General features: G+C 73.5%; 200 protein-coding genes and 2 pseudogenes (2 of these 202 running past the window's edge). 107 read left to right on the forward strand and 95 right to left on the reverse strand.

Annotated elements, in window-relative coordinates; all coding sequences use genetic code 11:
- From ACFVXH_RS07425 to ACFVXH_RS07435, 3 genes are all read left to right on the forward strand, one after another.
- Window positions 1-361 carry the 3' portion of a low molecular weight phosphotyrosine protein phosphatase gene (locus ACFVXH_RS07425; protein WP_387821163.1) on the forward strand. The gene continues 62 nt to the left of window position 1, outside the view, so 361 of the gene's 423 nt are visible here — the last part of the coding sequence; the start codon falls outside the window, past its left edge; its stop codon occupies window positions 359-361.
- Between the two features lie 291 nt (window positions 362-652).
- Window positions 653-1,396 (forward strand): CPBP family intramembrane glutamic endopeptidase, encoded by a 744-nt coding sequence (locus ACFVXH_RS07430; protein WP_387821165.1) that lies wholly within the window; start codon window positions 653-655, stop codon window positions 1,394-1,396.
- Between the two features lie 74 nt (window positions 1,397-1,470).
- Window positions 1,471-2,127, forward strand: coding sequence for a class I SAM-dependent methyltransferase (locus ACFVXH_RS07435; RefSeq protein ID WP_387821168.1), 657 nt, complete (start codon window positions 1,471-1,473; stop codon window positions 2,125-2,127).
- Here ACFVXH_RS07435 and ACFVXH_RS07440 read toward each other — a convergent pair.
- From ACFVXH_RS07440 to ACFVXH_RS07450, 3 genes are all read right to left on the reverse strand, one after another.
- Window positions 2,103-2,951, reverse strand: a complete 849-nt coding sequence (locus ACFVXH_RS07440; RefSeq protein ID WP_387821171.1) for a helix-turn-helix domain-containing protein — start codon at window positions 2,949-2,951, stop codon at window positions 2,103-2,105. The genes ACFVXH_RS07435 and ACFVXH_RS07440 overlap by 25 nt on opposite strands.
- A gap of 76 nt (window positions 2,952-3,027) precedes the next feature.
- Window positions 3,028-3,642 (reverse strand): RICIN domain-containing protein, encoded by a 615-nt coding sequence (locus tag ACFVXH_RS07445; protein ID WP_074005294.1) that lies wholly within the window; start codon window positions 3,640-3,642, stop codon window positions 3,028-3,030.
- 34 nt (window positions 3,643-3,676) lie between these two features.
- Complete coding sequence (locus ACFVXH_RS07450) at window positions 3,677-4,321, reverse strand: hypothetical protein (RefSeq protein ID WP_074005295.1); 645 nt, start codon at window positions 4,319-4,321, stop codon at window positions 3,677-3,679.
- A gap of 237 nt (window positions 4,322-4,558) precedes the next feature.
- On the opposite strand from ACFVXH_RS07450, the gene ACFVXH_RS07455 reads away from it, so the two are divergent.
- From ACFVXH_RS07455 to ACFVXH_RS07490, 8 genes are all read left to right on the forward strand, one after another.
- Entirely contained in the window at window positions 4,559-5,809 is a 1,251-nt protein-coding gene (locus ACFVXH_RS07455) for a sensor histidine kinase (protein ID WP_387821176.1), read from the forward strand.
- Window positions 5,806-6,408, forward strand: coding sequence for a DNA-binding response regulator (locus ACFVXH_RS07460; RefSeq protein WP_074005297.1), 603 nt, complete (start codon window positions 5,806-5,808; stop codon window positions 6,406-6,408). Before ACFVXH_RS07455 ends, ACFVXH_RS07460 begins: the two co-directional genes overlap by 4 nt.
- Window positions 6,409-6,703: 295 nt before the next feature.
- The gene (locus tag ACFVXH_RS07465) at window positions 6,704-7,618 is read left to right on the forward strand and encodes a hypothetical protein (RefSeq protein WP_387821180.1); all 915 of its coding nucleotides are present in this window, start codon (window positions 6,704-6,706) and stop codon (window positions 7,616-7,618) included.
- A 55-nt stretch (window positions 7,619-7,673) separates the two neighbouring features.
- The gene (locus tag ACFVXH_RS07470) at window positions 7,674-8,483 is read left to right on the forward strand and encodes a hypothetical protein (protein ID WP_387821183.1); all 810 of its coding nucleotides are present in this window, start codon (window positions 7,674-7,676) and stop codon (window positions 8,481-8,483) included.
- Complete coding sequence (locus ACFVXH_RS07475; protein ID WP_387821186.1) at window positions 8,480-9,316, forward strand: hypothetical protein; 837 nt, start codon at window positions 8,480-8,482, stop codon at window positions 9,314-9,316. Before ACFVXH_RS07470 ends, ACFVXH_RS07475 begins: the two co-directional genes overlap by 4 nt.
- On the forward strand, window positions 9,313-10,326 hold the full coding sequence (locus tag ACFVXH_RS07480) for a hypothetical protein (protein WP_387821189.1): 1,014 nt from the start codon (window positions 9,313-9,315) through the stop codon (window positions 10,324-10,326). Before ACFVXH_RS07475 ends, ACFVXH_RS07480 begins: the two co-directional genes overlap by 4 nt.
- A 231-nt stretch (window positions 10,327-10,557) precedes the next feature.
- Window positions 10,558-11,205, forward strand: a complete 648-nt coding sequence (locus ACFVXH_RS07485) for a DUF4232 domain-containing protein (protein WP_380740492.1) — start codon at window positions 10,558-10,560, stop codon at window positions 11,203-11,205.
- Between the two features lie 53 nt (window positions 11,206-11,258).
- Window positions 11,259-11,945: an SGNH/GDSL hydrolase family protein gene (locus ACFVXH_RS07490; RefSeq protein WP_380740490.1), complete on the forward strand. Its 687-nt coding sequence runs from the start codon at window positions 11,259-11,261 to the stop codon at window positions 11,943-11,945.
- Between the two features lie 32 nt (window positions 11,946-11,977).
- Here the strand turns inward: ACFVXH_RS07490 and ACFVXH_RS07495 are convergent, their stop codons facing one another.
- Together ACFVXH_RS07495 and ACFVXH_RS07500 are read right to left on the reverse strand one after the other, a co-directional pair.
- The gene (locus tag ACFVXH_RS07495; RefSeq protein WP_380740488.1) at window positions 11,978-12,892 is read right to left on the reverse strand and encodes an endonuclease/exonuclease/phosphatase family protein; all 915 of its coding nucleotides are present in this window, start codon (window positions 12,890-12,892) and stop codon (window positions 11,978-11,980) included.
- A gap of 236 nt (window positions 12,893-13,128) precedes the next feature.
- Window positions 13,129-13,809: a M15 family metallopeptidase gene (locus tag ACFVXH_RS07500; RefSeq protein WP_380740486.1), complete on the reverse strand. Its 681-nt coding sequence runs from the start codon at window positions 13,807-13,809 to the stop codon at window positions 13,129-13,131.
- A 144-nt stretch (window positions 13,810-13,953) separates the two neighbouring features.
- Here ACFVXH_RS07500 and ACFVXH_RS07505 point away from each other — a divergent pair, with 144 nt between their 5' ends.
- Together ACFVXH_RS07505 and ACFVXH_RS07510 are read left to right on the forward strand one after the other, a co-directional pair.
- Window positions 13,954-14,637: a response regulator transcription factor gene (locus ACFVXH_RS07505; protein ID WP_074005305.1), complete on the forward strand. Its 684-nt coding sequence runs from the start codon at window positions 13,954-13,956 to the stop codon at window positions 14,635-14,637.
- Window positions 14,634-15,824 carry a sensor histidine kinase gene (locus tag ACFVXH_RS07510; protein WP_387821196.1) on the forward strand — a complete coding sequence of 397 codons (1,191 nt, stop codon included), beginning with the start codon at window positions 14,634-14,636 and terminating at the stop codon, window positions 15,822-15,824. The genes ACFVXH_RS07505 and ACFVXH_RS07510 overlap by 4 nt, the downstream gene beginning before the upstream one ends.
- Window positions 15,825-16,259: 435 nt before the next feature.
- Here the strand turns inward: ACFVXH_RS07510 and ACFVXH_RS07515 are convergent, their stop codons facing one another.
- A complete protein-coding gene (locus ACFVXH_RS07515) occupies window positions 16,260-16,640 on the reverse strand; it encodes a winged helix-turn-helix transcriptional regulator (protein ID WP_380740482.1) in 381 nt (126 codons plus the stop codon).
- A gap of 200 nt (window positions 16,641-16,840) precedes the next feature.
- Here ACFVXH_RS07515 and ACFVXH_RS07520 point away from each other — a divergent pair, with 200 nt between their 5' ends.
- From ACFVXH_RS07520 to ACFVXH_RS07530, 3 genes are all read left to right on the forward strand, one after another.
- Entirely contained in the window at window positions 16,841-17,851 is a 1,011-nt protein-coding gene (locus ACFVXH_RS07520; protein WP_079272727.1) for a zinc-binding alcohol dehydrogenase family protein, read from the forward strand.
- A gap of 4 nt (window positions 17,852-17,855) precedes the next feature.
- Window positions 17,856-18,071, forward strand: a complete 216-nt coding sequence (locus tag ACFVXH_RS07525) for a hypothetical protein (protein ID WP_387821199.1) — start codon at window positions 17,856-17,858, stop codon at window positions 18,069-18,071.
- A gap of 133 nt (window positions 18,072-18,204) precedes the next feature.
- On the forward strand, window positions 18,205-18,618 hold the full coding sequence (locus tag ACFVXH_RS07530; RefSeq protein ID WP_380777536.1) for a hypothetical protein: 414 nt from the start codon (window positions 18,205-18,207) through the stop codon (window positions 18,616-18,618).
- A gap of 51 nt (window positions 18,619-18,669) precedes the next feature.
- On the opposite strand, the gene ACFVXH_RS07535 is transcribed toward ACFVXH_RS07530, so the two are convergent.
- The 3 genes and pseudogenes from ACFVXH_RS07535 to ACFVXH_RS07545 form a co-directional block, all read right to left on the reverse strand.
- Complete coding sequence (locus ACFVXH_RS07535) at window positions 18,670-19,425, reverse strand: helix-turn-helix domain-containing protein (RefSeq protein ID WP_387821202.1); 756 nt, start codon at window positions 19,423-19,425, stop codon at window positions 18,670-18,672.
- Window positions 19,426-19,435: 10 nt separating this feature from the next.
- Window positions 19,436-19,678: a hypothetical protein gene (locus ACFVXH_RS07540; protein ID WP_049649932.1), complete on the reverse strand. Its 243-nt coding sequence runs from the start codon at window positions 19,676-19,678 to the stop codon at window positions 19,436-19,438.
- Window positions 19,679-20,272: 594 nt separating this feature from the next.
- Window positions 20,273-20,683: pseudogene (locus ACFVXH_RS07545) on the reverse strand (carboxymuconolactone decarboxylase family protein); the annotation flags it as partial.
- A 256-nt stretch (window positions 20,684-20,939) separates the two neighbouring features.
- Here ACFVXH_RS07545 and ACFVXH_RS07550 point away from each other — a divergent pair.
- Window positions 20,940-21,458 (forward strand): hypothetical protein, encoded by a 519-nt coding sequence (locus tag ACFVXH_RS07550; protein ID WP_387821205.1) that lies wholly within the window; start codon window positions 20,940-20,942, stop codon window positions 21,456-21,458.
- A gap of 1,185 nt (window positions 21,459-22,643) precedes the next feature.
- The gene (locus tag ACFVXH_RS07555) at window positions 22,644-23,417 is read left to right on the forward strand and encodes a class I SAM-dependent methyltransferase (RefSeq protein WP_387821208.1); all 774 of its coding nucleotides are present in this window, start codon (window positions 22,644-22,646) and stop codon (window positions 23,415-23,417) included.
- Window positions 23,418-23,505: 88 nt separating this feature from the next.
- Here the strand turns inward: ACFVXH_RS07555 and ACFVXH_RS07560 are convergent, their stop codons facing one another.
- Complete coding sequence (locus ACFVXH_RS07560; RefSeq protein WP_387821211.1) at window positions 23,506-24,609, reverse strand: NADH:flavin oxidoreductase/NADH oxidase; 1,104 nt, start codon at window positions 24,607-24,609, stop codon at window positions 23,506-23,508.
- Between the two features lie 210 nt (window positions 24,610-24,819).
- On the opposite strand from ACFVXH_RS07560, the gene ACFVXH_RS07565 reads away from it, so the two are divergent.
- On the forward strand, window positions 24,820-25,245 hold the full coding sequence (locus tag ACFVXH_RS07565; protein WP_074005315.1) for an NUDIX domain-containing protein: 426 nt from the start codon (window positions 24,820-24,822) through the stop codon (window positions 25,243-25,245).
- Window positions 25,246-25,322: 77 nt separating this feature from the next.
- On the opposite strand, the gene ACFVXH_RS07570 is transcribed toward ACFVXH_RS07565, so the two are convergent.
- Both ACFVXH_RS07570 and ACFVXH_RS07575 read right to left on the reverse strand, forming a co-directional pair.
- On the reverse strand, window positions 25,323-26,735 hold the full coding sequence (locus ACFVXH_RS07570) for an MFS transporter (protein WP_049649936.1): 1,413 nt from the start codon (window positions 26,733-26,735) through the stop codon (window positions 25,323-25,325).
- Window positions 26,736-27,173: 438 nt separating this feature from the next.
- The gene (locus tag ACFVXH_RS07575; protein WP_387821215.1) at window positions 27,174-28,040 is read right to left on the reverse strand and encodes a MerR family transcriptional regulator; all 867 of its coding nucleotides are present in this window, start codon (window positions 28,038-28,040) and stop codon (window positions 27,174-27,176) included.
- A 296-nt stretch (window positions 28,041-28,336) separates the two neighbouring features.
- Between ACFVXH_RS07575 and ACFVXH_RS07580 the strand changes: the two genes are divergently transcribed.
- Window positions 28,337-32,194, forward strand: a complete 3,858-nt coding sequence (locus ACFVXH_RS07580) for a phosphodiester glycosidase family protein (protein WP_387821218.1) — start codon at window positions 28,337-28,339, stop codon at window positions 32,192-32,194.
- A 67-nt stretch (window positions 32,195-32,261) separates the two neighbouring features.
- On the opposite strand, the gene ACFVXH_RS07585 is transcribed toward ACFVXH_RS07580, so the two are convergent.
- Complete coding sequence (locus tag ACFVXH_RS07585) at window positions 32,262-33,044, reverse strand: pyridoxamine 5'-phosphate oxidase family protein (protein ID WP_387821227.1); 783 nt, start codon at window positions 33,042-33,044, stop codon at window positions 32,262-32,264.
- A gap of 480 nt (window positions 33,045-33,524) precedes the next feature.
- Between ACFVXH_RS07585 and ACFVXH_RS07590 the strand changes: the two genes are divergently transcribed.
- The 3 genes from ACFVXH_RS07590 to ACFVXH_RS07600 all read left to right on the forward strand — a co-directional run bounded on the left by ACFVXH_RS07590 (window position 33,525) and on the right by ACFVXH_RS07600 (window position 38,294).
- Window positions 33,525-34,778 carry a phosphatidylserine decarboxylase gene (locus tag ACFVXH_RS07590; RefSeq protein ID WP_387821230.1) on the forward strand — a complete coding sequence of 418 codons (1,254 nt, stop codon included), beginning with the start codon at window positions 33,525-33,527 and terminating at the stop codon, window positions 34,776-34,778.
- A 62-nt stretch (window positions 34,779-34,840) separates the two neighbouring features.
- Window positions 34,841-36,202, forward strand: coding sequence for a hypothetical protein (locus tag ACFVXH_RS07595; RefSeq protein ID WP_387821233.1), 1,362 nt, complete (start codon window positions 34,841-34,843; stop codon window positions 36,200-36,202).
- Between the two features lie 250 nt (window positions 36,203-36,452).
- Window positions 36,453-38,294, forward strand: coding sequence for a serine/threonine protein kinase (locus ACFVXH_RS07600; RefSeq protein ID WP_387821236.1), 1,842 nt, complete (start codon window positions 36,453-36,455; stop codon window positions 38,292-38,294).
- Between the two features lie 150 nt (window positions 38,295-38,444).
- On the opposite strand, the gene ACFVXH_RS07605 is transcribed toward ACFVXH_RS07600, so the two are convergent.
- Both ACFVXH_RS07605 and ACFVXH_RS07610 read right to left on the reverse strand, forming a co-directional pair.
- Window positions 38,445-39,002 (reverse strand): hypothetical protein, encoded by a 558-nt coding sequence (locus tag ACFVXH_RS07605; protein WP_049661056.1) that lies wholly within the window; start codon window positions 39,000-39,002, stop codon window positions 38,445-38,447.
- A gap of 133 nt (window positions 39,003-39,135) precedes the next feature.
- Window positions 39,136-42,168, reverse strand: coding sequence for a BTAD domain-containing putative transcriptional regulator (locus ACFVXH_RS07610; protein WP_387821240.1), 3,033 nt, complete (start codon window positions 42,166-42,168; stop codon window positions 39,136-39,138).
- Between the two features lie 142 nt (window positions 42,169-42,310).
- Between ACFVXH_RS07610 and ACFVXH_RS07615 the strand changes: the two genes are divergently transcribed.
- From ACFVXH_RS07615 to ACFVXH_RS07625, 3 genes are all read left to right on the forward strand, one after another.
- Window positions 42,311-43,093, forward strand: a complete 783-nt coding sequence (locus ACFVXH_RS07615) for an alpha/beta fold hydrolase (protein ID WP_387821243.1) — start codon at window positions 42,311-42,313, stop codon at window positions 43,091-43,093.
- 111 nt (window positions 43,094-43,204) lie between these two features.
- Complete coding sequence (locus ACFVXH_RS07620; RefSeq protein ID WP_375876237.1) at window positions 43,205-43,510, forward strand: hypothetical protein; 306 nt, start codon at window positions 43,205-43,207, stop codon at window positions 43,508-43,510.
- 96 nt (window positions 43,511-43,606) lie between these two features.
- The gene (locus ACFVXH_RS07625) at window positions 43,607-44,146 is read left to right on the forward strand and encodes an NUDIX hydrolase (RefSeq protein WP_387821246.1); all 540 of its coding nucleotides are present in this window, start codon (window positions 43,607-43,609) and stop codon (window positions 44,144-44,146) included.
- Window positions 44,147-44,273: 127 nt separating this feature from the next.
- Here the strand turns inward: ACFVXH_RS07625 and fxlM are convergent, their stop codons facing one another.
- From fxlM to ACFVXH_RS07665, 8 genes are all read right to left on the reverse strand, one after another.
- Window positions 44,274-45,479: a methyltransferase, FxLD system gene (fxlM, locus tag ACFVXH_RS07630; protein WP_387821249.1), complete on the reverse strand. Its 1,206-nt coding sequence runs from the start codon at window positions 45,477-45,479 to the stop codon at window positions 44,274-44,276.
- Between the two features lie 301 nt (window positions 45,480-45,780).
- Complete coding sequence (locus ACFVXH_RS07635) at window positions 45,781-46,305, reverse strand: GNAT family N-acetyltransferase (RefSeq protein ID WP_387821252.1); 525 nt, start codon at window positions 46,303-46,305, stop codon at window positions 45,781-45,783.
- 47 nt (window positions 46,306-46,352) lie between these two features.
- Window positions 46,353-47,912 (reverse strand): asparagine synthase-related protein, encoded by a 1,560-nt coding sequence (locus ACFVXH_RS07640; protein WP_387821254.1) that lies wholly within the window; start codon window positions 47,910-47,912, stop codon window positions 46,353-46,355.
- A 77-nt stretch (window positions 47,913-47,989) separates the two neighbouring features.
- Entirely contained in the window at window positions 47,990-48,151 is a 162-nt protein-coding gene (locus ACFVXH_RS07645) for a hypothetical protein (RefSeq protein ID WP_387821257.1), read from the reverse strand.
- Between the two features lie 530 nt (window positions 48,152-48,681).
- Window positions 48,682-49,230, reverse strand: a complete 549-nt coding sequence (locus ACFVXH_RS07650; protein ID WP_387821260.1) for a hypothetical protein — start codon at window positions 49,228-49,230, stop codon at window positions 48,682-48,684.
- A gap of 14 nt (window positions 49,231-49,244) precedes the next feature.
- A complete protein-coding gene (locus ACFVXH_RS07655) occupies window positions 49,245-49,679 on the reverse strand; it encodes an ATP-binding protein (protein ID WP_387821263.1) in 435 nt (144 codons plus the stop codon).
- Window positions 49,680-49,789: 110 nt separating this feature from the next.
- On the reverse strand, window positions 49,790-50,278 hold the full coding sequence (locus ACFVXH_RS07660; protein ID WP_387821266.1) for an NUDIX domain-containing protein: 489 nt from the start codon (window positions 50,276-50,278) through the stop codon (window positions 49,790-49,792).
- 14 nt (window positions 50,279-50,292) lie between these two features.
- Window positions 50,293-50,484, reverse strand: coding sequence for a hypothetical protein (locus ACFVXH_RS07665; RefSeq protein WP_387821269.1), 192 nt, complete (start codon window positions 50,482-50,484; stop codon window positions 50,293-50,295).
- A gap of 138 nt (window positions 50,485-50,622) precedes the next feature.
- Between ACFVXH_RS07665 and ACFVXH_RS07670 the strand changes: the two genes are divergently transcribed.
- The 14 genes from ACFVXH_RS07670 (at window position 50,623) to ACFVXH_RS07735 (ending at window position 56,904) form a co-directional block, all read left to right on the forward strand.
- A complete protein-coding gene (locus ACFVXH_RS07670) occupies window positions 50,623-51,453 on the forward strand; it encodes a helix-turn-helix transcriptional regulator (protein WP_117485065.1) in 831 nt (276 codons plus the stop codon).
- On the forward strand, window positions 51,450-51,662 hold the full coding sequence (locus ACFVXH_RS07675; RefSeq protein WP_380744450.1) for a DUF397 domain-containing protein: 213 nt from the start codon (window positions 51,450-51,452) through the stop codon (window positions 51,660-51,662). The genes ACFVXH_RS07670 and ACFVXH_RS07675 overlap by 4 nt, the downstream gene beginning before the upstream one ends.
- 145 nt (window positions 51,663-51,807) lie before the next feature.
- On the forward strand, window positions 51,808-52,014 hold the full coding sequence (locus ACFVXH_RS07680; RefSeq protein WP_117485061.1) for a DUF397 domain-containing protein: 207 nt from the start codon (window positions 51,808-51,810) through the stop codon (window positions 52,012-52,014).
- A gap of 4 nt (window positions 52,015-52,018) precedes the next feature.
- The gene (locus tag ACFVXH_RS07685) at window positions 52,019-52,267 is read left to right on the forward strand and encodes a DUF397 domain-containing protein (protein ID WP_380744452.1); all 249 of its coding nucleotides are present in this window, start codon (window positions 52,019-52,021) and stop codon (window positions 52,265-52,267) included.
- Window positions 52,257-52,466, forward strand: coding sequence for a DUF397 domain-containing protein (locus tag ACFVXH_RS07690; protein WP_380744454.1), 210 nt, complete (start codon window positions 52,257-52,259; stop codon window positions 52,464-52,466). The genes ACFVXH_RS07685 and ACFVXH_RS07690 overlap by 11 nt, the downstream gene beginning before the upstream one ends.
- Before the next feature lie 55 nt (window positions 52,467-52,521).
- Complete coding sequence (locus tag ACFVXH_RS07695) at window positions 52,522-52,752, forward strand: DUF397 domain-containing protein (RefSeq protein ID WP_117485058.1); 231 nt, start codon at window positions 52,522-52,524, stop codon at window positions 52,750-52,752.
- A complete protein-coding gene (locus tag ACFVXH_RS07700) occupies window positions 52,745-52,972 on the forward strand; it encodes a DUF397 domain-containing protein (RefSeq protein ID WP_380744457.1) in 228 nt (75 codons plus the stop codon). The genes ACFVXH_RS07695 and ACFVXH_RS07700 overlap by 8 nt, the downstream gene beginning before the upstream one ends.
- A gap of 30 nt (window positions 52,973-53,002) precedes the next feature.
- Entirely contained in the window at window positions 53,003-53,218 is a 216-nt protein-coding gene (locus ACFVXH_RS07705) for a DUF397 domain-containing protein (RefSeq protein WP_380744469.1), read from the forward strand.
- A gap of 10 nt (window positions 53,219-53,228) precedes the next feature.
- Window positions 53,229-53,441 (forward strand): DUF397 domain-containing protein, encoded by a 213-nt coding sequence (locus ACFVXH_RS07710; RefSeq protein ID WP_380744459.1) that lies wholly within the window; start codon window positions 53,229-53,231, stop codon window positions 53,439-53,441.
- A gap of 4 nt (window positions 53,442-53,445) precedes the next feature.
- Entirely contained in the window at window positions 53,446-53,679 is a 234-nt protein-coding gene (locus tag ACFVXH_RS07715) for a DUF397 domain-containing protein (protein WP_380744461.1), read from the forward strand.
- Between the two features lie 141 nt (window positions 53,680-53,820).
- The gene (locus ACFVXH_RS07720; RefSeq protein WP_387821277.1) at window positions 53,821-55,209 is read left to right on the forward strand and encodes an alpha/beta hydrolase; all 1,389 of its coding nucleotides are present in this window, start codon (window positions 53,821-53,823) and stop codon (window positions 55,207-55,209) included.
- Between the two features lie 287 nt (window positions 55,210-55,496).
- Window positions 55,497-55,925, forward strand: a complete 429-nt coding sequence (locus ACFVXH_RS07725; protein WP_387821280.1) for a peptidase inhibitor family I36 protein — start codon at window positions 55,497-55,499, stop codon at window positions 55,923-55,925.
- A gap of 47 nt (window positions 55,926-55,972) precedes the next feature.
- On the forward strand, window positions 55,973-56,413 hold the full coding sequence (locus tag ACFVXH_RS07730) for a peptidase inhibitor family I36 protein (protein ID WP_074005336.1): 441 nt from the start codon (window positions 55,973-55,975) through the stop codon (window positions 56,411-56,413).
- A 56-nt stretch (window positions 56,414-56,469) separates the two neighbouring features.
- Window positions 56,470-56,904 (forward strand): peptidase inhibitor family I36 protein, encoded by a 435-nt coding sequence (locus ACFVXH_RS07735; protein WP_387821283.1) that lies wholly within the window; start codon window positions 56,470-56,472, stop codon window positions 56,902-56,904.
- A gap of 97 nt (window positions 56,905-57,001) precedes the next feature.
- On the opposite strand, the gene ACFVXH_RS07740 is transcribed toward ACFVXH_RS07735, so the two are convergent.
- From ACFVXH_RS07740 to ACFVXH_RS07755, 4 genes are all read right to left on the reverse strand, one after another.
- A complete protein-coding gene (locus ACFVXH_RS07740) occupies window positions 57,002-58,156 on the reverse strand; it encodes a nucleotidyl transferase AbiEii/AbiGii toxin family protein (RefSeq protein WP_387821286.1) in 1,155 nt (384 codons plus the stop codon).
- 206 nt (window positions 58,157-58,362) lie between these two features.
- A complete protein-coding gene (locus ACFVXH_RS07745; RefSeq protein ID WP_387821289.1) occupies window positions 58,363-59,094 on the reverse strand; it encodes a hypothetical protein in 732 nt (243 codons plus the stop codon).
- Window positions 59,095-59,245: 151 nt separating this feature from the next.
- Complete coding sequence (locus ACFVXH_RS07750) at window positions 59,246-60,667, reverse strand: uracil-xanthine permease family protein (protein WP_387821292.1); 1,422 nt, start codon at window positions 60,665-60,667, stop codon at window positions 59,246-59,248.
- 171 nt (window positions 60,668-60,838) lie between these two features.
- On the reverse strand, window positions 60,839-62,323 hold the full coding sequence (locus ACFVXH_RS07755) for a helix-turn-helix domain-containing protein (protein ID WP_387821295.1): 1,485 nt from the start codon (window positions 62,321-62,323) through the stop codon (window positions 60,839-60,841).
- 187 nt (window positions 62,324-62,510) lie between these two features.
- Between ACFVXH_RS07755 and ACFVXH_RS07760 the strand changes: the two genes are divergently transcribed.
- The 4 genes from ACFVXH_RS07760 (at window position 62,511) to ACFVXH_RS07775 (ending at window position 67,309) form a co-directional block, all read left to right on the forward strand.
- Window positions 62,511-63,248, forward strand: coding sequence for a DUF4232 domain-containing protein (locus ACFVXH_RS07760; RefSeq protein ID WP_387821298.1), 738 nt, complete (start codon window positions 62,511-62,513; stop codon window positions 63,246-63,248).
- A gap of 148 nt (window positions 63,249-63,396) precedes the next feature.
- Window positions 63,397-66,378 carry a BTAD domain-containing putative transcriptional regulator gene (locus ACFVXH_RS07765; RefSeq protein ID WP_387821301.1) on the forward strand — a complete coding sequence of 994 codons (2,982 nt, stop codon included), beginning with the start codon at window positions 63,397-63,399 and terminating at the stop codon, window positions 66,376-66,378.
- Between the two features lie 146 nt (window positions 66,379-66,524).
- Window positions 66,525-67,010 carry a hypothetical protein gene (locus ACFVXH_RS07770; protein WP_053112619.1) on the forward strand — a complete coding sequence of 162 codons (486 nt, stop codon included), beginning with the start codon at window positions 66,525-66,527 and terminating at the stop codon, window positions 67,008-67,010.
- Window positions 67,007-67,309, forward strand: coding sequence for a hypothetical protein (locus ACFVXH_RS07775; RefSeq protein WP_074005344.1), 303 nt, complete (start codon window positions 67,007-67,009; stop codon window positions 67,307-67,309). The genes ACFVXH_RS07770 and ACFVXH_RS07775 overlap by 4 nt, the downstream gene beginning before the upstream one ends.
- 97 nt (window positions 67,310-67,406) lie before the next feature.
- On the opposite strand, the gene ACFVXH_RS07780 is transcribed toward ACFVXH_RS07775, so the two are convergent.
- Window positions 67,407-68,057, reverse strand: a complete 651-nt coding sequence (locus ACFVXH_RS07780; protein ID WP_387821652.1) for a CatB-related O-acetyltransferase — start codon at window positions 68,055-68,057, stop codon at window positions 67,407-67,409.
- Window positions 68,058-68,337: 280 nt separating this feature from the next.
- Here ACFVXH_RS07780 and ACFVXH_RS07785 point away from each other — a divergent pair, with 280 nt between their 5' ends.
- Both ACFVXH_RS07785 and ACFVXH_RS07790 read left to right on the forward strand, forming a co-directional pair.
- Window positions 68,338-71,457 (forward strand): phosphocholine-specific phospholipase C, encoded by a 3,120-nt coding sequence (locus ACFVXH_RS07785; RefSeq protein WP_380781264.1) that lies wholly within the window; start codon window positions 68,338-68,340, stop codon window positions 71,455-71,457.
- A 126-nt stretch (window positions 71,458-71,583) separates the two neighbouring features.
- On the forward strand, window positions 71,584-72,918 hold the full coding sequence (locus ACFVXH_RS07790) for a M14 family zinc carboxypeptidase (protein WP_387821306.1): 1,335 nt from the start codon (window positions 71,584-71,586) through the stop codon (window positions 72,916-72,918).
- Here the strand turns inward: ACFVXH_RS07790 and ACFVXH_RS07795 are convergent.
- From ACFVXH_RS07795 to ACFVXH_RS07825, 7 genes are all read right to left on the reverse strand, one after another.
- The gene (locus ACFVXH_RS07795) at window positions 72,915-75,134 is read right to left on the reverse strand and encodes an MMPL family transporter (protein WP_387821309.1); all 2,220 of its coding nucleotides are present in this window, start codon (window positions 75,132-75,134) and stop codon (window positions 72,915-72,917) included. The two genes, ACFVXH_RS07790 and ACFVXH_RS07795, sit on opposite strands and share 4 nt — an antisense overlap.
- A gap of 159 nt (window positions 75,135-75,293) precedes the next feature.
- The gene (locus ACFVXH_RS07800) at window positions 75,294-77,282 is read right to left on the reverse strand and encodes a hypothetical protein (RefSeq protein ID WP_387821312.1); all 1,989 of its coding nucleotides are present in this window, start codon (window positions 77,280-77,282) and stop codon (window positions 75,294-75,296) included.
- Between the two features lie 144 nt (window positions 77,283-77,426).
- A complete protein-coding gene (locus ACFVXH_RS07805) occupies window positions 77,427-78,446 on the reverse strand; it encodes a TIGR03571 family LLM class oxidoreductase (protein WP_387821315.1) in 1,020 nt (339 codons plus the stop codon).
- 71 nt (window positions 78,447-78,517) lie between these two features.
- Window positions 78,518-79,354, reverse strand: coding sequence for an aldo/keto reductase (locus ACFVXH_RS07810; RefSeq protein WP_049659329.1), 837 nt, complete (start codon window positions 79,352-79,354; stop codon window positions 78,518-78,520).
- Window positions 79,355-79,403: 49 nt separating this feature from the next.
- Entirely contained in the window at window positions 79,404-79,838 is a 435-nt protein-coding gene (locus tag ACFVXH_RS07815) for a heme-binding protein (RefSeq protein ID WP_387821318.1), read from the reverse strand.
- A gap of 73 nt (window positions 79,839-79,911) precedes the next feature.
- Window positions 79,912-81,114: an MFS transporter gene (locus ACFVXH_RS07820; RefSeq protein WP_049659333.1), complete on the reverse strand. Its 1,203-nt coding sequence runs from the start codon at window positions 81,112-81,114 to the stop codon at window positions 79,912-79,914.
- A gap of 218 nt (window positions 81,115-81,332) precedes the next feature.
- Entirely contained in the window at window positions 81,333-81,800 is a 468-nt protein-coding gene (locus tag ACFVXH_RS07825) for a MarR family winged helix-turn-helix transcriptional regulator (protein WP_049659084.1), read from the reverse strand.
- Between the two features lie 327 nt (window positions 81,801-82,127).
- Between ACFVXH_RS07825 and ACFVXH_RS07830 the strand changes: the two genes are divergently transcribed.
- The 3 genes from ACFVXH_RS07830 to ACFVXH_RS07840 all read left to right on the forward strand — a co-directional run bounded on the left by ACFVXH_RS07830 (window position 82,128) and on the right by ACFVXH_RS07840 (window position 86,229).
- Entirely contained in the window at window positions 82,128-82,718 is a 591-nt protein-coding gene (locus ACFVXH_RS07830) for a lytic polysaccharide monooxygenase (RefSeq protein ID WP_117485023.1), read from the forward strand.
- 224 nt (window positions 82,719-82,942) lie between these two features.
- A complete protein-coding gene (locus ACFVXH_RS07835) occupies window positions 82,943-84,040 on the forward strand; it encodes a hypothetical protein (RefSeq protein ID WP_049659082.1) in 1,098 nt (365 codons plus the stop codon).
- Window positions 84,041-84,267: 227 nt separating this feature from the next.
- The gene (locus tag ACFVXH_RS07840; protein WP_387821324.1) at window positions 84,268-86,229 is read left to right on the forward strand and encodes a glycerophosphodiester phosphodiesterase; all 1,962 of its coding nucleotides are present in this window, start codon (window positions 84,268-84,270) and stop codon (window positions 86,227-86,229) included.
- A gap of 159 nt (window positions 86,230-86,388) precedes the next feature.
- Here ACFVXH_RS07840 and ACFVXH_RS07845 read toward each other — a convergent pair whose 3' ends face one another.
- Window positions 86,389-88,701 (reverse strand): LPXTG cell wall anchor domain-containing protein, encoded by a 2,313-nt coding sequence (locus tag ACFVXH_RS07845; RefSeq protein ID WP_387821327.1) that lies wholly within the window; start codon window positions 88,699-88,701, stop codon window positions 86,389-86,391.
- Between the two features lie 274 nt (window positions 88,702-88,975).
- Between ACFVXH_RS07845 and ACFVXH_RS07850 the strand changes: the two genes are divergently transcribed.
- The gene (locus ACFVXH_RS07850; RefSeq protein ID WP_158077773.1) at window positions 88,976-89,149 is read left to right on the forward strand and encodes a hypothetical protein; all 174 of its coding nucleotides are present in this window, start codon (window positions 88,976-88,978) and stop codon (window positions 89,147-89,149) included.
- Between the two features lie 112 nt (window positions 89,150-89,261).
- Here the strand turns inward: ACFVXH_RS07850 and ACFVXH_RS07855 are convergent, their stop codons facing one another.
- Window positions 89,262-92,108 carry an ATP-binding protein gene (locus ACFVXH_RS07855; protein WP_387821331.1) on the reverse strand — a complete coding sequence of 949 codons (2,847 nt, stop codon included), beginning with the start codon at window positions 92,106-92,108 and terminating at the stop codon, window positions 89,262-89,264.
- Window positions 92,109-92,477: 369 nt separating this feature from the next.
- On the opposite strand from ACFVXH_RS07855, the gene ACFVXH_RS07860 reads away from it, so the two are divergent.
- On the forward strand, window positions 92,478-93,554 hold the full coding sequence (locus ACFVXH_RS07860) for an alpha/beta fold hydrolase (RefSeq protein ID WP_387821334.1): 1,077 nt from the start codon (window positions 92,478-92,480) through the stop codon (window positions 93,552-93,554).
- 123 nt (window positions 93,555-93,677) lie between these two features.
- On the opposite strand, the gene ACFVXH_RS07865 is transcribed toward ACFVXH_RS07860, so the two are convergent.
- Both ACFVXH_RS07865 and ACFVXH_RS07870 read right to left on the reverse strand, forming a co-directional pair.
- Window positions 93,678-94,277, reverse strand: coding sequence for an RICIN domain-containing protein (locus ACFVXH_RS07865; protein ID WP_387821337.1), 600 nt, complete (start codon window positions 94,275-94,277; stop codon window positions 93,678-93,680).
- A 23-nt stretch (window positions 94,278-94,300) separates the two neighbouring features.
- Window positions 94,301-94,918: an RICIN domain-containing protein gene (locus ACFVXH_RS07870; RefSeq protein WP_387821340.1), complete on the reverse strand. Its 618-nt coding sequence runs from the start codon at window positions 94,916-94,918 to the stop codon at window positions 94,301-94,303.
- A gap of 114 nt (window positions 94,919-95,032) precedes the next feature.
- Between ACFVXH_RS07870 and ACFVXH_RS07875 the strand changes: the two genes are divergently transcribed.
- On the forward strand, window positions 95,033-96,013 hold the full coding sequence (locus tag ACFVXH_RS07875; protein WP_387821343.1) for an ArsR/SmtB family transcription factor: 981 nt from the start codon (window positions 95,033-95,035) through the stop codon (window positions 96,011-96,013).
- 89 nt (window positions 96,014-96,102) lie between these two features.
- On the opposite strand, the gene ACFVXH_RS07880 is transcribed toward ACFVXH_RS07875, so the two are convergent.
- From ACFVXH_RS07880 to ACFVXH_RS07895, 4 genes are all read right to left on the reverse strand, one after another.
- A complete protein-coding gene (locus ACFVXH_RS07880; RefSeq protein WP_387821346.1) occupies window positions 96,103-97,275 on the reverse strand; it encodes a methyltransferase domain-containing protein in 1,173 nt (390 codons plus the stop codon).
- Between the two features lie 3 nt (window positions 97,276-97,278).
- Window positions 97,279-97,437 carry a hypothetical protein gene (locus ACFVXH_RS07885; RefSeq protein WP_387821348.1) on the reverse strand — a complete coding sequence of 53 codons (159 nt, stop codon included), beginning with the start codon at window positions 97,435-97,437 and terminating at the stop codon, window positions 97,279-97,281.
- 138 nt (window positions 97,438-97,575) lie between these two features.
- Complete coding sequence (locus tag ACFVXH_RS07890; protein WP_387821351.1) at window positions 97,576-98,418, reverse strand: helix-turn-helix domain-containing protein; 843 nt, start codon at window positions 98,416-98,418, stop codon at window positions 97,576-97,578.
- Window positions 98,415-99,167, reverse strand: coding sequence for a DUF6879 family protein (locus ACFVXH_RS07895; RefSeq protein ID WP_387821354.1), 753 nt, complete (start codon window positions 99,165-99,167; stop codon window positions 98,415-98,417). The genes ACFVXH_RS07890 and ACFVXH_RS07895 overlap by 4 nt, the downstream gene beginning before the upstream one ends.
- 193 nt (window positions 99,168-99,360) lie before the next feature.
- Here ACFVXH_RS07895 and ACFVXH_RS07900 point away from each other — a divergent pair, with 193 nt between their 5' ends.
- Window positions 99,361-100,206, forward strand: a complete 846-nt coding sequence (locus ACFVXH_RS07900) for a helix-turn-helix domain-containing protein (protein ID WP_387821357.1) — start codon at window positions 99,361-99,363, stop codon at window positions 100,204-100,206.
- A gap of 154 nt (window positions 100,207-100,360) precedes the next feature.
- On the opposite strand, the gene ACFVXH_RS07905 is transcribed toward ACFVXH_RS07900, so the two are convergent.
- The 3 genes from ACFVXH_RS07905 to ACFVXH_RS07915 form a co-directional block, all read right to left on the reverse strand.
- Window positions 100,361-100,552, reverse strand: coding sequence for a DUF397 domain-containing protein (locus tag ACFVXH_RS07905; protein ID WP_387821359.1), 192 nt, complete (start codon window positions 100,550-100,552; stop codon window positions 100,361-100,363).
- A gap of 90 nt (window positions 100,553-100,642) precedes the next feature.
- Window positions 100,643-100,834 carry a DUF397 domain-containing protein gene (locus ACFVXH_RS07910; protein WP_117485001.1) on the reverse strand — a complete coding sequence of 64 codons (192 nt, stop codon included), beginning with the start codon at window positions 100,832-100,834 and terminating at the stop codon, window positions 100,643-100,645.
- Complete coding sequence (locus tag ACFVXH_RS07915) at window positions 100,827-101,690, reverse strand: helix-turn-helix transcriptional regulator (RefSeq protein ID WP_117484999.1); 864 nt, start codon at window positions 101,688-101,690, stop codon at window positions 100,827-100,829. The genes ACFVXH_RS07910 and ACFVXH_RS07915 overlap by 8 nt, the downstream gene beginning before the upstream one ends.
- 267 nt (window positions 101,691-101,957) lie before the next feature.
- Between ACFVXH_RS07915 and ACFVXH_RS07920 the strand changes: the two genes are divergently transcribed.
- The 4 genes from ACFVXH_RS07920 to ACFVXH_RS07935 all read left to right on the forward strand — a co-directional run bounded on the left by ACFVXH_RS07920 (window position 101,958) and on the right by ACFVXH_RS07935 (window position 104,474).
- Window positions 101,958-102,323, forward strand: coding sequence for an ATP-binding protein (locus tag ACFVXH_RS07920; RefSeq protein ID WP_117484996.1), 366 nt, complete (start codon window positions 101,958-101,960; stop codon window positions 102,321-102,323).
- The gene (locus ACFVXH_RS07925; RefSeq protein ID WP_375873987.1) at window positions 102,323-102,583 is read left to right on the forward strand and encodes a hypothetical protein; all 261 of its coding nucleotides are present in this window, start codon (window positions 102,323-102,325) and stop codon (window positions 102,581-102,583) included. Before ACFVXH_RS07920 ends, ACFVXH_RS07925 begins: the two co-directional genes overlap by 1 nt.
- Before the next feature lie 229 nt (window positions 102,584-102,812).
- The gene (locus ACFVXH_RS07930) at window positions 102,813-103,331 is read left to right on the forward strand and encodes a DUF6879 family protein (RefSeq protein ID WP_387821363.1); all 519 of its coding nucleotides are present in this window, start codon (window positions 102,813-102,815) and stop codon (window positions 103,329-103,331) included.
- 438 nt (window positions 103,332-103,769) lie between these two features.
- The gene (locus tag ACFVXH_RS07935; RefSeq protein ID WP_387821366.1) at window positions 103,770-104,474 is read left to right on the forward strand and encodes a DUF1062 domain-containing protein; all 705 of its coding nucleotides are present in this window, start codon (window positions 103,770-103,772) and stop codon (window positions 104,472-104,474) included.
- A gap of 167 nt (window positions 104,475-104,641) precedes the next feature.
- Here the strand turns inward: ACFVXH_RS07935 and guaD are convergent, their stop codons facing one another.
- Window positions 104,642-107,089, reverse strand: coding sequence for a guanine deaminase (gene guaD / locus ACFVXH_RS07940; protein ID WP_387821369.1), 2,448 nt, complete (start codon window positions 107,087-107,089; stop codon window positions 104,642-104,644).
- A 313-nt stretch (window positions 107,090-107,402) separates the two neighbouring features.
- On the opposite strand from guaD, the gene ACFVXH_RS07945 reads away from it, so the two are divergent.
- Window positions 107,403-107,765: a hypothetical protein gene (locus ACFVXH_RS07945; protein WP_074005368.1), complete on the forward strand. Its 363-nt coding sequence runs from the start codon at window positions 107,403-107,405 to the stop codon at window positions 107,763-107,765.
- Window positions 107,766-108,050: 285 nt separating this feature from the next.
- On the opposite strand, the gene ACFVXH_RS07950 is transcribed toward ACFVXH_RS07945, so the two are convergent.
- Complete coding sequence (locus ACFVXH_RS07950) at window positions 108,051-112,157, reverse strand: hypothetical protein (RefSeq protein WP_074005369.1); 4,107 nt, start codon at window positions 112,155-112,157, stop codon at window positions 108,051-108,053.
- 689 nt (window positions 112,158-112,846) lie between these two features.
- Between ACFVXH_RS07950 and ACFVXH_RS07955 the strand changes: the two genes are divergently transcribed.
- Window positions 112,847-120,607 carry a polymorphic toxin-type HINT domain-containing protein gene (locus tag ACFVXH_RS07955; protein WP_387821373.1) on the forward strand — a complete coding sequence of 2,587 codons (7,761 nt, stop codon included), beginning with the start codon at window positions 112,847-112,849 and terminating at the stop codon, window positions 120,605-120,607.
- Window positions 120,608-120,609: 2 nt separating this feature from the next.
- On the forward strand, window positions 120,610-121,080 hold the full coding sequence (locus ACFVXH_RS07960) for an SUKH-3 domain-containing protein (RefSeq protein WP_079272720.1): 471 nt from the start codon (window positions 120,610-120,612) through the stop codon (window positions 121,078-121,080).
- Window positions 121,081-121,177: 97 nt separating this feature from the next.
- Here ACFVXH_RS07960 and ACFVXH_RS07965 read toward each other — a convergent pair.
- Window positions 121,178-121,794 (reverse strand): annotated as a pseudogene (locus tag ACFVXH_RS07965) (tyrosine-type recombinase/integrase); the annotation flags it as partial.
- A 359-nt stretch (window positions 121,795-122,153) separates the two neighbouring features.
- Between ACFVXH_RS07965 and ACFVXH_RS07970 the strand changes: the two are divergent.
- Window positions 122,154-122,534: a hypothetical protein gene (locus ACFVXH_RS07970; protein ID WP_074005373.1), complete on the forward strand. Its 381-nt coding sequence runs from the start codon at window positions 122,154-122,156 to the stop codon at window positions 122,532-122,534.
- A 105-nt stretch (window positions 122,535-122,639) separates the two neighbouring features.
- Here ACFVXH_RS07970 and ACFVXH_RS07975 read toward each other — a convergent pair whose 3' ends face one another.
- A complete protein-coding gene (locus tag ACFVXH_RS07975) occupies window positions 122,640-122,762 on the reverse strand; it encodes a hypothetical protein (RefSeq protein WP_274538709.1) in 123 nt (40 codons plus the stop codon).
- A gap of 274 nt (window positions 122,763-123,036) precedes the next feature.
- Between ACFVXH_RS07975 and ACFVXH_RS07980 the strand changes: the two genes are divergently transcribed.
- Entirely contained in the window at window positions 123,037-123,402 is a 366-nt protein-coding gene (locus ACFVXH_RS07980) for a hypothetical protein (RefSeq protein WP_143204694.1), read from the forward strand.
- A 185-nt stretch (window positions 123,403-123,587) separates the two neighbouring features.
- Here the strand turns inward: ACFVXH_RS07980 and ACFVXH_RS07985 are convergent, their stop codons facing one another.
- Entirely contained in the window at window positions 123,588-124,316 is a 729-nt protein-coding gene (locus tag ACFVXH_RS07985; RefSeq protein ID WP_387821378.1) for a DUF6348 family protein, read from the reverse strand.
- 452 nt (window positions 124,317-124,768) lie between these two features.
- On the opposite strand from ACFVXH_RS07985, the gene ACFVXH_RS07990 reads away from it, so the two are divergent.
- Together ACFVXH_RS07990 and ACFVXH_RS07995 are read left to right on the forward strand one after the other, a co-directional pair.
- The gene (locus ACFVXH_RS07990; protein ID WP_143204695.1) at window positions 124,769-125,110 is read left to right on the forward strand and encodes a hypothetical protein; all 342 of its coding nucleotides are present in this window, start codon (window positions 124,769-124,771) and stop codon (window positions 125,108-125,110) included.
- 81 nt (window positions 125,111-125,191) lie between these two features.
- Complete coding sequence (locus tag ACFVXH_RS07995) at window positions 125,192-126,181, forward strand: hypothetical protein (RefSeq protein WP_387821381.1); 990 nt, start codon at window positions 125,192-125,194, stop codon at window positions 126,179-126,181.
- Here ACFVXH_RS07995 and ACFVXH_RS08000 read toward each other — a convergent pair.
- The 3 genes from ACFVXH_RS08000 to ACFVXH_RS08010 all read right to left on the reverse strand — a co-directional run bounded on the left by ACFVXH_RS08000 (window position 126,169) and on the right by ACFVXH_RS08010 (window position 127,801).
- Window positions 126,169-126,597, reverse strand: a complete 429-nt coding sequence (locus ACFVXH_RS08000; RefSeq protein WP_117484976.1) for a nuclear transport factor 2 family protein — start codon at window positions 126,595-126,597, stop codon at window positions 126,169-126,171. The genes ACFVXH_RS07995 and ACFVXH_RS08000 overlap by 13 nt on opposite strands.
- 85 nt (window positions 126,598-126,682) lie before the next feature.
- Entirely contained in the window at window positions 126,683-127,312 is a 630-nt protein-coding gene (locus ACFVXH_RS08005) for an isochorismatase family protein (RefSeq protein WP_387821383.1), read from the reverse strand.
- 273 nt (window positions 127,313-127,585) lie between these two features.
- On the reverse strand, window positions 127,586-127,801 hold the full coding sequence (locus tag ACFVXH_RS08010) for a hypothetical protein (protein ID WP_387821386.1): 216 nt from the start codon (window positions 127,799-127,801) through the stop codon (window positions 127,586-127,588).
- 211 nt (window positions 127,802-128,012) lie between these two features.
- Between ACFVXH_RS08010 and ACFVXH_RS08015 the strand changes: the two genes are divergently transcribed.
- Entirely contained in the window at window positions 128,013-130,013 is a 2,001-nt protein-coding gene (locus ACFVXH_RS08015; protein WP_387821389.1) for a ricin-type beta-trefoil lectin domain protein, read from the forward strand.
- A gap of 66 nt (window positions 130,014-130,079) precedes the next feature.
- On the opposite strand, the gene ACFVXH_RS08020 is transcribed toward ACFVXH_RS08015, so the two are convergent.
- A complete protein-coding gene (locus tag ACFVXH_RS08020; protein WP_387821392.1) occupies window positions 130,080-131,033 on the reverse strand; it encodes a hypothetical protein in 954 nt (317 codons plus the stop codon).
- A gap of 452 nt (window positions 131,034-131,485) precedes the next feature.
- Here ACFVXH_RS08020 and ACFVXH_RS08025 point away from each other — a divergent pair, with 452 nt between their 5' ends.
- Window positions 131,486-131,881: an RICIN domain-containing protein gene (locus ACFVXH_RS08025; RefSeq protein WP_387821395.1), complete on the forward strand. Its 396-nt coding sequence runs from the start codon at window positions 131,486-131,488 to the stop codon at window positions 131,879-131,881.
- A 98-nt stretch (window positions 131,882-131,979) separates the two neighbouring features.
- A complete protein-coding gene (locus tag ACFVXH_RS08030) occupies window positions 131,980-133,029 on the forward strand; it encodes a DUF4232 domain-containing protein (protein WP_387821398.1) in 1,050 nt (349 codons plus the stop codon).
- 262 nt (window positions 133,030-133,291) lie between these two features.
- Here ACFVXH_RS08030 and ACFVXH_RS08035 read toward each other — a convergent pair whose 3' ends face one another.
- The 3 genes from ACFVXH_RS08035 to ACFVXH_RS08045 all read right to left on the reverse strand — a co-directional run bounded on the left by ACFVXH_RS08035 (window position 133,292) and on the right by ACFVXH_RS08045 (window position 135,618).
- The gene (locus ACFVXH_RS08035) at window positions 133,292-133,750 is read right to left on the reverse strand and encodes a MarR family winged helix-turn-helix transcriptional regulator (protein ID WP_380779008.1); all 459 of its coding nucleotides are present in this window, start codon (window positions 133,748-133,750) and stop codon (window positions 133,292-133,294) included.
- A 19-nt stretch (window positions 133,751-133,769) separates the two neighbouring features.
- Entirely contained in the window at window positions 133,770-134,498 is a 729-nt protein-coding gene (locus ACFVXH_RS08040) for an alpha/beta fold hydrolase (RefSeq protein WP_387821401.1), read from the reverse strand.
- A gap of 103 nt (window positions 134,499-134,601) precedes the next feature.
- A complete protein-coding gene (locus ACFVXH_RS08045) occupies window positions 134,602-135,618 on the reverse strand; it encodes a helix-turn-helix domain-containing protein (RefSeq protein WP_387821404.1) in 1,017 nt (338 codons plus the stop codon).
- 349 nt (window positions 135,619-135,967) lie between these two features.
- On the opposite strand from ACFVXH_RS08045, the gene ACFVXH_RS08050 reads away from it, so the two are divergent.
- Window positions 135,968-136,483, forward strand: a complete 516-nt coding sequence (locus ACFVXH_RS08050) for a hypothetical protein (protein WP_074005383.1) — start codon at window positions 135,968-135,970, stop codon at window positions 136,481-136,483.
- A gap of 95 nt (window positions 136,484-136,578) precedes the next feature.
- Here ACFVXH_RS08050 and ACFVXH_RS08055 read toward each other — a convergent pair whose 3' ends face one another.
- Window positions 136,579-137,391 carry a GntR family transcriptional regulator gene (locus tag ACFVXH_RS08055; RefSeq protein ID WP_387821408.1) on the reverse strand — a complete coding sequence of 271 codons (813 nt, stop codon included), beginning with the start codon at window positions 137,389-137,391 and terminating at the stop codon, window positions 136,579-136,581.
- Between the two features lie 223 nt (window positions 137,392-137,614).
- Here ACFVXH_RS08055 and ACFVXH_RS08060 point away from each other — a divergent pair, with 223 nt between their 5' ends.
- The 4 genes from ACFVXH_RS08060 (at window position 137,615) to ACFVXH_RS08075 (ending at window position 142,132) form a co-directional block, all read left to right on the forward strand.
- Window positions 137,615-139,171, forward strand: coding sequence for an alkaline phosphatase family protein (locus tag ACFVXH_RS08060; RefSeq protein WP_387821411.1), 1,557 nt, complete (start codon window positions 137,615-137,617; stop codon window positions 139,169-139,171).
- 206 nt (window positions 139,172-139,377) lie between these two features.
- Window positions 139,378-140,388: an aldo/keto reductase gene (locus tag ACFVXH_RS08065; RefSeq protein WP_387821414.1), complete on the forward strand. Its 1,011-nt coding sequence runs from the start codon at window positions 139,378-139,380 to the stop codon at window positions 140,386-140,388.
- A gap of 39 nt (window positions 140,389-140,427) precedes the next feature.
- Complete coding sequence (locus ACFVXH_RS08070) at window positions 140,428-140,847, forward strand: SRPBCC family protein (RefSeq protein WP_074005387.1); 420 nt, start codon at window positions 140,428-140,430, stop codon at window positions 140,845-140,847.
- Between the two features lie 157 nt (window positions 140,848-141,004).
- Window positions 141,005-142,132 (forward strand): hypothetical protein, encoded by a 1,128-nt coding sequence (locus ACFVXH_RS08075; RefSeq protein WP_387821417.1) that lies wholly within the window; start codon window positions 141,005-141,007, stop codon window positions 142,130-142,132.
- Between the two features lie 51 nt (window positions 142,133-142,183).
- Here ACFVXH_RS08075 and ACFVXH_RS08080 read toward each other — a convergent pair whose 3' ends face one another.
- Window positions 142,184-142,834 (reverse strand): hypothetical protein, encoded by a 651-nt coding sequence (locus ACFVXH_RS08080; RefSeq protein WP_074005389.1) that lies wholly within the window; start codon window positions 142,832-142,834, stop codon window positions 142,184-142,186.
- A 140-nt stretch (window positions 142,835-142,974) separates the two neighbouring features.
- Between ACFVXH_RS08080 and ACFVXH_RS08085 the strand changes: the two genes are divergently transcribed.
- From ACFVXH_RS08085 to ligA, 4 genes are all read left to right on the forward strand, one after another.
- The gene (locus ACFVXH_RS08085) at window positions 142,975-143,169 is read left to right on the forward strand and encodes a hypothetical protein (RefSeq protein WP_387821419.1); all 195 of its coding nucleotides are present in this window, start codon (window positions 142,975-142,977) and stop codon (window positions 143,167-143,169) included.
- A gap of 60 nt (window positions 143,170-143,229) precedes the next feature.
- Window positions 143,230-144,732: a phenylacetate--CoA ligase family protein gene (locus ACFVXH_RS08090; RefSeq protein WP_387821422.1), complete on the forward strand. Its 1,503-nt coding sequence runs from the start codon at window positions 143,230-143,232 to the stop codon at window positions 144,730-144,732.
- The gene (locus ACFVXH_RS08095; RefSeq protein ID WP_387821425.1) at window positions 144,733-145,782 is read left to right on the forward strand and encodes a hypothetical protein; all 1,050 of its coding nucleotides are present in this window, start codon (window positions 144,733-144,735) and stop codon (window positions 145,780-145,782) included. It begins immediately after the preceding gene.
- A 111-nt stretch (window positions 145,783-145,893) separates the two neighbouring features.
- Window positions 145,894-147,957 (forward strand): NAD-dependent DNA ligase LigA, encoded by a 2,064-nt coding sequence (gene ligA / locus ACFVXH_RS08100; protein WP_387821427.1) that lies wholly within the window; start codon window positions 145,894-145,896, stop codon window positions 147,955-147,957.
- 105 nt (window positions 147,958-148,062) lie between these two features.
- Here the strand turns inward: ligA and ACFVXH_RS08105 are convergent, their stop codons facing one another.
- The 3 genes from ACFVXH_RS08105 to ACFVXH_RS08115 are packed head-to-tail and all read right to left on the reverse strand — an operon-like array spanning window position 148,063 to window position 151,759.
- On the reverse strand, window positions 148,063-149,379 hold the full coding sequence (locus ACFVXH_RS08105) for an ATP-binding protein (protein WP_375876349.1): 1,317 nt from the start codon (window positions 149,377-149,379) through the stop codon (window positions 148,063-148,065).
- Complete coding sequence (locus ACFVXH_RS08110) at window positions 149,379-150,092, reverse strand: response regulator transcription factor (protein ID WP_074005393.1); 714 nt, start codon at window positions 150,090-150,092, stop codon at window positions 149,379-149,381. The genes ACFVXH_RS08105 and ACFVXH_RS08110 overlap by 1 nt, the downstream gene beginning before the upstream one ends.
- A gap of 59 nt (window positions 150,093-150,151) precedes the next feature.
- Window positions 150,152-151,759: an alpha/beta fold hydrolase gene (locus ACFVXH_RS08115; RefSeq protein ID WP_387821432.1), complete on the reverse strand. Its 1,608-nt coding sequence runs from the start codon at window positions 151,757-151,759 to the stop codon at window positions 150,152-150,154.
- A gap of 174 nt (window positions 151,760-151,933) precedes the next feature.
- Between ACFVXH_RS08115 and ACFVXH_RS08120 the strand changes: the two genes are divergently transcribed.
- Window positions 151,934-152,767, forward strand: a complete 834-nt coding sequence (locus ACFVXH_RS08120; RefSeq protein WP_387821435.1) for an arylamine N-acetyltransferase — start codon at window positions 151,934-151,936, stop codon at window positions 152,765-152,767.
- Between the two features lie 156 nt (window positions 152,768-152,923).
- On the forward strand, window positions 152,924-153,934 hold the full coding sequence (locus tag ACFVXH_RS08125) for an LD-carboxypeptidase (RefSeq protein WP_387821437.1): 1,011 nt from the start codon (window positions 152,924-152,926) through the stop codon (window positions 153,932-153,934).
- A gap of 17 nt (window positions 153,935-153,951) precedes the next feature.
- On the opposite strand, the gene ACFVXH_RS08130 is transcribed toward ACFVXH_RS08125, so the two are convergent.
- Together ACFVXH_RS08130 and ACFVXH_RS08135 are read right to left on the reverse strand one after the other, a co-directional pair.
- Window positions 153,952-154,371, reverse strand: a complete 420-nt coding sequence (locus ACFVXH_RS08130) for a helix-turn-helix domain-containing protein (protein WP_387821440.1) — start codon at window positions 154,369-154,371, stop codon at window positions 153,952-153,954.
- An 84-nt stretch (window positions 154,372-154,455) separates the two neighbouring features.
- A complete protein-coding gene (locus ACFVXH_RS08135; RefSeq protein ID WP_387821443.1) occupies window positions 154,456-154,962 on the reverse strand; it encodes an AAA family ATPase in 507 nt (168 codons plus the stop codon).
- A 266-nt stretch (window positions 154,963-155,228) separates the two neighbouring features.
- Here ACFVXH_RS08135 and ACFVXH_RS08140 point away from each other — a divergent pair, with 266 nt between their 5' ends.
- From ACFVXH_RS08140 to ACFVXH_RS08150, 3 genes are all read left to right on the forward strand, one after another.
- The gene (locus tag ACFVXH_RS08140) at window positions 155,229-156,275 is read left to right on the forward strand and encodes a DUF4190 domain-containing protein (RefSeq protein ID WP_387821446.1); all 1,047 of its coding nucleotides are present in this window, start codon (window positions 155,229-155,231) and stop codon (window positions 156,273-156,275) included.
- Window positions 156,276-156,475: 200 nt separating this feature from the next.
- Window positions 156,476-158,548, forward strand: coding sequence for a hypothetical protein (locus ACFVXH_RS08145; protein ID WP_387821449.1), 2,073 nt, complete (start codon window positions 156,476-156,478; stop codon window positions 158,546-158,548).
- Complete coding sequence (locus ACFVXH_RS08150; protein ID WP_387821452.1) at window positions 158,545-160,092, forward strand: hypothetical protein; 1,548 nt, start codon at window positions 158,545-158,547, stop codon at window positions 160,090-160,092. The genes ACFVXH_RS08145 and ACFVXH_RS08150 overlap by 4 nt, the downstream gene beginning before the upstream one ends.
- Before the next feature lie 50 nt (window positions 160,093-160,142).
- On the opposite strand, the gene ACFVXH_RS08155 is transcribed toward ACFVXH_RS08150, so the two are convergent.
- The 7 genes from ACFVXH_RS08155 to ACFVXH_RS08185 all read right to left on the reverse strand — a co-directional run bounded on the left by ACFVXH_RS08155 (window position 160,143) and on the right by ACFVXH_RS08185 (window position 171,950).
- On the reverse strand, window positions 160,143-165,095 hold the full coding sequence (locus tag ACFVXH_RS08155) for an amino acid adenylation domain-containing protein (RefSeq protein ID WP_387821455.1): 4,953 nt from the start codon (window positions 165,093-165,095) through the stop codon (window positions 160,143-160,145).
- A complete protein-coding gene (locus tag ACFVXH_RS08160; protein ID WP_074005398.1) occupies window positions 165,092-167,140 on the reverse strand; it encodes an ABC transporter ATP-binding protein in 2,049 nt (682 codons plus the stop codon). Before ACFVXH_RS08160 ends, ACFVXH_RS08155 begins: the two co-directional genes overlap by 4 nt.
- Window positions 167,137-167,367, reverse strand: a complete 231-nt coding sequence (locus ACFVXH_RS08165) for an MbtH family protein (protein WP_074005399.1) — start codon at window positions 167,365-167,367, stop codon at window positions 167,137-167,139. The genes ACFVXH_RS08160 and ACFVXH_RS08165 overlap by 4 nt, the downstream gene beginning before the upstream one ends.
- A gap of 67 nt (window positions 167,368-167,434) precedes the next feature.
- A complete protein-coding gene (gene dpgC, locus ACFVXH_RS08170) occupies window positions 167,435-168,736 on the reverse strand; it encodes a (3,5-dihydroxyphenyl)acetyl-CoA 1,2-dioxygenase DpgC (protein WP_074005400.1) in 1,302 nt (433 codons plus the stop codon).
- Window positions 168,733-169,416, reverse strand: a complete 684-nt coding sequence (gene dpgB / locus ACFVXH_RS08175) for an enoyl-CoA-hydratase DpgB (protein ID WP_387821459.1) — start codon at window positions 169,414-169,416, stop codon at window positions 168,733-168,735. The genes dpgC and dpgB overlap by 4 nt, the downstream gene beginning before the upstream one ends.
- 21 nt (window positions 169,417-169,437) lie before the next feature.
- The gene (dpgA, locus tag ACFVXH_RS08180; protein WP_387821462.1) at window positions 169,438-170,583 is read right to left on the reverse strand and encodes a 3,5-dihydroxyphenylacetyl-CoA synthase DpgA; all 1,146 of its coding nucleotides are present in this window, start codon (window positions 170,581-170,583) and stop codon (window positions 169,438-169,440) included.
- A complete protein-coding gene (locus ACFVXH_RS08185; protein ID WP_387821465.1) occupies window positions 170,580-171,950 on the reverse strand; it encodes a PLP-dependent aminotransferase family protein in 1,371 nt (456 codons plus the stop codon). The genes dpgA and ACFVXH_RS08185 overlap by 4 nt, the downstream gene beginning before the upstream one ends.
- Before the next feature lie 941 nt (window positions 171,951-172,891).
- On the opposite strand from ACFVXH_RS08185, the gene ACFVXH_RS08190 reads away from it, so the two are divergent.
- On the forward strand, window positions 172,892-174,904 hold the full coding sequence (locus ACFVXH_RS08190) for a M4 family metallopeptidase (protein ID WP_387821655.1): 2,013 nt from the start codon (window positions 172,892-172,894) through the stop codon (window positions 174,902-174,904).
- Between the two features lie 155 nt (window positions 174,905-175,059).
- Here the strand turns inward: ACFVXH_RS08190 and ACFVXH_RS08195 are convergent, their stop codons facing one another.
- The 3 genes from ACFVXH_RS08195 to ACFVXH_RS08205 form a co-directional block, all read right to left on the reverse strand.
- Window positions 175,060-175,845, reverse strand: a complete 786-nt coding sequence (locus tag ACFVXH_RS08195; protein WP_049659004.1) for an MHYT domain-containing protein — start codon at window positions 175,843-175,845, stop codon at window positions 175,060-175,062.
- Window positions 175,846-176,361: 516 nt separating this feature from the next.
- Window positions 176,362-177,234, reverse strand: a complete 873-nt coding sequence (locus ACFVXH_RS08200) for a hypothetical protein (RefSeq protein WP_387821468.1) — start codon at window positions 177,232-177,234, stop codon at window positions 176,362-176,364.
- Window positions 177,221-177,745 carry a SigE family RNA polymerase sigma factor gene (locus ACFVXH_RS08205; protein ID WP_074005406.1) on the reverse strand — a complete coding sequence of 175 codons (525 nt, stop codon included), beginning with the start codon at window positions 177,743-177,745 and terminating at the stop codon, window positions 177,221-177,223. The genes ACFVXH_RS08200 and ACFVXH_RS08205 overlap by 14 nt, the downstream gene beginning before the upstream one ends.
- A 221-nt stretch (window positions 177,746-177,966) precedes the next feature.
- Here ACFVXH_RS08205 and ACFVXH_RS08210 point away from each other — a divergent pair, with 221 nt between their 5' ends.
- Window positions 177,967-178,779, forward strand: coding sequence for a maleylpyruvate isomerase family mycothiol-dependent enzyme (locus tag ACFVXH_RS08210; RefSeq protein WP_074005407.1), 813 nt, complete (start codon window positions 177,967-177,969; stop codon window positions 178,777-178,779).
- A gap of 59 nt (window positions 178,780-178,838) precedes the next feature.
- Here ACFVXH_RS08210 and ACFVXH_RS08215 read toward each other — a convergent pair whose 3' ends face one another.
- Window positions 178,839-179,123: a hypothetical protein gene (locus tag ACFVXH_RS08215; protein WP_387821472.1), complete on the reverse strand. Its 285-nt coding sequence runs from the start codon at window positions 179,121-179,123 to the stop codon at window positions 178,839-178,841.
- A gap of 111 nt (window positions 179,124-179,234) precedes the next feature.
- Window positions 179,235-179,693: a MarR family winged helix-turn-helix transcriptional regulator gene (locus ACFVXH_RS08220; protein WP_387821475.1), complete on the reverse strand. Its 459-nt coding sequence runs from the start codon at window positions 179,691-179,693 to the stop codon at window positions 179,235-179,237.
- 145 nt (window positions 179,694-179,838) lie between these two features.
- Between ACFVXH_RS08220 and ACFVXH_RS08225 the strand changes: the two genes are divergently transcribed.
- The 4 genes from ACFVXH_RS08225 (at window position 179,839) to ACFVXH_RS08240 (ending at window position 184,814) form a co-directional block, all read left to right on the forward strand.
- Window positions 179,839-181,095 (forward strand): alpha/beta hydrolase, encoded by a 1,257-nt coding sequence (locus tag ACFVXH_RS08225; protein WP_117484915.1) that lies wholly within the window; start codon window positions 179,839-179,841, stop codon window positions 181,093-181,095.
- 157 nt (window positions 181,096-181,252) lie between these two features.
- Complete coding sequence (locus ACFVXH_RS08230) at window positions 181,253-181,786, forward strand: PadR family transcriptional regulator (RefSeq protein WP_117484913.1); 534 nt, start codon at window positions 181,253-181,255, stop codon at window positions 181,784-181,786.
- On the forward strand, window positions 181,783-182,469 hold the full coding sequence (locus ACFVXH_RS08235; protein ID WP_049654433.1) for an ABC transporter ATP-binding protein: 687 nt from the start codon (window positions 181,783-181,785) through the stop codon (window positions 182,467-182,469). Before ACFVXH_RS08230 ends, ACFVXH_RS08235 begins: the two co-directional genes overlap by 4 nt.
- Window positions 182,466-184,814 (forward strand): FtsX-like permease family protein, encoded by a 2,349-nt coding sequence (locus tag ACFVXH_RS08240; RefSeq protein ID WP_387821480.1) that lies wholly within the window; start codon window positions 182,466-182,468, stop codon window positions 184,812-184,814. The genes ACFVXH_RS08235 and ACFVXH_RS08240 overlap by 4 nt, the downstream gene beginning before the upstream one ends.
- 91 nt (window positions 184,815-184,905) lie before the next feature.
- Here the strand turns inward: ACFVXH_RS08240 and ACFVXH_RS08245 are convergent, their stop codons facing one another.
- The 4 genes from ACFVXH_RS08245 to ACFVXH_RS08260 form a co-directional block, all read right to left on the reverse strand.
- Window positions 184,906-185,985, reverse strand: coding sequence for a hypothetical protein (locus tag ACFVXH_RS08245; protein WP_074005413.1), 1,080 nt, complete (start codon window positions 185,983-185,985; stop codon window positions 184,906-184,908).
- A gap of 482 nt (window positions 185,986-186,467) precedes the next feature.
- Window positions 186,468-186,884 (reverse strand): hypothetical protein, encoded by a 417-nt coding sequence (locus tag ACFVXH_RS08250; protein WP_387821483.1) that lies wholly within the window; start codon window positions 186,882-186,884, stop codon window positions 186,468-186,470.
- Between the two features lie 282 nt (window positions 186,885-187,166).
- Window positions 187,167-187,856, reverse strand: coding sequence for a DUF6518 family protein (locus ACFVXH_RS08255; RefSeq protein ID WP_387821486.1), 690 nt, complete (start codon window positions 187,854-187,856; stop codon window positions 187,167-187,169).
- Window positions 187,853-188,425, reverse strand: a complete 573-nt coding sequence (locus ACFVXH_RS08260) for a VanZ family protein (protein WP_387821489.1) — start codon at window positions 188,423-188,425, stop codon at window positions 187,853-187,855. Before ACFVXH_RS08260 ends, ACFVXH_RS08255 begins: the two co-directional genes overlap by 4 nt.
- A gap of 1,037 nt (window positions 188,426-189,462) precedes the next feature.
- Between ACFVXH_RS08260 and ACFVXH_RS08265 the strand changes: the two genes are divergently transcribed.
- Window positions 189,463-190,038, forward strand: coding sequence for a hypothetical protein (locus tag ACFVXH_RS08265; protein ID WP_147408964.1), 576 nt, complete (start codon window positions 189,463-189,465; stop codon window positions 190,036-190,038).
- Between the two features lie 54 nt (window positions 190,039-190,092).
- On the opposite strand, the gene ACFVXH_RS08270 is transcribed toward ACFVXH_RS08265, so the two are convergent.
- Window positions 190,093-191,073 carry an endonuclease/exonuclease/phosphatase family protein gene (locus tag ACFVXH_RS08270; RefSeq protein ID WP_387821493.1) on the reverse strand — a complete coding sequence of 327 codons (981 nt, stop codon included), beginning with the start codon at window positions 191,071-191,073 and terminating at the stop codon, window positions 190,093-190,095.
- Between the two features lie 401 nt (window positions 191,074-191,474).
- On the opposite strand from ACFVXH_RS08270, the gene ACFVXH_RS08275 reads away from it, so the two are divergent.
- Genes ACFVXH_RS08275 through ACFVXH_RS08285 form a run of 3 tightly spaced genes read left to right on the forward strand, consistent with a single transcriptional unit; the run spans window position 191,475 to window position 194,079 of the window.
- Window positions 191,475-192,218, forward strand: coding sequence for an ATP-binding cassette domain-containing protein (locus tag ACFVXH_RS08275; protein ID WP_380739715.1), 744 nt, complete (start codon window positions 191,475-191,477; stop codon window positions 192,216-192,218).
- A gap of 2 nt (window positions 192,219-192,220) precedes the next feature.
- Window positions 192,221-193,480, forward strand: a complete 1,260-nt coding sequence (locus ACFVXH_RS08280; RefSeq protein ID WP_387821497.1) for a hypothetical protein — start codon at window positions 192,221-192,223, stop codon at window positions 193,478-193,480.
- The gene (locus ACFVXH_RS08285; protein WP_387821500.1) at window positions 193,477-194,079 is read left to right on the forward strand and encodes a hypothetical protein; all 603 of its coding nucleotides are present in this window, start codon (window positions 193,477-193,479) and stop codon (window positions 194,077-194,079) included. Before ACFVXH_RS08280 ends, ACFVXH_RS08285 begins: the two co-directional genes overlap by 4 nt.
- Window positions 194,080-194,203: 124 nt before the next feature.
- Here the strand turns inward: ACFVXH_RS08285 and ACFVXH_RS08290 are convergent, their stop codons facing one another.
- The 3 genes from ACFVXH_RS08290 to ACFVXH_RS08300 form a co-directional block, all read right to left on the reverse strand.
- Window positions 194,204-194,743 carry a hypothetical protein gene (locus tag ACFVXH_RS08290; RefSeq protein WP_387821503.1) on the reverse strand — a complete coding sequence of 180 codons (540 nt, stop codon included), beginning with the start codon at window positions 194,741-194,743 and terminating at the stop codon, window positions 194,204-194,206.
- Between the two features lie 249 nt (window positions 194,744-194,992).
- The gene (locus tag ACFVXH_RS08295) at window positions 194,993-196,510 is read right to left on the reverse strand and encodes a S8 family serine peptidase (RefSeq protein ID WP_387821506.1); all 1,518 of its coding nucleotides are present in this window, start codon (window positions 196,508-196,510) and stop codon (window positions 194,993-194,995) included.
- Window positions 196,511-196,890: 380 nt separating this feature from the next.
- Window positions 196,891-197,586, reverse strand: coding sequence for a CHAP domain-containing protein (locus tag ACFVXH_RS08300; RefSeq protein WP_387821509.1), 696 nt, complete (start codon window positions 197,584-197,586; stop codon window positions 196,891-196,893).
- Between the two features lie 229 nt (window positions 197,587-197,815).
- On the opposite strand from ACFVXH_RS08300, the gene ACFVXH_RS08305 reads away from it, so the two are divergent.
- The 7 genes from ACFVXH_RS08305 (at window position 197,816) to ACFVXH_RS08335 (ending at window position 205,818) form a co-directional block, all read left to right on the forward strand.
- Entirely contained in the window at window positions 197,816-198,712 is an 897-nt protein-coding gene (locus tag ACFVXH_RS08305; RefSeq protein WP_387821512.1) for a helix-turn-helix domain-containing protein, read from the forward strand.
- Window positions 198,713-199,026: 314 nt separating this feature from the next.
- Window positions 199,027-199,626 carry a hypothetical protein gene (locus ACFVXH_RS08310; protein WP_387821515.1) on the forward strand — a complete coding sequence of 200 codons (600 nt, stop codon included), beginning with the start codon at window positions 199,027-199,029 and terminating at the stop codon, window positions 199,624-199,626.
- 184 nt (window positions 199,627-199,810) lie between these two features.
- The gene (locus ACFVXH_RS08315) at window positions 199,811-200,287 is read left to right on the forward strand and encodes a hypothetical protein (protein WP_387821518.1); all 477 of its coding nucleotides are present in this window, start codon (window positions 199,811-199,813) and stop codon (window positions 200,285-200,287) included.
- On the forward strand, window positions 200,287-202,449 hold the full coding sequence (locus ACFVXH_RS08320) for a hypothetical protein (RefSeq protein ID WP_387821521.1): 2,163 nt from the start codon (window positions 200,287-200,289) through the stop codon (window positions 202,447-202,449). Before ACFVXH_RS08315 ends, ACFVXH_RS08320 begins: the two co-directional genes overlap by 1 nt.
- Window positions 202,446-203,153: a helix-turn-helix domain containing protein gene (locus ACFVXH_RS08325; protein ID WP_387821523.1), complete on the forward strand. Its 708-nt coding sequence runs from the start codon at window positions 202,446-202,448 to the stop codon at window positions 203,151-203,153. The genes ACFVXH_RS08320 and ACFVXH_RS08325 overlap by 4 nt, the downstream gene beginning before the upstream one ends.
- Window positions 203,150-203,446 carry a hypothetical protein gene (locus ACFVXH_RS08330; protein ID WP_074006120.1) on the forward strand — a complete coding sequence of 99 codons (297 nt, stop codon included), beginning with the start codon at window positions 203,150-203,152 and terminating at the stop codon, window positions 203,444-203,446. Before ACFVXH_RS08325 ends, ACFVXH_RS08330 begins: the two co-directional genes overlap by 4 nt.
- 44 nt (window positions 203,447-203,490) lie before the next feature.
- Window positions 203,491-205,818 carry a Helicase associated domain protein gene (locus ACFVXH_RS08335; RefSeq protein ID WP_387821526.1) on the forward strand — a complete coding sequence of 776 codons (2,328 nt, stop codon included), beginning with the start codon at window positions 203,491-203,493 and terminating at the stop codon, window positions 205,816-205,818.
- A gap of 93 nt (window positions 205,819-205,911) precedes the next feature.
- Here ACFVXH_RS08335 and ACFVXH_RS08340 read toward each other — a convergent pair whose 3' ends face one another.
- Genes ACFVXH_RS08340 through ACFVXH_RS08355 form a run of 4 tightly spaced genes read right to left on the reverse strand, consistent with a single transcriptional unit; the run spans window position 205,912 to window position 211,733 of the window.
- Window positions 205,912-207,609 carry an ABC transporter family substrate-binding protein gene (locus ACFVXH_RS08340; RefSeq protein ID WP_387821529.1) on the reverse strand — a complete coding sequence of 566 codons (1,698 nt, stop codon included), beginning with the start codon at window positions 207,607-207,609 and terminating at the stop codon, window positions 205,912-205,914.
- A 50-nt stretch (window positions 207,610-207,659) separates the two neighbouring features.
- Complete coding sequence (locus ACFVXH_RS08345; RefSeq protein ID WP_387821532.1) at window positions 207,660-209,804, reverse strand: dipeptide ABC transporter ATP-binding protein; 2,145 nt, start codon at window positions 209,802-209,804, stop codon at window positions 207,660-207,662.
- Entirely contained in the window at window positions 209,801-210,748 is a 948-nt protein-coding gene (locus ACFVXH_RS08350; protein WP_387821535.1) for an ABC transporter permease, read from the reverse strand. Before ACFVXH_RS08350 ends, ACFVXH_RS08345 begins: the two co-directional genes overlap by 4 nt.
- Before the next feature lies 1 nt (window position 210,749).
- Window positions 210,750-211,733 (reverse strand): ABC transporter permease, encoded by a 984-nt coding sequence (locus tag ACFVXH_RS08355; RefSeq protein ID WP_387821537.1) that lies wholly within the window; start codon window positions 211,731-211,733, stop codon window positions 210,750-210,752.
- A gap of 330 nt (window positions 211,734-212,063) precedes the next feature.
- Between ACFVXH_RS08355 and ACFVXH_RS08360 the strand changes: the two genes are divergently transcribed.
- The 3 genes from ACFVXH_RS08360 (at window position 212,064) to ACFVXH_RS08370 (ending at window position 214,196) form a co-directional block, all read left to right on the forward strand.
- Window positions 212,064-213,218 carry a DUF6183 family protein gene (locus ACFVXH_RS08360; RefSeq protein ID WP_387821540.1) on the forward strand — a complete coding sequence of 385 codons (1,155 nt, stop codon included), beginning with the start codon at window positions 212,064-212,066 and terminating at the stop codon, window positions 213,216-213,218.
- Window positions 213,219-213,423: 205 nt separating this feature from the next.
- Window positions 213,424-213,711 carry a hypothetical protein gene (locus ACFVXH_RS08365; RefSeq protein ID WP_387821543.1) on the forward strand — a complete coding sequence of 96 codons (288 nt, stop codon included), beginning with the start codon at window positions 213,424-213,426 and terminating at the stop codon, window positions 213,709-213,711.
- On the forward strand, window positions 213,708-214,196 hold the full coding sequence (locus ACFVXH_RS08370; protein ID WP_380739748.1) for a protease inhibitor I42 family protein: 489 nt from the start codon (window positions 213,708-213,710) through the stop codon (window positions 214,194-214,196). Before ACFVXH_RS08365 ends, ACFVXH_RS08370 begins: the two co-directional genes overlap by 4 nt.
- A gap of 163 nt (window positions 214,197-214,359) precedes the next feature.
- Here ACFVXH_RS08370 and ACFVXH_RS08375 read toward each other — a convergent pair whose 3' ends face one another.
- The 3 genes from ACFVXH_RS08375 to bla all read right to left on the reverse strand — a co-directional run bounded on the left by ACFVXH_RS08375 (window position 214,360) and on the right by bla (window position 217,543).
- Entirely contained in the window at window positions 214,360-215,112 is a 753-nt protein-coding gene (locus tag ACFVXH_RS08375) for a hypothetical protein (protein ID WP_380739750.1), read from the reverse strand.
- A 324-nt stretch (window positions 215,113-215,436) separates the two neighbouring features.
- The gene (locus ACFVXH_RS08380; RefSeq protein WP_387821547.1) at window positions 215,437-216,495 is read right to left on the reverse strand and encodes an MBL fold metallo-hydrolase; all 1,059 of its coding nucleotides are present in this window, start codon (window positions 216,493-216,495) and stop codon (window positions 215,437-215,439) included.
- 82 nt (window positions 216,496-216,577) lie between these two features.
- Window positions 216,578-217,543, reverse strand: coding sequence for a class A beta-lactamase (gene bla / locus ACFVXH_RS08385; protein WP_387821550.1), 966 nt, complete (start codon window positions 217,541-217,543; stop codon window positions 216,578-216,580).
- A gap of 165 nt (window positions 217,544-217,708) precedes the next feature.
- Here bla and ACFVXH_RS08390 point away from each other — a divergent pair, with 165 nt between their 5' ends.
- The 4 genes from ACFVXH_RS08390 (at window position 217,709) to ACFVXH_RS08405 (ending at window position 221,205) form a co-directional block, all read left to right on the forward strand.
- Window positions 217,709-218,659: a LysR family transcriptional regulator gene (locus ACFVXH_RS08390; protein WP_375876100.1), complete on the forward strand. Its 951-nt coding sequence runs from the start codon at window positions 217,709-217,711 to the stop codon at window positions 218,657-218,659.
- Between the two features lie 104 nt (window positions 218,660-218,763).
- Complete coding sequence (locus ACFVXH_RS08395) at window positions 218,764-219,627, forward strand: serine hydrolase (RefSeq protein ID WP_375876142.1); 864 nt, start codon at window positions 218,764-218,766, stop codon at window positions 219,625-219,627.
- A gap of 396 nt (window positions 219,628-220,023) precedes the next feature.
- Window positions 220,024-220,533 (forward strand): hypothetical protein, encoded by a 510-nt coding sequence (locus ACFVXH_RS08400; protein WP_049649255.1) that lies wholly within the window; start codon window positions 220,024-220,026, stop codon window positions 220,531-220,533.
- A gap of 222 nt (window positions 220,534-220,755) precedes the next feature.
- Entirely contained in the window at window positions 220,756-221,205 is a 450-nt protein-coding gene (locus ACFVXH_RS08405) for a hypothetical protein (protein WP_387821554.1), read from the forward strand.
- Window positions 221,206-221,279: 74 nt separating this feature from the next.
- On the opposite strand, the gene ACFVXH_RS08410 is transcribed toward ACFVXH_RS08405, so the two are convergent.
- Window positions 221,280-224,237, reverse strand: coding sequence for a BTAD domain-containing putative transcriptional regulator (locus ACFVXH_RS08410; protein ID WP_387821557.1), 2,958 nt, complete (start codon window positions 224,235-224,237; stop codon window positions 221,280-221,282).
- Between the two features lie 326 nt (window positions 224,238-224,563).
- Between ACFVXH_RS08410 and ACFVXH_RS08415 the strand changes: the two genes are divergently transcribed.
- Both ACFVXH_RS08415 and ACFVXH_RS08420 read left to right on the forward strand, forming a co-directional pair.
- Complete coding sequence (locus tag ACFVXH_RS08415; protein ID WP_387821560.1) at window positions 224,564-225,217, forward strand: hypothetical protein; 654 nt, start codon at window positions 224,564-224,566, stop codon at window positions 225,215-225,217.
- 31 nt (window positions 225,218-225,248) lie between these two features.
- Entirely contained in the window at window positions 225,249-225,836 is a 588-nt protein-coding gene (locus ACFVXH_RS08420; protein ID WP_387821563.1) for an RICIN domain-containing protein, read from the forward strand.
- 63 nt (window positions 225,837-225,899) lie between these two features.
- On the opposite strand, the gene ACFVXH_RS08425 is transcribed toward ACFVXH_RS08420, so the two are convergent.
- Window positions 225,900-226,193: a hypothetical protein gene (locus ACFVXH_RS08425; protein ID WP_387821566.1), complete on the reverse strand. Its 294-nt coding sequence runs from the start codon at window positions 226,191-226,193 to the stop codon at window positions 225,900-225,902.
- Window positions 226,194-226,658: 465 nt separating this feature from the next.
- Window positions 226,659-226,807, reverse strand: the end of a protein-coding gene (locus ACFVXH_RS08430; RefSeq protein ID WP_117484856.1) for a hypothetical protein. Its footprint extends 313 nt past the window's final position; only the last 149 of its 462 coding nucleotides appear in the window; its start codon lies off the right edge, out of view; the stop codon is at window positions 226,659-226,661.

The raw sequence follows: 226,807 nt of genomic DNA on the forward strand, positions 1-226,807 counted from the left end.
CGCCGCACTGATCATCGCCGAGCGCGCGGGAGGCAAGCTCCTCGTCCGCTCGGCGGGCACCGAGAACTGGCACGTCGGCAAGCCCGCCCACCCCCTCATGATCGAGGCCGCCGCCGGCTTCGGCTACGACCTGACCGCGCACCGCGGCGTCCTCCTCGACCGGCAGCAGATCGACTGGGCGGACGACTTGCTCGCCGTGGACGGGAAGACCGCCGACACCGTCCAGGCCCTCGTCGGCCCCGACCGCGCGGTGCGAGTCCTCGGTTCGGGCATCGCGGACCCGTGGGGCGGCGAACCGGAGGGCTTCGCCAGGGCGGTCGCGGAGATCCAGGATGCCGCAAGGCCGTTCTACGCAGCCTGATCGGCTTGGCGCGCGGCGGGACGGCAACGCCCTCACGGGCCGGTTCTCGGCTTTCCCCCGAGGCGTGGCGGTCCTTCGTCGCCGGTGTCCGGGCGGGCGAGTTCCCGGCCGGTTCCTGAAGCGCTTCTTGCCGGGCGGCCCTGCGGAGTGCGCAGGGCCGCCCGGTCTGCCGTGGTGTGCGTAGGAAGTCGGCGGGTCCGACTTCCTGTGCGCCCGTCGCCGGTATCTCGGTTGGGGCTCAACTTGTCCGGGTTGACGCTGACTTGACGTTGCCGCGCCTACCATCGAGCCGTGCTGAAGCGATGGGGGAGCCAGGTGCGCCGGCATCCGGTGCTGGGGGCGGTCGGGGTCGCGGTCGTCTGGCAGGCGGTGATCGTGGTGGTGGCGAAGGTGCTGCCGCCGTTGGAGCCCGGGTGGTTCCCGCAGTTGGGGCCGACCGTGGTCAACCTGGCGGGCGCGGCGGTGGTGTTGGTGCTGCTCCGGGCCTGGGGGCTGCTGGCGACCGGCGGGGTGACGGGCCTCGGGGTGATGGCGCGCTGGCCGGTGCTGCTGCCGCTGGTCGTGGTGGCGGGGCTGGCGGCGCTGCCCGGGATCGAGGGCGGGACGGCGACCCTGGTGGGCGGGGTGGTGCTGATGCTCGCCATCGGGGTCAGCGAGGAACTGAGCAGCCGGGCACTGGTGTTGGAGGTCGCGCGGCCGCTCGGCCCGGTGCGCGCGGTGGTGCTGACGGCGGTGCTGTTCGGGGTCGGGCACCTCGGCAACTGGCTGTTCTTCGGCGCGCCCCTGGGCAACACGCTGTGGCAGGTCCTGGAGGCCGGCGCGTTTGGCTTCTGCCTGTGCGGGGCGCGCCTGTACATCGGGAGCGTCTGGCCGCTGGTGCTGGTGCACGCGCTGTCCGACTACCTGGAGATCTACTCGCCGGGGAAGACGGCCGACTGGCTGCAGGCACTGGGCCTGGCCGTCGACCTGGGGCTCGGGATCGGGCTGCTCCTGCTGCTCCGGGCCCGTACGGCTCCCGCTCCGGCCGCTTCCTGAAGCGCTCATCCGCCCCCGGGGACGCGAGCGATTCGTTCAAGACGCGGCCCCAACCGCCCGACCACACTGGCCGGATGACACCGACCGACACCTTCACCCCCGCCGCCGGGCGCCTCGCCCTCGGGCTCTACGACCCGATCGTCTCGCTCACCCGCGAACGCCTGTGGCGCAGCCTGCTCGCCATGCACGCCGCCCCGCGCCCCGGTGACGTCATCGTCGACGTCGGCTGCGGCACCGGGTCCTTCGCCGTCCTGCTGGGCCGCGCCGAACCGCAGGCCACCGTCGTCGGCGTCGACCCCGACCCCGCCGTGCTGCGCCTGGCCCGCCGCAAGGCCGCCGCGGCCGGGATCGAACCCGACTTCCGTACCGGCATGGGCGACACGGTGGACGAGGTCGTCGGCGCCGGGACCGCCGACACCGTCGTCTCCAGCCTCGTCCTGCACCAGTGCCCCCTCCCGATGAAGCAGGCCGTCCTCGCCGCCATGCACCGCACGCTGCGCCCCGGCGGGAAGCTGGTGATCGCCGACTACGGGCGGCAGCGCACGGCGGCCATGCGGCTGGCCTTCCGGATCGTCCAGTTCGCCGACGGCAAGGAGGACACCCAGCCGAACGCCGACGGCATCCTGCCCCGGCTGATCGCCGAGGCCGGCTTCGAGGGGGTACGCGAGGTGGACACCGTCGCGACGGTGACCGGCTCGATGTCCTTCTACACCGCGCGCCGCCCGGCCTGAACCGCCGTTCCGCGCAGGGCGGGCAGCACCTGCGAGGGTGTCAGCCCCGTCAACTCCCGCATCCAACGGGTGAGATGGGCCTGGTCGGCGAACCCTCCCGCGAGCGCCGCCTGTGCCAGGGAGCACCCCTCGCCGAGGGCCAGTGCCGCCCGGGACAGCCGCTGCCAGCTGCGCCAGCGCGCCAGCGGCACCCCCAACTGTCGCCGTGCCAGGGCCCGCAGGCGTTGCGGGGACAGTCCGACGCGCGCGGCCAGGCCCTCCAGCGGCTCCCGGCCGTCGGCGGCCAGTGCCGCCATCGCCGCGCGCAGCCGAGGGTCCAGCCCGGTGGCGGGCAGCCCGCCACCGGGCCGGACGTCCCGCTCGGTCAGGCCCCGCCACTGCGGGGCGATGGCGACCCCCGGTGCGCAGCCCGCGCGCAGCCGGTCGGCGAAGGCGCAGTGCGGGTCGACGTAGAAGGTCAGCACCTCCCGGGTCGGGGCCATCCGGTGGCGCACCATCGGCGCCACCACGAGCGCGGGCCCGCGGTGGCGCCGCCCGGTGTCGTCGTCGATGGCCACCGTGCGGGCGGCGGCCGCGACGGCGACCTGGAAGGTGGCGTGCCGGTGGAAGGCGCTGTCCGCCAACGGCCCCTGGTAGAGGGCGTATCCGGGGCCGACGGCGAACCGCGGGGCCCCGGCCCCGGCGGCCCCGGCCGCCGGCCCGCCTCCCGCGCCGGGCCGGGCCGGGTCGGCGCGAGCCGCGCCGGGCCGGCCGAACGGCACCCCGCGGCCGTCCGGGTCCGGCCCGCCGACCGGGCACTCCTCGCCGCACACCTGTCCGTCCACGGTCCAACGGTAGGCGCAGCCGTCCGCCCTCGGGCCCGGACCGCCGCCCGGTCCGGTCCGTGCGGCCACGGGGACGTCAGGAAGCGAGGTGCTCCAGGGTGAACACGGCCACCCGGTCGGAGTACTGGGCGATGGCCGAGCCGGCGCTGCCGGACGGGTCGCCGAGGGCCGCGTAGAAGCCGCTGTGCCCGAGTTTGAGGATCACCTTGCTGGTGTTGCCGGGGTCGGGGTACAGGAAGTGGAAGATCTGGTTGCCGTAGATCCAGCCCTGGCAGTCGAAGAGGTTGAGATTGGCGCCCTCGCCGCCGGTGGCGCCGTCGTTCGGGTTCTGCTTCCACACGCCGAGGCAGTCGCCCTCGTTCTGCCGGCTGCGGAAGATGAACGACTGGTTGTCGGAGTTGTAGTGGCAGAGCTTCCACTGCTGGTTGTAGGCGCCGGTGTCGGGGTTCTGGATGGCCTGTCCCCAGGCGCTGTACTGGTTGCGCTCGACGAGTTGGTTGAAGGGCGTCCTGATCCGGTAGTAGCCGTCGTCGCAGACGTAGCCGTGCCACTCGCTGGAGGCCAGGCCCTGGGTGGCGGCCGAGGCGGGGGCGGCGAGCAGGGTCAGGCCGGACAGCGAGGCGAGGGCGGTGGCGCCGAGGGCGCGCAGCGCGGCGCCCCGGCGGGTGGTGGTGCGGTGCGGGTTCGTCACGGGATCTCCAAGGGCTGTCGGGTCGGCGGGACGGTCAGCAGCTGCTGATGAGGAGTTGGGCGGCGCGGCGTACGGTGCCGGCGGCCTCGGCGGGCGCGCAGCGGACCGAGCCGATCTCCGGGGACTCGTAGGTGGTGAAGGTCCCGGGGGACGGCGAGGTGGTGACCCAGATGCCGGTGTTGGGGCCGCCGGTCTGGGCGCAGATGCGGTTGACGTACTGGCCGGTGACGACCCGGGTGCCGCGGTAGAGGCCGTAGCGGCCGGGATCGACGAGGTCCCAGGTGTCGCTGACGGTGGTGCTGGTGGTGCTGGAGGTGGTCTTCTGTACCGAGAAGCCGACCTTCACCTCGACCTTGAGGAACAGCGCGCTCGCGGTGGCGGTGATCTCGGTCTTGTTGTCGACGGTGGTGGTCGCCGAGTTGACCCGGGTCAGGATGTCGCTGTGGTGCCCGGTGCTCCCCGGGGCGACGTTGTAGATCAGGAAGTCGGTGACGAGCGGGGTGACCTGTACGTTGACGGGCTCGGCCGTGGTGCGGTCCACGGCCGGGTTGCAGAGGGTCGGGAGGGTGTCGGCGTGGGCGGCCGGCGCCGCGCCGAGGCTCAGCAGCCCGACGGCGAGGGCGGTGGTGGCGGAGGCGGCGAGGGTGCGGCGCCGGCGGGTCCTGCGGGCGATGGTCATCCGTGCTCCTGGAGCGGTCGTGGAAGGTGAGGGGGGAGGGTGTGCACGCGGCGAAGCCCGGGCGCGCACCCCGTGGAGAGACGGTGGAGAGTCTCGCGGGCGCGCGCCGGTCGCCAGTAGTGGCTGATGCCATGAACCGGCCGGGCGGTGTCACGGTCGGTTTATGACAACTGTCATGATCTATTGGCTGGTTCGGCTACAGACAGGGCCCGGCGACGGCCTCTACGCTGGCCGGACATGAGCACCTCATTCGCGGTGGCCGGTGTGGTCGATCCGGGTCGGCTGGGCCTCCTCACCCGCCGGACGTTGCTCGCCCTGGGGCCCCTGTGGCTGCTGCTGGCCGCGAACGACGTCGTCTTCAACCTGGACCCGGTGCGTACGGCGCTGACGGCCCCGGTGATCGTCGCCGTCCTGGTCCAGCACACCCGGCTCGTCCGCCGGGCGGTGCCGCCTCGCGCCATGGGTCGGGAGCCCGGTGCCGGCCCGCCGGAGGGACAGGGGTACGGCCCCCGCCGCCCCTCCGCGGCCGAGTGGCGGTGGAGCCTCGCGCTGCTGGCCGTGGCGGTCGCCACCTGGGGCGAGATGGCGGACCGTCCGTACACCGCGCTCGACTGGGCGATGGTGCCCGGGGCCATGACGGCGGCCCTGGCCCTGTCCCTGCCGGCCCGGGCGCGGCGCCGGCTGCTGACGGCGGTCGCACTGGTCTGCGCGGTGCTGGGCGAGGCCGTGGCGCAGTGGCGCCACGAGACCCCCGGCCTCCTGCCCGGGGTGCCGGCGGCGACCGGCGCCGGGATGCTGCTGTTCGTCGCCGCGGTGGAGCTGGTCCTGCTCCGGCTGTGGCGGGCGGTGCTGGAGGCCGAGCAGGTCCGCGAAGCCACGGCCGGTCTGGCCGTGGCGGAGGAGCGGATGCGCTTCGCCGCGGACCTGCACGACCTCCAGGGCCACCGGCTCCAGGCCATCACGCTCAAGGGGGAGTTGGCCGAGCGGCTGGTCGGCCGCAGCGACCACGAGGCGCGCGCCCAGCTCCGGGAGATCACCGAACTGGCGCGCGCCGCCCTGGAGGAGTCCCGGGCCGTGGTCCACGGCTACCGGAGCGCCAGCCTGGGCACCGAACTGGCCAACGCCGTGGGGCTCCTGGAGGCCGCCGGGATCCGAACCGCCGTCGACGGCGACGCCGAACGCGTCCCGCACCAGCTCCAGCCGGCCTTCGCCGCCCTGGTCCGCGAGGGCGTCACCAACATCCTGCGCCACAGCCGCGCCCGGCACTGCCGGATCACCGTCACCGCGGACGCGGGCCGGGTCCGCGTCCTGCTGTGCAACGACGGCGCCCCGGCGCACCCCGCCACCGACCGCGGCAGTGGTAACGGCAGCGGCCTGGCCGGGCTGCGGGAACGCTTCCACGCCATCGGCGGGCACGTCGGCACCACCACCCACCCCGACGGCCGCTTCGAACTGGCCGGCCACACCGACCGGGAGGCCCCCGCGTGATCCGCATCCTGCTCGCCGAGGACGAGGACCTCACCCGCGGCGCCCTCGCGGCGCTCCTCGACCTCGAACCCGACCTGACCGTCACCGCCCAGGCCTGCGACGGCCCCGCGGCCGTCCGGGCCGCCGCCGACCACCCGGTCGACATCGCCCTGCTGGACCTGGAGATGCCCCACCTGGACGGCGTCGGCGCCGCCCAGGCCATCCGCCGCCGCCACCCCGTCCCCGTCGTCCTCGTCACCCGCCACGCCCGGCCCGGCGTACTGCGCCGGGCACTGGCGGCGGGCATCCAGGGCTTCGTGCCCAAGACCACCCCCGCCACCCGACTGGCCGACATCCTGCGCGACGTCCACGGCGGCGGCCGCTACATCGACCACCGGCTCGCCACCCACGCCCTCACCGAGACGCCCTGCCCGCTGACCCCGCGCGAACTGGACGTGCTGCGCGCCGTCCACCGGGGCCAGCCGATCAGCGCGCTGGCCGAGCAGCACCACCTCGCACCCGGCACCGTCCGCAACTACCTCTCGGGGGCCATCACCAAGCTCGCCGTGCGCACCCGCCACGAGGCGGCGCGGCGGGCCTGGGAGGAAGGGTGGATCTGACGGCACCGGTCCGGCCCCCCTGAACCGGCGGGGCGGAAGTAGGCCGTGTTCGAATCGATGTGTCGACACAGCGTCATCACCGCAGGACAGCGCCCATTGCGGTTCGATCACGGTGTGTCCGATTCGTCGAACATTGGGGGAAAGTGTGGCGGTTGATTGTTTTGGCAGTGGTGTCGGCGGCCTTTCATAATTCCTGCCGACACGCGTGACGGAATGCCCGGAGAACCCGCTGGGGGAGTGGTTCCCGTGAGGAGCCCGCGCGTGGGATTCCGCATTCTTCACTGGGGGGATTTCCTTGCCTGAGCCCGAGAACGAGGGCGCCGCCGCCGGACCTCCGGCACCGGCCGAGCCGGCCGCCGCTCCCGAGGCCGCCGCTCCCGAGGCCGCCGCGCCCGCCGCTGCCGCGCCCGACGCCCAGGCCGGCGCCGCCGTACCGCCCGTACCGGAGCAGGCCCCGCGCCGGCTGCCGCGCGCCGTCGGCGTCGCGCTGGCCACCGCCGGACTGCTCGCCGTCACCGCGGCCAGCGCCGCCGTGACCGTCGCCGTCGGCAAGCCCGACACCCGCCCGGCCGCCGCGGCCGCCCCGGCCCCGTCGAAGGCGACCGTGGGCGCGAGCGCCGCCGCGAGCGCGACGCCCTCGGCCGCGCCCGTCCCGGTGCCCACCGCCGTCCCCGCCGAGCCCGCCCCCGTCAGCACCGTCAAGGGCACCGTCAGCGGCGGCAAGCACGAGGGCGACCTGCGCTACTTCCTGCTCCCCATCCCGGCCGGCGGCGAGTCCTACGGGCCCGTGGACGGGATGGCCATGAGCGACGACGACGTCGCCGACCTCTTCGGCAAGCAGGACGGCATCATGGACATCCTCAAGTCCTACGGCTACAAGGGCGGCGCGAACCGGATGTACCGGACCGCCGACGGCAAGGCCGAAGTCACCGTCACCCTGCTGAAGTTCGGCTCCACCGCGATGGCGTCCGACTTCGCCAAGAACTACAAGATCAAGTCGCTGGACCCGTTCGACATCGACGGCGACTCCGGCGGCCGCGGCTACCTGAAGGCCCCCAAGCAGCAGGCCTACACCGGCTCGATGAGCGGCATCTCCAGCCAGGGCGACGTCCAGTACACGATCGACGTCGACGTGAAGGGGACGCCCGACAAGGCGCTGCTGAACGAGCTGATGAAGCGCCAGCGCGAGTGGCTCACCACCGGCGGCTGAGCCCGGCTCCGCCCTTTCCCCGTCCTCTTCTTCCTCCTCCTCTGGAGCCACTTCCGTGACCACCGAACCCGCGGAGCCGGTGCCCGCCGTGCCCGCCGCTCCGCCGCCGCCCGCCGCACCGCCCGTCGCGCCCGAACCCGCCGTACCCGCCGCGCCGTTCGCACCCGAGGCCGGCGCCCCGAAGGCCCCGCGCCGCCCCCGCCCCGTGCTGCTGACCGCCTGCGCCCTGGTGCTGGGCACCCTGGCCGGCGGCGGCGTCGGCTACGCCGTGCAGGCCCAGCGCCCGCCCACGCCGCTGCCGCCGCTCCAGGCCGCCCGCCCGGCCTACCCGGCCGAGCGGGTCGACCCGGCCGCCCTCGCCGCCGAGCAGCCCGCGCCGATCGGCATCGACGGCGACCTGACCAAGCTGCTGATCGGCGCCCCCGAGGGCAGCGCCCCCTGGGACGACCACCCGGACAAGCCGAGCTGGATCTCGATCGGCGAACTCGCCGAGGAGAAGGGCGGTTCGGCTAAGAGGTTCAAGGACTTCGCCTCGCGCGGCTTCCGGCGCGCGGCCGAGGTGGACTGGAAGAAGGACGGAGTCTTCTACCGCGTCCAGCTGGTCCAGTTCACCGAGGACCGCTCCGACGAGGCGAAGACCGGTCCCGGTTACTGGCCGCTGCCGTTCGCCGAGGGCGCCAGCGGCGGCTACAAGGTGGACACCGTGCCCAGCCACTGGGCCGAGAGCACCGAGCAGTACTACTACGGCGGGGCCAGCGCCAAGCGCGGGTCGGTGCAGATGACGATCGAGGTCCTCGACACCAAGCCGGTGAACCCCGACACCCTCAAGGACCTCGCCAAGCGGCAGTGGGAGCGGCTCGCGTGAACGACGACACCATGACCACCGCCGCCGCCCCGGGCGCGCCCGAACCGGCACCCGAGGGTTCGCCCATCGGGTCCGCCGCGCCCGCAGGCCCGAGCCCCGCCTCCCGCCGCCTGCTGCGCGCGGGGGCCGCGACCGCTGCGGCCGCGCTGGTCGGTGTGGCCATCGGCGTGGGAATCATCAAGACCCAGTACGACGACCCCGCGCCGGCCACCGCCGCCGCCCCGTCCACCGCTCCAACCCCCACCGCGACCGCCACGCCGTACGGCGCCAAGTCCAACGGCAGCCACTTCGGTTCGATGCGCGACCTGCTGCTGCCCGTCCCGGCCGGCTACCGGCCCGGCCCGGACGACGGCGGCTACGGCCACGACAGCGAGCAGAACGGCGAGCAGCTGTCCGCCGAGATGGACGCCGACCTCCAGCAGCTCCCCAAGGACAAGCGCGACAAGATGCGCGCCTACTGGGAGGGCATGCACGTCAAGGCCTCCGGCGTGCGCACCTACCTCGCCGACGGGGACGACCTGGTGATCGGCCTGAAGCTGCGCCAGTTCAACCAGCAGGAAGTGCAGCGGATCAACGAGTACACCGCGGTCTTCACCGGCGACACCGGCCTGTTCCGGGTCGGCCCGGCCGTCCCCGGGCACCCCGAGGCGCACTGCTACCTGATGCCGGCGCCGCCGTCCGCGCCGATCGACTACCTGGAGTGCTCGGCCGCCGAGGGCGACCTCCTGGTGGTCATGAGCGCCGAGGGCGTGGCGCCGCTGCCCAAGGACAAGATCGTCGCCCTGTTCACCCTCCAGCTCGACCGCCTCGCCCGCCCCGGAGCCTCCGTATGACCGACCACGCCACCCCGCCGCCCGCGCCCGCGAACGCGCCCGTGCCCGGGAAGGGGGCCGATCCGGTCCTGGAGGCGCTCGCCGAGCCCGTCGCCGAGCCCTTCGCCGCCGCCGAGGACCCCGCCGTCCTCGCGGAGCAGGAGGCCCGCCGCACCCGGCGCCGCAAGGCCGCGGTGCGCTGGAGCGGCGCCGTCCTGGTGTTCGCCCTCGCCGGCACCGGCAGCGCGCTGGCCGTCACCGCCCCCGACCGGACCGACCTGCCGGGCCTGGCCACCGCGAGCGACGGCCGCTACACCTTCGCGCCGCTGACGCTGCCTCCGCTGCCCGCGGGCCAGGAGGCCCCGGACGACAAGGGCAAGTCCCCGCACCACGCGGACCTGCGCTACCTGCTGCTGCCCGCGCCCAAGGAGGCCGGCGGCTCGCTGACCCCGCCGGTCTTCCCGGCGCCCACCGCGGCCGCCACCCCCTCGGGCTCGCCGACCGCCGCCCCGTCGGCCCCGGCCTCCCCGGCGCCCTCGGACTCCGCGTCCGCCTCCGCCGCCGGCTCCGCCCCCGGCTCCGCGTTCGGCCAGTGGGTGCCCTGCGACGCGATCGCCGACGAGCAGCAGGACCCGGTCAAGATGCGATCCGTGCTGCTGGAGCACGCCTGCCGCGCGGCCACCGTCCGGGAGTGGACCGCCTCCGACGGCACCCGCACCCAGATCCGGCTGCTGCGCTTCGGCTCCGTCCGGGAGTCCTGGGGCGCCTTCGCCGACGTGCGTTCCAAGGGCCGCGCCAAGGCCGCACCCGACACCAAGGGCACCCCCCACGACGACTGGGACGCCCTCGACGGCAGCAGCCTGACCCTCGTGGAGTCCACCACGGCCGGCACCAAGGGCGCCCCCACCGCCCGCGTCGCCTACCTCTCCGCCGCCGACGTCGTCGCCGTCATCACCATGACCAACCCCGCCGGCGTGCCCACCGCGCCCTTCCGACAGGTCGTCACCCTCCAGGGCGAACTGCTCGGCTGACCCGCCCCGTTCCACCGGTCCGGCCCCCTTCCTGCGGGGGCCGGCCCGGCGGCGTTCCCCGCCCGCGTCGTCCAACACCCCGTCCGTACAGGCCTTCTGACACAAGCCTTCTGGCGCAGGCCTTCTGGGACAGGATCGGGATATTTCCCGCACCGGCCCGTGAACGACCCGCCCGTACGGTGATCACACGCCGGTGAACCGCACCGCCCGGACGACAGCAGGAGAACCCCCATGCGCACGCGCCGCCTCGCCCTCACCGCCGCCGCCGTCGCGGCGATCGCCGCCACCGCCACGGCCTGCGGACCGGACAACAGCGACGCGGCCGCCCCCACCGCCCCCGTGACCAAGGCCGCCGCGCCCTCCGAGCCCGCCGCGCCCGCCACGGCCGCGCCGGCCGGAGCCGCACCGACGAAGGCGGCCCCGCCCAAGTCCCCTGCCGCGCCCGCCGGTTCGGCATCCGCCGCGCCCGGCGACAAGAGCGGGTACGGCCAGGTCTGCGGCGCCAACGACCTGGACTTCGTCGCGAAGGCCGAAACCCAGGCCGGCGGCTACATCCTGATCAGCGCCAAGGCCAAGTCGGGCATCACCTGCACGCTCCCCGCGGGCCACCCCGTCATCGCGTTCGGTTCGGGCGGCATCGAGGCCGCCGCCTTCGAGCGCGGGGCGGGAGAGCAGATCACCCTGAGCGGCGCCAAGACCGCGTACGCGGGCATCATGACCAAGACCACCAAGGGCAACCAGGCGGTCCAGTACACCGACGTCATCATCGGCACCCCCGACCCGAACCCGGTGAGCATCCCCGTCGGCACCACCCCGGTCGACAAGCCGGTCGTCACCAACTGGCACACCCTGCCGAAGGACGCCGTCCCCGTCAGCTGACATGTCGTCATGTCGGTCTTCCCGCAGTTGGGATGACGGTTGACGTCAGCGCGGTGACAGTGCGGCCCGGCACCTTCGAGATGATCACCCTCCGGCCGGGAATCACCGTGCTGTTCACCGGCGACTCGACCACCGACTGCCGCCGCCGGGAGAGCGGGGACGGCCTCGGGTGCGGCTACCCGCTGCGCGTCGCGGGCGAGTGGGCCCACCGCCACCCCGACCGGCCGGTGACCTGGCTGAACACCGCGAACGCGGGCGACAAGGTGACGGACCTGGAAGCCCGCTGGCGGACGGACGTCCTCGACGCGCGCCCGGACGTCGTCTCGATCCTCGTCGGGGTCAACGACGCGGGCCGGCGCATCCTCGACCCGCGGGGGTACCCGATCCCCGCCGAACGCTTCGAGGCGGGCTACGACCGCCTCCTCGCGCCCCTCGCCGAAGCGGGCACGGAACTCGTCCTCATCGAGCCGTTCCTCCTGCCGATCCGCGGCACCGTCGAGGCCGGCGCCGCGCTCATCGGCGAGAAGGAACGCGAGCAGTGGCGCGCCGACCTGGACCCGAAGATCCGGGCCGTCCGCAGGCTCGCCCGCCGCTACGGGGCCCACCTGCTCGCCGCCGACGGCAGGTTCGCCGAACTCGCCGCGACGAGCGGGGCCGAGCACTGGGCTGAGGACGGCGTCCACCCGACGCCGGCCGGCCACGCCGCCCTCGCGGCGGCCTGGCTTCGGCTGGTCGCCTGACCGGGCGCGGGCCTGCCGCCGGGCCCCCGCCGTCACCCCCGCAGCCGTGCCGCCACCGGGCGGTGGTCGCTGGGGGTGGCGGGCAGGGTCCAGGTGGCGGTGGCGGGGAGATCGCGGGTGAGGATGTGGTCGATCCGGGCCAGGGGGAGGGCGGACGGCCAGCTGAAGCCGAAGCCGCTGCGCGCGGGGGTGAGGCGGCTGGTGAGCGGGGCGAGGGCGCGGTCGTCGGCGGCGGTGTTGAGGTCGCCCAGCAGCAGGACCCGGCGCAGCGGTTCGGCGTCCAGGGCCTGGCCGAGGGCGGCGATGTCGCGGTCGCGGTGGGCGGTGGCGAAGCCGGTGGCGGTCATCCGCACCGAGGCGAGGTGGGCGACGTAGACGGCCAACGGCCCGCCGGGGGCGTTGACTTCGGCCCGCAGGGAGCGGTTCCAGCCGGGGTCGATGACCAGCCGCCGGGACTCCGTCACCGGGTAGCGGCTCCACAGCGCGACGGTGCCGGTGCGGGCGTGGTGGGGCAGCGCCTTGTCCAGCACGCCCTGGTAGGCGGGCAGGGCGGCGTCGGTGACCTCCTCCAGCGCGACCAGGTCAGGGTCGGCGGCGAGCAGGGCGCGGGCGGTGCCGGCCGGGTCCGGGTTGGCGGCGTTCACGTTGTGGGTGACCACCGTCAGCCCCGGCCCGCCGGTCCCGCCCGTCGACGCCCCGTGCGCCGGAGCCCCGCCGCCCAGCAGCAGCGGCCCGAACGCCACCGCCCACACCACCGCCAGCACCCCGCCCGCGCAGGCCGCCGCCGGTGCCCGGCGCAGCGCCGCGCACAGCAGCGCCGCCACCGCCACCAGGGCGCTCCAGGGCAGGGCGCTCTCCCACAGGCTGCCCAGGCCCACGCCCAGTTCCGGCACCAGCCGGTGGCCGCCCAGGGCGAGCGCGGTGAGCAGCCCGAGCGCGGCGGGCACGCGCCCGCGCCGCCACCGGGGGACGGCGCGCCAGCGGGGCACGGCCCGTCGGCGGGGTTCGGCTTGTCGCCCCCGTGCGGCCCGTCGCCCTCGTGTGATCGGCCATCGGGGTGTGGCCAGCCACCGGCGTACGGCCCACCACCCGGGTGCGGCCCGTCGCCGGGACGGCCGGGCGGCCCCGTCGGGCGCCTCGGCGGGCGTGTCGGAACCGGCGGGAGCGGTCACGGCGCGCCCCCTCACCCTGCGGCGTCCGGCAGCGGCGCCGGGCAGGTCCCGCCCGGCGTCGTGAGCAGTTCGAAGTGCCAGATCTCGTTGGCGTACACCTGGCACAGCCCGTACCGGGCGCCGTTCTGGATCAGCCAGTAGTCGGCGCTGGTCGGGCCGACGTCCACCGCCTTGCCGCTGACGTGCGCGGACTTCTCCGGCGTGTTGACGAACTTCCGGGCCTGCTCCAGGCTCCCGTACTTGACCACCCCCCGGTCCAGCAGCCGCTGCTGGTAGGCCTTGCTGCGCCAGCCGGAGGTGACGGTCATCTCGATGCCCTTGGCCCGCGCGTCGACGGCCGCCTGCTGCAGGGCCTCGCGCAGCGGACCGTCCAGGTTGCCCACGGCGGGGGAGCCGGTGTCGGAGGGGGTCAGCGTCCGGCCGTCGGGTATCTCCCCGTCCGCCTCCGCCTCCGTCGTGACGGGCGGGGTGGTGGCGGGCTGGGCGGTGACGGTGGCCGCCAGGGTGCGCAGGACGGCCTCGGTGCCCGGCGGGTCGGCGGCGCACGCCCCGGCCAGGGCCAGCACCGCCGTCGCGGCGGCGCCCGCGGCCAGCCGCCGCTGCCGTCCGCTCCGCGCGGCCGTCCCCGTCCTCGTCTCCGTGCCCGTGGCCGTGCTGGTCCCCGTCCCCGTCGGGGTGTCCGTCGTGTCCATTTCCTGCCTCCCGGTGGTGCTCGTCCGTTGCCGGACCATTGGAGGAAAGTCGGTGTTGCGAGGACGTCTGCGCAGGCCGATACGTTTTCGATAGGCCCCATCGGGTCCAATGGGTACGAACAGCGGAGCGAGGGAGAACGGCACGTGCGGGTCCTGGTGGTGGAGGACGAGATCTACCTCGCGGAGGCGGTCCAGGCCGGACTGCGGCTGGAGGCGATGGCCTGCGACATCGTCACCGACGGCGACGCGGCGCTGGAGCGCCTGGCCGTCCACAGCTACGACGTCGTCGTCCTCGACCGCGACATCCCCGGCACCCACGGCGACGACGTCTGCCGCAGCATCGTCGAGCAGGGCCTTGGCTGCCGGGTGCTGATGCTCACCGCCGCCGCCCGCCTGAACGAGAAGGTCGCCGGCTTCGAGCTCGGCGCCGACGACTACCTCACCAAGCCCTTCGACCTCGCCGAACTCGTCGTCCGGCTGCGCTCCCTGGCCCGCCGCCCGGCCCAGGCCGCGCCGCCCGTCCTGGAGTACGCCGGGCTGCGCCTGGACCCCTTCCGCCGAGAGGTCTACCGCGACGGCCGCTACGTGGGCCTGTCCCGCAAGCAGTTCGCCGTCCTGGAGGTCCTGATGGCGGCGCACGGCGGCGTCATCAGCGCCGAGGACCTGCTGGAACGCGCCTGGGACGAGAACGCCGACCCCTTCACCAACGCGGTCCGCATCACCATCTCCGGCCTGCGCAAACGCCTCGGCGACCCGTGGGTGATCCAGACCGTGCCGGGCGTGGGCTACCGCCTCACCGACCCGCGCCAGGAAGGCACCCCGCAGTGAACCCCGACCCCGGTCCCGCCTCTTCCGCCTCCGGGCGCCGTACGGGCGGACGCCGCACCGGAACCCGCCCGCGCCGGCTGACCGCCCGGATGCGCCTGACCCTCAGCTACACCCTCTTCGCCGTCACCGCCGGCGTCCTCTGCCTCGCCGTCGTCTACGTCGGCATGCGCTACGTGCCCAACTACCCCCTCACCTCCTCCAACCCGCGCTACCGCTCCGACGCCCCCTCCCGCCAGGAGATCCTGCGCTCCCTGCTCACCGCCAGCGGCTACGCCCTGACCCTGCTGACCGCCGTCGGCCTGGTCGGCGGCTGGCTGATCGCCGGCCGGGTGCTGCGCCCGCTGCAGGACATCACCCGCGCCGCCCACCGCGCCGCGGGCGGCGCGCTGGAACACCGCATCGCCCTCACCGGGCCGCGCGACGAGTTCACCGACCTCTCCGACGCCTTCGACGAGATGCTCGCCCGCCTCCAGCACTCCTTCGAGGCCCAGCAGCGCTTCGCCGCCAACGCCTCCCACGAACTGCGCACCCCGCTGGCGATCACCCGCACCATGCTCCAGGTCGCCGCCGCCGACCCGGCCGGCCAGGACTGGGGCCGGCTCGTCAGCCGCCTCCAGGACACCAACCAGCGCGGCATCGAGATCAGCGAGGCCCTGCTCCAGCTCGCCGACCTCGGCCACGCCCCGCCCGACCTCGCCCCCACCGACCTCGCCACCGCCACCGGCGAGGCACTGGCCGCCGTCCGCGACGAGGCCCGGACCCTCGGCGTCACCCTCACCGCCGACCTGCGCCCCGCCCCGACCACCGGCAACCCCGTCCTGCTGCGCCAGGCGGCCGTCAACCTGCTGCACAACGCGCTGCGGCACAACCTGCCGACCGGCGGGCGGGTCACCGTCGCCACCGGGGCCGACCCCGAACGGCCCGGGCGGGTGCGCCTGACCGTCGCCAACACCGGCCCCCAGCTGACGGCGGAGGCCGTGGCCACCTTCACCGAACCGTTCCTGCGCGGGCGCGGACGCACCGCCGAGACCGACCCGGCCCGCCGCGGCCACGGCCTGGGCCTGGCCATCGTCGCCGCCGTCACCGACGCCCACCACGGGGCCCTCCACCTCGCCCCCGAACCCGCCGGCGGCCTTCGCGTCACCCTCGACCTGCCGGGCCTGCCCGGTCTGCCCGGTTCTCGTTGACGTCACGGTGGAAGAGCCGTGTGGGAAGGTGGCGGTCATGCCGCAGCTCGGTCGCCGCCTCCGTTCCCTCCGTTTCCTCCGGTCCCTCCGGTTCACGTTCGGGCTCGCTCCGACGGGCTTCGCCGCAAGCCGGGAGACCGGCGACCCGGCCCTGGAGCACGCCCTGGCCGGCCTGGCGACGCTCTGCGGCATCCCCCGGCGCCGGGTGACGGTCTACCGGCATCCGTTCGTCGCGAGGAAGCGGCGCGGAAGCTGCCCGCGGTGCAGGGCGAAGGCCGCCGACGCCCCGTCCGGGCCCTGAGCGGAGGCGTCCTCGGAGCCGACCTCGAACGCTTGAAGCCGCGCTCGAACCCGACCGGGACGGCCGTACCGCCTGCCGTCGCCGAGTACGACCGGTCGCCGAGCACGACCGCAGGCGTCCGCCGCCGATCGTCCTCAGCCGGTCACGGGGAAGCGGTCGATGTTGCGTTCCACCCAGGTGCGCAGGTGTGCCAGCGGGGCGCAGGCGTCCAGGCCCAGCGGGGTGAGGCTGTACTCGACCCGCGGGGGGACCTCGGCGTGGATCTCGCGGTGGACCAGGCCGTGCTCCTCCAGCCTTCGCAGGGTCTGGGTGAGGACCTTCGGGCTGACGCCCTGCAGGCGGGTACGCAGCGCGCCGAAGCGCTGCGGGCCGTCCTCCAGGGCGCCCAGGGCGAGGGCGCTCCACTTGTTGGCCAGCAGGTCGAGCATGTCGCGGCAGGGGCAGGCCGCGGCGTAGACGGACTTGGGGTCGGTGCAGTCGGGGGCGTGGGTCTTCGCCGTACGGGTCGTCGTCACGCGCCGATGGTACCCATTGGTACCCGTCGGGTACTGCTTCGGTACCCAACGGGTACCAATGGTCCTTGCGGGTAACCACTACCTTCCGCATACCGTCTCCGACGTGCCCGGACACCCCGGGCGCCCCGAGGAGGAGAGCCCTGATGACCGCCGTGCCCGCGACGCCCCCGACGCCCGAGACCGCCGGGATCCCGGCGACGATGCCCGCCGTCGCCTACCGCCGGAGCCTGCCGGTCGACGACCCGCGGAGCCTGCTCGACGTCGAGCTGCCGGTGCCCCGGCCGGGCCCGCGCGACCTGCTGGTGCGGGTCGAGGCGGTGGGCGTCAACCCGGTGGACCACAAGGTCCGCCAGAGCGCCGACCCGGGCGGCGAGCCGCGGGTGCTGGGCTGGGACGCGGCCGGCACCGTGGTCGCGGTCGGCTCGCGGGTGGAGCTGTTCCGGGTCGGCGACGAGGTGTACTACGCCGGCGCCCTGGACCGGCCCGGCGCCGACTCCCGCTACCACGCGGTGGACGAGCGCCTGGTCGGACGCAAGCCCGCCACCCTCTCCTTCGCCGGGGCCGCCGCGCTCCCGCTGACCGCGCTCACCGCCTGGGAGGGCCTCTTCGAGCGCCTCGGCCTGGGCACCGGCGGACCGGAGCAGGGCGGCACCCTGCTGGTGACCGCCGCCGCGGGCGGCGTCGGCTCCCTCGTCACCCAGCTCGCCCGCGCCCTCACCGGCCTGACCGTGATCGGCACCGCCTCCCGCCCGGAGTCGGCCGACTTCGCCCGCCGCATGGGCGCCGACCACGTGATCGACCACAGCCGCCCGCTCGGCCCGCAGCTGGCCGAGGTCGCCCCCGGCGGCCTCGACCACGTCTTCAGCACCGTCGCCACCGACCGCAACCTCACCGCCTACGCCGAGGCCCTGAAGCCCTTCGGCGGCATCGTCGCCGTCGACGACTTCGACTCCCTGGACATCGGCGTCCTCAAGGGCAAGAGCATCTCCTTCCACTGGGAGTTCATGTTCACCCGCTCCCTGCACGCCACCGCCGACCGGGCGGTGCAGCACCGCATCCTCGACCGGGTCGCCCGCCTGGTGGACGCGGGTGTCCTCACCACCACCGCCACCCGCGACCTCGGCCCCGTCAACGCCGCCAACCTCCGGGCGGCCCACCGCCTCCAGGAGTCCGGTACGGCGATCGGCAAGACGACCCTCACCGGGTTCTGAGCCGGTGCCCTCCCGCCGCACCGGCCAGATCGAGGCCCTCATCGCCACCGGCGCCGGGGCGGTGGCGGCCCTGGCCGCCCGGGCCCTGCTGTCCGGCGTCTACCAGCACCACGGGCAGGACCCGGCCGTGCCTACCTGGCTCGACGCCGCCGTGCTGGCCACCGGCGCCGCCACGGCCGCCCTGCTCTACCGGTGGCTGCGCCGCCGCCCGGGAGGCTGACCCCCGCCCCCGCCCCCGCCCGCCGGATCCCCGTTCAGCCCGTGCCGGCGGGGTCGCCCTCGGCGGGTGCGGGTGCGGGTGCGGGGGAGCGGAAGTGGCGGTGGAACCGGTGCGGGTCTGCCAGGCTGTTCCGGTGTTCGAATTCCGTCTCTGGCTTGCCGCGTTCCCGGAACCCGTACCCGAAGCCGAAGCCCGCAGCTACTGGAACCTGAAGGACCACCCCACCCCGCACCTCGACGGAGCCCTGAGGCGCGCGGACTACGTCTACGTCGGCGCCTGGGGGGACAGCCACCTGTCGGACGAGCCGCAGTCCGGCCGCTGCCCCGCCGTCAGGATCTTCGACTGGTTGTTCTACCGCGGGACCATCGACAGCTACCAAGCGCCGCTTCTCGACGCCCGGTTGAGGGACGAACTCATCAGGATCCACCAGCCCCGCCCGGGTGACCTGCCCGCGGAGTCCACCGACGCGGAGACGATCGCCGCGTTCCTCACGGCGCACCTCGGCCGGTACCTGCTGCCCGAGGAGGAGCCACCGGCCACGGCATGACACGTCGGACGGGCCGGCTTCCCGCTCCCGCAGGCCGGGCGGGGCCTCCGGTCAGGGGACGGACCGTCCCGCCAACCGGTCGGTACGGCGTGGGAAGTCGGACGGGCCGACTTCCTGCGCCGGGCGGCTGCCGAGGGCCCGGCGCAGGTGCCGGATCTCCGCGTGGGCCTCGGCGAGTTGGCGGCGGACGTCGGGCTGGGAGGACGGCGGGGGCGGCGCCCCGGCGGTGCGGCGCAGGGCCGCGACCCACTCGTCCTCCTCCGCCGGGCCCACCCCGCAGGCCCGGACGAACTCGATGAGGACCCGCTCGGTGCAGTCCCGCTCGCCCGCCAGCACCCCGTGCAGGGTGCTGCGCGGCAGGTGGCTCACCGCGCCCCGCGCCGCGCGCGTCTCCAACTCGCGCAGGGACGGGCTCCCGGCGCGCAGCCGCAACCGCCGCATGGCGACGAGCAGTTCGGAACGCTCCGTGACGTACCGCAGGGCCCGGTGCGCGGCCGGTCCGCAGCCCTCGACCTTCCCCCTCCGGCCGGGCCGGCGGGCGTCGGCGCGCAGCCACAGCCGCTCGGCGGTGCGCACCGAGCCGCCGCAGGCCCGGACGTAGGCCTCGGTGACCGGCCAGGTCGGCACCGTACGGCCCTCGTCCGCGCGGGAGAGGGTGGCGAGGGAGACGGGCCGGGTGAATTCGACGGTCTTGCGCGCCATCTGGCTGTAGGTGAGGCCGGAGCGCTCGCGCAGTCCGCGCAGCCACCGCGCGAGCGTCCGGACCTCCTTGTCCTGCTCAGCCAGGGCGCTGTTCAGGCGCCCCACCGGCCGCCTCCTAGCGGGCCCGGTGGACGGTGAGCGCCTCGGCCAGGCGGCGGACCAGCTCTATGCCGAGCAGTCCGGCGCCGGCCAGGGTGGCGACGGCGGTGCGGGCGGGGGTGCCGAGGGTGGTCAGGGCGGTGGTGAGGAGGAGGACGACGACCACGAGCACGGTGGCCGGGACCGGCACCGGGATGCCGGGGGCCGTCCGGACCTCGACGCACGCCGCGTTCGCGGCCGGGGTGTACTGCTGTTCCATGCGGTCTCCGCTTCGCTGGGTTGCGGTTGCTGCCACTCGACCGGGGTCCTCACGCGCCCGTCCGGCCTTCCAGAGCCGGGCGGGCTGGACACCCACGCACAGGGTCGCCGTGTACCACGGGGGCGGTCCAACGGTTTACGCCGCCGTTTCTCGCCTTGTCCCAACCGAAATTGAAAAATCGTCAGAAGGAATTCGCAGCTCACGGACGTCCGGCCGTCCGCACCCCCGGGTCCCGCTACCCGCCGCGTCCGACCTCCCGCGCACTTTCGGGCTTGCCGCGAGGAAATCGAAACGCCATCCTCAGTGGATATCGGCGGGGTGAGCGCCCCGCACCAGCCCAGCCCCGGCCAGGAGCCGGAGGCGCCAGGGCCCGGCGCGGCATTGGCCTGTCGCGCCCCATGCACGCGGTCTCCCCGGCCGTTGCCACTCGACACCATCCAGGGGATCCGGCTTGCCCTGTTCCAGCAGGGCGGGCCAGCTGCGGCACCCTCTGCCGCGCCGAAGTCCGCACCACCGGGCCGGTCGGTCCGTCGGCCGGTCCGTCGGCCGGTCCTCCCGCCGGTCGTCCTGCTGGTCGTCCTGCCGGTCCGCCGCGACCGGCAGCAGGCCGCGCTCGCCGAACACCTTCTTGGCGACGAAGGTGGCGTTCAGGGCCTTCGGGAAGCCGCAGTAGCCGGCGGAGTGCAGCAGCGCCTCGACGATCTCCTGCGGCGTGAGCCCGACGTTCAGCGAGGCGTTGACATGGACCTCCAGCTGCGGCTCGCACCCGCCGAGCGCGGTGAGCATACCCAGGGTGACCAACTGCCGATCGCGCGGCGGCAGCCCCGGCCGGCTGTAGATCTCCCCGAACCCCCAGGCGACCACCTGGTGCCCGAGCTCCGGACTGACGTCGCCCAGCGCGTCCACCACCCGCCGCCCGACCTCGCCGTCGATCCGCTCCAGCACCTCCAACCCGCGCGCGAAACGCTCCCGGCGGACCTCGGCCTCGTGCGCGGACCTGCTCATCGGCGCCGCTCCTCTCCCGTTCCCGCGCCGCCGACCACGTGCGGCGGCGACCACGGCAGAAACCGTAGAACTTGGAGTGCGCTCCACCTCAAATCCGACACGCAACCCGCCCCCGCAGGAAAATTTGCGGTCGAGACCCCCTGAAATGCCATCACCACGCCCTGGATGGGCCGAAAGATTTCCTGCGGCCGTACCATCCGGGGGGACGGCCGCAGCCCCTGCGGCCGCGCCCCGAGTCCCGCGAGACGGAGTCACCGTGCCCCCGAACGTCTTCCGCAACGGCATCGGACGGCTGCTCCCCTCCCGGGGTCCTGACGGCCTGAGAGTCTGGAGCATCGACCAGGCCCCGAGGAGCGCGCTGTACGGCGCCCCCGTCGAGGCCACCATCCTGCTCGAAGACACCGACGACCTCGACCGGGCCGACCTCCCCCTGGTCGCCGAGGTCCTCGGCAGGATCGACCACTACCTCGAGACGGCGCTCCACTTCGTGCGCGAGGCAGTGGCGGCCGACCCGGCCCTCTTCGGCCTCACCGAAGCGGAGTCGCGGCCCTACCTCCGCCTGCCGGCCGCGGACTTCCCACTGGACTCCCCCCAGCTCAACTTCTACCTCGACGAGTGGCACCTCCACTTCGCCGAAGGCCGCCTGCCCATCTGCGACCCCTACGGCCTCGCGGTCGTCTTCGACGGCCAACAGCCACTGAGAGTGGAAGACCTGAGCGACGCCACCCCCATCGACCCCGACACCACCGAGGCCCCGCACCGACAGAACGCCTGACCCACCCGCCGCCCACCCGGGCCAGGAGCAGAAAGTCGCCCGGCCCGACTTCCCGCGCAGTGCCACCCCGCTCTCACCCCGCTTCGCTGGGTGAGAGCGGGTGAGGAGGAAATCGGTAGGTCCGACTTCCTGCGCTGCGCCGGGCCAGCCGCCCCTCGCCCACCCGCAGATCGGCTGGCACTTCCTTTCCCGGAAGTTCGGGGCCTGGCCTGTACTACTTCGGCGGCTGGGCGCGGGGCCGGAGTGGGAAGTCGGCGGGGCCGACTTCTCGTGTCGCGCGACTCCGACTGCACCCCCGTCTCGCTGTGTGGGGGGTGGGTGAGTGAGAAGTCGACGGGCTCGACTTCCTGTGCTGCGATGGGTAGTCGGCAGCTTCGGCGCGCGGACCGGAGCGAGAAGTCGACGGGCCCGACTTCCCGCGCTGTGCTGTTCTGGTCACCCCACCTGGTTCGCTGGGTGGGGGTGGGCGCGGGGGCCGGAGTGGGAAGTCGGCGGAACCGACTTCTCGTGCAGCGCTATACCCCTCGCCCCGCTCTGCCGGGTGGGGGTGACGGGAGTGGAGCGAGGAGTCGGAGGGGTCGACTTCTCATGCCGCATCGATGTTCGTCGGCGGTAGCTCGGTCAGCTTTGCTCGTCCGCCCGCAGGTTGGATAGCAGTCCCTTTTCCCGGCCCTCACCTGCACGGCTTGGCGGGTGGGCGAGAGGGTCGGAGTGGGGAGTCGACGGGGTTGACTTCCTATGCTGCGCTGGGAAGTTGGCGGTGAGGCGACTGCGGTGAATGGGACGGATCGGGAGTCGGCGGGGCCAGCCCTCTGTGCTTCGCCGTCCGGACCCCTCGCCCCAGCTCCGTTGGGTGGGGCGAGGGGGGTGAATTGAGAAGTCGATAGGCCCGACTTCCCGTGCCGGGCAGGGCGGCGAGTGGGGAAGTGCCTGCGCGAGGTGGAGTGGGAAGTCGGCGGGTCCGACGTCCCGTGCGGCGTTGGGGCGTGATGGCTGCCCCTTGGTCAGCGGCCGTTGCCCTTCCGGGCTTGAGCTCTGCGTTCTCGCTGGTCGGGCATGGGCCGGTGGCCTCGTGGGAGTGGTGGCGTGTCGAGTCGTCGGTCGTTGGGTTGCCGGCTCGAGATCGGAAGGCCAAGGGCCCCCACCGGGTATTTGCCAGGTGCTGTCCGTCCCGGTCGTGCCAGGATGCTCGGCATGTCTACTCGTGCACTGGGCTTCGGCGCGATTGCGGAGGCCTACGAGCGGTTCCGGCCGGGGTATCCCGAAGAGCTCTTCGACCTGGTGCTCGGGTATGCGGGTCGGCCGGTGCGGACCGCCCTGGAGATCGGGGCGGGAACGGGCAAGGCGACCCGGCTGTTCGCTGAGCACGGGGTCGCGGTCACGGCCACGGAGCCCGACGCGGCCATGCTCACCGAGCTGCGCAAGGCGGTGCCCGCAAGCGTGACGGCCGTCCGGGCCGCGTTCGAGGACCTGCGGCCGGGTGAGACCTACGGGTTGGTCTACGCGGCGGCGGCCCTGCACTGGACACGCCGGGAGGGTCGGTGGTCACGGGTGGCCGCGCTACTGGAACCGGAGGGTGTGTTCTCCTCGTTCGGCGGCCCGTTCGAGCTGGCTGATCCGGCTGTCGAGGAAGCCGTGCACGCGGCACGGGCGCCGTTCCTGGCAAGCGACGAGGTCCCGTCTCCCGACGGGACCGCTCCGGATGAGGCGATGCAGTGGCCGGGCACGGAGCTGCGACGGTCCCAGCTGTTCGTCGACGTCCGGCAGTCGGTCATCGAGCGGCGCCTGACCATGAGCGCTCCCGACTACATCGGTCACCTGTCGACCGTCTCGGCCTATCTCCAACTGCCGCGACCGACGCGGCAGCAGGCGTACGACGCGATCGCCCGGGTCCTGCCCGAGACGGTCGAGATCACCGCCGACATCACCGTCCATCTCGCGCGCCGGCGACCCGAGTAGAGGCGACATCCCTCCTGGGGACCACGGCGGGCGGACCGGAGTGGGAAGTCGGCGGGCCCGACTTCCCACTCCGGGACGGGCCAAGGGGTCAGGAGCGGTGGTACTGGATGGGGGTGGTGACTTCGGCGCCGAGGGTGGTGGCGGCGTGGCGGGCCCAGTAGGGGTCGCGCAGCAGTTCGCGGCCGATCAGGACGGCGTCGGTGCGGCCTTCGGTGAGGAGGGCCTGGGCCTGGGCGGGGTCGGTGATCAGGCCGACGGCGGCCACTGGCAGGTCGGTCTCGCGGCGTACGGCCTCGGCGAAGGGCACCTGGAAGCCGGGCGCGGCCTCGATCCGGGCGTCGGGGACGAGGCCGCCGGTGGAGACGTCGAGCAGGTCGACGCCGTGGGCCCGGAGCTCCTTGGCGAGGCGGACGGTGTCCTGGGAGGTCCAGCCCTCGCGGCCGTCCTCCGGGTTCTCGGTGAGCCAGTCGGTCGCGGACACGCGGAAGAAGACCGGCAGGTCCTCGGGCCACACCGAGCGGACGGCGTCGACGACCTCCAGCGCGAAGCGGATGCGGCCCTCGAAGGAGCCGCCGTAGCCGTCGGTGCGCCGGTTGGTGTGGGGGGAGAGGAACTGATGCACGAGGTAGCCGTGGGCGCCGTGGACCTCGGCGACCTGGAAGCCGGCGTCGAGCGCGCGCCGGGCGGCGTCGGCGAACTGCCGCACGATCTCGCCGATCTGCTCCTCGGTGAGCTCGTCCGGCGTGGTGTGGGCGGGGGAGAAGGCCTCGGCGCCGGGGCCGACCGGGGTCCAGCCGTGCTCCTCGTCCGGGGCGACGGGGCGTCCGCGGTCGACCCAGGTGCGCTCGGTGGAGGCCTTGCGGCCGGCGTGGGCGAGCTGGATGGCCGGGACGGTGCCCTGGCTCTTCAGGAACGCGGTGATCCGGCGGAAGGCGGCGGCCTGCTCGTCGTTCCAGATGCCGAGGTCGTACGGGCTGATGCGTCCCTCGGGGCTGACCGCGGTGGCCTCCGTGATGATCAGCCCGGTGCCGCCGGCGGCGCGGGCCGCGAGGTGGGTGAAGTGCCAGTCGGTCGGGACGCCGGCCGCGGCGCCGTCCGGGGCCGCGCTGTACTGGCACATCGCCGGCATCCAGATCCGGTTGGGGACGGTCAGGGACCGCAGGGTGAGCGGGGCGAAGAGAGAGGTGCTCATGTCGGACTCCCGGTGGGGTCGGCTGACGCCAGGACGCAGGTGAAGCAAGGATGCGGGGTGGAGCAAGGGACGCAGGGCGATGCAAGGGCGAGCATGCAACTTTTGCAGCTGCATTTACATTCGTAAACAATAGTTGCGTGCGCACGGACTCGCAAGGGTTCCCCGTCGGCGCGCCCTCCCGACACCCTCCCACCTGCGACAATCGCTTCCATGATCGAATCCGCAGCCACCAGCATCCCGGAAACGCCCCTCACCGTCGCCGCCGCCGCGATCATCCAGGACGGCCGGCTCCTGGTCGTCAGCAAGCAGGCCGCCCCCGAGGTCTTCTACCTCCCCGGCGGCAAGCCCGACCCCGGCGAGGACGCCCTCCAGGCACTGGCCCGCGAACTGGGCGAGGAGCTCGGCGCGGCCCCGGTCGACCCCCGCCACCTCACCGACATCCGCGCCACCGCCGCCCTCGAAGGCGTGCCCATGCTGATGACCGTCTTCACCGCCACCCTGGACCGCGAGCCCGTCCCCGCCGCCGAACTCGCCGACCTGCGCTGGACCGACGGCCGCGACGACACCCTGCGCCTGGCCCCCGCCGTCCGCGACCACCTCCTGCCCCTGCTGCGCGAACGCGGCGACCTGGCCTGACCCGCGGGCCCGGCCCGGAAACCGTTTCGGCCCCCGCCCAGGCGGGCGGGGGCCGAAGCGGCACGGACGGTCCTCCGTCAGCGCGCCGTCTGCGCCACCCGCTGCGCCGGAACGGCGCCCCGCGCGGTCCGCGCGCCGGCGGAGGCACCAGCAGGGGCAGCAGGGGCAGCGGGGGAGGCGCCCAGCGCGGTGCCGCGGGTCTCCTCCGCCCACGCCACGCAGACCAGCAGCCCGAGGGCGGTGACCCCGGCGGCGATCAGCATGGTCGGGCCGGTGCCCAGCCCGGTCAGCGACAGCGGCAGCAGGTAGGTGCCGACGGCCGCGCCGATCCGGCTCACCGAGGTGGCGACGCCCACGGCGGTGGCCCGGATCTCGGTCGGGAACAGCTCGTTGGGGTACGTCCAGTCGAGCACGTTGGGCCCGCCGCACAGGAAGGCGTACGCGCACAGCGCCAGCAGCGCGATCGCGGCCGGGGCGGTGGGCCACACGCCCAGCAGCGCCAGCGGGACGGTCATCAGCGCGAAGGACCAGATGATGACGGGCCGCCGGCCGCGGGTGTCGATCAGGCGCAGCGCCGGGTAGCAGCCGAGCAGGAAGACGAGGCTGATCAGGCCGGTGCCGAGGGTCTCCATCACGGTGCCGCCCGGCATGCCGAAGGAGGAGAGGATCTGCGGGCCGAAGGTGAGCATCGCGAACAGCGGGCCGACCTGGCACATGAAGAACAGGCCGCAGAACAGGGTGCGGCGCCGGTAGGGCTGGGTCAGCAGCAGGCGCAGTCCGGCGGGGCGGCCGCGCTCGGCCGGATCGGGCATCAGCTCCCGGCCGTCGACCCGGACCCCGAGGTGCTTCTCGACCACCCGCACCGCGTCACCGACCCGCCCGTTGGCGGCCAGCCAGCGCGGCGACTCCGGCGAGCCGCGGCGGATCACCAGGAACACCACGCACAGCACCGTGGAGCTCGCCAGCATCCACCGCCAGCTGCCCGGTCCGGCCAGCTCCAGGAACAGGTAGCCCACCACGTAGGCGAGCACCGAGCCGGCGTACCAGGCGACGATCTGCTGCCCGAGCAGGCGGCCGCGCTTCTTGGCGGGCAGCCACTCGGCGAGCAGCGAGGTGGCGATGGGGTAGTCGGCGGCCACGGCCATGCCGAGCACGAAGCGCAGCAGGGTGATCGCCCACACCGCGTCCACCCAGAAGGAGAGCACCGAGCAGGCGACCATCACGAGCAGGTCGGCGGTGTACATCACCTCCCGGCCGATCTTGTCGGTCAGCACGCCGAAGAGCGCGCCGCCGACGAACATGCCGACCAGGGCGGCGGCGCCGATCAGGCTGACCTCGGCGGTGGAGAGCCCGAGGTCCGGGCGCATCCCGATCAGGGCGACGCCGACGATGCTCAGGATGTAGCCGTCGAGCAGGGGTCCGCCCGAACAGGCGAGGGCCAGCCTGCGGTGGAACGCGGTATACGGGGCGTTGTCGATGGTCTGGGACATGTACTTGGGGTCCTCCGGAGCGTACGGCACGCACTGCGCACCGTGCGCCGGGTAGACGGCAGGGGAAGACGCCGCCCACCTCGGACGGCGCCACCGCCCGGTCACAACGGGCGACCGTCCACGGTTGCCCCGGTTCCGAGGGGGCGCCACCGGGGCGAAGGTCGAGGGGATTCGCGACCAAGGTCCCGAAGCGGACGGGCCCTTCGCCCGTGCCGCCACGGCGCCCGCCCAGTTCCGCCACGGGGCCGCGCCGCCGGGCGCCGCGAACGCGCGCCGGACGTGACCCTGGTCACTTCGGACCGTCAACGGCCCCTGGAATGTGGCCCATTCCACACCGGGGCGGTGCCCGTCCGTACGGGACCGACCCCGCCGCGTCACCGCCGGGGCGCCGTCACGAGCCCGCCGTGAGCGCGGCATCAGCCCGTTGTGAGCCCGTCGTCAGCTCCTCTCCGAGGGCCGCCGGTCCGCGCCCGCGCCCGCGCCCGCGACCGCCAGCGGCACGGCGACGTCCGCGACGTGCTCCCGCGGCCCGGCGGTCGCCCAGTTCGGGTGGTACACCTCCCGGTTCGGCCCGCCCCGCCCGTACCCGCGCGCGGCGACCCAGGCGGCGACCGCGTCGTGGGCGGCGGCCATCGCGGCGGTGCGCCGGCGGGTCAGGGCGGTGTACGCCTCGCGGTGCGCGGGCTCGATGCGCACCGCGAACGGGCCGTGCGGCCCGACCGCGTTCGGGGTGGGGGCGCAGACCTCGACCAGGGCCTCGCAGTCCTCGCCCACCAGGCCGTGGTAGACCGCGAACAGCGGCCCCGACAGGCACGCCCCCGCCTCCCGCAGCCGGCCGAGCAGCAGCCCGGAGGCCTCGGCGAGGAAGCCGGGCAGCGCGGCGGCGTCCACGTGCCGCCGGACGAACAGGACGTACTGCTCGGGCACGTCGCGCTCGGCGACCTCGAACACGGCCGTGCCCCGTCCGGCCAGGACCTCGCGGGCGTAGCCCACTGCCTCCCGGCGGGCCGCGTGCTCGGCCTCCCGCTCCCGCCAGTACGCCAGCAGCTCCCGCTCGCCCGCGTCGCCGTCCGACTCGGCCGCGTCCAGCACCGCCGCGATCCGCGCCAGTGGCAGCCCGGCGGCGCGCAGCAGCGCGATCCGCCGGGCCCGCTGGACCTGCGCCGGGCCGTACCGCCGCACGCCGGTGCGCGGGTCGACCAGGGCGGGCGGCAGCAGCCCCCGCGCGCCGTAGAGCCGCAGGGCCTTGAGGCTGAGCCTGGTCCGGGCGGCGAGTTCGCCGATGGTGATCGTGTCGTCCTGCACGCCCGCCACTGTGCCCCCTGCCCCAGGGGGAGGGGCAAACGGCCGAACGCCGAGGGGGCGAGCCGCACCCCCTTTATGGCGGTACGTCAGCCTTCCCACCGGATCCGCCCGCCTGTTCGCGGCGCCGAGCGGGCCGGTTCACCGGCGCGTGAACTGGAGGCCGTCCGTGCACGGTTGACTTCCCGCGGCCTGGGAGGAAACGCCCCCGGGCCGCACCGTCCGCAGGCGAACGGCACTTCCGGCGCCCCGCACGCCGCCGGAGACGCCCGAGCCCGCCGCCGCACGAGGAGACCCCCATGCCACCCCCGCCCGCCGGCACCCGCACCCGCACCCGCCGCCGCGCCCTGGGCGCGCTCGCGCTGGCCACCGCGCTGGCCGCCGGCCTACCCGGCCTCGCCGCACCCGCCTGGGCCGCCCCCGCCCCCACCGACGCCCCCGCGCAGAGCCGGGCACAAGCCGACCCCGACCTGGTCCTGGACCGCCCCGGCGAGTCGGTGGTCACCCGCCGCGAGGTCACCCCCATCGCCCCCGGCCTGACCATGACCTCCTTCGACCGCCTCGGCGGCCCGGGCTGGATCCGCGGCAAGGTCCTCGTCGCCGACCTGGACACCGAGGGCCTGAGCGTCGACTACCTCTCCTCCGGCAAGGTGACCACCCGCCAGAGCGTCACCGACATGGCCCGCGGCGCCGGAGCCGTCGCCGCGATCAACGGCGACTACTTCGACATGAACGCCTCCGAGGCCCCCCTCGGCGTCGGCGTCTCCCGCAAGGACGGCCTGGTCCAGGCCCCCGTCGAGGGCTGGAACCAGGCCGTCACCGTCGGCACCGACGGCCTCGCCCGGATGGCCCAGGTCTTCCTGGAGGGCCACGCGAGCCTGCCCGGCGGCCGCGAGCTGACGCTGAACGGCGTCAACACCTACGGCCTGCCCGCCGACGGCGTCGGCGTCTTCACCCCCGCCTGGGGCGACGCCACCCGCGGCAACGTCGCCAACGGCTCCGCCGAGGTCGCCGAGGTCGAACTGCGCGACGGCCGGGTCACCGCCGTCCGCGACACGCTCGGCGCCGCCGTCCCCGAGGGCGCCACCGTCCTGGTCGGCCGCGAGGCCGGCGCCCGCGCCCTGCGCGACCTCGGGCCCGGCGACCGGGTCTCCGTCGGCTACCGCCCGCGCGCCTCCTTCGGAGAGGTCGCCGTCGCCATCGGCGGCTACCAGGTCCTGGTCGCCGACGGCGTCGCCCAGCGCTCCGGCGAGAACGACGGCAACGAGCTCAACGCCCGCACGGCCGTGGGCTTCTCGGCCGACAACCGGCGCATGTACCTGGTCACCGTCGACGGCCGGCAGGCCGACAGCCCCGGCATCAGCCTGCCCGACCTCGCCGTCCTGCTGCGCGACATGGGCGCCCACAACGCGCTCAACATGGACGGCGGCGGCTCCGCCGCGATGGCCGCCCGCCTGCCCGGCGCCGAGCGGGCCGGCACCGTCAGCAGCCCCTCCGACAACGGCGGGGAACGCGCCGTCGCCAACGGCCTCGGCCTGTTCTCCACCCCCGGATCCGGCCAGGCCAAGGGCTTCCGGCTGCGCCCGGCCCCGGCCGTGGACACCGCCGCCCGCCTCTTCCCCGGCCTGCACCGCACCGTGCGCGCCCTGCCCCACGACGAGGCCTGCGGCGCCGTCACCGCGACGCCGCCCGCCACCGCGTGGTCCACCGCCACCGGCGCCACCGCGAGCGTCGAGGGCCGCGGCCTGGACGCCGTCGTCACCGGCCGCGCCCCCGGCGCCGCCGAGGTCGCCGTCACCGCCACCGGCGCCGCGAAGGCCGTCCTGCCGCTGACCGTGCTCGGCCCGGCGGTACGCGTCAGCGCCGGCAGCGCGCCGATCGCCCTCGAAGGCGCCGGCGCCACCGCCCGCCTCACCGTCACCGGCTACGACGCGCTCGGCCACACCGCACCCGTCGAGGCCGCCGACGTCAAGGTCACCGGCGGCGAGGGCGTGGTCGAGACGAGCGCCGCCCCCGACGGCACCATCGCCCTCAAGGCCCTGGCCGACGGGAAGTCCGCCACCCTCAAACTGACCGTCGGCACCCTGGAGAGCGCCGTCGCCGTCACCGTCGGCATGACCGAGAAGCCGTTCGCCGACTTCTCCGACGCCGCCGCCTGGAAGTCCGGCAACGACCGCGCCCCCGGCGGCTCGACGGCCCCCGCCCCCGGCCCCGACGGCACCCACGGCCTGCGCCTGGCCTACGACTTCACCCACTCCACCGGCACCCGCGGCCAGTACGCCATCGCCCCCGAGGGCATCGTGCTGCCCGGCCAGCCCCGCTCCATCACGATGTGGATCGAGGGCGACGGCAACGGCGCCTGGCCGCGCGTCCAGTACCGCACCGCCGCCGGCGTCACCGCCAACCTCGACGCCCCGATGGTCACCTGGACCGGCTGGCGCAAGGTCGAGTTCCCCGTCCCCGCCGGCGTCCAGTACCCGCTCACCTTCCAGCGCTTCCGCCTGATGGAGACCAGCGCCGCCCGCTCCTACACCGGCGCCCTCACCCTCGCCGACCTGCGCGTCAAGGTCGCCCCCGACGTCGAACTGCCCGCCCAGCCCAAGGTCACCGACCCCGTCGTGCTCACCAACGGCACCGTCGACGGCCGCCCGCTGCGCGTCGCCGTCATGTCCGACGCCCAGTTCATCGCCCGCAGCCCCGACAGCGACATCGTCCAGGCCGCCCGCCGCACCCTGCGCGACATCGCCGCCGCCAAACCCGAACTCCTCGTCATCGACGGCGACTTCGTCGACGAGGCCGCCCCCGCCGACTTCGCCCTCGCCCGCACGCTCCTCGACGAGTTCGACCAGCTCACCGGCCACACCGTCCCCTGGCACTACGTGCCCGGCAACCACGAGGTCATGGGCCCCGGCACCATCGACAACTTCAAGGCCGCCTTCGGCGACACCACCCAGGTCTTCGACGTCAAGGGCACCCGCTTCGTCACCCTCAACAGCTCGCTCGGCACCCTGCGCGGCAGCGGCTTCGACCAGATCGCCACCCTGCGCACCGCCCTCGACAGCGCGGCCCAGGACCCGTCCGTCACCGGCCTGCTGCTCTTCGAGCACCACCCCACCCGCGACCCGCTGCCCGACCAGGGCAGCCAACTCGGCGACCGCAAGGAGGCCGCCCTCGTCGAGCAGTGGCTCGCCGACTTCCGCACCAAGGGCAAGTCCGCCGCCATGGTCACCGGCCACGTCGGCGCCTTCCACGCCCAGAGCATCGACGGCGTCCCGCACCTGATCAACGGCAACTCCGGCAAGGGCCCCGCCGCCGAACCCGACCGCGGCGGCTTCACCGGCTGGACGATGCTCGGCGTCAACCCCGCCGCCGGCCGCGTCACCGACCCCTACGCCACCGCCGACGACACCTCCGCCTGGCTGCGCGCCGAGGTCCGCGCCCGCGCCGACACCGTCGACCTCCAGGCCCCCACCGCCCTCGGCCTGCTCGAAACCGCCCCCGTCCACGCCACCTTCACCCAGGACGGCGAACGCACCGTGCCCGTCGCCTGGCCCGTCACCGCCCAGTGGGGCGGCACCGCCGTGCACATCGGCACCGCCGCGAGCGCCCCGCGCACCGCCGTCGCCGCCTACGACCCGGCCACCGCCACCCTGACCGGGCTGCGCCCCGGCAGCGGGACGCTGAGCGTCACCGTCGGCGGGGTGAAGGCCGAACAGCCGCTCACCGTCGGCGCGTTGCCCGCCTGCACCACCACCGTGCGCGGCCGGCACTCCTCGCTCGCCGTCACCTCGGGCGTCACCTGCCTCCAGGGCGCCACCGTCGACGGCCCGGTCCTGGTGCAGCCCGGAGCCTCCCTGGTCGCGCTGGACTCCACCCTGTCCGGCCCGCTCTCCGCCCGCGGCGCGACCACCCTGGTGCTGAGCGACACCACCGTGAACGGCCCGGTCGCCGTCAGCGGCACCACCGGCACCACGGCGATCCTGCGCGCCACCCTGTCCGGCCCGCTCCACCTCGCGCTCAACAAGGGCGCCACCCTGCTGGCCGGCACCACCGTGCGCGGCCCGCTGGACTGCTCCGGCAACACCCCGGCCCCGGTGAACGGCGGCCTCGCCAACACCGTGAGCGGCCCGAAGGGCGGCCAGTGCGCCGCACTGTGACGGACCGTCAGTAACCCCACCGCAGGCCCGGACCGTGACGCACGGTCCGGGCCTGCGGTGCCGTGTCCTACGTGGCCCGGTGGCTCTTGACGAGGTCCTGGACGGACTTGGGGACGGGGACGCCCTGGGCGTACTGGTCGGGGACGGGCTCGCCGTAGGTCTGGCGTACGGCGAGGACGCCGCCCCAGGCGTGGGGGTACTTCCGGTCCCGGTCGGTCTCGTGTTCGGGCCCCTCGGGGTGGGTCGCCAGTTTGGCGTGGACCGTCGTTCCCTCCTCGCCGAGGTCGACGGAGAGGACCCCGGTGGTGGGCATGTGCTGCCCGTCCGTGTTCAGGTCCTTGTCGTCGATGGGGCGCAGCTCACCCCATCGACCGGGGATGATCTGGTCGCTGAGCGCTTCGAAGGCCTTCGCGCGCCCGGAGGGGTCGACCTTCCTGGCGACGCCGTTGACGACGACGGAGCGGTAGTTGAGCGAGGTGCTGATGGCCGCGCGTCCGACGACGAGGCCGTCGACGAGGGTGACGGCCAGGGAGACGGACACGCCGTCCTCGCTCCACAGGTGCTTCAGCGAGACCGGGATCCCGGTCGGGTAGTAGATGGACCCGTGCAGGTAGAGGAGCCTCCGGCCGCCTTCCTCGTGGTAGGCGTAGACCATGGGGACGCACCTCGGCCTGATCGTCAACCGGTCGCCCGGAGTGCTGATCTCGAGGTGGGCGACGGTGCAGACGAAGCCCGCCTTGAGGACGGGGACCCAGTCGTTCGGGTCGGTGCTCACCTGTGTCCTCTTGGCGAACGCCGCGGCGTCCGACGACCCTGTGACGGTGCCCGGTTCCTGGGACATGGCGGGCATGGCGACTCCTTCACGACGGGGGAGGGGAGGGGCCCGGCTCCGCGGGTGACGGGAGCGGGCCCGGGACACGGGTCATGCCTACGGCACGGCGGGCGCTCGACGGGCCCCAACGTGCGCACGGCGGTGGCGGATCACCCCGCCAGAGCAACGACCCCGCCGGCCGCGACCGCGGGACGCCGGGACGTTCCGATGCGCCATCCGGCCGTCCGCCGTTGGAGCGGGAGCGCCCCGCGGCCGTGGCCGGCGGCTTCGGCCGGTCGGCTGACGGGGGCCGGTCGAGGCGGCCGGAAGAACGTTTCGGCTTTTCCGATCGATTGCGGGAGGGGTAATTCCTCATACCGGCAAGGGGATTCACGGACCGGTGACGCCCATGCGTGTCCGGTCGGCGGCGGGCCGGGGCGCAACCATACTCGTGGACGCCGAGACCGGAGAGGCGATCCGAAAGGGGACGCCTCCGCGGCGGATGCGAAAGGGAGAGTCATGCCGGACAACGACGAGTACCCGAAGCCCCTCAAAGATTTCCTCGACAGGATCGACGACTGGTACCGCACCAATCACGAGGGCTTCAAGACCCTGTTCGACGCGACGATCGCCAACGTGGTGAAGTGTCCGGCCGACCCGACCGATCCCGATGGAAAGAAGGTGTACTACGACTGGCAGGGGAAGGGCATCGAGGATCTGAAGAAGTTCTTCGCGGAGTGGTACACCAACTGGACCACGACGAAGCCCAACGACGGCCTGGACTACATCGAGAAGTTCAGCTGGCTCACCTACGAGAACGACTACGGGATGGTCTTCGTGACCTGCGGTCCCGGCCTGGAGATGACCAAGGACTTCACCAACCTGCAGGGCGACCAGATGGACGACACGGGGAAGGACGGGCAGAAGCTCATCAAGCTCTGGGAGAGCGAACTCGGCACGAGGATGGAGGACTTCGAGGACGGCCCCTGGGCCACCTTCAACCAGTTCTTCATCCGGGAGCTGAAGGACGGCAAGCGCCCGATCGACGCCCAGGACGACAACAGTGTGGTGGTCGCCCCGACCGACTGCGTCATCAACATGATCGTCGACGACCTGGCCGAGGAGACGCCGATCCCGGTCAAGACGGTCACCATGAACGTCAAGCAGCTGCTCGCCGGTTCCGAGTACTACAAGAGGTTCGTCCCCAGGGAGGAGGGCGGCAGGATGCTCCCCGGGGGCACGGCCGTGTCGTGCATCCTGATGCCCGACACCTACCACTGGTACCACGCGCCGGTAGCGGGTGAGGTCGTGGAGTCCCACGACGACGTCCACGGAATCTACTACGGGATGCGGGACTTCCCCGAGCTCCTCAACAAGGGGAACGTCGGCTACGGGTTCGACTACGAGATGTTCGACACCTTCCGCCGCGGATACCTCATCTTCAGGACGATGTTCACCGACCCCAGGGGGGGCAAGCACGAGACGCACGTGGCGATGGTGACCGTCGGCCTCAACTCGATCGGCTCCGTGCAGTACGAAGCGGACTTCAAGAACCCCCAGAAGCCCGTCCCGGTGACGAAGGGCCAGAAGATCGGGAACTTCCAGTACGGCGGCTCCCTGAACATCCTGCTGTTCGAGCACGGCCGCTTCCCGGCCCTGCAGCTGCACATGGGGCAGCGCATCGGGACCCTTGAGGACCCGGAGCGGACGAACGGGCTGTTCAGCCACCCCCACCACGCGCAGTCCCGCCGGGGCATCCCGTTCGCCCGGTGATCCTGCTGATCCCGTCGATCCCCTCGATTCCGTTGACCCGCTTCCGAACGAAGGACTGAACCATGGACCCGGACGACCTCGTCACGTCGATCCCGGCGAACCTCCTCGACACCAAGAGCCTCGAGCTGGGGGTCCGCTCCTACGCGGGGCGCGTACAGCTCGACGGCACGGGCACCGCGAAGAACAACCTCTTCTACTGGTTCTTCGAGAGCCAGACCTGCAGCCCCCACGTGCCCGTCGCCGACCAGCAGGACCTGATCAGCGCCACACCGCTGGTGATCTGGCTCAACGGAGGCCCCGGCGCCTCCTCGCTGATCGGGCTCTTCCTGGAGAACGGCCCGCTGACCATCACCGAGGACACCGTCGGGACCGTGTCGCTGACCACCACCAGCTGGAACCAGGAGGCGCACCTCCTCTACTGGGACCAGCCCCTGGGCGCCGGGTACAGCCACTCCGACGACCCCAAGCACGACGAGTACGTCGAGGACGAGGCCGAACTCGGCCACATGTTCTGGCAGGCGCTCCAGAAGTTCTTCCAGCTGCACCCCGAGTACGCGAAGTGCCCGCTGTACGTCTGCGGCGAGAGCTACGCCGGCAAGTACGTGCCGGCGATCGCCCTGGAGATCGACAAGCAGAACGGGCGGAAGGCGGGACAGCACATCGACCTGCGCGGGATCGCGGTGGGCAACGGCTGGATCACCCCCGAGCTCTCGCTGGGCCTCATGATCGACTACGTCTACACCACCGGATTCATCGGCCTCGGCCAGCGCGAGGAACTGCTCCGGGACTACGCGAAGGTCCAGGCCGAGATCAAGGAAGGCAGCATGGTCCAGGCCACCAAGGACGGCAACGCCCTGGTGGACAAGACCCTGGCCTACGGCGGGAACTTCGACATCTACGACGCCCGGGGCTGGAAGGGCCTGCCCTGGGAGACGCTGAAGGCGTACCTGAACACCGATCCCGTCAGGAAGGCCCTGCACGTGCCGCTCGGGCTCGAGTGGACGTGCGAGGACAACAGCGGCCCGGTGGCCGATGCCCTGGTAGAGGACAACATGGCGGACGCGTCCGACAAGTACGGCGCGCTCATCGACAGGAGCGACGGGGGCATCAAGCGCTACAAGGTGCTGCTCTACACCGGGAACTTCGACACCGCCTGCGGCTTCCGGAGCACCGAGGAGATCCTCGACAGGCTCATGCGGGACCGCGACCCGGAGTGGCACGGCGCGCCCCGTCTGATCTGGCAGCAGCCGCCGGGCGACCCCAAGGGCTTCGTCCGTCAGCGCGGCAACCTGACGCAGGTGTCCATCCCCGACTCCGGTCACGAGGTGCCGGCGTACCAGCCGGAGACCTGCCGGGAGATGCTCTACAACTGGCTCTTCGAGCGTCCCTTCCACGGGCACGACCCGCAGGGACCGCTCGCGTAGCGGACCGGCGACGGCGCCGGGGAGTTGATCGGACGGCGGGGCGGCACTGCGGTGCCGCCCCGCCGTTCGTGGTGCCGCGGGCGCGGGGTGGTGATGGCCCGAGCTGAACATCATTCATATGATGGCAAGTCAGTAACTATCAGCCGGTGCCACGATCCTCGGAGGGCGTCCCGGACCAGGGCGCGCCCAGGGGACCGGGCCGGCCCCCGGATCCGCTCCGGCCCCCTCGGGCTCGATTCAGGGAGAAGCATTGCGCGGCACCGTGCTCGCCGACCGCTACCGGCTGGTGGACTGGCTCGGCGGCGGGTCGATGGGCGACGTGTGGCTCGCCGAGGACGAGGTCCTGGGCCGCCGGGTGGCGGTCAAGGTGGTGAAGCCGGCCCTGCTGGACGAGCCCGGCTTCGCCGAGCGCTTCCACGCCGAGGCCCGCGTCATGGCCCGGCTGCGGCACCCGGGCATCGTCGGCGTGTACGACTACGGGCACAGCGGCGGCGACGCGCACGGCGACGGGCACGGCGGTGCGTACGGGCGGCGCCCGGTCGGCTACCTGGTGATGGAGCTGATCGACGGCCAGCCGCTGAGCGCCGTCCTGGAGCGGCGCGGAGTCCTGCCGGTGGCCGAGGCGCTGCGGCTGGCCCTCCAGGTGCTGGAGGCGCTGGAGGCCGCGCACGCGTCCGGGGTGGTCCACCAGGACATCAAACCCGCCAACCTGATGGTCAACGGCGACCGGACGGTGATCGCGGACTTCGGCATCGCCGGCCCCGCCTGCGACCCCCGGTTCACCGTACCCGGGGTGGTGCTGGGCACCGCCGCCTACCAGGCGCCGGAACAGGCCTCCACCGGGACGGTCACCGCCTCGGCGGACCTCTACGCGCTCGGCGTGGTCCTCTACGAGTGCCTCGCCGGGAGGCTCCCGTACGACGGGGAGACCGCCCTCGAACTGATCCTCAAGCACCTGACGGAGCCCGTGCCGCCGCTGCCCGGGGACGTGCCCGCGCCGGTGCGCGCGGTGGTCGAGCGGGCGATGGCCAAGGACCCCGGCGAGCGCTGGCCCGACGCGGCGACGATGGCCGCGGCGCTGCGCCGGGCCCTCGCGGCGGGCGAAGCGGCGGGCGGTGCGGCGGGCGAAGCGGCGCCGCCGTCGGGCCTGCACCGGCCCCTCGCCCGGTCCGTTGCCCGGCGGATACCCCGGGCCGGGCGCCGCCTGCGGGCGCTGGCCGGGGTGACGGCACTGACGCTGCTCTGCGTGGCCGGGGCCGCCGGGGCGACGGTGGTACGGCCCGGCCGGGACGCCACGCCGCCCGGCGCCGCCGTCGCCGGGCCCGCGGCCGGGTCCGCGGTGGCGGGGGCCGCCGCCCTCGTCGAGGCCGGCCGCCCGCCCGCCGGACAGCCGTCCGCCCCCGCGCAGGCCCCCGTACCGTCGGGCGGACCGGGCACGGGTGAGAGCCCCGCGCCCGCCGCCGGGCCCGGACCGGCCACCGCCCCGCCGTACGCCCCGTCCGCCGCCCCGCCGTCCGCGCCGGTCCCCGCCGCGCCCGCCGCCCCGGCCCCCGCCCCCGCCGCGGGCCAGAGCCCGGCCGCGCCCGCGCCGACCTCCGCCGCCCCGGACCGCCCCGCCCCCGGCGAACCGGCCACCCCCACCACGCCCGCGACCCCGACGCAGTCCGCCCAGCCCACGCCGCAGCCCAAACCGCAACTGCCCGCCGAGGCACGGATCACCGGCACCAACGGCGCGCTGGACAACTACTCCTCCAACGACCAGGACGGCAACACCGTCGGCACCTACTTCGCCAACGGCACGGCGGCGCAGCTCTGGCGGCTGGACCGGGTCGCCGACGGGATGTACTACCTGCGCAACGCCTCCAGCAACTTCACCAAGGTGCTGGACCAGGACCGCAGGAGCGGACTGGTGCAGATCTGGACGAGCCCGCCGGCCGACTGGAACCAGGTCTGGGCCATCGCGCAGGTCCCGGGCGGCTACCGGATCGCCAACGTCGCCACCCAGCTGTGCCTGACGTCCGAGGGCATCGGCGTCGGGACCCACGTGGCGTCCTGCACGGGCGCGCAGAACCAGGTGTGGACGTTCAACTGAGCCGCCGGGAGCCGACTGCCCGGCTCCGACCGGAGACCGCCGTCGACCGGGGCCGCGACGGCGAGCTGTACGACTACGACGCGGACGACGCCGGGTTCGTCCGCGATCCGGGGGCCGGGGCGGCGCTGCGGGCGGTGCCACGGACCCGGGTCACCACGGGGCCATCACCAGCTCGCCGATCACCTGGAGGCCGACTCGTGCCGCCAGCCACGGGGCGCGTTCGGCCTCGACATGCTTGACGTGCACGAACACCGTGTGGTCGGCCGCCGGCTCCGTCAGGTCGAGGTCCCGGGCATGCGCGCAGACCGTCACGTAGGCGCCCCTGGGACCTCCGGCACCGAGGCCGATGTCGGGAGCCTCCGGCCAGCCGGAGAAGTCCCAGCGGACCGACACCGGGCATGCCCCCGCCGCCGCCAGGACCGGCCGCACCACGTCCGCGGACATGCCCCAGCCCATCAACCGGACCGGGAGGTGGGCCGACGGCGGGTCACCCCTGTCGGAGGAGCCGTGTCCGGCGCCGTCGGCCCACCACTCGGCACCCGGCAGGAGGCCCAGGAGCCGTTCGAGGGCCCGCGCGTCGGGAACGCGCGCGTCGAAGTCGACCTCGAGCTCCCGGGTGTCGGCGAGATCCAGCAACCGCCCGGCGGCCCGCAGGGCCTCGTCGAGGTCCGCCGTCCTCAGGACCGGTCGCGCGTAGGAGTTGGCCATGGCGGGGAGTCTGCCAGGGCGCCCGCACTCGGAGATACCGGTTTTGTCCGCGCCCTGGACCTGCCGGCGTCCCCCCGTCCCCCTCGGAGGCGCCCCCAGGTCGGCTCGCCGGACCGGGCGGACCTCCGGCGGGTCACGCCGGCAGCCAGGACGGCCACTGCCGGCGCGGCCGGACGGCGGGGCGGGCCGGGCCGATCAGCTCGCGCAGCCGGGCGGCCTCGGGGGAGCCGATGGAGGCCAGGATGTCGTAGGCCTCCGACCGGTGCGCCCGGGCCGCGTTCCCGGCATCCCCGGTGTCCTCGGTGCCCTCGTCGGCCGCGCGGTCGGCGAGCGCGTCGCCGAGCGCCGCCAGGGCCAGCCCCCGCCCCCGGCGGTCGCCGTCGAGCGTCAGCACCTCCACCGCCCGCCCGGCCGCCGCCACCGCCTCCTCGCCGCGGCCGACGGCGCGCAGCGACTCGGCGAGCCGCAGCAGCGTACGGCCGGTGCGGCGCCGGTCGTCCGGCCGCAGCAGGGCCAGGGCGTTGCGGTGGTGGCGCAGGGCCTGCTCGTACTCGCCGCGGTCGTGGGCGATCGTCCCCAACGAGTCCAGGGCGAGCGCCTGGAGTTCGTGGTCGGCGAGCTCGTGGCAGATCAGCAGCGACTGGTCGACGACGCGCACCGCCGCCTCGGACCGGCCGAGCCCGATGAACGCGCCCGCCAGGTCGAGCAGTTCGGCCGCCACCGAGCGCCGGTCGCCGAGCCGCTCCCACACCGAGATCGCCGCCGTGAAGCCGTCGACCGCGTCGCCCGGCCGGCCGACCTGGGCGAACAGGGCGGCCAGCGAGGCATGGGCCAGGGCGAGCAGCGGCCCCGGCAGATCGTGGGCGGTGCACAGGTCGCGGGCCCTGAACAGCTCGGCGAGGGCCGCGGGTTCGGAGCCGACCTCGGTCAGCAGCCGTCCGAGCACCAGCCGGGCCCTGACCTCGCCCGTCCGGTCGCCCGCGCGGACGGCGGCGTGGAGCAGCACCTTGGCCGCGTGCCCGAGCGGCCGGGCGGCCTGGCCGGTCTCGCACAACAGGACGTAGCCGAGCAGCAGTTCGGCCGCCAGGTCGAGCCGGGGCGGCTCGGGGAGGGCGGCGTACTGGCCGACCAGCGCGCCGATGCCGCGGTAGTCGCCGCGGCCGTGGGCCGCCGCCGTACCGCAGCCAACGCCACGGGCGGCGGCACCGGTGAACGGCAGGGCGGCGCGGGCGGCGGCCGGGCCGAGGGCCGCGACGGTCTCGCCGTGGTGACGGGCCACCAGGCGGGTGAGGACGGCGGCCGGCCGGTCCCCCTCCGCCTCCGCTTCCCCCTCCGGGGCGAGCTGCAGGGCGAAGGCGCGCAGCAGGTCGTGGTACCGGTAGCGGTCCGGCGGCGCGGTCTCCAGCATCGAGCAGTCGACCAGCGACTCGGCCAGCTCCTCGGCCTCCCGCTCGGGCAGGCCGAGCACCGCCGCGACCGCCCCCGGCGACAGGTCGGGCACCTCCGGCACCGCCAACAGGCGGAAGGCCCGGGCCTGTTCGGGCGTCAGCTGGTCGTAGCCGAAGCGGAACGCCGACTCGACGGCGAGGTCCCCGGCGCGCAGCACGTCCAGCCGCCGGCGGTCCCCGGCCAGCTTGTCGAGCAGCCGGGCCATCGACCAGCCCGGCCGGCAGGCGAGGCGCGCGGCGAGGATCCGTACGGCCAGCGGGAGGTGGCCGCAGAGCCGCACGAGCTCCCCGGCGGTGTCCGCCTCGGCCCGCAGCCGCTGCCCGCCGACCACCCGTTCGAGCAGGCCCAGGGCCTCCTGCGGGGCGAACGCGGTCAGCTCGACGACGTGCGCGTTGGGAAGCGAACCGAGCCTGGCCCGGCTGGTGACGAGCACCGCGCAGCCCGCCCGGCCGGGCAGCAGCGGCCTGATCTGCTCGGCGTCCCGGGCGTTGTCGAGGACCACCAGCACCCGCCGGCCCGAGAGCAACGAGCGGAACTGGGCGGAGCGTTCGGCGAGCCCGGGCGCCAGCCCCTCCGGCGGCACGCCCAGGGACCGCAGGAAGGCGCCCACCGCCTCCTCGGGCCGGGTCGGGCGGCCGTCGGCCCCGTGCAGGTCCAGGTAGAGCTGGCCGTCGGGGAAGTCCGCGGCCAGCGTGTGCGCGACGTGGACGGCCAGCGCCGTCTTGCCCACGCCGCCCAGGCCCGACACCGTCGCCACGGGCATGGTGCCGGGGGAGAGCAGGACGGCCCGCAGCGCCTCGGTCTGCGCCTCGCGGCCGGTGAAGTCGGCGAGGTCGGCCGGGACTTGGGTCGGCCGGACCGCCGCCGGGTACGGCGCGCGGGCCGCGGCGGCGGGCCGGGCCGTTGTCGGTGCGGGCGAGGAGGTGGGCGTGGCCGAGGGCGAGGACGTGGACGCCGAGGTGGGCGCGGGCGCCACGAGCGCGGCGTCGGCCACCAGGATCCGGCGCTGCAACTCGCGCAACCCGGGCCCGGCCGAGACGCCGAGCTGCGCCCGCAGCCGCCGGTCCGCCGCGCGGTACACGCCCAGGGCCTCCGCCTGCCGGCCGGTCCGGTAGAGGGCGAGCATCAGCAGTTCGGAGAACCGCTCCCGGAGCGGGTACTCGGCCACCACGGCGGCCAGTTCGGCGACGGCCTCGCCGGACGGCCCGGCCTCGACCTCGGCCTCCAGACAGGACTCCAGGACGGTCACCCGGCGCTCGGCCCACTCGCCGCGCTGCCGCTCGGCGTACGGGCCGGGCAGCCCGGTCATCGGCTCGCCCCGCCACAGCGCCAGCGCCGAGCGGAGCACGGCGGCGGCGCGGGCGTGCTGCCCGGCGGTGCGCAGCTCCCGCGCCTCGCCGAGGAGTTCCTCGACCCGGTGGGTGTCCAGCCCGCCGGCGTCCAGGGCGAACAGGTAGCCCCCGCTGAGCGTGGTCGGCGCGGCGGGCCCCAGGACGCGGCGCAGGCGGTGGACGTACGTCCGGATCACGGCGGAGGGCTTGGCGGGCGGATCATCGCCCCACAGGTCGTCGACCAACTGACCGGTCGACACCGGGTGGTTGGCCCTCAGCAGCAGCGCGAGCAACAGGCTCCGCTGCTGCGGCGATCCGAGCACGAGCTCGCCGCCGTCCCGCCACCCCCGCAGCGGCCCCAGCACCGTGAACCGTAAACCACCCACCGGCCAATCCCCCTCCGCCCGCACACGATCCCCCGGCCGCGCATTGTACCGACCGCATCACCCCTGGTCAGGGACGAGGCCCCGGGCCCGTCCGGGAGTACGGGGATACCCTGGCCGCCGGCCCGGGATCGAGGGGGAGACCATGACGCACGCGACGGCACCGGACGGCACCCGGATCGCCTACCAGCTGCGCGGCGAAGGGGCGCCGCTGGTCCTGCTGGCCGGCCAGGCCAACGACCACCACTGGTGGGACGCGGTCCGCGCCGACTTCCACCCCGCCCGCGCCACCCTCACCCTCGACCACCGCGGCACCGGCGGCAGCGACAAGCCCGACACCCCGTACAGCACCGAACAGTTCGCCCGGGACGTCGTCGCCGTCCTCGACGACCTCGGCATCGACCGGGCCGACGTCTACGGCACCTCCATGGGCGGACGGGTGGCCCAGCAGCTCGCCGCCCGCCACCCGCACCGGGTGCGCGCCCTGGTCCTCGGCTGCACCTCACCCGGCGGCCCGCACGGCGTCGAACGCGGCGCCGACGTCCGCCGCGCCCTGGCGCAACCCGACCCCGAGGCCGCGCGACAGGCCCTGCTGGAGCTGATGTACACCCCCCGGTGGCTCGACTCCCACCCCGGCCCGCACCACACCCTCGGCGACCCCGCCATGCCCGTCCACGCCCGCCGCCGCCACCTCGCGGCCAGCAACCGGCACGACGCCTGGGACCTCCTGCCGGCCATCGGCGCCCCCACCCTGGTCGTCCACGGCGCCGACGACCGGCTCAACCCCGCCGCCAACGCCCCCCTGCTCGCCGCCCGCATCCCCGGCGCCCGCCTGCACGTGCTCCCCGGCGCCCGGCACGCCTACTTCGAGGAGTTCCGCACCACCGCGAGCCCCCTCGTCCTGGACTTCCTCACCACCGCCCAGTAGGTAAGCGGAAGGACCGGTTTCGGCCAGTCGTGTCGCCGGTGGATACAACCGATCACATCTTCGGCATGCTGACCGCTCACGTTGTCCGGACACACGACAAGGGAGAAGGCCATGCGTCGAATCGCGGCTCTGGGGGCGGGTGCGGCACTGCTGGTGGCCGCCGGTGTGATGGCGGCGCCGAGCGCCTCGGCGACCTCGTACTGCAGCACCACCCAGGGGACGAACTGGGGCTCGGTGAGCTGCCAGACCACCGCCACGAAGAACCACTGGCAGCTGGTGCTGGTCTGCAACAACGACAACGTCAAGGGCAACCAGACGACCGTCTACGGCCTCTGGCACATGGGCAACGGCAGCGACACCCTCTACTGCCCGACCGGCTACAGCGCGGCGTACACCAAGGTCAACAACGACAACTGACCCGCCGGGCCCGGGAGTCGGCTGTCCGGTCGGCGAGCCCGCCGCCGCCCGCGGTGGGCGGGCCCGGCGACCGAGCAGGCCCGTACAGTCCCGGTCATGACCGACACCACCGCGTCGTGGCGCGAACGTGAACGCACCACCGTCTTCAGCAAGTTCGGACGGTCCGTCGACCGCGTCGGGTTCGAGCTGCCCGACGGCAGGACGGAGGAGTTCTACCTCAAGCGCGAGAACCCGGGCGGCGCGGTGCTCGCCCTCACCCCCGACCGGCGCGTCATCCTCGCCCGCCAGTACCGGCCCGGCCCCGACCGCGTGCTGTACGAACTGCCCGGCGGCCTCGTGGACCCCGGCGAACAGGCGGTGGATGCCGCCGCCCGCGAGCTGCTGGAGGAGACCGGCTACCGGGGCCAGGTCCGCGCCGCCGGCTCGTACTGGCTGGACGCCTACTCCGACGTCCGCCGCTACGCCTTCGTCGCCACCGACTGCGTCAAGGTCGCCGAACCGCGGCCGGAGCGCAACGAGTTCATCGACGTCGTCACCGTCGACCTGCGGGAGTTCCGCACCCGCGTCCTGCGCGGCGGCGAGATGACCGACACCGCCGCCGCCTACCTTGCCCTGGACGCGCTGAACCTCCTGTGACAGGGCAAGCACTCACCTGGGGAAACAGGCGGTGAGCTGCCGGAGGATCGGCGATCAGTGGCGGGTGCTGCAGCGGATGACGATGGGTTGATGGTGCACCCGGGCCCCGGTGCGGGGCCCGGGAGTCTCAGTGCCAGGTCGCCGTGACGGTGCCGTGGCGGCGCAGGACGGGGTTCCGGGGCAGGGGGGCGGGCGCGGGGTTGGGCAGGTAGCGCAACGTCGCGGCGCCGCGGCGGCGGTGGTCGCGGGCCCAGCGGCGAAGCAGCGTGACGTACTCGTCGGCGAGCGCTTGGGCGTCGAGTCCGTGGGCGACCACGCCGCTCTCGAAGCCGCCGGTGGCCGCGTTCTCGCGGCGGGTGCGGTAGGCGAAGCTGTCCTCGCTCACCAGGGCGGGCACTCCGAACAGGGCGGACGCCTCCACGAGGCCGCGCTCGACCACGTCGTTGGCGGCGTGCAGGCGGGCCGGGCTCGACAGGTTGAGTGTGAGGTAGAGCTCCAGCTCGTCGGGCTGGTCGTACGCCTCCCCGGACCAGCGGTCCAGGCGGGGCGTGTCCAGCGCGCTGTTCAGCGCCTGCGCGTCGAGCGTTACCCGGGCGTCGTCGCTCTGCACGGCGACGCCCCCGCGCAGCATCACCTTGCGTTCCTTGGCCGCCCCTTCGCCCTGCATCGGCACGAACCGGGCCAGGCTGTAGGAACGGCTTACCAGACCCTCGCCGTCGCGGTCGAAGGCGATCGAACGGGTCGTGCCGCAGACCGTCAGCGGAACGACGAGACGGCCGGTCGGCGTCAGCCCGTCAATCCACGACGGGGGGATGTCCCACGCGGCTGCCGTCACGATGATCAGGTCGTACGGGGCGCTGTCCGGTACGCCGCCCTCACCGTCGGCCAGGACCGTCCGAACCTGCGGGTATCCCGCGTCGTCCAGGCACCGCCGGGCCCGGTCGATCACGTCGCGGTCGATGTCGACGGTGATGACCTCACCCTGCTTCCCGACGAGTTCCGCCAGGTAGGCGGCGTTGACGCCGCCGGATCCGATCTCCAGTGCCCTCATTCCGGGCTCGACGCCGGCCTGCTCCAGCATCACGGCCTGCAGGTGGGCCGCGGACATGACGCTGAGCTCCAGGCCGTTCTCGTCCTGCTTGACCGGCACGGTGCGGTGGAGGTCGTAGACGACCTCCACCGGCGCGTCCGGCGCGAACAGGTGGCGGGGCACCGTGGCGAAGGCGGCGGCGACAGGCTCGGACCTGATCCCGTCCTGGTCACGCAGCGCGCGGACCATGGCCGCACGCAGCACGTCGGGATCGCGGACCGTCGAGTCATCAATGGCCATCATCCGAATACCTTTTTCTGCTCAAGGGGTTGGTGCGTGTGACATTCCGGCAGAGCGTGATGTCACCCAGGACATCGGCCAGAAGCCAGCCGAGTGTGCCCCCAAGTCGGAGTCTCCTCAGCTACGTTCTGGTCAGGACCGGGACGCCCCGACAAGAAGCAGGAGGACGCCCTCCCCCATCGGATCGGGGGAGAGACGTGGGGACACGGGACGGTCGAGGCCCAGGCCCGGACCGCATGCATGGCGGTCCGGGCCCCGGGCGTCAGCCGGTGGTGTCGGTCAGCAGCCGTCCTGGGGTCGACTCCTACAGTCCGCGCCCGGACATGAGGCCCGGCAGTTCCGGCAGGCGCTCGGCCCGGCGCTGGAGAAGGTGGACCTTCGCCTCGGGGAGATCGGCGACGCGCAGCAGCTGCCAGCCCTGGCCCCGCTGGTAGTAGCGCGACAACTGCTCCTGGGCGGTGCCGCGACGCACCCAGCGGATGCCGTCCACGGCAGCGTGGTCAAGGGCCCACCAGGCGAGCAGGCGCCCGAGGCGGTAGGGATTCGGCCGGGTGAAGCTGGTCGTGAGGAAGAGGCTGGGCTCGGCACGTTCCTCGTCCGTGAAGCCCCACGGGGGTAGGGCGTCCTCCCGCATGATCGTCGTGCAGCCGACGACACCGCGTTCCAGGTGCTCCAGCACCCACACGGGAATGGCGGGGTTCGCAGCCTGGGCCCCGAACTCGTCGGCCGCCGCCTCGCACTCGCCGAGCCCGCGCTCCGACAACCAGCGGGAACGCTCGCGGATCATGTCGGCGATCGCGGCAGCGTCTGCCGCGATCGCCTCGCGCATCCGAAACACCGGTGGCTCCTCTCCTGCGTGATGGTTCTTCGTCCTGGTCAACGCATTGTCACTGCGGAATCAGCGAGCAGAGCGAACACCACCTCCCGGTCGGCGCGTTGCGCCTCTCCGCTGTCGAGGCGGTCGGCGACGGCACGGAGGGCCTGCGGGTCGAGAAGCCGGGCGTCCAGCAGGGGGGAACCCTCGTCCAGTAGCCGCCGTACGCGGCCGGCGCCGTGTTGGCTCATGGCGAGGGCCATGATGGTGCCGAAGTTCTCCGGGATCGGTGGTCGGGCGATCTCCGGCGCCATTCCGCGACGGTCGATGCGCGTGCGGAGAAGCCGTTTGTCCTCGCGCCAGTCAACAGGTGCCCACTCGCACAGTCGGACCAAGGCCGGAGCCGTGAGCGGATGCACTGGCCACATGCCGCGTTTGAGCAATGGAGGAGCCACACCGGCCTTTGCCATGAGCGCTGTTTCGGGGACGACGGATGCGGGCGTGATGCCCGCATCGACATCGCGCAGCGCCTCACGGGCCGCTGGTCCGATCCACGCCGGCAGCTGTGACAGGGGGACAGAGCGCTGTGGGGCCTCCGCACTGGTGAACGCCATCAGCTCATCTCCGCCGATGCCCGTGAACACCGCTTCCACCCCTCGCTGTTCCAGTTGGGTGTGGAGGGCGTCGACGGCGTCGAGGTAGAGGTCTCCATAGGGGGACACGGGTACCTGCTGCGCGAAAATCGAACCGGGAGCGTAGGGCAGGTGGTCCTCGGCACGGACGGTTACGTCGGCCCAGTCTCGATCGATATGGCCGATCACGGTCCGACGCCGCCGAGTCTGCTGCGTTCCCCGCTCCCCGTCCAGGATCAGGGCGGCTGCCACGAGGCCGGAGCCGCGTTCGTCGTTGCCGAGGGCGAGCGCGGTGTTCGTGGAGTCGATGCCGCCGGAGAGCTGTACGGCCGTGCTGCCTGCTTTCCAGGGGGACCGTCTGATGGTGCCGCTCAACAACTGATCGAACGCGTCGACAGGGCACCTTCCGTCGCGGAGTATCCGGGCCCTGGAATGTTCGGCTGGTTCGGGTAGATGCAAGGACACCTTGCCTTGGGTGTAGAGAACACAGGCGCGTTCGGTGAGCAGATGTACATCCGACCAGAACGTCGCGTTCGTGTAGCGGGCCGAGAGCGAGATCCGCCGTGCCACCTCGACGACGTCCAGGCTGACGCTGTGGCGGCGCAGCTCCAGCAGATCCCAGGAGCCGTAGAGGGCGTCGGGGCGTGCGGTGAGATAGACCGGGGCAGTACCGGACGTGCCGGTAAGTACGCGCACTCGCCCGTCCGTGCAAGTCTCGACCATCACCCAGTCGTCGTTGTGGTCGAGTACCGTGCCGACGGCCTCGTCGTACAGCGCGGCGTTGGCAGCGTGCACGCGGGTCAGGCCTTCAGGGGACCCGACGGTGCAGGCCGTGTTGATGAGCGCCGTACGTCTCCCGTCCGTCAAGAAGTGTTGGGCGGTCATGGGGTGGCAGAAGGGTTCGACCCAGGAACTGCCGCTGAGCCATCGGCCGGTGGTCCACTTCCACGGATGGCGCATGTCGTCCGCAAGGATGCGCAGCTTGAGCATGGATTTCCCTCACAAGGTGTCATCAAGGTTGGGCCGACCGCCCTGGGGAAGGGCGGTCGGCCCTCGGCCCGCGGCGCTCAGACCTCGAACGAGTCGTAGGTCTGCGGCGCGTCGCTGCTCCCGCTCTTCTTCTTGTACGCGTAGCGGTCCGTGGTCGGGGCGACGTAGTACTCGGGCTCGCCCTCGAACAACTCGCGGGTCACCTCGGCCAGCTCATCCATGACGGTGCTGGGCACCATGCCGGGCTCCTTCTTCTCGATCGGATGAAACGTCTGACTGTTCTCTCTCCGCTCGGGCGCCAACCAGGTTCTTCCATAGCGGGGTTGGCGGCAAGAGCGTTCCGTCGTGGCTTGGGGCGCACGCCGGAGCCATTGGGGGCGTGGGGGTGGAAGTCCTTGGCCAGTCGACCGGGGCAGGGACTCCGTGGACGGGGCGGGGGAGGCCGTCGCCGTGCTCCCAGGCGTACCAGGCGTTCTCGACGCGGCTGTGTTGGCCAGCCGCTATGACGTCGCGGATCTCCTGTGGGGGCTGCCGTCTCGACTTGCTGGGGTGTGGGCATCCCGCCCGCGTACACGAAGTTGATGACCTCGGGGAAATCGGCCGTGGGTGCGTGGTCAGCGGTGGGGACGGTCCTGGGGCGGCCTTCGGCCTTTCCGGTTTCCGGCGAGCCACGGCGGTGTGCTTGGTGCTGGACGCGCTCGGCTGATCCGGGCCGGGGACTGCGCTGCGCAGGAAGTCGGACCCGCCGACTTCCTGCGTGGTGGGGTTCTCAGGGTCGGGTGGCTCGGGCGCGGCAGTGGGCGAGGGCGTACTTGATGCGGGTGTCGGGGTGGGTGGTGGTGAGGAGTTCGCCGGCGGTGGTGAGGGTGGTCCAGTAGAGGGTGGGGTTGCCGGTGCGGGGCATGGGGTGGGTGGTGGTGAGGGAGAGGTAGGCGGTGGTGAGGTTGCCGGTGGTGAACCAGCGGTTCAGGCCGTGGTGGTGGCCGGGGCGGAGGCTGCCGTGGGCGTCGATGGCGGCGAGGAGGTGGTCGACGATGGTGAGTTCGGTGTCGGTGAGGGACTTGGGGATGTCGAAGACGCCGAGGGCTTCGAGGAGTTCGCCGGTGTCGGTCTCGGAGTTCGGGTGGGGGTCGGCGAGGAGGGCGTCGTAGCAGTCGTTGAGGCGTCGGGTGGTTTCGGCGAGCGGGATGGTGAGGGCGAGGCAGACGGCGCGGGCGGAGGGCAACGGCTTGCGGGTGCGGCGGGCGAGGAGGGCGTACGTCTCGGCGGGGGTCCGGCCGCGGGAGAGGGCGTGGCGGGCCAGGGTCGTGAGGTGCATGGGGGTTGGGTCTTTCAGGCGGTGACGAGAGCGGGGGCGGGCGTGGGGGCGATGTGGGCCCAGACGTACTTGCCGATGCCGTCGGGCTGGGAGGAGCAGCCCCAGCGTTCGGCGAGTTCGTTGACGAGGAGCAGGCCGCGGCCGTGTTCGGCGTCCGGCGCGGCGGCTCGGAGGGTGGGGTGGGTGGTGCCGGCGTCGTGGACTTCGAGGCGGAGGCGGGAGTTGACGAGGGTGAAGCGGATCTCGATGGGGTGGTCGTCCGGCGCGTCGGAGTGCTGGACGGCGTTGGCGAAGAGTTCGCCGAGGAGGAGTTCGGCGGTGTCGGCGTACCGGTCACCGGAGGGCAGGCCGGAGAGGTACGCGCGGAGGAGGTAGCGCGCCAGGGGCGTGGACTCGATGCGGGAGTCGAGGCGCGCGACGAACATGCGGGGGCGGCGGGTTTTGAGCATGGCGAAGTACCTCGGGGGAGGGTGCGTGCGGGGGGAGTGCGCCGTGCGCGACTGTTGCTGAGGGCCCGGACCGCGCCCATGGCGGTCTGGCCAGGGGGGTGTCGCCTTGGTCAGCCGACCGGGACCGGGACGCCCTGGATGAGGAGGGGGAGGCCGTCGCCGTGCTCCCAGGCGTCCCAGGCGTCCTCGACGCGGCTGTACTGGTCGTCGGCCATGGCGTTGCGGAGTTCGGACCGGGGGACCCAGTGGAGGGCGTGGATCTCCTCCGGGGGCTGGTGGTGGCGGACGAGTTCGGCCTGCTGGGGCGTGAGCATCCCGCCCGCGTAGACGAGGTCGAGGCCCTCGGGGAACTCGGCGGCGGGCACGTAGTCGATGGTGAGGATGGTGCGGAGGGGCAGGACGAGCCCGGTCTCCGTTTCGAGGTGCCGGCGGGCCGCGAGGTGGGGGAGCTCGTCCTGCTCGGCGCTGCCGCCGGGGAGGGCCAGGCCGTCCCGGTAGACGGGATCGACCAGGAGGACGAGGAGTTCACCCGACCCGCCGGGGTCCTCGCGCAGGGCGAAGACCTGCTGGCCCGACCGGCGGGCGGGGGGTTTGGTCAAGATGCGGGTCCTGCTCAACTCTGCTCCAGGTAAGAGGTATTGGTGGCGGGCGGCAGCGGATGCTCGTCGATGGGACAGCGGCCGGGCGGCCGAAGTGTCGCCTCCGCGAAGACGCTCTCGCGCGGCTCACCGTCCTCCAGATCGCCGAAGTGCTGGTTGGCTTCGTGGAGTTGGAGGAGAGGTTCGGGATTCCGTGCGTGATGCATGAGATCTCCACAGGTTGCTCTGTGCGCCCGGGGAGTCACCGGGTGTAGCCATAGTGCCGCCTTGGCCGCTACGATCGGAAGGCTTCCCCACTTGACAGTTCACCCGTGTGGAATTCGCGCAGCAGTGGAGGTCTGACGATGCGTGAGTCTCAGCTGGATCCATCGGCTTCACCCCTCAAGGCGTTCGGGGCCCAACTGCGCAAGCTGCGCAAGGCGGCAGGCCTGACGCAGACGCAACTCGGCTGGCGAACGAACTTGAGTGATAGTCAGATTTCGAACCTCGAAAGAGGGACACGCAATCCCACACTCGACTGGGTTCGTTTGGCTGACAAGGCCATCGATGCCGGTGGGACATTGGAACTGACGTACTGGAGTCTCAACGGGTCGTCGCTGCTGGAAGGGTTCCCCGAGTACGCAGCGCAAGAGGCGAAAGCTCGGGGTATCTCCCACTTCGAGCTGGGCATCATTCCGGGCCTGCTCCAGACCATGGAATACGCCAACGCCTTCGCGTTGGCGGCCGTACGGCGCGGCAGCATCACCGAGGAGCAGGCGGCAGATCGACTCGACTTCCTGGCCACACGCCAGAGGCTGCTTGGCCAGCGGTCAACGGCGCGCCTGCACTTCGTCTTGGACGAAGGAGCCCTCCTGCGAACGGTAGGAGGGTCCAAGGTCATGGCTCGGCAGCTGGCGCATCTTGAAGACCTCGCGAGCCGTCCGAACATCACCATCCAGGTAGCGCCGTTCTCGCTTGCGGAAGAGTTGCCGTTCACCATGGTTGTTACGCTGCTTACCATGGCGGATCGATCACTCCTGGCATACTCGGAGTGCCAGTTGCGCGGCTTCCTCGCGCGGGACGCTGATACGGCTCAGGCCTGGGAACGGGACTACCATCAGCTCCAGGTGGAAGCCCTGCCGAAGGCTGCGTCACTGGAGAAGATCCGCAAGCAAGGCGTGAGAGGAACGTCATGAACTCCCCTGTAGACCTGTCCGACGCCGCATGGTTCAAGAGCAGTTACAGCAACAATGGCGGTACCTGCGTCGAGGTGGCTCCAGACTTCCCTGGCCTGGCCCCTGTCCGTGACTCCAAGGACCCCGAGGGTCCGGCTCTCGTCTTCCCGGCCGATGCCTGGAAGTCGTTCGTCACCGCTGTCCGCAGTGGCGAGTTCGGCGACGTCTGAATCGGAGCCCGAAGGCGGCCCCTGCTTGGGGGCGGTTCCAGGGGCATCGTCTACCAGGCTCAGGCCGTGAAGAGGCAGCCAAACGCTCGGCTGGGGGTTCCCAGCCGAGCGTTTTTGCGTGAGCGGGGGAGGGCACGGGAGGGTCATGGAACTTGACCTCGCCGGCGCCGGGTGGCGGAAGAGCACGTACAGCAACAACGGGGGCAACTGCGTCGAGGTGGCGGACGGCTACCCGGGTGTCATGCCGGTCCGGGACTCCAAGGATCCGGAGGGGCCGGCTCTCGTCTTTCCGGTCAAAGAGTGGGAGTTGTTCGTTGCCGCTGTCCGCAGTCGTGAGTTCGACGTACTTTGAGGGGATGACGATGCACGACGGCATCACCCTCGACCAGGGCGGCTACTGCTGGGCCAAGTCCAGCTACTCGGCTGGTGAGAACGGCAACTGCATCGAGGTCGGCCGGACCCCGGTCGGCACCGTCCCGGTGCGCGACACGAAGCAGCACCGGCGCGGCCCTGTCCTGGAGTTCACCCCGGCGGCGTTCCAGGTCTTCCTCGACGCGGTCAAAGCGGGCGAGTTCCGGAAGGGCTGTGAGTGCGATGGAACTTGACCTTGCCGGCGCCGGGTGGCGGAAGAGCACATACAGCAACAACGGGGGTGACTGCGTCGAGGTGGCGGACGGCTACCCGGGTGTCATGCCGGTCCGGGACTCCAAGGATCCGGAGGGGCCGGCTCTTGTCCTCCCGGCTGAGGCCTGGACGTCGTTCGTCGCCGCTGTTCGCAGTAGTGAGTTCGACGTTCAGCTGTGACGGTTCGTCGTTGCGGTCCGCAGCGGCGAGTTCGACGTACTTTGAGGGGAATGCCATGGCCGACCGCCGAGATCTGTCCGGTGCTTCCTGGGTCAAGTCGACGTACAGCCAGCAAGGTGGCAACTGCCTTGAGATCGCGCGTGGCTTCCGTGAACTGATGCCGGTCCGGGATTCCAAGGACCCCCATGGCCCTGCCCTGATCTTCCCGGCCGAGGCCTGGGTGTCGTTCGTCGCCGCTGTCCGCAGTGGCGAGTTCGGCGAACTCCGAGAGGATGACCATGGGTGACGGCACCATCCTCGATCAGGGAGGCTACTGCTGGGCCAAGTCGAGCTACAGCAGCAGCGAGAACGGCGACTGCGTCGAGGTCGGCCGGACCGCGACCGGCGCCATCCCGGTGCGCGACACCAAGCAGCATCGGCGCGGCCCCGTCCTGGAGTTCACCCCCGTGGCGTTCCAGGGCTTCCTCGACGCGGTCAAAGCGGGCGAGTTCCCGGTTCAGCTGTGACGGGTGAGGACGATCGGGCGCGGAAGGAAGATGAGTGCTATGGATCTTGACCTTGCCGGCGCCGGGTGGCGGAAGAGCACGTACAGCAATGGTGGGGGCGGCTGCGTCGAGGTGGCGGACGGGTACCCGGGCATCATGCCGGTCCGGGATTCCAAGGATCCGGAGGGGCCGGCCCTCGTCTTTCCGGTCAGGGAGTGGGAGCTGTTCGTCGTTGCGGTCCGCAGTGGCGAGTTCGACGTACTTTGAGGGGAATGCCATGGCCGACCGCCGAGATCTGTCCGGCGCTTCCTGGGTCAAGTCGACGCACAGCCAGCAAGGCGGCGACTGCCTTGAGGTTGCGCGTGGCTCTAGAGAATCGATGCCGGTCCGAGACTCCAAGGATCCCCAGGGTCCGGTCCTCGTCTTCCCGGCGGAGGCCTGGGTGTCGTTCGTCGCTGCTGTCCGCAGCGGCGAGTTCGACGTACTTTGAGGGGATGACGATGCACGACGGCACCACCCTCGACCAGGGCGGCTACTGCTGGGCCAAGTCGAGCTACAGCAGCAGTGAGAACGGCAACTGCGTCGAGGTCGGCCGGACCGTGACCGGCGCCATCCCGGTGCGCGACACGAAGCAGTGTCGGCGTGGCCCTGTCCTGGAGTTCACCCCGGCGGCGTTCCAGAGCTTCCTCGATGCCGTCAAAGCGGGCGAGTTCCCGGTTCGGGGCTGATCGGCAACAGGGGGCCGTCCGGGTCGTGACGGCTCGCTCCCCGGGCGAATCCCGCCCGGGTGCTCGCCATCGAAGTGCCCTGGGGCGCAGGCTGCTTCCGTGACCGCGTCGCACGGGCGCGGTGCGAGCGGAAGGACTCACATGACGAGCACGCGCGGCCGCATCGCCGCTCTGCTGGGCGCCGTCGCGGTGGTCGCCGGCACCACCCTGGCCACCCCCGCCACCCCCGCAGCCGCCACGGACAGGCCAGGCGGCGGGATCACCGGGCAGGCACCCTGTCCGGACGCGCCCGAGTTCACCTGCGGGACCCTCACCGTCCCGCTGGACCACAGCGGCGCCGTCCCCGGCACCCTCGACCTCGCCGTGGCCGTCGGCGGCAACACCAAGGCCCCCAAGGGCGACCTGCTGTTCCTCTCCGGCGGCCCCGGCCAGGCCAGCGTCCCGACGGTGCGGCAGATGGCGGGCAAGCTGGAGCCCGTCCTCAAGGACTACCGCCTGGTGATGTACGACCAGCGCGGCACCGGCCGGGGCGCACTCCAGTGCCCCGGCCTCCAGGAGGACATGGGCTCCTCCGACCTCGCCGTGCCGCGCAAGCAGTCGATCGCCGAGTGCGCCGCCGCCCTCGGTCCGAACGCCCGCTTCTACAGCACCGCCGACACCGTCGCCGACATCGACCTGCTGCGCCGTGCCCTCGGCGCCCGGCGCCTCACCCTGGACGGCGTCTCGTACGGCACCATCGTCGCCGAGCGGTACGCGCTCGCCCACCCGTCCCGCGTAGCCAGGCTGGTGCTCGACTCGGTGGCGCCGCCAGGGGGTTTCGACCCCCTCGACCTGGCGGCGATGCCCGCGACCGCCCGGGTGCTGCGGGCCGCCTGCCAGGCCACCGGCTGCACCACCGACCCGGCCGCGGACCTCGCCGCCACCGTCCGCCGGTACGGCAACGGGGTGCAGGTCCTGAGCGCGCTCACCGGCTACGAGTTCATCGACCCGGACTTCGGCGGGGTCCCGGAGGCGCTGCACGAGGCCGCCGCCGGGCAGCCCGCCAAGCTCCAGGACCTCTTCGACCTCGTCCACCAGGTGGTCGACGCCGCACCGGCGGAGGACCTCAGCCAGGGCCTGCACTCCGCCACCGTCTGCGCGGACGCGCGCTTCCCGTGGGGCAGCACCGACACCCCCGTCGAGGGCCGGGCGGCGGCGCTGGAGCGCACCCGGCAGCGGCTGACCGCCGAGCAGACCTGGCCGTACGACCCCGCGACGGCGACCGGACTCGGCAGCCTCCTGGTCTGCCTGGACTGGCCGCGCGAGCCGGTGCCGCCGATCCCGCCGGCCCACCGCAAGCTGCCGAACGTGCCGGTGCTGCTGCTCGGCGGCGACCGCGACATCGCGACGCCGTACGAACTGCTCTACGAGCAGGCGAAGTTGGCGCACGACCCACAGATCGTGATCGTCCCGGGTGCGGCGCACTCGGTGCAGAACCGGGCGGCGAACCCGGCCGGACGGCAGGCGGTGTACGACTTCCTGCTGAAGTAGCCGAAGCAGCCGAAGCAGCCGGGGAACGGAAAGCCCGGGGCCCGGACCGCAGCCACCGCGGTCCGGGCCCTGTCGGCGTCCGCGGGCCACGCTGCCTATGCCTCCGGACGCCGACGGTCCGACTAGGTCATCGACTAGGTCACCGGCGCCGGTTCCCCATGCAGTCGGATGACCGATGCGTCCTTTCTGCCCTCGCCGCCACAGTGGTGCTGCTCCGCGAACGAACGTCGGAGCGCCCCCTGGGCAGTTGAAGAGCAGAGGAGACCATCATGATGAACCTGCGGCGAATGGCGACGAGGCTCGCGGTGGGTGCCGCCACGGTGGCCGGGGTGCTCGCCGCCACGACGACGACGGCGAGCGCCGACATCCTCACCTCGATCGAGACCGGTCCCGGCAAGTGCCCCGCCAACTGGGTGTGCCTGTGGAGCGAGAACAACTACATCGTGGGGAACCCGAAGGGCGGGGTCGACTACGGGGCCGTGGGCGCGAACGAGAACATCGCGGACCTGGGGAAGTTCAAGTTCGAGAGCAAGCTCTGGCGCTGGAAGGGCATGGCGGACGAGGCCTCCTCGGTCGTGAACAACACCGGGAGCAGCATCTGCTTCTACGAGCACACCAACTACGGCGGCCTGGAGTTCAAGATCGGCCCCTGGGAGAAGTGGGCCTCCGTCCCGTCGTGGATCAACGACAGGATCAGCTCCTTCAAGTTCTGCTGACCTGCCCCTCCCCCTCCTCCCCCTTTCTTCGAACTGAACGGATCGTCATGAAGCTCTCCAGGAACCTGGCCAAGCTGGGCCTGTCCGCCGCCGCCGCCGTCGGCCTGATCGTGACCGGGGCGACCTCCGCGAGTGCCACCAACGTCTACGACATCGGCCACGGGGCCGGGTCGTGCCCCGACGGCTACGTCTGCCTGTGGTCGGAGGCCAACTTCATCCGGGGCGGGACCATCAACGACGCGAAGTTCGGCTCCTTCGCGTCGAACCAGGACACCGGCGACATGGGCAAGCTCCAGAAGCGCAGCTCCGGTGGGGACAAGGGCATGCAGGACATCACCTCGTCGGTGCTGAACAACACCGGGAGCAGCATCTGCTTCTACGAGAACAACTGGTACACCGGCCTGGAGTTCAAGATCGGCCCTGGGGAGCACTGGCCCTACGTCCCATCGTGGATCAACGACAAGATCAGCTCCTTCAAGTACTGCTGACCCCTCATCGCCTCGACCCCCACCTCGACTCCCCACCTCGACCTGAACGGATCGTCATGAAGCTTTCCCAGAAGATGACCAGGCTCGGCCTGTGCGCGGCCGCCGCCGTCGGACTGGTCGTGACCGTGTCGGGCTCCGCCAGCGCCAACACGATCCTCGGCATCGGTCAGGGCGCCGGCGCGTGCCCCACCAACTACGTCTGCCTGTGGACCGAGAACAGCTACGTCGGCAACACGGGCTCCACCGGCAAGTTCGCGGCGATCGCCTCGGACCAGAACATCAGCGACATGGGCAAGCTGGAACGGAAGGGCGGCCTGTGGACGGGGATGCAGGACGTCACGTCGTCGGTGGTGAACAATACCGGGAGCAGCATCTGCTTCTACGAGAACAACGACTACGGCGGCCTGGAGTTCAGGATCGGCCCCTGGGAGCGGTGGCCCTCCCTCCCGTCGTGGATCAACGACAAGATCAGCTCCTTCAAGTACTGCTGATCCGCCGCAGGACCCGGCCGACCCCCGCGGCCGTGTGAAGCCGCGGGCCCGGACCGCATCCACGGCGGTCCGGGCCCGCGGTCCGGGGCGGGGTCCCTCAGTCCGTCGGTGGCCGCTCGATCAGCTTCTGCTGCCGCCTGGCCTGCTTGGCGGCCTTGCGGTCGGCCTTGGTCATCGCGCCGGAATCCGTGCCGGTGGGGGCGTCGACGGCCGCCGGGGTGGTGCCGGAGGGGCTCGCCGGCTGCGCCGGGGGCTCGGCCTTGGACTTGCGCAGACCCTTGGCGACCCTCTCCAGGGTCCGTCCGATCTCCCGGAGGCGCTCCCACTCCGCGGGCTCGAAGTCGCCCGTGTGGTCCTTCCGGTAGCGGCCCAGTTCCTGCGTGAACTGGGCCGCTTTCTTCAGGCCGTGGTGGATGAGCTCGTCGTTGTCCGCGTTCTCGGCCAGTACGTCCGCCAGTTCCCCCTCGGCGGTGATCTGCGAGTAGAGGGTCAGCAGGTCACGGGCGTCCCTCTGCCGCTTCTCCGCCAGGACCTCTCCCTCCTTCTCCTTGCGCATGGCGAAGGCGGTCACCTTGTCCGTGAACAGGCGCAGCGGCGCCACGACCGTCAGGGGGACCCGGGCGGAGCTCTCGTGCACCTGCATGTCCCGCGTCTCCGTGGGCACTTTGCCCAGCGTGACGCTGACCTCGGCCCCGCCGAACGTGCCCTTCACCGTCGTGCCGTTGGCGTCCGTGCCCGCTTCGTCCTGCAGCAGGGCTTCGAGGTACGCGACGACCTGCCGGCGCAGCTCCGGGTCCTGGCCCTCGGGGTCGGCGATGTGGAGCCGCAGATCGAGGTCCTGGACGGGCCGTGCGGCCTTCAGCGCGGCCACCCCGCCTCCGCCGCCGATGCTCAGGTGCAGCCCGCTGACACCCAGCCGGTCCTTGACGTCGTCGTTGATGACCCGTTCCAACGTGGCCGCGACGCCCAGCCGGAACTCGGATTCGGCGTCGGTGTCCGATCCGCCTTCGGCGCGCTGGACGGCGGCCGGAGGACGGGCCGGGACGTGGCCGACGGTGTGTCGGTGCTGTTCGGGCCGGGCCTGGGAGTGGCCGACCTGGGAGTGGCCGGTCTGGCGGAGCATCTGGACGACCGCGGCGTTGCCGACCGTGGCCTGGAGGCCGAGCAGCCGCGTGGGCGGGGCGGGGCTGGGCTTGCGGGCGGGGGTACGGCCGCCTGTCTCGGTGGCTCTGGTGGTCTCGTGATCGTGCAAGGAAGGCTCTCCACGGGCGCGGGGCGGTCGACTCCTCCTTGATACTGGGCGGGGGCGAACCAGTGCCAGGTACGGGCGGGCAGCAAAGGTTGCCCGGGCGGGCAACGCGCCGGTACGTGCGCGAACTCGCCTGCGGGGCGGGCGACCAGGACTCCGCCGGACAGTGGGCCCGGACCGCGTCCGGCGCGGTCCGGGCCCACGGCTGTTCACGAGCCGGCGGTGGCCGCCTCCAGGGTGGTGGCCATCACCGGGCTGGTGAAGGTGTTCGTCGCGTCGCCCGTGGAGGGGTGGTACGAGCCCCACTTGAGGTAGTTGCGGTCGCCGTCCCAGGTGGTGCCCTTGAACGTGCCCGAGCCCGTGGTGAACGTCTGCTTCACGCCGTCGAACCAGAAGTCGATGGTGCCGTCCGTGCGGCCCAGGCGGATCTTCAGCGCGTACGAGTGCCAGGTGTTGTTGGTGGTCTGCGCGGTCCACAGGGAGTGCGACACGTGGGCGGTGTCCCACTCCTGGAGGCGGACGCGCCCGTTGACGATGTCGATCTCGATCGGGTGGTTGGCCGTGTCGGTGCTCGGCGAGCACTTCAGCTGGAAGACGTACCGGCTGTTGGTGTCCTTGATGTCCACCTTGGACGACCAGCCCAGGTAGAAGGTGTCGCCCTCCTTCAGGTCCGGGCTGAGCGTCTCGCAGCGCTCCTCGCCGGCGGCCTGGAAGGCCCGCCACACGCTGCCCTTCACGGAGTCCTTCACCACCTTGAAGTTGCCGGAAGCGCACTGGACGGCCTTGAACGAGGACGGGCCCGTGCTGGTGCTCGGCGTCCACAGGACCTTGCCCGCGTCGGCGGCGGGGCTGCTGGCGGAGGCCTGGCCGCAGGTGAGCGCCAGCGTGGCGAGGGCGGCGGCCGCGGTGGCGGCCTTGCGGCGGTGGGTCAGAGGGGACATGCCTCTCCCGGGGGGATGAGTGGCCGATACGAGCGAGCAGTGATTCGACCAGCAACCGGCCCGCCCGGCCAGACGAAACGGCCGACGGAAGTGCTTTTCGGTCACTTCCGCCGGCCGTCCTCCGGGGTGAACCCGGCCCCGCTCCCGTCCGTTACGGGGTGCGCGGTGCCCCGGTTCCCCCGGCGCCCTCAGCGCCTTCCGCGTTCTCGTCGTACGAGGAGGTGCCCTCGTCCAGCAGCGGCTCCTGCGTCTTGAGGTGCGCCGGCGCCAGCGCCCGCAGCGCGTGGTAGCCGGTGATGACGACCAGCGTGCCGAGCGCGATGCCGCTGATGCTGAAGGTGTCGGTGAACTTCAGCGACACGTTGCCGATGCCGATGATGATGCCCGCCGCGGCCGGCACCAGGTTCAGCGGGTTGCGCAGGTCCACCTGGGACTTGGTCCAGATCTGCGCGCCGAGCAGGCCGATCATGCCGTACAGGATCACGGTGATCCCGCCGAGCACCCCGCCGGGGATCGCGGCCACGATCGCGCCGAACTTCGGGCACAGGCCGAACAGCAGGGCGAAGCCGGCCGCCGCCCAGTACGCCGCCGTCGAGTAGACCCGGGTGGCGGCCATGACGCCGATGTTCTCCGAGTACGTGGTGTTCGGCGGGCCGCCGACCGCGGTGGAGAGCATGGAGGCGACGCCGTCCGCCGAGATCGCGGTGCCCAGCTTGTCGTCCAGGTTGGAGCCGGTCATCTCGCCGACCGCCTTGACGTGCCCGGCGTTCTCGGCGACCAGCGCGATCACCACGGGCAGCGCCACCAGGATCGCCGACCACTGGAAGGACGGGCCGTGGAAGGTCGGCAGGCCGATCCAGTCCGCCTTGCCGACGCCCGACAGGTCCAGGCGCCAGTGGTCGGTCATGTGGCCGCCGCCGTCCACCGAGTGGATCTTCCCGAAGACCTGGTCGAACAGCCAGGAGATCCCGTACCCGAACAGCAGCCCCAGGAAGATCGCCACCCGCGACCAGAAGCCGCGCAGGCACACCACGGCCAGACCGGTGAACAGCATCACCAGCAGCGCCGTCCACTGGTCCTGCGGCCAGTACGTCGAGGCGGTCACCGGGGCGAGGTTGAAGCCGATCAGCATGACCACCGCGCCGGTGACGATCGGCGGCATCGCGGCGTGGATGATCCGCGCCCCGAACCGCTGGACCGCCACCCCGACCAGGAACAGCACCACGCCCACCACGAACACCGCGCCGGTCACCGTCGCGCTGGTGCCGCCCTGCGCCCGGATCACCGCCGCCACGCCCACGAAGGACAGCGAGCAGCCCAGGTAGCTGGGCACCCGGCCCTTGGTGGCCAGCAGGAAGATCACGGTCGCCACGCCGGACATCATGATCGCGAGGTTCGGGTCGAGCCCCATCAGCACGGGCGCCACGAAGCTCGCCCCGAACATCGCCACCACGTGCTGGGCGCCGAGGCCTACCGTGCGGGGCCAGGAGAGCCGTTCGTCGGGACGGACCACCGCCCCCGGCGCGGGCGTACGCCCGTCACCGTGCAGCTTCCAGCGCACGCCGAGATCCATGGGTGTTTCGCTTTCTCTGTACTTCCGAGGAACTGTCCGCACCATTGTGGTGGCCGCCGGGTGCCCTGGCGATCACCCGGCCCGCGCGTGAGCTGCGCGGACGTGTGGTAACAGCCGTCGGAGTCGGTTCCTCCGCTTGGTCCCGGCCCGCCCGGCGCGGCTGCCAAGGGCTCAGCGCGGCCGGCGCTCCCACTCGCTGCCGCCCAACGGGTAGTCGTAGCCCGGCCGCCCGGTGGCCCCGCTGGTACGGAACGGCGTGTTGCCCGCGGCGACGCGCATCGTGCCCTTGCGCCCGCCGCTGGACCAGTCCAGGGTCAGCTCCCAGCGCACGTCGTGCGCCCGGGTGCGCGCGGTGACGTAGAAGACCTCGGGATCGGACTCGCTGACCTTGCGCGGGAAGGAGCGCTGCCCGCCCCGGGTGGTGACCGTCGGACTGCCGCTGTCCAGGTCGATGTCGAAGGAGGCGCTCTCCACCCCGCCGCCGCAGCCCACCCCCATCGCGTAGTCGTTCCAGGGGAGCGGCGCGCCCTTGGTCACGACCCGTACGTGCAGTGCCTCCAGGACGACGGTGTCCTTCCCGGTGCCCTGGACGGTCAGCGCGACCCGCTGCTCCCCGGAGGCGACCGCCCCGTACGCGGCGGCCCAGCGCGGTGCCTCCGGCTCGTTGGCGGGCGGGCCGACCTGCTGGGGCGGGCTGTTGACGAGGAAGTGCTGGTAGCACGGGTTCTCGTAGACGTAGGGGCGGGTCGCGATCCTCAGCGGCGACGGGTCGGCGGTGGCGGTGGCGCTGGGGGAGGCGCCAGCCGGGGAGCCGCTCGCGGAGACGCCGGGGCCGTCGGTGGCGGCGTCGGCCGGGTCGGAGCTGGTGAGGCCGGGACCGGCTGCGGTGCCGGGCGCGGAGTCGGAGGACGAGGGGGCGACGGCGGGTGCCTGGCCCGCCTCGCCCGGGGGCGTGGACGCGGAGGCGCCCGGCGTCGAGGGCCCGGCCCCGTCCGGCTGCCCGGCGTCGGTGGCGGCCGCCTCGGCGGCGCCGACCGGGCGCTGGTCGGCGGCCGCGTCCGCGCTCCCGCCGCCGCTCCCGTGCCCGCCGGAGGGGACGAGGCTGAACGCCACCGCCCCCAGCACGGCCGCCGCCGTGACGGCGGCCAGCAGCACTCCGCGCCGGCCCCGCCACGGCGCGGGCCCCCCGGGCGGCACGTCCCTCCCGGACAGCACGCCGACGGCGACCGGTTCGTCCTCCCCGCCCTCCGGCGGCCCGGGCAGCGGCGTCCCCTCCGGCGCCGGGCCGGCGTCCGCGTCCCGTACGGGCTCCGGTGCGGCGGCAGCGGGCATGTCGGCCGCAGGCGCGGCGTCGGCGGCGGGCACAGGAGCCCCCGCCTCCTGCCCCGGCCGGGCCCGGCGCGCCCCGTCGGCCAGGATCCAGCGCCGGTGCAGCTCCATCAGCTCCTGCGGCGTCGCCCGGCAGAGCCGCGCCAGGCGGTCCAGCGGCGCGAACTCGGGCGGCACCACGGCGCCGATGCAGTAGCGGTGCAGCGTCGAGGTGCTCAGGTGCAGGCGCTTGGCCAGCGTCCCGTAGCTGAGCCCCGAACGCTCCTTCAGTTCCCCCAGCAGTGCCGCGAGATCGTCCGCCGCCGGGCTCCCCGTCGCGTGCGGCATTCCCATCGTCCAACCCCCATGTCTCATCCCCGTGTTCCAGGGCCCCGGCATCCCCCCTGCTCAGGGCCCCTCCCAGTGTCCCAGCGTCCCTGACCGGCCGTTGACCGTGGCGGCTGGGACGGAGCACCGGGCAGGCTCCGGTCATCCAAGCACCACACCGAACGATCTTCGAAGAGGCCACGCCCACATGCCCGGCATCCGCACCGCCCGTACCTCCCGCACCCGCCTCCTGGCCGCCGTCGCGGCCGCCGCGCTCGCCGCGCTCACCCTGACGGCGTGCAACGACGACGCGGCGGACGCGGGCGGCAAGGGGACCTCCGCGAACTCCCCGGCGCCCACCGCCCCGCCCGCCGCGAGCGCCCCCGCCCCGGCCCCCGCACCCGCCACCGGCGCCCCCGCCGCGACCGGCGCCCCGGCCCAGACCGGCTCGCCCGCCTCCGCCAAGCCCTCCGCGAAGGCCCCCGCCGCCCCGAAGCCGCCGAGCCCCGCGGACGGCAAGGCCGTCACCTGCGAGGGTTCCGTCACCAAGACCGTCGCGGCCCCGCTGACCCGCCCGGTCAACCACCTGCTGCTGACCGTCACCAACACCGGCAGCGCCCCCTGCTACCTCTACGGCTACCCGGCCGTGCGCTTCGGCGAGGCCCAGTCGGTGCCGCCGGTCATCGAGGACTCCAAGCCGCAGGCCGTCGTCACGCTCAAGCCCGGCGAGTCCGGCTACGCCTCGGTGAACCTGTCCGCCACCGACGGCAGCGGCGCCCACGGCCGCACCGAGACCTCGCTGGCCGTCTACTTCCACGGCCCCTCCGGCAACGAGAGCGTCGGCGCGGGAAGCAACCCTTCGCTGCCCGCCAAGGGTCTGTACATCGACGACTCGCTCAAGGTCAGCTACTGGCAGCAGTCCATGGACGACGCCGTCACCTCGTAGTCCCCGGACCAGGCGGGGCGGCGGGGCCGGTGCCCGCCGCCCCGCCGCCCGCGGTGCGCCGCCCCGCCCGTTCGTGGGCGACGCTCCGCGACCGACGGATCGCGTGCTGTCATATGCTTGTCATATACATCTGATCCAAGGGGGGTGCGTGGAGTTCCGACTGCTGGGCTCGGTGGCCGTGGTGGCCGCGGACGGCCGCGAGCTTCCGGCCGGATCGGCCAAGCGCCGCAGCCTGCTGGCCATGCTCCTGCTGAACCCCGGAGCACCGGTCACCGTCGAGCGGCTCACCGAGACCCTCTGGGACGAGGAACCGCCCCGGCACTCGCGCACCGTCATCCACAACCACGTCTCCGGGCTGCGCTCCCTGCTCACCGCCCACGACGCCCCCGCCGCCGGCGTCGAACTCGTCACCGACAACGGCGCCTACCGGCTGCGGACACCCGACCAGGCCGTGGACACCGTACGGTTCGACCGCCTGGTGGCCCGCGCCCGTTCCCTGGACGACGCCGCCCGGGCCGCCGCCGACCTGCGCGAGGCACTCGCCCTGTGGCGGGGCCCCGCCCTGGCCGGCACCACCGCCGGCCTGCCGCTGCAGTCCGCCGCCCGGGCCCTGGAGGAACGGCGACTGGCCGCCGTCGAGGACCTGGCCCGCGCCCACGGCCGGCTCGGCGACCACTGCGCGGCCGCCGGCCTGCTGCACACCGAGGCCACCGCCGACCCGCTGCGGGAACCGCTGGTCGCCCACCTCATGCACGCGCTCGGCCGCGCGGGGCGCCGCTCCGAGGCCCTCGACTGGTTCCACCGCACCCGCCGGGCCCTGGCCGAGGAACTCGGCATCGACCCCGGACCGGAACTCACCGACGCCTACGCCCGCCTGCTGCGCACCGACGCCCCGCCGAGCCGCCCCGACGCCGCCCCGCGCCCCGCCCTGCCGCCGGGCCGCTCCGACCGGGTGCCGCCCGCCCGGCACCCGAGCGACCAGGAACCGCCGGACCGCCTGGCCTTCGACCGGCCGGCGTTCGAGCCCGTGCCGCCCACGCGGGTCCCCACCGTCGGCGGCCTGGCCTCCGTCCCCGACCAGCGGCCCGCACCCGCACCCGTACCCGCGCCCGCACCGGTCACCGCCCGCCCCCCGGCAGCACCCGCCGCCACCGCCGCGCAGCACACCCCCTGGCCCTTCCCCCGCCGCCCGCGCGGCTTCGCCGGCCGGGAGGACGAACTGGCCGCGCTCGACCGGGCCACCGCCGCCCCCGGCGCCGTCGCCCTGCTCACCGGCGGCGCCGGCGTCGGCAAGACCACCCTCGCCCTGTCCTGGGCGCACCGCCGCCACCAGGACTTCCCCGACGGCCGGCTCTTCGTCGACCTGTGCGGCCACAGCCCGCTGCCCGAGCGCGACACCGCCGCCGTCCTGCGCGAACTGCTGCTCGCCCTGGGCCTGCCCGTCGAGCGGATGCCCGCCACCGCCGAGGCGATGGGCGCCCGCTACCGCGAACTGACCGCCGGGCGCCGGATGCTGATCGTCCTGGACAACGCCCGCCGCTCCGACCAGGTGCGCCCGCTGCTGCCCGACGGCGACGACTGCGTCACCCTGGTCACCAGCCGCGACCGGCTCGGCGGCCTGGTCGCCTCCGACGCCGCCCGCCCCGTGCCGCTCGCCGAACTCTCCTCCCCGCAGGCCGTCACCCTGCTCGCCGCGACCCTCGGCCCCGACCTGGTCGCCGCCGAACCCGAGGCCGCCGCCCGCCTGGCCGACCTGTGCGACGGCCTGCCGCTGGCCCTGCGGCTGGCCGCCGCCCGCCTGGCCACCGGCCCGGCCCGCGCGCTGGCCGCCCTCGCCGACGAACTCGCCGACGAGCAGGACCGCCTGGACCTCCTCGACGTCGAGGACACCAGCGTCGCCGCCGCGCTCGCCCTGACCGTCCAGCACCTGGGCGAACCCGCCCGCCGGACGTTCCGCAGCCTCGGCGCCCACACCGGCGCCACCCTCGACAGCCGCACCGCCGCCGCCCTGGCCGGCTGCCGCCCCGACGAGGCCGCCGCCGCCCTGGCCCAACTGGCCACCGCCCACCTGATCGTGCAGATCGGCCGGGACGCCTACACCCTGCACGACCTGGTCCGCCTCTACGCCCGCAGCCTGCCCGGCGACACCGACACCCAGGTGCTGCCCCGCCTGCTCGACCACCTGCTCAACACCCTCCTCACCGCCTGCGCCGCCGCCGAACCGGGCAGCGAACCGTGCTGCGCCCTGCCGCCCGGCACCCGACGCCCCGCCGAGGTCCGCCCCTTCCCCGACCGGGCGAGCGCCCTCGCCTGGTACGCCGCCGAACGCGACACCCTGCGCGGCGCCGTCGAGGCGGCCGTCGCCGCCGGACTGCACGACCGCGCCTGGCGCCTGGTGCTGCTCCAGTGGCCGCTGATCGTCTGGCAGGTCCGGGACGGCTGGGCACCGCTGCTCGAACACGGCCTGGCCGCCGCCGAGGCCGACCGCGACCCCGGCGCCCAGTCCCGCGCCCGGGCCCTGCTCGGCTGGGTCCTGCTGGAGGAGGGCCGCCCCGACCAGGCCCTCGACCACCTGGAACGCGCCCCCGACCTCGCCGCCCGGGCCGGCGACGGCTGCGCCCAGGCCGTCGCCCTGGTCAACCACGCCGTCGCGCTCGCCCGCCACGGCGACCACGCCGGCCGGGCCCGGGTGCACGGCCTGCTGCTGAAGGCCCTGTCCCTGGCCGAACGGGCCGGCCGCGCCGACCTCGTCGGCCTCGCCCGCCAGCACCTGGCCCACGAGTGCCTGGCCGCCGGCGCCCACGAGGAGGCCGCCCAGCACGCCGCCCGCGGCCTGGCCGTCGCCGAACCGCCCTTCCCGGTCACCCGCCGGGTGGTCCTGCAGACCCTCTACGGCCGCGCCCTGGCCGCCACCGGCCACCCCGAGGAGGCCGCCCGCCACCTCGGCGCCGCGCTGCGCACCGCCCGCGCGCACCAGTACGGGGAGGGCGAGTCGGAGGCGGGCGCCGCGCTGCGCGCCCTGTCGGACGGCGGCGCCGCCGTGGCCGGCGCCGTCGCGCCCGGCACGGCCGTGCACGCCACCGCCCCCGGCGGCCCGGCGTACGCGCGGCCGTCGACCTACCCGCGCTGACCGGACCCGCGCTGACCCTCCCCACCGCCGGTGTCCCCGCCACCGCGCAGCACTGGCGGGCCCGCCCGAAGGGAAGGATGGACACAACGGGGGAAGCCCGGGCAGCGGGCGAAGCCGGCACACCACCTGCCCGAGGGGGATGCGCGATGACCACGCCGCCGGAGCCGAACCGTCGGTCCGAACTGCTGGAGCTGTACCTGCTCGCCGTGGAGATGGCCGACCGGGTCTCGGCCCGCCGGGGCAGCGCCAACACCTTCTTCCTGTCCGTGCAGACCGCGCTGGTCACCCTGATCGGCTTCGGCATACCGAAGTTGTCCGAGTCCCCGTGGTGGGTGCCGACCGCCGTCGCGCTGGCCGGCATCACCCTGTCCGGCGCCTGGTGGATGCAGCTGCGCAGCTACCGGGACCTCAACGGCGCCAAGTTCCAGGTCATCAACAGCCTGGAGGAGAAGCTGTCCGCGCGGATCTACACCGACGAGTGGGACGCCCTCAGGAACACCGCGGCGGCCGGCCGGCGCCACCGGCACTACACCGAACTCGGCACCACGGAACGGCTCGTGCCGATGATATTCGCGGCGGCCCATCTGATCCTGCTCACCGGCACGCTCGTCAGCGGCACACTGGCCGTATGAGCCACCTCGACCCCATCGCCGACCTGATCCGCTCCTGCCTGCCCACGGAGGCCAGACCCCCCGAGGGCGCCGACGACCTGTTCCGCCTCTACGCCGTGCTGCTGCAGGCCAAGGGCGAGCAGGTCACCGACGAGGACGTCCACAACGCCTGGACGGCCTGGACCCAGACCACCGACGACACCCACCGGGCCCTGGTGCCCTTCCACGACCTCGACGCCCGCACCCGCGCCCTGGACGCCCCGTACACCCTCGCCATCCGCACCGCCGCCCGCCGGCTCCACCGCCCCGCCACGGCCTGAGCACGGCCGCGGCCCGAGGACGGCCGCAGCCGGGGGACGGCGACGGGCCCGCGGCGGGGGAGCGGCCCCGGCCGCGGGCCCGGCACCGTACGCGGGATCAGGCGCCGGGCATGCCGGGGGCGGCGGCCGCCAGCTCGTCGACGGTGCCGGACATGACGGTGCGCAGGTGGCGGGTGAGGTGCTCGGCGGGCCAGTGCCACCAGGCGAGATCCAGCAGGCGGGCGATGTCGGCCTCGTCGTACCGCAACCGGATCACCTTGGCCGGGTTGCCGCCGGCGACGGCGTAGTCGGGGATGTCGGAGGTGACGACGGATCCGGCGGCGACGACCGCGCCGTGGCCGATGCGCACCCCGGGCATGACGGTGACGCGGTAGCCGAGCCACACGTCGTGGCCGACGACGGTGTCGCCGCGCCCGGGCAGGCCGGTGACCAGGTCGAGGTGCTCGGCCCAGGAGCCGCCCATGATGGGGAAGGGGAAGGTGGAGGGCCCGTCCATCCGGTGGTTGGCGCCGTTCATGACGAACCGCACCCCGGTGGCGAAGGCGCAGAACCTCCCGATGACGAGCTTCTCCGGCCCGTAGTGGTAGAGCACGTTGCGGGTCTGGAAGGCCGTCGGGTCGTCCGGGTCGTCGTAGTACGAGTACTCGCCGACCTCGATCAGCGGCGAGGTGAGCAGCGGCTTGAGGAGCACCACCCGGGGCTGTTCGGGGAAGGGGTGCAGCACGGTCGGGTCGGGCACGGCGGGGATCACCAGGGGGCACCGCTCTCGTGTTGACGGGACATCAGGGGTTCCATGATCCATCGGACGGCGCGGCGGTCCGGCGGGTTTCCCCGCACCGGCCCCCTTCCTTGATCAAATGACGTCAAGTTGTCTGTACAGCTCGGAGCCTCCTGACGGTCATCGACCGGTCATCGGACACCACGGCCGCGTCCACCTCGGTCTCGTACACATAACGGGTCCGGTCCGAACCGCGCGGCCGGCCCCCGTACCGAAGACCCGCGGTCCGTCAGCAAGGAGCCCCACCCCCATGAGTCCGAAGCCCGAACTGTCGCGCCGCAGCGTCCTCGGCGGCGCGGCGGCGGCCGCGGTGCTGTCCGCCCTCCCCATCAGCGTCCAGCAGGCCCTCGCCGCACCGGCCCGGCCCGGACGGCTGGCGGACATCCAGCACGTCGTGGTGTTCATGCAGGAGAACCGCGCCTTCGACCACTACTTCGGCACCCTGGCGGGCGTGCGCGGCTTCGGCGACCGCACCGCCGTACGCGGCGTCGACGGCCGCTCGGTGTTCCACCAGCCCGACCCCGGCCGCAAGGAGGGCTACCTGCTGCCCTTCGCGATGAACGCCGCCCACACCAGCGCCTACCAGCAGGGCGCGCCGTCCTTCGGCTACGGCGACTCGATGAGCGCCTGGAACGACGGGCGCGCCGACGGCTCCGTCACCCGCCGCTCCTCCGGCTGGCTCGGCCAGGGCTACTACGAGTCCGCCGACATGCCCTTCTACCACGCCCTCGCCTCGGTGTTCACGGTCTGCGACGCCTACTACTCCTCGACGCAGTGCAACACCAACACCAACCGCGACCACGCGATGACCGGCACCAGCGGCGGCACCGTGCGGGACACCCCGGTGACCGACAACACCGAGATCCCCGGCGGCTACGAGTGGACCACCTACGCCGAGCGCCTGGAGAAGGCCGGCGTCAGCTGGAGGACCTACCAGGCCCTCGACAACTTCGACGACAACGCCCTCGCCTGGTTCACCCCCTTCGTCAAGGCCAAGCCCGGCGAGCCGCTGTACGAGCGCGGCATGCGCGCCGTCGGCGACCCGGCCAAGGCGAAGGACCCGTTCGCCATGGGCGACGCCCTCGTCGAGGCCTTCACCGCCGACGTCCAGGCCGACCGCCTCCCGCAGGTCTCCTGGATCGTCGCCCCCGCCGCCCTGTCCGAGCACGCCAACTACGCGCCGCCGAACGGCGAACACCTCACCGCCCGGCTGCTCTCCGCGCTCGCCGCCAAGCCCGAGGTGTTCCAGAAGACCGTCTTCATCCTCAACTACGACGAGCACGGCGGCTTCTTCGACCACCAGCTGCCGCCCGTCCCGCCGCTGGCCGACGGCCGCGGCAAGTCCAACGTCCCGGTCGACGGCGAGGTCGTCGTCCGCGTCGCCAAGGGCGGTTCCACCTACCACCGGGTGGTGGGCCAGGACGGGAAGTACCGGGTCAAGGCCGCCGACGGCACCCTCGGCTGGTCCGCCACCCTCCCCGCCGGCGAGACCCTGGTCTCCGGCCCCTACCCGATGGGCCTGGGCGTCCGGGTGCCGATGGTCGTCGTCTCCCCGTGGACCCGCGGCGGCGTCGTCGACTCCACCGTCTACGACCACACCTCCGTCCTGCGCTTCCTGGAACAGCGCTTCGGCGTCCAGGAACCCAACATCAGCCCCTGGCGGCGCGCCGTCTGCGGCGACCTCACCAACGTCTTCGACTTCTCCGGCCGCAACCCCGCCTGGCCGCAGCTGCCCGACACCAGCGGCAACCGCCGCAAGGTCGACGACACCGGCAAGCTCCCCGCCCCCACCGTGCCCAGCCCGCAGACCTTCCCCCAACAGCAGCGCGGCACCCGCTCCTCCCGCCCCGCCCCCTACAACCTGCTGGTCAAGCCCCGCCTCAAGGGCGACGAACTCACCCTCGACTTCGTCAACCAGGGCCGCCAGGGCGCCGTCTTCGCCGTCTACCCCGCCCCCGGCGAGGCCCCCAAGCACTACACCGTCGCCGCCAGGAGCCGCCTGTCCGACGTCTGGAAGGTCGGCCCGGCCGGCTATGACCTGCGCGTCCACGGCCCCGACGGCGCCCTGTGGCACCTGCGCGGCGACACCGCCTCCGGCTACGAGGTCTCCCTCTCCGAGGAGGGCGGCGGCAAGGTGCTGGAGGTCGACGTCATCAACCGCTCGCGCACCGCCCAGACCTTCCTCGTCGGCGACCTCGCCTACGGCGACGGCCTGCGCGAGGTACGGGTCGCGGCCGGCGACGACCGCACCGTCAACCTCAAGGTCGGCCCCGAGGGCTGGTACGACGTCGCCGTCGCCGTCCAGGGCGACCTCGCCTTCCGCCGCCGCATCGCCGGCCGCTTCCCCTGGGACGACCGCACCGTCACCGACCCCGCCCTCGGCCTGGCCGACCCCCTCACCGTCGACCTCGCCCTCGGCGCCGCCTCCACCACCATCGACGAACCCGTCCTGCTGCCCGGCCGCCCCGCCACCGTCACCGCCACCCTCACCGCCACCACCGCCCTCACCCGCCTGGAGACCCAGCCGCTGCTCCCGCCCGGCTGGACGGCCACCACCGTCACCGCCGCACCCGACAAGCTCGCCGCCGGCGCCACCGCCACCGCCGTCTGGCAGGTCACCCCGCCCGCCCAACTGCCCGCCGGCGCCACCCACCGCCTGCTGGTCACCGCCCGCGCCCAGGCCGACGGCCGCCTCGCCCTCGCCGACGGCGAACTCGCCGCCCGCCCCGCCCCGGCGATGACCGGCCACCTCCTCGACGAGGACTTCGAATCCCTCGCCGACGCCCTCAAGCCGGAATCCGGCCTGCTCGGCTGGACCGCCCAGGCCCCCAAGGGCTGGACAGTGGTCAACGCCCCCGCCATGCCCCAGGGCACCGTCCGCCTCCAGGGCTGGACCTTCCACACCAAGCGCGAATGGGCCGCCCTCGGCGCCCAGGACCGCGGCAACTTCACCCGCGCCCTGGGCGTCGTCGCCGTCGCCGACCCCGACGACTGGGACGACACCGGCTCGCCCTCCCGCAAGGGCGTCTTCGACTCCACCCTGGTCTCGCCCGCCGTCGCCATCCCGGCCGGCACCGACACCCTCCACCTCGCCTTCGACTCCCACTACCGCCAGGAGGCCCCGCAGAAGGCCTCCGTCACCGCCGTCTTCGACAACGGCACCGAGACCCGCCTGCTCGCCTACAGCTCCGACGCCACCGGCAACGACAACGCCGGCAAGGACGTCCAGAACACCCGGATCACCCGCAGCCTCGCCGTCCCCGCCGGAGCCCGCTCGGTGACCCTCCGGTTCCGCATGTACGACGCCGGCAACAACTGGTACTGGGCCGTCGACCACATCCGCCTCGACACCCGCCCCGTCACCGACTGACCCCGCCGGCCCCTCCAGCCCTACCGGGCCCGCCCGAGCCACCGCGCCCGGGCGGGCCCGACCCGTACCGGCGGCCCCGCGTGCCAGGTAGAACTACTGCCACGACCACAGGGGAGGAAACCGAAGGTGACCGACACGACGACCCCGGCCGGCCGGGCCGCCAAGCTCCACGACCGCTACCCGAGCCTCGACGAACTCACCGCCACCGCCAACCAGTTGGCCGCCCACCGGCCCGACCGCTGCCGGGTGCGCACCGTCGGCACCTCCCGCGCCGGACGCCCCCTGACCCTGCTGACCGTCGGCCCCGCCCCGCACGGAACCGGCCGCGCCCCGCACAACCTCCTCGTCGTCGCCGGCGCCCACGCCGACGAGTTCGCCGCCCGCGCCGCCGTCGACGACCTCGCCCACCACGCCCTCACGGCCCAACGCCCCGACCTCGCCTGGCACTTCCTGCTCTGCCTCGACCCCGACGGCGCCCACCTCGCCGACGGCAGCCGCCACGCCCGCACCCTGCCCGACTACTTCGACCACTACTACCGCCCCGCCGCCGAGGAACAGCCCGAATGGGCCCCCGCCGCCGGCGCCGACCTCCCCGAGAGCCGCACCCTCCTCGACCTCATCGACGAACTGCGCCCCACCCTCCAGTTCTCCCTCCACAGCACCGACGTCGGCGGCACCTTCCTCCAGGCCACCAGCGACCCCGCCGCCCTCGCCCACCCCTTCGCCCGCTCCGCCGCCCACCACGGCATCCCCGTCGAGACCGGCAACTTCGACACCTTCCGCCTGCACGAATCCGGCCCCGGCGTCTACCTCATGACCCCCCACCACATCGACCGGCAGGAGACCACCACCGGCGTCCTCACCCCCCACCACGGCGCCGACGAGGCCCGGGCCGGCACCTGGTTCGCCCCCCAGCGCCACGGCGGCCAGACCGTCCTCGTCGAAGTCCCCGCCTTCACCAGCGCCCACCTCGGCGACACCCGCCCCGCCACCGCCGTCCGCCCGCACCTGCGCACCTGCGCCGACCGCCTGCGCCACCGCGGCACACTCCTCACCGCACTCCTCGACGCCGCCCTGCCCTACGTGCGAAACCCCGACACCCCCCTGCTGCGCGCCGCCCGCACCCCGCTCACCGCCCTGCGTCAACTCGCCGACGCATGGGACCCCGACGGCCACGGACAGGAGCTCCTGCAGACCCCGATCACCCGCGCCCGCCTCACCGGCATCGACCTGTGGGCCCACCGCGTCCCGGTGCGCGCCGCCGCCCTGCTGCGCCGCGCCGTCCGCGTCGCCGGGGCCCCCGCCGCACCCCAGGCCGCCCGCCTCGACCACCTGCTGCGCGACTGGTGCGCCCAGTACCAGCGGACCTTCCAGCCCGTCTGGCTCCCCGTCGCCCGCCAGGCCGCCCACCAGGCCGCCACCGTCCGCGCCGCCGTCGCCCTGCGCCACCCGGCGAGTTAGGCGTTGGTGCCCTCGGTGTCGATGTGCGGCAGCACCCGGTCCAGGAACCGCGGCGTCCACCAGGCCGCCGAGCCCAGCAGCGTCATCACCGCCGGGACCAGCAGCAGCCGCACCACCGTCGCGTCCACCAGCACGCTCACCGCCAGGCCCAGACCCATCATCTTGATGACCACGTTGTCGCTGACGACGAACGCCGCGAACACGCTCACCATGATCAGCGCCGCGCAGGTGATCACCCGCGCGGTGATCTCCAGCGCGTGCGCCACCGCGTCCCGGCTGTGCCCGGTGCGCAGCCAGGCCTCGTGCACCCGGGAGAGCAGGAAGATCTCGTAGTCCATGCTCAGCCCGAAGACGATCGCGAACATCATCATCGGCACGTAGCTCTCGATCGGGACCTTCCCCGCCACCCCCAGCGCCGGCCCGCCCCAGCCCCACTGGAACACCGCCACCACCACCCCGTACGAGGCCGCGATCGACAGCAGGTTGAGCACCGCCGCCTTGACCGCGACCAGCACGCCGCGGAAGACCAGCAGGATGATCAGGAAGGCCAGCCCGACCACCACCGCGATGATCGGCACCAGCCGGCTCGACACGATGTCCAGGAAGTCGACCTGCGCCGCGGTGTTGCCGGTCACGTACGTCCGCGCGCCACTGCCGGCCACCGCGCCGGGCAGCACCGTGTCCGCCAGCCGGTTCACCAGGTCGGTGGTGGCCCGGTCCTGCGGGGCGCCCGCCGGGACGACGGTGGCGAACAGCACCGCCCCGTCCGGGCTGGTCTGCGGAGGGGTGCTGCTCGCGGCGCCGGGCAGGCCGGTGAGCGCCCGCTGCACCGAGGCCTGCACCCCCGCCCGCGCGTCGGCGGGCACCGCGCCCTGGTCGACCACCACCGTCAGCGGCGCGTTCGAGCCCGGCCCGAAGGCCTGCGACATCAGGTCGTAGGCCCGCCGGTCGGTGAAGTCCGTGGAGTCCGCGCCGTCGCCGATGTGGCCCAGCTGGATGGAGAACAGCGGGACGGACAGCACCGCCAGCACCACCACCCCGGCCACCAGGTACCACCACGGCCGCGCCTCCACCCGCCGGGCGTAGCGGTGCCACGCCCCGCCCCGCCCGTCCCCGCCCGCCTCGGCGACCGGACGGCGCACCGCGAACCGGTCCATCCGGCGCCCGATCAGCCCCATCAGCGCCGGCAGCAGGGTCAGCGCCCCCAGCACCGCCGACACCACCGTGACGGCCGCCGCCGCCCCCAGCTTGGCGATGAAGGAGATCCCCGACACCGACAGCCCGGACAGCGCGATGACCACCGTGCAGCCGGAAACCAGCACCGCCCGCCCACTGGTGGCCACCGCCTGCCCGGCCGAGGCCACCGGGTCCACCCCGTCCATCAGGTTCTGCCGGTGACGGGTCAGCAGGAACAGCGCGTAGTCGATCCCCACCCCGATGCCGATCATCGTCGCCAGCGTCGGCGCCACGGTCGCGAACGTCGACAGCGCCGCCACCAGCCCCAGCACCCCCAGCCCGACCACCACCGCGACCAGCGCCGTCAGCAGCGGCAGCCCCGCCGCGATCGCACTGCCGAACCCCACCAGCAGCACCACCACCGCCACCGCGAAACCGATCACCTCGCTGGACCGGTCGTCCGCCGCCGGCCGGGCCAGCTCGCCCAGCGGACCCCCGTACTCCACCTGCACCCCGGCCGCCCGCAGCGGCGCCACCGCCGCGTCCACCCCCGGTAGGTAGTCCTTGCCCAGCAGCGTCGGATTGGTGTCGAACCGTACGGTCAGGTACCCGGTCAGCCCGTCGGCGGACAGCGGCCCGCCCGGCACCGGGCCCTGCCCCGGCGGCGGCAGCGGACTCTGCACCGACAGCACGTGCGGCAGCTGCTGCAGCGCCGCCACCGCCTCGGCGATCTGCGGCTGGAAGCCCGTCAGCTGCGCCGCGTCGTGCAGCACCACCTGGGAACTGGTGCCCGCCGCGGCCGGCTCGTGCGCCTGCAACACGCTCCGGCCCTGCTGCGCCTGGGTGCCGGGCAGCGAGAAGTCGTCCGAGTAGGAGCCGCCGACGGCCCGGTTGGCGGCCTGGACGCCGGCCAGGGCGACGAGCCACAGCAGGATGACGGTCAGCCAGTGGCGCGCGCACCACTCGCCCAGGCGGCGCAGCGCCGAGCGCCGGGCCGGTGGCGCGGCGGCCGAGGGGGCGGGGCGGGCGGACGGCGGCATGGAAGGCTCCCGGGTCTCCTGCACGGCGGTGCGCCGATTCGGCGCAGTGTCCCCGACGGCCCACGGCCCGCCACCGGTACCGGCGGGTAGTCGCCCCTACGGCCCCGGCGGCACCGGCCCGTGGGCCCGCGCCGCCGGGCAGGGGCGGCCGGCCCCTGGTCAGGGCCGGGCGGCGGCCCCGCCGAGTCCCGGGGCCGGTACGGGTGCGGCGGCGCCGACCAGGACGACGAGTTCGTGGCCGCCCGGGTTGGTCTGCAGGGGCAGGGTGCGCCAGTTGTTGGCGAGCCAGACGTTGCCGGACGGGTCGATCCGCAGGCCGGTGTTGCGCTCCAGCCCGTCGCTCGGGTAGCCGGTGTCGGGCGGGGACAGCGGTTGGCCGGTGGTGAAGCCGGGCGGGCAGGCGGCGAGGTCGACGCCGCACAGCCGGGCGACGCGGTGGCCGCCGAAGTTGGCGATCCAGACGGTGTCCTCGCCGTCGACGGCGACGCCCCAGGGCAGGAACAGGCCGCCGCCGGTGAAGGGTTCGGGGGCCGGGGTGCCGTCGGAGCGGATCAGGGTGACGGAGGCACCCGGGCGCGGGCCCGTGTCGCCCGCGACGGCGGCGTCCGCGAGGTCCCCGGCGGTGGTGTCGCCGCAGGGCACCGGCAGGATGCCGCTGTTGGCGACCCAGGCGTTGCCCCGGCTGTCGGTGGCGATGCCGAGCGGGCGGCGCAGCCCGCCGCCGGTCACCGCCCGCTCCAGGGTGCCGTCGGGGCCCAGGACCTGCACGCTGTCGCTGCCGTTGCCGCTGACCCACAGCCGCCCCGCCGGGTCGACGGCGGCGCCGAAGGGCTTGTGCAGCGCGGGGGTGGGGACCTCCCGGGCGCGGGTGGCGTCGCCGTCGGGGACGCGGGTCACGCTGTCCACGCCGCAGCCGGCCGCCCATACGGTGCCGGAGCGGTCGGCGGCCAGGCCCTGGGGCTGGACGATGCCGTCGGCGCGCCACCCCTCGGGCGGGGAGAGCGGGGTGCCGTCCGGGGCGAACTGCGAGAGGCTGCGCTCCAGCGGGGCCGGGTCGATCGGGCAACCATGGCCCTGGAAGCCGAAGTTGGCGACCCAGGCGGAGCCCCGGGCGTCGACGGTGACGCCGAACCCGGCGCCGTACAGGCCGCCGCCCCGGTAGGGGGCGCCGGGGGCGTCCCGGCCGTCCGGGGTGAACTTCAGGACGGTGTCGCCGCCGCAGACCGGCACGGTGGGGTCGGCGCCGTAGCGGTAGTTGTTGCTGACCCAGGCGTTGCCGTCGGCGTCGAAGGCGATGTTGCCGGGGCCGTCGAGCTCGTGGCCGTTGCCGTCGTAGCGCAGGGCCACGGTCCAGGCCTCGGGGGCGGCGGGCAGGGCGGGCCGGTAGCGGGGGGCGGTGGCGGCGAGGGCGAACAGCTCGGCGGCGTTGTGGCCCGGGTCGTGGGCGATGTCCACGGCGGCCCGCAGGGTGTCGCGGGGCCGCTCCCGGCCGGGGCGCCGGGCCAGGTCCAGCAGCCGGTCGCAGGAGTCGCCGCTGACGCCGTCGACGCAGGCGGCGAGCAGGTTGGCGAGGGTGTTGAACTCGGCCAGGGTCGAGGTGAGCGCGCCGTTGGGCGGGGCGGCGAGCGGGGCGGCGATGCCTCCGGTGCCGGTGTCGGCCAGGTTGTGGGCGACGGCGGCGGCGTTGCGCAGCCCGGGGTCGGGGCCGGCCACGCCGTCGGGGCCGGTGAAGCGGGCCAGGGCGTACGCGACGGCCACGGTGGTGCGCTCGTTGACGACGAGTTCGGGCGGCGCCCCGGCCCCGCTCAGGACGGCGGCGAGCACCGCCGGCCCGCCGGCGCCGCGCGCGCCCCCGGGCCCGGGCAGGCCGGCCAGCACGTACAGCACGGCGCGCGGGTCCTCGGGGCGGCGGTAGTCCAGGACGAAGCGCCCGTCCCGCGCGCTGCGGGTGCGGGCCAGCACCCGGGGCGCGGCGCCCGCGCCGTCCCCGGCCTGGTAGAGCGTCACCTCGGCGCCGCCCAGCGGGGTGTCGCCGCTGCGCACCACCCCGCACTGGCCGGTCGGGGCGGCGACCGTGGCGTGGGAGGGTCCGGCGGCGAGCTGGGCCAGGAGGGCGGCGGTCAGCAGGACGCCGCGGCGTCGGCGCATGGGGGCTCCGTTTCGGCGGTAGGGGGACGAACGGCGGTTCGTCCCCCTGCCTGCCACACCGGCCGGCCGCCCGGGCGCATCCGGCCGCGGGACGCGGCGGAAATTGCCCGGTACGGGCGAGCCGGCGCGGGGCCCGTCCCCGGCTCAGCCGCGCCGGCCGGCCGCCGCGGCGGAGGGGACGGCGGCGGGGGCGGCGAAGCGGGGCAGGACCTCCTCGGCGAGCTCCTGGAGCAGCTCGTCGACGGGGCGGTCGTTGGGGCGCAGGTTGAAGGAGACGTGGGCGACGCCGAGTTCGGCCATCAGCTCCAGGTGCTCGATCAGGGCGGTGCGCCCGGTGCTGAGGCCGAGCCGGATGGGGCGCGGCGCGGCGGCCGGGTCCTCGGCGAGGGTGAGGACCATCGGCGTCAGGTAGGGCTTGTCGCCGGCGAGGTCGCGCCACTGGCGCAGCCGCGTGCGCAGCGCGTCCGGGTCGCGGGGGTAGTTGAGGGAGGCGTCGGCGTGCTCGGCGATCCACTCGGGGCTCTGCTGGGCGCCGCCGGCGACGGCGATCGGGATGCCCCCGGGGTGGACGGGCCGGGGCAGGACCTCCAACTGCTGCTCGGCGCCGAGGCCGGCGGCGGGCAGTTCCAGCGGGCCGGGGCGCCAGGCGGCGCGCAGCGTCTCGACGCCGGTGCGGAAGGCGGCGCCGCGGCCCTGGAAGTCGCGGTCGAACAGCGGGTACTCGACGGGGCGGTCGCCGCTGGCGAGGCCGAGCAGCAGGCGCCCGCCGGAGAGCACGTCGACGGTGGCGGCGGCCTTGGCGACGAGCAGCGGTTCGCGCAGCGGCAGGACGACCGCGCCGGTGGCGAGGACCGCGTCGCGGGTGAGGGCGGCGAGGTGGCCGAGGTGGGTGAAGGTCTCGAAGACGCTGCCGGCGTCGCCGAACCGGACGGGGTCGTAGAGCGGGACGTCGCGCACCCACAGGGCGGCGAAGCCGAGGCGGTCGGCGAGGGCGGCGAGGCGGGCGTGCCCGGCGAGGTCGGGGACGCCGAAGGGGCGGCCGGCCGCGCGGTCGGCCCGGCCGCGGTCCTGGCCCCAGTCGTTGTCCAGGGGCAGTTCCAGGCCGATGGTCAGCCGGCCGTCGGCGGGGGCCAGTCGGGCGAGTGCGGGGTGGGACGGGGCCATGGCGGGTCCTTCACAAAAGATCCCGCCCCGGGCGGCGGTGCGACCGCCCGGGACGGGAGAGTGGGGCGGGGTCAGCTCGCGTTGAACTGGTCCGGGTGCGGGCCGGTGCGCAGGTCGCGGTCGCCGGCGGCGATCGCGGCCATGTCCTGCGCGGTCAGCTCGAAGTCGAAGACGTCGAGGTTCTGGCGGATGCGGGCCGGGGTGACCGACTTGGGGATGACGATGTTGCCGAGCTGCAGGTGCCAGCGCAGGACGACCTGGGCGGGGGACTTGCCGGTGCGGGCGGCGATCGCGGTGATCGCCGGGTCGTCCAGGACGGCGCCCTGGGCGAGCGGGCTCCAGGCCTCGGTGGCGATGCCGTGCTCGGCGTGGAAGGCGCGCAGCTCGGCCTGCTGGAGGCCGGGGTGCAGCTCGACCTGGTTGACGGCGGGCACCAGCGCGCTGGTGTCCAGCAGGCGCTGGAGGTGGGCGGGCTGGAAGTTGGACACGCCGGCGGCGCGGATGCGGCCCTCCTCGACGAGGCGCTCCAGGGCGCGCCAGGTGTCGAGGTAGAGGTCGCGGGCCGGGGTGGGCCAGTGGATGAGGTAGAGGTCGACGTGGTCCAGGCCGAGCTTGGCGAGGCTGGCGTCGAAGGCGCGCAGGGTGGCGTCGTAGCCCTGGTCGGCGTTCCACAGCTTGGTGGTGACGAACAGGTCCTCGCGGGCCACGCCGGAGGCGGCCAGGGCACGGCCGACGCCGGTCTCGTTGCCGTAGATGGCGGCGGTGTCGATGCTGCGGTAGCCGGCCTCCAGGGCGGCGGCGACGGCGGCGGTGGTCTGGTCGTCGGGGACCTGGAAGACGCCGAAGCCGAGCTGGGGGATCTCGACGCCGTTGTTCAGCTTCACGGTGGGGACGGTGGGGGTGGTCATGCGCTGGTCTCCTTCGGAGGGTGTGGTCGGTGGGGTGGGGCGGCGGTGATCACCGGGCGAGCTGGGCGAGCCGGTCGAGGGCGGCGGCGGCGAAGGAGTGGTCCTGCGCGGGGGCGCCGCCGCCGACGCCGAGGGCGCCGACCAGCTGGCCGTCGCGGTGGACGGGGATGCCGCCGGCGATGAACAGCAGCGGGCGGTCCAGCGCGGTGGGCAGGGTGTGGAACGGCCCGTCGGGCTTGACCAGGTCGACCAGGTCGGCGGTGGGGGCGTTCAGCTGGAGGGCGGTGTAGGCCTTGCGGGTGCTGGTCTCGCCGGAGATCAGCACGGCGCGGTCGTCGCGGCGGAAGGCGAGCAGGTGGCCGCCGGCGTCCAGGACGGTGACGCTGACCGGCACGCCCGCGGCCTCGGCGGCGCTGCGGGCCGCGTCGACCAGGAGCTCGGCGTCGGCGGTGGTCAGCGGGGCGACTGCGGTGGTGGTGCTCATGGTGGTGCTTCTCCCGGGGTGGGGTGGGTTCCGGTCGGGGCGGTGGCCGGTGGTGTGCCGGTGGTGTCGATGGTCAGTGCTGCAGGGCCGCGTGGCGGGGAGCCGCGCTCGTGGTGGCGGCCTCCCGGGTGCGGTCGCGGCGCTCCAGGGCGGCGGACCAGAAGGCCAGCAGCAGGGCGGCCGCGGCGAGGACGGCGCCGACCCAGTTCGGGGCGGTGTAGCCGAGGCCGGCGCTGATCACCATGCCGCCGAGCCAGGCGGCCAGCGCGTTGCCGAGGTTGAAGGCGCCGATGTTGACGGCGGAGGCCAGGGTGGGGGCGCCGTGGGCCTGGTCCAGGACCCGCTTCTGCAGCGGGGGGACGGTGGCGAAGCCGAGGGCGCCGACCAGCAGGACGGTGACGGCGGCGGCGACCTTGTTGTGGGCGGTGAGGGTGAACAGGGCGAGCACCACGGCGAGGCCGCCGAGGGTGGTGTAGAGCATCGGCATCAGCTTGCGGTCGGCGTAGCGCCCGCCGAGCAGGTTGCCGAGGAACATGCCGACGCCGAACAGGACCAGCAGCCAGGTGACGGAGCCGTCGGCGTAGCCGGCGACGTTGGTCATCATCGGGGCGATGTAGGTGATCGCGGCGAAGACCCCGCCGAAGCCGAGCACGGTCATCGCCATGGCGAGCAGCACCTGGGGGTTGCGGAAGGCGGTCAGCTCGCGGCGCAGGTGGGCGCCCTCGGCGCGGGGCATGGCGGGGACGAGCTTGGCGATGCCGAGCAGGCCGACCACGCCGAGCGCGGCGACGCCGGCGAAGGTGGTGCGCCAGCCGACGGCCTGGCCGATGTAGGTGCCCAGCGGGACGCCGACGATGTTGGCGACGGTCAGCCCGGTGAACATGGTGGCGATGGCGCCGGCCTTCTTCTGCGGGGCGACGAGATCGGCGGCGACGACGGAGCCGATGCCGAAGAAGGCGCCGTGGGCGAGGGAGGTCACGATGCGCCCGGCGAGCATCACGGGGAAGGACGGGGCGAACGCGGAGAGCAGGTTGCCGGCCACGAACAGGCCCATCAGCAGCATGAGCATGGTCTTGCGGCTGATCCTGGTGCCGAGGACGGTCATCAGCGGCGCGCCGATGACGACGCCGAGGGCGTAGCCCGTGACCAGCAGGCCCGCGTTGGGGATGGAGACGCCGTAGTCGCCGGCGATCTGGGGCAGGAGTCCCATGATCACGAACTCGGTGGTCCCGATCCCGAATGCGCCGATGGCCAGGGCGATGAGAGCGAGAGGCATGGGCCCGAACCCTTCTGTGATTGCTTGAGCTAGCGCCTTGCGTGCCCTAACAATAGTTGCAGACGCGCGATAAGTGCAAACGCGGATAGGTGGCACGCGCCATAGGGTCGGGGTCGGGAGGCCGGAAACGCGGCCGGGCCCGGCCCGTCCGGACCGCGTGTGCGGTTCGGACGGGCCGGGCCCGGGGGAGTGGTGTGGCGGCGCGGGGCCGGCCGGGGTCAGCGGGTGGGCGCGGCGGCGTCCACGGCCTCGACCGCCTGGACCAGCGAGGCCAGCGCGGGGGTGCGGGCGGCCTCGTCGAGCGCCTCGCGCAGCGCGGCGTCGTTGGTCGGCCGGGCCTGCTCCAGGAGCCTCAGGCCGTCCTCGCTCACGTTGGTGTAGATGCCGCGGCGGTCGGTCGGACATAGGTAGCGCGACAGCAGCCCGCGGTCCTCCAGTCGGGTGACCAGGCGGGTGGTGGCGCTCTGGCTGAGCACGACCGCGTCGGCGACCTGCTTCATCTGCAGGTGCCCGCCCTCGTCGTCGTGCTGGCGGCTGAGCACGTCGAGCAGCGAGTACTCGCGCACGCTCAGGTCGTGCTTCGCCTGCAGGGCGCGTTCGATGTGGGACTCGATCCTGCCGTGCAGGAGGGACAGGGCGCCCCAGCCGTTGGCGAGCGCGGTGAGCGCGGGGTCCGTGGCGGTCATGGGCCCCTCCTTCCGGGTATGGCTGGGTCCAGGATAAGCCATGAACAGAAATATCGGCCAGAGCTTGTATAGCGCTTGTGCAAATAATCTCCCGTGCGATTCGGGAGCGGGTGGGGCTGCGGGATGCAGGTCGGAGCCCAGTCATCACGCGGCTTTGGCGCAAATGGTTCAGACCATTGACGCGGAGGGAAGGCAGATCCTACGGTGTCGGGCAACCGGTCTGGCGCGGGCATGCCATGTCTCGGGCAGACCGCCGTGCGCACCCCCACGCGCACGCGCACGCCCCGCGCCGGGCGCACACTCCATCCACCCCCACGGAGGAGCACCATGCGCAAGCGCCACCTGATCGCCGCCGCCGCGGCCGCGATCGCCCTGCCGATCGCGGCGGCCCTGCCGGCCCAGTCGCACGGCTTCATCAACCTGCCGCCGAGCCGCTCCGCGCTCTGCGGGGCCAACGCCGTCCCGTGGGACTGCGGCGACATCCAGTGGGAGCCGCAGAGCGTCGAGGGCCCCAAGGGCTTCCCGACCCGCGGCCCGGCGGACGGCACCATCTGCGCCGGCGCGGACGCCCGCTGGGCCCCGCTGGACAACCCCCGGGGCGGCAGCTGGCCCACCACCAAGGTGACGGCGGGCCAGCAGCTCACCTTCACCTGGGAGATCGAGGCCCGGCACTCCACCAGCAGCTTCAGGTACTTCCTGACCAAGCCCGGCTACGACGCCAGCCAGCCGATCACCCGGGCCGCCCTGGACCTGACCCCGTTCCTGACCGTCCCCTACAACGGCCGCCAGCCCGCCGCCACCACCACCCACACCGCGACCCTGCCCACCGGCCGCACCGGCCACCAGGTGGTCGTCGCCGTCTGGGACGTCGCCGACACCGGCAACGCCTTCTACTCCTGCACCGACGTCCAGTTCTGACCGCTCCCCGCCCGTCCCGACGGCCCCGGCCGTCGCGTGCCCGCCGCCGCCGCCCGAACCCGGACGGCGCCGGCGGGCCGCCCGCCCCCCGTGCTGAAGGCCCCTCCCCGTCCGTGCTCGCGCGCCGCAGAAGCCGCAAATAGGTACATTGGCGACATTTGGCAGCAGTGCCAAGGCTCCGCGCGTCCACGCAAGAAGGCCGACCGCCTTCGGAAAGGGTCTCCATGCGCCCCGACCTCAGCCCCGCCGTCCTCGCCGAGCTGCGCCGGCCGCGGCCCTACCCGGCGGTGTCGATCCTGATGCCCACCCACCGCCGCGAGCCGGACAACACCCAGGACCCGGTCCGGCTGCGCAACCTGCTGGCCGAGGCGAAGGAACGCGTCCAGGCCGACCCGGAGGTCTCCCGCGCCGACCGGATCGACGTGCTGGAGCAGCTCGACCGGGCCCTGACGGAGGTCGACCTGGTGCACGCCGAGGACGGCCTGGCGGTCTTCGCCGCGCCCGGCGAGCACCAGGTCTGGTCACTCGGGCGCACCGCCCCCGCCCGGGTGGTCCTGTCCGACACCTTCCTCACCCGCAACCTGGTCGCCTCGCACGCCGCCGAGCGCCCGCACTGGGTGCTCGCGGTGGCCGCCGACAAGGTGGTGCTGTGGGGCGGCACCGAGGAGCGGGTCACCGAGGACAAGGGGCACGGCTTCCCGCTGACGCGCGTCTTCGACAACCCCGACCCCGAGCGGCAGGAGCAGATCGGCGACACCCCCAGCACCTTCCGCGACGAGGCGACCAAGACCTTCCTGCGCCAGGCCGACACCGAGGTGGGCAGGCTGCTGGCCGCCGCGCCCCGCCCGCTGTACGTGGTCGGCGAGGCCGCCGCGCTCGCCCTGCTGGACGCCGTCGGCCCGATCGCCAAGGAGGCCGCCGCCCAGCTGCCGCACGGCGGCCTGGCCCAGGCCGACGCCGAGACCGTCCGCAAGGTGGTCGAGCCCGCCGTGCGCGCCCACGCCGACCAGGAGGTCGCCGAGCACCTCGCCCAGCTCGACAAGGCCCGCGGCGCCCAGCAGTTCGCGGCCGGACTGGACGAGGTCTGGCAGGCCGTCGGCCAGGGCCGGATCGCCCGCCTGGTGGTCGAGGAGAACTTCCGCGCCACCGTCCGCGACGACGGCGAGCACCTCGTGCCCGCCGAGGCCGGCGAGAGCGGGGCCCGCGAGGACATCGTCGACGAGGTGATCGAGCGCGCCCTGGACACCGGCGGAAAGGTCGGCTTCGTCCCCGACGACACCCTCGCCGACGCCGGCCGGATCGCCGCCGTCCTGCGCTACTGACCCGCCCCCGAAGCGCCCCGCCACCGCGGCCGCCCGTCCGGTCACCACACCCCGGCGGGCGGCTGCGGCGCACCCGGCCCCGCCGCGCACCCGCCACGCTCGTACGGAAACGAACCGGCCAACCGGCGCACGGAATCCGCCATCTTCGCGCACCGCACGTGCAACGGCCACGAACGGTTCCCGGAATCGTGGCGCCCGGTTCGGCAATCGCCCCTAACCTGCGGCGCATGACACAGAGTCACCGCCCCCGCTCGGCCCGCCGCACCGGCCTGCTCGCCGCCGCCGTCGCCGCCTCGCTCGGCCTCGCCGCCGTCGCCCTGAACGTCCCCAGCGCCGTCTCCGCCGAAGCCGCCCCCGCGGCCCCCGCGGCCCCCGCGGCCGCCGCGGCCGGCGCCGCCCCGGCCCCCGGCGAGGTCGTCCTCGACGAGCACTTCTCCGGCCCCGCCCTGCCGGCCGGCTTCACCGCCGTCGAGGGCGACTGGAAGGTCGAGGGCGGCCGCCTGGTCGGCACCTCCGCCAACTCCGGGCAGCAGAGCCGGATCACCTTCGGCCGCCACCTGGACGACTTCCGCATCGAGGCCACCGCCCGCTTCGAGAGCGTCCAGGACAACGCCCGCTGGACCGCCCTCGGCCTGGACGTCCCCGCGTCCGGCGTCACCCCCTGGTCGATCGCCACCATGCGCACCGGCACCACCGCCGCCAACGGCCTGGAATTCGCCCAGCGCACCCCCGCCAACGTCTGGAACGTCACCAACACCGCCGCGGCCCCCACCGCCGCCGGCACCGGCCGCGACGTGCGCATCGCCGTCGAGGTCCACGGCACCACCGCCCTCTGGATATTCGACGGCAAGGAGGCCCTGCGCACCACCCTGGTCGCCCGCAGCGCCGACGGCGGCCAGGCCCTGGTGGTCAACGGCTCCACCGTCTCCTTCGACGACCTCAAGGTCACCGCGCTCGCCCCCGGCGGCTGGCTGCGCCCGGCCGGCGCGCCGCTGACCGTCTTCGCCCACCGCGGCGCCTCCTCCGCCGCCCCCGAGAACACCCTGCTCTCCGACGAGATCGCCCGCCGCGGCGGCGCCGAGTGGATCGAGAACGACGTCCAGCCCAGCAAGGACGGCGTCCCCTACGTCCTGCACGACGACACCGTGGACCGCACCACCAACGGCAAGGGCCGCATCCGCGACCTGACCGCCGCCCAGATCGACTCCCTGGACGCCGGCTCCTGGTTCGGCCCCGCCTACGCCGGCGCCCGCGTCCCCACCCTGGCCGCCCAGCTGGAGGACCTGCGCACCCGAGGCGGCAGCCTGCTGCTGGAGATCAAGGGCCAGCACAGCCGCGACGAGGTCGCCCGGATCGTCAAGGAGGTCCGCGACCACGGCATGACCGGCCGGGTCTTCGTCCAGAGCTTCGAGGTGGACGCCCTGCGCTACACCCGCGAGCTGGCCCCCGAGCTGCCGCTCGGCCTGCTGCGCGGCGACTTCGACGCCGACCCGGTGGCGGTCGCCAGGGACCTCGGCCTGTCCGCCTACAACCCGTCCGACGCCGGCCTCGCCGCGCGCCCGAACGTGGTGAAGGACCTGCACGCGGCCGGCGTCGCGGTCAACGTCTGGACGGTCGACTCGGCCGCCCGCTGGAAGGCCCTGGACGCCGCCGGCGTCGACGGCGTCATCACCAACCGCCCGGCGGAGCTCGCCGGTTGGAACAGCGCCTGGCTCCAGGGCGGCGCCCCCGTCCGGCCCGCCGCGCCCACCGTGGCGATCACCTCCCCGGCCGCCGGCGCCACCCTGGACCGTGCCGCGCGGCCGGTGACCGCCGTCCAGTCCACCGGCGCCGACACCGTCCGCCTCACCCTGGACGGCAAGGAGCTGGCGCCCGGCACCGCCCTGGACGCCACCGCCCTCCCGCTCGGCGGGCACACCCTGCGCGCCGAGGCCACCGGCCCCGGCGGCCGCGCCGAGACCACCACCGGGTTCACCGTCGCCGCCACCCCCACCGGCCTGGCCGCCCTGGTGCTCACCTCCGGCGCCGACCGCAACGCCGTCGCCACCCTGACCACGATGCTCGGCCAGGGCCAGTACCGGCCGCTCGCCGCCTGGGCCGAGGACCAGGCCGGCCGCGGCGTCGTCGCCGACCGGGCCGGCCTGATCGCCGCCGACGCCCGCGCCCTGGACACCGCCCCGCGCGGCTGACCGGCGCCCCGGCCCCGTATCGCCCCGGCCCCGCAGCGCCCCCGTCGGCGGTGCGGGGCCGCGGCGTGCCCGGTGGCGGACGACAGCACGGGGCCGCGCCCACGCGGGGGGCGTGGGCGCGGCCGTGGGGTCGTGCGGGTGCGGGTGCGGGTGCGGGGCTCAGCGGGTGCGGCGGCTCCTGCGCAGCAGGAGCAGGCCCGTCGCGACGGCGCCGAGCGCGGCGAGGCCGACGAAGGGCAGGACCGTGGCCGCGTTGCTCCCGGTCTCGGGCAGCTGGCCGCCGTGGCCCGGCGGCGGAGCGTGGGTCGGGCTCGGGCTCGGCTGCGGCGAGGTCGTCGGGCCGGGGCTCGGCGAGGACGTCGGGCTCGGGCTGGGCGACGGGCTCGGCGACGGGCTCGGGCTGGGCACGGTGACCGGGACCTCGGTGCGGCAGCGCGCGTCGGTCGAGCCCTGCGCGCAGTTGTTCGCGTAGGTGGTGGAGGTGACGGCGTTGCGCAGCACGGCGTCGGCGGTCAGCGTGGAGCGCACGGTGACGGAGTAGGTGATGGTCGCGGTGGCCCCGACCGGCAGGTCCCCGCTCCAGGTCAGCGTGGTCCCGGTGACCTGGACCTGGCCGCGGTCGGCGGCGGCGTCGTTGTCGTAGGCGGCGGAGTTCAGCACGCCGGCCAGGTCGTCGGTGAGGGTGACGCCGGGGGCGTCGACCTGGCTGGTGTTGGTGACCTGGATCCGGTAGCGGACGGTGTCACCGGGCTTGGCGGTGGTGGGGGTGGCCGTCTTGAGGACGGTGTAGCCGGGCACCGCGGCCACGGTGTTGCGCACGGTGTTGCTGGTGCGCTCCTGGGCCCGCCGGGTCTGGCTGCCCTCGAAGCGCAGGGTGGCGGTGTCGTCGAGGTGGGTGCCGACGGCGGTCGAGGCGTCGACGGTGACCTGGAAGGCGACGTTGGCCTCGGCGCCCGGGGGCAGGTCGGGGACGGTGCAGGTGACGGTCTGTCCGCCGGCCTGGCAGGCCGGGTTGGAGGCGGGGACGAAGGTGGTGCCGGCCGGGATCGTGTCGGTCAGGGTGACGCCGGTGGCGGTGTCGAGGTCCGTGCTGCTGCCGTCCTGGCGGCGGTTGGCCACCGAGAAGGTGTAGGTGATGGTCTCGCCGGGGCCGACCAGGCCGGGCGGGTTGTCGTCGGGGCTGCCGGGCGGGGTGTTGGCCTTGGTGATCCGCAGGTCGGGTTCGAGGGCGTCGAGGGCCAGCCAGGCGGCCTGCGGCTCCAGGGCGTCGCCGGCGCCGCTGATCCGGACCAGGGCCTGCTCGCTGCCGGCCGGGATCTTGCCGGTGACGTCGATCATCCGGGCGTCGTAGCCGTAGTTGTTGACCGGGTCGGGGTCGCGGGTGGTGATGTTGGTGCCGGTGCCGTCCGCGGCGACGTGGTCGATCCGGCTGGTGAACGCGTTGTCGGTGCCGACCCCGTTGGGGCCGGGCATCGGCAGGAGGGTCAGGTTCTCCGGCGTGGAGCCGACCGCCAGGGTGTCCCCGGCGATCGGCGCGTCGCCGTCGCCGACGGTGATCCCCATGGTGGCCCGCGGGGCCGTGGTGGCGGGGGTGCGGATGCCGCCGAGCGTCAGCGTGGTCGAGTTGTCGGGGTCGCGCAGCAGCTGGTAGCCGTCCCAGACCTGGAGGTAGCGCAGCGGTTCGGCCTGGTCCTCGTACGCGACGACCAGCGACCAGCCGCCCCAGCAGCCGACGTTGTTGCCGCCGTAGTTCTGCGCGGAGGAGCGGCCGGCGCACGCCTGGATGTCGGCGACGGTGTAGCTGCCCGGGCCGGCGGCCCGGACCTCGGCCGTCACGTCCTTGACCGCCCCGCCGGCCAGCAGGGGCTCCGGCGGGTTCCCGCCGACCTTCTGGTCGAACCAGTCGTAGGTGTCCGCGGTCACCTGCTGGTAGCCGCTCGCGCCCGGGACCTTCCAGGACACCTGGTTGCCCTTGTTGATGTCCCCGGAGGTGCCGCCCGCGGTGCTGGTGTTGGTCGGGTTGAACTGCCAGTACAGCCGGGCGGACAGCACGTTCGCCCCGGCCGGCAGCAGCAGCTGCGCGGAGGCGGCGTTGGGGCCCGGGGCGTTCGGGTCGACCTTGATGAACTTGGTCCGGCCGTTGTTCGAGCCCTCGGTGTCCGAGCAGACCGTGCCGTCGCTGTCGTCGCAGGTCAGCACCGAGTTGGAGGCCATCGTGAGGTTGCCGTGCGCCAGCAGGTCGACCACCGGGTCCGGGCCGATCGGACGCTGCGTCCCGGCCCCGCGCGGCTTCGGCGCGGCGGCCTCGGCGGCCCTGGCCGCCGGTTTCGCGGCCGCCCGGGCGTGCCCGGTGTGCGGCGCCCCCGCGGCGAGCGGCGGCGCCAGGGCTGCGGCGCCCGCACCGAGCACCACCGCCAGCAGCGCGGACAGGACGTGCGGTGGACGCGGCCGCAGCCGTCGGACAGGTGACACGGGAACCTCGCTGTCGGGAGGCGACACGGACAGCAGAACCTCGTACCTGCGCCGGCGGGAATCGAAGCCTGACGGGTGGTTTCTTCACCCGCCCGGGTCAGCACCGGTGGCCGGACGGCCCGGGGTGTGCCGTCCGCCGGTCCGGGGGAGCGGTGGGTACCCAGGATTCGGTACGGGGGATTGGGTAGCGGTACGCATTGTTCCCGCCCCGGCCCAGCCGGTTTCCTGGAACCCGCCCAAGCCGACGACCCCTCACCCCCCGGAGGTCGCCCCCATGACCCGTCGCGAACGCCTGCGGCTCTACGCCGACGCGCACTTCACCGCCCCGGACCCCGGACTGGTCCTGCCCGCCCGCCGCAGCGGCAGCGGCCTGCGCCGCCCGGGCCTGGCCCGCCTCGCCCGGCTCTCCCGGCTCGTCGAGCGCGCCGGCCACCACCGGCACGGCTGACCGGCCACCCACCCACCACCGGCACGGCCGACCGTCCACCCACCCACCGGCACGGCCGACACCACGGACAGGGTCCCGCCTCTTGAGGGAGCGGGCGGGACCCCCTTTTTCCTCAGGAGGCCCCGTCCTCCGCGGCCAGCGCCTCGCCCAGCCCCGCCCGGCCCACCCCCAGCTTGCGCAGCGCGCTCGCCACGTGGTGCTCGACCGTACGGGTCGACAGGAACAGCGCCCGGGCGATGTCCTGGTTCGCCGCACCCTGCGCCGCCAGCGCCGCGACCTGCCGCTCGCGCGGCGACAGCCGCTCGCCGTAGCCGCGCCGCCCCGGCGAGGCCGCCCGCCCCAGGCCCAGCTCGCGCCGCAGCCGCTGGCAGCGGGCCGCGTCCCAGGCCGCGCCCAGCGCCAGGTAGGCCCGCTCGGCGGCGCCGATCAGCTCCCCGGCCGCCACCCGGTCGACCCCCGCCGACACCGAGGCGGCCCGCTCCTCGGCCCGCGCCGCCTCGTACGGGCGCCCGATCTCCCGCCACAGCCCGGCGCAGCGCACGAACTCCGCGCCCGCGCCCGCCGGGTCGCCCCCGTCGGCCAGCAGCAGGCCCCGGGCGAAGGCCAGCGCCGCCACGGGGGCCGGCGCGTCCCGGCCCTCCAGGCCCGCCCCCGCCTGCCCGGCCAGCTCCGCCGCGCCCGCCCGGTCGCCCCCGGCCAGCAGCACCTCCACCGCCACCGGCAGCAGCTCCGCCGCCCGCGGCCAGGCCCCCGCCGCGCGCAGGGTGTCCAACGCCGGCGCGACCACCGCCGCCGCCCGCGCGACGTCGCCCTCCGCCAGCAGCAGCGCCGCCGGCCCGGCCGCCACCCGCAGCGCCCCGGTCACCTGCGACTCCCGCTCCCCGTACGGCTCCGCCTCCGCGAACCGGGCGTACGCCACCGCGAGCTGCCCGCGCGCCGCCGCCAGCCGGCCCAGCAGCAACGCCTGCTCGATGCCGGCCATCGCGAGGTCCGGGAACTCGGCGCCCAGCGCGGCCAGCCGCTCCTCCAGCCCCTCCCACCGCCCGGCCAGCCCGTCCAGCCGCGCCAGCGCGATCCGGCTGTAGCACTCCAGGTACGGGATCGCCGCCTGCCGGGCCAGCCGCCGGCTCTCCTCCAACAGCCGCGCGGCCCGCCGGTCATGGCCCAGCTCGACGGCGATCTCGCCCACGTTGTACAGCGCCCGGGTGGTCTGCCGGACGATCTCCGGCCGCTCCGAGCTGCGCGGCAGCGCCTCCAGCCGCTCCCACACCGACGGGTCGCCCTCGCGGGCCAGGAAGGTCAGCCGGGTGGCCCGTACGGCCGCCGCCACCTCCTCGTCCGGGCTCGCCGCCAGGACCCGCTCGGCCCGCTCCAGCCACTGCCAGGCGCGCTCCCCGGCGCCGTCGCGCTCGTTCATGGCCAGCGCCACCATCGCCCGGGCCGCCCGGTCCGGGCGCTGCTCCAGCTCCTCCAAGGACTCCTCGATCCGGTCGAAACCGGCCCGGTCCCCGCCGTGCACGGCCATCAGGAAGCCCAGCGACAGCCGGATCTCGCCCCGGTCGGGCACCGGCAGCCGCGGATCGGCGATGATCGCGGTCAGCGTCGCGGCGCTCGCCAGCGAGTCCACCCCGTCGGCGGCGATCCGCGCCAGCGCCAGCGCCGCCCGCCCGCGCCGGCGCGGGTCCAGGTCCGGCTCGTCCAGCAGCCGGCGCAGCAGCGGCCCGGCACTGCCGCTGTCCCCGAGCGCCACCGCCTGGTCGGCGGCGGCCTCCGCCACCTCCTGCCAGGCCGACCGGTCGCCCAGCGCCAGGGTGTGATGGGCGATCTGCACCAGCGGCCTCGGCTCGCGCGCGCCCAGCGCCGCCACCGCGCGCCGGTGCAGGGCGCCGCGCCGCGGCCCCGGCAGCCGCCGGTAGGCCACCTGCTGCGCCAGGACGTGCCGGAAGCCGTACCGGGCCAGCGGCTTCTCGTTGAGCACCGCCGCCCGCAGCGCCTCGGTCAGGCCGTCCGCCGCGGCCTGCGCGTCGAGGCCGGCCACGGCGGCGAGCAGCTCCTCCCCGGCCGGCACGCCGAGCACCGCGGCCGCGCAGGCGATCGCGGCCGCGTCCGGGGACAGCACGGCCAGCCGCTCGGTGACGGCGTCGCGCAGGCCGCGCGGCACCTCGGACTGCTCCAGGTCGGCGGCCAGGTCCGCGGCGGTGGTCAGCGCGTCCGCGCCGCGCCGCTCGCCCAGCGTGATCAGGTCCTCCTCGGCGACCAGCGGCAGGCCCTCGCTGCGCTCGAACAGCACCCGGGTGAGGGCCGCGGTCGCGCGCGGGCCGAGCGCGGCCCGGGCCAGCTCGTGCACCTCGGCCTCGGCGAGCGGGGACAGCCGCAGCAGCGCGCCGCCCACCCCGGCCGGGCGCCGGTAGGCGGCGCCGAGCACGGGGGTGTCCGGCGGCAGGTCCTCGGCCCGGTAGGTGAGCACCAGGGCCAGGCCGGGCGGCACGTCCCGGGCCAGCAGCAGGAGCAGCTCACGGGTCGCGTCGTCCACCCAGTGCAGGTCCTCGACGACCAGGACGGTCTCGCCGAGCGCGCCCAGCAGCGCCCGCACCGCCTGGACCAGCAGCCGCAGCCCCGGCGGGCCCTCGCCGGGGGCGCCCGGGGGAGGGGGCGGGAGCCGGTCGGCGAGGTCCGGCAGCAGCGGGCGCAGCGCCCCGGCACTGGCCGGGATGCGGTCCGCGGGCGGCAGGAACGGGCCGACGCCGCGCAGCGCGTCCACCACCGGGCCGAAGGGCAGCGGCTCGCGCAGCGGGTGGCAGAAGCCGGTCAGCACCCGGCGGCCCGCGGCGGCGGCCCGGGCCGCGGCCTCGGCCACCAGGCGGGACTTGCCCAGGCCGGCCTCGCCCTCGATCAGGACGACGGCGGGCGGGCGGAGCATGGAGTCGGTGAGACGGTCCAGTTCAGGTTGACGTCCCACGAACGCGAATCCGGCGCCGGGCGATCCCGGCTCGACCGGCCGGCTCACGGCCGTCCGGCGAGTTCACGTGCGCGGCGCTCGCCGAGGAGGGGTGCGAAGGCCATGGGCACATCATGCCGTGGCCGCGCCCGGGGCTCGCCGCCGGGGCGCCGTCGCCGCCGCCTGCCTCCCACCCCGGCCCCCACCCGCAACCCAGGCCCCCTCGCCCCCACCCGGTCCTGTCCGGCCCGCTCCGGCGGGGCCCCGGGCGCCACCCGTGCCCCGGCCGTCCCGGGGTGCCGCCCATGGCAGCCGGCGGTGGTCCGGTACGTTGACGAACCGTCAGTTCGTTGTCCCGGACGGCATGTTCGCGAAGGTGGAGGAACCGGAATGATCGACAGGCGCACCTTCACCAGGGCCGTCGGACTCGGCGCGGGCACCACCGCGCTGTCCCTGGCCGCCCTGCCACCGGCCGCCGGGGCCGCCGGGGCCGCCGGGGCCGCCGGGGTTGCCGGGGTTGCCGCCCCCGCTGGTCCGGCCGGGTCCCCCGTGCCCGGCCGGACCGGCTTCTCCCGCCTGGCCCGGGTCCGGGCAGGCGTGCTCGATGTCGGCTACGCCGAGGACGGGCCGGCCGACGGCCCCGCCGTGATCTGCCTGCACGGCTGGCCGTACGACATCCACAGCTACGTCGACGTCGCCCCGCTGCTCGCCGCCCAGGGCTACCGCGTGATCGTCCCCTACCTGCGCGGCCACGGCAGCACCCGCTTCCTGTCCGACCGCACGGTGCGCAACGCCCAGCAGTCCGCCGTCGCCCTCGACGTGCTCGCCCTGATGGACGCGCTGGGCGTCCGGCGGGCCGTGCTGGCCGGCTTCGACTGGGGCTCGCGCACCGCCGACATCATCGCCGCGCTGTGGCCCGAGCGGGTCAGGGCCCTGGTCTCGGTCAGCGGCTACCTGATCACCGACGTCGAGGCGCAGAAGGAGCCGCTGGCACCCGCCGCCGAGCACACCTGGTGGTACCAGTTCTACTTCGCCACCGAACGCGGGCGCCTCGCCATGGAGGACCGGGACAGGCGCCGCGAGCTGTGCCGCCTGGTGTGGCAGCAGGTCTCGCCGACCTGGGCCTTCGACGACGCCGTCTTCGAGCGCACCGCCGCCGCCTTCGACAACCCCGACTACGCGGCGATCGTCATCCACAACTACCGCTGGCGCCTGGGCCTGGCCGACGGCGAGCGCCGCTACGACGAGCTGGAGCACCGGCTCGCCGCCCGCCCCCGGATCGCCGTGCCCACCGTCACCCTCGACCCCGGCCGCGACCCCTTCACCGCCCCCGGCGACGGCGCCTCCTACCGCGACCTCTTCACCGGGCCGTACCTCCACCGCACCCTGCCCGAGGTCGGCCACAACGTCCCCCAGGAGGCACCCGAGGCCTTCGCCCGGGCCGTCCTGGACGCCGACCGCCTCTGACGGCGAATGGACAGGCGGCCGTCCGGGCTACGTCAGGCCGGGCCGCGTCGGGCAGGGTCTCGCGGCTTCGTGGGGGAGAAGCCGCGAGACCCGGTCACCGGCGGCCGTCCGGTCGTCCGGCCGTCAACCGGACGTCGTCCACCGCTGCTCGGAGCCGCCGGTGCAGGGCCACTGGACGACCGGGGCGCCCGGCGTCGTGCTCGAACCGCCGACCGCGGCGCACAGGCCGCTCGCCCGGTTGCTGATCTGCGCGAAGCCCGTGTCCGGGTTCGAGCCGAAGTACCAGGTCTGCTCCGGCCCCTTGTCGCAGCCGTACTGGATCAGCTGGACGCCGGCGTTCGGTGAACTCGCCGGATCGGCCAGGCACTTGCCGCTGTTCTTGTTCACGATCTCGTAGCCGCCACCGGAGTTCGGCATCGGGTAGAGGCCCCAGTACTGCTCGGCGCCGCCGTAACAGGAGCACTGGATGATCCCGGCCCCGCCCGCCGTGCTCCCGGCCCCGACCGACAGGCAGTGCTGGCTGTTGTAGTTCCAGAGCTCCACGATCTCCCCGTCCCTGACCGAGGGGGACGAGGCTCCGCCGCCCTGCCCCGTCGCGGTCGGCGCCGACGCCGAGGCCGGCGTCGCCCCGACGGCGAACGCGAGCGCGGCGAGGAGCCCGAGGGCCCCCGTGCCGAGCCTCGTCCGGGGGCGGGCCGCTGTGCTGTGGCCACTGGTTGCCATGGGTGGTCTCCTCCGGGTCGGCGTCACGCGGTGCGGATGTCCCACCACTGCTGGGACTGGAAGTTCTTGACCCACAGCTGGGTCTGGGCGCCGTCGCCGGCGACGTTGATGTCGCGGTCCAGCACGGTGTTGTTGCCGTTGTTGTAGCGGACGTTGTAGATGGCCAGGTCCCCGGACGGGTGGTACCACTTCTGCTGGGTGGTGCCGTTGCACTGCCACAGCTGCACCCGGGTGCCGTTGCCGCCGCCGCCGTTGGTGTCGGCGTCCAGGCACATGCCCGGGAACCGCACGTTCTCCAGGCTGCCGTCGGTGGACAGGAACCACTCCTGCTGGGCGGTGCCGTTGCACCCCCACACCTGCACCCGGGTGCCGTTGCCGCCGTTGGTGGCGTCGGCGTCCAGGCACTGGCCCGTGGTCCCCCGGTACAGGCTGTAGATCCGGACGTACAGGCCCGCGGTGAGCGCGCCGGACTGGGTGCCGGCCTGGGTGCCGGGCGCCTGGCCCTGGCTCCAGGCCACGTGACCGGCACCACCGGCACCACCGGCGGACTCGGCGCCCTGGGCGGACGCCGCGCCCGTGGCGCCGACGACGAGGGCTGCCGTGGCGACGGCGACGGCGGCCAGCTTCTTGTGAACGATCACGGGTCCTGTTTCCTCTCGGGGCTGGACTGTGCGGTGAATCCAGCAAACGCCAAGCCGATCGACCGATCGAATGATTCGATTTCTTTCGAAGGGGCTGGCGAAGGGGGAGCGCTCGTGATCCGGATCCGCCTGGGGGCCCGGGGGTTGGGGGGCGTCAGGTTCGCGGTCTCACCGGTGGGCGCGGCGAAGGACCTGCTGCGCCTCGTCGGCTTCAGCCCGGGCACGCTCACCCCGCAGTGGCGGGCCAGGGCGACGGAGGCGCTGTCCCGCAACCGGCTGGGGCTGCTGGCCGTGGTCGGCGGCGGCGGTCCGCTCGGGTACGCGCCGGACTTCATCCGGCCGGAGCCCCCGGCGTTCCTGACCGACATCGACACGGCGCTGCACCAGATCGCGACGACCCCGCGGGAGCGGGTCCACTACGAGCTGGCGGGGGCCGTCAACGGGCACGCGTGGGACCGGGGTTCCGGCCACCCGCCGCCGCGGCAGCTGCTGCGGGCGCTGGAGCGGGGGGAGGAGTACGTCGCGCGCCGCCTCGCCGACGAGATGGCGCGGTTCTGGCACGGGGCACTGGCGTCGTCGTGGCCGGGGATCCGGGCCAGGCTGGAGGCCGACGTCACCGCGCGGGCCTCGGAGATCGCCCGGCTCGGGCTCGCCGAGGCGCTCAACCACCTGGCCCCGAACCTGGAGTGGCGCGACGGCGAGCTGATCGTGCACCTGCGGACGGGCAGCATCCACCGGCTGACGGTCGACGCGGACGCGGTGATCCTGACGCCGAGCGTCTTCGTCGACTGGGCGCTGTTCTGCGCGGGCGAGCCGCCCGGCGTACCGGCCCCGCGCACCCCGCTGATCGTCTATCCCGCCGGGCAGGCGGACTGCCTGGCACCGGAGCGGGACCACCCCCTGATCGGCGCGATGCGGCGCAAGCTGCTGGCGGAGCTCAGCCAGCCGCGCTCCACGACGGAGCTCGCGCAGCGGCTGTACCTGAGCCCGGCCACGGCTTCCTACCACCTGCAGATCCTCCACCGGGCCGGCCTCGTGACCCGGACCCGGCAGTCCCGGCACGTCCTCTACCAGCGGCTCGGCGGAGCGGTGTAGACGTACGCGCGCCCCGCGCCGCCGCCCGGGGAGGACGAGGGGCGCGGGGCGCGGAGTGGGAAGTCGGCCGGGCCGACTTCCCACTCCCGTCAGTGCGGCGCCGGCACGGGGTTGTCCGGACTGTCCAGCCACACCGTCTGCCCCTCGGGCGTGGCGGTGAGCCCGAACCGGTCGAAGCCGGGGTGCCCCCGGCGACGCCACCAGCGCCAGGCCGCCTCCACCTCGTCCCACAGGCCGCGGGGGCCGGACTGCACCACCTCGTAGGCGGTCCGGCCGGGCTCCCAGTCGGCGGTGGCCCAGGACGTGACGGCCGTGTCGTGGAGCCACAGCGTGTACGTGCCGTCGGCGTACCGCTCGGTCAGCGGGAACGCGCCGGGCACCTGCACGCCGATGGCGAACATGGCCGGCCACCCGCCGACGGCATCTGGGGAGAGGGACGTCGACGTCCGCGTGCCGTCGGCCGGCCACGGCCCGGACAGGTACTCCAGGCTGCCGGGCCGAACGGTCCGCTGCCGGCGCAGCCGCATGAAGGCGGACGACCTGACGAACCGGCCGCTCGCCGTGCCGTCGTCGCCGACCGTGAGCCGGACGACGGCCTCCCCGCCGTACTCGGGCGCCCACGGGGCGACGATCACGGCGCCGGGCCGGGACTGCTCGATCCAGGTGTACGGAATCCGGTGGACCGAACAGGTGGCGATCACCCGGTCGAACGGCGGGCCGTCGGCGAAGCCCTCCGAGCCGTCGCCCACCACGAGCCGGGGCCGGTACCCGGCGCGTGCGAGCCGGTGCCGTGCGGCGGCCGCGCTGTCCTCGTCCACCTCGACCGAGACGACGTTCCCGGCCCCCGCGCGATGGGAGAGCAGAGCGGCGTTCCACCCGGTGCCGGTGCCGATCTCCAGCACCCGGTCGCCGTCCGCCACACCCAGGGCGGCGAGCATGGAGAACACCATGGTCGGCATGGAGTTGGAGGAGGTGGGCACGGTGCCGCGGTCGAACCCGCTGTGCTCGCCGTCGTCCCACTGCGTGGTGAGCGGCGCGTCGGAGTAGACGGCGCCCAACCACCCGTCCGGATCGGCGAAGCGGTGCACGGACTCGCCCTGGCGCACCCCGTCCGCCCGGCCCGGCCAGATCAGGTCAGGGACGAACCAGTGGCGCGGAACGGCGTGGTACGACGCCAGCCAGTCGGGGGCGAGGGACCCGTTCGCGATGAGCGCGGAGGCCAGCCTGGCCCGGCCGGCCTCCGCTTCGTGCCGGTCGCTCACGCGTCAGTGCCCGGACGTCGGGCCGCTGCCGTCCGAGGTGTTCCCGCCCTCGTCGCTGCCGCCGCCACCGTGCTTGTTGCCGCTGCTGGAGTCGTCCTGCTGACCGCCGCCCTGGCCGTTGCCCTGGCCGCCACCGTGCTTGCCACCGTCGAACTCGGGCATGCGCTTCCCCTTTTTGCTGTCGGTCAACTCCCGTGCTGCTCACGGGTGTCAGTGAGCACGTTAGGCGTGTCCGATGCGAGGGCGGGCGCGTGATTCTCGGGTATTCGAGCCGCTGGGAGCGGAGTTCGCGGGGATTCCTCACCCGTCCCCGAGAGCCCGGCGGCACCGCGCGATGACCCGGTGGGCGTCGGCGCCGTAGACGGCGGAGTCGGCCAGCGTGTCCCAGACGCGCCGGTACAGCGCCACGTTGTCCGGCTGGTCGAGCCAGAGTTCGGCGTGCCAGTCCTCGACGACGACGAGCCGGTCGTCGTGGATCCAGAAGCCGTTGGCCGGCGGCAAGGTGAGCGAAGCCTCGAACGGGACGATGCCCAGGGAGACGGTGTCCAGCCCGATAACGCCGCTGAGCCGGTCGAGTTGGGCGGCCATCACGGCCGGGGGGCAGATCAGACCGCGCAGCGCGGATTCCCACATGACGATGTGGTACTTCCGGCCCGGCCGGTACAGGCTCTCCTGCCTCTGGACGCGGGCGCGTACGGCTTCCTCGACGTCGCGCGGTGACCGGTGGAGGTCGACGAAGGCGCTGAAGACGTGCCGGGCGTAGTCGGGCGTCTGGAGCAGGCCGACGATCGTGGAGTTCTGCCATGCGCGCATGACCGTCGAGCGGTCGTGTTCGGCGGTCAGCGTGTCCTGCACCGGCTTGTGCCCGGCGGCCAACTGCCGCCGCCAGGAGCGGGTTCCCGATTCGAAGGCGCGCAGCCTCGCCGACAGCTCGGCCGCCGCCCCGGGCTGCCCGACGCCTTCGGCCCACGCCTTGAGGTCGTCGTGGGTGGCCGTCTGCCGGCCGGTCTCCAGCTTGCTGACCTTGGACTGCGTCCAGCCCAGCCGGTCGGCCAGTTGCCGACCAGTGAGACCGCCCCCGGCGCGCAGCTCACGGAGCCGCAGGCCGAGGGCGGTTCTGGCGTGCTGGAAGTCGGTGCTCACATGCCGGACGGTACCCCAGCGGCGAACTCGCGGTGCGGGGTGGCGTAGTGCCAGGCGGCGTCCCGCTCCTGGCAGGCGCGGGCCACCTTCACCGGGTCGGTGATCACCTCGATCTCGGTGATGTCGTCCTCGGCGTCGAAGTGCAGCAGGGCGAGGTAGCGCGAGTCGAACAGCCAGGCGTCCTCCGCCGGGAGGCCGAGCCGCTCGGCGTCGGCACGCCAGAGGTAGCGGATGTCCTCGCCGACCAGGCCGTTCCGCTCGGAGTTGTTGAGCAGGTACCGCTGCCCGACGGTGGGCGGGTTGTCCATGATGCGCACCCGCTCGAACCGCTTGCCCAGGTCCGTCTGCTCGCGGCGCGTGCGGCACCAGGGGTGGTCCAGGTCCCACGCGGGGGCCTGTCCGGCCACGAACTGCCGGTAGGTCTCGGACTCCTCGTCCGACCGGTAGCGGCGGCGGGTCTCCAGCCGGAAGGCCGTGTGCCGGCAGCTCGTGAACATCTCCTCGAACTCGTCGTAACTGACCAGCACGCGTTCGCGGTCCACGTCGCGCGGCGCGAAGTCGGCGAGCAGGGTGCGGGGCACGGTCACGAACCCCTCGCCGGGCTTGACGGCGCGGAACTGGGCGATCTCGTCGGGATCGGTCACCAGGTCTCCCTGCACGATCACCTCCCCGGTGTCCGCGTCCTCGTAGAGCGTCGGGCATCCGTTGTTGTCCGAGGTGCTCCCGATGTACCGCAGTCGTCGGCTCATGGCCACTCCCCTCGAAGTCGATCAGGCTGACTCAGGATGCCCGGAGGATCACGTGGAGTGAGTGATGATTCTCGAATATTCTCCTGCGGTGGGCGGTTGGTGTGGTGCTCCCTCGCGCCTGCCGGGCCCGTGACGCCGCCTGGCACCACGCGGTGCGCTACGCGGAGTTCCGGGCTCAGGTAGTTTCCGTCATGTGAGTACCGACTTTCAGCAGGCACGGGTTGCTCTCGGTGCCCGGATGCGTGAACTCCGCACCGAGAGCGGCTTGTCCGGCCGCGCCCTGGCCGCGCTGTTGGGTTGGCCGCAGTCCAAGGTCAGCACGTTGGAGAACGGAAGGCAGTCGCCCGGCACGGCGGATCTGGTCGCGTGGGCGGAGGCCGTCGGCAGGCCTGACGCCGCTGCCGAACTCGTGGGCCGACTACGGACGCTGGAGACGCAGTACCGGTCATGGAGGCGCCAGCTCGCGGGTGGCGCGCGACCGGTGCAGGAGGCGCATGCCGCGCAGGGAAGGAAGACCGGGCATCGTCAGTCGTTCGATCCGACGCTCATTCCCGGCCTGCTGCAGACGGCTGAGTACGCTCGGGCGGTCCTCGCCCGGTACACCAGGGTTCATCCCTCGATCCGTGATGTCGAGGCGGCGGTGGCGGCTCGGATGGAGCGCCAGAGGGTGCTCGCCGATCGCTCGCGTTCGTTCCACTTCCTGGTGTGGGAAGGGGCGCTCCTGTCCCGCCTCTGCTCGCCGGCCGTGATGGCCGCCCAGATGAAGGCTTTGATGCCGTGGCTGGCGGGTGGGAACGTCCGGTTGGGAATCGTTCCTTTTGAGGCCGATCTGCAAGTGCCCGTGGGAGTCGGGTTCTCGATCCATGACGGCACGTTGGTGATCACCGAGTCCTGGCACGCGGAGATGTGGCTGGACGATCCGGCGGACGTCGCGCTCCACACCCGGGCATGGGACGCGCTGGCGGAGAGCGCCGTGTACGGTCCGGCGGCACACCGGGTGATCGTCAGGTCCTGGCGGGTGCCGCGTCATGATCACTGAGGAAGCAGGTCCCTCTGTCGGCGGGCCCTTGCGGAGCGCAAGGGCCCGCCGGGTGGCGGACAACGGTCCCCGGCGCCGGGGACGACGGCGTCGGAGCGGTTCGGTGGGGTGTCTGCGCAGGAAGTCGGGCGGGCCGACTTCCTGCGCACAGGGTTCAGGCGTGGTGGTCGAACTCGCCGGCCTTGATGCCGTGGAGGAGAGAGGCGAGGGCGATGGGGGTGGTACGGAGGGTGAGGTGGCCCTCGTCGGACTCGCGGAGTTCGACTGTGTCGCTGGCCGTACGGACCTCGACGCACTCGTTGGTTGCGCCGCTGTAGCTGGACTTCTGCCAGTTGGACTCTCGCATTGCTGTTCTCCGTTTCTGCCTGGCAGATCGGATGGAGTGTCCTGTTGCGCCCCTCGCCCTGGGGAGGGCGAGGGGCGCGGAGAGGAACCGTCAGGCGTGGTGGTCGAACTCGCCGGCCTTGATGCCGTGGAGGAGAGAGGCGAGGGCGATGGGGGTGGTACGGAGGACGAGGTGGCCCTCGTCGGACTCGCGGAGGTTGACTGCGCCGCCGACCGTACGGACCTCGACGCACTCGTTGTTTGCGGCGCTGTAGCTGGACTTCTGCCACTCTGAACTACGCATACGTATGGTTCACATCCTCCATGACGGATCGAATGAAATCACGTGATCCTTCTTCGGAGAGTGCTGTGGAGTCCAGACGAGAGAAGATCGCCCGGTGCTTGGCCAGGTCTGCTGGGGAGTCGAAGAACAGTGCACCTTGGGTGACGTCCATCTGGATGGTGTCCAACTCGGGGACAGGGCCTTCGGCGAACGTGAGGTTCTCGCCGGAACCGGGGAAGGTGTCGACGGCGAAGGGCACGACGCGGACTGAGATGCCGGGCCGTTCGGAATCGTCGAGCAGTGAACCGAGCTGTCCGATGAGCACCTTGAGGCCACCGAACTGCATCCGAAGTGCAGCCTCGTGGATGAACACCTGGAGGGGGATCGCACCCGAGCGAACGACCTCTTGCCGCTTGAGCCGGAAGGCCGTCCTGGTGTCGATGTCCTGCGGCGGCAACGGAGGGAAGATCCGGGCGAACACGGCCGAGGCGTAGTCGCTGGTCTGCAGCAGTCCGGGCACGTAGGTGGTCGTGCAGATGGTCAGCCGCTTGGCGCGGTTCTCAAGCTCTGCCACCTCAAGGAAGTCGATGGTCAGGGTGCCACGGTACTTCTCCCACCATCCCTTCTCCCGCTCCAGGGCCATGTCAACGAGGGCGTTGATCAGCGGCTGGTTGACGCAGTTGCAGGCCGAGGCGAGGGTCCGCAGGCGCTCGGGGCTGACGCCGATCTTCGCCTTCTCCATCTGCGTCATCTGTCCGGGGCTGATGCCGAGAGTGCGAGCGAGTTGGCTACCACCGAGCTCGGCTTGCTCCCGGATTCTCCGCAGCTCAGAGCCAAGCCGCCGTTGACGGAGGGTCGGATTGGAGCGAAGGGGCATGGCGTCCTTTCTGCCTGTGCTGGGGCCAGTGTGCCGCGCTGGCCACGTGCAGGTCCATCTGAGAGCCACACGATAGAGCGAATTTGTAGGCGTCGGCCTAAAAACTCAGGGAGGGGTGCGCTACGGTCGATCTCACATCGGTCCGACGGATCGTCAGTAACGCCTGCTAGCAAGCACCGCAGAGCAGCCATGTCCTTCTCCACGGCCTGGCTCACGGCGACACATGTTCCGCCGGTTCCCCCTCACTCACGCCTCGGGAGAACTCCCATGCGTCACATCAACACCCCCACCATCGCCGTCGCGCGACAGACCCTCCGCAACACCATGACCCGCGTCGGCTGGCCCGCCTCCCCGATCTTCGACGCGCAGCTCGCGCTCTGCGAGCTCCTCGTCAACGCCTGGCGGCACACCGAGACCCCCGCGCCGCTGGTCGAGATCATCTCCGAGGGGGACGTCCTCCGGGTCTCCGTCACGGACGAGAGCCCGGTGCTGCCCTCCAGCCCGCCGCTGTCCCTGCTCGCCGAGTCCGGCCGGGGCCTCCAGCTCGTCGCCGCCCTCACCCACGGCTGGGGCGTCGACCCCCACGAGCGTGCCAAATCCGTCTGGTTCGAGCTGCGGAAGGGCGCCGTCTGATGATCTACCGCCCCGGCCGTCACCCGATGCTGCCGACCGACCCCCGGATCCGCTACTACACCGAGGACCACATCAGCGCCCTCCTGGACGAAGTCGTGGAGCGGGGGCGTGAGTTCGGCCTGATCTTCCCCTCGATCGGCACCGACCGGACCATGGACGGCCGCGTCCTCGTCCGCTTCAACACGGCGCCGGCCTCAACGCTCCTCAACCTCCTCACCCTGCTCCTCGACGCCGAGCGCAGGACCGCGTGCGATACCTGATCGGGACGGCCTTCGCCGTCCTCCTCGCCCTCGCGACCGCCATCGTCGCCCTGGGCATCGTCACCATCCTCCGCGCGGCCCCGCCGCCCGACGAGGACGCCTGACCCCGCCAGCCCCCGCCGCCCACGCGCCGGGGGCTGCGGCACTGCTTCCTTCACGCCCTTGACGGCCCTTCACTGGCGGGGCCGTGGTCCAGTTCATCGCCGGCCGGACAGTGAGGTCGACGACGGTGGCAACGGCGGTTCGTGAGCAGTTGGCCAAGGCGCGGCGCTCAGCGGTGCATCTGGAGATGCGCGACAGCTACATGCCGGACGACCCCGAGTTCATCGCCTGGGAGCAGGGAAAGCGGCTTGATCCGGCGGACCGCGAGTCCTGGTGGCGGTCGTGGCTGGACGTGGTGGCCGAGGCGACCGGCCGTGGGGTCGCCGTGCGCCGACTGCGTGTCGTCTCCGAGCCGGTGACCGACTACATCCGGTACGAGTACGACGTGACGTTCCCGAACGTCGCGGCGGGGGAGGACGTGCGGTGGCTGCCGCGCTCCCGCGCCGGCGACCTGCTCCTGTCCGGCCTGGACGGCTGGGTCATGGACGACGAGGTGGTGATCCTGCACCACTTCGCCGGGAACGGGCAGTGGGCCGAGGCCGGTATGGAGGTCCGGACCGATCCGGACCTGGCCCAGCGGTACCTGGCGGCCTACGAGGTCGCATGGGAACGGGCGACGCCGCACGCGGACTACCGTCCCGTCTGACCGACCAACCGTCCATGGGGCCGTCCCGGCATCAGCCCCTGCCAGCCCGGCGGCGACTCGCACCGACCGCGCCACGGACGGGTGGTCTTTCCCCGAACCCCCGCGCCCGGGAGTGCCGGGCGCCGGGGCGGCCGGGTGAAGATCCAACCGCCCGTCCGGTGGAGGTGGTGCGGGAGGTGGGCGGGGCTGCGCGCGAGCGCCGGCCGAGGGCGGGGGGAAATCCGGTTGCCGCGGGGCGCCGTCCCGATCATGATCTCCCGCATGGACTTTTGATGACTGCCACGTAGTACGTACCTGTCGCGCGATCGACCTCGGAGCCTGACGAACCGGCCCCGGGGCGATGGGTCGCGCCCCTCGTGAGCATCCGTCAGAGAGCGGGAGCAGCCGAGTGAGTTCGGCATGCCCTCCCGCTGAGTCCTGAAAGCACCCAACACACACATGAATACCGACCGCAAGGCCCTGTGGGCCGTGCGTCAGTCCGCCCTGCCCACCGTCGTCCGGCCCTGCCCGGACTGCCCCGGCACACGGCACCGCGCCTCGGGGAAGATCCGCGTCAACGCGAACGGCAAGCTGCTCGACGTCTGGCTGCTGCTGAGCTGCGCGACGTGCGACCGGACCTCGAAGGCGCCCGTCCACGAGCGCGCCCACGTCTCGACGCTGGAGCCGGCCCGGCTGGTGGCGTACGAGACCAACGACCCGGCAGCGGTACGGGAGTTGGTGATGAGCGCGTCGCTCGCGGCGAAGAACCGGTACCGGCTCGACTGGACCGGGACGTGGGAGCTGGAGGCCCGCATGCCGCTGTACGCGCTCGACGACCCGAACCCGCTCCCGGTGCGGGTGCGCTTCGAGCTGCCCGCACCGGTCCGGGTGGAGCGGCTGCTCCAGCTCGGTCTCGGCCTGAGCCGGGCCGAGGTGCGCCGTCTGGTCGCGGACGGCCGGATCCGCCTGCCGTTCGCGCCGGACGCCAAGGCGCACCAGGAATTCGAACTCACCATCCACGGCCCCGGTTCCGTCGACGCGGCCAAACACGCGAAGTCCCCCGACGCGCCCGCCGCCGAACCCACCGCCCCGGCCCGGATCGGGCTGCCGCCCGCACCCGGCAGGGAGTTCCCACGCCGGGCCGCGGCGGCCGGCAGTATCTGATAGGTCGGGCGGACGGCCTGCTCGCGATGGACGAGGAGGCCGCCGACACCGTCCGCGTCCCCGATCCGGCCCGCCCGCGTCCCGCGCGGGCGGGCCGGCCGCGGCAGCGGTCAAGGCCGCGGGATTCTTCCTCGGCTGATCGTCGGGGACGGGCAGCGCGGGCCGGCTCAGAACCGGTGCATGCAGTACAGGCCGCCGTAGTAGGGCGTGAGGTCGAGCCCGGAGCTCGAGTAGACGTCGGGGATGTGTTCCGGGACGCTCCACTCGTCGCCGAGTTCGTGGAGCCGGGTCCACCAGAGCGATCCGTAGTAGGCGTTCTCGTAGACGAAGTAGACGCAGTACAGGTAGTCGTTGAACCGGGCGATGGCGGGCCGGTAGCCGGTGCGGATCGGGTTCCCGTCGGTGTCCACCATGGGCTCGTCGGAACTCCACTCGTCCGTCTCGCTGTTGTAGGTGATGAGGTACAGCTCGTCCCCGCCGCGGTCGTGCACGCAGTACAGGTCGTTCTTGAAGCGTTCGACGACGGGTGCCCGGGCGACCTCGATGTCGCCGGGGACCAGCCGGTCGGTGCCCCAGGTCGCGGTGGCGGTGTCGTGGGTGATCCACCGCAGGAAGCCGTCCTCGTCGTCGTGCACGCAGTACAGGAGGCCGTCGTAGACGGTGGTCGCGGCCGGGTTGGTCGACCGGACCGCGACGTCCCGGTCGTCCTCCACCGGCCGGTGCGGGGACCAACCATGCTCGGGGCCCTCCGAGTTGTAGCGCGTCCACCACAGGCGGGCGTCGTCCTCGGTGCGGTGGTTCACGCAGTACAGGAAGTCGTTGGCGTGCTGCACCGCGACCTGGTCGGACGCGAGCACGTAGTTGCCCTCGACGTCGTTGACGAAGAGCCTGGTGTACCAGGTGTCGTCCTCCTTCTGGTAGCGGTTGCACATCATCTGGAAGGGTTTCCAGCCGCCCGTGCCGAGGGACCAGAGCGAGTCCTTGTACACGTCGATGCCGGGACCGAAGGGGACGCTGCTGGTGGTGCCCCGCTCCTTCGACCAGCCGGTCTCGGGGTCGTAGACCGTCCACCGCATGTAGTTGCGCTCAGAGGTCCGTTGCCACCGCTTCCCCCCGCCGGCGTCGAACCGGCGGACGGGCTCGCGCCCGGACCCGGTGGGCGCGTCGTCGGCGTCCCGCTCGTGGGCGAGCCGGCCGTTGAGGTAGGTGGCCAGGACGGCGCGGTCGTCCCCCATCAGCGCGAAGGTGAACAGGAGTTCGCCGAGGGAGCCGGCGTTGGAGGTGCGGGCGGAGAGCAGCGGGGTGGCGTCCGGGTCGAGGACGATGAAGTCGGCCTCGTGCCCCGGTTCCAGCGAGCCGACGAGGTGGTCGAGGCGCATCGCCGAGGCCGAGCCGACGGTCGCCAGGTAGAACAGCTTGACCCCGGTCATCGGGAAGTCCCGCAGGGCGCCGACCTTGTAGGCCTCGCCCGCGGTCTGGAGCAGGGAGAGGCTGGTGCCGCCGCCGACGTCGGAGCCGAGTCCGACCAGTACCCGCCGGAGGGGGTCGGTGGCGCGGGGCATGTCGAACAGGCCGGAGCCCAGGAAGAGGTTGGACGTCGGGCAGTGCGCGACGCCGCTGCCGGTCTCGTACAGGCGCTTCCACTCGCGCTCGGACAGGTGCACGGCGTGGGCGAAGACCGCGCCGGGGCCGAGCAGGCCGTACGTCTCGTAGACGTCGACGTAGTCCTCGCACTCCGGGAACAGCTGGTGGACCTTCGCCACCTCGGCCTGGTTCTCCGCCAGGTGGGTCTGCAGGAGCGTGCCGGGGTACTCCCGCCAGAGCTCCCCGGCCGCGCGCAGCATCCCGGGGGTGCAGGCGACGGCGAACCGCGGGGTGACGGCGTAGATGCTGCGGCCGACCCCGTGCCACCGTTCGATCAGCTCCCTGGACTGCTCGTAGCCCACCTCGGGGGAGGCGTCGAGCAGTTCGGGCGGGGCCGCGCACTCCTCGCTGTCCATCAGCACCTTGCCGGCCGCGAGCCGCATCCCGCGACCGACGCTCTCCGCGAACAGCGCGTCGACCGACTCCGGGTAGGTGGCGCAGTTGACCAGGGCCGTGGTCGTGCCGTTGCGCAGCAGCTCGTCGCAGAACAGGGCCGCGACGTCGCGGGCGTAGTCCGGGTCGGAGAACCGGGCCTCCTCCGGGAAGACGTCCGCTCTGAGCCAGTCCAGCAGTTGGTTGCCGTAGGCGGCGATGATCCGGGTCTGAACGTAGTGGACGTGGGTGCTGACGAGGCCCGGGAGGATCAGCTTGTCGCGGTAGTGGACGATCTTCGTGTCGGGTGGGAGGCCGCGCACGAGGTCGCCGTAGTCCCCGGCCGCGACGATCTTCCCGTCCTCGCAGACCAGCAGCCCATCCTCCACGTAGACGAGCGCGTCCCCGTCGTCCTCGCCCTCGGGCGTCAGGAACGGGTCGTCGCGGAACCACACCAGGCCGCCCCGGACGGCCGTCACCGCCGGGCGGCACCGGCCGGCCGCCCCGGCGGACGGTTCGCCGGCCGCTCGGGTGTCGCGGGTGTCGCCGAGGCGGTCGGGTCCGCCGGGTCCGTCGTCGGAGAACGCAGAGGTTCGCATGGGGCTCACTCCCAAGAGGGCTGAGGCGGCTGCGAGGCCCGTCCGAGGCTCCGGGCTCCCTGTGCTCCCCACCGGACAGCAGGCCGGACGTGTGCGGACCGATCGGCCGCGAGGCGACTGCGCTCCCAGTCTCACGAGGGGCCGACCGGCGCTGCGCGCCGGATTCCGCCGGTCGAGTGGTCTTCGGCGGGACTGGCATAGGTGGGCCCTGGGCGGCCGACGCGCCCGGCCCCGCCGGTGCGGGGGAGCACCTTCCCGGGGCGACAGGGTCGTCGGACAGAAGGAGCGCGAGCTCGACACCCGGCACCGGGACGTGGAGGAGAACGGGCGGTACGACACCGTCCGGAACGTCGGCATGGGCCGGTACCCGGCCGTCGACGGCGACGACGCCGTCCTGAGCGACAACCCGGCGGACCGGGACGTGGCGCTGGAGAACCAGGGCCGCTTCAAGACCGCGGTGGTCGGCGACGGCAGGGCCCTGTCCCTGACCGGCGGCAAGGACAGCGCCCCGGTGGAGCCGACCGGCTCCACGGGGGTGAAGCCCAGCAGTGGTACTTCCAGAGCCGCGACGACGACTGAGACGCGCCCCGGAGCGGCTTTCGGCGGGGCGTGGACCCTGGCAAGGACTGTGGCCGGCGAAGCGGCGCGGCTCACTGCCGTCCGGCGGCGGGCGTGATCGGCCCGCCCGATGCGCCAGCCCTCCATGCCCCGCCCGCCGCCTGACCGCCACCTCGCGGCCGCCACTGACGCCGCACCGCTGTCCTCGGGTTGCGGCTCCGCCACGACCGCGGCCTCCGGCAGCCCTACCCCGTGCGGCACCCCGCCGCCGACCGCGCCCGGCGTGCCGCAGCCGACGACAGTTGCCCAGGGCGGGGCGCGGATCACCCGCTGTCAGCTTGAGTTGTCGGTTGGCCTGGCGTGTGCTGCCAGGCCAGCCGGACTCATTTCCTCCTGCCAGCTGTCAGATCCGGTACCAGGAGCGGAAGTCGGATCCAGGGGCGGGTTGGTCGATCGCCCAGGTGGTGCCTGCAACGTCGGTGGTCATGACGATCATGGCCCCGTTGTCGAGGAGTGTGACGCGCGGGTCCCCGGCGAAGGTCATGTTCGGGTTGCCGAGGTAGGCGCCGGTGCTGAACCCGGTGGTCGGGCCGCCCTGGCCGAACAGGGCGATGTGCCCGTTGCTCGTGCGGGCGACGATGTTGACGGTGCCCCCGGCTCCGGCGGACAGCACGATGCTGGTGGCGCCGCCGGTGCCGCCGCTGACGCTGATCCTGTACCACTCGCGGAACGGCGTCCCCGGCGCGGCCTGGTCGATGGCCCAGACGTCGCCGTTGACGTCGATGGCGGCCACGATCATGGTGCCGTTGGAGGCCGTGGTGACGCTCGGGTCCCCGGCGAAGACGGGCGAGGTGGTGCCGAGGTAGGCACCCGGGCTGTATCCGCTGGTGGGGCTGCCTTGGCCGAAGTAGCCGATGTGCCCGTTCGTCGTGCGGGCGAACAGGTTGGCGGTCCCGCCTCCCGCGGGCGACAGGACGGCCGCGGAGCGACCCGTGAGGCCGCCGCTGGCGCTGACCTTGAACCAGGCACCGAACGCGGCGCCGGGCGCGGGCTGGTTGGTCGCCCACAGGTCGCCGGCCGTGTCGACGGCGGTGACGATCATGCTGCCGTTGGCGGCGAGGTTGACGGCGGGGTCCTGGGCGAACACCGGCGCGGAACTGCCGACCGCCGCCGCGGGGCTGAAGGCCGAGGTGGGCCCGGTCTGGGCGTAGTCGACGATCTGGCCGGTACGGGTGCGGGCGAAGACGTGCACGGTGCCGCCGGAGGCCGGCGACAGGATCGGCGCGGGGTCCCCGGTGTGGACGCCAGGGCCGCTGAGCGCGTACCAGTCGCGGAAGCCGCCGGTGGTGCTCGTCTGGTTGGTCGCCCATAGGCTGCCGTCGGCGTTGGTCTTGACCGCGACGAGGGTGCCGTCGGCGGCGCGTGTCATCGCCGTCGCCGGGCTGCGCAGGCTCTGCCCGCCGTCCAGCGCCGTGACGGTGTGAAGGTTGCCCTGGGCGGCCAGGCGCGGCTGCCCGAGCCCGGTGGGCGTGCCCGGGTACATCAGCAGGCAGCCGGTGGGGCAGGTGGTGGACTGCGCCGTCCCGTCGGCGGTGTAGTAGGTCACCGGGGCGGCGGGGTCGGCCGGGGTGGTGGCGAGGACGTCGCCGGTGGACTGGCCCGGGGTCGGGGTGAACAGCCGGTAGCCCTTGCCGCTGTCGGCGACGGTGCCGTGCAGGTTGCCCGGGGTCGTGATCAGGGGCCGGTGCTGGGGGTCGAAGCCGGTGGCGTAGATCGTGCCGGTGACGGGGGCGCCGACCTGGTAGCCGAGACCGTCGGCGTTGCGGGCGCCTAGGACGAGGCGGACGCGTCCGTACTCGGCGTCGTTCGGGTCGGTGGTGTTGCGTCGGGCGAGCAGGTCGGGGATGCCGTCGCCGTTGACGTCGCCGGGGGCGAGGACGTCGTAGTCGCTCCAGCCGGAGGCGGAGACGACGGTGCCGGGCTTCAGTTTGTTGATGTCGGACTCGGTGGCCAGAGGCCCTGCGGCCGTACCGCTGTAGACAACGAGGGAGTCGCCGTCCTTGGCGATCAGGTCACTACCGGGATCGGTGTCGAGATTCCCGGCGGCGACGATCTGGCTGGTGCCCGACCAGTCGGCCCCGCTGGGATGGAGCAGTTCGGTGCGCTTGGACTCGTCTGGGGCGCCCATGCCGTTGCCGGGGTAGAGGTAGAGCCGGGTGCCCTGCTTGACGAGGAGGTCCTCGTAGCCGTCCGATGCCTGGCCCGGGCTCTGGCTGGCGAAGTCACCCCGGTGGGTGATCTGGGCGCCGGACCATCCGGGGTTGGCGACGGTCCGGGGCTGGTCGAAGGTGCCGTCGCCGCGGCCGGGGTAGAGAACGAGTTCGCCGGTGCTGGTGGCGGCCACCAGGTCGGCGTGTCCGTCGCCGGTCAGGTCCCCGGGTCGGTCACCGACGAGCGCCGCGTCGGTGGCGTCGTGGACGAAGTTGCTGCGGGCGGTGGTGATCAGCCTGGTGCTGGAGTTCGGGCCGCCGTCCGAGCCGTCATAGGGGGAGAGGTTGCCTGCCTTGTCCATGGCCTGGACGGTGAGTCGGTTGGTCGGCCACAGAGTAGGGGTCACGGAGACCGTGGCGGTCCCGTCCGGGCCGGCGTCCACCCAGGTCCCGCCGCAGCCCTGGTTGACCACGGGCAGGGGCTTGTTGAGGGAGTAGCAGAAGCCCTTCAGGCCGAACTGGTCGCTGGAGGCGAACTTGACCGTGCGCGGGGTGCGGGCGGGCACGTCCTCGATGTCGATGCTGTGGCCGTCGGCGGAGGTGACGGTCGGCTTGGACGGCGGGGTGCTGTCCACGTTGAAACCGCAGTCACGGCCGAAACCCGAGCCGGCGATGCCGTCCTCCGCCTGAACGTGCCACTTGTAGCGGCCGCCGTCACGCATCTTGGCCCAGCCGAGCCTCGTGATGGCCCAGGTCCCGTTGGGGGCAGAGGCCCGATCGACCAGGATGTACTGCCCGGTGTCGTGGTCCCAGGCCTCGAACTTGGCGCTCAGGGCGACGTCGCTGTCAGGGTCGGAGATCCTGGCGGTCAGGACGACGTCGTTGCGGCCGACGGTGGGCCAGGCGGCCGGGTCGCTGACGCACGGTACGTTGACGTTGCTGCTGCTGCCCGGCGTCCACTGCCCCTCCCAGGCCGCGTAGTCGTGGAGGACGGGGGGCCGGTTGTAGGTGATCTCCAGCCAGGGGTTGTTCTTGAACCGCTTGTAGCTGTTCTTGTTGCCGAGGTAGTTGTCCGGGGTGCGCAGTCCGAAGGTGACGCTGTCGTCGCCCCGGTCGGCGACGCCCTGGACGACCTGGCGCAGGTTCTCGGTGCTGAAGTCCGCGCCCTGCACACCGGGGCAGAAGCCGGGGTTGCCATGGGCGAAGGCCTTGGCATCGAGCTGCCAGATCCAGGAGGCTTGGTTGTTCCACGTCGGCGTGGTGGTGTTGATGGGGCCGGTGGCCCAGAGTTCGGTGTTACCCGCCGCGGCCGGGTCGCAGCCCCAGGAGTGGGTCTCCTCGACGTGGAAGGTCGCCGACATGATGGTGGCGCCGGCCAGGCCGCGGGTGTTCATCTCGAAGTAGGAGCGGGTGTTGCCGCTGCCGTTGTAGCCGACGCGGGGCTCGTCCGCCGGGTTGTCGGAGTGCCAGCCGTTGCCGTCCGGGTAGGCGTCGTTGGGCGTGGCGGAGTAGACGACCGCCCAGCGGTTGCGCCAGCCGTCGGTGAACGTCGGGTCGATGACGACCGGGAAGACGGTGTCGGCGCCGTGCAGCAGGTCGGCGTCCGGGGTGACCCGCAGGGTGTCTGCGGTGATCTCGGTGGCCATCGTCTTCGGCGCGTGCTCGCCACTGCCGGCGGCGGCCGGGTCCGACGGCGGGGTGCTGCCGGCGGACGGGGCCGCTGCCAGTGCGGCCTTGGCCTTCAACGGGGAGGCGGTGGCGGTGGGCTGCTGCTGTTGGGCAGCGGCGGCCGGGGCGTGGGAGTCCCACATCCGCGGGGCCTCCGCCGTGAAGACCGTGCCGCCGGCCGTGTCGGTCGCGGCGATCCGGCCGTCCTTGTCGGCGTTGAGCGTGATGCCCGCGGTCTTCAGGCCGTAGGTGACCTGGACCAGGCGGGGGTCGTTCACGGCCTGGCGGGTCTTGACGACCAGCTGGTGGGCGAAGCCGTCGGCCTCGGCGAGGACCTTCAGGTCCACCCCGGGCAGCACATCGCGGTACAGGGCTGTGCTGCCGTTCAGCTCGGGCTGCGGCAGCGGCGTCGGCCAGGTGATGGCGAGGGACTTGCCGTCCTTCTGCATGGTGGCCAGCGCGGTGCTGCCGCCGGCGGAGAACGTCATCGGGAAGACGGAGGCCTTCGGCGCGATGGTTCCGTCGGAACGGCGCTCCAGCGTGGCGTCGGCCGGCTGCCACTGCCCACCGACCTTCGCGCGGACCGGCCGCGCGTGCCGACGCAGGGTGAAGCTGCCGTCGGGGTTCGCCACGAGGTCGGTCGTCTCGTCCTGCCGGCCCGCGACCTCGACAGGCTTTCTGGTCTGATGAGCCTTCAAAAAAGCTTCTTGCTCAGGGGTGTTCGGTCGAGGGGTGGTGGAAGTTCTTCCGCTGTCCGCGCGGGCGGGAATTGGTCCCATCGCTGCGATTCCGACGGTGGCCGCTGCGATCAGCGCGGCCGCCGACTTTTGGGTCGTTCGCCCTATTCGGCGGGCGTTGTGATGGTGCATCCCCTTCACTTTCTGTTCGGTTCGAGGGCGCCCCCATCATGCAAGCGAGTGGTGACGATCCGGTGGAGTGTGAGGTGGCCGGATCTGGGGGGAGGGGGAAAACAGATGCCACATTGTGATCACACGGCGCGGAGAGTGAGTAAGAAGGGAGGACTTTATGAGACAAAGCCGTATTTTGCGACATGCTGTCAATGCGGAGGGGTGTCGCCGAGTGTGTGAAGGAGTTATAAAAGAGAGATAAATGACCTTCGGTCAGGTGCGTGACGAATCATCAACGAGCGTCTCGTCAGCAGCCCTTGATAGCGTCCCGCCGGGTGTGATCGCACCCGCACAAGACGACCAGAGGAAAGAAACGGATGCATCCATCCGAAGCGGGCGCATTGCCCGGACCGCGAACGCGACGGTCCGAGGCAATAACACGCCCAGTACTCCGTAAAGTTGTGCCCATAGCCGTGACGGCTCTGATCGCCGCCGCTGTGCAGATTCCGGCCATCGCGGTAGCGGCCGGCAGCGAGTTCAAGCTGCCGCCCGTCCAGCACGTCGAGGCCGTCCCGCTCTCCAAGGTCGAGGTGGAGCGCCCGAAGGCGGCCCAGCCCCCGACTGCGCCCCCGACTGCGCCTCCGGCTGCGGCATGGCCCAAGCCAGGGAAGGCCGAGGTCGACGTGCCGGCGGCCTCGGCGCCGAAGTCCTCGCCCCAGGGGAAGGCGCCCGGCCTCCCGCTGACCGTCACCTCCGTCGGGTCGGAGCCGGCGGCGGGCGGGAAGTCGAAGGTCCGGGTGGCCGTGTCGGACCGGGCTGCGGCGGCCATCGTGGGTCTCGACGGTGTCCTGGTCAACCTGGAGCCGGTGGCGGGAAGCGCCACGCCGGACAAGGCCCGGGTCCAGCTGGACTACAAGGCCTTTCGGGAGTCGTTTGGGGCCGACTGGGGTTCGCGCCTGACCTTCGTTCAGCTTCCCCCGTGTGCGCTGACCACGCCGGACCAGCCGCAGTGCCGCACGGCCACGCCGCTGGCCGCGTCGAATGACACCAAGGCCGGCACCCTGACGGCGGATGTCGTGGTCTCCGCACCCGTTGACCAGGTTCCCGCTGACGGCGCCGTCAAGGCGTCGTTCGTCCAGGCGGCGAGTGCGTCGGTCGCCGGTGCGACGGTTCTGGCCGCCACCGCCGGGGCATCGGGCCCGGAGGGCAACTACAAGGCGACCTCGCTCTCCCCGTCCAGCACCTGGTCGGTGACCGGCAACACCGGTTCCTTCGACTGGTCCTACCCGATCGAGCTGCCGCCGGTTCCCGGCGGCATGGCTCCCAAGGTCGCCCTCGGCTACTCGTCCGGGGCCATCGACGGGCGTACCGCGTCCACCAACAACCAGTCCTCGTGGATCGGTGACGGCTGGGACTACAACCCCGGCTTCGTCGAGCGCAGCTACACCGCGTGCACAGATGACAAGGGTTCGGGCAGCAACGCTCCCGCCACGGGTGGTGACCTGTGCTGGAAGTCCGACAACGCCATGGTCTCGCTCAACGGGAGCGCCTCCGCACTGGTGCGCGATGACGCGAGCGGTACGTGGAAGCTGTCGAAAGACGACGGTTCGCGGGTGGAGAAGCTCAACGGCAACGCGTCGGACACCGCCAACGGCGACACCGACAACGAGTACTGGAAGGTCACCACGACCGACGGCACCCAGTACTTCTTCGGCAAGAACCGCCTGCCTGGCTGGAGCGCCGGCAAGCCCGAGACCGGTGCGGCCCTGACCGTGCCCGTGTTCGGCAACCAGCCCGGCGAGCCGGGCTACGCGCCCGCGTTCAAGGACTCCTCGCGCGACCGGGCCTGGCGCTGGCAGCTCGACTACGTCGTGGACCCGCACGGCAATGCGGTGGCGTACTTCTACGACCAGGAGAAGAACGCCTACGCCAAGAACAGTGGCGCCGCCACCAGTACCCCCAAGGCGGACGCGGTCTACACCCGTGCTGTCACGCTGAACCGCATCGAGTACGGCCACCGGGCCGGCCAGGTCTACGGTGCGTCGCCCGCGGGCAAGGTCACCTTCTCCACTGCCGACCGGTGTGTGGCGGCGGACTGCTCCTTCACCAAGGCCAATGCCGCCAACTGGTTCGACACCCCGGTCGACCAGTCCTGCGACAAGGACCAGGACTGCCGCAACAGCTCCCCGACCTTCTGGTCCAAGCGGCGCGTAACGGGCATCAGCACGCAGGCCCTGCAGGGCGACGGCAGCTACCGGGACATCGACGCCTGGAGCCTGGACCAGTACTTCCCTGCCACCGGTGACAGCGGCGGCCGGGCCATGTGGCTGCAGTCCATCACCCGTACCGCCAAGGCCGGCACCACCGCGCAGACGCTCCAGCCGGTGACCTTCGGCGGGGACCTGCGCCCCAACCGGGTCGACTCGGCCGAGGGCCGGCCGCCGATGAACCGGTACCGGGTCAACCGGATCACCTCCGAGACCGGCTCCAACACCGACATCACGTACACCGCCATCGACTGCGCTGCGGGGTCTGTTCCCGCCCTGGACAGCAACACCAGGCGCTGCTATCCGACGTGGTGGACCCCCGAGGGCGCGGTCGACCCGGTCCTCGACTGGTTCCACAAGTACCTCGTGGAGAAGGTCACCGAGCACGACCTGGTCGCCGGCTCGGGATCCCCCGACAAGGTCACCGCGTACGAGTACCTCGACGGGGCCGCCTGGCGGCGCGACAACTCCGAGCTCACCCCGGACAAGCAGCGCACCTGGAGCGACTTCCGCGGCTACCAGCGGGTCCGCACCCGCGTCGGCGACTCCGGCAAGAGCCTGACCGAGACCGTCTACTTCCGCGGCATGGACGGCGACACCCTCGCCAACGGTCAGCCGAGGCCGGTCAGCCCCCTCCAGGGTGTCAAGGACAGCAACGAACTCGCCGGCTATGCTCGCGAGACCATCGTCTACGACGGTGACGGTGGCAAGCCGATCACCAGCACGGTGAACAACCCCTGGGTCCGAGGCACCGCGAGCCGGGCGGTGAAGGCCCTGCCCAGCAAGGACGGCAAGCCCACCGCCACCCCGCCGGGCGAGACCGGCCGGCCCGAAGCCGCAGTCCTGCCCCCGGTGACCGCCTCGATGGTCCGCACCGAGAGCACGACGACGAAGGCGCTCCAGCCGGACGGCAGCACCGCCCGTACCGCGCGGTCGAGTAGCACCTTCGACGACTACGGTCAGGTCAAGACCGTCTCGGACGAGGGCGACACGAACGTCACCGGTGACGAGCAGTGCACCCGCACCACCTACGTCACCCCCGACACCGCCAACTGGCTGATCTCCTACCCGCAGTCCGTCCAGACCGCCAGCACGCTCTGCTCGACCGCCGCTACGCCGGTGACCGTTACGAGCGAAGCCAGGACGGCCTACGACGGCAAGCCCCTCGGGTCAGCACCGGAGCCGGGCAAGGGCAGCGCCATCACGACGGAAGCCCTGGATCGCTACGACGGCGCCACCCCGCACTACCTGACGGCCGTCACCACCGCGTACGACCAGTACGGGCGAGTCACCTCCGTCAAGGACGTCAACAACGCCGAGACCACGACGTCCTACACTCCGGCGAGCGGCTCCCAGGCCACCGTCGTTCAGTCCACCAACCCCAAGCAGTTCACGACCACCACCAGCTACGACGGCCTGCGTGCCCTGCCGGTGAAGGTCGTCGACGCCAACAACCGCACCACGTACGTCGACTACGACGCCATGGGCCGCACCACGGCCGTGTGGAACCCGGGCCGGGACAAGAGCGCCTCGGCCAGTACGACGTACGCCTACACCATCGAGCCGGGCAAGCAGCCAGCCGTCACGACCAGGACCCTGCTCGATGGTGGTGACTACCGCACCAGCATCGCCCTGTTCGACGGTCTGCTGCGTCCGCGTCAGGTCCAGGAGGAGGCGCACGGCGGCAGCACCGCCCACAACGGCGGCCGCAACATCACCGACAGCTTCTACGACAGCCACGGCCGGGTCTACCGGTCCAACGCGGCGTACCATGCCGACGGGCCTCCGGTCGCGGCGCTGTGGATTGGCCTGGACAACAAGGTCCCGTCCCAGACGGAGACCGAGTTCGACGGCCTCGACCGGCCCACCGCCGGCATCTTCAAGTCCCTGAACATGGAGAAGTGGCGCTCCACCACCCGCTACGGCGTGAACTGGAGCGCGACGACCCCGCCCGACGGCGGCACCCCCACGCTCACCATCACCGATGCTTGGGGCCGTACCTCCGAGGTGCGGCACTACAAGAGCGGGAGCCCGGACTTCGACGCCCCCGTGTCGGCGTACGAGGCCCTGAAGTATTCCTACAACCCGGCCGGCAAGCTCACCCGGTTCACCGACGCCGCGGGCAACGCCTGGACCTGGGAGTACGACCTGCTCGGCCGCCAGGCCAAGGCCGTCGACCCGGACAAGGGCACCACCACCAGCACCTACAACACTGACGGCACACTTGCCACCGTCACGGACGCTCGTGGCAAGACGCTCGCGTATGCCTACGATGTCCTCGGCCGCAAGACGGGGATGTTCGACGGCTCCACCACGGGGACCAAGCTGGCGGAGTGGGCCTACGACACCCTGCCCGGCAGTAACGGTCTGGCCACCGGCAGCACCCGCTGGGAGAACGGCAAGGCCTACACCACCGGCATCACCGGGTTCGACGGCGCGGCCCGACCCACCGGAACCACCGTCACCGTCCCGGACAGCGAAGGACTGCTCGCCGGCACCTACAACGCCTCCCAGACCTACACGCCCAACACCGGCCTGGTCGACACCACGACCTATCCGGCCGGCGGCGGACTCCCGCAGGAGACCGTCCGCCGCAACTACACGCCGCTGGGTCTGCCCACCACGGTGAGCGGCGGCAGCCGGGTGTACTCGCTCGGCAACACCTACTCGCCGCTGGGCCAGCTCCAGCAGAGTGTCACCGGCAACGTCGGGTCCAGGGCGGTCCAGACCTACGACTACGAGAACGCGACCCAGCGACTCGCTCTCGTCCAGACCGACCGGGAGCGCAGCGGCCCGCAGACCCTCGACAAGAAGACCTACACCTACAACCCGGTCGGAAACATCACCCGGGTCCGCGACGACCGCGACAACGCAACTGTCGCGGACACCCAGTGCTACACGTACGACTTCGCCCAGCGTCTGACCGATGCCTGGTCGTCGACCGACGATTGCGTGGCCAAGCCGACCTCGACCACTGCCCCCTATGTCGGCGGAGTGGACCCGTACTGGAGTAGCTACACCTACGACGCGGCCGGCAACCGGACCCAGGCGACCAACCGCAGCTTCGGTGCCGCCCCCGGTCCGCTGATGGACACCGGTAAGGTGACCTCCGTCGCCATCGCCGGTGACGGGCAGACCGCCTCCGTCGCGATCGCCGACGGCCAGGTCTACCTCGCCCAGCAGCGCGCCGACGGCACGTGGGCCAACTTCGAGAACCTGCACAAGACCCAGGCCGGGCCTCTGCCCGCCGCCGTCGAGTACGTCGCGGCGGCCTGGGCCGACAACACCCTGCAGATCATGGCCGTCGCCGGCGGCAGGGTGTGGCACACCCTGCGCGACGCCAACGGCAAGTGGGGAGGGTGGGGCGACGTCACCAACGTGGTCGGGCCCATCACCAACCCGAGCCAGCTCTCGCTGTCCGCCACCGCCTCCGGTCTGGAGGTCCTCGCCCTGTCCGACGGCGTGCTCAAGCACACCCTGCGCAGGCCCGACGGTGTCTGGGCGGGCTGGGGCAACGTCTACGGCGAGACCGGCAGCCTCACCGGAGCCACCCGTGTCACCAGCGCGGCCACTGGCTCCGGCCTCGAGGTCATCGTGATCGCGGGCGACAGGCTCTGGCACACCGTGCGCTTCGGCAACGGCATCTGGCAGAAGTGGGGTGACGTCTACGGCGCCACCGGTGCGCTCACCTCGCCCACCAGCCTCACCGCCACCGCGACCGGCGCCGGCCTCGAAGTCGCCGCCATCGCGGGCGGAAACATCTGGCACACCATCCGCAAGCCCGACGCCACCTGGGCGGGCTGGGGCAACGTCAGCCAGGTCGTCGGCCAGCTCAACCAGCCCACGTCCGCAGCGGTCGTCAGCTCCGGCGGTGACCTGAAGCTCATCACGGTCGCCAGTGGGGCGATCAACTACACCAAGCGGGCCTACGCCACCGGAAGCTGGCTGCCCTGGGCGCAGCTCACCCAGATCCCCGAGAACCCGCCGAGCGACCAGACCCAGCGCACCTCCACCTACCCCGCCGCGGGAGGCAGCCGGCCCCACGCCCTGTCCCGGGTCGACATCACCGGGACCGGCGCCCGGACCGACACCTTCACCTACGACGAGGCCGGCAACACCGTCCGCCGCGTCACCGTCGACGGCGACCAGGCGCTCGAGTGGGACACCGAGGGCCACCGCGCCAAGTCCACCACCGCGGGCAAGAGCACGACCTTCCTCTACGACGCCAACGGCAACCGCCTCCTGCGCCGTGAGCCCGACGCGGTGACCCTCTACCTGGACGGCCAGGAGCTCAAGCTCGACAAGACTGCCAACAAGGTCACCGGCACCCGCTACATCACCGCTGGTCCCGTCACCCTCGTCAAGGCCTCCGACGGCAGCCTCAACTACCTCATCAACGACCAGCAGGGAACCGCCCAACTCACCATCAGCGCCGACAACCTCGACTACACCCGAGGCGACACCACCCCCTTCGGGACCCCCCGAGGCAAGAAGCCGGCCTCCTGGCCAACCGAACGCGGCTTCGTCGGCGGCACCAACGACGCCACCACCGGCCTCACCCACCTCGGTGCCCGCGAATACGACGCGGCCAACGGCCGCTTCATCTCCGTCGACCCCATCCTCGACCCCACCGACCCACAGCAGATCAACGGCTACGCCTACAGCAACAACAACCCCGTCAACCTCAGCGACCCCAGCGGACTGATCTCGATCTTTGGGATCATGATCTTCCCGGATCGACCCAAACTAAAGGATCTTCCCGGCATAGCCGGAAAGATGGCTGCTGGCGGGTTCGACTCCGCCGTCGGGTGGCTGACGGAGAACAGCCCGTTTGCCGCGATGAATAATGCCATGGCGGGGGTTAACCAGCAGGCTGGCGTCACCGTCATTCCAGGCATTGTTCCGATGAAAACGACTGCGCACCCTGCAGCTGACTTGTTCGGTATTTCACACAACGATCCGGCCTACAGGTTCGGGGAGATCGCCGAGACTGTAGCGGAGATTGCTGGTGGTGGGCCCGGAGCCGTAAAGGGAGCAGCTAAGGGCGCCAGGGCAGCCAAGGGTCTGATCAAAGAATCTGGGGTAGTTAAGAAGGCACTCAAAAAGCTCTTCGGAAACTGCAGTTTCACGCCCGACACGCCCGTTCTGATGGCCGACGGTACCAGCAAGAATATCGGCGAAATCCAGATCGGCGACAAGGTCAAGTCAAACGACCCGGAACGACCCGCAGGGGAGGACAACGGGGACCGGCCTGTCCTGGCCACTCTGATCAACGACGACGAAGACCTCGTCGATGTGACAATCAAAACCGCAGGCGTTGCCGAGGAAACCGTCCACACCACGTCCAACCACCCTTTCTGGGATGACACGACCCGTTCGTGGACGCCAGCGGGTGAGCTCACGGTTGGGCATGTCCTCAAGAGCGAATCCGGCGACCTCATCGAGGTCGCGGCCGTGCGCCCTGTTGCGGGTCGCTCCTGGATGTACAACCTGACGATCGCCGACTTCCACACGTACTATGTTGTGGCGGGCGATGTGCCGATCTTGGTCCACAATTCCTGTGGTCCGGATATGGGCTCTGCTGCTCGCGCCGCCGCCAAGCAAGCGCCAGAAGATGCCACGATGACTTCCGTTGCACGCATCAAGAACACGGACATGATGGAGCCTGGCTATTCTGGAGCTTCCTCCCGCCCAGCCTATCTGGAGCCTGAGATCCAGAAAGCTGCAGCCGATGGCGGGCAGATGTTCGAGGGAGATGCGGCTAACTGCGCGGAGATGCGCGCATGCAATGCACTGTTTGCCAATCATGCGGCTGATTTTGAGGGCATGTTTGGGCGTCCTCTTCAATTCAGCGATATCGAATTTCTCACTGTCAGAAGTTCCACTGGCCTACCCGAGGCGGCCTGTCTATCCTGCCAGAGTGCGCTAGTGAGGCGTGGCACGACTGACCTATCGGTCGGAGGGTGAGCATGGAATTGATAATCCATGGACGAGGGCGCCGTTTGGTTGAAGCGGCAGGCTGGAGGCCTGGCGTCGTGGCCGACGTCTCTGGACTCGTACGTGAGATGAAGCTCGTCGGCTTCGATGTGTCGCCTGCGGCGCACCGATTCTTGGAGGCGTTCTGGCAACTCCGGATCGAGCACCTGCCCAGCATCGACTTGAATAGCAAGGAGATATTCTGCTGGACTGAGTTTGACCCCACGCGGGTGTGCACCGCGCGTGATGCGAGGATTGCTGGACGCTGCTCTGGCGTAGTTGGTGAATCCCTGTGCCCATTGGGAATTGATGGATTTCACCTCACCGTGTATGTGTCGCCATCTGGCAAGTTCTTTGCTGGGATGGACTCCTCGGTGTTCGCATATGCGGACTGCGTTGACGATTTCTTTGCGAAGCTGGCTGATGGATCCAGGCCACAACTCATTGGGAACTGGGAGCTGTAGGGCGCGTTCGGTGCTTTAGAGGAATAGCTGAGGCCCCACCGGAAATGCCTTCCGGTGGGGCCTCAGCGGTCTCTGGCGGCAGTAGTTGACGGCAACGTCAGCGGACGGGTGCTGCACAAAGCGGCGGCTCGTCGCCCTCGATTCCGGTCTCGGCGAGGTTTCCGAGTGCGTGTCCGAGGAGGTCGATGGCCTGCCGCTGAAGGCGGATCCGGACGTGGGCGTACACCGTGGCAGTGACGCCGATGTGGGCGTGGCCCAGCAGCTCCTTGATGACGACGAGTTCGACGCCCTGTTCCAGGAGCAGGGTCGCAGTCGAGTGCCTCAGGTCGTGGAACCGGATCGCCCGCAGGCGGGAGTGGCGAAGTAGCGCGTTGAAGTGCCGTGTGAGGGTGGCGGGTTCGATGGGGTGACCGTCCGTGCGGGTGAAGACGAGGTCGTTGTCCACCCACTCTGCGCCGGCCTGATGCTTCTCGCGGGCCTGTCGCTCACGGTGCACGCGGAGCGAGGTGACGCACGCGGCCGGGAGGGCGATGCGGCGTTCCGAGCTGATGGTCTTGGTCGGCAGGGTTGTGAGGCCGCCGGTGCGTGTGCGCTGGAGAGTGCGGCGGATGCTGGCGGTACTGGTGACGAGGCCGAGGTCTTCCCAGCGGAGGCCGAGGAGTTCGCCCTGCGGAGTCCGGTGTGCAGGGCGGGTTCGAACAGCGCCTCAGGGCGGCGCAGCAGAGGGGGTCGCACCTGGCGTCGCCGTACGCGACCCTTGGCTTGCCGGCCCCCTGCCCGCCCGGATTCCTCATGGCCGCCGACGGCCGGCGGGCAGGGCGGGGGTCGAAGATCGTGAGCGATGGGAGGCTGAGCCCTTGCGGTGGCAGATGGTCCCGCTCGGAGGTCAGGGGGGAACGGGAAATGGCGAACGCTGTCGGCCGTCTCGCGGACATCATGGGGGAGCCCCGATGTGAGCCGTTCCGGGTGTACTGGGAGGGGGCCGTCGAAGGGCTAGGCACCGAACTGCCCTCGGACTACGGTGCGTTCGTGGAGCGGTACGGCCGTGCCCACTTCCGCGGCGAGAGTTCGCTATGGTGACCCCGGACCTCGACCCCGGCACTCCGGACGAGGAGAGGTACGAACACTTCCGCCACTTCAACGTGGAAGTCGAGGAGATGCTCGACGGGTGGTACGAGTGGAATCCCGAGCTCGGCAGGCCCTACGCGCCGTTCCCGGCGAAGGGCGGTCTGCTCGTCTGGGCCAACAACACCATCTCCGACTACTTCTGCTGGGGCACCTCGGCCGGAGACCCGGACCAGTGGCCGGTCGTGGTGTGGCGCTTCGACATCAGCGAGTTCGTCCGTTTCGACGGCACCATGACCGAGTTCCTGGCCACCGTCCTGACAGGGGAGGCCCCCGACTCCGACGAGTACATCGACCGGACGTTGGCGCCCGACCGGTGTCTCTTGTAGTCCGTGCCCCGCAGCCCGGCTGAGCGTTCGCCATGGGAGTAGCAGGACACCCCTTGGTGCAGGAAGTCGGCCGGTCCGACTTCCTGCACCAAGAGCCCACGTGGGTTACGCGTTGCCGCCCCTGTTGCCCCTGCCGCGTAGGAGGTCCGCGATGCGCGCGTCGACCTGGTCGCGGTCGTAGCTGTGCCGTACCAGGTCGACGTCGCGGAACTCCGGTGATGTGGACACCTCGCGGGTCCTCCAATCTCTGACGACCGCTCGCCCGGGCCACAGGGGTAGAGGTCGGTCCGCGGTGGCCGGGCCCTGTGGCTGAAGTCCGTCACCCGCACGGCCAAGGCCGGCGCCACCGTGCAGACGCTCCAGCCCGTCGTGTTCGGCCACGGAGACCCGCTTCCCAGCCGGGCCGACTCCGCCGAGGGCTGTCCCGATGACCCGGTACCGGGTTGACCTGATCACCTCCGAGACCGCACGACGTCCTACGCTCCCGGCGAGTGGCTCCCAGTTGACGATCGTCCGGTCGACCAACGCCAAGAAGTCCGCGACCACGACCACCCGCGACGGCCTGCGCGCCCTGCCGGTGAATGTCGTCGACGTCAACAGCCGCACCACGTACGCCGATTACGACGCCATGGGCCGCACCACAGCCGTGTGGAACCCAGGCCGGGACAAGAGCGCGTCGGCCAACGCGACGTACGCCTACACGATCGAGCCGGGCAAGCAGCCCGCCGTCACGACCAGGATGCTGCTGGAGGACGGCGACTACCGCACCGGCATCTCCCTGTACGACGGTCTCCTGCGCCCGCGCCAAGTCCAGGAGCAGGCGTACGACGTGGACGGCGGCCGGCAACATCACCGACAGCTTCTATGACAGCCACGGCCGGGTCTGCTGCGTCAACGCGGCGTACCACGCTGCCGGGCCTCCGATAGCGGTGCTGTGGATCGGTCTGGACAACAAGGTCCCGTCCCAGACGGAGACCGAGTTCGACGGGCTCGACCGGCCCACCGCCAGCATCTTCAGGTCCCGAACATGGAGAAGTGGCGTACCACCACCCGCTACGGGGTGCGCTCCGCGGGCAGCATCAGGCTGAAGGAACGGGCGACGGTGAAGACCGTCGGCTCGGGCAGGTTGAGCGCGGCCAGTGCGGCTGAGGCGGCCTCGTGCCGCTCGCCGTTGATCCGGATCTCGGACTCCACTGCTCCCGGGGCGCCGCCGTAGAAGACGCGGACCCCGTTGAACCAGGGCGATTCCAGGTCGGCGGTGAAGGTGTCGGCGATCTCGTGAAGCACATTCGCTTCCAGCAGCGCCTCCTGGAGGTCGCGATTCTCCTCGGCGGAGAGTCCGTACGCCAGCACGCCCGAGGTGATGGACCGCCACCCCGGTACGCCGTGTTCCTGGGCGGGATCCAGGTGGTCGGCGAAGCGGCCGCGTCCGTCGAGCAGTTCGAGCATGCAGGCGCCGGCGGAACGGGCCCACAGTCCGGCCGCGTCGCGCGGGGTGGTGACGACTACGGCGCAGTCCCCGAAGCAGGGCGGGTCGTGCTGGACGTTCACGTCCGGGATGGCGATCAGGTCGTAGTGCCGGTCGTCCCCGTGGCCCGCCGGCCCAACGGCGACGGCCCAACCCCGCGGACTGAGCAGCGAGTTGCCCTTGAGCTCGGCACCCGCCGTACTGTCGGGTGCGACCTCCTCGAGTGCATCGCGGACCAGCGCGAGGAACGCGAGATCGGGCAGTCGGCCATCGGGTGGCTCGGTGGCGCGAGAGCGGCGGCGTATCCAGGACATGCGGGGATCATACGGAGGCGGCGATGGGGCTGTTCGCCTCGCGGTCCCCATGCATGCGGGTTCCGGATCCGACGGCACCCGCCGCGACGTCCTCGCCCTGCGGCTCCTGCGCTAGACAGCGGCCGGAGGGCGGCCCGAAGGCCGCTTGACGATGTACGTACATCAACCTGTTTTCGGCGGTCGTGAATTCCCGGCATATCCGCAGGCAGAAGCGAATCGGACGATCGTCTTCGGGATTCCTGCCCGCCGCCCCCGAGGGCGCCTTTGTCCGCTTTATTCCGTCGGCCCTCGGCAAGGGCTGGTCGATCCCGGCGGCGAGTGACACTCTCTTCCGTTGTCGGCGATACGGGGCCGCGAGGGCCGGGGAAAACGGCCCGACGCGGGCCGGTCATTTCGCATCGCCAGGTCGCAACGATCCGTCAGTCGAATGGGACAGGGAGAGCGGTACTTCCATGAATCTTCGTATCAGCAAGCGAATTGCCGCGGTGACACTCGCCGCCGCCACCGTGGTCGGCGGAGGCGTCGTCGCCGCCTCGCCCGCCAGCGCCATCGGCCCCGTGCAGTGCCCCGGCGGCGGGGCGAAGGCCTACGGCATCGAGCTGTGGATGTCGGGCTGGCAGCTCTGCTACGCGGGCAGCGTGGGGGCCATCTACCCCAACGTCGACGGCGTGAACCTGGTGACCTCGCAGTGGAACAACGGCATCATCACGGCGAACGGCACGCCGTACAACCTCTACGCCGGCGGAAGCCTCAGCTTCACCAGCGCGCACGTTTCCGAAGTGCAGATCGTGTGATTCCGCCAGGGGCGGCGGGTGTCCTCCGGATGCCCGCCGCCCGCTTTTCTCCGCGTTTCTCCAGGGAGGAGAAGAATTCCGATGCCGATGCCACTGCGGGGACGCGCCCCGCTCGCGCTCACCGTTCTGGCCGTGGCCGTGAGTTCCCTTTCCGCCTGTTCCGGTGGAGGCCAGGCGAATTCCAGCCCGCCGCCGACGGGCCAGGTGCCGGTCATCGACCGGCCGGAGCAGATCACCCTGCCCCTCGACGGCTACAAGCCGACCGCCGAACAGGCCGTGACGATCAGTCGGGCCTCGCACCTCGTCACGGCCCGCTGCATGAAGGACTTCGGCCTCCAGGCCCCGGAGGAGACCTACGACGCCTTCACCCAGGCGGCGACGGCGGCCAGGGAACGGACCCAGCTCTACGGGTACTTCGCCCCGGCGAAGGCGGCCGAGAAGGGGTACGACCGCAACCAGGTCATCCCCGATTCCACCCTCTCCCCGGACGTCACCTCGGTGCTCTACGGAGCGGACCCCTCGGGGAAGCCGGTCACGAGCTTCAACGGCAGGCCGGTGCCCAAGGGCGGCTGCTGGCAGGCCGGCGCGGACGCGCTCGGCGGGCCGCCGCCGGTGCCGGGCACCGTGCAGGGCCTGCCCGACAAGGGCCCCCGGATCCCCCTCACCGACCCGCGCCTGACCGCCGCGTACGCGCAGTGGAGCGCGTGCATGAAGGGGAAGGGCTACAGCTACGCCAACCCGGCGGACGCCTACAGCGACCGCAAGTGGGGCGCGGCGGGCACCACCCCCGCGGCGGGCACCACCCCCGCCGCCGGGACGCCGCCCCCGCGCAGCCCCGACGAGGTGCCGACGGCCGAGGCCGACATCGCCTGCAAGATCTCCCTGAACACGGTCGGCCGGCTCGTCGCGGTGGAGACCGCCTACGACAACCAGTACATCGCGAGGAACGCCGACTCCCTGCGGAGCTTCGCCCAGCAGCTGAGCGCGCGGACGCAGCGGGCCCAGGCCGTCATCGCGCAGGACGGCGCCGTCGGCCAGGGAGCGCCGCCCGCGGCGGTTCAGCCCGGGTAGTCGATGGCGTTCAGGGCGAGGTCGTCCATCAGGCGCTCCCTGAAGAGCCACCCGCCGTCGACGCGGACCACCGTGTCGTTGAACCGGCCGTAGGCCGCGACGTGCGGCGTCTGGGTCCGCGGCTCGAAGGCGGCGATGACGACCATGTAGCTCCAGACCGTCGCGGTGTCCGCGTCGACCTCGGTGACGGTCGTGTTGGTGCTCATGTGCCGGTTGCCGGCGCGGCTCGGGCCGTAGTCGTCGAGCCACTGGGCGAGCGCCTCGCGGCCGGTCGTCGTCCCCGTGTAGTTGGTGAGGCTGCCGTCCTCGGTGAAGGTGTCGGCGAAGCCCTTGAGGTCGCCCTCGTCGACGGTCTTCCAGTACCGGGCCAGCAGTTCGTGGATCTCGAAGCGGTCGGCTGCGGTGATACCGGACATGCGGGTGCTCCCTATCCGAGGTCTGTCCGAGGTCGGTGCGTTGGTTCGAGGTCGGTGCGGGACCGGTTCGAGGTCGGTGCGGGGTCTACCTGAGGTTTCCGCGGGCGAAGGCGGCGAAGACGCCCTCGCCGCCCATCGCGTCGAAGAACGCGGCGGCGTGCTCGCTCTGCCAGCTGCCGAGCAGCCGCGTCAGCGCCGGGACGACGGTGAGCAGCTCCGCCCCGGCGGCCCGCAGGGTGTCGCGGCTGTTGGCGGCGGAGGTGCGCGTGCCGGCCGCCGACACGTCGAGCAGGACGGCGACGCCGAAGCCGTCCTCGATCGCGGACAGGACCGGCGGCACCAGGCACACCTCGGTGGTCAGGCCGCCGACGAGGAGGTTCTCCCGGCCGGTCGCACGGACGGCCTCGACGAACGCCGGGTCGTCCCACGCGTTGATGACGCCCGCGCGCCGCACCCGGGCGGCGTACGCGGCGGGCACGAGGGTCTCGAAGTCGGGCAGCAGCGGGCCCTGCTGACGGTCCTCGAGGCTGCTGGTCAGGACGACGGGGACGCCGACCGCCGCCGCGAAGCGCACGATCGTGCGCACCCACATCGTCAGCTGGTCGCGTTCGTCCTCGTCGGCCAGCTCGCCGGCCCACCCGATCGTGCCGACCTGGTGGTCGATCAGGACCAGCGCGGTGTTGTCGATGGTGAGGGGGATCCGGGGTGCGGTCATGACGCCCTCACCCGCCGGGGCGATCCGTGTCGAACCGGGTCGAATCGGCCCGGACACGCCTATCTGCACTCATGTGCCTACAGTAAGTGACGCCTCGGCGTCTGCGGCCCGATCCACGAGCGGGGCGGGGTGTCGCCGTCGGGACGGTGGCGGACCCCGCGGTGGACGAGGCGTTCGGGGCGTTCGGGGCGTTCGGGGCGGCGCTGACCGTGCCGGGCCGTTGCGCGGGAAGTCGGCCGGTCCGACTTCCCGCGCCGAGCCCGCCGCGTGGGGTTACGCCCTGCCGCCCCTGTAGCCCCCGCCGCGCAGCAGGTCCGCGATGCGCGCGTCGACCTGCTCGCGGTCGTAGCCCCGCCACCTGATCTCGAACGCCGGCACGGGCGGCAGTGAAACGGCCCCGGACAGGGCCCTGAGGTAGTGGTCGACCTGCTCGCGGTCGTAGCCGCGCCGGACCAGGTCGAAGCCGCGGAACTCCGGTGATGTGGACACCTCGCGGGTCCTCCAATCTCTGACGACTCCCTGACGGCCGCTCGCCCGGGCCACAGGGATCGAGGCCGGTCCGCGGGGCTCGCCGACCGGGGTGGCGCGTGAAAGGCGTCAGGCTTCTTGATCTTGTCATATGGATCGCGTCAGGAGCCGCGGGACGGCGGACTTCCGGTGCCACCATCCAACTTCCCCGAGAAGAAAGACGGTTCCGACCTTGCACCTCCTCTCCCGCCTGAAACGCGCCCTGGCCTGCGGGGTCGCCGCCGTCGCCGTGGTCTCCGTCCTGACCGCGCAGGCCCAGGCCGCGCCCGCGGCAGCCGCCGCGGCGGCCCCGGTGGACAAGACCTGCGGGACCCCGGCCTCGCCGGGCGGCGGCAACTGCATGACGGCGCTGATCAGTTCCGCCTTCGACACGATCAGGCTGATGCACGACGCCGCCAACCTCAACAAGCTGGACAACGCGGAGTTCACCCAGAACACCGCGACGAAGTTGAGCGCGAAGTTCCCGGGGTTCAACGTCATGGTGTTCAAGACCGTGGGCACCGACCTGTACGACACCGAGTGGTTCCGGAACGAGTACAAGTCCGACATGCGGGGGGTGCTGCTCGACACCACCTACAAGCTCAACCACTTCCTGGACAAGGAGAAGAAGGAGCCGTCCGGCTACGACGTCTTCCGGATCTGGGTCTTCCAGGGGGACTCGACGTTCCGCAACCGGGGCGACGGCGGCTACCTGAACTGGGCGTTCACCGGCAACGACGGCGACACCGTCAAGAAGGAGCCGTGGACCTGCCGCTCGGGCACCGCGAGGCCCTACAAGTGCGACGGCGACGTGCGCACCGTCCACTTCCCCTCCCGCTCCGGCTACGGCACCAGGACCGGCAGCCTGACCCCCGACTCCAGCGCCCCCGGCTATCACGCCTGCCTGGACGTCAGCGGCAACGGCACCGCGAACGGCACCCCCGTCCAGATGTGGGAATGCAACGGTGGCGACGCCCAGAAATGGACGTACAACGGCTACAAGCTCCAGGCAGCCAACGGCAAGTGCCTCGACCTGGAGGCCAACAAGACCGCGAACGGGACCAAGCTGCAGGTGTGGGACTGCCTGGAGATCCCCGGACAACGCTGGAACATGTCGGCCGGCGGCGGCTTCCGGCACATGACCGACCAGGACGACCGCTCCAAGGACGTCTGCGTCGACGACTTCAGCGGCCGGACCGCCAACGGCAGCACGGTGGCGGCCTGGGCCTGCGGCTCCGAGGACCGGCGGGACGCGCCCAACCAGAACTGGGCCTGGGGCGGCACCCCGCCGACCACCACCCCGCCCACGCCCGGCGGCGGCACCGGCGGCGGCACCGAGGTGTATCTGAAGCTCGACAACGGCCTGGGCGCCGTGCCGGTCAACGGATCCGCCGGAGCGTCGGTCGTCGCCGGGCTCCGGGGCGGCAACGAGTCCAAGTGGAAGCTCGCCCCGGCGGGCGGCGGCCGCTACCGGATCACCAGCTCGTACGGGCTGGAACTCACCGAGAACGGCGGCTACCTGGCCGAACTCCAGCCGTGGAGCAACTCCTCCCGGCAGAAGTGGGAACTCGCCGCGATCGGCAACGGCAAGTACCAGATCCGGATCTCCGGCGACGACTGCCTCGCCTACGACGCCGACTTCAAGCAGCTCGGCGTGTGGACCTGCAAGCAGGACTGGCACCAGGGGTGGGTGCTCGAATCCACGTCCGGCGGCGTGATCACGCCGACCGACCCGACCACCCCGACGAAGCCGGACCCGAAGCCGAACCCGGACCCCAAGCCGAAGCCGTCCTCCGACATCCCGACCGAGCGGCCGCTGTTCCTGAAGCTCGCCAACGGACTGGGCGCGACGGCCCCCAACGAGACCGCGAGCTGGGGTTCGCCGATCGTGGGCGGGATCCTGGGGGCGAAGGGCTCCCGCTGGACCATCAAGCCGCTGGGCGGGGACCGCTACCGGATCGTCAACGATCTCGGGTTCAACCTCACCGAGAACCCCGGGACCTACGTCGCCGAGCAGCAGGCGTGGGGCGACACCGCCAACCAGAAGTGGGAGTTCGTCGGCCTCGGCAACGGCAAGTACCGGGTCCAGATCGGCGACGACGACTGCCTTACCCACGACTCCGACTTCAAGCAGCTCGGGGTGTGGAGCTGCGAGGGCGGCTGGAAGCAGGAGTGGTCCTTCCAGCTCCTCTGACCGGCGTACGGGCACCGGGGCCGCGCCCGGAGTCGCGGCCCCGGTCGGGGCCGCGCGCGCTCCGTCTCAGGCCTCGTGCACGCAGTACAGGCCGCCGTAGTAGGGCGCGATGTCGAATCCGGTGTACGAGCGGACGTCGGGGATGCGCTCTGGGACGCTCCAACTGTCGTCGCCCTCGTCGCTGTCGTCGTACCGGGTCCACCAGAGCTCGCCGCGCCCGGAGTCCGTGTCGACGTAGTAGACGCAGTACAGGTAGTCGTTGTGCCGGGCGATGGCGGGCGCATGGCTGGTGCGGACCGGGTTCCCTTCGGTGTCCTCGATGCGCCGGTCGGCGCTCCACTCCTGGGTGCCGCTGTTGTAGGTGATCCAGTACAGGTCGTCCCCGCCGCGGTCGTGCACGCAGTACAGGTAGTCCTTGAAGCGCTCGACGGCGGGTGCCCGCGCGGCCCGGATGTCGCCGGGGATCGGCCGGTCGGTGCCCCAGGTCTTCGTGGTGGTGTCGTGGGTGATCCACCGCAGGACGCCGTCGCCGTCGTGTACGCAGTAGAGGAGGCCGCCGTAGACGGTGAGCGCGGCCGGTCTCGTCGATCGGACCTCGGCCGACCGGTGGTCCTTCACCGGTTGGTGCAGGGACCATCCGGTCTCGGGGCCCTCCGAGTTGTAGCGGGTCCACCACAAGCGGCGGTCGTCCTTGGCGCGGTGGTGCACGCAGTACAGGAAGTCGTTGGCGTGCTGCACCGAGAGCGGACCGGACGTGTACACGGGGTTTTTCTCGACGTCGTAGACGAAGGACTTGCTGTACCACGTGTCGGTTTCCTTGTTGTAGTAGCCCCATGCCAGGCCGTAAGGCTCCAACGCTCCTGCGGCGAAGCAGTGCAGCAGGCCCTTGTACGCCTCGATAGCGGGAGCGGACTTCAAACCCCAGTTGTAGTGATGGTCTTTCGACCAGCCGGTCTCGGTCTCGTGGACGGTCCACCGCATCGTCTTGTCGCGGCCGGCCGGAGTGGCAGAAGTTGGCATGGGGCTCACTCCCGAAGGGGGTCGAGGTGGTCGAGAGGTCCGTCATGGCCGCGGGCTCGTCGTGTTCCTCGAAGGGAACACCTGGCCGCACGTGTACGGATCAATTGGCGGCGAGGCAGCCGCGCTCCCAGTCTTGCCGGGGTCCGGCCGGAGCTGCGCGCGGGGCTCCGCCGGTCGGGTGGTCCCCGGTGTGACTGGTATCGGTGGTCCGTTGGCGGCCGACGCGCCCGGCCCCGCCGGTGCGGGGGATCGTGGTCGCGGATTCCGTACCGCGCACGTGCGCGACGACTGACCAGCAATGGAGTACTTCGATCACGATCCATATCTTCGACCCCGGTTCCGAATTCCATGATGGTACGTAATCGAACATGATCTGCCCGACCCTATCGTGGCCCCCGGACGCCACGTCCTGTTCCCAGCGCTTCGCGCGAGAAACCGATCATGGAGGCCACATGGACATCAAGCCCGGCACCTACAGCATCAAGTGCGTCGGATACCTCACCCAGGTCGCGACCGCGCCTGCCTCGGGCGACAGGGTCGTCGGACAGAAGGAGCGCGAACTCGACACCCAGTACTGGGAGGTGGAGGAGAACGGGCAGTACAACACCATCCGGAACGTCGGTACGGGCCGGTACCTGGCCGTCGACGGCGACAGCGCCGTCCTGGGCGAGAATCCCGAGGACTGGGACGTGACGCTGGAGAACCAGGGGCGCTTCAAGGTCGCGGCGGTCGGCGACGGTAGGGCCCTGTACCTGACCGGCGGCAAGGACGGTTCCCCGGTGGAACTGGCCAACTACACCGGAGCGAAGCCCCAGCAGTGGTACTTCCAGAGCCGCGACAACGACTGAGCGGCCTCCGTCGGCGGGGCGCGGACCGTGGCAGGACTGTTGCCCGCGACGTGGCGCAGCTCACTGCTGTCCGGCGCGGGGCGTGATCGACTCGACTGATGCGCCAGCCCTCCCCGCCCCGCCGCCCGTTGACGGCCCGGCATCCCGCCGCGTCCGCCGTGGCCGCCGCCACCGCCGCGCTCCTGCTCGCGGGCTGCGGCACCGCGACGACCGCGGCCTCCGGCGGCGGTCCGGAGGGCTCCGGCAGCCCCCGGCCGTGCGGCAGCCCGCCGCCGAGCGCGCCCGGTGTGCCGCAGCCGACCGCGCTCGCCCAGGGCGGGGCGCGGATCACCGCCGTCGGCCGCACCTGTTTCGAGTACGAGGTGACCAACCCGAACGCCGAACCGTACGACTACACCGTGGTGTTCAACGGGCCCGATCCGGACCGGGGCGCGGCGGTGTTCGGCGACCCGGGCGGGGGAGCGGGCGGAGTAGGGGGAGGGAACCTCACCCGGACCGTCACCGGGCTCGCCCCCGGCGCCACCGAGAAGGGACGGATCGACCTGGCCGCGCCCGGCGCGACCGGGCCGGGCTCCCGCCCGGGCGCGCCCACCCTGGGACGGTCCGACAACCCCCGCCCGCCGAAGCCGGAGCTCCTCCGGGTCCGCAGCGTGCCCACCGCCGAGGCGCCCAGTGCCGGCGGCCCCTGCCCGCCCTCCGGCCTGCGGCTGTACGCCGACGAGGGCAGCGCCGCGATGGGCCTGCGCGCGGTGAGCCTGCACCTGCGTAACTGCGGGACGGCCACCGTCACCCTCGACGGCTACCCGCAGGTGCAGCCGCTCGACCCCGACCACAAGCCCCTCGACGGCGTGCGGATCCTGCGCGGCGGCGCCGAGATCGCCACCGGAACCGGCGCCGACAACCCGCCGCAGAAGATCGCCCTGGGGCCGGGGGAGGGCGCCCGCGCCACCCTGGTGTGGCGCAACACCACCGAGGCCGGGGCCGGGGACCCGCAGAACGCCCCGTACGTCCGGGTGCGCGCCACCGCCGACGCGGCCCCCGTGATGGTCGTCCCGGAGCTCGACCTCGGCACCACCGGCCGCCTCGGCGCCGGCGCCTGGGCCAGGGAGGACGCGAACGACAAGCCGTCGCCGGACCCGAGGCCCTGAGGCTGCGGAGAGGGAAGGGCGGCCCGGCACGCTCCCCCGTGGCGTGCCGGGCCGTCGGCGCGGAAACGGAACGAGATGTTCCGCCGCGAGGTGTTCACTCGTGGAGGATGCCAGGACGGCACCCCCGCCGTGTTGGCACCGAGTCGACAGTCCTTGGCACTGCGTGGACAGGTGCGGCCTTCCGGCCCGTTCGTGCGCGCCGGGTGCTCGCGCCGCGGGGTTCTCGCGCCCGTGGGCTTCGAGGACGGGTTCCAGGCGGGTGTCAGTCGAGGGCGAGGCGCTTGTTGAGGGCCTCGCCCGAGGGGAGGGGGTCGATGAAGCTGTGCAGGAACCGCAGCATCGCGTCGGTGTCCAGGCCCTCGCAGGCGGCGTCCATCGCGGCGTAGAGGAACTCCTCGATCCCGGCGACCTCGGTGGCCAGGCGCGCGCCCTCGGGGGTGAGGCTGAGCTGGACGTAGCGGCGGTCCTCGGCGTCGGCGCGGCGCTCGACCAGCCCGGCCGCGACCACGCGCTCGACCAGCCGGCTGGGGTTGGTGCCGCTCTCGCACACCAGGAGCTGTCCGAGCCCGTTGAGGCTCAGGGTGCCGTGCTGCTGGAGCAGGCGCAGCACCTCGGCCTGGGAGGGGGTGATGCCGTGGGGTTTGAGGGCCTGGATCAGCAGCCGGTTGCCTTCGCGCTGGGCTGCCAGGATCGCGAACCGCAGGTGCTCGGCCTTGCGCATCGATGTCCTTCCGGGTGGTCTACGGGGCGGCCAGGAAGTCCTCGACCGCGGCGGCGTAGGTTACCGGGTGGGAGAAGCGGAACATGTGGCCGGTGCGCGGCAGCACGACCTCCCGGGCGTCGGGGATGCCCGCGAGCATGACCTTCGAGGCGTTCTCGCCGATCAGCACGTCGTGCGAGGGGGTCAGCAGCAGGGTCGGGACCTCGACCCGGCCGAGCGCGTCGACGTAGTCGGCGGTCATGGCGGCCCGCACCCGCGCGCCGAAGGACGCGGCCGGGGTGTTGACGAGGAACAGTTCGCGGCTGCGCGCCTCGTTCCAGGGCACCTGGCCCTCGCCGTCGAACGGGGAGGCGAGGCGGTGGGCGTGGGCCCGCAGCGTCAGCTGCCGGTAGAGCGGGCCGCGGGCCCTGCCGATCGCCCGCATCAGGGCCTTCCACGCCTTGGAGTCGACCGGGTCGGCCGCGAATCCGCCGGACAGGACCAGGGCGCGCAGGCCCCGCGGACGGCGGGTGGCGAGCGCGAGCGCGATGATCGCGCCGAACGAGTCGCCGACCAGCACGTAGTCGTCGAGGTCCGCGACCGCGTTCTCGACGTGGTCGGCGTAGCGCTCCATGTCGTCGACGCCCTCGGGCAGGCGCAGCGTGCGCTTGGGCGCCTCGCCGTAGGGGGCGAGCTGCTCGGCGTTCCACGGGGCGCCGGAGAAGCAGGGGATGAAGACGAGGGTCGGGGTTTTCCGTGTAGTGCTCATAGCAAATAGGTTACACGACACATGTGTCACGACATATATGTCGTGACACATGTGACCCACGTCACACTGCGATCCCGTCGGCGCGGCCGTGCCGCCCGTGCGGCTAACCGCCGGCGCCCCCGGCCAGGGCTTGCCGGCGGTGCTCGCTGGGGGAGAGGCCGTACGCGGTCCTGAAGGCGCGGCTGAACTCGGCGGCGCGGGGCAGGCCGCAGCGGGTGGCGACGGCGTGGACGGGCAGGTCGCGCAGCGCGGGGTCGGCCAGGTCGCGGCGGGCCCGCTCCAGCCGGCGGCGGCGGACGAAGGCGGCGACGGTCTCGCCGCCGGACTGCCGGGTGAACAGGCGGTGCAGGTAGCTGACCGAGATGTGGTGGGCGGCCGCGATCACGGCGGGGGTCAGCTCCGGGTCGCGCAGGTTGCGTCCGATGAAGGCCCGGACGTTCTCGACCAGGGCCCGCTGCCGGGTGTCGTCGGGTACGGCGGCCTCGGCGTCCAGTTCCCGGGCGAGCCAGGCGGCCACCAGGTCGACCACGATGCCGCCCAGCCGGGGGGTCTCGACCGGGCCCAGGACGGCGGCCTGCCGGTCCAGGCCGACGAGGAACTCCGAGAGCAGCGCGCAGGCGCCCTCCCGGGAGGAGAACCCGCGGCCCAGCAGCTCGTGCACCCGGTGCGGCGGCAGCGGCAGCAGGGCGGTGGGGAAGTCGACGCCGACGGCCTCGATCCGGCGCTCCGCGGGCGCCTGGGCGCGGGAGCCGAAGGCCCGCAGGTCGAAGGAGTGGGAGCTGTCGAGCATGTGCAGGTTGCCGGGCCCGAAGGTCTCGGTGCGCCCGCTGCCGGGGGTCAGGACGAAGCCGCCGTCGAGCAGCAGGGTCAGGTGGAACACTCCGAGGTCCGAGCGGCGCACCCGGCGCTCGGTGCGCTGGAAGCGGGTCGGCGGGAAGGAGGTCCGCAGGAGGGTCACCGGCCCGAGCTCCAGGCGCCGCATCTCCGCCCGGAAGTCGTCGGAGTGGTCGCTGGTCACCTCGCTGTCCCGGGTGCGGCTGACCAACTCCCGCCAGCACTCGAACCGTTCCCTCTCGGGTACGCCCTCGCCGCGGAACACGCTCGCCGTGCTCGTGGTCACTGTCCGCCCTTCCCGTCCGGGGTCCGTCCCCTTCCCTGCCTGGTCGGGCTCCCCTTCCCCACCAGGTGTCACCGGCCCCTCGCAGCCGGTGACACCGAAACCTACAAGGTCAGGCCCGGTGTCCTCCGCCCGGGGGCCCGGGGCCCGGCCGCGCTCCGCCCGGGGCGGCCGTCGCCCGCCGGGAAATCCGGTGAACCGGCCGTCCGCCACTGCCCGTTGGCATGAACGCAGGGGCCCGACAGGCCCTGCTCCCATCGGAGGGCGGCGTACGGGGCGCGTCCCGTACCGCCGTCGACGAGACCGTGCCGCGGCCGGCCAGGAACCGCGCCGCAGCGGAAAGAGGGGAACGATGAGGAACACCGGAAGGACCAGGCGCACGCTCGCCTTCGCCGGCGCCGCCCTGGCGCTGGCCTCGCTCACCGGGCTGACGACGGCCACCAGCGCGTCCGCCGACGTCAACAGCGAGTGGAACTGTTCGCGCAACCCGAGCGGCTGGGACCACATGAACTGGGGCAGCTGCCTGCTGCCCGGTGACTCGCTCGTCTCCGCCAACGGCGCCTACCGGCTGACCTACCAGACCGACGGCAACCTCGTGGAGTACGACCGCTACGGCACCGCGATGTGGAACACCGCCACCTTCGGCGGCGCGGGCAAGGCGATCATGCAGTACGACGGCAACTTCGTCGTCTACGACACCTTCAAGAACGCCAAGTGGGCCACCGGCAGCGGCTTCGGCTGCAACCCCAGCGCCAACTGGGTGCGCATGCAGAACGACGCCAACATCGTCGTCTACCGCCCGCACGACAACAGCAGCCCCTGGGTCCCGGTCTGGTCCTCGCAGTCCGGCCGCGTCGGCACCTGCTGACACCCACCCGGCCCGTGCCCGGCACCTGCTGACACCGCCGGGCCCGTGACACCCGGCACCGGCGGCCGCACCCCCTGCGGACGCCGGTGCCGGCGTCAGTTCCCCCGCGGCCGCTCCGCCTCCGTGGCGCCGCCCGCCCGGGGGGCGCTGTCCGGGGCGCCGAGGGCGAGGGTGAAGCTGAACCGGTCGCCGCGGTACAGGGAGCGCACCTGCTCCAGCGGGCGCCCGGCGGCGTCCAGGCTGCGGCGGTGCAGCAGCAGCATCGGCAGTGCCGGCGGGGTGCCGATCAGCAGCGCCTCGCGCGGGGTGGCCAGTACCGTCTCGATCCGCTCCTCGGCGGCGCCCAGGCGCACCCCGTGCTCGCGCAGGTAGCCGTAGAAGGACCCCTCGGGGTCGAAGTCCTGGTCCAGCGCGGGCACCCGGGCCACCGGCACGTACGTGGACTCCAGCCCGACGCGCTCCTCGTCCGCGCGCAGCACCCGCTCCAGGTGCCACAGCGGCTCGCCCTCGGGGACCTCCAGCAGCCGGGCCACCGCCGCGTCGGCGGGCAGCCGGTCCAGGCCGATCAGGGTGCGCCCGGGGCGCAGGCCCTGGCGCGAGACGCCCTCGGTGTAGCTGCTCAGGGACAGCGGCTGCTCGATCTTCGGCCCGGCCACGACCGTGCCCCGGCCCTGCCGGCGCAGCCGGCCCTCCAGCAGCAGCTCGCGCAGCGCCTGGCGCACGGTGGCCCGGGCGACGCCGTGACGCTGCGCCAGATCGGCCTCGGTGGGCAGCCGCCCGCCCGGGCCCAGCTCGGCGACCAGCTCCTCCAGCCGCGCCTTGACCAGGTAGTACTTGGGCACCCGGCCGTGCTCGGGGACGCCGGCGCGGGCCGCTTCGGGGCCGGCCCGGGAGATGGGGTGGTTCACCGCGCCAGCCTACCGAGCGCCGTTCGGGCCGCACCGGGCCGTACGGGCCGCGCCCGGCGCCCGGCGCCCGGGGCGGATGATCACGGAAGCATAACGGGTCTGGTCTGAATTTCGGCGGTTGTTCATACAACCGTGGATCCGGCGAGGGCCCGTCCTCGCCCGCCCGGCGCATCCTCACTCCCGGTGCAACTGCACCGCACTGACGACCAGTTGGGAGCATTCGTTGCGCACCTCCCGCACCGCCGCCCTCGCCGCCGCCACGGCCCTCGCCGCCACCGCCGCCGCGCTGATCGCACCGACCACCGCCGCCACGGCCGCCGCCCCCGCCGCGACCGGGGCCGCGGCCACCACTGCCACCGGCCCGTACCAGGGCCTGCCGAACGGCACCAAGCAGGCCAAGACCCTGGTCATCGGCGTCGACGGCACCCGCTACGACAAGCTGCTCACCGCCGACGCCCCCGCCCTCAAGGCCCTGATGGCCGGCGGCATGACCGCCACCAGCAACCTCTACGCCAACCCGCTGGCCCCCACCCTCTCCGGCCCCGGCTGGTCGACCATCGCCACCGGCGCGTGGCCCGACAAGCACCAGGTGAAGGACAACAGCTTCACCGGCTCCCGCTTCGACCTGTTCCCCGACTTCGCCACCCGCCTGGAGAACGCCGACCCCACCACCTCCACCCTGGTGATCGGCTCCTGGAACCCCATCGCCGGCAACGTCTTCAACGGCCGCGCCGACCTGCGCCTCCAGGAGAGCGAGAACGACACCAAGACCGCCGCCGACGCCGTCGACTACCTCGCCCACGGCAACCCCGACACCACCTTCCTGCACTTCGACCAGGTCGACGAGGCCGGCCACAACCACGGCGGCACCAGCCCCGAGTACGCGGCCGCCCTGCACTCCGCCGACGCCCTGGTCGGCCAGGTCCTCCAGGCCGTCAAGTCCCGGCCCACGTACGCCTCGGAGGACTGGCTGATCGTCGTCACCACCGACCACGGCCACACCGACGCCGGCGGCCACGGCGGCAACAGCGCCAACGAGCGCCAGACCTTCCTGATCGCCAACGGCACCGGCTACGCCCCCGGCTCGCGCCGCTACGACGTCAAGCCCGTCGACATCGCCCCCACCGTCCTCAAGCACGAGGGCGTCGCCCTCGACCCCGCCTGGAAGCTCGACGGCCGCCCGATCGACGAGATCGCCCCCGACGCCTTCGACGCGCTGCGCCCGAGCCTTCAGGCCCGCGCCGACGAGAGCGGCATCCCGGCCGGGGTGAAGGGCTGGACCCACACCCCGCCGGCCGGCTGGAGCATCGACAACTCCCGCATGCCCAGCGGCGGCGTCACCGAGTGGCGCGGCTGGACCTTCGCCACCGACGAGTTCTGGACGGCCGCCCAGCTCGGCCAGTCCCGCGAGACCAACGTGCGCGCCCGCAACGTGTTCGCCGTCGCCGACTCCGACGAGTGGGACGACAAGGCACACGGCGCCGGCCAGTTCGACTCCACCCTGGTCGGCCCCGCCTACCCGGTCTCCGGCGCGCGCCGCGGCGTGCTGTCCTTCGCCACGAACTACAAGGTCGACGGGCCGCAGACCGGCGACGTCTACGTGGTCTTCGACAACGGCGCCCCGCAGCTGGTGAAGTCCTACCGCAGCGACCTCAACACCGTCGAGAACCTCCCCGTCACCGTCCCCGCCGGCGCCACCACCGCCCGCTTCCAGTTCCGCTACACCGGCACCAACAGCGCCTTCTGGACCGTCGACCAGGTCTCCTTCACCGCCTCCTGATCCGGGCGGCGGCGCGGGCGGGGGAGGGGCACCGGGCCCCGCCCCCGCCCGCGGCCGTAGACGGCGGGATCGGCCCACCCCTTGCATTGCCACGCGTATGCAACTATTGTTCCTGCATGTAAGGCGCGTTTGCACTAATCCTTCGGTGCGGACGCAACCCCCGGCGGGTCCCCCACGACGCCCGCCCGCTCCGCAAAGGCAATGACATGTCCCTGAAGAACATCCTCCCCGGCAAGCTCGGCTTCGGCACCGCCCCGCTCGGCAACATGTTCCGCGCGATCCCCGACGCCGAGGCCCTGGCCACCGTCGAAGCCGCCTGGGACCAGGGCGTCCGCTACTTCGACACCGCCCCCTTCTACGGCGCCGGCCTCTCCGAGGAGCGCCTAGGCGAGGTGCTGTCCACCAAGCCGCGCGACGAGTACGTCCTGTCCACCAAGGTCGGCCGCGTCATCCTCGACGAGCTGGAGGAGGGCGCCCGCGACCTCGGCGAGAAGGGCGGCCTCTTCGAGCACGGCAACCCGAACAAGATGCTCCACGTGTGGACCGCCGAGGCCACCGAGCGCTCCGTCGAGGACAGCCTCAAGCGCCTGGGCACCGACCGCCTGGACATCGTCTGGGTCCACGACATCGCCCAGGACTTCCACGGCGACCAGTGGCTCGCCAAGTTCGAGGAGGCCCGCACCGGCGCCTTCCGCGTCCTGTCCCGCCTGCGCGACGAGGGCGTCATCAAGGCCTGGGGCCTGGGCGTCAACAAGACCGAGCCGATCGAGCTCACCCTCGCCCTGGACGAGCCGCAGCCCGACGGCTTCCTCCTCGCCGGCCGCTACACCCTCCTCGACCACGACCACGCCCTCCAGCGGCTGCTGCCGATGGCGCAGGAGCAGGGCGTCGACATGGTCGTCGGCGGCCCCTACAGCTCCGGGATCCTCGCCGGCGGCGCCCACTTCGAGTACCAGCAGGCCCCCGCCTACATCATCGACCGCGTCACCGAGCTCAAGGCCCTGGCCGCCAAGCACGGCGTCTCCATCAAGGCCGCCGCCCTGCAGTTCTCCCTCGCCCACCCGGTGACCGCCGCCGCCGTCCCCGGCGCCACCAAGCCCGGCCGCATCGCCGAGGACGTCGCCGCCCTCAACGAGACCGTCCCGGCCGCGTTCTGGCAGGAGCTGCGCGCCGCCGGCCTGGTCAGCCCGGCCGCCCCGCTGCCGAACAACGCCTGACGACCCGCACACCCCACCGCAGTGACAGGAGAAACGACCATGGCCTCCACCTCCGTCAGCCGTACCGTCCCCGCCACCCCCGAGAAGGTCTGGAGCCTCATCGGCGGCTTCGACGCCCTGCCCGACTGGCTGCCCTACATCCCCGAGAGCACCGCCTCCGAGGGCGGCCGCGTGCGCAGCCTGAAGAACCCCGAGGGCGACGTCATCGTCGAGCGCCTCGTCGACTTCAACGAGACCGAGCGGCAGTACAGCTACGCCATCCTCCAGGCCCCGTTCCCGGTCGACGGCTACGTCTCCACCCTCCGCGTCCACGCCGTCCCGGGCCGCGCCGACCTCGCCGAGGTCCAGTGGTCCGGCCGCTTCAACCCCGTCGGCGCCACCGAGCAGGAGGTCGTCGACCTGTTCACCGGCATCTACGCCGACGGCCTCGACGCCCTGGCCCGCACCCTCGCGGGCTGACCCGGGGCACCGCGCACCGGCGGCGCGGCGGTCCGGACACCTGGGGGATCGGGTGTCCGGGCCGCCGCGCCGCCGGCGTTTCCGCCCGTCCCCGCCACTCCGACCTGCCCGGCCCCGCCCCGCGGGCCGTACGGGCGGCGGGCGTAGGCTCCCGCCGGTGACACCAGCACCGACACCCCCTGCCGAGGCCGGACAGCCCGCCGAGCCCGGCCCCGTCTGGACCCCGCTGACCCGCGCCACCGCCGTCGACCGCGCGACCGGCCTCGCCTGGCTGTCCGGGCTCGGCCACAACCGCGCGGCCCCCGCCGACCTGCTCCTGCGCCTCCTGGACGCCGGCGAGCACCACTTCCTGGACCGCGACGACCTGCCCGACGGAGTCCTGGACGCCGCGATCGCCCACCCCGACCGGCGCGTGCGGATGGGCGCCGCGGAGAGCGGCCGGCTGTCACCGGCCCAGTGGGAGCGGCTGATCGCCGCCACGCCCGGGGCGGCGCTGCGCGAGCTGTTCGCGGAACTGGCCGGGAGCGCCCTCAAGCCCCCGCCGGACGAGGCGGCCCCGCCCCTCACCCCCGCAGGACTCACCGAACTCGCCGCGCTGGCCGCCGACGTCCCCGACATCGACCCCGCCGCCCACGCCGGGGAGCTGCCGTGGGTCGTCGCCCGGCACGCGGACGCCGAGGCCATGCGCCTGCTCGCCGCCTCCCCGAAGACGCTGGTCCGCCGCAGCGTCGCCCGGGCTCCGCGCCTGCCCGCCGACGTCGCCGAACTCCTCGCCCGCGACGAGGACCGCGCGGTGCGGATCCTCCTCGCCGAGTCCTGCGAGGACGCCCCGGCCCGGATGCTCCTGGACATGGCGGGCTGGTGGGACGGCAGCCTCTCCTTCCCGGGCCGCCCGCGCAACCACCCCCACTTCCCCCGCCAGGGCCTGCTGCGCCTGGCCGCCGACCCGAACCCGCGCCTGCGGGCCCTGGCCCTCGACGACCCCGCCGCCACCCCCGCCCACGTCGAACGGGCCGCCGCCGACCCCGACCCAGCCGTCCGCCGGGCCGCCGCCGCGGACCGTCGGCTCGCCCCCGCCACCGCGGCCGCGCTCGCGGCCGACCCCGACAGCGGCGTGCGGCACTTCGCCCGCGTCAACCCGGCCCTGCCCCCGGAGGAGCTGGTGGTGCTGCTGCTCGACCCGTGCCGGGCCGACACCGCCGCCCGGAATCCCGCGATCCCCGCCGCCGTCCTGCACCGCATGGCCGACCTCGCCATCCCGCACGCCGCCGTACCCCGGCGCTGACCCGCCCGGGGCCGGTCCTGGGCACGGACCGGCCCCGGGCGGGGGTGGGGCTCAGTGGCAGACGAGCTTGTTGCGGGCCAGCTCCTGGACGGTGCCGGGGTTGACCGGGGTGTCGCAGGAGACGGTGCCCTCGATCTCGGCGTCGAAGGTGCTGTAGGTGGGGTGGGAGCCGAAGGCGTAGGCCCAGTACCCGTCACCGGGGTCGTTGTTTCCCCAGCCGCCGCGGGGGAGGCAGACGTACTCGTCGGCCTTGCCCTGGACGCGGTTGGTGCCCTTGAACACCGCGTAGTCGCCGGGGCGGGAGAAGTTCAGCGTGACCTTCTGGGACCAGGTGCTGGTGGTGGACTTGCTGGTCTGGACGGAGAAGCCGACCTTGATGGAGACCTTCGCGAAGAACGCCCCCGCCTCCGCGTTGATCTCGGTCGAGGCGTTGAAGGTCGTGCTGACGTTCTGGACCTCGGTCACGGTGGTCTCGACGGAGCCGGTGGTGCCCGGGGCGATGGTGATGCCCTTCCAGTGGGTGAGCACCGGTTCGACGACGGCGGTCGAGACCTCGTACAGCCCGGTCCGGGAGACGCGGGGGTCACATGGGCCGCCCGGCTCGGCCGCGTGGGCCGTACCGGTGGCGAAGGCCGACGCCGCGACCGTCAGGACGGCGAGCGCGGCGGGTAAGGACAGCCGCCGCAGGAACGTGTTCGTCAAGGGGACTCCTCGGGGGAGGGGGTGTCGGACCGTCGCACGGCCGACACCCGGCATGGATTCGTCAGATCGTGCCCAGAACACCCCCACCGCACACCCACAACACCGAACTCCCCTGCACAAGCGGAAGGTTGGCCGTGCACATGGCCTGTTGCGCACCGCCGGACCGTCCCTATACTGCCGTTGCCCGCAGGCCGGAACCCGGCCCCGGGCATCCGCCGCTGCGCCCGGCCAGGGCGGCCGGCCGCCCGTACGAGGGAGAACCGATCATGGTCAAGCACTACCTCAAGTACGCCTTCAGCACCCTCACCGCCGCGATGTTCCTGCACATGGTCTGATCCGACCGACCCCGGCCGGGGCCGGGTGGCCCACCGTCCGACCCTGGCCTGGGAGTCCGCTTGTTCGCGACCGCGCTGAGCCAACTGCGCTACGGCGCAGCGATCCTGACGAATCGTCGGATCCGCCCCCGCGACCTGGAGCGCCTCGCCCGGGACCTGGTCGCCACCATCGCCGAGTTCGGCGAGCCCGGCGAGGACTCCGCCCTGCTGCCCGGCCGCGCCGGACACGTCGACCCGCAGGTCCGACGCGAAGTGGCCCGCCGCAGCCTGCGCGCCACCGCCCGCACCGCGGCCCGGCACACCGCCTACTACCGCCGCACCTTCGCCGAACTCGGCCTCGACCCCGACCGGTTGGAGCCCGAGGACTGGTCACGCGTCCCCGTCACCCCCAAACAGGCACTGCGCGCCCTGCCCGCCGCCTTCGTCTCCGACACCGCCCGCCCCGCCCTGCAGGCGCTCACCACCGGCACCAGCGGCACCCCCACCGCCGTGTGGTTCTCCCGCGCCGAACTCGAGTGCGCCATCGCCTTCAGCACCATCTCCGCCGTGCTCGGCCTCGGCCTGCGCCCCCGCCACACCGTCGCCTACGCCGGCTGCTCCCGCGCCACCCTGTCCCTGGTCAACGCCGAGGAGTCGGCCACCCGCGCCGGCGCCGGCTTCGTCCAACTCGGCACCGTGGCCCCCGCCGTGGCCCTCGACCGCCTCGCCGCCCCGCTCGGCCTGCCCGGCAAGGACCCCCAGGTCACCCACCTCACCACCTCCGCCTCCTACCTGGCCGCCCTCGTCCAGGAGGCCGAACAGCACAAGTGGCGCGACGCCGACTTCGGCCTGGAGTCGATCAGCGTCGGCGGCGAGGTGCTCTCCGCGCCGCTGCGCCGCCGCGCCGAGGCCGTGTTCGGCGCCACCGCCACCTCCGCCTACCTGATGACCGAGATCCTGCCCTCCGGCGCCACCCCCTGCACCCGGGGCCACCTCCACCACACCACCGAGTTCGGACACCTCGAAGTCCTCGACCCGCTCACCTGGGAACCCACCGCCCCCGGCGGCACCGGCACCGTCGTGCACACCCCCTACGTGCCCTACCGCGAGTGCACCCTGCTGCTGCGCTACGCCACCGGCGACCTCGTACGCCTCCCCGCCGAGCCGCCCACCTGCGAACTCGCCCACCTGCCCGCCACCTCCGAGATCCTCGGCCGCTGGAACGGCCCGCTCAGCCGCACCGTCACCACCCGCGAGGTGCTCGACCTGGTCGAAGCCGAACCCGAGGTCCCGCTGCCCGCCCGCCACGCCCTCACCGAAGGCCCCGACGGCCCCGACGGACCGGCCTGCCTGCACCTGCTGGTCGACCGCCTGCCCGCCACCGCCCTGCGCGGCCGCCTGGAGGACCGCGCCCGCGCCGCCGGCCTGCGCCTGGCCGACATCCTGCTGTACGAGGACCGCGCCGCCATGCCGCCGACCGCACCCCTGCGCGCCGACCTGCGCGAGCACACCTTCGACACCTTCGACGTCCCCGCCGCCCCCGGCACCCCCGCCGCCCCCGACCGTGTCCCCGGAAGGCGCTGAATGACCGTCGACCCCGCCGCCCTGGCCGCCCTCAGCGCCGCCGTCGCCGCCGAGACCGCCCTGGCCGCCTGGTACCTCGCCCGCGTCCGGATGCCCCGCCCCCCGGTCGGCGTCTACACCGGCGGCGACATCGCCGTCCTGTGCGCCGGAGTCGTCCTCGCCCCGCTGCTCTACACCGCCCTGCCCGCGGCCGCCGTCTCCGCCGTCTTCGGCCTCGTCGCCTGCCTCGCCGTCCAGTTCACCCTCGCCCCGCTGCTCGCCGCCACCCCGCTGCGCGCTACCCCCTGGTCCTGGGCCGCCGCCCTCACCGCCACCGCCGCCACCGCGCTCGCTGCCCTCACCGGCCACCCCGCCGCCGCCCGCGCCGGCAGCGACCTGATGATCGCCACCGCCGTCGTCGGCGTCGCCAACCTCTGGACCCAGAGCGGCCTGCGCTCCGGCCACACCGCCGCCCTGGCCGCCGTCCTCACCGGCTACGACCTGGCCGCCACCACCCTCACCGACACCACCACCCGCTTCTTCGAACAGGTCCAGGACCGCCCCTTCGCCCCCCTGCTCGCCCTCACCGGCGGCCCGGCCCCCGTCGCCGTCGGCCTCGGCGACCTCCTGCTGCTCGTCCTCTACCCGCTCGTCGCCGCCAAGGCCCACGGCCGCACCGCCGCCGCCGTCGCCGCCCTCGTCGGCCTGCTCACCACCAGCGCGGTCAGCGCCTGCTTCGCCGCCGGCTGGCTCACCACCGGATTCCCGCTGCTCACCGCCCTGGGCCCGCTGATCGTCGCCCAGCACCTGTACTGGCGGCGCCGCACCGGCGGTGAGCGCACCACCGCCCAGTGGCGCGAGGGCCACCCGCTCCCTCTCCCGCTGCCGTCCTCCGTCGGCCACGAGCCCGCCGCCGCCCTCGCCGCCCCCGTCCCCGACGGCACACCCCCGGGCACCTGGCTCGCCCTCGCCGACGGCCGCGTCCTCGGCACCGGCCCCACCCCCGGCCACGCCCGCCGCGACGCCCGCCGCCACGGCACCGACACCCCCACCACCGCCCGGCTGGTCTGACACCTCCAGGGCTCCGTCGGCGCGCGCCCCGAGGCCCTGCCGGTACGCGTCCCGAGGCCCTGCCAGCGCAGGACCCGAGGCCCTGTCAGTGCCGGCCGCCATGATTCCCGCATGACCGCCACCGCAGCACCGCTGTCCTCCCCGTCCGCGTACGCCGACGCCGTCGCCACCGCCGTCCGGGCCGCCGCCGCGTACTACACCGACGGCTCCACCCCGCTCGGCGACGACGAGTACGACACCCTGCTGCGGGCCATTGCCGCCTACGAGAGCGCCCACCCCGGCGAGACGCTGCCCGACTCGCCGACCGGCAAGGTGGCCGGCGGCGCCGCGAACGGCGACGTCCCGCACAGCGCCCCGATGCTCTCCCTGGACAACGTGTTCTCCGCCGAGGAACTCGACGCCTGGGCCGCCGGCCTCGAACGGCGCCTGGGCCGCCCCGTCACCGCCTGGTGCGTGGAGCCCAAGCTCGACGGCCTCGCCATCGCCGCGCGCTACCGCGCCGGCCGCCTCCAGCAGGTCGTCACCCGCGGCGACGGCCTCGCCGGCGAGGACATCACCCACGCCGCCGACGCCGTCCTCGGCCTGCCCGCCGAACTCACCGAACCCGCCGACATCGAACTGCGCGGCGAAGTCCTCCTCACCCGGGACCAGTTCGACCACGCCAACCGGATACGCGCCGACCACGGCGCCACCCCCTTCGCCAACCCGCGCAACGGTGCCGCCGGCACCCTGCGGGCCAAGGACCGCCCCTACCGGATCGAACTCACCTTCTTCGCCTACGACGCCATCGGCCCCGACGGCCTCGCCCACAGCGCCCTGCTGGACCACCTCGCCGCCCTCGGCGCCCACACCGCCGCCGCCACCGCCGCCAGCCCCCGGCGCTGCGCCGACACCGCCGAAGTCCAGCGGCGCGTCGAGGAGATCGCCGCACTGCGCGCCGAACTGCCCTTCGGGATCGACGGCGTGGTCGTCAAGGCCGACCTGGCCGCCGACCGCGCCGAGGCCGGCTCCGGCTCGCGCGCCCCGCGCTGGGCCGTGGCCCGCAAACTGGCCGCGCAGCACCAGGTCACCCGGCTGCTCGCGGTGGAGTGGAACGTCGGCCGCACCGGCGTCATCGCCCCGCGCGCCGTCCTCGAACCCGTCGTCATCGACGGCGTCACCGTCACCTTCGCCACCCTCCACAACCCCGCCGACATCGAACGGCGCGGCCTGATGATCGGCGACCAGGTCTTCGTCTACCGCGCCGGCGACGTGATCCCCCGGGTCGAGGCCCCGGTGCTCGACGCCCGCACCGGCGCCGAGCAGCCGATCGCCTTCCCGGAGGCCTGCCCGCGCTGCGGCGACGCCATCGACACCACCGAGCAGCGCTGGCGCTGCGTCCGCGGCCGCGACTGCCAGGCCGTCGCCTCCGTCCTCTACGCGGCCGGCCGCGACCAGCTCGACATCGAGGGCCTCGGCGGCACCCGCGCCGTCCAGCTCGTCGAAACCGGCCTGGTCACCGACCTCGCCGACCTGTTCACCCTCACCCGCGAACAGCTGCTCACCCTGGACCGGATGGGGGAGACCAGCGCCGACAACCTGCTCGCCGCGATCGCCACCGCCCGCACCCGGCCGCTCAACCGGGTCTTCTGCGCCCTCGGCATCCGCGGCACCGGACGGACCATGTCCCGCCGGCTCGCCGCGCACTTCGGCTCCATGACGGCGATCCGGGCCGCCGACGCCGAGACCCTGGCCGGCGTCGACGGCATCGGCACCGAGAAGGCCCGCGTCGTCGCCGCCGAACTCGCCGAACTCGCCCCGCTGCTGGACCGCCTCGCCGCCCTCGGCGTGGGCACCGCCGTCACCGCCCCCACCGCTCCCGCCGCCACGCCGACGGCAGGGGAAGGCGACACCGCCGACGGACCCGCCGACGACCGGGGCCCGCTCGCCGGCGAGGCCGTCGTCGTCACCGGCAGCATGACCGGCGCCCTCGCCGACCTCTCCCGCAACCAGATGAACGAACTGGTCGAACGCGCCGGCGGCAAGGCCTCCTCCTCGGTCTCCAAGCGCACCACCCTCCTGGTCGCGGGCGAGAAGGCCGGCTCCAAGCGCGCCAAGGCCGAGGAGCTCGGCATCCGCATCCTCACCCCCGAGGACTTCGCCACCCTGGTGGCCGCCCACCTCCTCCCGGCCTGACGGGCCCCGTCCCGCGCGGGGGTCCGGCCGGGGTCGGACTTCTCGCGCTCACGCGTCCGCCCGGGCCCCTCCGGACGGTCCGCCGGGGCGCCGTCCGGTGGTCCGTCAGCCGCCCGGGGCCGGCGGCAGCCGGAAGCCGACCTCGGCACCGCCGCCGGGAGCGGCGGCGGCGAAGACGGTGCCGCCGTCCGCGACGACCAGGTCGTGGACGATGGCCAGGCCCAGCCCCGAACCCGGGGTCGACTGGGTGCCGGCGGCACGGTAGAAGCGCCCGAAGACGGCCTGCCGGTCGCCGGCGGCGATCCCGGGCCCGCGGTCGCGCACGGCCAGCCGGGTGCCGGTGACGCGGACCTGGACCAGGGTGCCGTCCGGACTGAACTTGACGGCGTTGCCCACCAGGTTGTCCACGCAGCGCTGCAGCGCCCGCGGACGGGCCAGCACCGGGACGGGCCCCTCGGTGACGACGGCGATCTCCCGGCCGGTGCGGCGGCGGAAGCGCCGCGCGCTGTCCTCGGCGGCGGCCGGCAGGTCGAGCGGCTCCGGCTCCTCCGCGCTCTGCTGGTCGGTGGCCAACTCGACCAGCTCGCGCACGAGTTCGTCGAGCGCGACGGTCTCGGTGACCAGGGTCGCGAGGATCTGCTCCTCGTCCTCGGGAGCGAGCCGGCCGCGGGCGCGCTGGAGGAGCTCGGCGCAGCCGCGCACCGAGGTCAGCGGGGTGCGCAGCTCGTGGCTGGCGTCCTGGACCAGGCGCTGCTGCTGCTCGCGGGAGCGGCGCAGCGCGCCGACCATCGACTCGAAGGCCCGGGTGAGGCCGCCGACCTCGTCGCGCCCGGCGGCGGGCAGCGGGGTGGCCAGGTCACGGGTGGTGGTGATGTGCTCGGCGGCGCGGGCCAGGCGCCGCACCGGGCGCAGGATGCGGCCGAGGACGAGCCAGCTGAGCAGGGCGCAGGCGGCGGCGGCCGCCACGCTGGTGACGGTGATCCGCCGCAGGAACGCGTCGTCGACCTCGGTGACCCCGGCGTAGGTCTGGCCGACCATCACCGCGCCCTGCCCGTCGGGGCGGGCCTGGGTGAGGACGCCGTAGGGGGTGCCGTCGACGGTGGCGTCCTCCTGGTGGGAGCCCTGCCCGGTGCGGGCCACCTCCAGGGCCCGCTCGGAGACCGGCAGCGCCGGCCCGCCGCCCGGGGCCAGCGGCCGGGCGGTGCCGTCGGCGGGCAGCAGCTGTTCGACGGTGTCGGGCCGGGCGGGCGGCAGTCGGCCGAGGTCCAGGGCGGCGAGCACGGTCTCGGCCCGGTCCCGCAGGCTCCGGTCGAGCTGGTCGGAGACCAGGGTGCTGACGCCGCGGTAGGCGGCGGTGACGGGCACGGCGATCGCCAGCAGGACGGAGGCGAGGACCACCAGGCCGATGCGGGTGCGCAGCATCAGGCGGTCCGGGCGGTGTAGCCGACGTTGCGCACGGTGTGGATCAGCCGGGGCGCGCCGTGCTCCTCGGTCTTGCGGCGCAGGTAGCCGACGTACACGTCGAGCGAGCGCGAGTCGGTGTCGAAGTCGTAGCCCCAGATGCGCTCGTAGATCCGGTGGCGGGTCAGGACGGTGCCCTGGTTGCGCAGCAGCAGCTCCAGCAGGTCGAACTCGGTCTTGGTCAGGTCGAGCCGGCGCCCGCCGCGGTGGGCCAGCCGGGCGGCCGGGTCCAGGGCGAGGTCGGCGAGGACGAGCCCGGTGTCCTCGCCGTCCCCGGCGTCGAGCGGCTCGGTGCGGCGCAGCAGGGCGCGGATGCGGGCCAGCAGCTCCTCGGTGGCGAAGGGCTTGGCGAGGTAGTCGTCGGCGCCCGCGTCCAGCCCGGCGACCCGGTCGCCGAGCTGGTGGCGGGCGGTGAGGACGAGGACGGGCAGGCGGTCGCCGCGCCGGCGCAGCATCCGGCACAGCGCGAGGCCGTCGAGGCGGGGCATGACCACGTCCACCACCGCGAGGTCGGGGCGCCGGTGCTCCAGGAGTTCCAGCGCCTCCTGGCCGTCGGCGGTGGTGAGCACCCGGTAGCCCTCGAAGCGCAGCAGGTGGTCGAGGGTGGCGCGGACACCGGGGTCGTCCTCGACGACCAGGACGGTGCGCCGGGCGTCGGCGGTGGGATCTGTCATGGTGTCATCCTCGCTGGTGGCGGGCGTGGTCAGGCCGGTCGGGGGCTGCCGACGACGCGTCAGCGGGGGACCGGGACGACCGCGACCGGCGGGATCCGCACCAGGCAGGAGGTGTCGCCGACCTCGCCGGTGCGGATGAAGCCGCTGGAGATCTCCAGGGCGCAGCCGGTGGACTCCATCTCCGGGAGGTGTCCGCTGTTGGGTACCGAGACGAACGCGCTGTGGCGGAACTGGGCCGCCGACAGGCGGGAGTTGACCTCGGGGGTGTTGGTGTCGAGGTCCCCGGAGAGCACCAGGACGGGCACATCGGGCAGGTTCCCCAGGTCGGTCGGCTGCGGGCGGGCGGTACCCCGGCGCGGCCAGTTCAGGCAGTTGTCCCCGCCGTCGGTCTGGCCCGCGGCCCAGCCCTCGGGGCTGAAGGCCCCGAAGTCGGCCGGGTCGGCGGCGGCCAGGGCGGCGCGGTACTGGCGGCGGCGCTCCGGCACCGAGGCCTCCGGGTCCCAGGCGCGGACGTAGTCGTTGCAGGTGACGGCCAGGAAGGAGGCCTGGTCCTCGGTGCCGGTGCCCTCCATCTCGCCGCGCACCAGGGCGGACAGCGGCCCCTCGTCGCCCGCGGCGAAGGCGTGCAGGGCGGCGGGCAGGGCGCCGAGCAGCCCGGACTCCCCGGGGTGCAGGCCGATGCCGCGGGTGGCCGGCTCGTACATCAGGTCGGCGAGCTTGTCCTCGGTGAACAGCACGGTGCGCCGCTCGCCGCCGGCCTCGGCGGTCACCTTCAGAGGGCGGGCGCGCAGCCGCTCGGCGACGGCGGCGAGGTCGTGCACCGCGGTGTCCGGGTCGCAGGCGCCGCTGCGCTCGCAGATCCGGCGCAGCGTCAGGGAGACCTGCTGGGCGCCGGGCCGGGCCAGGGAGTCGAAGGCGACCGGGTAGGCGCCGGACAGCACCATCTTCTCGACCCGCTCGGGATGGCGGTCGGCGTAGACCGGCATCAGGTAGGTGCCGTAGGACATGCCGTACAGCACCAGCCTGGGGGCGCCCAGGCGCTCGCGGGCGGCGTCGATGTCGTCGGCGGTGGCGGCGCTGGTGTAGCCGCGGGCGCGCGGGCCGAGTTCCTCGGCGCACTCGGCGACGGCCTCGCGCTGTTCGGGGCGCGGGGCCCAGCGGTACTCGGCCTCGGTGACGGCGCAGGGCAGCCGGCCGGAGCGGCCGGTGCCACGCGGGTCCAGCAGGAGCACGTCGTAGTCGTCCAGCACCCCCCGCAGCGCACCGGCCACCTGCTCGGCGCGGTCGATCAGGGTCTCGCCGGGGCCGCCGGGGTTGAGGGCGACGGTGCCCAGGGCCGGACCGGGGCGGCTGTGGCGCACCACCGCGTAGCTCACGTCGACGCCGCCCAGGCGCGGCTCGCCCGTCACCAGGGGCCGGCGCATGGTCGTGCAGTCGACCCGGTGGCCGGGGACGGCCGGGCACCACGCGGGTCGGCCCTGCGCCCCGGCGGCGGAGGCCTGCGCGGGCGGGGCGGCGGCGAGCGGCAGCGCCGTCGCCAGTACCGCCAGGGCCGCGGCGGCCAGGGCGCCCCGCCGGGCCCGCCGCCCCGCGCCGCCCGTGTCCGCGCCGTTCGCGCTCGCGCCGTTCGCCCCGGTGGCCGTGCCCCTCGCCGTGCTCGTCGTCATCGCGGTGTCCTCCGTACGTCCTGCGGTCGGTGTGGGCACGACTCTGCCGGGCGCCCGTCAGCCGTTCGGCAGAGCGACGGCAAAGGCGTGTAAGAACCCCGGGCGCGCGGGAACCCGGGGCGTAGGACCAAAAGCCGATGGCCCCGCGCCCGGCCTCCCGGGTGGAATGGCCCGATGGATCACGTGCCACACCCCGAGCAGCCGTCCGACGGCCCCGCCCACGGCCTCACCGCCGCCCAGCGGGACGCCTACCTCGACCGCATCGGCCTGCTCGACCCCGGCGCGCCCTCCCCGCGCGCGCTCGCCCGGCTCCAGCTCGCGCACCTGCGCACCGTCCCGTTCGAGAACCTGGACATCCACCTCGGCGAGAGCATCGTCCTCGACCCCGCCGCCCTGCTGGCCAAGGTCGTGACCCGCCGCCGCGGCGGCTTCTGCTACGAACTCAACGGCGCCTTCGCGCAGTTGCTCACCTCGCTCGGCTACCGGGTCGGCCTGCTCGCCGCCCGCGTCTTCGACGGCGAACGGCTCGGCCCGCCCTTCGACCACCTCGCCCTGCGGGTGGACCTCGACGAACCGTGGCTGGCCGACGTCGGTTTCGGCCGCTTCAGCCACCACCCGCTGCGCCTCGACGAGCGCGGCGAACAGGCCGACGCCGAGGGCGCGTTCACCCTCACCCCGACCGGCACGGACGGCGACCTGGACGTCCTACGGGACGGCACGCCCCAGTACCGCCTGGGCGCGCGCCCGTACGAACTCGCCGACTTCGCCCCGACCTGCCGGTGGCAGACCACCTCACCGGACTCCCACTTCACCCGCTCCACGACCTGCACACTGCTCACCGCGGACGGCGGCCGGGCGACCCTCAGCGGCAACCGCCTCATCACCACCACCCCGGCCGGCGAACGCACCGAACGGACCCTCACCGACGACGAGGCCCTCGCCGCGTACCGCACCCGCTTCGGCATCACCCTGGACCGCCTGCCGAGCCTGCCGGCCCTCCCCGGCTGAGCGCCCGGCGACCGCCCGCCCGGGCGAAAACCGGTTGCCGCCGCGCGGTCCGACGGCGAGACTGCGGTCCGACCCGCCCGGCCGGTGCGGCCGCCGGGGGTGTCCCGCCCGTCCGGCCCGGCCGGATCCGCCCACCTGTGAAACCGGGGTCGCCCCATGCCCACCGAGCCGACCGCCCTGCTCCGCCCGCGTGCCCTGCGCCCCGGTGACCTGGTGGCGGTGGCCGCGCCGTCCGGTCCGCTGGAGGACGGGGACCGGCACCTCCTGGACCGCGGCACGGCCGTGCTGGAGGAACTCGGCTTCCGGGTACGGGTGTGCCCGTCGGTCGCTGAGGGGCGCCGGCACTGGTGGGCCGCGGGCCGTCCCGCCGAGCAGGCGGCGGAGTTCAACGCGCTGCTGCGCGACCCCGAGGTGCGGGCGATCGTCGCGCACACCGGCGGGCAGGCGGTGACGGGCTGGCTGGACCAACTGGACCTGGACGCCGTACGCGCCGACCCGAAGCCGGTGCTGGGCTGCAGCGATGTCTCCCAGCTGCTGCTGGCCCTGCACGCCCGCACCGGACTGGTCGGCGTGCACGCCGACATGGCCACCTACGGCTTCGGCGAGTGGAGCGGGCGCTTCGCGGGCGGGCCCGAGGAGGACGGCGCGCACCGGGCGCTGCGCGAGGCGTACCTACGGGTGCTCACCGTGCCGGCCCCGCCCGGGCCGCTGCCGGCGCTCTCCCCGTGGCAGTGCTGGCGCGCCGGCCGTGCCTGGGGCCCGCTGGTCGGCGGCCTGCTCAACCGGCTCGTCGCCCTCCAGGCCACCCCGTACGCCGTCCCCGCGTGGTCCTTCGACGGCGCGGTGCTCTTCTGGGAGGAGGTGGACCGGCCGCTGTCCGCGGTCTGGAAGGACCTGCACGTGCTGCGGCTGTCCGGCGTCCTGGACCGGATCGCGGCGATGGTGGTCGGCACCCCGCACCGGGTCGGCTCCGACGGGCCCGCCGGCGCGGGAGAGCCGTCGCTGCGCGAGGTGGTCCTGGACGTGCTCGGCGACCGCCCGCTGCCCGTCCTCGCCGGCGTGGACTTCGGCCACGCCGGCCCCAACCTCCCGCTGCCCCTCGGCGTGCGGGCCGAGGCCGACGCCACCGCCCGCACCCTCACCCTGCTCACCCCGGCGGTCTCCTGACCCTTCCGCGGAAGCCGTCAGGCGACGAGGCAGAGCCCGTCGTACCGGCCCGTGGACGGGGCACGGCCCCGGCCCGTGCGGCTCGGGACGGCGGCGTAGCGGGCCAGCTCGTCCTGGGCGAGCGAGAGCAGGTCGCCGAGGCCGAGGCCCAGCGCCCGGGCGGCGGCCGCGAGCACCTCGGAGGAGGCCTCCTTGCGCCCGCGCTCCAGCTCCGACAGGTACGGCATCGAGATCCGAGCCGCCTCCGCGACGTCCTTCAACGTGCGTTCCTGGGCGAGCCGTTCGCGCCGCAGCACGTCGCCGACGACGTCGCGCCACAGCGGCTCCCGCCGTACGGGCGCCGGGCGCGGGGGACGGGACGGCCCGCCGGACGCGGGCGGCTGCGCCTGCGGGCGCAGGGGGATGACGCGGGCTTCGTTCGGCGCATGGGTGCTCACCCCTCACACCCTAGGGATCCGGCGCCCCGGGGGAAGAGCACGGAGTTCCGCCCTGGGTGAAGCCCGCGCGCCGGCCGCGGCCCCTCAGCCCCTGGGCGTCCAACCGGCCGGGGCGAGGCCGGTGTCGGCGAGGATCCGCCCGACCGTCTCCTCCAGGCCGCTGTGCCGGCCGACGACCCGTTCGAGACCGTCGGGGAGCAGGTCGTGGGGCCGGTACCAGTCGGCCATGTCCTCGGGGGAGAACTCGGCGGCCTGGGGGCGGGTGGCGTGCCGGCGCACGGTCTCGTCGAAGTCCACGTCGAGGTAGTACAGGAAGCTGCGGCCCCGGTGGTCGGCGACGAGCCGGGCCAGCATCGGCCCGTAGCGCTCGGCGGCGAGGATGCCCTCGACGACCGTGTGGAAGCCGTGGTCGAGGGCGTGCCGCGCGACCAGGTCGATCAGCCCGATGTTCGCCCCGCCCGGGACGTCCCGCTCCCGCAGCACGGTACGCCGCAGCAGGTCCTGCCCGACGACGGCGAGGCCCCGCCCGTACGCGGCCCGCAGCCGAGCGGCGACGCTGGACTTCCCGGCGCCGCTCGGACCCCGCACCACGACCAACACGCTCTCCGGACCGCCCGTCACACCGCGACCGTCCCCGCGCCGCGCCCCGCCCACACCACCGGGCGCCCACCGGGTACCCGGCGGGAGGCCGTGGCCCGGCACCTGTATGTTGATCACTCGCCGGCCCGGCCGGCGTCCCGTCCCAGGGGGTGACGCGTGGGGCCGGGCCGCTGCCGTCGGGGAGCCGGGCAGGAGGCCCCCGACCCGGGGCCGAGCAGCGGCCCGCCCGACATCCCACCGTTCCCGAAGGATTCCGCATGACCGTTCCCGTCCCGCCCGACAGCAGCCCGCGGCCTGCCGAGGAGCCGGCCGCCGCCGACCCGTGGGCGCCGCCGGGCCAGGGCCAGGACGCGGCCCCCACGGTCCCCGCCCCCGGCTTCGGCCCCGCCGCGGGCCCCGGGCAGATACCGGGTCAGGCCCCCGGCCAGGCCCCCGGCGCCCCGTACTGGCCGCCCTACGCGATGCCGGCGCCCGCGCCGCAGCCCCGCAACGGCCTGGGCATCGCGGCCATGGTGCTCGGGATCGTCGGCGTCGTGCTCGGCCTGACCATCATCCTGTTCTGGCTGTCCTGGCTGCCCGCCCTGCTGGCCGTGGTCTTCGGCGTGATCGCCCTGGGCCACGTGCGCAAGGGCCTGGCGGCCAACCGGGCGATGGCCCTGGCGGGCGTGGTCCTGGGCGTCACCGGCCTGCTGGTCTCGGTCGGCACCGGCGTGTTCGTCGTGAACCGGGTGCAGGAGGTCCACCGGGAGCAGAAGGCGCAGGCGGAGGCCGCGCGGATCCGCTTCGAGACCGCGACCAAGGCCGCCGAGGAGCGGGCGGCCAAGGAGAAGGCGCGGATCGAGGCCGAGCGCCAGCGGCTCGCGGCCGAGCAGGAGAAGCGGGCCGCGGACGAGCGGGCCCGGCGCCTGTCGTTCGGCCAGTCCTACACCTACCCGGACGGGCTGAAGGTGACGATGGCCGCGCCGGAGCCGTACGTCCCGCGCGGGGGCGTGGGCGAGACCCCCAAGGACGCCACGATCGTCCAGGTGAGGATCACCGTCGTCAACACCGGGCCCGCGGAGGTCTCGCTCCTCGGTTCGGGGCTGCCCACCGTCCGGGACGCCAAGGGCAACCTCGTCTTCACCCTGATCGACGGCAGCGGACGGATGAAGATCCTCGCCAAGTCCCTGGCCCCGGGCGAGGAGGCCACCGGGCTGACCGCGTACGCCCTGCCGGCCGGCGCGGGCGACCCGTTCTCCGTCCGGTTCGACCACACCATGGGCACGGAGTACAAGGACGTCATCTGGACCGGCCCGGCCGGCTGACCCCCGACCGGCCCCCACCGCCCGAGGCCGCCCGACCGCCCCCCGCGGCAACTCTGACGGCACGTCACGAATCGGCAACCGAGGCCCCGTCTCCGGCGATACACCTGTGACGCACCGACCGGCTCGCCTATTCTCCATCCGGCGCGGCGCACTCCCGCCGCGCCGGACGACTGGGGGGTCGCGTGCTTCTGGACGGACGCATGGCCGTGTTCGAGGCCGTCGTTCCCGCGCTGGTCGGCCTCGAACTGACGGGGCCCGAGCCGGGCAACGGCACCCGGCTGCGCATCCCGCCGGGCACCCCCCTGCTGGTCGAGTGCGCGGGCGGGCGGCTCACCGGCAAGACCACCCTCCTCAAGGCCCTGGAGGAGCGGTACGCCGAGCGCCTGCCCCAGGCGTACGCGGACCTCGGGCGCGCGGACTTCGGCCGCCCCGGCCTCGCCCTGCCCGCCGAGAACGAGGCGCCCCGGCTGAGCAACGCCTCCCACACCTCGGACCTGCTCTTCCACGTGCGCTACGAGCTGAGCCGGCGGGCGAACCGGTTCGGCGGGGGCCTGTCCTTCCCCCGGCTCACCCAGGGCCTGCTCGCGATCACCAGCTGGCAGGCCGTCGGGCTCGGCGAACTGGAGGCCGCCGGCCGGCGCCTGGAGAGCCTGCTGCGCGAGAGCCAGCCCGACGCCCAGGCCCGCCGGAACAAGGTGGCGGGCTGGATCAGACAGGTCGCCCCGAACCTCGGCGCCGCGGCCGGGCTCGGCCCCGGGGTGAACGAGCTCGTCGCCTCGCTCGCCGACGTCGTCGCCACCGAACTGCTCGGCGCCCGCGCCAACAGGAACGGCCTGCGCTGGTGGGCCGAACGGCGGGTCAGCGCCCAGGGCGAGGCGAACGTCCAGCTGTCCGAGCTGGCCCGCGCCTTCCGCGGCGGCGCGCAGGACCGCGAGTCCGCCGAACGGCACCTGCTGGCCGCCCTCCTGGCGGACATCGACGACCACTACACCTGGGCGCGGCTGAAGAACCGGCTGCCGCGCCCGCTGCTGCTCCTCGACAACGCCCACACCCCGCTGGGCCGGCCGGTCCTGGAGACGCTGACCCGGGTGTGGCACGAGGAGAGCGTCCGGACCCGGCCCGGCGTGGTCGTCACCGCCCTGGACCGGGAACCGGCCGTCCCCGACCCGGAGAGCACTGCCCCGTCGACGCGCAACGCCGCCGGCCCGTTCTGGCGGGCGGACCGGCCGCAGACCGCGGACGGCTGGACCGTGCGGCTGCCGCTGGCCCAGCTGACCCTCGACGAGGTCAAGCGGATGTTCGGCACCGACCACCCCGCGCCCGACACCGCCCAGCTGATCCACCGTCTCAGCGCGGGACGGGCGGGCATCGCCCACGGCCTGGTCCAGGCCGGCCGGCGGGCGGTGCGCCTCGGGACGGACACCGGCCCCCGCGCCCTGCTCGACCTGCCCGCCGACGACGAACCGGACACCCCGGTGCACGAGCGGCTGCTGCGCCTCCTCGTCCCCGACGACACCGCCCGCACCCGCCTCGCCTACTTCTCCCCGGCCCTCGACTACGAGGCCGCCCACGGGCTCGGCTCCGCCTACCCGCCCGGCGACGACGGGGCCCTGCGCGTCCAGGAGACCATCCGGCTGCTGGAGCGCGACCGCTGGGGCACCCGCCCGTGGCCGGGCACCGGAGCACCCTTCGTCGGCGACCCCGCCCTGCGCGCCCTGCTCGGCCACCAGCTGGCCGCCCGGCTCGACGCCGTCCCCGGGGCCGAGCCGTGGCACGACATCCACGAGACCCTCCGCGACCGCTACGCCCCGCGGACCGTCGGCGGCCAGCCCGACGACCGCTTCCTGCACCACGCGCTCGCGGTCCTCGACACCGCCACCGTCGTGCGCGCCCTGCACCAGCGCCTGGCCCGACAGGACGCGGCCACCTGGCTCGCCGCCCTCAACCTGGTCTGCGCCGCGCCCCACCCGCCCCGGAACCTCGCCCCCGCCACCGCACGCCCCGAGGACTGCCCGGCCTGCGGGAGCACCCGCGCCCCCGTGCACCAGGCGATCGACCTGCTCGTCCGCGGCCTGTGGCAGCAGTCGCACCCGCTCGCCCCACCCGACCAGCGGCTGATCGACAGCGTCCAGTTGCAGCTGCTCACCCTGGCCCAGCACAGCGGGCCCGCCGACCAGACGGTGTTCTTCCGGGCGTACGACACCTGGCCGCAGCTCCTGCGGCGCTGGATCCAGGCCCCCCACCTCCCGATCCGAGGAGAGTCCCCACGATGAGGCTGCTGCCCGCCGGTCCCCTGAACCGCGCGCTGGTGACCACCCTGGCCGTCGCCGTCCTGGCCACCGGCGGCTACCTGGGATACGAGTACGGACTGGCCGACGACCCGTCCTGCGCCCCCGGCGTGGAGAAGCGCGGCGAGCAGCACGAGTGCGTCGGCGTCACCGACGGCGCCTACGTCTTCAGCGAGGAGCTGCGGCAGGTCACCGAGCGCATCAAGGCCGAGAACGACCGCGTGGCCGGCCAACCGCACGCCACCGTCGCGCTGATGATCCCGATGACCTCCGACGCCCCCGCCGAACGGCGCGAGCTGGTCGAACAGGTGCAGGGCGCCTACCTGGCCCAGCACTGGGCCAACGACGACGCGAACAAGGAGAAGACCCAGCCCCTGATCCGGCTGGTGCTGGCCAACCCCGGCCGCGAGTACAAGGAGTGGCTCGCCGTCGCCGACCAGCTGGCCCGGGCCAAGGCCGACGGCAAGCAGAACCTCCGGGCCGTCGCGGGCATCAACCTCAGCGTCGAGGCGGTCGAGAAGGCCGTCCGCGACCTCACCGAGAACAAGCACATCCCGGTCGTCGCCGGCCCCATGACCGCCGACAACATCAAGAACACCGCCACCGCCCGCTCCTACCCGGGACTGGCGCGCATCGCCCCCGGCACCGCCGACCAGGCCGCCGCCCTCGCCTCGTACGGGGCGACCCTCAAGCCCGAGGAGGCCCTGGTGATCGAGGACACCCGGCCGGGCGACAACTTCCTCACCACCCTGCGGACGACCTTCGAGACGCTCACCAAGGGCGCGCCCAACGCTCCGGAGACCTTCCAGTCGCCGCTCGACTACAACAAGGAGGGCAACCTCGCCAACACCTTCCACCAGATGGTGCCGGACATCTGCTCCTCCGCCGCCACGACCCTCTACTTCGCCGGCCGCCCCGTGCAACTGCGCCAGTTCCTGGTCGCCCTGGGCAACCGGAAGTGCGACAAGCACTACACGGTCATCACCAGCTCGCACGCCTCCACCCTGATGGTCGACAAGGAGTTCGCCGACAAGTGGGACTCCCTCACCAAGGGGGCCGGCATCACCGTCCGCTACACGGCCCTCGCCCACCCCGACACCTTCGGGGAGCGCAGCGCCGAGCCCACCGGCGGTTCCAAGGACGCCACGGCGAGGCTGGCCGACCTGCTGAAGAGCCCCGACACCAAGGCGCCCGACGCGATCGGCCCCGCCGACCTCCGCGACGGCCGGGTGATCGTCACCTACGACTCGGTCACCACCGCCGTCGCCGGCATCCGCAACCAGACCACGGACAAGGTGGCGATGCCCTCGACGGACGACGTCACCGAGGGCTGGAGGCGGATGCACGGCAGCAACCGGGTCAACGGCGCGAGCGGCTGGATCTGCCTCGACCCGCAGGGCAACGCCTACAACAAGGCCGTGCCCGTCGTCGAACTCGACCCGAAGATCAAGAACGCCGTCCTGGTCGGCCTCGCCTGGCCCCTCGGCCACGCCCCCGACGCGACCTGCCCGATCGGCAGCGACGGCTGACCCCCGGGCAGGGGCCGCTCCCACCGGGGCCGCGACCCCTGCCCGCCGCCTCAGCCGCCGTCCTTCTCGCCGTCCTTCGCGCCGTCCCCGCCGCCGAAGGCGGACTCGAACTCGTCGATGTCCTCCTGGCCCAGCGAGATCAGCGAGAAGTCCGACGGGGTGTGGCCGCCGGAGCCCTCGTCGGCGTGCCGCACCAGGCCCTCCAGCACCGCCCGCCAGCGCTCGGCGAGGTCCGCCAGTTCCGCCGCGCCGAGCAGCCCGGCCGGCGACTCCAGGACGAAGGACAGCTCGGGGCCCTCGGGCAGGTCCCGCGCCCGGCCGTTGATCTCCAGCACGTGCCGCAGCGGCATCGCCGGGTCGACACCGCCGGGCATCACGTGCTCGCCCGCCGACGTCCACGGCCGCCCACCGGCCGCGGAGCCCACCCCGGTGTCCGCGTCCGCGGAGCCCGCCTCCTCACCGGAACCGCCGAACCGGCCCAGGTAGTTGAACCCGATCTGCGGCGCCGCCAACGGCGCGAGCACCGACCGCGTGGCCGGGTTGGCGTACCTCAGCAGCCCGTACCCCAGACCGTCGCCCGGCCGCTGCCGCAACTGCTCCTTGACCCGCTTGATCAGCCGCGCCACGTCCTCCCCGCCCGCCCGGACCTCGGCCGGGTCGATCGGCCCGGTCTCCAGCCACACCGGGTGGACGGCGGTGAACCAGCCGAGGGTGCGCGTCAGGTCCATGTCCTCCGACAGCGGCACCCGGCCGTGCGCCTCCCGGTCGACCAGGAAGCCCTCCGGCACCGGCCTGCCCCGGGCGCGCAGCCACTCGCCGAGCGCCGCGGCCAGACCGGACAGCAGCACGTCGTCCACGCCCGCGTGGAAGGCGGCGGGCAGGGCCGCCAGCAGCGGCCCCGCGGTGCGCGCCGGGACGGTCAGCTCGGCGCGCGAGCGGCCGCCGCCCGCGGTGTCCACGCGCGGGTCGAGCGGCCGGTCGGCGAGCGGGTCCTCGACCCGGTCCACCACCCGCCGCCAGTCCGGCAGTTCGTCCACCGTCCGCTGCGCCCGGGCCCGCTCCGCCAGGGCGACCGCCCAGCGGCGGAACGACGTCGCCTCGGCGGCGACCGCCGCCCCGGCCGCGTCCGCGCCGCCGGCGGCCAGGGCCGCGTGGGCCAGGGCCAGGTCGGGCACCAGCACCCGCCAGGAGACGCCGTCGATCACCAGGTGGTGGGCCGTCAGCAGCACCAGGCCGCCGCGCCCGGCGCCGCGCTCCAGGAGCACGGCGCGCAGCATCACGCCGTCGCGCGGCGCGAGCGCGGCCTCGGCGGCGGTGGCCTGCTCGTCGACCAGCGCGTCCAGCCGCTCCCCGTCGAGGCCGGCCGCGTCCACCCGGGTCACCAGGTCCGCCGCGGCGACCGCCCAGGACGTGCCCGGCTCGGGCACCACCAGCTGCTCCTCGTCCTCCTCCAGCCGCGCCCGCAGCACCTCGTGCCGGTCGAGGACCGCCTGCAGCGCGTCCGCCAGCTGCCCGGTGGTCAGGCCGGGCGGCGCGGTCAGCAGCATCGCCTGGCTGCCCGCGCGGGCCACCGAGCCCGCCCGCCGCGCGACCTCGCGCATCACCGGGGTCAGCGGGACCGGGCCGTAGGGGACGTCCTCGGCGTGCTGTGCCTTCGTCCCGTCGACCGGCCCGGCCACCCGTGCGAGCTCCGCGGGCGTGCACAGTTCGAAGACCTGGCGCGGCGAGATCGCCAGGCCGGCCTTGCCGGCCCGCCCGGCCAGCAGCATCGAGGTGATCGAGTCGCCGCCGAGGACGAAGAAGTCGTCCTCCGGGCCGACCTGTTCGAGGTTCAGCACCTCGGCGAACAGCCGGCACAGCAGCTCCTCCGCGTCGGTGGCCGCCTCGCGTCCGGCCGCCCGGCCGGCGAAGACGGGCCGGGGCAGGGCGGCCCGGTCGAGCTTGCCGTTCGCCGTCACGGGCAGTGCCCCGAGGACGGTCACCGAGGCCGGGACCAGGTAGTCGGGCAGCTTCCCGGCGAGGTGCTCCCGCAGCGCCTCCGGGTCGAGGGCGGACTCGTCGCCGCCGGCCGGCACGGCGTAGCCGGCCAGCCGCTTGTGGCCGTCCTCGTCCTCGACCGCGACGACGAGCGCCTGGGCGACGCCGGGGTGCGCGGCGAGCACGGCCTCGATCTCGGCCGGCTCGACGCGGAAGCCGCGGATCTTGAGCTGCTCGTCGGCGCGGCCGAGGAAGAGCAGCTGCCCGTCCGGGGTCCACTGCGCCAGGTCGCCGGTGCGGTACATCCGGGCGCCCTCGGGTTCGTCCTCGGCGGGGAAGGGGCAGGCCACGAAGCGCTCCGCGGTGAGTGAGGGACGGCCGAGGTAGCCGCGGGCCAGTCCGGCCCCGGCGAGGTAGAGCTCGCCGGTCATGCCGACCGGTACGGGCCGCAGGAAGGCGTCCAGGACGAACACCCTGGTGTTGTCCATCGGCCGCCCCAGCGGCACGGTGTCGGGCACCGCGTCCGGGTCGGTGAAGGGCAGCTGGGTGGTGAAGGCGGTGGTCTCGGTGGGGCCGTAGGTGGTGCGCACCACCATGCCGGGGTGGGAGCGCAGCAGGGTCCGTACGGCGTTCGCGGAGACGACGTCGCCGCCGGTGGAGACCTCGCGCACGCCGCCGAAGATGTGCGGGGCCTGCTCGGCGAGCACCCGGAAGTGCCCGGCCGTGGCGTGCACGTTGGTGACCTGCTGGGCCGCGATCAGCCGGCCGCGTTCGACGGTGTCGATGTCCCCGGGGGGCACCAGCACCAGCCGGCCGCCGTGCAGCAGCGTCGTCCAGATCTCGTAGGTGGAGGCGTCGAAGGCGTGGTTGGCCTGCACCAGCACCCGCTCCAGGGCCCCGCTGGACCAGCACTCGTCGAGGCAGAAGGCGAGGACGCTGCCGTAGGTCACCGCGACGCCCTTCGGCAGGCCGGTGGACCCGGAGGTGTAGATGACGTACATGAGGTTCTCCGGCCGGACCGGCACCGGCGGGAAGGCCCCGGCCTCCGGCTCCGCGTCCGTCTCCTCGGCGGGCTCCGCCGCCAGGCGCAGCACCTCGGCGGGGGCGAACAGTCCGGCGTCGGCCAGGCCCCGCCCGGTGTTGGGCGCGTCCACCAGCACGACGGCCGGGCCCGCCTGCGCGGCGACCGCGCGGAGCCGCCCGGCCGGGTGCCGGCCGTCCATCGGCAGGTACGCCGCGCCGGCCTTCACCACCGCCAGCAGCGCGGTGATCAGTTCGGGCGAGCGCTCGGCCACCACGCCCACCAGGGTCTCGGGGCCCACGCCGAGCCCGGCCAGCCGGTGCGCCAGGCGGTTCGCCCGCCGGTCCAGCGCGGCGTAGGTCAGCTCGGTGTCCCCGGCGACCACGGCCACCGCGGCGGGGGTGCGGCGCACCTGCCGTTCGAAGAGCTCGGCGAGGGTCGCCTCGGGCAGCTCGCGGCGGGTCCGGTTCCCGGAGCCGTCCAGGTCCCGCCGCTCCTCGCCGGTCAGCACGTCGAGCCGGCCCAGGGGCACGTCCGGGTCGGCCGCGACCTGGCGCAGCACCAGCGTCATCCGGTCGACGAGGCCGCGGGCGGTGCGCTCGTCGAACAGGTCGGGCCGGTAGTCCAGCCGGATCTCGGTGTCGTCGGCCGGCGTGACGACGACGGTCAGCGGGTAGTGGGCGGCCTCCTCGCCGCCGCCGGCCGCCACCCGCACCCCGGCGGGGCCGCGCCGGGAGACCCAGGCGGGCATCGGCGGCGGCTTCGACGTCCCGTCGGCGGGCGCGGGCGGCTCCGGGCCCGGCCCACGCCTCAGCGGGCCGCCGGCCTGATCCCCGCTGCGCAGCGCGGTGCCGCCCAGGCCCTCGCCCGGGGGCGGGGGAGCGGCGGGCTGCGGCGCGCCGGGCGCGGCCGGGTCGGCGGCGGGGGCGGCCATCGGGCCGCGGGGGTAGTTCTGGAAGACCATCAGGGTGTCGAAGACCGCGCCCGGGCCGCCGGCGCGCTGGATCTCGGGCAGGCTCAGCTGCTGGTGGTCGAGCAGGGCGGCCTGCTGGTCCTGGAGGGCGGCCATGGCGGTGCGGAAGGGCACGGCCGCGTCCAGGCGCACGCGCACCGGCACGGTGTTGATGAACAGCCCGACCATCCGGTCGGCCTGCGGCACGTCGGCGGGGCGGCCGGAGACGGTCGCGCCGAAGACCACGTCCAGGCGGCCGGACAGCTTGCCGACCAGCAGCGCCCAGGCGACCTGGAAGACCCGGTTGAGGGTGACCCCGGCGTCGCGCGCGGTCTCCCGCAGCCGGTCGGTGAGGTCGTCGCCGATCCGGTCGATCACGTGCCGGAGCATCACCGGCGGGCCGCTGCGGTCGGCCGGGCCGACCAGGGTGGGCTCCCCGGTGCCGGCCAGCATCGCGCGCCAGGCCGCGCGCGCGGCGTCGGTGTCCCGGCGGCCCAGCCAGGCGAGGTAGTCGCGGTACGGCGGCACCTTGGGGAGGACCGAGGGGTCGCCGCCGTTGTCGTAGATCCGCCACAGCTCGTCGAACAGGATCGGCAGCGACCAGCCGTCCATCAGGATGTGGTGCATCGTCACCACCATCCGGTACCGGTCGGGGCCGGCGCGCAGCAGCAGCACCCGCAGCAGCGGGGGCAGGCCGAGGTCGAAGCGCCGGGCGTCGGTCGCGGCCAGGGCGCCGGCGCGGGCGTCGGCCTCCCGCTCGTCCAGTGCGCCGAGGTCGGCGTACGTCCACGGGATCCGCACGCCCTTGGCGATCACCTGGACGGTGTCGCCGGCCGCGCGGGAGCGGAAGCCGGCCCGCAGGCTCGCGTGCCGGTCCAGCAGCGCCTGCCAGGAGGCCTGGAGCACCTCGGGCCGCAGTTCGCCGTCGAGGTTGAGGACCCGCTGCCCCACGTACACGTCCCGGGGCGCGTCCTGGTCGTACGAGGCGTGGAACAGCAGTCCCTCCTGCAGCGGGGAAAGCGGCCACACGTCCTCGACCGTCAGCTGGCTCATCGTGCTCTCCGTTCGGGTTGGTCGGGCCGTTCGGGTCGGTCGGGGCCGGCCGCCGCCTGGGGCGGCGGCAGCAGGCGCAGGGGGCCTCCGCCGGGCGGCAGCGGGGGCGGGGCGCCGTAGCCGTCGGCCGGGTCCGGCCCGGCTTCGGGGCGCGGCGCGGGCGGGTCGGCGAACTGGGTGCGGTAGAGCTCCGCGTACAGGCCGCCGGCGTCGACGAGCGCGGCGTGCCGGCCGCGCTCGACCACGCGCCCGTCCTGGAGCACCAGGATCTGGTCGGCCTCGCGGATCGTGGACAGCCGGTGCGCGATCACCAGGGCGGTGCGGCCGGCCAGGGCCGTCCACAGCGCCTTCTGCAGGGCCGCCTCGGACTCCGAGTCCAGGTGCGCGGTGGCCTCGTCGAGCACGACCACGGACGGCTTCTTGAGCAGCAGCCGGGCGATCGACAGGCGCTGCTTCTCGCCGCCGGAGAAGCGGTAGCCGCGGTCGCCGACGACGGTGTCCAGGCCGTCGGGCAGCGCCGCGACCACGTCCCGGACCTGCGCGGCCTCGCAGGCCTCGACGAGCTCCGCCTCGGTGGCGTCCGGCTTGGCGTAGAGCAGGTTGGCGCGGATGGTGTCGTGGAACAGGTGGGCGTCCTGGGTGACCATGCCGACGGTGTCGCGCAGCGAGGCCAGGGACAGGTCGCGCACGTCGACGCCGCCGATCCGCACGGTGCCGCCGGTGGGCTCGTACAGCCGGGCCACCAGCTGGCTGACGGTGGTCTTGCCCGCGCCGGAGGGCCCGACCAGCGCGGTCAGCCGGCCCGCCGGGGCGCGGAAGCTCACCCCGCGCAGCGCCTGGGCGGTGCCGGAGCGCTCCGGGGCCGGCAGCGACAGCGTCTCCAGCGAGGCGAGGGAGACCTCCTTCGCGGCCGGGTAGCGGAAGGAGACGTCCTCGAACTCGACCTCCGGGGCCCGGCCCGGGCCCGGTACGGGCAGGGCGACGGCATCGGGCCGCTCCACGATCAGCGGCTTCAGGTCCAGCACCTCGAAGAGCCGGTCGAAGGAGACCAGGGCGGTCAGGTAGTTCGACTGCAGGTTGGAGAGCTGGTTGATCGGGCCGAAGAGCCGGGCCAGCAGGGTGGCCAGGGCCACCAGGGTGCCGATCTGGATGCTCCCGGCGACCACCAGCTCGCCGCCGACGCCGTAGACCACCGCGGTGGCCAGCGAGGCCAGCAGCGTCACCGTCACCAGCAGCATCCGCGCGTAGACGGAGGTGACCACGCGCACGTCCCGCACCCGGGCCGCGTTGCCGGCGAACCGGCCGTCCTCGCGCTCGGGCCGCCCGTAGAGCTTGACCAGCAGCGCGCCGGCCACGTTGAAGCGCTCCTGCATGAGCGAGCCGAGCTCGGCGTCCAGCTGCATCGAGGTGCGCAGGTTGCGCTGCAGCCGCCGCCCCACGACCCGGCCCGGCAGCACGAACAGCGGCACCGTGACGAGCACCACCAGGCCGATCAGCCAGGACAGGTAGAAGATCGTGGCGACCACCAGGCAGAGCACCAGCAGGCTGGAGAGCACGTTGGACAGCAGCACCGTCACCGCCTGCTGGGCCTCCATCACGTCGGTGTTGAGCCGGCTCACCAGCGAGCCGGTCTGGGTGCGGGTGAAGAACGCGAGCGGCTGGCGCTGCACGTGCCGGAAGACCTCGGTGCGCAGGTCGTAGATCAGCCCCTCGCCGATGCGCGCCGAACTTCGGCTGACCAGGAAGCCCACCAGGGCCTGCAGCAGCGCCAGGACCGCCACCGCGACGGCGGCGCCCGCCACCACGGCCCGGTCGCGCGGCACGATGCCGCGGTCGATGAGCTCCTTGAACAGCAGCGGCGTGGAGACGGTGATGAGGGCGTCGACCACGGTCAGCGTCAGCAGCGCGACGATCTGCCGCCGGTAGGGCCGCAGGTAGGGCAGGATCCGCCGGGAGGTGCCGGGCCTGACCTGCCCCCGGGCCGGCTGCGTCCCGTCGCCGGGGGTCGCCCGGATGGTGATCAGCGGGCCCGGGCCGCTCGTCATGGCGCGACGACCTCCCTGCCGTCCGGCGCCGCGGCCGTCGGGGCCGGCGGGCGCTGGTCGGTCCAGACGCGGTCGACGTACGCCAGGCACTCGTCGCGGGAGCCCCGGCCGCGGGCGATCCGCCACCCGGCGGGCACCTGCGCGAACCCGGGCCACAGCGAGTACTGGCCCAGGGGGTTGACCAGCACGAGGTAGGAGGCGTCCGGGTCGTCGAAGGGGCTGGTCATCTCGGTCTCCTTGTTCGTTCGGGTGCCGCCCGCCGGGGCGGCGGGGGAGGGCAGCGGCGCGGCGCTCTCACCCGGAGGGCCGGGCCGTGAAGCGGCCCGCCTTGCCGAGCACGTCCGCCGCGCGGATGCGCAGCGCCTGCTGGACGGCGAACTCCGCCAGGTAGGCGCGGAAGCCGTCCGCCGGTTCCAGGGCGAGGTTCACCATGCGGCGGTTGGCGGTGACGGCCGGGTCGCGCAGCAGCTCCAGGGCCCGCTCGACGGCCCGGTCGAGGTCCGCCGGGTCGACGACCTGGTCGACGAGCGTGCGGGCCTCCGGGTCGCTCGCGCGCACCCGCCGGCCGCCGAGGATGATCTGCCGGGCCAGCCGGGGGCCGGTCACCGCGGGCAGCCGGAAGTCCGCCGCGCCCGGGACGATCCCCTCCTGCGCGGCCGGCAGGCTCAGGTAGGCGTCGGAGGCCGCGAGCACGTGGTCCACCGCGAGCAGCAGCTGCATGCCGCCGCCGATCGCGAAGCCGTCCACCGCGGCCACCCACGGCATGTCGGTGAACGGGTAGCGCCAGGACGCGTCGTCCGTGCGCAGCCCGAGCAGCAGCTTCCTGAGGTAGCCGAGCTCGCGGCGCAGCAGGAACCCGACGAGGGTGATCTCGCCCGCGTGCAGCCGCTTGAGGTTGATCCCGGCGCTGAACACCCGGCGCCCCGCGTAGCGCGGGTGGGTCATCTCGCCGCCCCGGATCAGCCCGATCTCGCACCCCTCGTCCAGCAGCGCGAGGTCGACCGCGGTCTCCATGTCGTCGACCTGCTGCTCGTCCTCGGCGTTGAGGCGGTCCCCGGCGCACATGGTGATCCGGGCCACCCCCGCGCGCCGCTCCAGCCGGGTGCTGTCCATCCGCACCACCCCGGTGGCCCGGAACTCCCCGAGCAGCTCCAGCGCCCGCCCGGTGGGCCGCAGCATGGAGTCCATCAGGTGGCCGCCGGCGGCCGGGCCGCGCAGCACGCCGCGCAGCAGGACGCCCAGGTCGATCTCGTAGCCGAGGCGCTCGGCCACCGGCAGGGCCCGCTCCGCCCGCAGCTGCGCCGCGGTGGGCACCAGGTTCGGTACGGCGCGGGCGGCGCCCTCCACCAGGGCGTCCAGCCGCGGGCGCAGGGTGCGGCCCGCGGTGATCCGGTCGTAGAGCTCCTCGGCGTGGCGGTCCAGGAAGGCGGTGCGCCGCGCGCGGCCGGCGTCCAGCTCCCGCTCGGCGCGCTCGCGCTCCTCGCCGGTGCGCGGCCCGGGCGCGGGGAACGGGGGCAGCAGCCGCGCCGCCCGGTCGAGCCCGTCCGCGGCGCGCTCCCGTACGGCGGCGGGCGCCCGCCCGGTGGCCGCGCTCACGCCGTCACCCCGTCCGGGGCCCGGGTGCGCCGCAGCGCGCGGTCGCAGGCGGCCAGGTGCGGGCCGAGCGCGTCCTCGAAGCTCATCCACTGGGCGTCGAAGGCCAGTTGGCGGCGGATCGCGAGTTCGGGGCCGGACAGGCGGCGCAGCAGCCGGGCGGCGGCCGCCAGGGTGCGCCTGGGGTCCCGGCTCACCTGGTCCACCAGGCACCGCTCCAGGGCCTCGCGGGCGGTGATCGGCACCCCGAAGAGCACCGTGCGCCGGGCGCGGGCCGGCCCGAGCTGCTGGACCAGCCGGTAGCCGGCCATGCCCGGCCAGACGGCCTGCCCGTGGAAGGACGGCAGCAGCCGCAGGTCCGGGGCCGCCACCCGGACGTCGGCCGCCAGCAGCAGGTCCAGCGCGACGCCGCCGCACTCCCCGCTCGCCGCCGCCAGGGTGGGCAGCCGCAGCCGCTCGAAGCGCCGTACCGCCCGCTCCCACTTCGTGACGGCGGCGGTGTCGCCCGCCTTCGCCACCGCCTCGCCGTCGGGGGCGCCGGACAGGAACAGGGTCGCGGCGTCGGCGCCGGCGCTCTCCGCCTCGTCGCACAGGGCGCCGAGGGCGGCGGTCAGCTCGGCCGAGATCTCCCGGCGGCCGTCCACGTGCAGCACGGGGCCCTCGGGCAGGGCGTTGACGGGCATTGCGGTCTCCCTAGGGTCGGTTCACCACTGGATGAGCGCGGACTCGATCGTCGAACCCGGCCCCATGGTCATCAGCACGCCGTAGTCGCCGTCGCGGACCACGCCCTCCCTCAGGAGCCGGTCGTAGGAGAAGAGGAACGAGCCGCTGGAGACGTTGCCGAAGTCGCGCAGCACGGTGATGGTGTGCCGCAGGTCGTGCCGGGTCAGCCCGAGGTTGACGGCGACCGCGTCGATGACCTTCTTGCCGCCGGAGTGCACCAGCCAGTGCGCGACGTCGTCGCGGCGCAGCGAGGTGCCCGCCAGCAGCCGGTCGACGACCCCCTCCACGTGCGCGCCGACCAGGTAGGGGACCTGCGGGTCCAGGAAGAAGCTGAAGCGGCCCTGGTCGCGGTCCCAGTCGTAGCGCATCGCGTCGATCGCGTCGACGATGGTCACGCTCGCGGTCCGCAGGATCCGGGGCCCCTCCAGCCGGCGGCCGGGCCCCTCCTCCTCGGCCTCCTCGTCCTCGGCCCCCTCCGCCGGGCGGCGCCCGTCGTTCACCGGGTCCGCCACCACCGCCACCGCCGCGGCGCCGTCGCCGAACAGGCTGTTCACCACGGCCGTGCGCATCGTGGTGTCCATCGTGTACGCGGCCGAGCAGGCCTCCGAGCAGACCATCACGGCCAGCCGGCCCGGGTTCGCCGCCGCCCAGTTGCCCACCACCGCCAGCGCGTTGAGCCCGGCGTTGCAGCCCATGCCGACGATGTCGGCCCGCGCGGTGTGCCAGTCCATGCCCAGCTCGCGGATCAGCAGCGCGCTCAGCCCCGGCGTCAGGAAGCCGGTCGAGGTCACGCAGCACAGGTACGCCACCTCCGACAGGTCGGCCCCGATCCGCTTGAGGCACAGCTGCAGCGCGTCCGCCCCCATGCTCACGGCCCACGCCTTGTGCTTGTCCAGCAGGTCGCCCTGGCTCTCCCGGAGCCTGGTGCCGTCCGGCGCCGCCGGCGGCAGCACCAGCGAACGCTGCCGGATGGAGCCCAGCAGGAACACCGAGCGCACCCGGCGGTCGGTGATCCCGAACAGGTCCAGCAGCTCCTCCTGGGAGTAGTGCTCGGGCGGCACGGCGGTGCCCACGCTCACGATGCGCGGGACCGTGGCGGCCGGCGCTCGGTCCAGGGCCGTGGTCATGGTGCGTCACTCTCCGTTCCGGGTACCGGGCACGTCGCCACCGTGCGTCCACCACCGCGCGCCCCACCGCCGCGCGTCTCCTCACTGAGCGTCTCCACGAACCGCACCAGCCGCTCGACGCCCTCGACCACCTGCCCGGGCGTCAGGTAGCTGATCGACAGCCGGATGTCCCGCTCGCCCCCGCCGTGCGGATGGAAGAACTCCATCGGCGTCCAGATCACCCCGAACTCCCGGGCCGACCGCTCCAGCGCCGCCGTACCGGTCCGGAAACCGGTGCGCAGCGTGAGGAAGAAACCGCCGTCGGGCCGGTTCCAGCCCACCCCCAGCTCCCGGCGCCGCCGCTCCGGCAGCCACCGCTCCAACTGCGCGAGCGTCGCGGCCATGCTGCGCCGGTAGTGCTCGGCCGCCCTCGCGTTCAGCACCGACAGCCGCCCGTCCGAACCCAGCAGCGCACCCGCCGCGGCCGCCTGGCTGAGCGAGGACGTGTTCACCGTCACCATGCTCTTCACCTTCGCCAGGTCCCGCGCCAGCAGCCGGATCCCGCCGCGCCCGTCGCGCACCTCCTGGTCGGCCACCACGTAGCCGACCCGCGCACCGGGGAACACCGTCTTGGAATAGGTGCCGAGCTGGATCACGCTCCTCGACGTGTCGAGCGCCTTGAGCATCGGGCACCGCGGCCCCGGGCCGCTCAACCGGTAGGGACTGTCCTCCAGGACGAGCAGACCCTGGCGCCCGGCCAGCTCCAGCAGCCCGGTACGCGTCGGAAGGTCCAGCGTCGACCCGGTCGGATTGGCGTGGTCCGGCACCACGTACACGGCCCGCGGCCGGCGGCCCGCCGCCCGCTGCGCCCGCACCGCCGCGTCCAGGTCCGCCACCACCAGCCGCCCGTCACGCTCCGGCACCGCGACCACCGGGATGTCCAGCAGCCGCGCGGCCCCCATGATCCCGACATAACAGGGGGTCACGAGCAGCAGCACGTCCTCGGGCGTCGCGAACAGCGCGCGCAGCACCAGGAACATCGCCTCCTGCGCACCGACCGTCACCACGATCGCCTCGGGCGCGACCTCGAACCCCTCGTCCTGCCGCAGCGAGTAGGCGATCAGCTCCCGGATCTGCCCCGCCGCCGGCCCGTACTGGTAGAAGCCGCTGCGCACTTCGGCCGGCCCCGCGCCCCGGCTCTCCAGGTAGGCCGCGTACCGGCGCAGGTAGGTGTGGACCTCCTCGACCTCGAAGAATCCGTCATAGGGGCGGCCCGGCGCGAAGGACACCGCGTCCGGGTAGCTGGACGTGATCTCGTTGAGGAAGTTCATCCGGTCGAGAACCGGGTCCTCGATGCTCGAGTGCAGCGTGGTCGAATCGAGCACCATGGTGCCCGCCTTTCCGTGGACGAGCCGCCGTGCGGCACCCCGTCGGACGGCGGATGCCAGGGCTCGCGTGAAGGACGCGCGGCAGGGCGACGGTGCGGCGGCGCCCCGTGGGCGGATCGCCGGTACCGTCCTCCCGCGTTCGAACATCGGTCGGTCTCGACGTCGGTCTCATGGCGGCCCCTCGGACGGGCCACGGGCTCCGGCGGCGCCACCGCGGGCGCACCGTCCGAACGGCGGCGGCGCGGTGCCCGCACGCGAAAACCGCCGTCGGGCACCGGGCCGAAGGCGGCGCGAGGGGGTATCGAGATCCCAGCACGCCCTGTCGCCGCTTTCGCACCGGCCGCGGTATCCGACGGATATCCGGAGCACAGGGCCCTGTCTGCTGTTTGTCCTCGTTCCAGTACGCGCCCCCGGGCGAGGGGCTGTCAAGCGCTGTGGGTTTCCGCCCCGTCACAGCCTGCTACCGGATTCCCGGTCCCGCCGTCGTGCCCGCGGCCCCGGCGCCGACCGGCCCGCCTCCGCGCCCCCGCGGCGCCGGCCCGCCCGGGGCGCCGCCGGGGGAGCGTCCGGGGCCCCATGGCCGGGCGGCCCCGGGGGCCCGCCCACCGGCCCGGCCCACCGCCGCCGGCCCGCCCCGACCGGTCGCCGTCCGATCATGGCCCGTCACCTGACGTGGTCTCAACCACTGGGACAAAAGCCCAGGTTGGCGCCGAACCGGACCGCCCGGCTTGACGGAATTCGCCAACCCACCGCCCCGCGCGCACCGGGCATTGACCCGAGCATGACGCCGTGTGAGGGTTCGGGCACCCGAGCGCGGACGGCCCGCACGGCCGTCCCCCGGATACGGCTGCGCGGCGCGCCACCAGCCCCTACCGTCCGCGGTCGAGGACCCCCACATGCGAGGAGCCTCGATGCAACGCAGAGTCACCGCAGGCAGGTTGCTGACCACGGCGACCACCCTGACCGTGCTGGCCGGCATGATCGCCGCCGCCACGGGCCCGGCCACCGCCGCGCCCACCCCCTCCCCGGCGCCGCCGAGCGCCCTGGCCGCCGCCGTCAACGCCGCCGACGCCGTCGCCGCGGCCGGACTGGACGCGCTGGCCAAGGGCCCGGGCGAGACCTACGAGCGCAAGACCGTCACCCCCTGGCTCGGCGGCCTCTACTCCGTCTCCTACGAGCGCAGCTACCACGGCCTGCCCGTGGTCGGCGGCGACGCGGTCGTCCTCGCCGACTCCCAGGGCAAGGTCCGCGCCCTGCAGTCCGCCGCCACCGGCCCCGTCGGCGGCTCGACCGCCCCGCAGGTCAGCGCCGAGCACGCCGAGAAGACCGCCCGCACCAAGCTGGCCGCCGTCGACTCCGTCGAGTCCCGCCGCCTGGTCGTGCGCGTCAAGGACGGCACCGGCCGCCTGGCCTGGGAGACCGTCCTCACCGGCCACAAGGGCAGCGCCCCCAGCCGCCTGCACGTCTTCGTGGACGCCACCACCGGCGAGGTCGTCGACAGCTACGACGACGTGCGCGCCGGCACCATCAACAGCGAGTGGAACGGCCCCGCGCCCGTCACCATCAGCACCACCAACTCCGGCGGCTCCTACTCGCTGCGCGACCCCAACCGGCCCGGCCTGTCCTGCTCCGACTACAGCACCGGCCAGGTCTTCTCCAAGTCCAGCGACTCCTGGGGCACCGGCAGCGCCTCCAGCAAGGAGACCGGCTGCGGCGACGCGATGTTCGCGGCCCAGAAGGAATGGGACATGCTCCGCGACTGGCTCGGTCGCAACGGGCACAACGGCAACGGCGGCAGCTGGCCGGTCAAGGTCGGCCTCAACGACGTCAACGCCTACTGGGACGGCAGCACGATATCCATCGGCCACAGCCAGGCCAACAAGTGGATCGCCTCCATCGACGTCGTCGGCCACGAGTTCGGCCACGGCATCGACCAGTACACCCCCGGCGGCGCCAACAACGAGTCCGGCCTGGGCGAGGCCACCGGCGACATCATGGGCGCGCTGACCGAGTCGTACGCCAACGAGCCCGCCCCGTACGACTCCCCGGACTACACCGTCGGCGAGATGATCAACCTGGTCGGCAACGGCCCGATCCGCAACATGTACAACCCCTCCCTGGTGAGCAACAACCCCAACTGCTACTCCTCCTCCATCCCGCAGACCGAGGAGCACGCGGCGGCCGGCCCGCTCAACCACTGGTTCTACCTGCTCGCCGAGGGCTCCAACCCCGGCGGCGGCAAGCCCACCAGCCCCACCTGCAACAACTCCTCCGTCACCGGCATCGGCATCAAGGACGCCGGCCGGGTCTTCTACGGCGGCATGCTGCTCAAGACCAGCGGCATGACCTACAAGCGCTACCGCACCGCCACCCTGACCGCCGCCAAGAGCCTCGACCCGACCTGCACCTTCTTCAACCGGGCCAAGGCCGCCTGGGACGCCGTCAGCGTCCCCGCCCAGAGCGGCGACCCCACCTGCTCCAACAACGGCAGCAACGACTTCTCGCTCTCCCTCGGCCCGGCCTCCGGCTCCGCCCAGCCCGGCGCCTCCACCACCTCCACGGTGAGCACCGCCGTCACCTCCGGCACCGCCCAGACCGTGAGCCTCACCGCCTCCGGCCTCCCGGCGGGCGTCACCGCGAGCTTCAACCCCTCGTCGGTGCAGGCCGGTTCCTCCTCCACCCTGACCCTGTCCGCCGCCTCCAGCGCCGCGACCGGGACCTACCAGATCACCGTCACCGGCACCGCCGGCGCCACCACCCACATCGCCCAGTACAGCCTCACCGTCGGCGGCGGGGGCAACCCCAACCCCGGCGGCACCTGGACCGCCGGCACCACCTACCAGGCGGGCGACGTCGTGACCTACAACGGCGCCTCCTACCGCTGCCTCCAGGGCCACACCGCCATGGTCGGCTGGGAGCCGCCGAACGTCCCGGCGCTGTGGCAGGCCGTGTGACCCGCACGCGCTGACACCCCGTGAAGCCGCTGCGCCGCGGCCCGTCGAGGGGGACGGGCCGCGGCGCAGCCGTACGCGCCAAACGCCCCGGGGGCGGCCCGTTGTCCGGGCCGCCCCCGGGGCGTCGGTGCCGTGCGCGCGGCACGGCGGGCCGGTCAGGCGCCGCGGTCGAAGAGCTTGACGCGCAGCGGCTCCCGGGCCGGCACGTCGACCGGGTCCTGCGGGGAGAGGGTGAGGACGAACCCGCCGATCGCGATGACGGCCATGATGGCGACGGCGAGCGGGACGACGAACTGGGAGGCGGGCAGGCCGGCGGGCAGGAGCCGGTCGTCCAGCCGGACGGAGACGGAGGCCATCCCGGTGTAGTGCATGGCGGTGACCGCGACCCCGGCGATCAGGGAGGCGACCAGCGAGGCGGCGAAGCCGGTGATGTTGAGGGTCATCCACAGCGCCGCGGTGGCGGCGGCCACGGCGATGGCGATGGAGACGGCCACCAGGACGGGGTCGTAGGAGACCACGCCCTGGACCTGCATGGCGGCCATGCCGAGGTAGTGCATGGCCGCGACACCGCAGCCGGTGACGGTGCCGCCGATCAGCAGGGAGGCGAGCGTCCTGCGGCGGTAGCCGACGTACAGGACGCCGGCGCCGACGACGACGATGGCCAGCAGGAGGCTGCCGAGGGTCTCGGGGACGCGGTAGACGACGGACGAGCCGGTGACGGCGAAGCCCATCATCGCCATGAAGTGCATGGTCCAGATGCCGCAGCCGAGTTCGACCGCGGACAGCAGCAGCCACCCCAGGCGGCGGGCCGGCGGCAGGGTCAGGGCCCGTACGGTGCAGCGCAGTCCGAGCGCCGCGCCGGTGCAGGCGATGAGGTAGGACAGGACCGGGTTGATCCAGCCGTAGTGGAACCCGTCGATGTGGGCGGTGTGGGGATGCATGGTCACCTGGAGTGCGTTCGTGCGGGGGGACGGGCGGAACGCGCTTCTGCCCGGGCCGGTGCGGCGACTGCGGGTCTGCCGGTCCGGCCGGGGATCAGGATCCGATTCCTGAAGGATCGTATAGCGACGAACAGTTTCCGCGAAATCGACAACCGGGTGAACCGATGAGGATCGGTCAGGTGAATCCGCCGGCGTCCGGCATTTCCCGGCACCCCCGCCGGTCACGCGGGGATCGGCGAAATCCCGTGCCGTACACCGGAATTGACGTGGACCCGGGCCCCGGCCAAGGGCGGCGCGAGGCGGCGGAATCCATGATCGACATTACGTCGAGTAATGCGGTTTTCGCAGCGAGTGCATCCTTTTCCCTTTCGGAAAACCCCTTGGATAATCCCGTCCGTCCGGCGGGGGAGTCCCCCCGCCGAACGGCAGGGAATACCGCGGAATGCCGCGGAATTCAGCGGCGGCCCGGGATGCCGCCCGGCCCCTCGCGCGTGGCGAGGGGCCGGACGGCGGGGCCTACGGCGTTGCCGCCCGGCCCGTGGGGCCCGGCGAGCGGCCGCCCGGCGGGGCGGAGCGGACGGAGTCGAAGGCCTGCCGCGCCTGGCGCACCGTCGGGTCGGAGGCCTGCCGCAGGCAGGCCGTCACCTCCACCACCGCGGCGGGGCCGTCGCGGTCGATGGCGCGCAGGCCGGTCAGCTCGCGGTCGCCGCCGAGCGCCGCGCACTCCTTGTCGAGGGCCGTGTCGCCCAGCCCGGACGGGTCCGGGCCGAGCTTCTCGGCCAGCCCCTGGCCGTCCACCAGCCGGAACGCGAGGACGGCGCCGTCCACGGCCAGCCGCCCGGCGAGCGGGCAGCGGGCCGCGACCGTCGCGCACGACGGGGCCGCCCCCAGCGGCTGGGTGCCGAGGTAGCCGAACCGCTCCCGGGGGTCGGCGCTCGACGCGGCCAGGGCGTGCCAGTTCACCGGCGGGTCGAGGACCATCTCGGGCAGCCGGGGGAAGAAGACCGTCGCCCCGCTCCCGGCGGACGGTTCCCCCGGCACCGTCGGGGCGGGCGAGACCGACGGGGCCGGCGCCGCCGCCGGGGGCGACAGGACCGGGGCGGACACGGAGCCCGCGGGCCCCGTCGCGGCCCCCCGCACCGGTGCCGGCGCGAGCGCGGGCGCGGCGGCCAGCACGGCGGCGGTGAGTCCGGCGGTGAGGCCCGCGGCGAGCCCGGCCGCCCGCCGGCGGCGCCTGGACCGCTCGACCCGGGCGAGGACGCGCTCCATCCGGTCCTCCGGCGAACCGAGGGCGGGGACGGCCCGGTGGAGCAGGATCCGCAGCTCCTCCTCGTCGTCGGGCCCGCCGTCGCCCGGACCGTACGGGTCGAGCAGGTCAGCGCCGTTCACGGGGTCCCCCGTCCAGCAGGAGTTCCCGGGCCGGCAGCCGGCCGCGCAGGCCGGCCAGCGCCCGGTGCGTCTGGCTCTTGACGGTGCCCGTGCTGCAGCGCAGCACCTCGGCGGTCTCCTCGACGCTGAGGTCCTCGAAGAAGCGCAGCACCACCACGGCCCGCTGACGCGGCGGCAGCGACCGCACCGCCTCGGCGACCACCCGGCCGAGCACCACCCCGTCGTACGGGTCCGGGCCCGGCGGCGGCTCCGGCAGTTCGCCGTGCGGCAGCTCCCCGGTCCAGCGCCGCCGCCACCAGGAGACGTGGCAGTTCACCAGGACCTTCCGCAGGTACGCCTCGGGCCGGTCGGGGGCGATGCGCGTCCATTTGGGCCAGACCTTGGCGAGCGCCGTCTGCAGCAGGTCCTCGGCCTGGTGCGGGTCGCCGGTCAGCAGCCAGGCGGTGCGCAGGAGCTTGGGCCCGCAGGCGGCGACGAACTCCTCGAAGTCCGGCGGTGTCGCGTTCGTCATCCTGCCGTCGTCCCCGCCATGGTGTCCGTGCCGTCCCCGTCTGCCGTGGCGGCCGCCCGGGCCGCGTGTTCGTTCTTGCTCTCACGGCAGCTCGACGCGTCGGGGGGCGGTTCGGGTTGCCTGCGGGCGCGGACCCGCGAGCCGGTCCGGGAGTCGGCCCGGTGCCCCGGGCGGTGCGGGGACCTGGACAGCGGCGCGGCACTCGTCCACGCTTCACCTCCATGACTCTCCCCCCGCACTCTCCCGGTGCCGCGCGCACCGCGCTCTTCGAAGAGGTCACCGCGGTCGGCGACGAGGCCGTCGCCCTGCTCGCCGGCTGCCGCGGCGACACCCGGATCCCCGGCGCCGAGTGGACGGTCGCCGAGGCGGCCGCCCACCTGGCGATGGCCAACGAGCTGATGGCCGCGCTGGCCGCCGGCGAGGAACGGCCGTACGGGGACGGCACCCCGGGCTCGCTGGCCGCGGCGAACGCGGCCTCGCTGGCCGAGCGGCCCGAACGGGACCCGGACGTGCTCGCCGAGGAGATCGCCCGGCGGGCACGGGAGTTCACCGTGGCGGCCGCCCCGCGCGCGGGCACCGAGCCGGTGTCGACCCCGCTCGGCCGGATGGACCTGGACACCCTCGGCGCCTACCTGCTGACCCACATGCTGGGCCACCTCTACGACATCGCCGTCGCCCTCGGCCGCCCGCACCCGATCGACCGGCGCCGGGTCGGGCTGGCGATGCCGTTCGTGCGCACGGTCATGCCGCGGGTGACGGACGCCCGCGCCGCGGCCGGCCACAGCGCCTGCTACCGGCTGCGCGGCCGGGGCCTGGACGGGTTCGCGGTCACCTTCACGGACGGCGCCGCCGCGGTGAGCCAGGACCCGCCCCGCCGCCCGGACTGCACGATCCTCGTCGAACCGGTGGCGTTCCTGCTCATCGCGCTGGGCCGGCGCAGCGCCCCCGGCGCCCTGCTGCGCGGCGAGGTGCTCGCCTGGGGCCGCCGCCCCTGGCTGGCCCCGTCCTTCCCCGGGCTGTTCGCCGCCCCCTGACCCCTGACCCCTGACCCCGCCGGGCGGCCCGCCCGGGCCGGGGCCGGGGCCGGGCCGGGTTACGCCGGACCGGGGGCGCGGGCCGTCGCGCCCCCCTCGGCGTCGCGGCACGCCCCGCAGGTGTTCCAGCGCGGCCGGCCGGGCCCGGGGGAGCGGTGCGGGGCGAGGGTCATCTCGGAGGTGCGCAGGCCGCACAGGGTGAGCGGCCCGCAGACGCCCGAGGCCTCCGCGGGGGCGGCGTGCGCCATCCGTACCGGGTTCTCGGGGTCCGCCGGCACGCGGCCGGGGCCGAGGATCCGCACGTTGGTCGGCGTATCGGGTTCGAGCACGATGACGGTGTCCACCTCCACAACCTCGCCGCAACGCCGCCCCCCTGCACCCGCACAGCGGCATCCGGCCCAGCCCCGGCGCCCCCGGACGTCAGGGGCGGCCCCCGCCCCGGCGGGTCCGGGGCGTCACAGCCGGTCGTAGACGGCGGACAGCCGCTGCAGCACCTCGGTGGCCCGGTCGAGGGCGGCGTCGTCGTAGTCGCCCAGGTCGCCGTGCAGGGCGTCGGCCAGCGCCCGCTGGCGCTGGTCGTGCAGGGCCCGGCCGGTGTCGGTGAGGGCGACCAGGACGGAGCGCTTGTCCTCGGGCTGGCGGGTGCGGGTGACGTAGCCGGCCGCGACCAGGCCGTTGACCAGCTGGGTGGTGGCGGCGCCGGTGGTCTCGGTGCCGGCGGCGAGCCCGCCGATGCTGAGGGGGCCCTGTTCGGCCAGGGTGCGCAGGGCCCGGGCGTGGGTGAGGGAGAGCGCGCCGGGGGTGCGGGTGGCGCGTCCGCGCAGCCGGGCGTCGGCGGCGCTGAGGCGGTAGGCGGCGCGGGCCAGGCGGTCGAGCGCCCGGGCGCGGTCGTCGGTGGGTGGCGGCTCGGCCATTGGTCGGTCCTCTTCGTCGGGTTGACAGCAGCCTAGCCTCGGGACTTAATAGCTAAGTACTTATTCATTAAGTGCTTAGCCAATCGGATCCCGCCGGGGGACCCGCAACCGGATCCCCCCGTCGGACCCCGTAGAGGAGACCGTCATGACCGTCCGTTCCACCGGCCAGAGCTGGGCCCTGGACATCGCCCTCGCCCAGGGCGGCTTCGACGCGCTGCACCCCGAGGCCGTCGGCACCATGGAGCAGCTGGGCCACGACCACACCGACTTCGCCAAGGTCTTCGCCCTCGTCAGGAGCGGCGCGATGCTGCCCAAGGCGTGGGCGACGGTGGCCGGCCAGGCCGAGGAGCGCGCCGCCCACCACGAGCGCGGCGGCTTCGCGCAGACCGCCGCCGACCTCTACCTGAGGGCGGCCGTGATGTGGGGCCGGGCGCAGTACTCGCTCTTCGACGCCGCCGACCCGCGCAAGGCGGCCATGCGCGAGCACGCCAACCACTGCGTGGAGCGCCTGGGCGCGCTGCGCGAGGGCCGGGTGCGGCGGGTGGAGCTGGACTTCGAGGGCTCGCGGATCTTCGCCCTGCTGCACCTGCCGGCCGGGCCGGTCCGCAACGCGCCGGCCGTCATCCTCGGCCCCGGGATGGACATGATCAAGGAGGACTACATCTGGGCGGCCGAGCGCTACTACACCTCGCGCGGGATGGTCGCGCTGTCCATCGAGGGGCCGGGCCAGGGCGAGAGCCGCGCCGGCGGGCTGACCGTCGACCTCGGCAACTACGAGCGGGCGATCGGCCGCTACCTCGACCACCTGGCCGCGCTCCCGGAGGTCGACGCCGACCGGATCGGCATGTTCGGCATCTCGATGAGCGGCTACTGGGGCTCCCGGGCCGCCGCCGCCGACGGCCGCCTGGCCGCGCTCGCCGCCTTCGAGGCCGTCACCGGGGACTTCGCCACGATCTTCGAGCGCGCCCAGCCGACCTTCAAGAACAACTACATGTACATGGCCGGGTACACCGACGAGGAGGCCTTCGACCGCGACCTCGCCCACCGCATGCCGCTCGGCGACCTGGTGGCCGACATCGCCTGCCCGGTGCTCCACGGCATCGGCGAGTTCGACGAGCTCACCGACCTCGCCCAGGCCCTGGAGAGCTTCGAGCGCATCCGGGCGCCGAAGGAGCTGCGGGTCTACGAGGACGAGTTCCACCCGCTCGGGGGAGTGGCGGCCGAGGTCTTCCGGTTCGGGGCGGAGTGGCTGGAGCGGGCCCTGGCCGGCGAGTTCACCGACCCCGGACGGGACGTGCGCCACTACGTCCACCGCGACGGCCGCACCACCGACGGCAGCGCCGACCCGGCATGGTGGCTCGGCACCGCCCCCGCCCCGCTCACCGCGCTCCGCCGCGGCTGACCCTTCGCGGACGGACGGCCACGCCCCGGGGCACCTCCACGCCCCGGGGCGTTCCCCCGAGCCCGGCGGCGGCCCCGGGCTGGAGGAGCCCGCACCGGCGGCAGCCCCGCACCTCGCTATACATGCCATGTATACATGGTGTGTATAGTCCTTGATCATGTCACTCGGACAGATGCTCCTCGGCTTCCTGGAAGCCCAGCCCCGCCACGGCTACGACATCAAACGCCTCTACGACGAGCACTTCGGCCGCGACCGCGCCCTGCACTACGGACAGGTGTACGCCACCCTCTCCCGCCTGCTGAAGAACGGCCACGTCGTCGTCGAGGGCGTGGAAGCCGGCGGCGGCCCGGACCGCAAGCGCTACGCCATCACCGACGCCGGCGTCACCGACCTCGCCGACTGGCTCGCCCACCCCGAGGACCCGCAGCCCTACCTGCAGAGCACCCTCTACCAGAAGGTCGTGCTCGCCATCCTCACCGGCCGCTCCGCCGCCGACGTCCTCGACACCCAACGCGCCGAACACCTGCGGACCATGCGCGAACTGACCCGCCGCAAACTCGCCGGCGACCTCGCCGACGAACTGATCTGCGACCACGCCCTGTTCCACCTCGAAGCCGACCTGCGCTGGCTCGAACTCACCGCCGCCCGCCTCGACGACCTCACCGCCCGCCTGACGGAGACCCCGCGTTGACCACCGCCGAACCCCTCCTCCACGCCCAGGACCTGCACAAGTCCTTCGGCCCCACCCCGGCCCTCGCCGGCGCCTCGCTCACCGTCGCCGCCGGCGAACTCGTCGCCGTCATGGGCCCCTCCGGCTCCGGCAAGTCCACCCTCCTGCACTGCCTCGCCGGCATCACCCGCCCCGACCAGGGCACCATCACCTACCAGGGCCGCTCCCTCACCACCAGCACCGACAGCGAACTCAGCGCCCTGCGCCGCACCCACTTCGGCTTCCTCTTCCAGTTCGGCCAACTCGTCCCCGAACTCTCCTGCCTGGAGAACGTCGCCCTCCCGCTGCGCCTGAACGGCACCCGCCGCAAAGCCGCCGAAGCCCGCGCCGCCGAATGGCTGGAACGCCTGGAAGTCGCCGACACCGCCGCCAAACGCCCCGGCGAGATCTCCGGCGGCCAGGGCCAACGCGTCGGCGCCGCCCGCGCCCTGATCACCGGCCCCCGAGCCGTCTTCGCCGACGAACCCACCGGCGCCCTCGACTCCCTCAACGGCGAACGCGTCATGAAACTGCTCACCCGCGCCGCCCGCGAGAGCGGCGCCGCCGTCGTCCTCGTCACCCACGACGTACGGGTCGCCGCCTACGCCGACCGCGAGATCGTCGTCCGCGACGGCCGCACCCGCGACCTGGCCACCACCCGGTGAGCGCCACCGACCCCCGGGTCCGCCGACCGCACCTGGACCAACTCGCCCTCGGCGCCCGACTCGCCGTCACCAGCGGACGGGACGGCTGGGGACGCCTGCTGCTCACCGCCTGCGGCGTCGGCCTCGGCGTGGCCCTCCTGCTCTTCACCGCCTCCTTCCCCGGCCTCGTCCACCACCGCGACCAGCGCCTCTACACCCAGAACGACACCTTCCGGGACGAGGACCTGCCCACCCCCGGCGACCGCACCGTCCTCGTCGCCACCGCCGACACCGCCTTCCACGGCACCCCCGTCCGCGGCCGCGTCGTCCAACCCGAAGGCCCGAACGCCGCACTCCCGCCCGGCCTCGCCGCCTACCCGGCCCCCGGCACGATGGCCGTCTCCCCGGCCCTCGCCGACCTCCTCAAGGACCCCGCCAACCACCTGCTGCGCGAACGCCTGCCCTACCCCGTGACCGGCACCATCGGCCCCGCCGGACTGCTCGGACCCGGCCAGGCCGACTACGTCCTCGGCGGCGACCACCTCTCGGTCGACACCGGCGCCGTCCGGATCACCGCGTTCGGCCACTTCTCACCGCCCAAAGACATGGACCCCAAACTGGTCCTGCTCAACGCCGTCGGCCTGACCGTGATGCTCGCCCCGGTCGGCGTCTTCCTCGCCGCCGCCGCCCGCTTCGGCGGCGAACGCCGCGACCGCCGGCTCGCCGCACTGCGCCTGGGCGGCGCCGACCGCCGGATGACCGCCCGGATCGCCGCGGGGGAGTCCCTGGTGGGAACGGTGCTGGGCCTGGCCGCGGGAACGGCGCTCTTCCTCCTCGGCCGGCAGCTCATCGGACGCGTCCGCCTCGCCGGATTCAGCTTCTACCCCGAGGACGTCGCACCCCAGCCCGCCATCGCCGCCGCGATCGCCGTCGTCGTCCCGCTCATGGCCGTCGGCGTCACCCTGCTCGCCATGCGCCGGGCCGCCCTCGACCCGCTCGGCACCGTCCGCCGCTCCGACCCCGGCCGGCGCCGCATCGGATGGCGCCTCATGCTGCCACTGGCCGGCCTCTCCCTGACGGTCTTCGCCCTCACCCTCTCCGACCCGGCCCAGGGCACCTGCGGCTCGCTCCTCGTCGCGTTCGGCGTGCTGCTCACCCTCACCGGCGTCTGCACCCTCCTGCCCTGGTTCGTCGAAGCCGTCACCCGACGGGCCGGCGGCGGCCCCCTGTCCTGGCAACTCGCCACCCGCCGCCTGCAGACGGGCTCCGGACCGGCCGCCACCGCCGTCAGCGGCGTCGTCGTCGCCATCGCCGGCGCCATCGCCCTGCAGACGCTCTTCCTCGGCATCAGCACCCAGTACGAGCAGTACGCCCGGCCCCAGCCCACCACCGGCCCCTACCGGCAATCGGTGACCTTCCCCGGCGGCGCCCCCAGCGCCGAGGCCCTCGCCGACCGCCTCGCCCGCAGCCCCGGGATCCAGGCCACCGCCGCCTACACCGAGTTCGCCCTGGAGAGCGCCACGGCCAAGTCGTGGGAACTGCCCTCGGTCCGCATCGCCTCCTGCGCCGTCCTGCGCGGATTCGCCACCCTGCCCCACTGCGAGGACGGCGACGCCTTCGCCCTCCAGGGCCCGACCGCCCGCCCCGGCACCGACCCCGTCCCGCCCGGAACGACCGTCCACGCCGCCTACTACCGCGGCACCGGCGAACCGGCCCCCTTCCCCCTGCCCGCCCCGACCGCCACCGTCGCCCCCGTCCAGGACGCCGACCCCAACGGCCGCATGGGATCGGGCCTGCTCCTGCTCACCCCCGCCGCTGTCCCCGTCGACGCCCTGCGCGGACAGCCGGCCACCGTCCTGGTCTCACTCGCCGACGCGCTCCCGGACCCGAACGAACACCTCACCACCGCCGTCATGGCGATCGACCCCCAGGCCCGCACCGAATTCCCGCTCGACCCCGCCCCCGACGCCACCTACCTCGCCGTCAAACGCCTGCTGACCGCCGGATCGGCGATCACCCTCCTGCTGGTCGCCCTCAGCCTGCTGGTCGGCCAACTGGAACGGCTGCGCGAACAGCGCCGCGTCCTCGGCGTCCTGAACGCCGTCGGCACCCCCCGACGCGTCCTGGCCCTGTCCGTCCTGTGGCAGACCCTCCTCCCGATGGCCCTCGGCCTGGCCCTGGCCACCGCCGCCGGCCTCCTGACCGGAACGGTCCTCCAGTACTCCTCCGGCGTCCCCCTGAACACCGACTGGGCCTCCCTGCTCGCCATGACCGCCACCGCCACGGGCGCCGTCCTCCTCACCACCGCCCTCGGCCTGCCCCAACTCCTGCGCCTGATGCGCCCGGACGCCCTGCGCCACGAATAACCCCGCCCCCACCCGGACGGCGCCGCCCGGGTGGGTGACGGTCAGCCGGCCCGGGCGACGGCCCCGGGCCGGTCGACCGTCACCGGCGCGGTCAGCCGCCGGCGGCCGATCCGTTCGGGACCGGCCGCCAGGGGGAGAGGTCGACGGCACCCTGGACGTACCCGGCCTTGTTCCAACTGCCGTTCGCGTGGCGGACGGTGTGGAAGAGCGTGCCGCTGCTGGTGCAGGTCTCGAACACCAGGTGCAGCTCGTTGTCCACGTTGGCGCCGTCGGCGCCGCACACGTAGAAGGGCTGGTCGAGGACCTGCTGGCCGATGGGCCCCCAGCCGCCCCAGTTGCCGTCGGAGGTGCGGATCGTGTGGTAGACGGCGATCTGGCTGTTGTTCACCACGGCGACCTGAAGCTGTCCGTTGATGCCCGCCGCGACCACGTCGTGCGGCGCACCCCACGGGGAGGGGGTCCCGGCCGCGCCCATGATGTTGCCCCAGCCGTCCCAGGTGCCGTTCGCGTGCCGGATGGTGTGGAGCACGCTTCCGTCGTTCGACACGGTGGCCACGATGTGGAGTTCACCGTTCACCTCGGCCGTCGCGAGGCTGGAGAACCGGTCCGAGGCGAGTCCCGGAGGGGCACTGATCGCCCCCCAGGGCTGCCAGTTCCCGTCCGGGCCCTCCACGGTGTGGACGAGCCGGCCCGAGGGGTCGATCGCCGCCAGCTGGACCTGGCCGTTCACCACCGCCGCGCCGGCCCTGCCGGTCTGGAAGTACTGACTGGAGAGGGGCAGTTCCGCCAGGCCCTTCATCGGGGTCGGCGCGGGCCAGCTGCCGTCGGGCTGCTGCGTCGACTGGACGAACTGCGTGCTCATCGGACCGGAGTACCGGAGGCCGAGCAGCCGCAGCCGTCCGGAGTCGACGACGGTCGTCCAGTACCGGAAGCTGTAGAACTGCGGGACCTCCCTGGCGGCGTCCCAGGTCCCGTCCGGCGCCCGACGGGTCTGGACGACCTTCCCCGGATCGGCGCGCAGCATCAGGTTCAGCCCGGCGGTCGGCGCCTCAGCCGTGACGGCCCGGGGCGCGGCCCCGGCCGGCGCGGCCGTCATCACGGCGGCGAGCGCCACCGCCGAAGCCAGCATCGAGGCGACGCGCCCCCGGTGCCGACGCTTGGTCTTCCACATGTCGTGTTCCCCCCCTGCGCACATGGGCCCGATCGGGCCGGGTGCTGTCCTATCAGAGCCCGAAGGTCGATGGAAAGCGAAAAAGCCACCCGCCGACTGCCGGAGACAGCCCGCCTGCCCCCGCCCTGTCCAACCGTCCCGGCCCGGTGGCCGGGCTGACCCGAAGCCCCCGCCCCGCTACCGCCGCGCGACGGGGGCGATCATCAGGCCAAGATGGCGCCGACCGCCGGCGCCGGGACGGATGGCCTCGCCGCGCAGAAGAGACGGAGTGCCGCCACGATCCAGCCCGTACACGACAGAGTCGGGCTGCACCCGGACCGAGCGGAGTCCGATCGCGCTCAAGGACGCCCGGGCCGTCGTCGCCGCGTGCGAGGAGACGGAGCACTGCCGCTCCCGGTGCGAAATGCACCGGGAGCGGCAGTGGTCACGGCGGCCCCACGCTGGACGGCGTCAGGTCTGCCGAGTGGTAGAAGTACCGTGGGTCAGCAGTCGCTGACCGCCGGGGTTTGGAAACGTCCCTGGCCCGTGACGCTGAGGAAGCCCACCACGCTGTTGCAGAGAACGTTGAGGTTGTGCCAGGCGTAGGACTTGGTCTCCCCGGCGTTGATGCTGAATGCCCCGGCATCGTTGTAGTCGGTGCCCTGGTAGTTGAAGCCGAAGCGCGCCGTGACAGCGCCTCCGGCGCTCTTCGAGTAGGTCACCTCGACGGTCGATCGAGCGTCCTTGATCCGGACACAGAGGGTTCCGTTGCTGAGGCTGGTGCACCTGCTGGTGTCCAGGATGGATGCCGGCGCCTCTCCCGTCGACGGCGCCGCTGCTGCGGCGGCGGGAAGGGCCCCCGCTCCGAGTAACAACAGGGACGTCGCGGCGATCGTTCCTGCCTTTGTCAAGCTTCGCATGGGATTCTCCCTGGCATTCCTGGGCCCTGATCGGGCTTCGGAATCGACCTTATTAATCGGTGATCGTGCACGCAATGCTGAATTGACTCTTGGCTGGAACGGCTCGGCGTTGACCCGCTAATGGTGGCCATCATTCTGGTTTTTGAATCATGATATCCGTATCGAGATGCCGATTTTTGCCGGATGGGATGTGTTGCGGAATTGAAAATGGAATGTCATGATTTGGCCGCGCGGGTTTATGGGTGATATGTCGCAGGTGAATTCTGGCCCGGCGGCCAGAATTCACCACGATCGGAGCAGGTGGAGCGACTGCGCGGTGCTCCACAGGAAGAACCCGATCGCCGACGTGCAGACCAAGGAGCCGAAGGCGGCAGCCAGCCTCAGGCCGCGACTCACCCACAGGGCGCCCCCGAGCGGCGCGGCGATCAGCAGCAGTGAGATCCAGACTCGTGCGGTCGCGTCACCACCGAACATGTAGGACCGCGTCGGACTCCAGGCGTAGAGGCCCTGGACCACCACCAGGCCCCCCAGGACGCCCGCGGCCAACGACTTGGCGAGGGCGGTGCCATGGGTGATCCGCCATCCAAGCGCGCCGGCGGCGGGACCGGCGACGACCGCCACCATCGCCCAGAAACCGGTCTTGTCCACCAGATAGCCGCTGCCGGCGCTGGGTCTGATGTGCACTACGGCGTTCCCGCCGTAGTAGGTGAGCACGGCGAGGACCATGATCAGCGCGCCTGCGCAGGCCGCTGTCAGCAGCCTCTGACAGGCTGCTCCCAGAATCCCGGCTCCCACTCCCCAGGCGACGCCAGTGCTGGCGGCCACCGACAGAATGGAACCGAGCTGACCGGGGACAGTGTCGGCGACCAGGGCCACGACGCCCAGCGCCAACCCCGCCGGGACGGCGAGTGCGCAGACGACCGCGTCGGCCGGGCGAGTGGGTGATTTCGATTCCCGCGGCACTGGGGTCACCGGGTCACCGTCGTTCCATCGCGGTCCTTCTGCTGGGTGCGGTTCGCTGTGCCCAGCGAGAGGATCCTGTGCGCAGCGAGAAGCAGGGCAACGCCCAGGAGGTATCCGGCCGTATTGCCCGCGACGTCCATGATGTCGGAAGAGCGGCCGCTCTTGGTCAGCCACTGCACCGATTCGATGGCGACGGAGAGGGCGAAGCCGAAGCCGAGGCCGAAGAGGCGGCGACTGAACCCGGTGAACGCGACGACTCCGAGCGGGAGCATCATCGCCGCATTGAGGATGAGCTCCTCCCAGGCGAGGCTGTGAGGTTGCGCGGCATCGTCAAGGAATGCGGCCGGGGTGAGGTTGAGGCTCCGACCGCTGTGGCCGATATTCCCCCAGCCGCCCTGTGGCCGAAGGGTGATGTAGAGGATGACGGCGGATGCGATAACGGTGGATACCTGGGAGATTCGCACCATCAGTCGCCTATTTTTGCGTAAGGCGATCGCAAAGGCTAACGCGCAGGTGAGGGCCGCCAGCATGCCGATCGTCACGGTCATGACGTTTACATGGAGGGCGATCTTCCACATGGGGGCAAACTCCGATCGAATGATTCGCCAGGGGCTGTCGCCTCGGAACACGATAGTGGCAGATGCCTGTCCAGCCCCAGCCCATGTGTATCCGGAGGTCTAGGCAGCAGTCGTTTGCGGAGAAACCGGAAAGATGGAGGGCGATCGGAATTCGGGAATCAGAACCGTCCGTGCTCCCGGCGACCCGGTGGCGTCCCGTCAAGCCGCGGCCGGTGGGCCACCACCGTCCAGGAGCACGCCAAGCCGTTCCTGGGCCACCGCCTTGGCGGTGGCCGTTGGAGGGGTCACCCCTCCGGCGCCGCATGGCTCTCCACCCCAACCGCTCTCACCTGCCCTCCCGCCCTGCTCCGTGGGCCGTGCGAACCTGGACGGCTCGCCACCGTCGGTTCGGGCACCGTTGCCCACGGGGACCTCGTCGGCCACAGCCCCGCACCCGGACGCACGCGCCGCCGGCTGCACCGCGCTGCGCTCCTCGCCGGTGCGGGGACGAGGTCGAGCGGGCCGCGGGTCTCGCCGCGGTCTCGGGTGTCGGTGACGAAGGCGGCGTGGATCCGGCCGACGTCGAGCAGGTAGTCGCTCCCCCGCCGGACCCCTCGGCATCGCGGCGCTGGCCGGGGTCGGCCTGCCGGCCGTGCGCGGGCGACGGGACGGTCCGTCAGCCCGTGCGCCAGTTCCGTGAATTCCCCGGTCCCGAAACCCGTTCCAGTGCCCTGCTCGTTCCGCCGCGGCTTTCCAGGCGCCGCCGAACGCGCAGCTCAGGGCACATGTCGCCGTTCCAGCGTCCCGAACCGCCGGGCAGCGCTGGCGGGCGGGACGGATTCCGGGGAAGCCCAGCAGCAACCAGTACTTCGACACCCGGTTCCCGGTCTCGGTGTTCACCCGGGCCGCCGCCGTCCCCGCGCAGCTGTTGTCCTCGACGCACCCGTGGCCGCAGGGGGCCGGCTCGGCCGGGTGGAACGCGCCCTTCGGGACGGCCGACCGGAGTTCGCGGTGGGCGCGCGGGAACGGGCGGTCCCGGGCGTGCCATGCTGCTCCGCATGATCGACACTCCCGACAGTGGCGCCTCGGGCCCCACCTGGTCGTTCGCCGGCGCGTGCGAGCCGGCCGACTATCCCGCGGTCGGGGTCTTGGGCGTGCCCGGTGTCCAGCACGCCGGGGGCACGGGCCGCACCCTGTGCGGGATCCGCGGCCGGTACCTGAGGCGCTTCCTGAACCTCTTCGAGCCGCAGTACCCGGGCTCGTGCCACAAGTGCCGGGCGCTTGCCGAGGCCGCGCCGTCCCGGCCGTGCGGACAGGAACGCCTGCACGACCTGCTCCTGCGGGACGCCGACGACGCGCCACTGCGTACGGACCTGCTCGCCGCGCTGCGCCGGGGTGCGTCGATCGCGATCTGGATCACCGGCCCGACAACGGACCTCCAGTCCCACACCCGGCTCGATCTGATGACGGAGGAGGCCGGTCCGGCCGCCGAGGCGCTCGCGGCGGTCGGCAGGTCCGTCACGTTGGCCCGGGTGGAGGACGCCGACCGGCAGTACCTCGTCGTCCTGCCGCCCGACGGCCGCGCCCGCATCGCGCGCGGGGCGGTGGTTCCCGCTCCGGCGGCTGGTCGGTGACCCCGGGGCAGTGGTGCGGGGCGTTCCGTACCGCCGGCTGCCCGGGTTCGGCGTTCAGCGCAGGACGGCGAGTTCGGCCACCACGGCGCGGTGGTCGCTGCGCGGCAGGGCGTGCTCGGAGACGTCGACGGCGGTGAGCGCGGGCCCGTGCAGGATGTGGTCGATCTGGATCACGGCCGGGACGCGGTAGTCGGGGTGGTCCTGGGGCCAGGTGGGGAAGAGGCCCGCGCCGAGCTCCTCGTGGGTGTCGGTCAGGCCGGTGCCGATCAGGTCGCGCATCGGCTTGTGGTCGAGGGTGGCGTTGAAGTCGCCCAGCAGGACCGCGTTGTGGTTGCGTCCGGGCGCGGCGGCGCGCAGGCCGTGCAGGTCCTCGGCCCAGCGGCGGGCGTCGCCGAGCGGGTAGTAGGTGTGGACGGCGACGAGCTGCACCGGGCGGCCGCCGACGTCGACGGTCAGGTTGGTGGTCGGCCAGGCCGGGTCGGCGGTGGAGCCGACGGGCAGCCGGGTGTAGAGCGCGGTGTCGGTGCCGGCCGGCCGCTCCCGGTGGGGCAGCAGGGTGCGGATGCCGGCCGCGTCCAGGGCGTCGGCGGCGGAGTCGCTCTGCTCCTCGACCGCGAGCACGTCGATCCGCTGCTCGCGCACCAGGTCGACCAGGGACTTCGGCGAGACCTGCCCCATGAAGTTGTTGCTGGTCGCCACCCGCAGCCGGGGCGCGTCGGCGGGCGCGTGGGCCCCGTCCGGGACGAACCGGGGTACCAGCCACCACAGTTGCAGCACCACCAGCGCGGCCGCGACCCCGGTCAGCCACCGTGCGCGCAGCACCGCCACCACCGCCAGCAGTAGCACGCTGAGCAGCGCCGCGTACGGCAGCCCGGCCATCGGCAGGGCCAGCACCGTGCCGTCGTCCCACCCGAGCAGCCGCACCACCGCGAGCCCGGCCGGGCCCAGCAGCAGCACCCCGCACCCGACCAGCGCGGCGAGCCGCCAACGGCTCCGGCCGGCGGGCGACGCGCTCTTCGACGTACGGTCCGTCACGGTGCTCCTTCCAGGGCGGCGGCCGGCAGCCATGATCACCGGCCGCCGTCGAGAAGGACGGACGCCCGCGCCCGGGGCCCGGTTCCGCACCACCGGCCGAAGCCGGGCCCCGCGCCGATCTGTACGGCATCATCGGATCCGAACTTTCGTAGCAGGCCTCGCGGCACAGCCCTCCAGAAGGAAGACGGTGCAGATCAACGGATGTGAGCATGCTTCCGTCGCCATCTCCGGGGAGGAACGCTCCGACACGTGCCGGCGCCCGCATGGATGCCCCGGCTGTGTCAACCGCCCGGACCGGCGTGCAGTGGGATAGCCGATGCTGCACGTGTCTGTGGGAAAGCGTCCGGGTGACGCGGCACCACATCTCTCACCAGCTCAGAATGCAAAGCGGATCGGTGATCATGCCTGTTCAAGTAACTGACTGCTCCTTCGGCTACCGCAAGGGCTCCCGGGTCCTGGACTCCTTCAGCCTCCGCCTGGGAGAAGGGTGCAGCGTGCTGCTCGGCCCGAACGGCGCCGGCAAGTCGACCCTGTTGGGCCTGATCGCCTCCGCTCTCAGGCCCGAGGCCGGTCGCATCACCCTTGACGGGTTGGACACGAGCAGTTCCAAGGACCTCAAGGCCTACCGTCGGAAGGTCGGCTGGCTCCCTCAGCACGTGCGGCCGGTGCCCGGCCTGCGAGTGCGGGAACAGGCGGCCTACGCGGGCTGGCTCAAGGGCATGTCGCGGAGCGAGGCCTGGGAGCGGTCCCGGCAGGCCATCGAGAAGGTCGGGCTCACCTCGCTCGCGGACCGGCGCAGCGGGGAACTCTCCGGTGGACAGTTACGACGGTTGGGGATCGCCCAGACCCTGGTACACGACGCCCAGGTCGTGCTCCTGGACGAGCCCACGGCGGGACTCGACCCGGTCCAGCGCGGAGTCTTCCGGGAACTGATCGGCGAGCTGCGCCACCTCACGAGTTTCGTCGTCTCCACTCATCAGACCGAGGACCTGGCCGAGACCTACGACTCGGTCGTCGTCCTCGACCAGGGAAAGGTGCGTCATCAAGGGCCCATCGAGTCCTTCCTGACGCTCGCGCCGCACGGTGTCCCCGCGGAACGCCGTGCCGAGACCGCCTATGCCGGCATCGTCACCGGGGAGGTCTGACCGTGCCCTGGCGCACCATCTTCCGGATCTCGTCAGCCGTGCGGGCCATGCCCGTCCTGCTCGTGTGGATCACGATGTACAGCGGCAGAATGACCGGCTGGATCACCGACGGCTACTGGCCTTCCGTCACCGCCCAGAGCAGCTTCCTGCTCAGCTTCACCGCACCCGCCGTCGCGGCCTGCGGGGCCTGGGAAGGCCTCAAGGTGCGCCGGTCCGCGGTCCTCGGTACGGCACCCGCCCGTTCCGCCACCGCCATCGCCCTCTCCGTTCTGGCCCCGACCCTGGCCCTCGGCACGGTCTCCGTCCTGGCCGCCCTGGCCTTGTTCGTTCCGCAGGCCGGTGGGGTTCCGGGCTGGTCCACCCCCGTCGTCATCCTCCTGGAACTGCTGGTCGTCCTCGCGCACGCCGTGGTCGGCTACGTGCTCGGACATGTCCTGCCGCGGCTGCTCGCCGTGCCCCTGACCCTCGTCGCCAGCTTCCTCTGGATGGCCTACCCGTCGACCCTCGACGCCTTCTGGGTCCGTCAGCTCAACGGTCGGAACCTCACCGAGTGCTGCGCGCTGGACCAACTGCCGGCCACCCGGGCGGTCCTCGCGCCGACCGTCGTGGCTGTCGGGATGGTGGTCGCCGCCTGGATCTGGACGAGGCTGCGCGGGAACTACCGGCTGACCGCCGTCCTGGCACTGGCGGCCACGGCGACGGCAGGGGCGGGGATCGCGGCACCTCTCGGATACCGTGCGGCGCAAGCACGTCCGGAAAGCGAGCAGACCTGCACCACGGCGGCGCCACGGGTGTGCCTGTGGCCCGAGCAGCGGGCCGACGCCACCAGCATCACCGACTGGGCGGTCGAGGCCCACCAGCGTCTCCAAGCCGTTGGTCTGGCACGGCCCTTGACGGTGGCACCGTTATCCGCCCGGCCCGGCAAGGACGAGGTGCAATCACTCGTCGCGCTGGGGTACATCCCCAACGGGGCTCCCGACTGCGCCAAGGAGTCGTTCGCCCGCTGGCCCGGCGTGGAGGCGGTCGCCCCACTGTCGTCCTGGCTGAAGCTCACGGCCGGAGTCACCCCCAGGACGGTCGAAGGCAGCTACCGGCCACAGGAGGTGCAGATCGCCCGTCAGGTCATGACACTCCCGCAGGGTGAACAGCTCGCGTGGTTCCGGAAGAACGCGGACACATTGGGTCGCTGCGACGTCAAGCCGGTCCTGGACCCCGCGCAGTACCACCAGCCGGGCGCGCCCTCCTTCCAGGCGGTCCGATGATCTGGTGGCTGCGCATCAGGTACGTTCCCGCCGTCGCCGTCGGCCTGCTCTCCTGCATCCTGCTGGGCAGCGGCGCCGACTCCGTGATGGTCCCCATCCCGGTGGTGATCGGCGGGCTGACGTTCGACCTGCCCATGTCCTCGCTCCTTCCGCTGGTTCCCGTCTGCCTGATCCTGGAGGGCCAGGCCCGTGCCGACGCTGTCGCGGAGCGCGTCGCGGTCCGCGCCGTGGGCGGATGGGACGCGGCCTTCATGGCCGCATGTGTCGTGGTCTGCGCGCTGGCCGCCGTCGTGGCATCCACGGCGGGCGCGGGCAGCGCCGCCACCGCCCTGGCCCGCGACTTCGCCGGCTACCTCGGCCTCGCCCTCATCATCCGCTGGCTCGCGGGAGGGCGAGTCGCCACGGCGGCCACTGCGCTGTTCCCCTTCCTGTGCGCCTCCTTCGGTCTGGTGCACAACAGGCCCGGCATCTGGGCCTGGCCACTGCACGACGCCAGATCAGTTACCGCGTCGATACAAGCTCTGGTCCTGCTTGCCATCGGTGCTCTCTCGCTCGTCGTCCCCCCGTTGCGCCGGCGTGCCGGTGTCGATGGCGACTGACGTCTCGATCGCTGTCGGAGCGGGACCGTCGGATGAAGGGGGCCTCGGTCGTGGCCGCACCGATGAAGTGCCCGCCCGAGTCGCGGCAGCGAGCGGTTGCCGCATGACGGGCTGCCGATCCGGCTCAGAGGAACAGGGCGACGATTCCGGCGAGCAGGCCGGCGGCGATGCCCAGGAGCATGACGGCCATCAACCCGACGCCGGCGCTGGTGAGCAGGATGCTGCCCTCCGGGGCGTGGCCGCGCCAGGCGGTCGTCAGCAGCCAGCCGGCCGACACGGTGCCCAGGACGAGGATCATGGCGGCGGCGATGCCGTACTTGATGGCGGGTGACGCCGACGGTTCGTGGGCCACACCCTTGGCCAGCCGTACCGGCAGCAGGGTGCCGGCCCGGTGTTTTCCGCTCGTGTCCTGTACCACGATGGGCCGGGCCTGGTCCGCGCCGCCGCCGGCGGGGGTGAAGCGGCCCTTGCAGTTGGTGCCGTCGTTGTAGCCCTCGCTGTCGGACACCTCGTAGCAGTCCTCCACCACGACGACGCCGTCCGACGGGCCCAACCCCAGGGCCGCGCTCATCCGCTCCGCGGCCAGCGTCCACGTCAGCGCCGCCGCTCCGGCGAGGAGCGCCACCGCCAGTACCGCCGCCGCGATCCGTGTTGCCGTCCGCACCCTCGCCGCCTCCCTCCCCGTATCCGCGCCCGCTCGGCGGACCGGTCCTGCATCGGCCAACTGATGGTGACAGCAGCGTAGTTGACGTTCAATGCCCGCACCCGCCCGAAAGGTCCCGGGGCCTACCGCCCGACCTGTGGGGCGTGGCGCGCACCCGGCGTGCCGCGAACGCCGACGCCCCCGGCCTGGACAGCCGGGGGCGTCAGCGCGTTCGGGCACGGGACGGGCGCGGTGCCGGCTGCTCGACCGCTACTCGACCGCGCGCAGCGCGTTGACGATGCCGAAGCCGTAGAAGCCGTTGACGCGCTTGCCGCCCGCGCAGACGGGGTCCGCGGCGCCGTCGCCGTTCGGACCGGCCGGGCAGCCCGGGTTGTCCGCCTGGGCCTTGAGCAGTGCCTGCAACTGGGCCGGGGTCGCCTCCGGGTGGGCGGACTTCAGTAGCGCGGCCACACCGGAGGCGTGGGGAGTGGCCATGGAGGTGCCCTGCTCGTAGCCGTACTGGTTGTCGGGCAGCGTCGACAGGATGCCGCCTTCCTTGGACGGTGTGTCCGAGGCCTGGTACTGGTCGCCGCCCGGCGCGGCGACGTCGATCACGCCGAGTCCGTAGTTGGAGTAGTACGCCTTCGCGCCCTTGGCGCCGGTCGCGCTGACCGTGACGACGCCCGGCAGTTGCGCGGGCAGGTCCCAGCACCTGTGCGGGTCGACCGTCCGGCTCGCCGGGGTGGAGTCGTTGGGGCTGCCGCCGTCGGTGAAGCCGTCGGAGGCCAGGTCGTGGTTGGCGTTGCCGGCCCCGGCGACGTTGAGGGTGCCCTTGCGCTGCGCGTAGAGCTGGGCGCGGTTGACCGCGTCGACGATGGCCTTCTGGTCGGGGTCGTCCAGGCAGTTGTACTGCCACGGGTCCACGTAGTAGCTGTTGTTGGTGATCTGCACACCGTGGTCGGCGGCGAACACGAAGGCGCAGACGACGCTCTCGGCGTAGATCAGCTGGCGCGGGGTGGGCTGGGAGACGGTGATGCCGGAGACCTTCACTCCGGGTGCCACGCCCGCGACGCCGACGCCGTTGCGGGCGGCGGCGATCGTGCCCGCCACGTGCGTGCCGTGGAAGTAGTTCGCGTCCACCGGCCGCCAGGAGCCGTACGTGGTGTCGGCCTTGCCGCTGGCGCAGTTCGCGGACTGCGAGGGGGAGAAGTTCGGGGCAAGGTCCGGGTGGGTGTCGTCGACGCCGGTGTCGATGACGGCGACCGTGACGTCCCTGCTGCCCGGGTTGATCTCCGCGGCCTTGTCCGCGCCGATCGCCCGCAGGGCCCACTGCTCGGCTTCGAGGGGTTCGGTGCCGCTGCCGGACGTCTTCGCGATCGTCGCCACCTCGGCCTCGGACAGGCGCCGCACGGCACCCGCCTCGGTGGTCCCCGCCGCGCTCAGCGGCGCGGTCCGCGTGGCACCCGCCGACTCCACACCGCGCACCGCGCGCAGCCGCCCGCCGAAGCCGGGGTCCGCCGAGTGGGCGACGATGACGCCGATCCCGTCGTACGTGACGACGACGGTGCCGCCGGCCGCGGTGATGGCCCGCTGCACCTCGGCGATCGTGCGGTGGTCGGTCCTGGTGTTGACGACGTACGACAGGGTGTGCGCGTCCTCGGCCTGCGCGGCGGACGGTATTCGGGGCGCCGCCGAGGCCGAGGCGGGAAGGAAGCCGAGCGAGGCGGTCAGCGCCAGCGCGACCGGGACGGCCAGGCCGAGCCGGGGCAAGGAACGTCGTCGAGCCATGTGGTCTCCGCATCATCAGGGTGGGGGACCCGCCCGACAGCAGAGTGACGGCCGGGCAGGCACATGAGGGTGGTACGGGAGTAAAGCTGTCCACCACCTCGCCCCGATATGCCGACCGTGCCCAAGACGGCCCGCGCGACCGGGAGTTCCAGCACCGGGCACGCCCCCCGGACGTCCGCCAAGGTGCGCTGCCCCGCGTCGAACCGGAGAGCAGGGATCGACAACTGCCCCCGGAACGCTACGGCTTGGTCGCCAGGACGTACACCGTGACCGGGCCCGGGGCCCCGCCCCCAGCCGCACCGCCCGCGAACCCCCCGGCCCGGGGCCGCCCCTCCACCCCACGGAGGATGCGGCCCCGGGCCGGGACGCGGAGGTGGGGATCAGGCGCCGGGCGGGGTCACGTAGCCGGAGATCTTCCACTTCTTGACGCCGCCCTTGGCGGTGCGCGGGTCGATGTGGCGGTGGGCCACCTTGTTGCTGACGTTGCCCTCGACGGTGTCCAGGGTGCCGTCACGGTTCACCGAGACCACCACGCCCACGTGGCCGCCCTGCTCGTAGGCCGGCGGGCCGTAGACGACGAGGTCACCGGGCTTCGGCGAGCCGGTGTGGAACAGGTGGTGCTCCTGCCCCCACTTGCCGACCCCGCGCCCGAGCAGGGTGGTCGGGACGCTCTTCACCCCGGCGTGCCGCCAGGTCCACTCGGCGAACGCCGCGCACCAGGAGGTGTTGCGGCAGGTCTGGCCCTTCCCGGTGAGGTACTTCTGGCAGGCCGAGCTGCTCTCGACGACCCCGATCTGACCGCGCGCCGCCGCCGCGATCCGGTCCCGCAGGGTGGCTGCCGCCGGCGCCGCGGCACCCTCGCGCAGGGCGTCGGCGTCGGCAGTGGTCCCGCCGGTGACGGTGGCACTGCTGTCAGCGGTGGCGGTGGAGCCGGCGGCGGGCGGGGTCGCCGGGAGGGCGAGCGCGTCCGCCGCGCCGGTCCCGGTGAGCGCGGCCGCCGTCAGCACGGCGAGGGCGACGGCGCGGCCCGTGCGCTGCTTGAGGGTGGGGAGCGTGAGGTGACGGGTCGGGTACATCGGTGACTCCTTCGAGTGCATCCCGTGCCCCGGGGCGGCATACGAATGCCCGGGTACGGGAGGGGGGTGGGATTCGCCGGGGGTTTCACCGGCTGGTCGTCAGCGTTGCACGGCCGGGCCGCCGACTCCTACGCTGCGCGATCAGATGGTTACTCATTCGTATGCAGTCGGGTATGCGTGCGCTCCGAGCTGCGGATATGCACGGGCCGAAGGAGAGGGGAGCGGACGGATGCCGGACAGGGGAGCCACCGGGCCGGAGGCAGAGGGCGTCGGGGACGGGGCGTCGGCGCGGGTGGAGCTGGCGCGGACGCTGCGCGAGTGGCGGGCCCGCGCGGGGGAACTGCCGCAGAAGACGGTGGCCCGACGGCTCAACATCGCCCAGACCACCGTCTCCCGCTACGAGAGCCCGGACGGCCGGCACCCGGCGCCGGAGGCGGCAGTCCGCGCGCTCTGGTCCTGTTACCGGCTGGCGGAGGGGGACCTCGACCAGGCGCTCGCCCTGCGCGCGCGGGTGGACGAGGAACTGCGGGCGGGGGCGGCATCCGCCAAAGTGGCGGCCCCGGTGGCGGCAGGAGAGGCCGTGGGTGAGGCGGTGGTGGCCGCCGGGGCCGGGGAGCCGTCGGCGGCCCCGGCGGCGGGCCGGAGCCGGCACCGGGTCGCCTGGGTGGTGGGGGCGACGGCGGCCCTGGCCGGGGTGGTCGCGGGCGGGCTGCTGGTCCACCGCCTGCTCGCCCCGACGGCGACGACCGGCGGGGCGGACGAGGCCCGCCGGTCGTCGCCCGCCGCCGCGCCTCCTGCCGCCTTCCCGACCACCGACTTCGACATCATCTACGGAAACACCTCCACGAAGGGCACCCTGACCTGGTACAACCGCTCGGTCGGCCTGAGCGGGCAAGGCAAGTCCGAGGACTCGTCCGGCTGTCGGGACACCACGGCGACGAGCTACTCCGCCTCCGGCAGCGAACTGGGCAGCATTCACACCGGCGTCGTCTGCGGCGCAAGCGAGAACTACAACGCCGCAATCCCCGCGGATGTTGCCGGCGGTGCCTCCACCGTCAGGATCTGCCTCGACGACGGCGCCACCCCGCCCGCCGTGCTCAAGTGCCAGGATTCCAGGCGTCCCTGAGAACCGGCCGTGGACGCCGGGTGCGCCGCCAGGTGGCTCGCAAGGATGTGAGCGCTCCGGTCCGCATGATGGCCCGCCCCCCTTGTTGAGGTGCGGGCCATCAGTCCTCGAACACCACGCACAGGAACACCATGGACCATCCGGCTGGGAAACGATCTACGACGGAGCGGGAACCAGGCTGTAACCGGAACGGACAATCCACTGGTCGGCGCATCGTGTCGGTTGGCCACGAAGCCGGCCGCCCCAGGAATCGCCTGGGCGACCGGTCCGTGCCGTGAAAGGATGCCGGTTCAGGACAGGGGAGACGGGGCGTCATGGGGCTGGACTACAGCTACGAGATCTTCACGCCTCCTCGGAACGTCGCAAGGGCACTGAACCGGCTGGCCGAGCTCGCACCCCAAGCCCGCGACACACCACCGCTTCCGGTGACCCTGCCTGGCGGCGAGCAGCTGACCGTGCCGTTCACCTCGAAGTTCAGGAGCGAACCCGTCGACTGCTCGGCAGGCGGCACGCTCGAACTGGACACCTCGATCGCCATCGGTGTCGACGACGCGGTGCGCGAGTTCTTCCTCGACGATTTCGACCGGGTCGACGAGCGGGGACGGGTGTCGGTCGGGTATGTCTACCTGTCCGTCAGGTTCTCGCCCGCGTGGCACCCGGACTTCGCGTCGCTGCAGTTCACCGCGGCCACCTCCGGCATGAGCCGGATGTTCGCGCGGTCCGCGAGCGTCAGGAAGGTGTTCACCGACCTCACCGCCGCCACCGGTGGTGTGTGCTGCCTGCTCGACACCGAGACCGACGTCTTCGACATCTGCTGGCTCAACGGCGAGACGGTCAGCGGCGAGACCGTCCCGGGCCCCCGCTTCCCGCGCTTCCACGATCTCGTCGCCGCCTGGCGCGAGCCGGCGGAGTAGCACGGCAACCACGCCCACGGAGGCGGCGCCGCAGCCGAGTCGGCCGCGGCGCCGCTCGCCCCTGCCCTCGCCGCGCCGGCCCGGTTCACCGGCGGCCACCTGCCCGGTCGCGCGCTGCCGGGAAGCGCCCCAGCGCTACCCTATGTGGAGTTAGCCGACACCATGGGACTATGAGGGGGTTCACATGAGACTCGTCCTGGAGGACGTGTCCGAGGACCTGGCGCGTGAGCTCTTCGCGCTGCTGGGCAGGCACGGGGCGGCGCCGGTGCTCCAGGACGCGCAGTGGACCGTCACCAGGGCCGCGCAACTCCTGCGGGACCTGCCGGCCACCGCCGTGCAGATCATCCGCCTCGCCGCCGAAGGCGAGGGCTGGGTCGCCTCCGGCCACCTGCGCGGCCCCGACGGGTCGGAGTCCCTGCGCGGTCGGTCCGGTGCGATCACCAAGGCCGTCAACCGGGGTGCCGCCAAGAAGCGTTGGCCCATCGGGATGCCGCAGCCCGTCGAGGCCCAGTACGACCCCGAGAACCCCTCCTACCAGCGCACGACGGGCTACGTCATGAACGAGGACCTGGTCCCCGTCTTCAAGGCCGCCCTGGCCCGCATCGACCGGGAGACGGCGGAGCTCGCCACCGCGACCGTCACCGCGGAAGGCGGCGCCTGATGGACCGCAAGACGTACACCGCCGAACTCGCCGGTCTGCGCGAGCTGCGCGCCGGGATCACGGCCGCCGAGAAGCAGGTCGCGGCCGCGCGGAAGGAGCTGGACAGGCTCGCCGCCCAGCGTTCGCGACGGGTGGCCGGGCTGGCGGGATACGAGGGCGCGAAGGCCGACGCCATCGCGAAGGCCGCGGGCCTGTCGGTCGGCGACGTCGTGCGGATCGCCCCGCTGCTGGACCCGACCCCGGCCGCCGTCCGCGCCGCCGCGCCCGCCCCGGCGCCCGTCGCGGAAGTGGCGGAAGCGGAGGAAGCGGCAGAACCGGCGCCGGTTGCCGAGCCACCCGCCGCCGTCGCCCCGGCGCTGACCCGCCCCGTCGCCGTACTCGAGCAGCCGGCCCCGGTCGAGCAGCCGACCCCGGCCGTCGCCGCGCCGGTCGTCCCAGCGGCCTCGGTACGTCCGGCGGTCGAGGCCGGCCCGCGCGAGCTGCCCACCCTCCCCGAAGGCCCGGCAGGCGCGCGGTTCGAGGCCGTGACGACCGGCCTGCTCTCCAAGCGCCCGAACTTCACGCAGCAGGCCCGCTCCACGGTGTTCCTGGACGCGGCCGCCGGGATGCTCGCGGTCCGCGACCAGACCGTGCGCCTCGACCTCGGCGCCCGCACCCCCGGGGAGATCCTGGACGCCGTCCTGGCGACCGCGCCGGGCACGGAGCGCGTCTACATCACCGCCGGCGCCCCCTGGCACGACGGCGCCGAGCGCTATTCCACCCTCAAGGACGCCGTCGCCGCCTGGCTGAACACGCCGTCCGAGCGGTGGACCACCGCCGTCGGCTCCGGCCGGGACAAGCTCGCCGGCCACTTCGTCCACCAGCGCCAGCCCGTCGGCCGCTACGCCCCCACCGCGGCCCCGGACAGCGGCACCACCGAGATCCGCTCCATGGGGGAGTGGTTCGACCCGGACGGCGCCGACGTCGTCACCTGCCGTCAGGCGTTCACCCTGCTGTGGCAGGCGCTGCGCCGACACTGGGACGACGCGGTCCTCATGGGCTCGCCGTCGCAGACCGGCCGGGACCTGTGGTCGCGCACCGTCCCGACCACCGGCAAGTGGGCCGGCGGCTACCCGGTCCTGTCCGAGGAGCTGCGCGGCCTGCTGCACGCCACCGGCGGCCAGGGCCGCACCGAGCTGGTCCTGCCCCCGCGCGTCCCGCAGCAGCTGCCCGCCCTGGTGGAGTACGACCGCACCTTCGCCTACGCCAAGCACCTGTGGAAGTCCCCGGTCGGCACCCCGCGCCGGATCACCGCCGCCGCGTTCGCCGTGATGACGGAGGCCGAGCAGACCAAGGCCCTGATGTCCTGCTCGCATTGGAACGTCAAGGTGACCGTCCCGCAGGGCTGGAACCACGTCGGCCTGCTGCCCGCCCCGGTCACCGGCGACCGCGCCTGGACCTACCCCTCGGCGCCCGGCGAGACCTTCACCACCTGGGCGGGCGGCGCCGAGGTCCACCTCGCCCTGGCCAACCACCTCGCACCGTGGCGGATCGAGGTCCTCGGCGGCCTGCTCTGGGAGGACGGCAAGCCGCTCGACGAGTGGGGCAAGCGCCTCAAGTCGGCGTGGGCGGACCTGACCAACCTCTCCCGCATGCACGGCGACGACCGCCAGCGCACCGCCGCCTACCTCGCCTCCCGCGCCGTCCGCGCGGTGCTGCTGTTCGGCCTCGGCGGCTTCGCCCAGCGCCCGCGCCTGGTCTCCGGCACCACCCCGGTCGGCGAGACCCTGCCCGCCGGGATCGAGATCCTCGGCCGGGACGACCAGGTGGTGACCTGGCAGCGGCAGGCCGGCTTCTCCCGCGACCCGTACGCCCACCCCGAGTGGGCCGCCTACGTGTGGTCGGGGGCGCGGGCGGCGCTGCTGGACATGAGGTACCGCCAGGGCATGGAGGTCATCGGCCACGCCGGCGCCCTGCACGCGAAGCCCGGCACCGTCGTCTACTTCGGCACCGACGGCATCGCCCTGACCGAGCGCCAGCCCTGGCCCTACCGCGGCGAGCCCGGCGACTACCTCCTCAAGGGCCACCTCACCGGCCCCGTCGAGCACCCCACCAGCCAGGAGCAGTACCTGAAGCTGCGCGGCCTGGGCCGCGCCGAACTCGCCGCGGAGGAGACCCGGTGAGCCCGGCCGACCCGAACCAGCCCAACGAGGCCGCGCGGCTGACCCAGCAGCTCATCGACCACGGCTACACCAAGCGCCAGGTCGCCGGGATGCTCGGCCGCGACGCCTCGCTCGTCTCCCAGTTCTTCACCAAGGGCAAGGGCGCGAGCATGGTCGGCGCGCTGCGCCAGCTGGTCCGGGCGGTCCGCGGCGGCGAGCGCGACGAGGAGACGCTGTCCGGGATCGCGGAGGCGAACACCAACCGCCGCCGTACCAGGACCGGACAGAAGGCCCGGGTCCGGGGCAAGGACACGGTCGGCGAGGCCGGCGGGTCGATGGCCGGCCGGGCCGGGAGACAGGCCATCAGGTCCGGCGCCGGCCACCTCGCGCCCGTGGTGCACGAGACCGGCCGGGCCGGCGGCCGTCTCGCCTTCACCGTCCGGATGAAGGCCGACCAGTACGTCTACAGCGCGGGCTCGGAGCAGGACTCCGGCGGCATCCGGCGCGGGTTCGTCCCCCGCGCGGACGGCACCGAGGAGCGCACCTACGGCTCCGCCTCCACCGGGGGCTTCGACGCCGCCGAGTGGTCCCGGCGCGTCGCCGACCACCACGGCGACGTCACCGAGGCCATGAAGGCCTGGCTGGGGGAGACCGGCCGCGCCATCGCCGACGCCGACATCCAGTACCTCGAAGTCCGCGGCTGGATCCCCGGGGAGAACCGGTGAGCGCAGGACATCCGGACCGGCACACCGCACCGGACCCCCACCGCCCCGCATGGTTCGCCGGCTCCGACGAGAAGCTCACCGTGCTGCGCCGCGCCGCCGAGGCCCGCGGCGTGGCCCTCGACCCGGCCACCCCGCCGAGCGAGGAGGACGCCCAGGAGCTGACCGACCGACTCGCCGACATCCTCCTGGCCGAGGGCGGCTTCGACGGCGACTGGCGGACCACGCCGTTCGGCGACCTGGTCGAAGGCCTGATCGACGCCCTCCACCGCTACGCCTACCCCGACGAGCACTGACCCCTCCCCCCGGCACCCGGCACACGAATGGAGACACCCGCGTCGTGGAGAGCACCACCGCCACCGCCGAGCAGGACGCGCCGACCGGGCCGCCGCTCCCGGCGCAGCCGCTCGGTATCGCCGTGGCGAACCCGCTGCCGCTGCACGGGTTCCAGAAGGACGCGGTGGCCGCCGCCGTGCGCGAGGTGAAGGACGGCGGCCGCGCGACGGTCGTCGCGGCGACCGGCTCCGGCAAGACCCTGATCGCCGCCGGCTGCGCCCGGCGCCTGGCGGCGAGGGGCCGGGTCCTGGTGCTGGTGCCGACGATCGAGCTGCTGGAGCAGACCGCCGAGGCCTGGTCCCTGCGAGGTGGACGCCGCGGCCTGGCGGTGGCGGCCTGTTCACGGGAGGAGGCGTTGGAGAGCGCGGAGGCCGGCGGCCGCGTCCACGCCAGGGTGACCACCCAGGCCGCCCGGATCGCCGACCTGGTCGCCGGCGCCCCCGACGACCAGCCGGTCACCGTGTACGCGACCTACGCCTCGCTGGAGCGGATCGTCCAGGCCCACCGCGAGTTCGGCCTGCCCGCCTGGGACCTGGTCGTCATCGACGAGGCGCACCGGACCGCCGGCGCCGAGAGCAAGGCGTGGGCGGCCGTCCACGACGACGCCCAGGTCCCCGCCACCCGGCGGCTCTACTTCACCGCGACCCCGCGCATCGCCGACGACCGGCGCGCGAAGGACGGCCTGGCCGACCTCGCCGACGCCGACGGCCAGGCGCTGCCCGCGCTCTGCTCCATGGACGACGAGAGCATCTACGGCCGGACCGTCTTCACCTGGACCCTCGGCCAGGGCATCGAGCACGGCTACCTCGCCGACTACCGCGTCCTGGTCCCCGTCGTCACCGACGAGGACCTGCGCGAACTCCTCCGCCTCCCCGCCGTCGCCGACCTGCGCACCCAGCGCTCCAACGAGGAACTGCTGCGCCTGGCCCTGCAGATCGCCGTGCTGCGCGCCGTCGCCGACCTCGGACTGCGCCGCGTGATCACCTTCCACTCCCGGGTCAGCGCGGCACGGGAGTTCGCGGACACCCTGCCGGACGCCTCCCGGCTGCTGGAGGACGCGGAGCGCCCGGAGCGGATCTGGGCGAAGGCGGTGGCCGGCACGGACCGCCTCCGTGACCGCCGGGCCGCGTTCGCCGAGTTCAAGGCCCACACCGGCGAGGACGGCGAGGAGTGCGGCATCCTCTGCAACAGCCGGCTGCTGACCGAGGGCATCGACGTCGCCGCGGTGGACGCCGTCTGCTTCGCCGACCCCAAGAGCTCGGTCATCGACATCGTCCAGGCCGTGGGCCGCGCCCTGCGCCAGTCCTACCGGCAGGGCAAGGTCTCGTGGATCGTCATCCCGGTCTACCTGCCGACGCCTCAGGTCGGCGACGACACCGCCACCGCGCACCCGTCCGAGGTCCACGACGCCGGCGAGGCCGTGAAGGCGGAGGCCGACACCGAGATCGAGGCGTCCAGCTTCCGTACGATCTGGCGGGTCCTGCGCGCTCTCGCGGCGCACGACGCCCGGGTGGTCGGCCGGATCACCGAGCTGCGCGCCCACCGCTCGCAGCCCGCCGCGCACACCACCGCGGCCAAGCCGGCCGAGGGCGATCAGCAGCCGGCGGCCCCGGTCGAGTCGCCGGTCGAGTGGTTGAAGGTCGACGCCCGCCGGCACGCCGCGCGCATCCTCCAGACCGTCAAGCTGCGCGCGTTCAACCCGCGCGCGGTCGAGTGGCAGCGGATGCACGCCGTCGCCGCCGGGTTCCACATCGAGCACGGTCACCTCGACCCCACCGACAAGACCAGGAACGCCGAGCTGATCTCCTGGCTCGCCCGCCAGCGCCACCTCCACGGCCAGGGCCTGCTCGATGCCGCCCGGGTCAGCGAGCTGGACGCGCTCGGCATGATCTGGTCGAAGAACGCCAACGCCTGGGAACGCGGCGCCGCGTACGCCGCCGCGTTCCACCGCCGGCACGGCCACCTCGCCATCCCCGCCACCGCGAAGCTGGACGACTACGCGGTCGGCGCGTGGATGCGCCGCCAGCGCAAGGCCGCGGGCCTCACCGGCGACCAGGCGGCGAAGCTGGACGCGCTGGACGAGCTGTGGCGCCTGGAGCCGGACTGGAACCGCTCCTACCGTCGCCTGCTCGCCTACCTCGCCGCCGGCGGAGCCCTCGACGGCCCGGTGAACCGCACCGGCGGCGAGGCCGACCCGGCCTTCCGTCCCGGCACCTGGCTGCGCAAACAGGACAAAGCCCGCACCGACGGCAAACTGACGAATCGTCAGATCACGCTCCTGGAGGCCCTCCACCGGCACGCCGAGACCCCCACCGGCGGCCGGACCGGGTGATGCTCCGCCGAAGGGCGGCCCGCGGAGCCGCCCTTCGGCGAGCGCACGTCCGACGGTCCGGGGAGTCGACAGCCCCGGGCGCCGGCGGTGCTGCTACTTCTGCCAGCCGACGGTCTCGGGCAGCGGGCTGTAGAAGATGGCGGCGCCGACGTTGGCGAGGCCCTTGCGGATGCCGTAGGTGGAGGGGCCGCTGTAGAGCGGCAGCAGGGAGTACTGCTGGAGGGCCTTCTGCTCGACCTCGTTGACGGCCGCGATCTGCTGGCCGAGGTCGGCGATCTCTCCGGTTGCGCGGATCTCCTTGTCCAGTTCGGGGGTGCCGGCTCCGGTGATGTTGGAGTCGCGGTCGGAGCAGTAGAAGTCGCACAGGTACCGGGCGCCGAAGGGGTCCGTCGAGCGGTTGCCGGAGATGAACAGGTCGAAGCGGCGGTCGCTGAGGACCTTGGAGAAGTCGTTCTCGGAGACCTTGTTGACGTCCACCTTCACGCCGACGGCCTTGAGCATCGCGGTGAACGCGCCGGCGGTGGCCTTCTCGATGGGGCCGTCGCCGAGCAGGGTGTAGCCGATCGCGAGCTGCTTGCCGTCCTTGGCGCGGATGCCGTCGGCCCCGGGCTTCCAGCCGGCCGCGTCCAGGGTCCTGCGCGCCTGCTCCGGGTCGTACTTCAGCACGGAGGCGACGTTGTCGCGGTAGCCCTGCTGGAAGCTGTAGAGCACCGACGAGCCGGGCAGCGGCTCGGTGTAGTCGAGGCCCTGGAACCGGATCTTCGCTATCTGGGCGCGGTCGATGCTCTCCTGCACGGCCTTGCGGACCTGGACGTCGCCGAGCAGCGGGGACTTGGTGTTGAGGTACAGCGAGTACTCGAAGGGGCTGCCGCCGCTGCGGATCTCGGCGTCCTTGACCGTCTTCACCTGCTTGAGGTTCTCCGCCGTCCCGACGGGGGCGTAGTCGAGTTCGCCGTTCTTGAAGGCGTTGATCGAGGCGGCGCTCTCCAGGTTGACGTAGACGCGCTTGTCGAGCTTGCCCGGCCGGCCCCACCAGGTGGGGTTGCGCACGAAGGTGATGTTGCCGGAGTGGTCGTCCCAGGTGCCCACGGTGTACGGCCCGGTGCCCCACTCGGGGTGGGCGGTCTTGACGTACGCCTTGTTGAAGTTGTCGACGGTGGCGGCCTGGGGGTGCAGGAAGGTGGTGAACAGCGCGGACCAGGAGGCGTTGACGCCCTTGAAGGCGATGACCGCCTGCTTGTCGTCCGCGCCCCGGGTGACGGAGGTGATGCGGTCGTAGCCGTCGGTGGAGGAGGCCGCGTACTCCTTGTCGGAGCCGTTGTTGGCCTTCCAGGTGGCCTCGATGGCCCGCCAGTCGATCGGGGTGCCGTCGTTGAACACGGCCTTGGGGTTGAGGGTGATGACGACCTTCTGGTCGCCGCCCTCGACGGAGACCTTCACGTCGCTGTAGTAGTCCGGGTTGTACTGGACCTCGCCGGTGGGCGAGTAGGTGATGGCGTCGGCGTTGTACCAGGACCAGACCCGCAGCGCGTTCAGGGTGCCGTTGACGTTGAACGGGTTGCCCTGCTCGTCGAAGGTCCCCGCGGTGGTGTAGGTGCCGCCGTCCTTGATGTTCTCGTACGGCTGGGGGTTGTAGTCGGTGACGGAGGACGCGACCTTGGCGGCGTTCTTGGCGTCCTGCCCGGGGGAGGCGCCGGTGGAGCCGCCGGAGGGGGACGAGGAGGAGCAGGCGGTGGCGGCGACCGAGACGGCCGCGGCGAGCGCGAGGGGCAGGGCGAGCTTCCGACGCATGGGGTGTCCTTGGTGGGATTCGGTGAGACGGGGAAGAGCGGGGGGCGGTGTCAGACCGCGTGGCAGGCGTACCGGTGGTCGGAGCCGTCCGGGGCGCCGACGGTCGCCGGCCGCTCGGTGCGGCAGCGCGTGCGTACGGCCTCGTCGGCCTCCCGGTGGAGCGGGCAGCGGTCGACGAACACGCAGCCCTGCGGCAGCCGGGCGGCGCTGGGCTGCTCGCCCGCGAGGACGACGCGCTCGCGGTGGCGCTCGCGCTCCGGGTCGGGGACCGGGACGGCCGACAGCAGGGCCCGGGTGTACGGGTGCCGGGGCCGGGCGAAGATCTCCTCGGTGGCGCCGGACTCGACGACGTGTCCGAGGTACATCACCGCGACGCGGTCGGAGAAGTAGCGCACCACGGCCAGGTCGTGCGCCACCACGAGGTAGGCCAGGCCCAGTTCGCGCTTCAGCCGGGCGAGCAGGTTGATGATCTCGGCCTGCACGGAGACGTCCAGGGCGGACAGCGGCTCGTCCAGGACCAGCAGCCTCGGCTCGCGGGCCAGGGCGCGGGCGATGCCGACGCGCTGGCGCTGGCCGCCGGACAGGGCGGCGGGGAAGCGGTCGCCCATGGCGCGGTCCAGGCCCACCAGGTCCAGGAGTTCGGTGACCCGGGAGCGGACGGCGGTGCGGTCGGCGCCGGCGGCCTGGAGCGGTTCGGCCAGCAGGTCGAAGACGGTCAGCCGGGGGTCCAGGGCGTCCGTCGGGTCCTGGAGGACGATCTGCACGTGGCGCCGCAGCTCGCGCACCTCGGCGGCCGAGCGCAGCGTGGCGACGTCGGTGCCGGCCACCTCGACGCGGCCGCCCTCGGGGGCGCGCAGCCGCAGCACCTCGCGCAGCGTGGTGGTCTTGCCGCTGCCGGACTCCCCGACCAGGGCCAGGGTTTCGCCCGCGCGCAGTTCGAAGCCGACGTGGCTGACCGCGTGCAGGGTGCCCACCCGGCGCTTGAGCAGGGCGCCCTTGGTGACGGGGAACGTCTTGACCAGGTCCTCGACGCGCAGGACCACCTCGCCGGCGGTCCGCTCGGCGGGGCCGGCCGTCGGCACGGGCGGGGCCGCCCCGACCGGGTCGAGGCTGCCGTCGGCGATCTCCCGGGCGCGGTGGCAGGCGGCGCGGCCGGGCCGCCCGGCCGGCGCCGGTGCGCTCAGGTCCGCTGAGGTCAAGTCCGGTGCGGCCAGGCCTGGTTCGGTGGTCCGGCATACGTCCACGGCCACCGCGCAGCGGGGCGCGAAGGGGCAGCCGCCGGGCAGGGCCACCAGGGACGGCGGCTCCCCGCCGACCGGGACCAGGGGCCGCGGGACACCGCTGTCCACGGTCGGGACGCTGGCCAGCAGGCGGGCGGTGTAGGGCATCGTGGGACGGCGGAAGAGCTCGTCGACGCCCGCGTGCTCGACGATCCGCCCGGCGTACATGACGGCGACGTCGTCGGCGTGGCCGGCCACCACGCCCAGGTCGTGGGTGATCAGGACGAGGCCGGCGCCGGTCTCGCGCTGGGCCAGGCGCAGCACGTCGAGGATCTGCGCCTGGACGGTGACGTCCAGCGCCGTGGTGGGCTCGTCGGCGACGAGCACCGAGGGCCTGTTGGCGATGGCCAGGGCGATGACGACGCGTTGGCGCATGCCGCCGGAGAACTCGTGCGGGAACGACTTTGCGCGTTCGCGCGGGTCGGGGATGCCGACCAGGTCGAGCAGTTCCACCGCCTGCTCCCAGGCGTCCTTCCGGGACAGCTCCCGGTGCACGCGCAGGGCCTCGGAGAGCAGCCGGCCGACGCTGAAGATGGGCGTGAGCGCGGACATCGGGTCCTGGAAGACCATGCCGATGTCCTTGCCGCGGACCCGGGAGAGCTCCTTGTCGTCCATCGCCGCCAGGTCGCGGCCGCCCAGCAGGATCCGGCCGCCGATCCGCGCGGTGGGCGGCAGCAGGCCCATGACGGCGAGGGCGGTGGCGGACTTGCCGGAGCCGGACTCGCCGACGATGCCCAGCGTGCGCCCGGGCAGCAGGTCGAAGTCGACGCCGCGCACGGCCTCCACCGGTCCGGCCTCGGAGGGGAAGGAGACGCTCAGGCCGCGTACGGACAGGACGGGTGCGGGCCCGGCGGGGTCGGTGGACCCGGTGGGGTCGGTCGCGGGCCCGGTGCGGGGGGCGGGTGCGAGGGTCATCGTCGGGCTCCTGCCGCGCCGGTGGTGGACGTGGGGTCGAGGGCGTCGCGCAGGCCGTCGCCGACGAAGGTCATCGAGACGGTGAGCAGGACGGTCAGCCCGGCGGGGAAGGCGAAGAGCCAGGGGGCGCTGGTGATGGTGCCCGCGCCGTCGGCGAGCATCGTGCCCAGCGACACGTCGGGGGTCTGGACGCCGAAGCCGAGGAAGGACAGGGCGGTCTCGCTGAGCACGGTGGAGACCACGCCCAGGGTGAGGTTGACGATGAGCAGGGAGCCCAGGTTGGGGATGATGTGGCGCAGCACGATGCGCAGGGGGCGCACGCCCATGTACTCCGCGGCGCGCACGTAGTCGCGCTCGCGCAGGGACGTCGACACCGACCAGACCACGCGGGCGGTGGACATCCAGCCGAACACCGTCAGGACGAGGATGAGGACCCGCCAGTCGCCCGCCAGTCGGTGCGAGACCAGGGCGAGGACGAGGAAGGACGGCACGACCAGCAGGAAGTGGATGAGGGCGAGGGTCGCCTTCTCCACCCGGCCCCCGACGTAGGCGGCGCCCGCGCCCACGACCGCGGCGAGGGCGACGGTCAGCAGGGAGACGGTCACCGCGATCACCAGCGAGCGCTGGAGGCCGTGCACGGCGGCGGCGTAGACGTCGTTGCCGCCCTGGTTGGTGCCGAACCAGTGCTCGGCGCTCGGGGCCTGGGTGAGGGCGGAGAAGTCGGTGTCCGCGAAGCCGTACGGGGTGAACAGGCCGCCGAGCGCGCTGAACAGCACGAGCAGCAGGAAGATCACCACGCCGGCGACGGCGGTCCGGTTGCGCAGGAAGCGGCGCAGGTAGAGGCGGCGCCGGCCCAGGTAGCGGCCGTCGTGCTTGTCGTGCCCGTCGTGCTTGTCATGCTCGGCGGCCGCGTCGGGACCCACAGGGGTCACAGGGGTGCTCATCTCAGCTCACCCGCACCCTCGGGTCGAGGAGGACGGTGGCGATGTCCGCGAGGATCGCGCCGACCGCCGTCAGGGCGGCGGCGAACGCGGCGGTCGCCACGGTGCCGTGCACGTCGTTCTTGCTGATGGTCTGGATGAAGTACTGGCCCATGCCGTTCCAACCGAAGATCGTCTCCGTGAGCACCGCGCCGGTGAACACCGCCGGGATGCCGAAGGCCACGGACTGGGCGGTGGGGATCAGCGCGGTGCGCAGGGCGTGCCGGCGGATCGCCTGGGCGCGGGTCAGCCCGGTGGCCCGGGCGGTGCGCACGAAATCGGAGCCGATGACGTCCAGCAGCAGCGAGCGCTGGGTGAGGTGGTAGCCCACGTACCCCGTCAGGGTCAGGGTGAGCGTCGGCAGCACCAGGTGCAGCAGCCGGTCGCCGACCGTCGCCCAGAACCCCTCCACGCCGGGCGAGTTCTCGCCCGCGACGTACAGGAAGTGCCAACCCGCCTGCTCGTTCAGCCGGATGGCCAGCAGCACCAGCGCGAGGGCGGCGATCGACACCGGGACGTTGAACAGCGCCATGGACAGGGCCTGGGCGGCCCGGTCCCGCCAGCCGTACTGGCGCGAGGCGGTGTGCACCGCGAGCGCCACACCGACGGCGACCGACAGGACCGTCGCACCGGTCACCAGCTCGGCGCTGACCAGGGAGCGGTAGCCGATCTCCCCGTTCACCCGCACCCCGACCGGGGAACGGCCCCAGTCGAAGCGCAGGACCACTCCGGTCAGCCAGTCCCACCAGCGGTGCAGCAGCGGCTCGTGCGGGTCCAGGTTGTAGGGGGCCAGGGCCCGGGAGATCTGCTCCTCGGTGCGGACCGGGCGCAGCTCCTTGAAGTTCGAACGCGGGTCGAGGAACCAACTGGCCAGGAAGTAGGTGGCGTTGGTGGCCACGGCGATCACCAGGAACCAGCCCGCCGCCCTGCGGGTCACGTACCGGAGCACGGACGCCACCTCCCCACCGGATGCGACGGGTACGGCCGGGGAGCGCCGGGTCTGGGGGAGTTGGGCATGCGGGTGGAACTTCCTCGATCCAAGGGGTGGTTGCACGACCGTGCAGAGGCCAGTCTGTGTGCGAGCGACACCCGGCACCAGGGACCAGGGCAAGTGGACACGAACACGAAACGCGCCCGCAGCACATGGACGCGTTCGCGTCACAATTCGTCGAATCCGCAGGTCGCAGGGGCCGCGGCAGCCACCGGTCCGCGCCGTCGCCGAGCGTCGGCGGGCGCGCCGCCGGCGGCGGACCACCCGCCGCCGGGAAACAATCACGCCATGGACAAGGACATCACCCGCACGGTGGACGCCCTGTGCGAGGCCGACGACGCGGACGTCTCCGTGCTGCGCGCCGAGGTCGAATCGCGGGTCGCCACCGGCGAGTTCGACTGGGCCGGCGGCCTCGCGGCGGAACTCGCCGCCCGCACCGCCGCCGGCCGGGACCTTCAGGGGCACTGCGCCGCGGCCCTGTACTGGACGCTGAACGCCCTGGCCGCCCGCCCGGGGCCGCAGAGCCTGCGCGCCCTGGTGCGCGTACTGGACTCGCCGCACCCCGGCGTCTCCCCGCGCTACCTGGCCGCGGTCGTCGCCCACGGGCACCGCATCGAGGACATCGCCGACGAGGTCTTCGACCGGGCGCCCGAGACCGCGGACGCGCGCGAGTTCGCGGCCTGCCTGCTCCACGAGACGGTGCTCGTCTCGGACGCGGTCAACGGGTACCCCGCGCTGCGCGCCTTCGCCGACACCCTCCTGGCCGAGGGCCACCCGCTCGCCGTACTGCCGCTGGCCCTGCTGCCCGAAGAGCACGGGCTGCGGCGCCCCGCGGGGGCCGCCGACGACTGGACCTGGACGGTCCCGGCCGTGTGGCCGGAGCCGGGCGACGCGCTGGAGGCCACGCCGGCGACGCGGCAGCGGGCGGCCGCGGCCGAACCGACCGAGACCGGCGTACCCGCCACGACGGAGGCCATGGGCGCGGCCGTCGCCCACTGGCTCGCCCAGTCCAACGGCAGGCTCGCCGCCCAGGAGTTCTGGCTACCCGACCCGGTTGCCCCCGAGGACCTCCCGGCACTCCTCGCGCTCCTGCCGCTCACCCCCTGGCCGCCCGGCCAGACCCCGGCCCGGCTCCACCCCTCCGACCCCGACCTCGCCCTGCGGACCCTGCTCACCGCCGCCCTGCGCGCACCGGCCTACGGCCACGGCAACTACGGCGCCTACGGCAGACTCGCCGCCTGGCGCTCCCTGGCCGCCCTGACCGGCACCCCCGCCGACGCGCCGATCACCCGGACCGCCGACCGCGTGCGGCAGACGACCTGGCTCCGCCTCGGCACCGCGTCCGCCCCCTGGTTCCACAACGTCGCCTGGGACCTCGCCCTCGCCGCCCTGCACCCCGACGGCCGACACCTCGCAGTCCTGGCCGCCACCGACACCGACTGACCACGCGCCACCCCGGCCGCCAGCCCCGCGACCGCAACCCGGCCTCCCCCGGCCGAGTTCGGGGCTTCACCGGACGAACGCCGGCGCCGGCAGCGGCGGCACCGCCCTCGACCAGGCCCTGCGACCCGACGTCCACCGGCGTGCCGCCGGCTGACATTATGCTGTTCGACGCTCTGCGGAGCGTGTCGAACAACATGGGGGGAATATGGGCAGCGACGGCGCGGTGGCCGCCGCGATCACCGTCGACCGGCTCGGCACGCTGCCACGGGCCCTGGCCTTCCTCGGCGAGACCGTCCGCGCCGGCGGCACCCGCTTCGCGGCCGCCCTGCCCGAACCGCTGCCCGGACCGGCCGCCACGGTGGCCCGCGGCTGGCTGGAGGCAGCCGCCATGGTCGTACAGGACCCCACAGGGGACCAACTGGTCGCCCGCTGGCTCGACGCCGTCGCCGCCGTCCTGGCGCTGCGTGTCACCCACCGGGAAGCGACCCCGTGAAGCGCAGGTGGCGCCTCGTCCTGCTGGTGGTCGTCGTGGCGCTGGCCGTCCCGGCCACCATGCGCGCGGTGACCGTCCACCGGAAGACCACCGGCAAACTCGACCACGGCACCGTATTCACCCAGACCTCCGGACAGATCACCGTCAAGCCCGGCGAGCTGTTCTCCGTGGAGGTGCCCGCCTACCGGTTGGCAGGCGACGTCTGGAGCATGGCCGCTCCAGCCCCCGACCCGGCCGTCGCGAAGGCCGCCGGTGACGAGTACGTCCACAACTTCGACGTCAGGGACCTGTTCGACTTCGGCGAAATCGGAAACACCGGCTCGGGCGGCCGCTACTACTTCACCTTCCGCGCCCAGAACCCCGGCCGTACCACCATGACCGTGCACATCGCCTACCGCGACGAGCTCGGTGGGGACTGGCCCGGAGGGCCGGACCAGATCAAGCGCCAGTTCACCGTCGACGTCAGCTCCGACGCACCCCGCTGAACCGTTCTGAGGAGGCCGGTCGGCCCGCCCGAACAGCAGAGGCGGGTGGGCCGACCAGGGTGCTGCCGTGCGCAGGTGTCGAGCACCTGGACCGTCGCCGCCCCGAGGTGCTGGCGGTGCACCGCCTGGCGCCGGGGCCGATGGCAGCGTCCCGGCCGGTCCGTCAGGTGTGGAAGCGGACGCGGATCATGAGGGCGTCCTCGGCGAGTCCGTCGAGGTAGCGGTAGGCGAAGTCGTAGTACCGGGCGCCGGCGAGGACCTCGGGATCGGACGACGAGCCCGTGCCGTCGATCCACTCGCCGTCCAGGGTGAGCAGCACACTGGGCGTCACCGCGTAGGCGGTCTCACGGTGTACGAACTGCTCACGGGTGTGGGCGTAGTGGCCGACCGGATCGGACATGCCCGCCCACCGGCGGGTTCGCTCGTCGCCCGCCAGCAGGGCTGCGGCCCGGACGACCGGCTGCTCGCGGTACGCGGCCCAGGCCGTTGCGCCGTCGGGGGCCTGCTCGTTCATGGCGCTCAGGGACAGCGAGGGTTCGAAGCCGACGCTGAAGGCGGCCCAGCGGTCCCAGTCGGCGCCCGCCTGTTCCGCCACGGGCGCGCGGTCGACGTCCAGGTCGAGCAGGCCGCGCGGCCCACCGTCGCAGCGCCCGGCCGGCTGCGGCGGTCGCGGTCGGCCGTCGAGCAGGAACGGGTTGCGAACCAGCCGCGGATCGGCCTCGTACCCGGCGCGGACCGCGAAGCCGTCCGTGCGGTATCCGCCGTAGACGTGCCACCACTGCCACTCGCCCTGCCAGACGCCGCCCGGAGGGATCTCGGCGTCGTTCCAGAACGGCGCCATCGCGGCGGTGAGTGCTTCCGTCACGTCGGCGGGATCGGTGGGCGCCAGACAGACGGTGATGATTTCTCGGGACATGGACCGGCTCTCGTAGGCGGGTTGCCCACCGTAGCCACGGCCTGCGGGTCCGTGAAAGGCGTTTTCGGCCTGCCGGCGGGCAGGCCCGCCCTCCCTGGCGGGCATGCCGAGCGTTCGACGAGGGCCCGTACGCGCTTCCGACATCCCACCCCACCGCCGACAGGTCACCAGCGGCCCGGATAGCGCCACCCCCGCCGGGGCATAGCCCGAACCCTGGGCGAGCCGGGCGAGCTCTGACGGTACGTCGCCCGCACGGTGGGCGAGCCGGGCGAGCTCTGACGGTACGTCGCCCGCACGGTGGGCGATAGACGACGAGCTCCGTCCTCATGTCCGCACCCCGCGGCAGGAGTGCGACGCTGCCCCGGTTCCCGCCCCCGCCGCTTCCGCAGCCTCCGCGTCGGCGATGCGGCCGCGCACCATCGCGTCCATGACCGCCATGTACCGCTGCGTGCGGGGGCCGCCGAGGAGGAAGGGGTTCGCGGCGCCGGGCGGTTGGCGCCGCAGCTGTTCGGCTCGTTCGAGGCCGTGGTCGTTCGGGTGGTTGGAGAGCTCGACCTCCACGTTCGTCCGGCGCATGACGGCCCGGAAGGAGTGGACGGAGGCGAGGAGGGTGCGCAGTTCCGCCACGGTCGAGGGCGGGTTGAGGCCGCCCCACAGCATCGCGCTGTGGTACCGGCCGCCCGCCCGGACCGGGATGACCGGGGACACGGTGCCGGGGGTGTGGCCCGGGGTGTGGTGCAGCTCGATCGTCGTGCCGCCCAGGGTGAGCTGCGCGCCGTCCGCGATGTCGAGGTCGCGGACGGGGGCGTCGGCGGGGCGGGTGCGGGCGAGGAGGTCCCAGTCGGCCGGGGACATGTGCACGCGGGCGCCGTAGCGGTCGGCGAGGGTCTGGGCGCCGCCGAAGTGGTCCGGGTGGCCGTGGGTCACGACGACGTGCCGGATCGCCGCCGGGTCGGCGCCGACCGCCCGCAGCCCGGGGACGACGACGCCCTCGGCATCGGCGGGTGAGGTGAGCGCGTCGATCAGCACGATGCCGTCGTCCGTCAGCACCGCCATCGCCGAGACCCAGCCCGCGCTCAGCAGCACCAGGTTGTCGAACAGCTTGACGGGCGCGGGCGCGGGCAGTGGGGGAAGGACGGAGCCGGGCGTCAGCGCCGTCACCAGGGCCCGCAGCACGGGGTCGTCGGTGGCGAGGCGGCTGGCGCGGTCGTAGTGCGGACGGCCGGCGGACGACGCCTTCACCGAGGAGGGGACGGCGGCCGAGGCCGTGCCCGGAAGGGCGGCCGGCGCGGCCCCGGCGGCGAGGCCGAGGACGGCGAGCTGGGCGAGACGGCGCCGGGTGAAGTCGGCGTCCGTGTCGGCCCGGCGGGTGGGTCGGATCATCGCGGTCGGGGCTCCTGGTCGGTCGGGAAGGGGCGCTCCTTCGGGAGGGGATGCTCCTTCGGGACGGATGCGGATACGGACGTCAGCCGAGGGCGCTGACGACCGTCTTCGTCGCCTGGGCGATCAGGGCGTCGTCGGAGGTGGCGTCCGCCTTGCCGCGGTCGGTCAGGACGACGATCACGATCGGGGCGCGCCCGCCCGACGGCCACGCCACGGCGACGTCGTTGCGGGTGCCGTAGCCCGCGTTGCCGGTCTTGTCGCCGATCCGCCAGTCGGCGGGCACCCCCGCGCGGATGTACGGGCCGCCGGTCGTGTTGCCGACCAGCCAGTCCGTCAGCAGCCCGCGCCGGCCTTCCGGGAGGACGTCGCCGAGCACGTAGCGGCGCAGGTCGGCGGCGAGGACGCGCGGCGTGCTGGTGTCGCGGGTGTCGCCCGGGGTCGCCTCGTTGAGGGTGGGTTCGGTGCGGTCGACGCTGGTGGTCGAGTCGCCCAGGTCGCGCAGGGACTGCTGGACGGCCGCCGGGCCGCCGAGTTCGGCGAAGACGAGGTTGGCCGCGGTGTTGTCGCTGTACTGGATGGAGGCGGCGGCCAGGTCACGCAGCTTCATGCCGGTCGCCACGTGCTGCGAGGTGATCGGTGCCCACGCCAGCACGTCCTCCTGGCGGTAGGGGACGACCTTGTCCAGGTCCGCGTCGGAGGCCTTGCGCAGCAGGGCCCCGGCGGCGAGCGACTTGATCGTGGACGCGAACGCGAACCGCTCGTCGGTCCGGTGGACGACCTCCCGGCCGCTGCCGGTGTCCACCGCGTACACGCCGAGCCGGGCGCCGAACCGCTGCTCGAGTTCCGCGAAGGCCGCGTCCGCCGCAGCGGCGGAGGCCGCCCCCGCGCCCGCCGTCGCCGCCGTCGCAGTCGCGCCGGAGGCCTCCGCCGTCGAGGTGCTACCCGACGGGCCGCACCCGCCGACCAGCGCGGCCACGAGCAGGGCCACCGCGGGCAGCGCGATGCGGGTACGGGTACGGGTGCCGGTACGGCGGAGGTAGGGCGTCATCAGTGGTCTCCCCAGGTGGTTCGTGTCATCACGGTCGCGCCCCGCGGCGGTGGTCCACACCGCCGCGATCCGCGCGATCACGCTCAGCTAAACAGGCCACGGACCTCCCAGTCCAAGACCGCAATCGTGAAGTGAGCGATAAGAAAACACCTATGATTGCTGGCCATGGACCTGCTGGGGCACCTCCGCCACTTCCGCGCCGTCGCCGAGGAACGGCACTTCGGCCGCGCCGCCGAGCGCCTGCGGATCGCCCAGCCCTCGCTCTCCCAGCGGATCCAGCGCCTCGAACGCGAACTCGGCGTGACCCTGTTCGACCGCGGCCCGCGCGGCGTCGACCTCACCCCGGCGGGCCGGCTGCTGCTCGCCGAGGCCGAGGAGACCCTGGACAGCGCCGCCCGCCTCCTCGCCACCGCCGCCGACCTGCGCAGCGGACGGGCCGGCACCCTGCGCGCGGCCGTCCCGCCCGAACTCGGGCCGGCCACCCTCGCCGCGCTGCTCACCGGCTTCGAGACCGCCTCCCCGGGCACCCGGCTCGAACTGCGGGAACTGCCCGTCGCGGCCGTGGTGCGCGAACTCGCCCAGCACACCGTCGACGTCGCCGTCGTCCGCCACCCCTGCCCGGCCGACGGACTGGCCTTCGGCCCCGTCCTGCACCAGCCGCTCGGCGCCCTGCTCGCCGCCGGCGGCCCGCACGCCGACCGCCCGGAGCTCGCGGTGGCCGACCTGACCGGCCTGCGCCTGGTCCTCTTCCCGCGCGCCACCGCCCCGGCCCTGTACGACGAGGTCCTCACCACGCTGACCAGGCACGGCTGCACTCCCGAGGCCGTCGTCGACCCGCCGGGACCGGACGTCGCGGGGGCGCTCGTGCTCACCGGCAGCGCCATCGCCCTGGTGCCGCGCACCACACCCCCACCGGGTACAGTCTGGCGTCCGCTCACCGGCACCCCGCTGGCCTGGCGGACCTCCACGGCCTGGCCGACCGGGCGGGGCGGGCCCGCCGTCCGGCTGTTCGCCCAGGCCGCCCACGAGGCGCTGACCGGACCCGGCGGCCTGCTGCCCCAGCCGCCCCACCGCCCCCCGCTCTACCCCCGGCCCGCAATGGAGTTCCCGCTGTGACCAGCGACCGCACCACAGCCGACCGCCCGGCTCCTGACCGCCCGGCCGCCGACCGGACCGCGGCCGCCGACCGGACCCCGCACGGCCGCGCCGCGCGCACCCGCATCGCCGCGGCCTTCGCCGACGCCGGCGTCACCGGCCGACTCCACGCACGCGACCTCGACACCGGCGCCGAGATCGGCCTCGGCGCCGACACCGCCGTCTCCACCGCCAGCGTCCACAAGCTCTGCCTGCTCGTGACGCTCTACCGCGAGGCCGCCGCCGGACGCGTCGACCTCACCCGGCAGGTCGACGTCCCCGCCGCCGGCCGCACCCCCGGGTCCACCGGCCTCGGCGCCATGCTCGACGACGCCCGCCTCTCCCTGCGCGACCTCGCCTACCTCACCGCCGCCGTCAGCGACAACACCGCCGCCGACACCCTGTGGGACCGGATCGGCCTCGACACCGTCAACCGCACCATGGCCGACCTCGGCCTCACCCGCACCGTCGCCGTCCACAAGCTCCGCGACCTCATCGCCGCCCTCGCCGAGGACACCGGCCCCGACTCCCCGGTCGACCCCGCCGTCGTCGCCCGCCTCAGAGTCCTCGACCCCGCCTTCACCAACCACAGCACCCCCCGCGACATGACCACCCTGCTCGCCGCCCTCTGGCACGGCGACGCCTGCCCCGGCGACCACGGCGCCGCCCTGCGACGCCTCCTCGGCCTCCAGGTCTGGCCCCACCGCCTGGCCTCCGGCTTCCCCTACGACGACGTCCGCGTCCACGGCAAGACCGGCACCCTCCCCACGCTGCGCCACGAGGTCGGCGTCGTCGAATACCCCGACGGCGGCCGCTACGCCCTCGCCGTCTTCACCCGCGCCGCCGCCACCACCATCACCCTGCCCGCCGCCGACGCCGCCATCGGCACCGCCGCCCGCCTCGCCGTCGACGCCCTCCGGGCCCAGGCGGCAGCCGGCCGGGCGCGCTGACCGGGCCCACCGCGTCCCGGCCTCCGCCATCGCGCACCCGTCGGCGGTCGTCTGACGGCCCGTACGCCGAAGGGCGTCCCGACCCGGGCCCGAGGGCCGCGCCGCCAACGGCACGACGGGCAGGACGAAGGCGACGGCCCACAGCCACGGGTGCCGCCACCGCGTGCGCCTGGTGCCGGTCACCGTCTCCCCGGGGGACTCGTGACCACCAGGGTCGGGAATCACGCCGCCACAAAGCCGCGGCCACGGGGAATCGCGTGACAGTCGACAGCCGACAGCCGTCAATCCGGTCGACCCCCTCCTCACGCGTACCGGGGAAAATCCGCCCCTTCACCGGCCACGCACCGCGCCGGAGCGCTACGTTGACGGCCGCCGACCATGGGGAGAACCGCTGACATGACCATCGACAGGGCCGCCCTCGACAGCGCGATGAAGGCGGTCGTCGCCGCCGCGCACGCCGACGACCCGGCCGCGCTGTACCAGGCCGTGATGCCGCCGGCGGGCACGGACACGCCCCCGGCCGAGGTCACCGCCTGGTTCGGGACGCTCCTCATCCACCTGGCGCTCTCCGCCGCGACCACCTCGAAGCTGGAGCGCGGCTGCCCCCGGGAGGCCGTCTCGGGGTGGATCGGGGAGACGCTGGGCCCGCCGCCCACCCCGGCGCTGCTGCGCGCCGCGGATCCCGGCCGCATCGACCATGCCGAAGCGGTGAGCGCCGCAGCCGACTACTCCCGGTGCCACGAGTACACCGTCGACCTGATCCGGCTGGGCCTGGCCGAGCCGAACGAGGCACCGGACGAGCGGGGCGTCGACGCCCACTGCGCGGCGACGAACGACAGCAGGACGCGGATCACCGTGATCGCGATGCTCGGCCGCCTCGCCCCCGTCCCCGGCGGGCGGGCCTGACGCCGCCGCTCCGGCAGCGCCGGGCCGGTCGAGTCCGCCGCGCCCGGGCGCCCGCCGGTGCCGGGGGAGGGCCGGAGCAGGACGACGAGGGGTCAGGGAGCGCGCTGATGCCCTGCCCTCGGCGGCGCGGCCACACGTTCGTATGCTTGCGTACGGGCGGTGGCGGCAGCCCCGAACCCCGGACGGCGCCGCGCGCCGCGGACAGCGGAAAGGGGCGCGGGCATGCGGAAGCGGACGAGGCGTACGGCCTGGTCGCTCACCTACTTCCTGCTGGGCAGCGCGTGCCTGCTGATCGCCGTGGTGGTGGCGACGGGCCTGGTGACGACGGGGGCCGCGCGCGGGCTGGGACCCCTGGTCCCGGTCCTGATCCTCGGTGTCCCGGGTGCGGTGTTGACGTTCCGCGCGCCGGTGTTCGGCGTCTCCTACGGGCCGGCCGGGGTGAAGTACTCCGGGCTGCTCGGAGCGCGCTCCTATGCGTGGGCGGACATCCGGGAGGTGCGGGTGGCCGTCCTGGAGGGCAGGGTCTACTCGTCCGATGTCCCGGAGCTGGTGCTGGCCTCCGGCGGGACGGACCCGCTGTACATGCTGGCGGGCCACAGCTCGGGCCGGACCAACAAGCGGGTCAAACGGCTGGTGGCCGAACTCGAGGCGGCGCGCGCGGCCGCGTCCTGACGCCGGTCGCCTCCACCGGCGGCACGCGGCACCGACATCTCCCGGCAAGGCCTCCCGACAGGTCCCGACGCCGGTCACGGCTGCGCGGAGTCGGCGGTGCCGTCGCCGTCCGCGCCGCCCAGGCCGGCTGCCGAGTCCGGGACCGGGGCCGGGCGGCGAGCGGCGTGCTCGTGCCCCGGGGACGGCGGTGTCGGCGGGGTGAAGCCGAGGGAGGTCAGCAGGCCGACCGCCGCGTCGCGGTAGTGGGCGGGCAGCTCGCGGTAGATGGCGAGGGCCTCCTCCCAGGAGCGCAGGGCGTCGGCGCCGCGGCCGAGCGCCTGCTGGGCGGCGGCCAGGGCGGTCAGGGAGTTGGCGCGCTGGTCGGCGTATCCGGTGATGGTCCGGCCGACGGCCAGCGAGCGCTCCAGGTGGACCAGCGCCTCCTCGGGGCGGCCGGCGGCATAGCGGGCCATGCCGACGACGTTCAGGAGGCTGCACTCCGGGACGCCGCCGAGCCGGCGGATCTCCGGTGCGAGCAGCCGCTCGGCCAGGGCCTGCGCCTCCTCGGCACGGCCGAGCATCAGGAGGCTGCTGGCGAGGTTGGTCTCGCACAGCAGGACCGTCCACCGGGCGGCGCCCGGACCGTCCGCGGCCAGCAGGCGCAGGGCGCGTTCGAAGTGGTCGGCCGCCCCGGCGTAGTCCGCGCAGTTGAAGTGCGAGACCCCCAGGCTGGTCAGCACCAGTGCCTCGACGGCCCGGTCGCCGGCCGCGCGGACGAGCTCCAGGGCCTGCTCGTAGTGCCGGCGGGCCTGCGGCAGATCGCCCGCGGAGCCCCAGGCGTGCCCCTGGTCGTTCAGGCTCAGGCCCAGGGCGAGCGGATCGTCGAGCCGGCGGGCCGCGGCCACCGCGGTCCGGCTCACGGCCAGGCGTTCCGCGTGCGGCCCGGTCCGGTGCAGGTAGGGCCACAGCAGTGAGGGGAGCTTCCAGGCGACGTCGTCGTCCTCGTGCCCGAAGGCGTGGGCGGCGGTGGCCAGGAGGTTGGCCCGCTGCTCGTCGCACCACCGCAGCGCCTGGGCGGGGTCGGCGAAGGCGGTGGTCTCCAGGTCCCGGGGCGGCGGTGGCAGCGCCACGTGGGGCCGCCCCGGCACCAGTGTCCGGGTGGCGGCACAGGCGTGGTGGAGGCACCACGCGTACCAGCGCTCCAGGCAGAGGCGGCGGGAGCGTCGGCTCTCCTGCCGCGTACCCTGCTCGGCGGCGAACAGGCGCAGCAGGTCGTGGAAGCGGTAGGTGTCGGCGCGGTGCTCGGTGAGGAGGTGGACGTCGGCCAGCCGGCGCAGGACCCGCGCGCCGCTCCCGCGCTCCAGGCCGCCGAGCACCTCGGCGACCGGCGCCGACAGGTCGACGGCGGGGCTCGTCGCGAGCAGCCCCAGCAGGCGCCGGGCGGGCCCGTCGAGCGCGCGGTAGGAGAAGGAGAAGGCCGTGCGCAGGCAGGCGGACCGGTCGTCGCCGTCCGCGCTGAGGACGTCGAGCCGGTTGCCGGCGAGTTCGGCGGCGAAGTCCGTGAGGTCGTGGTGCGGGCGGTCGCGCAGCCGGGCGGCGGCGAGCGCGACGGCCAGCGGGAGGTGGCCGCAGGCGTCGAGCAGCCGGGCGACGGCCTGCTCCCGGGCCTCGACGCGTTCGGCCCCGAGCACCCGGCGCACCAGGGCGCGGCCCTCGTCCGGGCTGAACTCCGCCAGCTCGATCCGCTGGGCGCCCTCCCGTACGACGAGGCCGGTGAGCCGCTCACGGCTGGTCACGAGGACCGCGCAGCCCCCGGCGCCGGGCAGCAGCGGACGGACCTGCGCGGCGTCCAGGGCGTTGTCCAGGACGATCAGGACCCGCCGGCCGGCCAGCGTGGACCGGTAGAGCGCCGCCGTCTCGTCGAGCCGGGCGGGGACGTCCTCGGCCGGCACGCCCAGGGCGCGCAGGAAGGAGCCCAGGACGGCGTGGGGGTGCTGCGGGCCGGTGGACGACCAGCCGTGCAGGTCGGTGAAGAGCTGGCCGTCGGGGAAGCGGTCCCGGGTGCGGTGGGCCCAGCGCAGTGCCAGGGCCGACTTGCCGGCCCCGGGGGCACCGGTGACGAGCGCGATGGCCCCGGGGGCCGGGGCACGGCCGCCCGGCCCCCCGGGGCCGACCAGGTGGCGTCCGAGGGCGCGAAGCTGCGCCTCGCGGCCGACGAAAGCCGGTGACTCCCAGGGGAGTTGGGCGGGCCGCGGCAGGGGCCGCTGCACCGAGGCGGCCGGCCGCCTCGATGCAGCGGGCTCGCGGGGCGGGGTCGGTCCCGGCGCGCCGGAGCCCAGCAACTCCTGCTGGAGGCAGCGGAGTTCGGGCGACGGGTCGAGGCCCAGCTCCCGCGCGAGGTCGGCCGCGTACCGCCGGTACGCGGCCAGGCCCTCCGCCCGGCGCCCGCTGCGGAGCAGGGCCGTCAGCAGGTGCCGCACCAGGCCGTCGCGCAGGGGAGTGGCCCCGACCAGGCCGATGAGCTCCGGGACGATCCGCTCGTGCCGGCCGGCCGCCAGTTCCAGCTCGAAGAGCCGCTCCAGGGCGGCCATCCGCTGCTCCTCCAGGCCCGCGGCGATGGTGGCGAGGGCGCGGCCCGGCAGGCCGTCCAGGGCCGGGCCGCGCCACAGGTCCAGGGCCTCGCGCAGCAGGGGCGCGCCGTCGGCGCCCGCACGGGCGGCGGCGTCGACCCGGGCGGTGAACTCCCGCGCGTCGACGCGGACCCCGTCCGCGGCGAGGAGGTAGCCCGGCCCGTCGGTACGGATCGGTGAAGGGCGCCGCGGGCCGGGCGAGAGCGCGCGGCGCAGCAGCCCGACCATGTTCCGGACCTGGCGGTCGGCGGTGGCGGGCGGGCACTCGTCCCACACCGCGTCGACGATCCGGGGCACGGACACCGTCCGGCCGACGTGGGCCACCAGCACGGCCAGGAGCGCCTGTTGGAGCCGGCCGCCGACGGCCAGCGGGCCGGAGTCCCGGGCCCGCACCTCCAGTGCTCCCAGGATCCTGAACTCCACCCCGTGGCCTCCGGCGATCGAACGGTGTTGTGCGTCGTCCTGCGCCCCGAGCCCCCGTGACGGGTGCGGCAGGGCCATCCTCGCCCGGGCGCGGCGGCGTGTCCATGGCGCCCTGGACGCGGCGCCGCGCTCCGGGGCGCCCTCCCGTGGCGTGATGGGGTCGTGAGGAATTCATGACGGCCTTGCGCAGGATCGTCACCGGGTCGGACGGCATCCCCCACGACGGACCGCCCCACCGCCCGCACCCGCACCAGCACCCGCACCGGCACCGGCACGGTTCCGGCCGCGGGGGCGCGGCCCATCCACCAGAGCACGGAGGAGAACAGATGACCCTCGTCCACCGGCCCCGCCGACGGACGGCCGCGGCCGCGGCCGCCGCCACGATCATCATGACCCTGCTGGAGATCGGGGGCATCGGGGTCGGCACCGCCCACGCCGGCACCCGCCCGCCGACGACGAACTGCAACCCCGCCGTGGACCAGACCTGGCTGGAGGTGACGTCCCTCCAGGTCGACCCCGTCGTCACCGACTTCCTCGCCGTCCACGTCGCCCCGGGAACCACCGGCCAGCGCACCGAGACCCTGAGCCGGGTGGACTCGGTCACCACCGTCGTCAACCGCAGCACCGAGATCAGCGCCTCGGCGAACGTGCTCTTCGTCAAGATCGAGGCCAAGGTCGGCTTCTCCGTCCAGAAGACCACCTCGACCACCACCAGCACCACCGTCTCGACCACCTGGAACCTCAACCAGCCCGGCTACTACGGCCTCTACCGCGGCACCCGCCGGGTCCAGGGCGAGTACGCCAAGTTCGTCTGCGCCCAGACCGGCCCGACCACCGGCGTGTGGATCAACGCCTTCCCGGACGGCGGCGGGGGGAGCTTCACCACCTACGAGCTGCCGGAGATCGGCAGCGTCAACTGCGCCCAGACCGAACCGGCCGGCACCCTGCGCCGCACCGCCCAGATCCGCCTCTCCTGCTGACCCGCCCACCCACACCACGACGGAGGAACCCATGACGAACCCGCTGCGGCGCCGGACGACGGGCGCCCTGCGCACGCTCGGCGCCGGCATCCTGGCCGCGCTGGCCGGTGCCACACTGCTCGCCGCTCCCGCGTCCGCCGACACCCCGCCGACGTTCGACTCGTCCGACTGGCACGGCTGGAGCTGCTCGGGGTACTACCGGATCAACACCCCGGCCGGGCAGGTCCTCGACATGAGCCAGGGCGGCACCTTCTTCGACGGAGCGCTCATCCAGTACCCCTGGAACGGCCAGCGCAACCAGCAGTGGGGCCTGTGCCGGTGGCCGGGCGACCCCGAGGACACCGGCGCCTACGTGCTGCGCAACCGGCAGAACGGCGACTGCATCGGCAGCTACGACAGCGGGAGCGTGGACGCCTCCTGGATCAGCGTGTTCGACTGCTCGGGCTACATCGGCCCCAACCAGAAGTTCTGGAAGGTCGTGGACCCGTCCTCCGGTGCCTTCGTCCTCAAACTGCAGCACTCCGGCAACTGGCTCGCGGTCGCGGAGGCCGCCAACGCCAACTCCATCGTGGCCCAGTACTCCTACCGGGCAACGGCCTTCACCCTGCAGCAGCTCTGAACCCGTGACCCCCCGGCCGCCGGCCCGGCCGGCGGCCGGCGGGCGGCCACGGGGGCGGGGGAGTCAGGGGACGTAGACGCTCCGGGCGCCGGTGGCGCTCTCGTCGTCACCGGCGCTGATACGGCCGAGCTCCTCTCCGTCGCAGTCCGGCCCCGAGTAGAGGGTCACGGCCGTGTCGGTGTTGTTGTCGACGATGCTGGAGTCCTCCAGGGGGTAGCAGCCGGAGGGGTCCGTGTAGACCTCCGCGTTGTTGAGGTAGAGGTTTCCGGTGGCCGCGGCGGCCGGGCCGACGGGCAGGACCAGGGCGGCAGCGGCCATCAACGGGACGCCGAGGGCGGCGCGGCAGGTGATTCTCATACCATGTGCATATCCATTTCAGGCTGGTGCCGTGGCCGGGACGGGCAGGCGTCGCCCTTGGAGGGCGGGCCCGATGGGCCGAATGCCGGGTGCCCCACAGTCGCCGCCGGCCTCGCACCCGCCCCGGGCGACGGCAGACTCGAACCGCCCGGCTCGGGAGCTGTGCTCCCGCCTCCCCGGCATCCCGTCGCCGGCATCCCGTCGCCGGCATCCCGTCGCCGACGTGCTGGAGCCGACTGCGGGCGGCGACCCGGCCCTGACGTCCCCGAGGGACTGTGCCGTCGCTGTAGCAGCCCTTGTTATCGGACACCTCGCAGCACTCGCCCATCGGCACCACACCGTCCGACGGGCCCAGCCCCATGGCCCCCTCGTCACCGCACGCCACAGACCCCTCTCCTCATGCGGCTGCCGTCGGTGTCGCTGTCCGCACTGTCGCTTTCGCGGGTGCCGGTGCGCCCGGAGGGGTCAGGAGTAGTCGGTCTCGACGGTGAGCTGGGGCACCCAGGCCTGGTGGATACGGGAGTGGAGCGGGCCGCCGGGCGTGTAGTCGTACTCGTAGTACATGTACGGGGACCAGGAGAGCCGCATCGGACCCGAGCCGGGAACCGGCGGCG

This window comes from Kitasatospora sp. NPDC058184, assembly GCF_042883725.1.
GTDB lineage: Bacteria > Actinomycetota > Actinomycetes > Streptomycetales > Streptomycetaceae > Kitasatospora.

Excerpts from the sequence above, each read along its gene's own strand:
- ACFVXH_RS08000 (WP_117484976.1), bottom strand. The coding sequence starts at position 126,597 with ATGTCCGGTATCACCGCAGCCGACCGCTTCGAGATCCACGAACTGCTG.
- ACFVXH_RS08305 (WP_387821512.1), top strand. The coding sequence starts at position 197,816 with ATGCCGGACAGGGGAGCCACCGGGCCGGAGGCAGAGGGCGTCGGGGAC.
- ACFVXH_RS07820 (WP_049659333.1), bottom strand. The coding sequence starts at position 81,114 with ATGCCTCTCGCTCTCATCGCCCTGGCCATCGGCGCATTCGGGATCGGG.
- ACFVXH_RS07885 (WP_387821348.1), bottom strand. The coding sequence starts at position 97,437 with ATGCCCGAGTTCGACGGTGGCAAGCACGGTGGCGGCCAGGGCAACGGC.
- ACFVXH_RS07810 (WP_049659329.1), bottom strand. The coding sequence starts at position 79,354 with ATGACCACCCCCACCGTCCCCACCGTGAAGCTGAACAACGGCGTCGAG.
- ACFVXH_RS07695 (WP_117485058.1), top strand. The coding sequence starts at position 52,522 with ATGGCCGACCGCCGAGATCTGTCCGGTGCTTCCTGGGTCAAGTCGACG.
- ACFVXH_RS08185 (WP_387821465.1), bottom strand. The coding sequence starts at position 171,950 with ATGGTGCTCGATTCGACCACGCTGCACTCGAGCATCGAGGACCCGGTT.
- ACFVXH_RS07805 (WP_387821315.1), bottom strand. The coding sequence starts at position 78,446 with ATGGCCCCGTCCCACCCCGCACTCGCCCGACTGGCCCCCGCCGACGGC.
- ACFVXH_RS08020 (WP_387821392.1), bottom strand. The coding sequence starts at position 131,033 with ATGCCAACTTCTGCCACTCCGGCCGGCCGCGACAAGACGATGCGGTGG.
- ACFVXH_RS08085 (WP_387821419.1), top strand. The coding sequence starts at position 142,975 with ATGGCCTGTTGCGCACCGCCGGACCGTCCCTATACTGCCGTTGCCCGC.
- ACFVXH_RS07520 (WP_079272727.1), top strand. The coding sequence starts at position 16,841 with ATGCCCGCCGTCGCCTACCGCCGGAGCCTGCCGGTCGACGACCCGCGG.
- ACFVXH_RS07715 (WP_380744461.1), top strand. The coding sequence starts at position 53,446 with ATGACGATGCACGACGGCACCACCCTCGACCAGGGCGGCTACTGCTGG.
- ACFVXH_RS07800 (WP_387821312.1), bottom strand. The coding sequence starts at position 77,282 with ATGCGCCGACGCCGCGGCGTCCTGCTGACCGCCGCCCTCCTGGCCCAG.
- ACFVXH_RS08195 (WP_049659004.1), bottom strand. The coding sequence starts at position 175,845 with ATGCATCCCCACACCGCCCACATCGACGGGTTCCACTACGGCTGGATC.
- ACFVXH_RS07725 (WP_387821280.1), top strand. The coding sequence starts at position 55,497 with ATGGCGACGAGGCTCGCGGTGGGTGCCGCCACGGTGGCCGGGGTGCTC.
- ACFVXH_RS07455 (WP_387821176.1), top strand. The coding sequence starts at position 4,559 with ATGAGCACCTCATTCGCGGTGGCCGGTGTGGTCGATCCGGGTCGGCTG.
- ACFVXH_RS08265 (WP_147408964.1), top strand. The coding sequence starts at position 189,463 with ATGATCGACACTCCCGACAGTGGCGCCTCGGGCCCCACCTGGTCGTTC.
- fxlM (WP_387821249.1), bottom strand. The coding sequence starts at position 45,479 with ATGATGGCCATTGATGACTCGACGGTCCGCGATCCCGACGTGCTGCGT.
- ACFVXH_RS07710 (WP_380744459.1), top strand. The coding sequence starts at position 53,229 with ATGGCCGACCGCCGAGATCTGTCCGGCGCTTCCTGGGTCAAGTCGACG.
- ACFVXH_RS08040 (WP_387821401.1), bottom strand. The coding sequence starts at position 134,498 with ATGAGCACTACACGGAAAACCCCGACCCTCGTCTTCATCCCCTGCTTC.
- ACFVXH_RS08340 (WP_387821529.1), bottom strand. The coding sequence starts at position 207,609 with ATGCGTCGGAAGCTCGCCCTGCCCCTCGCGCTCGCCGCGGCCGTCTCG.
- ACFVXH_RS07775 (WP_074005344.1), top strand. The coding sequence starts at position 67,007 with ATGAGCCACCTCGACCCCATCGCCGACCTGATCCGCTCCTGCCTGCCC.
- ACFVXH_RS07720 (WP_387821277.1), top strand. The coding sequence starts at position 53,821 with ATGACGAGCACGCGCGGCCGCATCGCCGCTCTGCTGGGCGCCGTCGCG.
- ACFVXH_RS07745 (WP_387821289.1), bottom strand. The coding sequence starts at position 59,094 with ATGTCCCCTCTGACCCACCGCCGCAAGGCCGCCACCGCGGCCGCCGCC.
- ACFVXH_RS07595 (WP_387821233.1), top strand. The coding sequence starts at position 34,841 with ATGGACCCGGACGACCTCGTCACGTCGATCCCGGCGAACCTCCTCGAC.
- ACFVXH_RS08165 (WP_074005399.1), bottom strand. The coding sequence starts at position 167,367 with ATGACCAGCCCCTTCGACGACCCGGACGCCTCCTACCTCGTGCTGGTC.
- ACFVXH_RS08115 (WP_387821432.1), bottom strand. The coding sequence starts at position 151,759 with ATGACGACGAGCACGGCGAGGGGCACGGCCACCGGGGCGAACGGCGCG.
- ACFVXH_RS08295 (WP_387821506.1), bottom strand. The coding sequence starts at position 196,510 with ATGGCTCGACGACGTTCCTTGCCCCGGCTCGGCCTGGCCGTCCCGGTC.
- ACFVXH_RS07730 (WP_074005336.1), top strand. The coding sequence starts at position 55,973 with ATGAAGCTCTCCAGGAACCTGGCCAAGCTGGGCCTGTCCGCCGCCGCC.
- ACFVXH_RS07690 (WP_380744454.1), top strand. The coding sequence starts at position 52,257 with ATGGAACTTGACCTTGCCGGCGCCGGGTGGCGGAAGAGCACATACAGC.
- ACFVXH_RS08145 (WP_387821449.1), top strand. The coding sequence starts at position 156,476 with ATGGCCGTGTTCGAGGCCGTCGTTCCCGCGCTGGTCGGCCTCGAACTG.
- ACFVXH_RS08110 (WP_074005393.1), bottom strand. The coding sequence starts at position 150,092 with ATGACAGATCCCACCGCCGACGCCCGGCGCACCGTCCTGGTCGTCGAG.
- ACFVXH_RS07865 (WP_387821337.1), bottom strand. The coding sequence starts at position 94,277 with ATGGCAACCAGTGGCCACAGCACAGCGGCCCGCCCCCGGACGAGGCTC.
- ACFVXH_RS07570 (WP_049649936.1), bottom strand. The coding sequence starts at position 26,735 with ATGTCCCAGACCATCGACAACGCCCCGTATACCGCGTTCCACCGCAGG.
- ACFVXH_RS08405 (WP_387821554.1), top strand. The coding sequence starts at position 220,756 with ATGCGGAAGCGGACGAGGCGTACGGCCTGGTCGCTCACCTACTTCCTG.
- ligA (WP_387821427.1), top strand. The coding sequence starts at position 145,894 with ATGACCGCCACCGCAGCACCGCTGTCCTCCCCGTCCGCGTACGCCGAC.
- ACFVXH_RS07905 (WP_387821359.1), bottom strand. The coding sequence starts at position 100,552 with ATGCGAGAGTCCAACTGGCAGAAGTCCAGCTACAGCGGCGCAACCAAC.
- ACFVXH_RS08225 (WP_117484915.1), top strand. The coding sequence starts at position 179,839 with ATGACCGTCCGTTCCACCGGCCAGAGCTGGGCCCTGGACATCGCCCTC.
- ACFVXH_RS08260 (WP_387821489.1), bottom strand. The coding sequence starts at position 188,425 with ATGTGGAAGATCGCCCTCCATGTAAACGTCATGACCGTGACGATCGGC.
- ACFVXH_RS08070 (WP_074005387.1), top strand. The coding sequence starts at position 140,428 with ATGGCCTCCACCTCCGTCAGCCGTACCGTCCCCGCCACCCCCGAGAAG.
- ACFVXH_RS08205 (WP_074005406.1), bottom strand. The coding sequence starts at position 177,745 with ATGACGAACGCGACACCGCCGGACTTCGAGGAGTTCGTCGCCGCCTGC.
- ACFVXH_RS08065 (WP_387821414.1), top strand. The coding sequence starts at position 139,378 with ATGTCCCTGAAGAACATCCTCCCCGGCAAGCTCGGCTTCGGCACCGCC.
- ACFVXH_RS07760 (WP_387821298.1), top strand. The coding sequence starts at position 62,511 with ATGCCCGGCATCCGCACCGCCCGTACCTCCCGCACCCGCCTCCTGGCC.
- ACFVXH_RS08155 (WP_387821455.1), bottom strand. The coding sequence starts at position 165,095 with ATGAGCCAGCTGACGGTCGAGGACGTGTGGCCGCTTTCCCCGCTGCAG.
- ACFVXH_RS07665 (WP_387821269.1), bottom strand. The coding sequence starts at position 50,484 with ATGCATCACGCACGGAATCCCGAACCTCTCCTCCAACTCCACGAAGCC.
- ACFVXH_RS07540 (WP_049649932.1), bottom strand. The coding sequence starts at position 19,678 with ATGGAACAGCAGTACACCCCGGCCGCGAACGCGGCGTGCGTCGAGGTC.
- ACFVXH_RS08140 (WP_387821446.1), top strand. The coding sequence starts at position 155,229 with ATGACCGTTCCCGTCCCGCCCGACAGCAGCCCGCGGCCTGCCGAGGAG.
- ACFVXH_RS08150 (WP_387821452.1), top strand. The coding sequence starts at position 158,545 with ATGAGGCTGCTGCCCGCCGGTCCCCTGAACCGCGCGCTGGTGACCACC.
- ACFVXH_RS07485 (WP_380740492.1), top strand. The coding sequence starts at position 10,558 with ATGCGCACGCGCCGCCTCGCCCTCACCGCCGCCGCCGTCGCGGCGATC.
- ACFVXH_RS08005 (WP_387821383.1), bottom strand. The coding sequence starts at position 127,312 with ATGACCGCACCCCGGATCCCCCTCACCATCGACAACACCGCGCTGGTC.
- ACFVXH_RS07625 (WP_387821246.1), top strand. The coding sequence starts at position 43,607 with ATGACCGACACCACCGCGTCGTGGCGCGAACGTGAACGCACCACCGTC.
- ACFVXH_RS08285 (WP_387821500.1), top strand. The coding sequence starts at position 193,477 with ATGATCTGGTGGCTGCGCATCAGGTACGTTCCCGCCGTCGCCGTCGGC.
- ACFVXH_RS08320 (WP_387821521.1), top strand. The coding sequence starts at position 200,287 with ATGGACCGCAAGACGTACACCGCCGAACTCGCCGGTCTGCGCGAGCTG.
- ACFVXH_RS07925 (WP_375873987.1), top strand. The coding sequence starts at position 102,323 with ATGATCTACCGCCCCGGCCGTCACCCGATGCTGCCGACCGACCCCCGG.
- ACFVXH_RS07585 (WP_387821227.1), bottom strand. The coding sequence starts at position 33,044 with ATGCCCGCCATGTCCCAGGAACCGGGCACCGTCACAGGGTCGTCGGAC.
- ACFVXH_RS07640 (WP_387821254.1), bottom strand. The coding sequence starts at position 47,912 with ATGCTCAAGCTGCGCATCCTTGCGGACGACATGCGCCATCCGTGGAAG.
- ACFVXH_RS07735 (WP_387821283.1), top strand. The coding sequence starts at position 56,470 with ATGAAGCTTTCCCAGAAGATGACCAGGCTCGGCCTGTGCGCGGCCGCC.
- ACFVXH_RS08245 (WP_074005413.1), bottom strand. The coding sequence starts at position 185,985 with ATGTGGAAGACCAAGCGTCGGCACCGGGGGCGCGTCGCCTCGATGCTG.
- ACFVXH_RS08415 (WP_387821560.1), top strand. The coding sequence starts at position 224,564 with ATGACCCTCGTCCACCGGCCCCGCCGACGGACGGCCGCGGCCGCGGCC.
- ACFVXH_RS07915 (WP_117484999.1), bottom strand. The coding sequence starts at position 101,690 with ATGCCCCTTCGCTCCAATCCGACCCTCCGTCAACGGCGGCTTGGCTCT.
- ACFVXH_RS08375 (WP_380739750.1), bottom strand. The coding sequence starts at position 215,112 with ATGTCCCGAGAAATCATCACCGTCTGTCTGGCGCCCACCGATCCCGCC.
- ACFVXH_RS08230 (WP_117484913.1), top strand. The coding sequence starts at position 181,253 with ATGTCACTCGGACAGATGCTCCTCGGCTTCCTGGAAGCCCAGCCCCGC.
- ACFVXH_RS07995 (WP_387821381.1), top strand. The coding sequence starts at position 125,192 with ATGCCGATGCCACTGCGGGGACGCGCCCCGCTCGCGCTCACCGTTCTG.
- ACFVXH_RS08275 (WP_380739715.1), top strand. The coding sequence starts at position 191,475 with ATGCCTGTTCAAGTAACTGACTGCTCCTTCGGCTACCGCAAGGGCTCC.
- ACFVXH_RS07850 (WP_158077773.1), top strand. The coding sequence starts at position 88,976 with ATGACCCGTCGCGAACGCCTGCGGCTCTACGCCGACGCGCACTTCACC.
- ACFVXH_RS08420 (WP_387821563.1), top strand. The coding sequence starts at position 225,249 with ATGACGAACCCGCTGCGGCGCCGGACGACGGGCGCCCTGCGCACGCTC.
- ACFVXH_RS07990 (WP_143204695.1), top strand. The coding sequence starts at position 124,769 with ATGAATCTTCGTATCAGCAAGCGAATTGCCGCGGTGACACTCGCCGCC.
- ACFVXH_RS07960 (WP_079272720.1), top strand. The coding sequence starts at position 120,610 with ATGGAATTGATAATCCATGGACGAGGGCGCCGTTTGGTTGAAGCGGCA.
- ACFVXH_RS08425 (WP_387821566.1), bottom strand. The coding sequence starts at position 226,193 with ATGAGAATCACCTGCCGCGCCGCCCTCGGCGTCCCGTTGATGGCCGCT.
- ACFVXH_RS07675 (WP_380744450.1), top strand. The coding sequence starts at position 51,450 with ATGAACTCCCCTGTAGACCTGTCCGACGCCGCATGGTTCAAGAGCAGT.
- ACFVXH_RS07755 (WP_387821295.1), bottom strand. The coding sequence starts at position 62,323 with ATGCCGCACGCGACGGGGAGCCCGGCGGCGGACGATCTCGCGGCACTG.
- ACFVXH_RS07685 (WP_380744452.1), top strand. The coding sequence starts at position 52,019 with ATGACGATGCACGACGGCATCACCCTCGACCAGGGCGGCTACTGCTGG.
- ACFVXH_RS07750 (WP_387821292.1), bottom strand. The coding sequence starts at position 60,667 with ATGGATCTCGGCGTGCGCTGGAAGCTGCACGGTGACGGGCGTACGCCC.
- ACFVXH_RS07620 (WP_375876237.1), top strand. The coding sequence starts at position 43,205 with ATGCGTCGAATCGCGGCTCTGGGGGCGGGTGCGGCACTGCTGGTGGCC.
- ACFVXH_RS07580 (WP_387821218.1), top strand. The coding sequence starts at position 28,337 with ATGCCACCCCCGCCCGCCGGCACCCGCACCCGCACCCGCCGCCGCGCC.
- ACFVXH_RS07830 (WP_117485023.1), top strand. The coding sequence starts at position 82,128 with ATGCGCAAGCGCCACCTGATCGCCGCCGCCGCGGCCGCGATCGCCCTG.
- ACFVXH_RS07655 (WP_387821263.1), bottom strand. The coding sequence starts at position 49,679 with ATGCTCAAAACCCGCCGCCCCCGCATGTTCGTCGCGCGCCTCGACTCC.
- ACFVXH_RS08120 (WP_387821435.1), top strand. The coding sequence starts at position 151,934 with ATGGATCACGTGCCACACCCCGAGCAGCCGTCCGACGGCCCCGCCCAC.
- ACFVXH_RS08105 (WP_375876349.1), bottom strand. The coding sequence starts at position 149,379 with ATGCTGCGCACCCGCATCGGCCTGGTGGTCCTCGCCTCCGTCCTGCTG.
- ACFVXH_RS08350 (WP_387821535.1), bottom strand. The coding sequence starts at position 210,748 with ATGAGCACCCCTGTGACCCCTGTGGGTCCCGACGCGGCCGCCGAGCAT.
- ACFVXH_RS08345 (WP_387821532.1), bottom strand. The coding sequence starts at position 209,804 with ATGACCCTCGCACCCGCCCCCCGCACCGGGCCCGCGACCGACCCCACC.
- ACFVXH_RS07770 (WP_053112619.1), top strand. The coding sequence starts at position 66,525 with ATGACCACGCCGCCGGAGCCGAACCGTCGGTCCGAACTGCTGGAGCTG.
- ACFVXH_RS08035 (WP_380779008.1), bottom strand. The coding sequence starts at position 133,750 with ATGCGCAAGGCCGAGCACCTGCGGTTCGCGATCCTGGCAGCCCAGCGC.
- ACFVXH_RS07985 (WP_387821378.1), bottom strand. The coding sequence starts at position 124,316 with ATGTCCTGGATACGCCGCCGCTCTCGCGCCACCGAGCCACCCGATGGC.
- ACFVXH_RS07785 (WP_380781264.1), top strand. The coding sequence starts at position 68,338 with ATGAGTCCGAAGCCCGAACTGTCGCGCCGCAGCGTCCTCGGCGGCGCG.
- ACFVXH_RS07860 (WP_387821334.1), top strand. The coding sequence starts at position 92,478 with ATGATCGACAGGCGCACCTTCACCAGGGCCGTCGGACTCGGCGCGGGC.
- ACFVXH_RS07450 (WP_074005295.1), bottom strand. The coding sequence starts at position 4,321 with ATGACCATCGCCCGCAGGACCCGCCGGCGCCGCACCCTCGCCGCCTCC.
- ACFVXH_RS08210 (WP_074005407.1), top strand. The coding sequence starts at position 177,967 with ATGACTCTCCCCCCGCACTCTCCCGGTGCCGCGCGCACCGCGCTCTTC.
- ACFVXH_RS07645 (WP_387821257.1), bottom strand. The coding sequence starts at position 48,151 with ATGGTGCCCAGCACCGTCATGGATGAGCTGGCCGAGGTGACCCGCGAG.
- ACFVXH_RS08125 (WP_387821437.1), top strand. The coding sequence starts at position 152,924 with ATGCCCACCGAGCCGACCGCCCTGCTCCGCCCGCGTGCCCTGCGCCCC.
- bla (WP_387821550.1), bottom strand. The coding sequence starts at position 217,543 with ATGACGCCCTACCTCCGCCGTACCGGCACCCGTACCCGTACCCGCATC.
- ACFVXH_RS07615 (WP_387821243.1), top strand. The coding sequence starts at position 42,311 with ATGACGCACGCGACGGCACCGGACGGCACCCGGATCGCCTACCAGCTG.
- ACFVXH_RS07650 (WP_387821260.1), bottom strand. The coding sequence starts at position 49,230 with ATGCACCTCACGACCCTGGCCCGCCACGCCCTCTCCCGCGGCCGGACC.
- ACFVXH_RS07635 (WP_387821252.1), bottom strand. The coding sequence starts at position 46,305 with ATGCGCGAGGCGATCGCGGCAGACGCTGCCGCGATCGCCGACATGATC.
- ACFVXH_RS08025 (WP_387821395.1), top strand. The coding sequence starts at position 131,486 with ATGGACATCAAGCCCGGCACCTACAGCATCAAGTGCGTCGGATACCTC.
- ACFVXH_RS08220 (WP_387821475.1), bottom strand. The coding sequence starts at position 179,693 with ATGGCCGAGCCGCCACCCACCGACGACCGCGCCCGGGCGCTCGACCGC.
- ACFVXH_RS08250 (WP_387821483.1), bottom strand. The coding sequence starts at position 186,884 with ATGCGAAGCTTGACAAAGGCAGGAACGATCGCCGCGACGTCCCTGTTG.
- ACFVXH_RS08160 (WP_074005398.1), bottom strand. The coding sequence starts at position 167,140 with ATGACGAGCGGCCCGGGCCCGCTGATCACCATCCGGGCGACCCCCGGC.
- ACFVXH_RS07555 (WP_387821208.1), top strand. The coding sequence starts at position 22,644 with ATGCTCGGCATGTCTACTCGTGCACTGGGCTTCGGCGCGATTGCGGAG.
- ACFVXH_RS07700 (WP_380744457.1), top strand. The coding sequence starts at position 52,745 with ATGGGTGACGGCACCATCCTCGATCAGGGAGGCTACTGCTGGGCCAAG.
- ACFVXH_RS08400 (WP_049649255.1), top strand. The coding sequence starts at position 220,024 with ATGACCATCGACAGGGCCGCCCTCGACAGCGCGATGAAGGCGGTCGTC.
- ACFVXH_RS07680 (WP_117485061.1), top strand. The coding sequence starts at position 51,808 with ATGGAACTTGACCTCGCCGGCGCCGGGTGGCGGAAGAGCACGTACAGC.
- ACFVXH_RS07435 (WP_387821168.1), top strand. The coding sequence starts at position 1,471 with ATGACACCGACCGACACCTTCACCCCCGCCGCCGGGCGCCTCGCCCTC.
- guaD (WP_387821369.1), bottom strand. The coding sequence starts at position 107,089 with ATGCGAACCTCTGCGTTCTCCGACGACGGACCCGGCGGACCCGACCGC.
- ACFVXH_RS07935 (WP_387821366.1), top strand. The coding sequence starts at position 103,770 with ATGAATACCGACCGCAAGGCCCTGTGGGCCGTGCGTCAGTCCGCCCTG.
- ACFVXH_RS07705 (WP_380744469.1), top strand. The coding sequence starts at position 53,003 with ATGAGTGCTATGGATCTTGACCTTGCCGGCGCCGGGTGGCGGAAGAGC.
- ACFVXH_RS07895 (WP_387821354.1), bottom strand. The coding sequence starts at position 99,167 with ATGAGCCGACGACTGCGGTACATCGGGAGCACCTCGGACAACAACGGA.
- ACFVXH_RS08310 (WP_387821515.1), top strand. The coding sequence starts at position 199,027 with ATGGGGCTGGACTACAGCTACGAGATCTTCACGCCTCCTCGGAACGTC.
- ACFVXH_RS07795 (WP_387821309.1), bottom strand. The coding sequence starts at position 75,134 with ATGCCGCCGTCCGCCCGCCCCGCCCCCTCGGCCGCCGCGCCACCGGCC.
- ACFVXH_RS07670 (WP_117485065.1), top strand. The coding sequence starts at position 50,623 with ATGCGTGAGTCTCAGCTGGATCCATCGGCTTCACCCCTCAAGGCGTTC.
- ACFVXH_RS08365 (WP_387821543.1), top strand. The coding sequence starts at position 213,424 with ATGGGCAGCGACGGCGCGGTGGCCGCCGCGATCACCGTCGACCGGCTC.
- ACFVXH_RS07560 (WP_387821211.1), bottom strand. The coding sequence starts at position 24,609 with ATGAGCACCTCTCTCTTCGCCCCGCTCACCCTGCGGTCCCTGACCGTC.
- ACFVXH_RS07910 (WP_117485001.1), bottom strand. The coding sequence starts at position 100,834 with ATGCGTAGTTCAGAGTGGCAGAAGTCCAGCTACAGCGCCGCAAACAAC.
- ACFVXH_RS07500 (WP_380740486.1), bottom strand. The coding sequence starts at position 13,809 with ATGGACACGACGGACACCCCGACGGGGACGGGGACCAGCACGGCCACG.
- ACFVXH_RS07590 (WP_387821230.1), top strand. The coding sequence starts at position 33,525 with ATGCCGGACAACGACGAGTACCCGAAGCCCCTCAAAGATTTCCTCGAC.
- dpgA (WP_387821462.1), bottom strand. The coding sequence starts at position 170,583 with ATGACCACGGCCCTGGACCGAGCGCCGGCCGCCACGGTCCCGCGCATC.
- ACFVXH_RS07920 (WP_117484996.1), top strand. The coding sequence starts at position 101,958 with ATGCGTCACATCAACACCCCCACCATCGCCGTCGCGCGACAGACCCTC.
- ACFVXH_RS07480 (WP_387821189.1), top strand. The coding sequence starts at position 9,313 with ATGACCGACCACGCCACCCCGCCGCCCGCGCCCGCGAACGCGCCCGTG.
- ACFVXH_RS07815 (WP_387821318.1), bottom strand. The coding sequence starts at position 79,838 with ATGAGCACCACCACCGCAGTCGCCCCGCTGACCACCGCCGACGCCGAG.
- ACFVXH_RS08360 (WP_387821540.1), top strand. The coding sequence starts at position 212,064 with ATGGACAAGGACATCACCCGCACGGTGGACGCCCTGTGCGAGGCCGAC.
- ACFVXH_RS08050 (WP_074005383.1), top strand. The coding sequence starts at position 135,968 with ATGAGGAACACCGGAAGGACCAGGCGCACGCTCGCCTTCGCCGGCGCC.
- ACFVXH_RS08300 (WP_387821509.1), bottom strand. The coding sequence starts at position 197,586 with ATGTACCCGACCCGTCACCTCACGCTCCCCACCCTCAAGCAGCGCACG.
- ACFVXH_RS07565 (WP_074005315.1), top strand. The coding sequence starts at position 24,820 with ATGATCGAATCCGCAGCCACCAGCATCCCGGAAACGCCCCTCACCGTC.
- ACFVXH_RS08380 (WP_387821547.1), bottom strand. The coding sequence starts at position 216,495 with ATGATCCGACCCACCCGCCGGGCCGACACGGACGCCGACTTCACCCGG.
- ACFVXH_RS08095 (WP_387821425.1), top strand. The coding sequence starts at position 144,733 with ATGACCGTCGACCCCGCCGCCCTGGCCGCCCTCAGCGCCGCCGTCGCC.
- ACFVXH_RS07835 (WP_049659082.1), top strand. The coding sequence starts at position 82,943 with ATGCGCCCCGACCTCAGCCCCGCCGTCCTCGCCGAGCTGCGCCGGCCG.
- ACFVXH_RS07970 (WP_074005373.1), top strand. The coding sequence starts at position 122,154 with ATGGTGACCCCGGACCTCGACCCCGGCACTCCGGACGAGGAGAGGTAC.
- dpgB (WP_387821459.1), bottom strand. The coding sequence starts at position 169,416 with ATGCCCGTCAACGCCCTGCCCGAGGGCCCCGTGCTGCACGTGGACGGC.
- ACFVXH_RS07825 (WP_049659084.1), bottom strand. The coding sequence starts at position 81,800 with ATGACCGCCACGGACCCCGCGCTCACCGCGCTCGCCAACGGCTGGGGC.
- ACFVXH_RS08030 (WP_387821398.1), top strand. The coding sequence starts at position 131,980 with ATGCGCCAGCCCTCCCCGCCCCGCCGCCCGTTGACGGCCCGGCATCCC.
- ACFVXH_RS07605 (WP_049661056.1), bottom strand. The coding sequence starts at position 39,002 with ATGGCCAACTCCTACGCGCGACCGGTCCTGAGGACGGCGGACCTCGAC.
- ACFVXH_RS07840 (WP_387821324.1), top strand. The coding sequence starts at position 84,268 with ATGACACAGAGTCACCGCCCCCGCTCGGCCCGCCGCACCGGCCTGCTC.
- ACFVXH_RS08315 (WP_387821518.1), top strand. The coding sequence starts at position 199,811 with ATGAGACTCGTCCTGGAGGACGTGTCCGAGGACCTGGCGCGTGAGCTC.
- ACFVXH_RS08390 (WP_375876100.1), top strand. The coding sequence starts at position 217,709 with ATGGACCTGCTGGGGCACCTCCGCCACTTCCGCGCCGTCGCCGAGGAA.